Annotated in this window: 218 protein-coding genes, 3 tRNA genes, 3 pseudogenes and 1 riboswitch (1 of these 225 running past the window's edge); of the genes and pseudogenes, 111 read left to right on the forward strand and 113 right to left on the reverse strand. The window is 59.3% G+C overall.

Annotation, left to right across the window (positions count from 1 at the left end; all coding sequences use genetic code 11):
• Window positions 1–102: 102 nt before the first annotated feature.
• The 5 genes from pyrG to ispD all read left to right on the forward strand — a co-directional run bounded on the left by pyrG (window position 103) and on the right by ispD (window position 5,186).
• Complete coding sequence (gene pyrG, locus ACA060_RS05575; protein WP_109628218.1) at window positions 103–1,734, forward strand: CTP synthase; 1,632 nt, start codon at window positions 103–105, stop codon at window positions 1,732–1,734.
• A gap of 5 nt (window positions 1,735–1,739) precedes the next feature.
• Window positions 1,740–2,585 carry a 3-deoxy-8-phosphooctulonate synthase gene (gene kdsA / locus ACA060_RS05580; protein ID WP_497315914.1) on the forward strand — a complete coding sequence of 282 codons (846 nt, stop codon included), beginning with the start codon at window positions 1,740–1,742 and terminating at the stop codon, window positions 2,583–2,585.
• Window positions 2,586–2,741: 156 nt separating this feature from the next.
• Entirely contained in the window at window positions 2,742–4,031 is a 1,290-nt protein-coding gene (gene eno / locus ACA060_RS05585) for a phosphopyruvate hydratase (RefSeq protein WP_033059918.1), read from the forward strand.
• A 172-nt stretch (window positions 4,032–4,203) separates the two neighbouring features.
• A complete protein-coding gene (gene ftsB, locus ACA060_RS05590) occupies window positions 4,204–4,482 on the forward strand; it encodes a cell division protein FtsB (protein ID WP_008028992.1) in 279 nt (92 codons plus the stop codon).
• Entirely contained in the window at window positions 4,479–5,186 is a 708-nt protein-coding gene (ispD, locus tag ACA060_RS05595; RefSeq protein WP_497315916.1) for a 2-C-methyl-D-erythritol 4-phosphate cytidylyltransferase, read from the forward strand. The genes ftsB and ispD overlap by 4 nt, the downstream gene beginning before the upstream one ends.
• Before the next feature lie 148 nt (window positions 5,187–5,334).
• On the opposite strand, the gene ACA060_RS05600 is transcribed toward ispD, so the two are convergent.
• Window positions 5,335–6,231: a LysR substrate-binding domain-containing protein gene (locus tag ACA060_RS05600; RefSeq protein ID WP_497315918.1), complete on the reverse strand. Its 897-nt coding sequence runs from the start codon at window positions 6,229–6,231 to the stop codon at window positions 5,335–5,337.
• A 107-nt stretch (window positions 6,232–6,338) separates the two neighbouring features.
• On the opposite strand from ACA060_RS05600, the gene ACA060_RS05605 reads away from it, so the two are divergent.
• The 8 genes from ACA060_RS05605 to rpoS all read left to right on the forward strand — a co-directional run bounded on the left by ACA060_RS05605 (window position 6,339) and on the right by rpoS (window position 13,473).
• Window positions 6,339–7,451: an S-(hydroxymethyl)glutathione dehydrogenase/class III alcohol dehydrogenase gene (locus ACA060_RS05605; RefSeq protein ID WP_497315920.1), complete on the forward strand. Its 1,113-nt coding sequence runs from the start codon at window positions 6,339–6,341 to the stop codon at window positions 7,449–7,451.
• 8 nt (window positions 7,452–7,459) lie between these two features.
• The gene (gene fghA, locus ACA060_RS05610) at window positions 7,460–8,305 is read left to right on the forward strand and encodes an S-formylglutathione hydrolase (protein WP_497315922.1); all 846 of its coding nucleotides are present in this window, start codon (window positions 7,460–7,462) and stop codon (window positions 8,303–8,305) included.
• 43 nt (window positions 8,306–8,348) lie between these two features.
• Window positions 8,349–8,822, forward strand: a complete 474-nt coding sequence (gene ispF / locus ACA060_RS05615) for a 2-C-methyl-D-erythritol 2,4-cyclodiphosphate synthase (protein ID WP_008154023.1) — start codon at window positions 8,349–8,351, stop codon at window positions 8,820–8,822.
• Complete coding sequence (truD, locus tag ACA060_RS05620) at window positions 8,819–9,877, forward strand: tRNA pseudouridine(13) synthase TruD (protein WP_109628223.1); 1,059 nt, start codon at window positions 8,819–8,821, stop codon at window positions 9,875–9,877. Before ispF ends, truD begins: the two co-directional genes overlap by 4 nt.
• Complete coding sequence (surE, locus tag ACA060_RS05625; protein ID WP_109628224.1) at window positions 9,865–10,614, forward strand: 5'/3'-nucleotidase SurE; 750 nt, start codon at window positions 9,865–9,867, stop codon at window positions 10,612–10,614. Before truD ends, surE begins: the two co-directional genes overlap by 13 nt.
• A gap of 41 nt (window positions 10,615–10,655) precedes the next feature.
• The gene (locus tag ACA060_RS05630; protein ID WP_170948756.1) at window positions 10,656–11,291 is read left to right on the forward strand and encodes a protein-L-isoaspartate(D-aspartate) O-methyltransferase; all 636 of its coding nucleotides are present in this window, start codon (window positions 10,656–10,658) and stop codon (window positions 11,289–11,291) included.
• 211 nt (window positions 11,292–11,502) lie between these two features.
• Window positions 11,503–12,360, forward strand: coding sequence for a peptidoglycan DD-metalloendopeptidase family protein (locus ACA060_RS05635; protein ID WP_497315925.1), 858 nt, complete (start codon window positions 11,503–11,505; stop codon window positions 12,358–12,360).
• 105 nt (window positions 12,361–12,465) lie between these two features.
• Window positions 12,466–13,473 carry an RNA polymerase sigma factor RpoS gene (rpoS, locus tag ACA060_RS05640; protein ID WP_497315927.1) on the forward strand — a complete coding sequence of 336 codons (1,008 nt, stop codon included), beginning with the start codon at window positions 12,466–12,468 and terminating at the stop codon, window positions 13,471–13,473.
• 473 nt (window positions 13,474–13,946) lie between these two features.
• Here the strand turns inward: rpoS and fdxA are convergent, their stop codons facing one another.
• The 4 genes from fdxA to ACA060_RS05660 form a co-directional block, all read right to left on the reverse strand.
• Window positions 13,947–14,270, reverse strand: a complete 324-nt coding sequence (fdxA, locus tag ACA060_RS05645; RefSeq protein ID WP_109628227.1) for a ferredoxin FdxA — start codon at window positions 14,268–14,270, stop codon at window positions 13,947–13,949.
• A 141-nt stretch (window positions 14,271–14,411) separates the two neighbouring features.
• The gene (gene mutS, locus ACA060_RS05650) at window positions 14,412–16,979 is read right to left on the reverse strand and encodes a DNA mismatch repair protein MutS (RefSeq protein ID WP_497318183.1); all 2,568 of its coding nucleotides are present in this window, start codon (window positions 16,977–16,979) and stop codon (window positions 14,412–14,414) included.
• Between the two features lie 337 nt (window positions 16,980–17,316).
• Window positions 17,317–18,489, reverse strand: a complete 1,173-nt coding sequence (locus ACA060_RS05655) for an acyltransferase family protein (RefSeq protein WP_497315929.1) — start codon at window positions 18,487–18,489, stop codon at window positions 17,317–17,319.
• A 147-nt stretch (window positions 18,490–18,636) separates the two neighbouring features.
• Complete coding sequence (locus ACA060_RS05660; RefSeq protein ID WP_497315931.1) at window positions 18,637–19,770, reverse strand: acyltransferase family protein; 1,134 nt, start codon at window positions 19,768–19,770, stop codon at window positions 18,637–18,639.
• A 141-nt stretch (window positions 19,771–19,911) separates the two neighbouring features.
• Between ACA060_RS05660 and ACA060_RS05665 the strand changes: the two genes are divergently transcribed.
• The 25 genes from ACA060_RS05665 (at window position 19,912) to recX (ending at window position 37,162) form a co-directional block, all read left to right on the forward strand.
• On the forward strand, window positions 19,912–20,646 hold the full coding sequence (locus ACA060_RS05665; protein ID WP_497318185.1) for a LexA family transcriptional regulator: 735 nt from the start codon (window positions 19,912–19,914) through the stop codon (window positions 20,644–20,646).
• Window positions 20,647–21,130: 484 nt separating this feature from the next.
• Window positions 21,131–21,550 carry a tail fiber assembly protein gene (locus ACA060_RS05670; RefSeq protein ID WP_497315933.1) on the forward strand — a complete coding sequence of 140 codons (420 nt, stop codon included), beginning with the start codon at window positions 21,131–21,133 and terminating at the stop codon, window positions 21,548–21,550.
• A 132-nt stretch (window positions 21,551–21,682) separates the two neighbouring features.
• Window positions 21,683–22,093, forward strand: a complete 411-nt coding sequence (locus tag ACA060_RS05675; RefSeq protein ID WP_497315935.1) for a tail fiber assembly protein — start codon at window positions 21,683–21,685, stop codon at window positions 22,091–22,093.
• 132 nt (window positions 22,094–22,225) lie between these two features.
• Complete coding sequence (locus tag ACA060_RS05680) at window positions 22,226–22,576, forward strand: phage holin family protein (protein WP_497315937.1); 351 nt, start codon at window positions 22,226–22,228, stop codon at window positions 22,574–22,576.
• Between the two features lie 48 nt (window positions 22,577–22,624).
• Entirely contained in the window at window positions 22,625–23,137 is a 513-nt protein-coding gene (locus ACA060_RS05685) for a hypothetical protein (RefSeq protein ID WP_497315939.1), read from the forward strand.
• A 3-nt stretch (window positions 23,138–23,140) separates the two neighbouring features.
• Window positions 23,141–23,752 (forward strand): phage baseplate assembly protein V, encoded by a 612-nt coding sequence (locus tag ACA060_RS05690; protein ID WP_497315941.1) that lies wholly within the window; start codon window positions 23,141–23,143, stop codon window positions 23,750–23,752.
• 10 nt (window positions 23,753–23,762) lie between these two features.
• Window positions 23,763–24,095 carry a GPW/gp25 family protein gene (locus ACA060_RS05695; RefSeq protein ID WP_221108517.1) on the forward strand — a complete coding sequence of 111 codons (333 nt, stop codon included), beginning with the start codon at window positions 23,763–23,765 and terminating at the stop codon, window positions 24,093–24,095.
• Complete coding sequence (locus tag ACA060_RS05700) at window positions 24,092–25,087, forward strand: baseplate J/gp47 family protein (RefSeq protein WP_497315943.1); 996 nt, start codon at window positions 24,092–24,094, stop codon at window positions 25,085–25,087. The genes ACA060_RS05695 and ACA060_RS05700 overlap by 4 nt, the downstream gene beginning before the upstream one ends.
• Window positions 25,084–25,743: a phage tail protein I gene (locus ACA060_RS05705; protein WP_497315945.1), complete on the forward strand. Its 660-nt coding sequence runs from the start codon at window positions 25,084–25,086 to the stop codon at window positions 25,741–25,743. Before ACA060_RS05700 ends, ACA060_RS05705 begins: the two co-directional genes overlap by 4 nt.
• Window positions 25,744–25,814: 71 nt before the next feature.
• A complete protein-coding gene (locus ACA060_RS05710) occupies window positions 25,815–26,345 on the forward strand; it encodes a hypothetical protein (RefSeq protein ID WP_497315947.1) in 531 nt (176 codons plus the stop codon).
• 80 nt (window positions 26,346–26,425) lie between these two features.
• Complete coding sequence (locus ACA060_RS05715; RefSeq protein ID WP_497315949.1) at window positions 26,426–27,046, forward strand: hypothetical protein; 621 nt, start codon at window positions 26,426–26,428, stop codon at window positions 27,044–27,046.
• A 10-nt stretch (window positions 27,047–27,056) separates the two neighbouring features.
• A complete protein-coding gene (locus ACA060_RS05720; protein WP_497315951.1) occupies window positions 27,057–27,314 on the forward strand; it encodes a tail fiber assembly protein in 258 nt (85 codons plus the stop codon).
• Window positions 27,315–27,399: 85 nt separating this feature from the next.
• A complete protein-coding gene (locus tag ACA060_RS05725; protein WP_497315953.1) occupies window positions 27,400–27,585 on the forward strand; it encodes a hypothetical protein in 186 nt (61 codons plus the stop codon).
• A gap of 1 nt (window position 27,586) precedes the next feature.
• Window positions 27,587–28,753, forward strand: coding sequence for a phage tail sheath protein (locus ACA060_RS05730; RefSeq protein WP_497315955.1), 1,167 nt, complete (start codon window positions 27,587–27,589; stop codon window positions 28,751–28,753).
• On the forward strand, window positions 28,753–29,259 hold the full coding sequence (locus tag ACA060_RS05735; protein WP_497315957.1) for a phage major tail tube protein: 507 nt from the start codon (window positions 28,753–28,755) through the stop codon (window positions 29,257–29,259). The genes ACA060_RS05730 and ACA060_RS05735 overlap by 1 nt, the downstream gene beginning before the upstream one ends.
• 207 nt (window positions 29,260–29,466) lie before the next feature.
• Entirely contained in the window at window positions 29,467–30,045 is a 579-nt protein-coding gene (locus ACA060_RS05740; protein ID WP_497315959.1) for a phage tail assembly protein, read from the forward strand.
• A gap of 127 nt (window positions 30,046–30,172) precedes the next feature.
• On the forward strand, window positions 30,173–32,245 hold the full coding sequence (locus ACA060_RS05745) for a phage tail tape measure protein (RefSeq protein ID WP_497315961.1): 2,073 nt from the start codon (window positions 30,173–30,175) through the stop codon (window positions 32,243–32,245).
• Window positions 32,245–32,628: a phage tail protein gene (locus ACA060_RS05750; protein WP_497315963.1), complete on the forward strand. Its 384-nt coding sequence runs from the start codon at window positions 32,245–32,247 to the stop codon at window positions 32,626–32,628. Before ACA060_RS05745 ends, ACA060_RS05750 begins: the two co-directional genes overlap by 1 nt.
• Window positions 32,621–32,833, forward strand: coding sequence for a tail protein X (locus ACA060_RS05755; protein ID WP_497315965.1), 213 nt, complete (start codon window positions 32,621–32,623; stop codon window positions 32,831–32,833). Before ACA060_RS05750 ends, ACA060_RS05755 begins: the two co-directional genes overlap by 8 nt.
• 9 nt (window positions 32,834–32,842) lie before the next feature.
• Entirely contained in the window at window positions 32,843–33,859 is a 1,017-nt protein-coding gene (locus ACA060_RS05760; protein WP_497315967.1) for a phage late control D family protein, read from the forward strand.
• 28 nt (window positions 33,860–33,887) lie between these two features.
• A complete protein-coding gene (locus ACA060_RS05765) occupies window positions 33,888–34,451 on the forward strand; it encodes a glycoside hydrolase family 19 protein (protein ID WP_497315969.1) in 564 nt (187 codons plus the stop codon).
• Window positions 34,433–34,969 (forward strand): lysis system spanin subunit, encoded by a 537-nt coding sequence (locus ACA060_RS05770; protein WP_497315971.1) that lies wholly within the window; start codon window positions 34,433–34,435, stop codon window positions 34,967–34,969. Before ACA060_RS05765 ends, ACA060_RS05770 begins: the two co-directional genes overlap by 19 nt.
• Window positions 34,970–35,049: 80 nt before the next feature.
• Window positions 35,050–35,550, forward strand: coding sequence for a CinA family protein (locus tag ACA060_RS05775; protein ID WP_109635965.1), 501 nt, complete (start codon window positions 35,050–35,052; stop codon window positions 35,548–35,550).
• Between the two features lie 83 nt (window positions 35,551–35,633).
• Window positions 35,634–36,686, forward strand: coding sequence for a recombinase RecA (gene recA / locus ACA060_RS05780; protein ID WP_007907270.1), 1,053 nt, complete (start codon window positions 35,634–35,636; stop codon window positions 36,684–36,686).
• Window positions 36,687–36,694: 8 nt separating this feature from the next.
• On the forward strand, window positions 36,695–37,162 hold the full coding sequence (gene recX, locus ACA060_RS05785) for a recombination regulator RecX (protein ID WP_497315973.1): 468 nt from the start codon (window positions 36,695–36,697) through the stop codon (window positions 37,160–37,162).
• 55 nt (window positions 37,163–37,217) lie between these two features.
• On the opposite strand, the gene ACA060_RS05790 is transcribed toward recX, so the two are convergent.
• The gene (locus ACA060_RS05790) at window positions 37,218–38,336 is read right to left on the reverse strand and encodes an LOG family protein (RefSeq protein WP_497315975.1); all 1,119 of its coding nucleotides are present in this window, start codon (window positions 38,334–38,336) and stop codon (window positions 37,218–37,220) included.
• Between the two features lie 477 nt (window positions 38,337–38,813).
• On the opposite strand from ACA060_RS05790, the gene ACA060_RS05795 reads away from it, so the two are divergent.
• Window positions 38,814–39,008: a hypothetical protein gene (locus ACA060_RS05795; RefSeq protein ID WP_109628247.1), complete on the forward strand. Its 195-nt coding sequence runs from the start codon at window positions 38,814–38,816 to the stop codon at window positions 39,006–39,008.
• Here ACA060_RS05795 and ACA060_RS05800 read toward each other — a convergent pair whose 3' ends face one another.
• Window positions 39,009–39,434, reverse strand: coding sequence for a PA3611 family quorum-sensing-regulated virulence factor (locus ACA060_RS05800; protein WP_109628248.1), 426 nt, complete (start codon window positions 39,432–39,434; stop codon window positions 39,009–39,011).
• 189 nt (window positions 39,435–39,623) lie between these two features.
• Between ACA060_RS05800 and ACA060_RS05805 the strand changes: the two genes are divergently transcribed.
• The 3 genes from ACA060_RS05805 to ACA060_RS05815 all read left to right on the forward strand — a co-directional run bounded on the left by ACA060_RS05805 (window position 39,624) and on the right by ACA060_RS05815 (window position 41,680).
• Window positions 39,624–40,382, forward strand: coding sequence for a tRNA-uridine aminocarboxypropyltransferase (locus ACA060_RS05805; RefSeq protein WP_497315977.1), 759 nt, complete (start codon window positions 39,624–39,626; stop codon window positions 40,380–40,382).
• A gap of 209 nt (window positions 40,383–40,591) precedes the next feature.
• Entirely contained in the window at window positions 40,592–41,242 is a 651-nt protein-coding gene (gene erdR, locus ACA060_RS05810) for a response regulator transcription factor ErdR (RefSeq protein ID WP_010462704.1), read from the forward strand.
• A 75-nt stretch (window positions 41,243–41,317) separates the two neighbouring features.
• Window positions 41,318–41,680, forward strand: coding sequence for a diacylglycerol kinase (locus tag ACA060_RS05815; RefSeq protein ID WP_008010143.1), 363 nt, complete (start codon window positions 41,318–41,320; stop codon window positions 41,678–41,680).
• On the opposite strand, the gene ACA060_RS05820 is transcribed toward ACA060_RS05815, so the two are convergent.
• Window positions 41,677–42,603, reverse strand: coding sequence for a LysR family transcriptional regulator (locus tag ACA060_RS05820; protein ID WP_219096809.1), 927 nt, complete (start codon window positions 42,601–42,603; stop codon window positions 41,677–41,679). The two genes, ACA060_RS05815 and ACA060_RS05820, sit on opposite strands and share 4 nt — an antisense overlap.
• A gap of 122 nt (window positions 42,604–42,725) precedes the next feature.
• On the opposite strand from ACA060_RS05820, the gene fpr reads away from it, so the two are divergent.
• Window positions 42,726–43,505 (forward strand): ferredoxin-NADP reductase, encoded by a 780-nt coding sequence (fpr, locus tag ACA060_RS05825; protein ID WP_003443014.1) that lies wholly within the window; start codon window positions 42,726–42,728, stop codon window positions 43,503–43,505.
• A 132-nt stretch (window positions 43,506–43,637) separates the two neighbouring features.
• Here fpr and tsaA read toward each other — a convergent pair whose 3' ends face one another.
• From tsaA to rimO, 6 genes are all read right to left on the reverse strand, one after another.
• Window positions 43,638–44,336 carry a tRNA (N6-threonylcarbamoyladenosine(37)-N6)-methyltransferase TrmO gene (gene tsaA, locus ACA060_RS05830; RefSeq protein WP_497315979.1) on the reverse strand — a complete coding sequence of 233 codons (699 nt, stop codon included), beginning with the start codon at window positions 44,334–44,336 and terminating at the stop codon, window positions 43,638–43,640.
• A gap of 187 nt (window positions 44,337–44,523) precedes the next feature.
• Window positions 44,524–45,294, reverse strand: a complete 771-nt coding sequence (locus tag ACA060_RS05835) for an SDR family oxidoreductase (protein WP_497315981.1) — start codon at window positions 45,292–45,294, stop codon at window positions 44,524–44,526.
• A 136-nt stretch (window positions 45,295–45,430) separates the two neighbouring features.
• Window positions 45,431–45,901, reverse strand: coding sequence for a YehS family protein (locus ACA060_RS05840; protein WP_497315983.1), 471 nt, complete (start codon window positions 45,899–45,901; stop codon window positions 45,431–45,433).
• A gap of 75 nt (window positions 45,902–45,976) precedes the next feature.
• Window positions 45,977–46,687 carry an rRNA pseudouridine synthase gene (locus tag ACA060_RS05845; protein WP_497315985.1) on the reverse strand — a complete coding sequence of 237 codons (711 nt, stop codon included), beginning with the start codon at window positions 46,685–46,687 and terminating at the stop codon, window positions 45,977–45,979.
• Window positions 46,688–46,875: 188 nt separating this feature from the next.
• Window positions 46,876–47,349 carry an acetyltransferase gene (locus ACA060_RS05850; RefSeq protein ID WP_497315987.1) on the reverse strand — a complete coding sequence of 158 codons (474 nt, stop codon included), beginning with the start codon at window positions 47,347–47,349 and terminating at the stop codon, window positions 46,876–46,878.
• 113 nt (window positions 47,350–47,462) lie between these two features.
• On the reverse strand, window positions 47,463–48,800 hold the full coding sequence (rimO, locus tag ACA060_RS05855; protein ID WP_007907296.1) for a 30S ribosomal protein S12 methylthiotransferase RimO: 1,338 nt from the start codon (window positions 48,798–48,800) through the stop codon (window positions 47,463–47,465).
• Between the two features lie 289 nt (window positions 48,801–49,089).
• Between rimO and ACA060_RS05860 the strand changes: the two genes are divergently transcribed.
• Complete coding sequence (locus ACA060_RS05860; RefSeq protein WP_497315989.1) at window positions 49,090–50,991, forward strand: potassium transporter Kup; 1,902 nt, start codon at window positions 49,090–49,092, stop codon at window positions 50,989–50,991.
• A gap of 185 nt (window positions 50,992–51,176) precedes the next feature.
• On the opposite strand, the gene ACA060_RS05865 is transcribed toward ACA060_RS05860, so the two are convergent.
• The 12 genes from ACA060_RS05865 to ACA060_RS05920 form a co-directional block, all read right to left on the reverse strand.
• On the reverse strand, window positions 51,177–51,503 hold the full coding sequence (locus tag ACA060_RS05865) for a DUF3077 domain-containing protein (protein ID WP_497315991.1): 327 nt from the start codon (window positions 51,501–51,503) through the stop codon (window positions 51,177–51,179).
• 391 nt (window positions 51,504–51,894) lie between these two features.
• Complete coding sequence (locus ACA060_RS05870) at window positions 51,895–52,803, reverse strand: restriction endonuclease (RefSeq protein WP_497315993.1); 909 nt, start codon at window positions 52,801–52,803, stop codon at window positions 51,895–51,897.
• Window positions 52,804–52,823: 20 nt separating this feature from the next.
• The gene (locus ACA060_RS05875; protein WP_497315995.1) at window positions 52,824–54,098 is read right to left on the reverse strand and encodes a restriction endonuclease subunit S; all 1,275 of its coding nucleotides are present in this window, start codon (window positions 54,096–54,098) and stop codon (window positions 52,824–52,826) included.
• On the reverse strand, window positions 54,091–55,638 hold the full coding sequence (locus tag ACA060_RS05880) for a class I SAM-dependent DNA methyltransferase (protein WP_497315997.1): 1,548 nt from the start codon (window positions 55,636–55,638) through the stop codon (window positions 54,091–54,093). Before ACA060_RS05880 ends, ACA060_RS05875 begins: the two co-directional genes overlap by 8 nt.
• A gap of 60 nt (window positions 55,639–55,698) precedes the next feature.
• Window positions 55,699–56,382 (reverse strand): protein phosphatase 2C domain-containing protein, encoded by a 684-nt coding sequence (locus ACA060_RS05885; protein ID WP_497315999.1) that lies wholly within the window; start codon window positions 56,380–56,382, stop codon window positions 55,699–55,701.
• Window positions 56,383–57,087, reverse strand: a complete 705-nt coding sequence (locus tag ACA060_RS05890; RefSeq protein WP_497316001.1) for a hypothetical protein — start codon at window positions 57,085–57,087, stop codon at window positions 56,383–56,385.
• A 2-nt stretch (window positions 57,088–57,089) separates the two neighbouring features.
• On the reverse strand, window positions 57,090–57,728 hold the full coding sequence (locus tag ACA060_RS05895) for a hypothetical protein (protein WP_497316003.1): 639 nt from the start codon (window positions 57,726–57,728) through the stop codon (window positions 57,090–57,092).
• Window positions 57,729–57,807: 79 nt separating this feature from the next.
• Window positions 57,808–61,284, reverse strand: coding sequence for a type I restriction-modification system endonuclease (gene hsdR, locus ACA060_RS05900; RefSeq protein ID WP_497316005.1), 3,477 nt, complete (start codon window positions 61,282–61,284; stop codon window positions 57,808–57,810).
• A gap of 710 nt (window positions 61,285–61,994) precedes the next feature.
• Window positions 61,995–63,290 carry a virulence factor family protein gene (locus ACA060_RS05905; protein WP_497316007.1) on the reverse strand — a complete coding sequence of 432 codons (1,296 nt, stop codon included), beginning with the start codon at window positions 63,288–63,290 and terminating at the stop codon, window positions 61,995–61,997.
• On the reverse strand, window positions 63,290–65,932 hold the full coding sequence (gene mprF, locus ACA060_RS05910) for a bifunctional lysylphosphatidylglycerol flippase/synthetase MprF (RefSeq protein ID WP_497316009.1): 2,643 nt from the start codon (window positions 65,930–65,932) through the stop codon (window positions 63,290–63,292). The genes ACA060_RS05905 and mprF overlap by 1 nt, the downstream gene beginning before the upstream one ends.
• 278 nt (window positions 65,933–66,210) lie before the next feature.
• Window positions 66,211–66,287, reverse strand: a tRNA-Met gene (locus ACA060_RS05915).
• A 207-nt stretch (window positions 66,288–66,494) separates the two neighbouring features.
• A tRNA-Met gene (locus ACA060_RS05920) sits at window positions 66,495–66,571 on the reverse strand.
• A 301-nt stretch (window positions 66,572–66,872) separates the two neighbouring features.
• On the opposite strand from ACA060_RS05920, the gene dinB reads away from it, so the two are divergent.
• Window positions 66,873–67,934 carry a DNA polymerase IV gene (gene dinB / locus ACA060_RS05925; RefSeq protein WP_109628261.1) on the forward strand — a complete coding sequence of 354 codons (1,062 nt, stop codon included), beginning with the start codon at window positions 66,873–66,875 and terminating at the stop codon, window positions 67,932–67,934.
• A gap of 143 nt (window positions 67,935–68,077) precedes the next feature.
• Here dinB and ACA060_RS05930 read toward each other — a convergent pair whose 3' ends face one another.
• From ACA060_RS05930 to ACA060_RS05945, 4 genes are all read right to left on the reverse strand, one after another.
• Entirely contained in the window at window positions 68,078–69,031 is a 954-nt protein-coding gene (locus ACA060_RS05930) for a hypothetical protein (RefSeq protein WP_497316011.1), read from the reverse strand.
• A gap of 17 nt (window positions 69,032–69,048) precedes the next feature.
• A complete protein-coding gene (locus tag ACA060_RS05935) occupies window positions 69,049–70,764 on the reverse strand; it encodes a proline--tRNA ligase (protein WP_109628263.1) in 1,716 nt (571 codons plus the stop codon).
• 130 nt (window positions 70,765–70,894) lie between these two features.
• Window positions 70,895–72,454: an AmpG family muropeptide MFS transporter gene (locus ACA060_RS05940; RefSeq protein WP_109628264.1), complete on the reverse strand. Its 1,560-nt coding sequence runs from the start codon at window positions 72,452–72,454 to the stop codon at window positions 70,895–70,897.
• A 44-nt stretch (window positions 72,455–72,498) separates the two neighbouring features.
• Complete coding sequence (locus tag ACA060_RS05945) at window positions 72,499–72,852, reverse strand: MGMT family protein (protein WP_497316014.1); 354 nt, start codon at window positions 72,850–72,852, stop codon at window positions 72,499–72,501.
• Window positions 72,853–73,014: 162 nt separating this feature from the next.
• On the opposite strand from ACA060_RS05945, the gene ACA060_RS05950 reads away from it, so the two are divergent.
• A complete protein-coding gene (locus ACA060_RS05950; protein ID WP_497316016.1) occupies window positions 73,015–74,022 on the forward strand; it encodes a DUF481 domain-containing protein in 1,008 nt (335 codons plus the stop codon).
• Between the two features lie 110 nt (window positions 74,023–74,132).
• On the opposite strand, the gene ACA060_RS05955 is transcribed toward ACA060_RS05950, so the two are convergent.
• A complete protein-coding gene (locus tag ACA060_RS05955) occupies window positions 74,133–74,342 on the reverse strand; it encodes a cold-shock protein (RefSeq protein ID WP_002554837.1) in 210 nt (69 codons plus the stop codon).
• 354 nt (window positions 74,343–74,696) lie between these two features.
• On the opposite strand from ACA060_RS05955, the gene dcd reads away from it, so the two are divergent.
• Entirely contained in the window at window positions 74,697–75,263 is a 567-nt protein-coding gene (gene dcd / locus ACA060_RS05960; protein WP_010462661.1) for a dCTP deaminase, read from the forward strand.
• A gap of 106 nt (window positions 75,264–75,369) precedes the next feature.
• A complete protein-coding gene (locus tag ACA060_RS05965) occupies window positions 75,370–75,579 on the forward strand; it encodes a hypothetical protein (protein WP_109628267.1) in 210 nt (69 codons plus the stop codon).
• Window positions 75,580–75,636: 57 nt separating this feature from the next.
• Here the strand turns inward: ACA060_RS05965 and pdeM are convergent, their stop codons facing one another.
• The 11 genes and pseudogenes from pdeM to ACA060_RS06020 all read right to left on the reverse strand — a co-directional run.
• Window positions 75,637–76,293, reverse strand: coding sequence for a ligase-associated DNA damage response endonuclease PdeM (pdeM, locus tag ACA060_RS05970; protein WP_497316018.1), 657 nt, complete (start codon window positions 76,291–76,293; stop codon window positions 75,637–75,639).
• Window positions 76,293–78,779: a ligase-associated DNA damage response DEXH box helicase gene (locus ACA060_RS05975; protein ID WP_497316020.1), complete on the reverse strand. Its 2,487-nt coding sequence runs from the start codon at window positions 78,777–78,779 to the stop codon at window positions 76,293–76,295. The genes pdeM and ACA060_RS05975 overlap by 1 nt, the downstream gene beginning before the upstream one ends.
• A gap of 207 nt (window positions 78,780–78,986) precedes the next feature.
• Window positions 78,987–79,751 carry an ABC transporter ATP-binding protein gene (locus tag ACA060_RS05980; protein WP_109628270.1) on the reverse strand — a complete coding sequence of 255 codons (765 nt, stop codon included), beginning with the start codon at window positions 79,749–79,751 and terminating at the stop codon, window positions 78,987–78,989.
• 13 nt (window positions 79,752–79,764) lie between these two features.
• Entirely contained in the window at window positions 79,765–80,883 is a 1,119-nt protein-coding gene (locus ACA060_RS05985) for a succinylglutamate desuccinylase/aspartoacylase family protein (protein ID WP_497316022.1), read from the reverse strand.
• A 22-nt stretch (window positions 80,884–80,905) separates the two neighbouring features.
• Window positions 80,906–81,616 (reverse strand): ABC transporter permease, encoded by a 711-nt coding sequence (locus ACA060_RS05990; RefSeq protein WP_109628272.1) that lies wholly within the window; start codon window positions 81,614–81,616, stop codon window positions 80,906–80,908.
• On the reverse strand, window positions 81,613–82,341 hold the full coding sequence (locus tag ACA060_RS05995) for an ABC transporter permease (RefSeq protein ID WP_109628273.1): 729 nt from the start codon (window positions 82,339–82,341) through the stop codon (window positions 81,613–81,615). Before ACA060_RS05995 ends, ACA060_RS05990 begins: the two co-directional genes overlap by 4 nt.
• A 56-nt stretch (window positions 82,342–82,397) precedes the next feature.
• Window positions 82,398–83,180 (reverse strand): transporter substrate-binding domain-containing protein, encoded by a 783-nt coding sequence (locus ACA060_RS06000; RefSeq protein ID WP_109628274.1) that lies wholly within the window; start codon window positions 83,178–83,180, stop codon window positions 82,398–82,400.
• A gap of 389 nt (window positions 83,181–83,569) precedes the next feature.
• A complete protein-coding gene (locus tag ACA060_RS06005; protein ID WP_497316025.1) occupies window positions 83,570–85,258 on the reverse strand; it encodes an ATP-dependent DNA ligase in 1,689 nt (562 codons plus the stop codon).
• Window positions 85,255–86,289 (reverse strand): ligase-associated DNA damage response exonuclease, encoded by a 1,035-nt coding sequence (locus ACA060_RS06010; RefSeq protein ID WP_497316027.1) that lies wholly within the window; start codon window positions 86,287–86,289, stop codon window positions 85,255–85,257. Before ACA060_RS06010 ends, ACA060_RS06005 begins: the two co-directional genes overlap by 4 nt.
• A 265-nt stretch (window positions 86,290–86,554) precedes the next feature.
• Window positions 86,555–89,005, reverse strand: a complete 2,451-nt coding sequence (locus tag ACA060_RS06015; RefSeq protein ID WP_497316029.1) for a penicillin acylase family protein — start codon at window positions 89,003–89,005, stop codon at window positions 86,555–86,557.
• Window positions 89,006–89,351: 346 nt separating this feature from the next.
• Window positions 89,352–89,447 (reverse strand): annotated as a pseudogene (locus ACA060_RS06020) (thiol:disulfide oxidoreductase); the annotation flags it as partial.
• Window positions 89,448–89,592: 145 nt separating this feature from the next.
• On the opposite strand from ACA060_RS06020, the gene ACA060_RS06025 reads away from it, so the two are divergent.
• Window positions 89,593–90,150, forward strand: coding sequence for a cysteine hydrolase family protein (locus tag ACA060_RS06025; protein WP_497318187.1), 558 nt, complete (start codon window positions 89,593–89,595; stop codon window positions 90,148–90,150).
• Window positions 90,151–90,331: 181 nt separating this feature from the next.
• On the opposite strand, the gene ACA060_RS06030 is transcribed toward ACA060_RS06025, so the two are convergent.
• The 4 genes from ACA060_RS06030 to ACA060_RS06045 all read right to left on the reverse strand — a co-directional run bounded on the left by ACA060_RS06030 (window position 90,332) and on the right by ACA060_RS06045 (window position 92,177).
• Window positions 90,332–90,550, reverse strand: a complete 219-nt coding sequence (locus ACA060_RS06030) for an SEC-C metal-binding domain-containing protein (RefSeq protein WP_046046248.1) — start codon at window positions 90,548–90,550, stop codon at window positions 90,332–90,334.
• On the reverse strand, window positions 90,547–91,041 hold the full coding sequence (locus ACA060_RS06035) for an LEA/WHy family protein (protein ID WP_109628279.1): 495 nt from the start codon (window positions 91,039–91,041) through the stop codon (window positions 90,547–90,549). The genes ACA060_RS06030 and ACA060_RS06035 overlap by 4 nt, the downstream gene beginning before the upstream one ends.
• A gap of 157 nt (window positions 91,042–91,198) precedes the next feature.
• The gene (locus ACA060_RS06040) at window positions 91,199–91,675 is read right to left on the reverse strand and encodes a YchJ family protein (protein WP_497316032.1); all 477 of its coding nucleotides are present in this window, start codon (window positions 91,673–91,675) and stop codon (window positions 91,199–91,201) included.
• A gap of 4 nt (window positions 91,676–91,679) precedes the next feature.
• A complete protein-coding gene (locus ACA060_RS06045) occupies window positions 91,680–92,177 on the reverse strand; it encodes a DUF6231 family protein (RefSeq protein ID WP_497316034.1) in 498 nt (165 codons plus the stop codon).
• Window positions 92,178–92,366: 189 nt separating this feature from the next.
• On the opposite strand from ACA060_RS06045, the gene ACA060_RS06050 reads away from it, so the two are divergent.
• From ACA060_RS06050 to ACA060_RS06065, 4 genes are all read left to right on the forward strand, one after another.
• The gene (locus ACA060_RS06050; protein WP_497316036.1) at window positions 92,367–93,062 is read left to right on the forward strand and encodes a PA1041 family peptidoglycan-binding anchor lipoprotein; all 696 of its coding nucleotides are present in this window, start codon (window positions 92,367–92,369) and stop codon (window positions 93,060–93,062) included.
• Window positions 93,063–93,152: 90 nt separating this feature from the next.
• On the forward strand, window positions 93,153–93,866 hold the full coding sequence (locus ACA060_RS06055; protein ID WP_497316038.1) for a PA1041 family peptidoglycan-binding anchor lipoprotein: 714 nt from the start codon (window positions 93,153–93,155) through the stop codon (window positions 93,864–93,866).
• A gap of 147 nt (window positions 93,867–94,013) precedes the next feature.
• The gene (locus ACA060_RS06060; RefSeq protein WP_497316040.1) at window positions 94,014–94,292 is read left to right on the forward strand and encodes a DUF1145 domain-containing protein; all 279 of its coding nucleotides are present in this window, start codon (window positions 94,014–94,016) and stop codon (window positions 94,290–94,292) included.
• Window positions 94,285–95,043: a collagen-like triple helix repeat-containing protein gene (locus ACA060_RS06065; protein ID WP_109628285.1), complete on the forward strand. Its 759-nt coding sequence runs from the start codon at window positions 94,285–94,287 to the stop codon at window positions 95,041–95,043. Before ACA060_RS06060 ends, ACA060_RS06065 begins: the two co-directional genes overlap by 8 nt.
• A 166-nt stretch (window positions 95,044–95,209) precedes the next feature.
• Here ACA060_RS06065 and ACA060_RS06070 read toward each other — a convergent pair whose 3' ends face one another.
• Window positions 95,210–95,674 (reverse strand): CopD family protein, encoded by a 465-nt coding sequence (locus tag ACA060_RS06070; RefSeq protein WP_102594168.1) that lies wholly within the window; start codon window positions 95,672–95,674, stop codon window positions 95,210–95,212.
• Between the two features lie 99 nt (window positions 95,675–95,773).
• On the opposite strand from ACA060_RS06070, the gene dinG reads away from it, so the two are divergent.
• The 5 genes from dinG to pdxH all read left to right on the forward strand — a co-directional run bounded on the left by dinG (window position 95,774) and on the right by pdxH (window position 103,806).
• On the forward strand, window positions 95,774–97,918 hold the full coding sequence (gene dinG, locus ACA060_RS06075; RefSeq protein ID WP_017336806.1) for an ATP-dependent DNA helicase DinG: 2,145 nt from the start codon (window positions 95,774–95,776) through the stop codon (window positions 97,916–97,918).
• 94 nt (window positions 97,919–98,012) lie between these two features.
• Complete coding sequence (locus ACA060_RS06080) at window positions 98,013–100,523, forward strand: beta-galactosidase (protein WP_497316043.1); 2,511 nt, start codon at window positions 98,013–98,015, stop codon at window positions 100,521–100,523.
• 215 nt (window positions 100,524–100,738) lie between these two features.
• Window positions 100,739–101,884, forward strand: a complete 1,146-nt coding sequence (locus ACA060_RS06085; RefSeq protein WP_109628289.1) for a serine hydrolase domain-containing protein — start codon at window positions 100,739–100,741, stop codon at window positions 101,882–101,884.
• 113 nt (window positions 101,885–101,997) lie between these two features.
• Window positions 101,998–103,134: an OmpA family protein gene (locus ACA060_RS06090; RefSeq protein WP_497316045.1), complete on the forward strand. Its 1,137-nt coding sequence runs from the start codon at window positions 101,998–102,000 to the stop codon at window positions 103,132–103,134.
• A 24-nt stretch (window positions 103,135–103,158) separates the two neighbouring features.
• Window positions 103,159–103,806 carry a pyridoxamine 5'-phosphate oxidase gene (gene pdxH, locus ACA060_RS06095; protein WP_109628291.1) on the forward strand — a complete coding sequence of 216 codons (648 nt, stop codon included), beginning with the start codon at window positions 103,159–103,161 and terminating at the stop codon, window positions 103,804–103,806.
• Window positions 103,807–103,811: 5 nt separating this feature from the next.
• On the opposite strand, the gene ACA060_RS06100 is transcribed toward pdxH, so the two are convergent.
• On the reverse strand, window positions 103,812–104,048 hold the full coding sequence (locus tag ACA060_RS06100; RefSeq protein WP_497316047.1) for a hypothetical protein: 237 nt from the start codon (window positions 104,046–104,048) through the stop codon (window positions 103,812–103,814).
• A 165-nt stretch (window positions 104,049–104,213) separates the two neighbouring features.
• Between ACA060_RS06100 and ACA060_RS06105 the strand changes: the two genes are divergently transcribed.
• Complete coding sequence (locus ACA060_RS06105) at window positions 104,214–104,678, forward strand: outer membrane lipoprotein (protein WP_008056824.1); 465 nt, start codon at window positions 104,214–104,216, stop codon at window positions 104,676–104,678.
• A gap of 90 nt (window positions 104,679–104,768) precedes the next feature.
• On the opposite strand, the gene ACA060_RS06110 is transcribed toward ACA060_RS06105, so the two are convergent.
• From ACA060_RS06110 to nhaA, 3 genes and pseudogenes are all read right to left on the reverse strand, one after another.
• Window positions 104,769–105,074, reverse strand: a complete 306-nt coding sequence (locus ACA060_RS06110) for a colicin E3-like toxin immunity protein (protein ID WP_497318189.1) — start codon at window positions 105,072–105,074, stop codon at window positions 104,769–104,771.
• A complete protein-coding gene (locus tag ACA060_RS06115) occupies window positions 105,031–106,257 on the reverse strand; it encodes an S-type pyocin domain-containing protein (protein ID WP_497316049.1) in 1,227 nt (408 codons plus the stop codon). Before ACA060_RS06115 ends, ACA060_RS06110 begins: the two co-directional genes overlap by 44 nt.
• Before the next feature lie 121 nt (window positions 106,258–106,378).
• Window positions 106,379–107,565, reverse strand: a pseudogene (gene nhaA / locus ACA060_RS06120) (Na+/H+ antiporter NhaA).
• Between the two features lie 247 nt (window positions 107,566–107,812).
• Here nhaA and ACA060_RS06125 point away from each other — a divergent pair.
• Window positions 107,813–108,910, forward strand: coding sequence for a PLP-dependent cysteine synthase family protein (locus tag ACA060_RS06125; RefSeq protein ID WP_497318191.1), 1,098 nt, complete (start codon window positions 107,813–107,815; stop codon window positions 108,908–108,910).
• Between the two features lie 133 nt (window positions 108,911–109,043).
• On the opposite strand, the gene ACA060_RS06130 is transcribed toward ACA060_RS06125, so the two are convergent.
• The 3 genes from ACA060_RS06130 to ACA060_RS06140 all read right to left on the reverse strand — a co-directional run bounded on the left by ACA060_RS06130 (window position 109,044) and on the right by ACA060_RS06140 (window position 112,064).
• Window positions 109,044–110,657, reverse strand: coding sequence for an NAD(P)/FAD-dependent oxidoreductase (locus ACA060_RS06130; protein ID WP_497316051.1), 1,614 nt, complete (start codon window positions 110,655–110,657; stop codon window positions 109,044–109,046).
• A gap of 94 nt (window positions 110,658–110,751) precedes the next feature.
• Window positions 110,752–111,405: a COG3650 family protein gene (locus ACA060_RS06135; protein ID WP_497316053.1), complete on the reverse strand. Its 654-nt coding sequence runs from the start codon at window positions 111,403–111,405 to the stop codon at window positions 110,752–110,754.
• Between the two features lie 59 nt (window positions 111,406–111,464).
• Window positions 111,465–112,064, reverse strand: coding sequence for a short chain dehydrogenase (locus tag ACA060_RS06140; protein WP_497316055.1), 600 nt, complete (start codon window positions 112,062–112,064; stop codon window positions 111,465–111,467).
• Between the two features lie 105 nt (window positions 112,065–112,169).
• Between ACA060_RS06140 and ACA060_RS06145 the strand changes: the two genes are divergently transcribed.
• Window positions 112,170–113,084, forward strand: coding sequence for a LysR family transcriptional regulator (locus ACA060_RS06145; RefSeq protein WP_109628299.1), 915 nt, complete (start codon window positions 112,170–112,172; stop codon window positions 113,082–113,084).
• Window positions 113,085–113,215: 131 nt separating this feature from the next.
• Here the strand turns inward: ACA060_RS06145 and ACA060_RS06150 are convergent, their stop codons facing one another.
• From ACA060_RS06150 to ACA060_RS06190, 9 genes are all read right to left on the reverse strand, one after another.
• Window positions 113,216–113,710, reverse strand: a complete 495-nt coding sequence (locus ACA060_RS06150) for a DoxX family protein (RefSeq protein WP_497316057.1) — start codon at window positions 113,708–113,710, stop codon at window positions 113,216–113,218.
• The gene (locus ACA060_RS06155; protein WP_497316059.1) at window positions 113,707–114,468 is read right to left on the reverse strand and encodes an HvfC/BufC N-terminal domain-containing protein; all 762 of its coding nucleotides are present in this window, start codon (window positions 114,466–114,468) and stop codon (window positions 113,707–113,709) included. Before ACA060_RS06155 ends, ACA060_RS06150 begins: the two co-directional genes overlap by 4 nt.
• A complete protein-coding gene (gene bufB, locus ACA060_RS06160) occupies window positions 114,465–115,319 on the reverse strand; it encodes an MNIO family bufferin maturase (RefSeq protein ID WP_497316061.1) in 855 nt (284 codons plus the stop codon). Before bufB ends, ACA060_RS06155 begins: the two co-directional genes overlap by 4 nt.
• Window positions 115,320–115,345: 26 nt before the next feature.
• Window positions 115,346–115,654 (reverse strand): BufA1 family periplasmic bufferin-type metallophore, encoded by a 309-nt coding sequence (locus ACA060_RS06165; RefSeq protein ID WP_109628303.1) that lies wholly within the window; start codon window positions 115,652–115,654, stop codon window positions 115,346–115,348.
• 292 nt (window positions 115,655–115,946) lie between these two features.
• Window positions 115,947–116,648, reverse strand: a complete 702-nt coding sequence (locus ACA060_RS06170) for an ABC transporter ATP-binding protein (RefSeq protein WP_109628304.1) — start codon at window positions 116,646–116,648, stop codon at window positions 115,947–115,949.
• On the reverse strand, window positions 116,649–117,416 hold the full coding sequence (livG, locus tag ACA060_RS06175; protein ID WP_109628305.1) for a high-affinity branched-chain amino acid ABC transporter ATP-binding protein LivG: 768 nt from the start codon (window positions 117,414–117,416) through the stop codon (window positions 116,649–116,651).
• A complete protein-coding gene (locus tag ACA060_RS06180) occupies window positions 117,413–118,669 on the reverse strand; it encodes a high-affinity branched-chain amino acid ABC transporter permease LivM (protein WP_010462580.1) in 1,257 nt (418 codons plus the stop codon). Before ACA060_RS06180 ends, livG begins: the two co-directional genes overlap by 4 nt.
• Window positions 118,666–119,589: a high-affinity branched-chain amino acid ABC transporter permease LivH gene (gene livH, locus ACA060_RS06185; protein ID WP_010462578.1), complete on the reverse strand. Its 924-nt coding sequence runs from the start codon at window positions 119,587–119,589 to the stop codon at window positions 118,666–118,668. Before livH ends, ACA060_RS06180 begins: the two co-directional genes overlap by 4 nt.
• Before the next feature lie 232 nt (window positions 119,590–119,821).
• A complete protein-coding gene (locus ACA060_RS06190) occupies window positions 119,822–120,949 on the reverse strand; it encodes a branched-chain amino acid ABC transporter substrate-binding protein (protein WP_497316065.1) in 1,128 nt (375 codons plus the stop codon).
• A 350-nt stretch (window positions 120,950–121,299) separates the two neighbouring features.
• On the opposite strand from ACA060_RS06190, the gene ACA060_RS06195 reads away from it, so the two are divergent.
• A complete protein-coding gene (locus tag ACA060_RS06195; protein ID WP_497316067.1) occupies window positions 121,300–121,605 on the forward strand; it encodes a DUF2288 domain-containing protein in 306 nt (101 codons plus the stop codon).
• A 303-nt stretch (window positions 121,606–121,908) separates the two neighbouring features.
• Here ACA060_RS06195 and ACA060_RS06200 read toward each other — a convergent pair whose 3' ends face one another.
• Complete coding sequence (locus ACA060_RS06200; RefSeq protein ID WP_497316069.1) at window positions 121,909–124,104, reverse strand: hypothetical protein; 2,196 nt, start codon at window positions 124,102–124,104, stop codon at window positions 121,909–121,911.
• Between the two features lie 198 nt (window positions 124,105–124,302).
• Between ACA060_RS06200 and ACA060_RS06205 the strand changes: the two genes are divergently transcribed.
• Window positions 124,303–125,199, forward strand: coding sequence for an NAD(P)-dependent oxidoreductase (locus tag ACA060_RS06205; RefSeq protein ID WP_497316071.1), 897 nt, complete (start codon window positions 124,303–124,305; stop codon window positions 125,197–125,199).
• Here ACA060_RS06205 and ACA060_RS06210 read toward each other — a convergent pair.
• The gene (locus ACA060_RS06210) at window positions 125,090–127,372 is read right to left on the reverse strand and encodes a putative bifunctional diguanylate cyclase/phosphodiesterase (RefSeq protein ID WP_497316073.1); all 2,283 of its coding nucleotides are present in this window, start codon (window positions 127,370–127,372) and stop codon (window positions 125,090–125,092) included. The genes ACA060_RS06205 and ACA060_RS06210 overlap by 110 nt on opposite strands.
• Before the next feature lie 131 nt (window positions 127,373–127,503).
• Window positions 127,504–127,869: a YkgJ family cysteine cluster protein gene (locus tag ACA060_RS06215; RefSeq protein WP_497316075.1), complete on the reverse strand. Its 366-nt coding sequence runs from the start codon at window positions 127,867–127,869 to the stop codon at window positions 127,504–127,506.
• Window positions 127,870–128,150: 281 nt separating this feature from the next.
• Between ACA060_RS06215 and ACA060_RS06220 the strand changes: the two genes are divergently transcribed.
• Window positions 128,151–129,500, forward strand: coding sequence for a spinster family MFS transporter (locus ACA060_RS06220; protein ID WP_497316077.1), 1,350 nt, complete (start codon window positions 128,151–128,153; stop codon window positions 129,498–129,500).
• 172 nt (window positions 129,501–129,672) lie between these two features.
• Here the strand turns inward: ACA060_RS06220 and rapA are convergent, their stop codons facing one another.
• On the reverse strand, window positions 129,673–132,519 hold the full coding sequence (gene rapA / locus ACA060_RS06225; RefSeq protein WP_497316079.1) for an RNA polymerase-associated protein RapA: 2,847 nt from the start codon (window positions 132,517–132,519) through the stop codon (window positions 129,673–129,675).
• Window positions 132,520–132,737: 218 nt separating this feature from the next.
• Here rapA and ACA060_RS06230 point away from each other — a divergent pair, with 218 nt between their 5' ends.
• From ACA060_RS06230 to ccoM, 3 genes are all read left to right on the forward strand, one after another.
• Window positions 132,738–133,079 carry an aspartate-semialdehyde dehydrogenase gene (locus tag ACA060_RS06230; RefSeq protein WP_109628314.1) on the forward strand — a complete coding sequence of 114 codons (342 nt, stop codon included), beginning with the start codon at window positions 132,738–132,740 and terminating at the stop codon, window positions 133,077–133,079.
• Window positions 133,080–133,151: 72 nt separating this feature from the next.
• Complete coding sequence (locus ACA060_RS06235; RefSeq protein ID WP_178082285.1) at window positions 133,152–133,313, forward strand: hypothetical protein; 162 nt, start codon at window positions 133,152–133,154, stop codon at window positions 133,311–133,313.
• Between the two features lie 144 nt (window positions 133,314–133,457).
• The gene (ccoM, locus tag ACA060_RS06240; protein WP_010462558.1) at window positions 133,458–133,571 is read left to right on the forward strand and encodes a cytochrome c oxidase subunit CcoM; all 114 of its coding nucleotides are present in this window, start codon (window positions 133,458–133,460) and stop codon (window positions 133,569–133,571) included.
• 614 nt (window positions 133,572–134,185) lie between these two features.
• Here ccoM and ACA060_RS06245 read toward each other — a convergent pair.
• Both ACA060_RS06245 and ACA060_RS06250 read right to left on the reverse strand, forming a co-directional pair.
• The gene (locus ACA060_RS06245; protein WP_497316082.1) at window positions 134,186–135,661 is read right to left on the reverse strand and encodes an inorganic phosphate transporter; all 1,476 of its coding nucleotides are present in this window, start codon (window positions 135,659–135,661) and stop codon (window positions 134,186–134,188) included.
• A 377-nt stretch (window positions 135,662–136,038) separates the two neighbouring features.
• Window positions 136,039–136,239: a hypothetical protein gene (locus ACA060_RS06250; protein ID WP_007935837.1), complete on the reverse strand. Its 201-nt coding sequence runs from the start codon at window positions 136,237–136,239 to the stop codon at window positions 136,039–136,041.
• Window positions 136,240–136,921: 682 nt separating this feature from the next.
• Between ACA060_RS06250 and pcaR the strand changes: the two genes are divergently transcribed.
• From pcaR to pcaC, 11 genes are all read left to right on the forward strand, one after another.
• Window positions 136,922–137,764 (forward strand): pca regulon transcriptional regulator PcaR, encoded by an 843-nt coding sequence (gene pcaR / locus ACA060_RS06255; protein ID WP_497316084.1) that lies wholly within the window; start codon window positions 136,922–136,924, stop codon window positions 137,762–137,764.
• A gap of 127 nt (window positions 137,765–137,891) precedes the next feature.
• Entirely contained in the window at window positions 137,892–139,238 is a 1,347-nt protein-coding gene (pcaK, locus tag ACA060_RS06260) for a 4-hydroxybenzoate transporter PcaK (protein WP_497316086.1), read from the forward strand.
• A 268-nt stretch (window positions 139,239–139,506) separates the two neighbouring features.
• Window positions 139,507–140,364 carry a CoA transferase subunit A gene (locus ACA060_RS06265; protein WP_059407998.1) on the forward strand — a complete coding sequence of 286 codons (858 nt, stop codon included), beginning with the start codon at window positions 139,507–139,509 and terminating at the stop codon, window positions 140,362–140,364.
• Complete coding sequence (locus ACA060_RS06270; protein WP_109628317.1) at window positions 140,364–141,143, forward strand: CoA-transferase subunit beta; 780 nt, start codon at window positions 140,364–140,366, stop codon at window positions 141,141–141,143. The genes ACA060_RS06265 and ACA060_RS06270 overlap by 1 nt, the downstream gene beginning before the upstream one ends.
• Window positions 141,140–142,345, forward strand: a complete 1,206-nt coding sequence (gene pcaF, locus ACA060_RS06275; RefSeq protein ID WP_497316089.1) for a 3-oxoadipyl-CoA thiolase — start codon at window positions 141,140–141,142, stop codon at window positions 142,343–142,345. The genes ACA060_RS06270 and pcaF overlap by 4 nt, the downstream gene beginning before the upstream one ends.
• A 35-nt stretch (window positions 142,346–142,380) precedes the next feature.
• Window positions 142,381–143,085 (forward strand): protocatechuate 3,4-dioxygenase subunit beta, encoded by a 705-nt coding sequence (gene pcaH, locus ACA060_RS06280; RefSeq protein WP_497316091.1) that lies wholly within the window; start codon window positions 142,381–142,383, stop codon window positions 143,083–143,085.
• 1 nt (window position 143,086) lies between these two features.
• Window positions 143,087–143,653, forward strand: a complete 567-nt coding sequence (gene pcaG / locus ACA060_RS06285) for a protocatechuate 3,4-dioxygenase subunit alpha (RefSeq protein ID WP_497316093.1) — start codon at window positions 143,087–143,089, stop codon at window positions 143,651–143,653.
• A gap of 192 nt (window positions 143,654–143,845) precedes the next feature.
• Window positions 143,846–145,150: an MFS family transporter gene (locus ACA060_RS06290; RefSeq protein ID WP_109628321.1), complete on the forward strand. Its 1,305-nt coding sequence runs from the start codon at window positions 143,846–143,848 to the stop codon at window positions 145,148–145,150.
• A 45-nt stretch (window positions 145,151–145,195) separates the two neighbouring features.
• Window positions 145,196–146,560, forward strand: coding sequence for a 3-carboxy-cis,cis-muconate cycloisomerase (locus tag ACA060_RS06295; RefSeq protein ID WP_497316095.1), 1,365 nt, complete (start codon window positions 145,196–145,198; stop codon window positions 146,558–146,560).
• Window positions 146,561–146,571: 11 nt separating this feature from the next.
• On the forward strand, window positions 146,572–147,363 hold the full coding sequence (gene pcaD / locus ACA060_RS06300; RefSeq protein ID WP_497316097.1) for a 3-oxoadipate enol-lactonase: 792 nt from the start codon (window positions 146,572–146,574) through the stop codon (window positions 147,361–147,363).
• Between the two features lie 10 nt (window positions 147,364–147,373).
• A complete protein-coding gene (gene pcaC / locus ACA060_RS06305; protein WP_497316099.1) occupies window positions 147,374–147,766 on the forward strand; it encodes a 4-carboxymuconolactone decarboxylase in 393 nt (130 codons plus the stop codon).
• A 156-nt stretch (window positions 147,767–147,922) separates the two neighbouring features.
• Here the strand turns inward: pcaC and ACA060_RS06310 are convergent, their stop codons facing one another.
• The 5 genes from ACA060_RS06310 to emhA all read right to left on the reverse strand — a co-directional run bounded on the left by ACA060_RS06310 (window position 147,923) and on the right by emhA (window position 156,511).
• Window positions 147,923–148,738, reverse strand: coding sequence for a methyltransferase domain-containing protein (locus ACA060_RS06310; protein WP_497316101.1), 816 nt, complete (start codon window positions 148,736–148,738; stop codon window positions 147,923–147,925).
• A 301-nt stretch (window positions 148,739–149,039) separates the two neighbouring features.
• Window positions 149,040–150,299 carry an OprD family porin gene (locus ACA060_RS06315; protein ID WP_497316103.1) on the reverse strand — a complete coding sequence of 420 codons (1,260 nt, stop codon included), beginning with the start codon at window positions 150,297–150,299 and terminating at the stop codon, window positions 149,040–149,042.
• A 444-nt stretch (window positions 150,300–150,743) separates the two neighbouring features.
• Entirely contained in the window at window positions 150,744–152,204 is a 1,461-nt protein-coding gene (gene emhC, locus ACA060_RS06320; protein WP_497316105.1) for an efflux RND transporter outer membrane subunit EmhC, read from the reverse strand.
• Entirely contained in the window at window positions 152,201–155,350 is a 3,150-nt protein-coding gene (gene emhB, locus ACA060_RS06325; protein WP_497316107.1) for an efflux RND transporter permease subunit EmhB, read from the reverse strand. The genes emhC and emhB overlap by 4 nt, the downstream gene beginning before the upstream one ends.
• A 3-nt stretch (window positions 155,351–155,353) precedes the next feature.
• Window positions 155,354–156,511 carry an efflux RND transporter periplasmic adaptor subunit EmhA gene (emhA, locus tag ACA060_RS06330; RefSeq protein WP_497316109.1) on the reverse strand — a complete coding sequence of 386 codons (1,158 nt, stop codon included), beginning with the start codon at window positions 156,509–156,511 and terminating at the stop codon, window positions 155,354–155,356.
• Between the two features lie 266 nt (window positions 156,512–156,777).
• Here emhA and emhR point away from each other — a divergent pair, with 266 nt between their 5' ends.
• Window positions 156,778–157,410 (forward strand): efflux system transcriptional repressor EmhR, encoded by a 633-nt coding sequence (gene emhR, locus ACA060_RS06335; RefSeq protein WP_497316111.1) that lies wholly within the window; start codon window positions 156,778–156,780, stop codon window positions 157,408–157,410.
• 201 nt (window positions 157,411–157,611) lie between these two features.
• Here emhR and ACA060_RS06340 read toward each other — a convergent pair whose 3' ends face one another.
• The 5 genes from ACA060_RS06340 to ACA060_RS06360 form a co-directional block, all read right to left on the reverse strand.
• Window positions 157,612–158,112 (reverse strand): hypothetical protein, encoded by a 501-nt coding sequence (locus ACA060_RS06340; protein ID WP_497316113.1) that lies wholly within the window; start codon window positions 158,110–158,112, stop codon window positions 157,612–157,614.
• Between the two features lie 36 nt (window positions 158,113–158,148).
• Window positions 158,149–158,655, reverse strand: coding sequence for a hypothetical protein (locus ACA060_RS06345; protein ID WP_497316115.1), 507 nt, complete (start codon window positions 158,653–158,655; stop codon window positions 158,149–158,151).
• A 223-nt stretch (window positions 158,656–158,878) separates the two neighbouring features.
• Window positions 158,879–159,928, reverse strand: coding sequence for an alkene reductase (locus ACA060_RS06350; protein WP_109628332.1), 1,050 nt, complete (start codon window positions 159,926–159,928; stop codon window positions 158,879–158,881).
• A gap of 23 nt (window positions 159,929–159,951) precedes the next feature.
• The gene (locus ACA060_RS06355) at window positions 159,952–161,118 is read right to left on the reverse strand and encodes an MFS transporter (protein WP_219095248.1); all 1,167 of its coding nucleotides are present in this window, start codon (window positions 161,116–161,118) and stop codon (window positions 159,952–159,954) included.
• Between the two features lie 3 nt (window positions 161,119–161,121).
• Window positions 161,122–161,442, reverse strand: a complete 321-nt coding sequence (locus ACA060_RS06360; protein ID WP_109628334.1) for an ArsR/SmtB family transcription factor — start codon at window positions 161,440–161,442, stop codon at window positions 161,122–161,124.
• A 171-nt stretch (window positions 161,443–161,613) separates the two neighbouring features.
• Here ACA060_RS06360 and ACA060_RS06365 point away from each other — a divergent pair, with 171 nt between their 5' ends.
• Entirely contained in the window at window positions 161,614–162,192 is a 579-nt protein-coding gene (locus ACA060_RS06365) for an acyl carrier protein phosphodiesterase (protein WP_497316117.1), read from the forward strand.
• Between the two features lie 123 nt (window positions 162,193–162,315).
• Here the strand turns inward: ACA060_RS06365 and ACA060_RS06370 are convergent, their stop codons facing one another.
• Complete coding sequence (locus ACA060_RS06370) at window positions 162,316–163,107, reverse strand: lysophospholipid acyltransferase family protein (protein ID WP_497316119.1); 792 nt, start codon at window positions 163,105–163,107, stop codon at window positions 162,316–162,318.
• Window positions 163,107–163,862 carry an L-ornithine N(alpha)-acyltransferase gene (gene olsB, locus ACA060_RS06375; protein WP_497316121.1) on the reverse strand — a complete coding sequence of 252 codons (756 nt, stop codon included), beginning with the start codon at window positions 163,860–163,862 and terminating at the stop codon, window positions 163,107–163,109. Before olsB ends, ACA060_RS06370 begins: the two co-directional genes overlap by 1 nt.
• A gap of 155 nt (window positions 163,863–164,017) precedes the next feature.
• Between olsB and ACA060_RS06380 the strand changes: the two genes are divergently transcribed.
• From ACA060_RS06380 to ACA060_RS06400, 5 genes are all read left to right on the forward strand, one after another.
• A complete protein-coding gene (locus ACA060_RS06380; protein ID WP_497316123.1) occupies window positions 164,018–164,905 on the forward strand; it encodes an acyl-CoA dehydrogenase middle domain-containing protein in 888 nt (295 codons plus the stop codon).
• A 157-nt stretch (window positions 164,906–165,062) separates the two neighbouring features.
• A complete protein-coding gene (locus ACA060_RS06385; RefSeq protein WP_497316125.1) occupies window positions 165,063–166,157 on the forward strand; it encodes a serine hydrolase domain-containing protein in 1,095 nt (364 codons plus the stop codon).
• Entirely contained in the window at window positions 166,154–166,477 is a 324-nt protein-coding gene (locus ACA060_RS06390; protein ID WP_497316127.1) for an amidase, read from the forward strand. The genes ACA060_RS06385 and ACA060_RS06390 overlap by 4 nt, the downstream gene beginning before the upstream one ends.
• 147 nt (window positions 166,478–166,624) lie before the next feature.
• A complete protein-coding gene (locus ACA060_RS06395; protein WP_497316129.1) occupies window positions 166,625–167,215 on the forward strand; it encodes a YceI family protein in 591 nt (196 codons plus the stop codon).
• 1 nt (window position 167,216) lies between these two features.
• Window positions 167,217–168,374, forward strand: coding sequence for a phospholipase D-like domain-containing protein (locus ACA060_RS06400; protein ID WP_497316131.1), 1,158 nt, complete (start codon window positions 167,217–167,219; stop codon window positions 168,372–168,374).
• Between the two features lie 132 nt (window positions 168,375–168,506).
• Here the strand turns inward: ACA060_RS06400 and bglX are convergent, their stop codons facing one another.
• The gene (bglX, locus tag ACA060_RS06405; protein ID WP_497316133.1) at window positions 168,507–170,798 is read right to left on the reverse strand and encodes a beta-glucosidase BglX; all 2,292 of its coding nucleotides are present in this window, start codon (window positions 170,796–170,798) and stop codon (window positions 168,507–168,509) included.
• Between the two features lie 236 nt (window positions 170,799–171,034).
• On the opposite strand from bglX, the gene ACA060_RS06410 reads away from it, so the two are divergent.
• The 4 genes from ACA060_RS06410 to ACA060_RS06425 all read left to right on the forward strand — a co-directional run bounded on the left by ACA060_RS06410 (window position 171,035) and on the right by ACA060_RS06425 (window position 174,595).
• A complete protein-coding gene (locus ACA060_RS06410) occupies window positions 171,035–171,646 on the forward strand; it encodes a LemA family protein (RefSeq protein WP_497316135.1) in 612 nt (203 codons plus the stop codon).
• Window positions 171,647–171,689: 43 nt separating this feature from the next.
• Window positions 171,690–172,445, forward strand: coding sequence for a TPM domain-containing protein (locus ACA060_RS06415; protein WP_497316137.1), 756 nt, complete (start codon window positions 171,690–171,692; stop codon window positions 172,443–172,445).
• A 28-nt stretch (window positions 172,446–172,473) separates the two neighbouring features.
• Complete coding sequence (locus ACA060_RS06420) at window positions 172,474–173,091, forward strand: TPM domain-containing protein (protein WP_109628344.1); 618 nt, start codon at window positions 172,474–172,476, stop codon at window positions 173,089–173,091.
• Between the two features lie 289 nt (window positions 173,092–173,380).
• Entirely contained in the window at window positions 173,381–174,595 is a 1,215-nt protein-coding gene (locus tag ACA060_RS06425) for a class I SAM-dependent methyltransferase (protein ID WP_497316139.1), read from the forward strand.
• A gap of 69 nt (window positions 174,596–174,664) precedes the next feature.
• Here ACA060_RS06425 and ACA060_RS06430 read toward each other — a convergent pair whose 3' ends face one another.
• Window positions 174,665–175,570, reverse strand: coding sequence for a DMT family transporter (locus ACA060_RS06430; protein ID WP_497316141.1), 906 nt, complete (start codon window positions 175,568–175,570; stop codon window positions 174,665–174,667).
• Window positions 175,571–175,910: 340 nt separating this feature from the next.
• Between ACA060_RS06430 and ACA060_RS06435 the strand changes: the two genes are divergently transcribed.
• The 3 genes from ACA060_RS06435 to ACA060_RS06445 all read left to right on the forward strand — a co-directional run bounded on the left by ACA060_RS06435 (window position 175,911) and on the right by ACA060_RS06445 (window position 177,321).
• Window positions 175,911–176,492 (forward strand): DJ-1/PfpI family protein, encoded by a 582-nt coding sequence (locus ACA060_RS06435; RefSeq protein WP_109628347.1) that lies wholly within the window; start codon window positions 175,911–175,913, stop codon window positions 176,490–176,492.
• A gap of 14 nt (window positions 176,493–176,506) precedes the next feature.
• Window positions 176,507–176,812 (forward strand): ribbon-helix-helix domain-containing protein, encoded by a 306-nt coding sequence (locus tag ACA060_RS06440; RefSeq protein ID WP_008025707.1) that lies wholly within the window; start codon window positions 176,507–176,509, stop codon window positions 176,810–176,812.
• Between the two features lie 164 nt (window positions 176,813–176,976).
• Window positions 176,977–177,321: a YegP family protein gene (locus ACA060_RS06445; protein WP_109628348.1), complete on the forward strand. Its 345-nt coding sequence runs from the start codon at window positions 176,977–176,979 to the stop codon at window positions 177,319–177,321.
• A 143-nt stretch (window positions 177,322–177,464) separates the two neighbouring features.
• Here the strand turns inward: ACA060_RS06445 and ACA060_RS06450 are convergent, their stop codons facing one another.
• Together ACA060_RS06450 and ACA060_RS06455 are read right to left on the reverse strand one after the other, a co-directional pair.
• Window positions 177,465–178,352, reverse strand: a complete 888-nt coding sequence (locus ACA060_RS06450; RefSeq protein WP_497316144.1) for a dihydrodipicolinate synthase family protein — start codon at window positions 178,350–178,352, stop codon at window positions 177,465–177,467.
• 29 nt (window positions 178,353–178,381) lie between these two features.
• Window positions 178,382–179,164: an aldolase gene (locus ACA060_RS06455; protein WP_109628350.1), complete on the reverse strand. Its 783-nt coding sequence runs from the start codon at window positions 179,162–179,164 to the stop codon at window positions 178,382–178,384.
• Between the two features lie 109 nt (window positions 179,165–179,273).
• Between ACA060_RS06455 and ACA060_RS06460 the strand changes: the two genes are divergently transcribed.
• On the forward strand, window positions 179,274–179,816 hold the full coding sequence (locus ACA060_RS06460; protein ID WP_109628351.1) for a helix-turn-helix domain-containing protein: 543 nt from the start codon (window positions 179,274–179,276) through the stop codon (window positions 179,814–179,816).
• 127 nt (window positions 179,817–179,943) lie between these two features.
• Here the strand turns inward: ACA060_RS06460 and ACA060_RS06465 are convergent, their stop codons facing one another.
• Window positions 179,944–180,963: a DUF4917 family protein gene (locus ACA060_RS06465; RefSeq protein WP_109628352.1), complete on the reverse strand. Its 1,020-nt coding sequence runs from the start codon at window positions 180,961–180,963 to the stop codon at window positions 179,944–179,946.
• A gap of 156 nt (window positions 180,964–181,119) precedes the next feature.
• Here ACA060_RS06465 and yiaY point away from each other — a divergent pair, with 156 nt between their 5' ends.
• On the forward strand, window positions 181,120–182,268 hold the full coding sequence (gene yiaY, locus ACA060_RS06470; RefSeq protein ID WP_497316145.1) for an L-threonine dehydrogenase: 1,149 nt from the start codon (window positions 181,120–181,122) through the stop codon (window positions 182,266–182,268).
• Here the strand turns inward: yiaY and ACA060_RS06475 are convergent.
• Both ACA060_RS06475 and ACA060_RS06480 read right to left on the reverse strand, forming a co-directional pair.
• Entirely contained in the window at window positions 182,265–183,431 is a 1,167-nt protein-coding gene (locus ACA060_RS06475) for a multidrug effflux MFS transporter (protein ID WP_497316147.1), read from the reverse strand. The genes yiaY and ACA060_RS06475 overlap by 4 nt on opposite strands.
• A gap of 18 nt (window positions 183,432–183,449) precedes the next feature.
• Entirely contained in the window at window positions 183,450–184,682 is a 1,233-nt protein-coding gene (locus ACA060_RS06480; RefSeq protein ID WP_497316149.1) for an 8-amino-7-oxononanoate synthase family protein, read from the reverse strand.
• A gap of 202 nt (window positions 184,683–184,884) precedes the next feature.
• Between ACA060_RS06480 and ACA060_RS06485 the strand changes: the two genes are divergently transcribed.
• The 4 genes from ACA060_RS06485 to ACA060_RS06500 all read left to right on the forward strand — a co-directional run bounded on the left by ACA060_RS06485 (window position 184,885) and on the right by ACA060_RS06500 (window position 189,660).
• Window positions 184,885–185,793: a LysR family transcriptional regulator gene (locus ACA060_RS06485; RefSeq protein ID WP_109628356.1), complete on the forward strand. Its 909-nt coding sequence runs from the start codon at window positions 184,885–184,887 to the stop codon at window positions 185,791–185,793.
• A 240-nt stretch (window positions 185,794–186,033) separates the two neighbouring features.
• The gene (locus ACA060_RS06490) at window positions 186,034–187,227 is read left to right on the forward strand and encodes a CaiB/BaiF CoA transferase family protein (protein ID WP_497316151.1); all 1,194 of its coding nucleotides are present in this window, start codon (window positions 186,034–186,036) and stop codon (window positions 187,225–187,227) included.
• Complete coding sequence (locus tag ACA060_RS06495; RefSeq protein ID WP_497316153.1) at window positions 187,224–188,162, forward strand: hydroxymethylglutaryl-CoA lyase; 939 nt, start codon at window positions 187,224–187,226, stop codon at window positions 188,160–188,162. Before ACA060_RS06490 ends, ACA060_RS06495 begins: the two co-directional genes overlap by 4 nt.
• Window positions 188,163–188,328: 166 nt before the next feature.
• Window positions 188,329–189,660, forward strand: a complete 1,332-nt coding sequence (locus ACA060_RS06500) for an MFS transporter (protein WP_497316155.1) — start codon at window positions 188,329–188,331, stop codon at window positions 189,658–189,660.
• Window positions 189,661–189,780: 120 nt separating this feature from the next.
• Here the strand turns inward: ACA060_RS06500 and ACA060_RS06505 are convergent, their stop codons facing one another.
• Window positions 189,781–190,269, reverse strand: coding sequence for a DMT family transporter (locus ACA060_RS06505; protein WP_497316157.1), 489 nt, complete (start codon window positions 190,267–190,269; stop codon window positions 189,781–189,783).
• 77 nt (window positions 190,270–190,346) lie between these two features.
• On the opposite strand from ACA060_RS06505, the gene ACA060_RS06510 reads away from it, so the two are divergent.
• The 6 genes from ACA060_RS06510 (at window position 190,347) to ACA060_RS06535 (ending at window position 194,706) form a co-directional block, all read left to right on the forward strand.
• A complete protein-coding gene (locus ACA060_RS06510) occupies window positions 190,347–191,288 on the forward strand; it encodes a LysR substrate-binding domain-containing protein (RefSeq protein ID WP_497316159.1) in 942 nt (313 codons plus the stop codon).
• 10 nt (window positions 191,289–191,298) lie between these two features.
• On the forward strand, window positions 191,299–191,736 hold the full coding sequence (fos, locus tag ACA060_RS06515; RefSeq protein WP_497316161.1) for a fosfomycin resistance glutathione transferase: 438 nt from the start codon (window positions 191,299–191,301) through the stop codon (window positions 191,734–191,736).
• Window positions 191,737–191,779: 43 nt separating this feature from the next.
• Window positions 191,780–192,418 carry a LysE family translocator gene (locus ACA060_RS06520; RefSeq protein WP_010462451.1) on the forward strand — a complete coding sequence of 213 codons (639 nt, stop codon included), beginning with the start codon at window positions 191,780–191,782 and terminating at the stop codon, window positions 192,416–192,418.
• Between the two features lie 84 nt (window positions 192,419–192,502).
• Window positions 192,503–193,852 carry a sensor domain-containing protein gene (locus ACA060_RS06525; RefSeq protein ID WP_497316163.1) on the forward strand — a complete coding sequence of 450 codons (1,350 nt, stop codon included), beginning with the start codon at window positions 192,503–192,505 and terminating at the stop codon, window positions 193,850–193,852.
• 116 nt (window positions 193,853–193,968) lie between these two features.
• Complete coding sequence (locus tag ACA060_RS06530; protein WP_010462447.1) at window positions 193,969–194,127, forward strand: KGG domain-containing protein; 159 nt, start codon at window positions 193,969–193,971, stop codon at window positions 194,125–194,127.
• 75 nt (window positions 194,128–194,202) lie between these two features.
• A complete protein-coding gene (locus ACA060_RS06535; RefSeq protein ID WP_497316165.1) occupies window positions 194,203–194,706 on the forward strand; it encodes a DUF4142 domain-containing protein in 504 nt (167 codons plus the stop codon).
• A gap of 67 nt (window positions 194,707–194,773) precedes the next feature.
• Here the strand turns inward: ACA060_RS06535 and ACA060_RS06540 are convergent, their stop codons facing one another.
• From ACA060_RS06540 to ACA060_RS06550, 3 genes are all read right to left on the reverse strand, one after another.
• The gene (locus tag ACA060_RS06540; RefSeq protein WP_109628365.1) at window positions 194,774–195,184 is read right to left on the reverse strand and encodes a low affinity iron permease family protein; all 411 of its coding nucleotides are present in this window, start codon (window positions 195,182–195,184) and stop codon (window positions 194,774–194,776) included.
• A gap of 262 nt (window positions 195,185–195,446) precedes the next feature.
• Window positions 195,447–195,986 (reverse strand): AidA/PixA family protein, encoded by a 540-nt coding sequence (locus ACA060_RS06545; protein ID WP_497316167.1) that lies wholly within the window; start codon window positions 195,984–195,986, stop codon window positions 195,447–195,449.
• A 124-nt stretch (window positions 195,987–196,110) separates the two neighbouring features.
• On the reverse strand, window positions 196,111–196,614 hold the full coding sequence (locus ACA060_RS06550) for an inclusion body family protein (protein WP_090181110.1): 504 nt from the start codon (window positions 196,612–196,614) through the stop codon (window positions 196,111–196,113).
• 394 nt (window positions 196,615–197,008) lie between these two features.
• On the opposite strand from ACA060_RS06550, the gene tam reads away from it, so the two are divergent.
• Entirely contained in the window at window positions 197,009–197,779 is a 771-nt protein-coding gene (gene tam, locus ACA060_RS06555; RefSeq protein ID WP_497316169.1) for a trans-aconitate 2-methyltransferase, read from the forward strand.
• Window positions 197,780–198,040: 261 nt separating this feature from the next.
• On the opposite strand, the gene ACA060_RS06560 is transcribed toward tam, so the two are convergent.
• Window positions 198,041–198,769 carry a class I SAM-dependent methyltransferase gene (locus tag ACA060_RS06560; RefSeq protein WP_497316171.1) on the reverse strand — a complete coding sequence of 243 codons (729 nt, stop codon included), beginning with the start codon at window positions 198,767–198,769 and terminating at the stop codon, window positions 198,041–198,043.
• A 417-nt stretch (window positions 198,770–199,186) separates the two neighbouring features.
• Window positions 199,187–199,456: a short-chain dehydrogenase gene (locus ACA060_RS06565; protein ID WP_497316173.1), complete on the reverse strand. Its 270-nt coding sequence runs from the start codon at window positions 199,454–199,456 to the stop codon at window positions 199,187–199,189.
• 409 nt (window positions 199,457–199,865) lie between these two features.
• Between ACA060_RS06565 and ACA060_RS06570 the strand changes: the two genes are divergently transcribed.
• A complete protein-coding gene (locus ACA060_RS06570) occupies window positions 199,866–200,084 on the forward strand; it encodes a DUF6500 family protein (protein WP_497316175.1) in 219 nt (72 codons plus the stop codon).
• A gap of 141 nt (window positions 200,085–200,225) precedes the next feature.
• On the opposite strand, the gene ACA060_RS06575 is transcribed toward ACA060_RS06570, so the two are convergent.
• The 14 genes and pseudogenes from ACA060_RS06575 to ACA060_RS06640 form a co-directional block, all read right to left on the reverse strand.
• Window positions 200,226–200,585, reverse strand: a complete 360-nt coding sequence (locus tag ACA060_RS06575) for a helix-turn-helix domain-containing protein (protein WP_403098909.1) — start codon at window positions 200,583–200,585, stop codon at window positions 200,226–200,228.
• Window positions 200,585–200,785, reverse strand: a pseudogene (locus tag ACA060_RS06580) (type II toxin-antitoxin system HigB family toxin); the annotation flags it as partial. The pseudogene ACA060_RS06580 and the gene ACA060_RS06575, both read right to left, overlap by 1 nt.
• 225 nt (window positions 200,786–201,010) lie before the next feature.
• Window positions 201,011–201,084, reverse strand: a tRNA-Gly gene (locus tag ACA060_RS06585).
• Window positions 201,085–201,245: 161 nt separating this feature from the next.
• On the reverse strand, window positions 201,246–202,130 hold the full coding sequence (locus ACA060_RS06590) for an alpha/beta fold hydrolase (RefSeq protein ID WP_109628374.1): 885 nt from the start codon (window positions 202,128–202,130) through the stop codon (window positions 201,246–201,248).
• A 312-nt stretch (window positions 202,131–202,442) separates the two neighbouring features.
• Complete coding sequence (locus ACA060_RS06595) at window positions 202,443–203,135, reverse strand: pseudouridine synthase (protein WP_497316177.1); 693 nt, start codon at window positions 203,133–203,135, stop codon at window positions 202,443–202,445.
• Window positions 203,136–203,192: 57 nt separating this feature from the next.
• Window positions 203,193–203,387: a cysteine-rich CWC family protein gene (locus ACA060_RS06600; protein WP_094468699.1), complete on the reverse strand. Its 195-nt coding sequence runs from the start codon at window positions 203,385–203,387 to the stop codon at window positions 203,193–203,195.
• A 6-nt stretch (window positions 203,388–203,393) separates the two neighbouring features.
• Window positions 203,394–204,881, reverse strand: a complete 1,488-nt coding sequence (locus ACA060_RS06605; RefSeq protein ID WP_497316179.1) for a sensor domain-containing diguanylate cyclase — start codon at window positions 204,879–204,881, stop codon at window positions 203,394–203,396.
• Between the two features lie 191 nt (window positions 204,882–205,072).
• Window positions 205,073–206,845, reverse strand: a complete 1,773-nt coding sequence (atzF, locus tag ACA060_RS06610; RefSeq protein ID WP_497316181.1) for an allophanate hydrolase — start codon at window positions 206,843–206,845, stop codon at window positions 205,073–205,075.
• Between the two features lie 25 nt (window positions 206,846–206,870).
• Entirely contained in the window at window positions 206,871–210,500 is a 3,630-nt protein-coding gene (uca, locus tag ACA060_RS06615) for an urea carboxylase (RefSeq protein WP_497316183.1), read from the reverse strand.
• Window positions 210,501–210,810: 310 nt separating this feature from the next.
• A complete protein-coding gene (locus ACA060_RS06620; protein WP_497316185.1) occupies window positions 210,811–211,452 on the reverse strand; it encodes an urea amidolyase associated protein UAAP2 in 642 nt (213 codons plus the stop codon).
• Window positions 211,453–211,463: 11 nt separating this feature from the next.
• Window positions 211,464–212,189, reverse strand: coding sequence for an urea amidolyase associated protein UAAP1 (locus ACA060_RS06625; protein WP_008036212.1), 726 nt, complete (start codon window positions 212,187–212,189; stop codon window positions 211,464–211,466).
• A gap of 12 nt (window positions 212,190–212,201) precedes the next feature.
• Window positions 212,202–212,990, reverse strand: a complete 789-nt coding sequence (locus ACA060_RS06630) for an ABC transporter ATP-binding protein (RefSeq protein WP_497316187.1) — start codon at window positions 212,988–212,990, stop codon at window positions 212,202–212,204.
• Window positions 212,987–213,802 carry an ABC transporter permease gene (locus ACA060_RS06635; RefSeq protein WP_497297815.1) on the reverse strand — a complete coding sequence of 272 codons (816 nt, stop codon included), beginning with the start codon at window positions 213,800–213,802 and terminating at the stop codon, window positions 212,987–212,989. Before ACA060_RS06635 ends, ACA060_RS06630 begins: the two co-directional genes overlap by 4 nt.
• Window positions 213,803–213,817: 15 nt before the next feature.
• Complete coding sequence (locus ACA060_RS06640; RefSeq protein WP_497316189.1) at window positions 213,818–214,885, reverse strand: putative urea ABC transporter substrate-binding protein; 1,068 nt, start codon at window positions 214,883–214,885, stop codon at window positions 213,818–213,820.
• A 62-nt stretch (window positions 214,886–214,947) separates the two neighbouring features.
• Window positions 214,948–215,048, reverse strand: a riboswitch (guanidine-I (ykkC/yxkD leader).
• 276 nt (window positions 215,049–215,324) lie between these two features.
• On the opposite strand from ACA060_RS06640, the gene ACA060_RS06645 reads away from it, so the two are divergent.
• Both ACA060_RS06645 and ACA060_RS06650 read left to right on the forward strand, forming a co-directional pair.
• Window positions 215,325–215,567: a hypothetical protein gene (locus tag ACA060_RS06645; protein WP_109628384.1), complete on the forward strand. Its 243-nt coding sequence runs from the start codon at window positions 215,325–215,327 to the stop codon at window positions 215,565–215,567.
• A 167-nt stretch (window positions 215,568–215,734) separates the two neighbouring features.
• A complete protein-coding gene (locus ACA060_RS06650; protein ID WP_497316191.1) occupies window positions 215,735–216,178 on the forward strand; it encodes a hypothetical protein in 444 nt (147 codons plus the stop codon).
• 117 nt (window positions 216,179–216,295) lie between these two features.
• On the opposite strand, the gene dspII is transcribed toward ACA060_RS06650, so the two are convergent.
• Complete coding sequence (gene dspII, locus ACA060_RS06655) at window positions 216,296–217,408, reverse strand: enoyl-CoA hydratase/isomerase DspII (protein ID WP_497316193.1); 1,113 nt, start codon at window positions 217,406–217,408, stop codon at window positions 216,296–216,298.
• Between the two features lie 132 nt (window positions 217,409–217,540).
• Here dspII and ung point away from each other — a divergent pair, with 132 nt between their 5' ends.
• The gene (gene ung, locus ACA060_RS06660; protein ID WP_218495106.1) at window positions 217,541–218,233 is read left to right on the forward strand and encodes a uracil-DNA glycosylase; all 693 of its coding nucleotides are present in this window, start codon (window positions 217,541–217,543) and stop codon (window positions 218,231–218,233) included.
• A 27-nt stretch (window positions 218,234–218,260) separates the two neighbouring features.
• Here ung and ACA060_RS06665 read toward each other — a convergent pair whose 3' ends face one another.
• From ACA060_RS06665 to ACA060_RS06680, 4 genes are read right to left on the reverse strand one after another with little or no spacing between them, the layout of a single operon-like run.
• Window positions 218,261–219,301 (reverse strand): AbrB family transcriptional regulator, encoded by a 1,041-nt coding sequence (locus ACA060_RS06665; RefSeq protein ID WP_497316196.1) that lies wholly within the window; start codon window positions 219,299–219,301, stop codon window positions 218,261–218,263.
• Window positions 219,294–220,808, reverse strand: coding sequence for a tripartite tricarboxylate transporter permease (locus ACA060_RS06670; RefSeq protein ID WP_497316198.1), 1,515 nt, complete (start codon window positions 220,806–220,808; stop codon window positions 219,294–219,296). Before ACA060_RS06670 ends, ACA060_RS06665 begins: the two co-directional genes overlap by 8 nt.
• A 1-nt stretch (window position 220,809) precedes the next feature.
• Window positions 220,810–221,268 (reverse strand): tripartite tricarboxylate transporter TctB family protein, encoded by a 459-nt coding sequence (locus ACA060_RS06675; protein WP_497316200.1) that lies wholly within the window; start codon window positions 221,266–221,268, stop codon window positions 220,810–220,812.
• Between the two features lie 60 nt (window positions 221,269–221,328).
• On the reverse strand, window positions 221,329–222,306 hold the full coding sequence (locus ACA060_RS06680; RefSeq protein WP_109628390.1) for a Bug family tripartite tricarboxylate transporter substrate binding protein: 978 nt from the start codon (window positions 222,304–222,306) through the stop codon (window positions 221,329–221,331).
• Between the two features lie 391 nt (window positions 222,307–222,697).
• On the opposite strand from ACA060_RS06680, the gene ACA060_RS06685 reads away from it, so the two are divergent.
• Both ACA060_RS06685 and ACA060_RS06690 read left to right on the forward strand, forming a co-directional pair.
• A complete protein-coding gene (locus tag ACA060_RS06685; RefSeq protein ID WP_038358340.1) occupies window positions 222,698–223,369 on the forward strand; it encodes a response regulator in 672 nt (223 codons plus the stop codon).
• On the forward strand, window positions 223,362–224,232 hold the 5' portion of the coding sequence (locus ACA060_RS06690) for a sensor histidine kinase (protein WP_497316202.1). 518 nt of this gene lie beyond the right edge of the window; 871 of the gene's 1,389 nt are visible here — the first part of the coding sequence; it begins with the start codon at window positions 223,362–223,364; its stop codon lies off the right edge, out of view. Before ACA060_RS06685 ends, ACA060_RS06690 begins: the two co-directional genes overlap by 8 nt.

Here is a 224,232-nt window from a genome sequence, read left to right on the forward strand (position 1 = left end):
TGAAAGGTGCACTGTGATTAATGCAGGTGATCGGGGGCTTCGGCCTTCCTTCGCTTTCCCCGGCGGCTCGGACCGCTTTAACGCAGACTTCTAGGGTTTTTCATGACGCGCTACATATTCGTCACGGGCGGTGTTGTTTCTTCATTGGGGAAAGGCATTGCCTCGGCTTCATTGGCGGCCATCCTGGAGGCGCGGGGACTTAAGGTCACCATGCTGAAGCTGGACCCGTACATCAACGTTGACCCGGGCACCATGAGCCCGTTCCAGCACGGTGAAGTGTTCGTCACCCACGACGGCGCCGAGACCGATCTGGACCTGGGCCACTACGAGCGGTTCATCCGCACGACCATGACCCAGAACAACAACTTCACCACCGGCCGTGTCTACGAACACGTCCTGCGCAAAGAGCGCCGTGGTGACTACCTGGGTGCAACCATCCAGGTGATCCCGCACATCACCGACGAAATCAAGCGCCGCATCATCAAGGGCGCGGGCGATGCCGACGTGGCCATGGTCGAGATCGGTGGCACCGTGGGTGACATCGAGTCGCAACCGTTCCTCGAAGCCATCCGTCAATTGCGTTTCGAAGTCGGCGCCAAGCGCGCGATGCTGATGCACCTGACACTGGTGCCGTACATCGCCACGGCCGGCGAAACCAAAACCAAGCCAACCCAGCATTCGGTCAAGGAACTGCGTTCCATCGGCCTGCAGCCAGACGTGCTGGTGTGCCGCTCTGATCACCCGATCGACATCTCGTCGCGTCGCAAGATCGCGCAATTCACCAACGTTGAAGAACGTGCGGTGATCGCGCTGGAAGACGCCGACACCATCTACAAGATCCCGGGCATCCTGCACTCCCAGGGCCTGGACGATTTCGTTGTCGAACGCTTCGGCCTGCAATGCGGCAGCGCTGATCTGTCCGAGTGGGAAGCCGTGGTTGACGCCAAGCTGAACCCGGAACACGAAGTCACCATCGCGATGGTCGGCAAGTACATGGAACTGCTGGACGCCTATAAGTCGCTGATCGAAGCGATGAGTCACGCCGGCATCAGCAACCGCACCAAGGTCAACCTGCGCTACATCGATTCCGAAGACATCGAAAACCAGGGCACTGCGCTGCTGGAAGGTGTCGACGCGATCCTCGTACCGGGCGGCTTCGGTCTGCGTGGCGTGGAAGGCAAGATCACCGCCGTTCAATACGCTCGCGAAAACAAGGTTCCGTACCTCGGCATCTGCCTGGGCATGCAAGTGGCCGTGATCGAGTTCGCTCGCAACGTGCTGGGCTGGAAAGACGCCAACTCCACCGAGTTCGATCGCGCCAGCGGTCACCCGGTCGTGGGTCTGATCACCGAGTGGGAAGATGCCACCGGTGCCGTCGAAACCCGTACCGAAGCGTCCGACCTGGGCGGCACCATGCGCCTCGGCGCTCAGGATTGCCTGCTGGAGCCGGGTTCCCTGGTGCACGATTGCTACGCCAAGGACGTGATCGTCGAGCGTCACCGTCATCGCTACGAAGTGAACAACAACCTGCTGCCGCAAATCATGGAAGCCGGCTTGAAAATCTCCGGTCGTTCCGGTGATGGCGCGCTGGTCGAAGTGGTTGAAGCCCCGGATCATCCATGGTTCGTCGCTTGCCAGTTCCACCCTGAGTTCACCTCGACACCGCGCGACGGTCACCCGTTGTTCAGCGGTTTCGTCAAAGCAGCTTTGGTTCAACACCAGAAGAAGGCGTAATTCCAATGGCGCAGAAGATCATCCGTGTAGGCGATATCGAGATTGCCAACGACAAGCCAATGGTGCTTTTCGGTGGCATGAACGTGCTGGAAAGCCGCGACATGGCGATGCAGGTCTGCGAAGAGTACGTAAAGGTTACCGAGAAACTCGGTATCCCTTACGTGTTCAAGGCCAGCTTCGACAAGGCCAACCGTTCCTCCGTGACCTCCTACCGTGGCCCCGGCCTGGAAGAGGGCATGCGGATTTTCCAGGACATCAAGCAAGCCTTCGGCGTGCCGATCATCACCGACGTCCACGAGCCTGAGCAGGCCGCGGTCGTCGCTGAAGTCTGCGACATCATCCAGCTGCCGGCCTTCCTGTCGCGCCAGACCGACCTTGTTGTCGCGATGGCCAAGACCGGTGCGGTGATCAACATCAAGAAAGCCCAGTTCCTCGCACCTCAGGAAATGAAACACATCCTGAGCAAATGCGTGGAAGCCGGTAACGATCAGTTGATCCTCTGCGAACGCGGTTCGAGCTTCGGCTACAACAACCTGGTCGTCGACATGCTCGGCTTCGGCATCATGAAGCAGTTCGAATACCCGGTGTTCTTCGACGTGACCCACGCGCTGCAAATGCCCGGTGGTCGCTCCGATTCCGCCGGCGGCCGTCGCGCTCAGGTCCTCGATCTGGCCAAGGCCGGCATGAGCCAGTCGCTGGCCGGTCTGTTCCTCGAGGCCCATCCGGACCCGGACAACGCCAAATGCGACGGCCCTTGTGCCTTGCGCCTGGACAAACTGGAGCCATTCCTGGCCCAGCTCAAAGCCCTGGACGAACTGGTGAAGAGTTTTCCGACGGTAGAGACCGCGTAAACCTCATTTCTCCGGTAAAGTACCGCACGATTTGTTGCTCAGGCCCTCGGGCCTGAGCCTTATCGTCCGCAAGTCTGCCCGCTGCACACCACTTGCCGACGGTAAAAGATTTCCTCTAGCTGCGTCGTTTTCGTCAACTTTGGAGTGTTTACAACAATGGCAAAAATCGTCGACATCAAAGGTCGTGAAGTTCTCGACTCCCGTGGCAATCCCACCGTGGAAGCGGACGTGCTTCTCGATAACGGCATCATCGGCAGCGCTTGCGCGCCGTCCGGTGCTTCCACTGGCTCGCGTGAAGCGCTCGAGCTGCGTGATGGCGACAAGAGCCGTTACCTGGGCAAAGGCGTGCTTAAAGCCGTCGCCAACATCAACGGTCCGATCCGCGACCTGTTGAAAGGCGCAGACCCAAGCGACCAGAAAGCGCTGGATCACGCGATGATCAAGCTCGACGGTACTGAAAACAAAGGTTCCCTGGGCGCCAACGCGATCCTCGCCGTTTCCCTGGCCGCGGCCAAGGCAGCAGCACAGGATCAGGACCTGCCGCTGTACGCGCACATCGCCAACCTGAACGGCACCCCGGGTGTTTACTCGATGCCGGTTCCGATGATGAACATCATCAACGGTGGCGAGCACGCCGATAACAACGTCGACATCCAGGAATTCATGGTTCAGCCGGTTGGCGCCAAGTCTTTCTCGGAAGGCCTGCGCATGGGCACCGAGATTTTCCATCACCTCAAAGCCGTTCTGAAGGCCCGTGGCCTGAGCACTGCAGTTGGCGACGAAGGTGGTTTCGCACCGAACCTGGCTTCCAACGAAGACGCTTTGAAAGTGATCTCCGAAGCCGTGGCCAACGCCGGTTACAAACTGGGCACCGACGTGACCCTGGCACTGGACTGCGCGGCCAGCGAATTCTACGAAGACGGTAAATACAACCTGTCCGGCGAAGGCCAGGTGTTCACCGCTGAAGGTTTCGCTGATTACCTGAAAGGCCTGACCGAGCGTTATCCGATCATCTCGATCGAAGACGGCCTGGACGAGTCCGACTGGGCTGGCTGGAAAATCCTCACCGACAAGATCGGCGAGAAAGTCCAACTGGTCGGCGACGACCTGTTCGTGACCAACACCAAGATCCTGAAAGAAGGCATCGACAAAAAGATCGCCAACTCGATCCTGATCAAGTTCAACCAGATCGGCACCCTGACCGAAACCCTGGAAGCCATCCAGATGGCCAAGGCCGCTGGTTACACCGCCGTGATCTCGCACCGCTCCGGCGAAACCGAAGATTCGACCATTGCCGACCTGGCCGTGGGCACCTCGGCTGGCCAGATCAAGACCGGTTCCCTGTGCCGTTCGGACCGCGTATCCAAGTACAACCAACTGCTGCGTATCGAAGAGCAGTTGAATGGCAAAGCCAAGTACAACGGTCGCAGCGAATTCCGCGGCTGATTGCTACAGCGTAAAAAAGACACCGGATTGTGTCGGAAAAATCGCTACAGCGACGTTTTTGCCACTAATCTGATGCCTTAAGAGCACAAGCCTGGGTCTTCCAGGCTTCGTGCTATCAGAAGCTTCATAGTTTTGGCATGGCTGTCTTTTTCCACTGGATACCTGATATTCGATGCGCAGTCCCAATTGGTTGTTCCTCGTCTTGCTCCTGCTGCTGGCTGGCCTGCAATACCGCCTGTGGGTGGGTAATGGCAGTCTGGCGCAAGTGGCCGAGCTGACTCAGCAGATCGCGGATCAACACGCTGAGAACGAAGGATTGCTGGAGCGCAATCGGGTCATGGACGCTGAAGTCAGCGAGTTGAAAAAAGGCATGGAGACCGTTGAAGAGCGGGCTCGCCATGAGTTGGGCATGGTCAAGGACGGTGAAACCCTTTACCAGTTGGCCCAATGATCCAGTCGTTACCGGCCTTCTGGGCCGTGATTCCTGCCGCGGGCGTCGGTGCCCGTATGGCCGCGGACCGTCCCAAGCAATACCTGCAACTGGGCGGGCGCACTATTCTCGAACACAGCCTCGGCTGTTTCCTTGATCATCCTGCCCTGAAGGGGTTGGTGGTCAGTCTTGCTGTTGATGATCCTTATTGGCCAAACCTGGCGTGTGCTGCCGATCCGCGTATTCAGCGGGTTGACGGTGGCGACGAGCGTTCCGGTTCGGTGCTCAATGCCTTGCTGCATTTGCATGCGCAGGGTGCGGACGATGAAGATTGGGTGCTGGTGCACGATGCTGCGCGGCCCAACCTGAGCCGTGATGATCTGGACAAGCTGCTAAGCGAATTGGCGGATGATCCTGTCGGCGGACTGCTGGCAGTGCCGGCACGCGATACCTTGAAACGGGTCGACAAGCACGGTCGCGTGGTTGAAACCGTGGATCGCAGCGTGATCTGGCAGGCGTATACGCCGCAGATGTTTCGCCTTGGTGCGTTGCACCGGGCATTGGCGGACAGTCTGGTGGCGGATGCGTTGGTGACGGATGAAGCTTCGGCCATGGAGTGGGCGGGTCTGGCTCCTCGTTTGATCGAAGGTCGATCCGACAATCTCAAAGTCACACGCCCTGAAGACCTCGAATGGCTGCGACAGCGTTGGGCTAACCGCCACTGATTCGTTGGTGTTTGTCAGATTGCTTTCGCGAGCAAGCCCGCTCCCACACTTCACTGCATTCCTTCTGAAGGAACTTGGTTAAATGTGGGAGCGGGCTTGCTCGCGAAAGCGGTTGCTCAGACAACAAGTCCGGCACTGAAATGAACATTTAGCTCCGGTACTCCGGCCTTTGCGCCAAACCTTCCTTCAAATAATCCACCAGCTTGCGCACCTTCGGCGACAGATGCCGCTGCTGTGGATAAAGCGCCCAAACTGCCGTATTCGGCGGCTGATGCGCTTCCAGCAGTGAAATCAAAGCACCGCTGTTCAAATGTTCCAGCACGTAGTAATCCGGCAGCTGGCACAACCCAACCCCCTGCAGCGCCGCATCCAATACTGCTTGCCCACTGTTGCAGCGCCAGTTTCCCTGCACCCGTTGCGAAAATTCCCGCCCGTTCTGCTCCAGTTGCCACATGTCCGAACTGCCGATCAGGCAATTGTGCCGGCTGAGCTCCGACAAACTGTGTGGGCGGCCATACCGTTCCAAGTAGGACGGCGATGCGCACAGGTACATGCGCCGCGGTGCCAGGCGTGTGGCGACCAGTCGTGAATCCTGAAGACGACCGAGGCGGATCGCCAGGTCCAGCCCTTCGTGCACCAGATCGAGAGGGCGGTTGCTCAGTTCAATGTCGACGCGCAGTTGCGGATAGAGCGCCATGAAGCGCGTCACCAGCGGCACGATGAAGCGTTCGCCGTACGCCACCGCGCAGGTCATGCGCAGCATGCCCTTGGGTTCGCTGGTCAGGTCGCCGACTGCGCGCAAGGCTTCTTCGCGACCGTCCTGCAAACGCTGGCAATGCTGCAAAAAGGTTTGCCCGGCTTCGGTCAGCGTGACCCGACGGGTGCTTCGGTACAGCAGCCGCGTCTGAAGGCGTTCTTCGAGGCGTGCGATTTGTCGACTGACGTGAGAGGACGAAACCCCAAGCCGTTCCGCAGCCGCGGTGAACTGGCTGCACTCGGCCACGGCGACGAACTCGTCAATCCCTTCCCAGCGGTTTTCGGACATCAAGGATTATCCCTGTATGGCAATAATGTTTTGCTTTTGTCCGGATTATTCCTCGTAAGGCGCTGTATTACACTGCCTGTCTCGTTTTTATTCACTGGAGAATCCACATGATCAAGTCGCGCGCTGCCGTTGCCTTCGAGGCCAAGAAACCCCTCGAGATCGTCGAAGTCGATGTCGCCATGCCCAAGGCCGGTGAAGTTCTGTTGCGTGTGGTGGCCTCCGGTGTTTGTCATACCGATGCCTACACCCTGTCGGGCGCTGACCCGGAAGGCATCTTTCCGTCGATCCTCGGTCACGAAGGTGGCGCCGTGGTTGAAGCGATCGGCGAGGGCGTGACTTCCGTCGCCGTCGGCGATCATGTGATCCCGCTGTACACCCCGGAATGCCGCCAGTGCAAATTCTGCCTGTCGGGCAAAACCAACCTGTGCCAGGCGATTCGTGCCACGCAAGGCAAGGGCCTGATGCCAGATGGCACCTCGCGTTTTTCCTACAAAGGCCAGCCGATTTTCCACTACATGGGCACCTCGACGTTCTCCGAGTACACCGTGTTGCCGGAAATCTCGGTCGCCAAGATTGCGAAAGAAGCGCCGCTGGAAAAAGTCTGCCTGCTGGGCTGCGGTGTCACCACCGGCATCGGTGCGGTGCTCAATACCGCCAAGGTAAAACCGGGTGACACCGTGGCCATTTTCGGTCTCGGCGGCATCGGTCTGTCAGCTGTGATCGGCGCGGTCAAAGCCAAGGCAGGGCGGATCATTGCCATCGACATCAACCCGGCCAAATTCGAAATCGCCAAGCAACTCGGTGCAACCGACTGCGTGAACCCGAAAGACTTCGACCGTCCGATCCAGGAAGTTATCGTCGACATGACTGACGGCGGCGTCGACTTTTCCTTCGAGTGCATCGGCAATGTGCAATTGATGCGCGCCGCACTTGAGTGCTGCCACAAGGGTTGGGGTGAGTCGGTGATCATCGGCGTGGCCGGTGCCGGCCAGGAAATCTCTACCCGTCCATTCCAACTGGTCACCGGTCGCGTCTGGCGCGGTTCGGCGTTCGGTGGCGTGCGCGGTCGTACCGAGTTGCCAAGCTACGTCGAGATGGCCGAGACCGGCGAAATCCCGCTGGATACGTTCATCACCCACACCATGGGTCTGGAAGACATCAACAAGGCTTTCGACCTGATGCACGAAGGCAAAAGCATCCGTAGCGTCATCCATTTCTGAGGTCAGTCATGAGCCTGGAAAATATCTCCTGCCAGAAAAGCTTTGGCGGCTGGCACAAACGCTACAAGCACCGCTCCGATGTGCTCGGCTGCGACATGGTGTTCGCCGTGTACCTGCCGCCGCAAGCGGAGCAGGGCGGCAAGTTGCCGGTGCTGTATTGGTTGTCCGGCCTGACCTGCACCGACGAGAATTTCATGCACAAGGCCGGCGCGATGCGTATGGCCGCCGAGCTGGGGTTGATCATCGTCGCGCCGGACACCAGCCCTCGCGGCCCTGATGTGCCCGGCGACCCGGACGGTGCCTGGGACTTCGGTCTCGGCGCCGGGTTTTATCTGAATGCCACGCAGGAACCTTGGTCGCGGCACTATCGGATGCATGACTATGTCGTGCAGGAATTGCCGGCATTGGTCGAAGCCCATTTCCCCGCTTCGGACAAACGCGGCATCAGCGGTCACTCCATGGGTGGCCACGGTGCGCTGGTCTGCGCCTTGCGCAATCCGGGGCGATATCAATCGGTGTCGGCGTTCTCGCCGATCAACAATCCGATGGATTGCCCTTGGGGTCAGAAGGCCTTTTCCCGTTACTTGGGCGAAGACCGCTCGAAATGGCGTGAATGGGATGCTTGCGCGTTGATCGCCGAGGCCGACGAGAAGTTGCCGCTGCTGGTCGATCAAGGTGATCGCGATGATTTCCTGGCCACCCAGCTCAAGCCTGAAGCCTTGCAACAGGCCGCCAAACTGGCCGGTCATCCGCTGACGTTGCGCCTGCAACCGGGCTACGACCACAGCTATTTCTTCATCGCCAGTTTCATCGACGACCACTTGCAACATCATGGGCGCGCCCTAGGCGCCTAATGCAGGTAGAATCACGCCCTGACAAAAATCGGGGCGTTTTTTTATGCGTATTGGCCACGGCTATGATGTGCACCGTTTCGCTGAAGGCGATTTCATTACTCTGGGCGGCGTGCGTATCGCACACGGCTTCGGGCTGCTCGCTCATTCCGACGGTGACGTCCTGCTGCACGCCTTGAGCGATGCCTTGCTCGGCGCTGCTGCGCTGGGTGATATCGGCAAGCACTTCCCGGACACCGACCCGACATACAAGGGCGCCGACAGCCGCGTGCTGTTGCGTCACGTCGTCGCACTGATCCACGCCAAGGGCTGGAAGGTCGGCAACGTCGATAACACCATCGTCGCCCAAGCGCCGAAAATGGCCCCGCATATCGAATCGATGCGCGCGCTGATTGCTGCGGATCTTCAAGTTGAGTTGGATCAAGTGAACGTGAAAGCTACCACCACCGAAAAGCTCGGCTTTGTCGGTCGCGAAGAAGGCATTGCCGTGCATTCCGTTGCCTTGTTGCTGCGCGCATGAACGAAGCGCAATTGCTCGGCCCGCGTGCCTACGGCGATGCCCTCGGCACAGCAGTTCTGAAAGCCACGGCGGAAGATTTCCAGGTTGATGAAGTGCTCAACATCCCCCTTAGCGGTGATGGCGAGCACCTGTGGATCTGGGTGGAAAAGCGCGGCCTGAATACTGAAGAAGCCGCACGGCGGATTGCCAAGGCCGCGGGTGTGCCATTGCGCACCGTCAGTTATGCGGGCCTCAAGGATCGCCAGGCGTTGACTCGCCAATGGTTCAGCGTGCAACTGCCGGGCAAGGCGGATCCTGATTTGTCGGCGGCGGAAAACGACACGCTGAAGATCCTCAAGACCGGTCGGCACAAGCGCAAACTGCAGCGCGGTGCCCACTCGGCAAATGGCTTCACCTTGCGCCTGACGCAATTCGCTGGCGACAAAGCTGCGATAGACGAGCGTCTACAACTGATCGCCAAGCATGGTATTCCCAATTATTTCGGCGCACAGCGTTTCGGCTTTGACGGCGGGAACGTGGTCGACGCCCGAGGTTGGGCCGCGCGCAAGGCATTGCCGGAGCAGCGCAACGTGCGTTCGCGGCTGCTCTCCACCGCCCGCAGTTTTCTGTTCAATCAAGTCCTGGCGGCACGTGTGGCGGATGGCACCTGGCAGCAAGCGCAGGTCGGCGATCTACTGGCCTTCACCGACAGCCGCAGCTTTTTCCCGGCAGGTGAAGCCGAATGCAGCGACCCCCGCTTGGCGATTCTCGACCTGCACCCGACCGGTCCTCAGTGGGGCGAAGGTGACTCGCCGGCGACCGGCGCTGTCCATGTACTGGAGCAGGCAATCGCCGCTCGCGAAGCGGATCTGCGCGATTGGTTGATTAACGCCGGAATGAGCCACGAACGTCGCATCCTGCGACTGCCCATTGGTGGGTTGACGTGGCATTATCCCGAGCCTGACATTCTGCAACTGGAATTCGTCCTCCCGGCCGGATGCTTTGCCACCGTATTGGTGCGCGAGCTTGTTGATCTGGTGCCGGTGGGGCAGACGGACAGCCCATGCGTATTCTGATTTCTAACGACGATGGGGTAACCGCACCCGGTCTCGCCGCGCTTTATGCTGCGCTGGCGGATTACACCGAGTGCGTGGTTATCGCCCCGGACCAGGACAAAAGCGGCGCCAGCAGTTCGCTGACGCTCGACCGTCCGTTGCACCCGCAAACTTTGGCCAACGGCTTTATCAGCCTGAACGGCACACCCACCGATTGCGTGCACCTGGGCCTTAACGGCTTGCTGGAGTGCCAACCGGACATGGTGGTTTCCGGCATCAACCTGGGCGCCAACCTGGGGGACGACGTGTTGTATTCCGGCACTGTCGCGGCAGCACTTGAGGGTCGTTTCCTCGAGCGTCCTTCGTTCGCCTTTTCGTTGGTCTCACGGCAAGTGGAGAACCTTCCCACAGCCGCTTACTTTGCGCGCAAACTGGTCGAGGCCCACGCCGACCTCGACTTGCCACCGCGCACGGTATTGAACGTGAACATTCCCAATCTGCCGCTGGATCACATCCGCGGTATTCAGCTGACCCGCCTCGGGCACCGCGCACGTGCGGCGGCGCCGATGAAAGTGGTCGACCCGCGTGGCAAATCCGGATACTGGATTGCCGCCGCCGGGGATGCCGAAGACGGCGGCCCGGGCACCGATTTCCATGCGGTGATGCAGGGCTATGTGTCGATTACCCCGCTGCAACTGGATCGCACCTTCAATGATGCCTTCAGAAGTCTCGATGGCTGGTTGGAGGGGCTGCGCTAATGGCTCGTGAACAAGACGATATTCTGCGCCGCGGCATCGGGATGACTTCGCAACGAACCCGCGAGCGCCTGATTCAACGCCTGTATGAGGAAGGGGTTTCCAACGCCAAGGTGCTGGAAGTCATCCGCCGTACACCGCGCCACCTGTTCGTCGACGAAGCGCTGGCTCATCGCGCCTACGAAGACACGGCGCTGCCGATTGGACACAACCAGACCATCTCCCAGCCTTATATGGTGGCGCGCATGAGCGAGTTGCTGCTGGAAGCAGGTCCCTTGGACAAGGTGATGGAAATCGGCACCGGCTCGGGCTACCAGACGGCGGTACTGTCGCAACTGGTTGAACGGGTGTTCTCCGTGGAGCGCATCAAGGTTTTGCAGGACCGGGCCAAGGAACGCCTGGTGGAGCTGAACCTGCGCAATGTGGTTTTCCGTTGGGGCGATGGCTGGGAAGGGTGGCCGGCACTGGCGCCATACAACGGCATTATCGTGACGGCAGTGGCCACTGATGTCCCTCAGGCGCTGCTCGATCAGTTAGCGCCAGGCGGACGATTGGTGATTCCTGTCGGCTCCGGTGAGGTGCAGCAACTGATGCTGATCATCCGCGAAGAACACGGTTTTTCACGTCGTGTTCTGGGGTCGGTGCGCTTCGTGCCGCTACTCAATGGGCCGCTGGCCTGAGCATTTGTTCAGGCGCGCTGAATTCTCTTCGATTGCCCGGGTCTTACAGCGGCATCGATGAGTTAAACGGGATTCATCGGCGGGCAGCAAACGTGTGCGCGAAGCGATTTCGCTTCATTAAAGGTAAAGCCTGTTTGGCCCGTTATACTTGCGACATTTCGTGCCGGAACACGGCAATCCACATTTTCAGCCACCACAAAGGGAGCGGCGGGTGAGTCTCACAGTCATTGCGCAGCGTATGGGTACAAAGAGCTTTCAGCGCCTGGTGACTGGCCTCGTTTTGAGCACCTTGCTGGTTGGTTGCTCCAGTTCCAAAACGAGCGATGTGCGTGTCGTCGATCGCAATAAAGGCGTCGCCCAGCGTCCGGCGGTGACCACGGGTCAGTACGTCGTTCGACCAAAAGATACGTTGTTCTCGATCGCTTTTCGCTACGGCTGGGACTACAAAGCCCTCGCCGCACGGAACAATATTCCTACGCCGTACACGATCCATCCGGGTCAGACAATTCGCTTCGATGGTCGCTCCGGTTCAACCCCGGCACCGATGGCCAGCGCTACCGATTCAGCGCCTTCGTCATCGCTGAAAACCACGGTAATCCGACGCCAACCGAATGGCGCAACTACCAGCACAGCAGTGGTTGCACCGTCCGTCGCCAACAAGCCGACCCCTGCTCCGATGCCTCCAGCCGGTCCGGCCCCGACCGGCTGGGGATGGCCATCTAATGGCATTCTGATAGGAAAGTTCTCCTCAAACGGTAGTTTGAATAAAGGAATTGATATCGCCGGGGATTTGGGACAGCCTGTTTTAGCTGCGTCTGATGGGACGGTGGTATACGCCGGGAGTGGCTTAAGGGGCTACGGCGAATTAGTCATCATCAAACACAGCGACACCTACGTCAGTGCCTACGGACATAACCGCAGGCTGTTGGTTCGGGAGGGGCAGCAGGTCAAGGTCGGACAGACAATTGCCGAAATGGGGTCAACGGGTACAGACCGGGTGAAGCTGCATTTTGAGATTCGCCGACAAGGTAAACCTGTAGATCCGCTGCAGTTCCTGCCACGTCGTTGATTTGTTACCAGCCTGTTCCGTCACGTAGAGGGAACAGGCTCCAGCGTTGCCAGGGATAAAGGCGCCGCTTGAGCTTGAGGTCGAACTCACCAAAGGACTATAACAATGGCTCTCAGTAAAGAAGTGCCGGAGTTTGACATCGACGATGAGGTTCTCCTTATGGAGACCGGCATCGGTATGGATTCGATGTCGAATGATGAAGGGGCTGCTCCACCTTCCGTTCGTGCCAAATCCAAACACTCCGCTACGTTGAAGCAACACAAGTATATCGATTACACGCGGGCACTCGATGCCACGCAGCTGTACCTCAATGAAATCGGCTTTTCCCCATTGCTCTCCCCGGAAGAAGAAGTTCATTTTGCGCGCTTGTCGCAAAGTGGCGATCCGGCCGGGCGCAAGCGCATGATTGAAAGCAACCTGCGGCTGGTGGTGAAAATCGCCCGACGTTATGTCAATCGTGGCCTGTCGCTGCTGGACCTGATCGAAGAGGGCAACCTCGGGCTGATCCGGGCAGTGGAGAAATTCGACCCTGAACGCGGCTTCCGCTTTTCGACTTACGCTACCTGGTGGATTCGTCAGACCATCGAGCGCGCAATCATGAATCAGACCCGGACCATCCGGTTGCCGATCCATGTGGTCAAAGAGCTCAACGTGTACCTGCGGGCTGCACGAGAGCTGACTCAAAAGCTCGATCACGAACCCTCACCCGAAGAAATCGCCAACCTGCTGGAAAAACCAGTGGCAGAGGTCAAGCGCATGCTCGGCTTGAACGAGCGGGTTTCTTCGGTCGACGTCTCGCTGGGTCCGGATTCGGATAAAACCCTGCTGGACACCCTTACGGATGACCGACCAACCGATCCATGTGAGCTGTTGCAGGATGACGACCTGTCCCAGAGCATCGATCAATGGCTTTCGGAGCTGACCGACAAGCAACGCGAAGTGGTGGTACGCCGCTTCGGCTTGCGCGGCCACGAGAGCAGCACGCTTGAAGATGTGGGCCTTGAGATCGGACTGACCCGGGAACGGGTCAGACAGATTCAGGTGGAAGGCCTGAAACGTCTTCGGGAAATTCTCGAGAAGAACGGCCTGTCGAGCGAGTCGCTGTTTCAGTAAGCGACGAGCTTGAGTGGCATTAGAAAACCCCGACTGGTTCGGGGTTTTTTATTATCTGGGAAATGAATGCCGATTGGCTCAGGTTTGTAGTCTCGCGCTGTAAGTCTTTGCTTACTCTTTCGTAAGTGTTCGTTATTTTTACAGTGTGGCAGTCCTCTATCTTCTCTCGTTGATCACTCTATATATTTGATTTATATTATTATTTTTTAATATTTAAAGCGTGTGACAGACAGTTTCGGCGATTTTTGGCGATTGCTCTCGGTGGGGAATTCTCTAGTATCTGAACTGTGTCAACGGACAGACACGCCCTTCAAGGATGAGGGGAAAGGACATCGCAGGGAGCGATTCATCAGGACGATGAAAAGGAATACAGGGAATAGGGAAAAAATGTGGGCGGGTCAAACCGCCCCTTTTTTTTGCCTGCAGAAAAGCAAAAAGGCCCGCGAGGGGCCTTTTCAAGAACGCGGGGGTAATCAGCGTTCGAGGTGTTCGATCTTGCCTGGCTTGCCATCCCAATCAGCGGAATCGGGCAATGGATCTTTGCGCTCAGTGATGTTTGGCCAGATTTCGGCCAGCTCAACGTTCAGCTGAATGAAGTTTTCCATACCAGCCGGTACTTCATCTTCAGAGAAGATGGCCACGGCAGGGCATTCTGGTTCGCACAGTGCGCAGTCGATGCACTCATCCGGGTGAATCACCAGGAAATTCGGGCCTTCGTAAAAGCAGTCCACCGGGCAGACTTCTACGCAGTCGGTGTACTTGCACTTGATGCAGTTGTCGGTGACGACGAAGGTCATTCTAATTTTCTCCTCAGGCGGCGGCAGCGGAGCCCCTTCACGTTGGGGTCGCCAGGTTTGGGAGCGATAGTCTGCAGGCCAGGCTATTAGCCCGCAGCATCCCAAACCGCGCGAGATTCTAACAGCTTGCAGGCAAGTGCGTTAGATCCGTGTCTTTAGTGTATAGAGCATTTCTAATGCACGACGCGGTGTCATGTCGTCCAGATCCAGTTTGGCCAGTTCATCCAGCACCGGGTGCGGCAGGCTGGCGAACATATCGCTCTGCTGTGGCGCGGCCGGTTTGCCCTTAGTCGGTTTAGGAACTTCATGGGGCAGGGCAGTCGCTTCCAGTCGACCCAGGTGTTCGCGAGCACGCACGATCACTTCGCTCGGCACGCCGGCCAACTGTGCAACCGCCAGGCCATAGCTCTGGCTGGCAGGCCCGGGCAGCACGTGGTGCAGGAACACGATGCGCTCGTTGTGCTCGGTGGCATTGAGGTGAACGTTGGCCACCAGCGGTTGCGCTTCCGGCAGCACTGTCAGTTCGAAGTAGTGGGTGGCAAACAGCGTATACGCCCGCAGATGGGCCAGGCGTTCGGCGGCGGCCCAGGCCAGGGACAGGCCGTCGAAGGTGCTGGTGCCGCGACCGACTTCGTCCATCAGCACCAGGCTGCGTTCGGAGGCGTTGTGCAGAATGTTCGCGGTTTCGCTCATTTCGACCATGAAGGTCGAGCGCCCGCCCGCCAAGTCATCGCTGGAGCCGATCCGGGTGAAGATCCGGTCCACCAGCGACAATTCGCAACTGGCCGCCGGCACGAAGCTGCCGATGTGCGCCAGCAGCACGATCAAGGCTGTCTGACGCATGTAGGTGGATTTACCGCCCATGTTCGGACCGGTGATCACCAGCATGCGCGTGTTGTCGTCGAGGCTCAGGTCGTTGGCCACGAACGGCGTGGTCAGCACTTGCTCGACCACGGGGTGACGGCCCTGGGTGATGCGCATGCACGGCTCGTCAACGAAGCGCGGGCAGTTCAGGTCGAGGTTCAGGGCGCGCTCGGCAAGGTTGCTCAGCACGTCCAGTTCAGCCAGGGCCGCGGCGGTATCTTGCAGCGGCGGCAACTGGGCGATCAGGTCTTCGAGCAGCGCTTCGTAAAGCATCTTCTCGCGGGCGAGTGCGCGGCTCTTGGCTGATAACGCCTTGTCCTCGAACGCCTTCAGTTCTGGCGTGATGAAACGCTCGGCACCTTTAAGCGTCTGGCGGCGGATGTAGTCGGCCGGCGCCGACTCCGCCTGCTTGCTCGGCAACTCGATGAAGTAGCCGTGAATGCGGTTGTAGCCGACCTTCAGGTGCGACAGACCGGTGCGCGCCTTCTCCCGTGCTTCCAGATCGATCAGGAACTGCCCGGCGTTTTCGCTCAGCGATTGAAGGTCGTCGAGTTCGCTGTCGTAGCCTGTCTTCAACACGCCGCCGTCACGGATCACCGCTGGCGGGTTGTCGATGATGGCTTTCTCCAGCAGCGCCGCGAGTTCCGGGTAGGTGCTGGTGGTCTTCGCCAGTTGAATGATGTGCGGCGCTTCAAGCTCGGTCATCGCCACTTGCAACTCAGGCAGTGCACCGAGGGCATCGCGCAGACGAGCGAGGTCGCGAGGACGGGCATTACGCAAACCGATTCGCGCCAGGATCCGCTCGATGTCACCGATTTCCTTGAGCTGCGGTTGCAGCTTTTCGAAACGGTAGCCGTCGAGCAGGCACGTGATCGAGGTCTGGCGTGCCAGCAAAACCTTCAGATCGCGCAACGGCCGGTTCAACCAGCGGGTCAGCAGACGACTGCCCATCGCCGTCTGGCAACGATCAACCACCGATTGCAGCGTGTTGTCACGCCCACCGGCCAGGTTGGTGTCCAGTTCCAGGTTGCGACGGCTCGCGCCATCCAGCACCACGGTTTCGTCCAGGCGTTCATGCCGCAGGCTGCGCAAGTGCGGCAGGGCGGTGCGCTGGGTTTCCTTGGCGTAGCTGAGCAGGCAACCGGCGGCACCGATGGCCAGGGTCAGGTTCTCGCAGCCGAAACCTTTGAGGTCCTGTGTGGAGAACTGCTGGCAAAGGCTTTTCAGTGCCGAGTCGCGTTCGAAATCCCACGGCGCACGGCGACGAACCCCACGGCGTTTCTCTGCCGGCAAGTCCTTCGGCCAGTCATCCGGAATCATCAGCTCCACCGGATTGACCCGCTCCAGTTCCGCCAGCAGGTTTTCCCAGCCTTTGATTTCCAGCACGGTGAAGTTGCCGCTGGTGATGTCCAGCACGGCCAGGCCGAACAGACGTTCGTCACCCAGCACCGCCGCGATCAAGTTATCCCGACGCTCATCCAGCAACGCTTCATCACTGACCGTACCCGGCGTGATGATCCGCACCACCTGACGATCTACCGGCCCTTTGCTGGTAGCCGGATCGCCGACCTGCTCACAAATCACCACCGACTCGCCGAGCTTGACCAGTTTCGCCAGGTAACCTTCCGCTGCGTGGTAAGGAATCCCACACATCGGAATCGCCTGACCAGCCGACTGCCCGCGGGCGGTCAGGGTGATGTCCAGCAACTTGGCGGCCTTCTTCGCGTCTTCATAGAAGATCTCGTAGAAGTCACCCATGCGGTAGAACATCAGTTGGTCGGGGTGCTGGTTCTTCAGGCGCCAGTATTGCTGCATCATCGGGGTGTGGCTGGACAAGTCAGAAATTACTTTATTCATCAGTGGCTTAGGGGGATTTGCTCAATGTTGTGGGACTAATATGGGGCGTTCGATTCGCAATTTGCGAACCTGTCGTCTCCCGCTATTGGCTTATGGCGTAAGGTTAACATGGCTGGGTCCGGGTTTGCCCGTAGGCTTGGGAGCATTGGCCACGGTTGTGCTTCGTGCTATGGGATCTTGGATAGGGCTTTGTGTGAAAGATATTTTCTCGAGTCATTTCGCTGCGGACGAAGAGCGGCGCAACAAAATTTGGCAGGAATGTTTTTGTTTTCGATACGAATGTTTTGACGGCTGTTTATAAGCGATCCGGCCCGGCGCCGCTTTTTTATGCGTCAGAAAGTACCCGGCGGCGCGCTGTGTGTTTCTTAATAAGAATATTGATAGGCTTTTCCACGTACAAATGAGCTGCTATTCCCGCAGCGCTACAAATGATAAGCATCGATAGTAAGTATATAGCCGGGCCTACCGCCTGCGAGATGCCTAGTTTGTGCATGTAGAAAATGTACAGTGGGGCAACAATCGCATGCACCAGATACAGGCTGTATGAAGCGTCCCCCAGCAGGCTTATCAGTTTGAAGTTTTTCACCTTCCCCTCAAGGCTGATCGCCGCCCACACCAGCAACAGCGCTGGGAATCCCCACTGAACCGCGCGGTCCAGGCTTGGGATGATGATGCGGATCACGTCTTTCAATTCGATATACATGAAGGCAGGTAGAAACAGAGCTATAGTTATTATCGCCACATATTTGTTCATTAGTTGACCGCTCGAAACCATCCTGTACAAGAACATCCCCAACAAGAACTCGATAACCAACGGGCTGCTGAAGTTCTGAGCAATAATGCTGTTAGTGGTGTTTATTGACCCCAAAAGAATAAACACGAAAAAGAATCCGATAATGGCGAACTCGATGGATTCCAGTTTTTTCGCGCCCAGCAACAAGCCGAAAGTGATGGCCAGATAAAAAAAGAATTCAACTTGTAACGACCAGCCAACGCCAAGGATCGGCGCGCGATCCCAGTGAGTAAAAGTTATCGACTCAACGAACCACGACCAATCAACCCGCGAAGGGCTGAAGGTGTACATCAGATCATTGTCTGGATTTTGGAACCTGCCAGACATTACCAGGTACGAAATCAGCACTGCCGTTGCCGTCACCAGAAAATACATCGGCAAGATCCGCGCAATACGGCGCCAGAAGAACCCAATCGCGCTGTTAGTGGCGGAAGACCCGTGCCTGTATAAACCGCCGAACAAGATGTAGGGCATGATGAAGCCACTGATGACAAAGAACAGATCGACGCCAAAGCCGCCGACATCCGTGAATTTCGCCGGCACCCCGAAGATTTGAAGATTTGAATGAGCGAACACTACCAGTAAGGCAGCCACACAGCGCAGGTACTGAATATTTTTTATCATGCGTTCGGTACTCGGCTCGTTATGCACTTGCTGAAGAGGGGCGGAGTCTAAACGGCGCGCTGACTGCGCGCCATCATTCATATGCCAATTGGACTCTATAACGAGTGCTACCAGCCTGCCCGCCGCGGGCCCGCCGGTGTGATTTTCTCCAGGGATGGGCCGCGTGTCAGGGACTCGCGCCTTTTGGCCTGAGTCCTGCCGCGACGGAACGCTGAGTCAGCAGATGTGTTAACGCTCCGCAGCCGCCATTTCAGTTTTCGCAACCTTGGGCTTGGGGAACAGCTTGTTCAAAAAGTCGCGGCATGGTTTTTCAACAGTCAAATGCAGTCCGACAGACATCGTAATGATCAGACCCAGGAAAATTAGCTCAAAGGCGATATTGATCCAAAGGGAGCTCGTTGTTTTTACGGCAAACATTGGGTAGGCGATCATATGAATCATGTAAAAAGCAAAAGATGCTTCCCCCAGCAATACAATGTTCTTTGTAGATAGGAATTTGCTCAGGTGCCCTGCGCGGTCGATTGCCAGGGACAAGATCAGCAATGTAAAGGCACCTGCGTAAGCGGCGTCCCAACTATAGGCAGAGTAGTAAAACTGTTTGCTGGACATCACAGCCAGAACGACTGCAAGGCTGACGTAAGACATCACGCGCCACATTTTCACATTGGCCAGGATGTGCGAGTGTCGAGCAAAAAAGATTGCGGCCAGGATACCGAGGCTGAAGTCCAGGATACGAAACAGCGGAAAGTTGTAGAGCCAACGATGCGCAGAGTTGGGATCTGCCGGGGAGAGGCTGTCCCTTGGTGGCAAAGACAGGTAGTACGCCAGTCCGAACTGAATCACGATAATCAGAATGGCCATGCAGATCAGGCGGTTTTTTGACTGGATGATCCCGGCTTTATTAAATAGAGGCAGCAGAAAAGGGAAAGCAAGATAAAGAAACGCCTCAACGCTAATGCTCCAAGCGGGACCATTAAGTGCACCAATGACATGTATGTCCGGATGCCAGGACTGCAGGGCCAACAGGTAAATCGCAGTTGACCTTTCACCTCCTTCTTGAAGCCAGGCAAATGCCATCGTCAAAAAGTACAGCGGGTACACTCTACAAAACCTCGCCCATAGATACCGTGGTGTGTGAACGAGCGGTCTGGATTCAAATCTGTCCAGATAGGTGTAGGCAATAATGAAGCCGGAAAGCACGAAAAAGAAAACAACGCCGGAATACCCGGAAGCGAAGAACGTTCCGATTTTTTCGTTGACACCAGTAATTGTGTAATGCGAAAAAAACACCATCAATGCAGCGAAGAAGCGCAGTCCGGTGAGAGCTGGAATATTTCCAGATCGTATAGATAAAGTCGGCATCGCGCCCTCCTGAATTTCGCGGGATTCTACAGCAATTCGCCTTGCGCAGAAGGTGGTACGGATGCCGGCTGGCGCAAAAAAATGCACGACTATGCAAATCAGCATTTGTCTTCCAAAAAAAGATCAAGCACTATGCCGGTTATGCAAAAACGCAATGTTTCTACCGTCCTAAGAGCGCTGCTCGATCAGCACGGGATCTCCCCCACGGAGCTTCACCGTCGCACCGGCGTGCCTCAATCCACTCTCTCGCGGATCCTCAGCGGGAAGATCGTCGATCCTTCGGATAAACACATCTCGAAGATCGCCGAGTACTTCGCCGTGAGCACCGACCAGTTGCGGGGACGCGCGGATGTCGCTGCCATCGCCAATACCGGGCGCGATCAATTGCATTCCGAACTCAAGGACATAAGTCTGTGGGACGACGATACGCCCGTCGATGATGACGAGGTGTCGGTCCCCTTTCTTCGCGAGGTTGAATTGGCTGCTGGATCAGGAAGATTCGTCATCGAGGAAAGCGAGCGCTCTAGCCTGCGCTTCGGCAAGCGCAGTTTGCGCCATAATGGTGTGCAGTTCGATCAGGCCAAATGCGTGACGGTGCGCGGCAACAGCATGTTGCCGGTGCTGCGCGATGGCGCCACCGTTGGCGTGAATGCGGGCAAGTGCGGGATTGGCGACATCGTTGATGGCGACCTGTACGCCATCAATCACAACGGCCAGTTGCGGGTAAAACAGCTTTACCGTTTGCCCACCGGTATCCGTCTGCGCAGCTTCAATCGCGATGAGCATCCGGACGAGGACTACACCTTCCAGGAAGTCCAGGAAGAGCAAATCGTCATCCTCGGTCACGTCTTCTGGTGGGGCATGTACGCCCGTTAACCTCACCGCTCTGCATTAAAACCCGCCTCCGAGCGGGTTTTTTTTCGCCTGCCACAAACCGTCAGCGCCTTTGTCTGCGGGACTTTAATGCGTCAGTGCATTCCTTGCGCACAAATAAATGCGTTTGTGCATTGACTGTATATGCATCCATGCATATTCTTTGTCTCAAGCCGCTCATCAAAGCGGTTCGAAACGAAGCTCTTTAGTTCCACCACAAAGGCAGCGATGAACCGGCCTCAACGGTTCAGAGGGTTGGCAACTGACCCGGGTGTGCAGCGTAAAGCACCAGAAGCAGTTATCCGGCGGGCAGGGACCGCGGTCGGAAAAACAATCTGAATGGATCCGTACCGCGCCAGTAGCGCCGAAAGATCAACGCGAAGGACCGCATTACTGAAAAGCCCGGCACGCGCCGGGCTTTTTGGAATGCCTACCTCGGGGCAGAAGTCGCGATACCGGGATGCCGGTGAACAATAAGGACATAAGCATGAAAAAGTACGCACGCATTGTCGGCGGCAAAGTCGACAACATCTTCCAGACCGTCAACCCGATCGCTGACGAGTTTCCGTCCGACCAGCTCTGGGTCGAGGTCACCGGGTTGTCCAGCAACCAGGTCGACTACTCCTACAACGCCGTCAACACCGACGGTGTATGGAGCTTCAACTCGGGCTTCCCTTATCCAAGCTCGCCGCTCGGTGAGCAACTGCGCAATGAAAAGGTCCGGCGACTCGACAATGTCACGGCCAGCGTTGAGTCCCTGGCATTGCAATTCAAAGTCGACCTGGGCGTGGCCACGGTCGCGGAGCAGGCTTACCTGCTTGCTTTCAAGGAGTACTGCATCGCCTTCAATCAGGTCAATAAACAGCCTGGCTTTCCGCTGACCATTATCTGGCCCGAGCTGCCTTGAACACGATCTGAAATCGCAACAAGACAAAAACCGCATAACCCGTCCGCAGCTCGTGCAAGGGCTGTCGCTGCGCGACCCGGCTTGCAGAAATGAAAAGCAGCATCCGCTGCAAACCTTACAAGGAGTTGGAAGATGAACCGATATGCATGCGTAGACGGGATGAAGGGAGCGGTCACCGCACTGGTCGACGCCGACCAAGCGCCGATTCCCAACGCACCGTGGATTATCTGGGTTGATGTAACGGGTAACACGGACATCCAGGTGGGATGGAAGGCAGAGCAAATCAACGGTGTCTGGACATTTACCGAACCGACCTACGAAGAGCTGCTCAATCAGGCGCTTGGTCGCACACAGCAACTGCTGGAAGAGGCAGGCCGTTGGCTGATGTTCAATCCTTTGCCATACAAGGTTGATCTCGGCATCGCCACACCGTCGGACGAAACTTTGCTGCTGGCATACAAGCAATACGTCGTTGCCGTGAGTGAAGTGAAAAATCAACCGGACTATCCGCGAAACATCAATTGGCCCGTCGTGCCCTGGTAATCCATCAGTTCGTTCAAGCCGTTGCAACGGATAGCAATGCAATACCGAAGAACCCGGCGCTCGCCGGGTTTTTTCAATGCCTTTTCACGTCGTGCCATTCAAGCACGCATCAATCCCCCTGGGAGGCGTGACATGACAAACGAGCAACAAGCGTTGCTGGACATGCCGATCTGGCTCGTCATCGTCCTCGCGCTGGTGGGTGGGGTGTCTGGTGAAATGTGGCGCGCTGACAAGGAGGGCGCTCGCGGCTGGTCATTGCTGCGGCGCCTGGCGTTGCGATCCGGAGCCTGCATGGTCTGCGGGGTGTCGGCCATCATGCTGTTGTACGCGGCGGGCATGTCGATGTGGGCTGCGGGTGCGTTTGGCTGTCTGACGGCGATGGCCGGGGCGGACGTGGCCATCGGACTTTATGAGCGCTGGGCGGCCAAGCGAATCGGTGTTTGCGACGTGCCGCCGCGCGATTCTGGCTCTGATCGACAGTGACCAGGCCTCGTTGATCTTCGCATCGCTAAAAAGAAAAGGAGGCCATTAATGCCCGCCATCATCGAAAAGCCTTCGCAGTTGGTTTACGCCGTCACCGAGGCGCTGCTCGCTGCCATTGCAGGTTTGAAAGTAACCAGCCATCAAGACTTCGACAGTACGGTTGATACCGACTGGGTTCTGATTGCGCTGGAACACAACGCGCCGGGTGACCGTAGCAATGACGGACGCATCGCTCATGCCATGACCGTTTCGTTGCAGGTCGTCTCGCCCGTTTCCGCGCTGGCCGCCTGCGATCTGGGCTGCCAGCTGAAAAACCTGATCACTGACAATCGCTGGAAACTGCCCGCCGATCAATGCGATCTGCCGATGAACATCGATGGCATTGCGTCCACGTTCATCAGCGGCGCCCGGGAATACACCACCTGGACCGTTTCCTTCAGCCAGACCTTGTACCTCGGCCCTTTACTGCTGGACGACCCTTTGGGCACTCCGAAATTTGCCCGTACCTGGGAGGTGTCGAACATCGACGATCCGGACCAGTACCAGCCACTCGAGGAGTAATCCATGTTCGACGCACTGTTCAACCAGCAACTGGGCCCTCTCATCGAACGCCTGGCCGAAATGGAAACCGAAATCGAAGACCTGCATCGGCGTACCGACAGCCTCTGCCGCATTGGCGTGTGTGAGGAAGTCGATCCGGCCAGCAACACGTGCAAGGTCCGCCACGGTGAGTTGCTGACCCCGGCCATCCGCTTTTTCAACCCGAGTGCCGGGGCGCAAAGCGAGTCGCGCATTCCCTCCGTCGGTGAACAGTGCGTGCTGCTGAACCATGGCGGCGGCGACAGCGGCGGCCAGTCCGTCGCGTTGTTCGGCCTCAACGGTGGCCAGTTTCCGCCGGTCTCAACGCAGGCGTCGTTGACGCGACGCCGCTATCAGGACGGCACCGAAAGTGGCTACGACGACGCCAGTCATACCCTGCGCTGGCAAAACGGACCGGCCACATTCGCCGGCACTCGTGAAGCGCTCGAACTGAGCATCGGTCCGGCCCGGTTGGTCATGACGCCTGAGGCGATCCAACTGCAACTGGGCGCGACCGGCTTAGTGCTCGACGCCTCCGGTGTGCACCTGAGCGGCCCCGTGGTGGATCACCAGGGGCGAGTCATTAGCACTGCATAAAGAGTTTTCCATGATCGGAATCGATAGAAACACCGGCGTGACGGTCGACGACTGGCCGCAGTTTGTACAACGCGCGACCCGGGCGTTGACCACGCCTTTGGGCACTCGTCAGAAGCGTCCTTTGTATGGCTCGTTGATCCCGAATCTCTTGGGACAAAACCTCGGCGACGATTTGCTGATGCTTGCCCAGAGCCATGCGGCGCAGGCGTTTTACAACGAGCAAAATGGCATTGGTGATTTCCAGCCGCAGGTCATTGTTGCCAGCCGCCACGGAGCAGGGCTGTTGCTGCGTTTCGCGGGCCTCTGGAAAAACCGTAATCAGACATTCGAGGTGGTGACATGAGCATGTTGATACCTGGCCAGAATCAGCTGGCCGAACCTTCGATCGTCACCGTCGAAGCGTTCGAAGATTTGCTCGCGGAGTTCAAGACGTTTGTCGTTGAGTACGTCGGCGCCCGTTCTCCCGAGCGTGCGGAAAAACTCAAAGTCAGCCTCGACAACGAGAGCGAGTTGCTGACCCTGGCCCTTGAAGCCTTTTGTGTGCGCCTGCAAATCCACGAGCGCAAATACAACGCCCGGATCAAGCAGATGCTGGCGTGGTGGGCGACGGGGAGTAATCTTGATGCGCGACTGGCGGACATGGGCCTTGAGCGTCAATTACTCGATCCGGGCGATCCGGCGGCATTCCCGCCAGTGGCCCCGGTTTATGAAAGCGACGATGACGCCCGGCTGCGTTACTACCTGGCGCCCCATGCACCGGCGGCAGGGTCGCGCATGCAATACCGTCGAGAGGTGTTCACCCTCGGTGAGCGACCAACCGTCAAGGTGGAAACCGCTGCTGCGGGCGTGGTGACGGTCACCTACACGTTCGACCCGGACGGCTACGCCGCTCAGGTCAAGGACGGCAACGGACGCCGCACTGCCCCCGGCGAGGTGATGGTCACCGTACTGGCCCGCGAGGGTGATGGCACGCCCTCCGAAGCGTTGCTTGACGGGGTTCGCCAGCATTTCGCCCGACCCGATGTGCGCCCTGAAACAGACCTTGTCACGGTGCAGGGCGCGCACATCAAGACCTACAAAATCCATGTCGTGGCGAAGATCAACGCCGGGCCTGATTCCGGGTTGACCAAGGTGGCCGCGCAGCAGCAGTTGCAGGCGTATGCCGACAGCTGCCATCGACTTGAAGGGCGGGTCGACCCGAGCTGGATCGACTACACGTTGCACAGTGCCGGCGCGGTTCAGTTGCAGATCCTCGAGCCGGTCGAGCCAATTGTGACAACTGCCTTCGAAGCACCTTATTGCACGGGCGTAGAGGTCGAGGTGAATACGTTATGAGTGACGACAAGTCTCGTCCGAGCCTGTTGCCTGCCAACAGTTCACCGTTGGAAAAAGCCCTCGATCTTGGCTTTGGCACATTGCTTGAGCGCATCGAGCCTCCGTTTCCAGAGTTGATGGAACCGTCCGCCGCGCCCTTCGAATTCCTTCCGTACCTTGCGCTGGATCGCGGAGTCGGCGAGTGGGACACGGAGGCCAGCGAATCAGAAAAGCGCCTGACGGTCGCGCTTTCCTGGCAAATCCAGCGTCAGGCCGGCACTGACAAAGCGTTGAGTCACGCTGTCGAGTCGATGGGTTTTACGCCCTACATCTCGCCTTGGTACCAACAGCGGCCGCGCGGCAATCCCTACACCTTCGACGTTCAGGCGATTATCGGGCGCAGTTGGTCGAGCGGCGATCACACGCGCTTGATTCGCCGCATCAATGCGGCCAAAAGCGAGCGCGACGAAGCAACTATCACCATCGTCCATGAAACACACGGTGGTCTGCGGATGACTGCCGCGGCCGATCCTGGGCTGACTATCCGCGACGACAGCCAGCCAGCCGCTTTGCCTGAGGTAAAACTCAGGGGCTCGCTGGTGTTGAGCAGTGCGATGTGGGTACCGCTTTCGGTTGGCGAGTTGCCTCTTCGCGCCGCACTTCCCGGTCAAAGTTAAGGGCCGGACTTACCTGCGCCGGGGGCTCCTGGTGCTAAACCATTAACGAACGACGACCTCAAGGCGCTGCCATGACAGATGAAATTACGCGCTTGGTTCGCTTCACTTCCGCCGGTTTGGCAGAAGTGTTACAGGCAAAAAACCAAGGCTTGAAAGGAGAAATTACCCATATCGGAGCCGGCACGGCGCGTTATGACCCGAATGGTTCGGAAACGGCTCTTCGTGATGAGCGCCAGCGGGTGGCGATTGTTGATTATGAGGACCTGGGCGCTGGGGAACTTCGGATGGGGGCGCTGTTCAGTGGCCCGGATGAATATGAAATTGGTGAATTCGGCTTTTATCTTGCCAGCGGCACTTTGCTTGCGGTTTATTCCGTTGCCGGAAAATTGCTGACGTATAAGGCCGCCGCCGCTCGAGTCCTGCAAAAGTTCACATTGGATGTTTCACCGTTGCCAGCGGAAAGCGTAACGGTGATTGTGGGATCGGAAAATCTCAACATTCTGTTAAGCGAAGAATTTACAGCGCTCGCCTGCGCCGATATTGACAACATGGTACGACATGTCGAGTTGCTGCTTCGAGTGATGTCGCTGCAAAGCAAGTAAGACGATACGAAGTGTTCACATGGAAAGTATTCGTACCTGAATACTATGCCGACCTGATTAATTGCATAGGAATTTGAAACGTGAGTTTAGAAACTACTGTCGCATCGCTAGTGACGGCGGCCAATAACCTGACCACTGTCGTCAATGGAAAGATTGGTAGCATCAATGGCACCATGACCACTGCACTGAGCCAGTTCAATGAATGGCGCAATCTCAAGGACGTTGAAGGAGACCCGGCAGCACTTGGAACCATTCGCCGTAACTTGCTGCAAGGGTTCGTCACGGGTACAGGAGGTGTGCAGGCCGTGGGCGCGCAGGGCGACTTTGTTTCGACGGACCTGGGCGTCAGCTTAAATGTTTACATGCATTTCAAAGTCCCGCTAAACATCAACGTCAATTCGGAAATGTTTTGGTTTAATATCAAGGGCTATAGCTACGGAACGGCAAAGATCATTGAGGAGACGTTGGTTGGTTACTGCTATCAACCCACTCGTACACTGCAAAATGTATCGACGTTCGGCAACATGACACCTGCTGTTTATGTTGACGCTAATGGGAATATCATTATGCGTATTCTGGTCCCGAATATTTATTACACAACCGTACGCATCGACACCATGCGAGTCGGTAACGGCCGTTTGTTTAATTTGGGTGATCTTAAAACCAAGTTGTCGCTCGCTGAAACTGTAGCATTTAGTTAAGGAGTTAATCATGTCTGATACACCTGTCATCAGCAGCACACAAATGCCGCTCGCAGTGCCGTTTCCTGAAATCGAATGGGCGGCGGTTCGTACCCGTCGCGATCAGCTTCTGCGCGCGACGGATTTTACTCAGTTGCCGGATTATCCGGTCACGGCTGCCCAACTGGCACAGGTCACCGCTTACCGTAAGGCGCTGCGGGATATTCCTGAGATGGCTGAACACCCTGCTGAGTTGGTGTGGCCGGAACTCCCGGCCTTCGTGAAGTAACCCCCACCGCGAAAGCGGTTTTTTTTCGCCCGCACAACACCCCATGACGGGGCTTTTGTGTTTTTGCGTCTGGAGAAATTCGCAAATGTCTATCCGCCAAACCTACACCGTCCTCGTCCCGTTCCCCACCGGACGCGGTCACTGGTCCATCACCGGACAAGAGCTGGAGCTGCTCGACGTCGAGGCCAACGCACTGCTCAGCGCCGGTCGCCTGGAGCTGAAATCCACATCCACCAAGGCCGTGAAGGCCGCTGCCAAGAAGGCTGAATAACATGGCTGAGGTTTTGAACTTCGAGCACAACGGCATCACCGTCAATGCCACTGAATCCCCTGAGGCCATGGGCGGCCTCGGCGACAACGTCATTGGTCTGATCGGCACCGCGCCGAAGGCCGATCCGCTGATTCCCCGTAATGCGCCGTTCCGCATCAACAGTTTCACCACACAGGCGCTGCTCGATCCGACTGGCACCGAGGCGGGCACGCTGTTTCACGCGGTGTTCCAGATCCTGAAAGTGGTCAAGGTGCCGGTCTATGTGGTCATCGTTGAAGAGGGCGCCACCCCGGCGGATACTATGAATAACGTGATCGGCGGCGTTGAGCCTCTGACTGGTCGAAAACTGGGCCTGGCCGCACTGAGCGGCGTCCCGGAAGACCTGACCATCATCGGCGCACCAGGCTTCACCGGCACCAAAGCCGTGGCCAGCGAGTTCGCCTCGTTTGGCAAGCGTATCAAGGCGCGGGTGGTACTCGACGGCAAGGATGCCGCGGTGGCCGATCAAGTGACCTACAGCCAGGAACTGGGCGGTGCGGACCTCGGTTTCGACCGTTGCCTGGTCGTGCACAACATGCCGGCCGTTTACTCCAAAGCGGCGAAGAAGAACGTGTTTCTGTCGCCATCGAGCCTCGCCATCGCGGCCTTGGCCAAGGTCAAGCAATGGGAGAGCCCAGGCAACCAGGTGACCTATGCCGAGGACGTGTCGCGGGTCGTGGAATACAACATCCTCGACACCTCCACCGAAGGCGATCTGCTCAACCGCTACGGCATCAGCTACTACGCCCGAACCATCCTCGGCGGTTTCTCGCTGCTGGGTAACCGCTCCATCACCGGCAAGTTCATCAGCTACGTCGGCCTCGAAGATGCGATCAGCCGCAAGCTGGTCAAGGCTGGCCAGAAAGCCATGGCCAAGAACCTGACCAAGTCGTTCATGGATCAGGAGGTCAAGCGCATCAACGACTGGCTGCAAACCCTGGTCGCCGACGAAACCATCCCCGGCGGCAGCGTGTACCTGCACCCGGAATTGAACAGTGTCGAGAAGTACAAGAACGGCACCTGGTTCATCGTCATCGACTACGGCCGCTACGCGCCGAACGAACACATGGTTTATCAACTCAACGCCCGCGATGAAATCATCGAGCAGTTCCTGGAGGATGTTCTCTAATGTTTACCAACCGCGTAAGACAGGCCATCGCGGCCACCCTACAAGGCCTGCCGTTGTCGGCGACCGTGGAAGAGTTCACCCCGCCGAAGATCGAGTTCGAGATGGAAAACATGGTCGGCGGCCGCTTCATTGGCGAAGAAATGGCCAAAAGTGGCAAGGCGCTGACCTCCACGCTGATCCTGCAAGGCGCCGGACCGGAGATCATGCTCGCCCTCGGCGTGAAGCTGGGCGACGACATTCTGTTGAACGTGCGTGAAGCCGGTCAGGATCAGGACGGTAACACCTGGTTTACCTACCACACCGTTGGCGGCAAGTTGAAATCCCTTGAGGAAGCCGTCCTCAAAATGAACGATAAACCCAAGACCACCCTCGAGCTGTCCTGCCGCACCTACAACCGTCTCGAAAACGGCATCCCCGTGATCGACATCGACGTGCGCACGCAAAAGTTCGTGCTCAACGGCGTGGACATTCTCGGTGATGCCCGCCGCGCTGTTTTGATTCCGTAACCCCTCGCACTATCCCCATGCAACTCCGTTAAACGCAGTCCCTGTGGGAGCGAGGTATGTGGCGAGGGGGCTTGCCCCCGTTGGGTTGCGTAGCAGCCCCAAAATCTCGACAGCTATGAAGATTTTTGGGCGCGCTTCGCACTCCAACGGGGGCAAGCCCCCTCGCCACATAGCTCCCACAGGTTGCACACCCAAGGAATTCAATTCATGTCCTGGACACCACCTGTTCACGTCTTGTTGTCGCCGATCACCGCCGCCGACCAATCGACACTCGAGCAGATTCAGCTCAAACCGTTGTTTTACGCTGCACAAAAAGAAGCCCTGGCCCGTGCCGGTGATGATGAGGACGACCAGTTCTTCGAGCTGGCGAAATTGGCCACCGGCCTGTCGGTCAAGGAGCTCGACCAGCTCAAGCGCCCGGACTACGTGAGCATCGCGCAGTACGTGCATGAGATGTCGACTCGTCCGGCGTCGTATTTTCTACAGCGGGACACTGAAGCCGCATCGGACAATCCCGACCAAGTGCAATTGCTGCAACCGCTCGATGCAGCGGGCTGCAGCCTGACCTCTCTGACCCTGGAAATGCCGGTACTGCGTGCCACCAAAGCGATGAAAAAACTGAAGACGGCCAAGGAACGCGCCGAGTTCATCACCGCCCATTGCACCGGGTTGATGCTTCCCGATCTGGATCTGTTGACCGTGCCCGACTGGACACAGCTTCAGGTACGCATCGACGATTTTTTAAACAAACCGGCGGACTACTTTCGGAACGCGACATCGAAGTAATCCTCGATGTGGTGCCGCTCATTTACCCGGTAAGTGAGGCGGACATTCTGGAATGGGACGCCGGCAAGGCATTGCGCCGCTACGACATTGCGATCACTCGCCTTGGCGTGAAACAGGAGTAAGCGGGATGGCGGACGATAGATATTCGCTCAAATACGCAGCCATCGATAACGGTGGGTTGGCGTTCGCAAATACCAGCCTGACTACCGCAGCCATAAGCGTTATGTCAGCGCAAGGTACGGGCCCCTCCGCCAGGAATCAAATGCCTGGCCTCGGTCTGGCGCTGGAAAATGTCGGGATCAAGCTCGGGCTGCTGACAACGGCTATTGAGTCGTTGACCTTAAAGCTTTCGTCGCAACGATTGTTACCGCAGACGACGGGAGCCGGTGAAAAGTGTGCGTCAGCCTGCGAGCAGAAGAGTGCGGGCAAGTCGGGTAGCAGTATCGAACCGCCGGACCTGCTTAAACCCGCGATAGCGATGGATTTAGCCAGGGCCGAACTGAAGCAGGCAGGCCAGTTTACCCCGCGCCAGAGCGAAGAGATGGCGCAGTCAACCCAGCACATTGCCAGCTCTGCGCTGGTGGCTGCCGGAGGGACCAAAGCGGTTGATCTGGTGAGGATTGCAAGTCTTGCCGCCAAGGCAGGAATCGCTGGTGATCTGCCCGATGCTTCGGACCGACGGTTTGATCTGCTGCGCTTCGCCAGTGATGCTGGCGTCGCCGCATCGGCGTTCAAGATGCCGGCCATGGATGTCGCTGAGATGATGGTCGGCTGGCGCACGTCCATGAAGCTCAACGGTGCTCAAGCCTTTGACCTAGCGGATGCAGTCAACCATCTGGGCAAGATACCCGGTGGTGCGAAAGCGGCTGACATCGGCGCCGTTTTGCAGCGTGATGGTAGTGCTGCTACAGCAGCAGGCCTGGCACCCGCGCAAGCCGCCGCGTTAACGACGGCATTGTTGAATACCGGTACGCAGAAGGATGAAGCCGGCGTAGCGCTGAAAGACATCGCCACTGCCATGGGCAAGGGAGATCAGGCCTCCAAAACCGAGCGGGCAGCGTGGAAGCAACTGGGTCTTGAGCCGAAAGCGGTGGCGAGTGGATTGCGTGACAAGGACGCGGCACCTGGCACGGTGATGTCGGTGCTCGCGGCCTTGAACGCGCAACCTGCCGAGACACGCCCGACGCTTGCCTTCACCCTGTTTGGCAATGGTGATAAAGCGGCACTGCGCATGGCGCAAAACCTTGCCGATGTGAATGGCGCCTTCTGGCAGGTGAAAGATACCGCCCAGTACGCGACGTCGGAATTGGGTAACAACGGCTCGGTAAGGCAAGACGCACTCGCGCTGTCGAAAACCCGGCAAGGCCAGTTGAACGTTATGAGCGCAAGGACTGATCGCTTGACGGTGGCCACGGGCAATGCGCTGGCACCTGTGACGAATAGCTTGCTTCACCCGCTTGGTTCCCTGGTTGATAGCTTGAGCGAATCTGCTGAAACCTCACCGAAAGCCACTGCTGCAATCGTGTTGGTTGCAGCAGCGGTCAAACCGCTGGTGGAGGCGCTGTTCAAAGCCGTGATGGATGAGATGACCAGTCAGGCGGCCAAGCGAGTATTGGGCGGCGAGGCTCCCCGTCTCCCCGGCAATTCTCTGAAAGGCATGAGCGGTTCATTGGGCGTATTCAAGCGTTTTTTACCTGGAGCATTTGCGTTAAAGGCCGCCCCCGATGTGATTGAAGGCACGATGAGCGGCGACCTCAAGATGCTCGGCACTGGCCTGGGAGCTGCGGGCGGCGGTTGGGCGGGGGCTTCGGCAGGTGCTTCCATGGGCGCTGCTGTGGGGACCTTGTTCGGCCCGGTCCTTGTCACTGCCATTGGCGGGGCGGTAGGCGCGGTCGTCGGCGGACTGGCAGGGAGCTGGATAGGTGGAGAGTCGGGTAGCTGGCTGGGCGAAAAACTCGCCGCACCGGCCGACCAACTTGCCGCTCCGGATCAGGTCAGCAAAGACCTGGCCAGCGCCCGGACGAGCAATCAGCAGAACGCGATGACGGCGAACATCTACATCAATGGCCAGGATCAGGCCAGCGCCAGTCAGTTGGCGAACCTGGTTGTGCAACAGATTACCGGCCAATTCGGACTTATGACCCTGCCCAACTCACTCGCCATGCGCAGTGATGCGGCCCTGACCGACGGAGGTACCTGATGCGCCAGCAAATGGTGTTGGGCAATTTCATTTTCGGCCTGTCCAGAAACTTCGCTTACAGCAGCTTGGCGCACGGGGCGGATGGAGGCTGGAAGATCATCGACGTTGCCACCGGTAAACCCATCTCCAGTCAAACCGGTCAAGGCCTGCAAACGTTGAAGATATCGGGCAAATCGATGTACGCGACGGCGATGGACCGGCTTGACGAATTGCGAGCGTTGCAGGCACTGCGCGTCCCTGTGCCGTTGGTTGACGGCATCAGCCGTAATTGGGGGCTGTGGCAGATCATCACGGTGTCGGAAACCCAGTCGAACGTGCTTGATGACGGCACTGCGATGGTGGTCGAGTGGTTCATCGATTTATTGGAGTTCGCCAATGCGTAATGTTCGAAGTATTGCTGGTGATTCGGTGAACCTGCTGCTGTACCGGTCACTTGAGCGTTGTGACGATGTCGCTGAGGAGGCGCTTTGGCGTCTCAATCCGGGGCTCGCCGAATATGGCCCGGTATTGCCGGCGGGCGTGCGGGTGCTCCTGCCCGAGCTGGGTTCAAAACCCATTGCACCCAGGCCGGCTTCGGCCTGGGATTAAGGAGGCAGCATGTCACTTGGTTTTACACCCTCGGTGGAGATTTACGGCGCAAACGCTGCGCTACTCAACGAGCGGCTGATTTCATGGCAGCACATCGATGCGGCGGGGATAGAATCCGATCAACTGACGCTTGTCATTAACCTGGAAGGACTCGAAGGATTACCGAGCCTGGGCGGAAAAATCGGCTTGCGAGTGGGCTATGTGGAATCGGGCCTGGTTGATAAAGGTGAATTCGTCGTCACACGTCGCACGCCGACGCTGTTTCCCCTGCGTATGACACTGGTGGCCACGGCGGCACCGTTCAGTGCCACGGATGAGACCGGCTTCAAGCAGCGCCGATCCATCAGCCACGGTCCGACCACCGTGGGGGCGCTGTTTCGCCAGCTGACATCCAGGCATGGATTTTCACCGCGCGTGACTCCTGATCTGGCGCAAATCAAGATTGAACATATCGATCAGTCCAACGAGACGGACATGGGCTTTCTGACCCGGCTTGCCTGTCTCCATGACGGTGTCGCCAAACCGGTCAACGACCTGTATGTGCTGGCACGACGTGGTCAGGCGAAGTCGCTGTCGGGCAACGTCATGCCGGACATTAAGCTCTCGGTGACGACCAATAATCGTCCCGGCGAGCAGTCTTTTATCGCTGCAACACTCGAAGAAACCGCGCGGGCAAAGTACCAGGGCTGCAAGACCAGTTGGTGGGATGCCGCCGCCGGTGAGGTGCGTGTCGAGGAAAGCGGCATCGCGCCGTTCAAGACCCTTAGGCAACGCTTTCAAAGCGCAGGCGATGCCCGGGCCGCCGGTGAGGGCGAGGTACGTCGGATGATGCGTGAAGCATTGAAGGTGAAGATCGACTGCCCGGGCAATCCAGGATTGTCCGCCGAAGGCCTGGTGCTGCTGGACAGTACGTGGCCTGATTTCATGCGAGGACGTTGGTCAATCGACAAGGTTACGGCCAGCGGCAGTCGTCAGAACAGCTATCGCTGTTCGATCGAGGCGACCTGTGTGGATGCCCGGTCGTGAAGACATGAACTGATTTATGGGTATAACCATGACTGTTACGCAACAACTGCTGGAAAGCATCATGCCCAACGCCCGCTCCCAAGCGGGCGTTTTCATTTCAGCTCTCAACAAAGCCATGCTTCGTTTCAGCATCAACACCCCGAAACGCATCGCCGCCTTCCTCGCGCAAATCGGTCATGAGTCCGGGCAACTGCATTACGTGCGTGAACTCGGCAGTGAGCAGTATTTGAGCAAGTACGACACCGGCACGTTGGCCAGCCGTTTGGGCAACACCCCGGAACCCGACGGCGACGGCCAAAAGTACCGCGGCCGAGGCCTGATCCAGATCACCGGTCGCGACAATTACCGCCAATGCAGCCTCGGACTGTTCGGCGATGACCGTTTGTTGTTTTTGCCTGAACTGCTGGAAAAGCCCCAATGGGCCGCCGAGTCAGCCGCCTGGTTCTGGCAACAAAACGGCCTGAACGAACTGGCCGATCGCGACCAGTTCAACAGCATCACCCGCCGCATCAATGGCGGCCTGAACGGTTTGCAGGATCGCTTGCAACTCTGGGCGCGGGCGAGGGCGGTGTTATGCCAGCCCTCGGTCTGATGCCGGTTAATTACCAGGCAATCGGCCTTGTTGTGTTACTGGCGGTGTTAGGCGCTGGCTCGGCCGCGCTGGCCTGGCAATTTCAGGATTGGCGTTATGGCCGACAACTCGCGGAACAGGCCCGGCTGCATGCCGATGCACTGAATCAGCTGACACTGGCCGCCGTAACCCGGCAACAGGCCGAGCAGGACAAGCGTCTGGCGCTGGAGCAGCGTCTGTCGGCCAGTGAACAAACCCATTTCCGAGCGCTTAGCGATGCCCAACGTGATCAAGGTCGCCTGCGCGATCGTCTTGCCACTGCTGATGTGCGCTTGTCAGTCCTCCTCGATGCCAATGACGCTGCCTCAGGCTGTTCAATGTCAGCCACCTCCGGCGCCGGCGGCGTGGATCATGGAACGGCGCGAGCCCGACTTGACCCGGCGCATGCTCAACGAATTATCGCCATCACCGATGCCGGCGACAGCGGACTGATAGCCTTGCAGGCTTGTCAGGCCTATGTCAGAGCCGTCGCTCGCTAACATTTTGATCGATCCTGCGCCTTGCAAGCGCAATCTGCTCGTGTACGGTAGTGCTCATTCCGCTCGCTCAGGAGATGACCGTGAAAGAAATCACTCAACTGGCCGCTGAACTTGGCAGGCGCTTGCAGGTTCTCAACGCCCACGTCACTGCGGCCGAGTCCTGTACCGGCGGCGGGATCTCGGAAGCGATCACTCGCATTCCGGGGAGTTCGGCGTGGTTCGAGGCCGGTTATGTGACGTATTCCAACCGGCAGAAAACCGAGCAGTTGAACGTGCCTCCCGAATTGTTCCCAGCGGTAGGCGCGGTCAGTCGAGAGGTGGTCGAGGCGATGGTTCGCGGCGCTCAGGAAAAAAGCCAGGCGCATTTTGCCGTGGCGGTCAGCGGTGTGGCCGGCCCGGATGGCGGGTCGCCGAACAAACCGGTCGGCACGGTCTGGCTGGCTTGGGGCGTCGGTGAGCAGGTGTTCAGCGAGGTGCAGCACTTCGCCGGTAACCGCGATGAGGTCCGCCGACAAACGGTTAAGGCCGCGCTAGAGGGGCTGCTGCGCCATGCCGCTGGAGAAATCTCAAATCAGGGGTAGGCGATCCTGAAACGCTGTGGAATAATACTGGCTACTTATACAGGTGTTGGCCGTCAGGCCTTATTGATTACGTGAGGACTTTAATGGACGACAACAAGAAGAAAGCCTTGGCTGCGGCCCTGGGTCAGATCGAACGTCAATTCGGCAAGGGTGCCGTAATGCGTATGGGCGATCAGGACCGTCAGGCGATCCCGGCTATCTCCACTGGCTCTCTGGGTCTGGACATCGCGCTCGGCATTGGCGGCCTGCCGAAAGGCCGTATCGTTGAAATCTACGGTCCTGAATCCTCCGGTAAAACCACGCTGACTTTGTCGGTGATCGCCCAGGCTCAAAAAGCCGGCGCGACCTGCGCATTCGTCGACGCTGAACACGCCCTCGACCCTGAATACGCCGGCAAACTGGGCGTCAACGTCGACGACCTGCTGGTTTCCCAGCCGGACACCGGCGAGCAGGCCCTGGAAATCACCGACATGCTGGTGCGTTCCAACGCCGTTGACGTGATCATCGTCGACTCCGTGGCCGCGCTGGTTCCGAAGGCTGAAATCGAAGGCGAGATGGGTGACATGCACGTGGGCCTGCAAGCCCGTCTGATGTCCCAAGCGCTGCGTAAAATCACCGGTAACATCAAGAACGCCAACTGCCTGGTGATCTTCATCAACCAGATCCGCATGAAAATCGGCGTGATGTTCGGCAGCCCGGAAACCACCACCGGTGGTAACGCGCTGAAGTTCTACGCTTCGGTTCGTCTGGACATCCGTCGTACTGGCGCGGTGAAAGAAGGTGATGAAGTCGTCGGTAGCGAAACCCGCGTCAAAGTCGTCAAGAACAAGGTGGCTTCGCCGTTCCGTCAGGCCGAGTTCCAGATTCTTTACGGCAAGGGCATCTACCTCAACGGCGAGATGATCGACTTGGGCGTGCTGCACGGTTTTGTTGAGAAGTCCGGTGCCTGGTATGCCTATGAAGGCACCAAGATCGGTCAGGGCAAGGCCAACTCGGCCAAGTTCCTGGCAGACAATCCGGAAATCGCCGCCAAGCTCGAGAAGCAACTGCGTGACAAGCTGCTGACCCCGGCGCCGGACGTCAAAGCATCGCCAGTCAAAGAGACGGCTGATGACCTGGCTGACGCTGATATCTGATTGATCCGATGACCGCCGTACTCGATACACTCGTCGCGGTGCGGCGAACCGCCATGGACCTGCTCGCGCGACGCGAGCATGGTCGAGTCGAGCTGACGCGTAAACTGCGTCAGCGCGGCGCTCTCCCTGAAATGATCGACACTGCACTCGACCGGCTGACGGAAGAGGGCCTGCTGTCCGAAGCCCGTTACCTCGAAAGCTTTGTTTCCTACCGTGCTCGCTCCGGATACGGCCCTTTGCGTATTCGCGAAGAACTGAGCCAGCGCGGCCTGCAACGTAACGACATCGAGCTCGCCTTGCGCGAGAGCGGTATCAACTGGCAGGAACAACTGGAAGAGACCTGGCGACGCAAATTTGCAGGGCATCTGCCGATAGACGTCCGGGAACGCGCCAAGCAAGGGCGTTTCCTGAGTTATAGGGGATACTCCATGGAAATGATCGGCCGCTTGTTCAGCGGTCGAGGAATGGATGATTAATAAAAACGGCCCGCTATTTCGATAGCGGGCCGTTTTTTTTTGCCTCGATTTTGCCTCACGTCACCTTGGACGGTTCTCGCGTGCGCTGTTGCGCCTGGGGTTTGGAATGGGCCCAGTTTTCCGGCAGGTTGATGTAGTCCACCAGCTCCCGCAGGCGGCCATGATCCCTGGCGTTGAAGTTGAAGGCCAGTCGTGCCAGATGACTGAACTGCGCGTCATCGTGCTCCTCGCCGCTATAGGCATGCTGATGAAAGTGATCGCTCAGGCACAGGTCGGCGAACGTTACCTGCATGTGTTCGAGCGCCTGGTCGCTGAGCTTGTGGTTCATGCGGATCACGAACTGATGCTTGAGCCAGCGACTGGAGTGGAAGTTGCCGTAGAACTGATTGATCTGCTCCACCGCTTCTTCGGCGCTGTAGACCAGGCTCACAAGCTTCATGTCGGTGGGCAGGATGTAGCGATTTTCCTCCAGTTGATGGTGAATGAAGTCCAGCGCGCCTTGCCAGAACTTGCCGCCCGGCGCGTCCAGCAATACCACCGGTACCAGCGGGCTTTTACCGGTCTGAATCAACGTCAACACTTCGAGCGCTTCATCCAGGGTGCCGAAACCGCCCGGGCACAGGACCAGCGCATCGGCTTCTTTGACGAAGAACAACTTGCGGGTAAAGAAGAAATGGAAGGGCAGCAGGTTGCCTGTGCCCTGGACGGTGGGATTGGCATGCTGCTCGAAGGGCAGGGTGATATTGAACCCCAGACTGTGTTCCAGGCCGGCACCTTCATGGGCCGCCGCCATGATGCCGCCGCCGGCTCCGGTGATGACCATCAGGTCCGAGCGCGCCAGTGCGGCGCCGAGTTCCCGGGCCAGGCCATACAGCGGGTGTTCGATCGGCGTGCGCGCCGAGCCGAAAACCGTGACCTTGCGTCGTCCCCTGAACTGCTCGAGCACGCGGAAGGCATGTTCCAGTTCGCGCAGGGCTTGAAGGGTGATCTTGGCATTCCAGCGGTTGTGATCTTCCTGGGCCATGCGCAGCACGGTCAGGATCATGTCGCGGTAAATCGGGATGTTCGGGCTGTTGGGTGAGACCAGGTTGAGTTGCTCTTCGACCTTGCTGATGAGGTCGTGGCCGCTTTCTTCGAAATGACGGCTCAGGAGGTCATTCGGTTGGTAAGGCATTCAACTTCTCCTTCTGCACAGAACCCTTGGCACCGACAAAACAGTCGTCAGCGCCGCGACACCTCATGTGTCGCTGTCAGCCCAAGCCCATGCCTGGGCGCTCCACCCGACTCGGTTCGAGTCGTCCATACAGGCTCTGTTTTTCCCTTGGATGAAAGAAACGTTCGCACAACAAGACACGCGACGGGCAGCCCCTTTCCTGCCCAGAAAAGTGATCGTGAACACTCTGAATCTAGACCGTTGCAGAGATTCTCGCTGGCTTGATCATTGCGCCGCAAAGTCTTTCCTGGCAACCGCTTATTGACGATTTGCAAGGTGAATTCGCCGTTCGTCTGAACGCGTGCCGCGTGCCCGGCGCTCTGATTTACTAAGTTACAGACGTGACACGACAACTTTGCGTCAAAGGCAGGACGCACAGTCCAAGCAGTTCAAGGAATTTTCGCTCAAACAGGGCGAGGTGCAGGGAGGCTGTAAACCATGGCCAGAATCATTCTGGAAATCGATACGCAGCTGTATCGATTACTGAAGTCATCCGCCGAGACCAATCATTTGAGTCTCGAAGAGGAGTGCTGCCGGCGTCTGGAGGGCGGCGAGCGGCGTTCGCGTTATTTGCAGGCGTTGGTGGCAGAACTGCGCGCCGAGGATGAACAGCGGCGCGCCAATTCCCGATGATTACTTCTTCTTGACCGGTGCTGCTTTCGGGCAATCCGATTCCTGATAGCTGGCGGAACCGACCGAGCGATTGGACTTCACTTCTGTGAAGTCGTAGCGCATGACCGCGCCCTTGGCCATCAGTTTGCGGAACGATGGGTTGTTGCATACCGAGGCACCCAGCTGGAAATACACGGCTTTTGGGTCGGCACGCATTTTGTTGGCGTGGCTGCTTTGTACGCTCAGATGATTGATCAGCGTGTTGCCTTCGACGGTGTAGCCCTGATCAAGAATGTCTTCGTTGATCGCCCGTGGAGTGCCTGCACTGCTTTGTGCGGCGACGTTTCGCAGTTCTCGGTTGAGATTCTGCTCACTCAAGGACGCAGCCTGAGCGCTGAAAGACGACGCCAGCAAAATGGCAGCGGTGGGAACGATAAGGCGCAGCATGAAACTCTCCTGGTTCAGTGACTGGTGGTTCGACCCGTCACATGACTGTGCGTTCAGTGGCGGCGAATTATAGGGGACGAGGCCTGGACGGTACAGGCTTGCGCCGGTTGCTCTGATAAACTGCCGCCACTTTCTGACTTGCCGAGTGATTTACGTGTCGATTTTCTTTCCCCTCCGGTGCTGCCTGCGATGAACCCAGTAACCCCGGTTTTTGCTGCAAACGCCGTCGCCCGCTTGCGCGACCAGCGAGAGGAGGAGGGCATCAAGCCGATTCAGGCTCGTGGCTGGAGGGCGCCGCGGTGCCGTGCTTGCCGCGTGATCGAGAGTCACTGTCTGTGCGCCTGGCGCCCGCAGGTCGAGGCCCGCTCGGGCGTGTGCCTGATCATGACCAATAAAGAAGTGTTCAAGCCGAGCAACACCGGTTGGTTGATCGCCGACGTGGTGCGCGACAACCATGCCTTTATCTGGTCCCGCACGGAAACGGATCCGCAGTTGCTGGCGCTGCTGGCCGACCCGCAATGGCAGCCGTATCTGGTCTTTCCGGGTGAATACGTCGAGCCTGAGCGAGTGACGAACACCGTCGAAGCCGATAGCACAAAGCGGCCGTTGTTCATTCTGCTCGACGCGACCTGGACCGAGGCCCGGAAGATTTTCCGCAAGAGCCCGTATTTTGATCGTTTGCCGATTTTGAGCCTGCTGCCCGAAAAGCTTTCACGCTATCGACTGCGTCGGTCGACCCGCAGCGAACATTTGTGCACCGCCGAAGTGGCGGCTTTGTGTCTGGATCTTGCGGGCGATACCGCAGCGGCCTCGGCGCTGGACGCTTATTTCGACGTGTTCAGCCAGCATTACCTGGACGCGAAACATCAGTTGGACATGAACGTTGCAACGCCGGCCCACACCGAACTGATGCCTTTCGTGCAGAACGCGGCTCCGGTCATCTGCTGATTGTCGCCCATACTGCAAAGAACTGTACCGGCCATGCACCTTGACCACCCCGGTTTCGCTGGGCATGCTTGGCGCCGATTAGGGCGCGGCCAAAGTTTGATACGCCGTATTCTTTGCGTGATAACCACGTAATTGGCGTTGAACGTGCCCTGCTGGTGCAGCTCCGTGGCTGTGCCTTGAGTTGTTAGAAAAACAGGATCATTTGAAAAATGGCCACATACGAAATCCTGATTGCCGATGACCACCCTCTTTTTCGTAGCGCCCTGCATCAAGCGTTGACCCTGGGCCTGGGTCCGGATGTCCGTCTGGTGGAAGTGGCGAGCATTGCCGAGCTGGAAACCCGACTGGACGAAAAGTCTGACTGGGATCTGGTGCTGCTGGACCTCAACATGCCAGGGGCCTACGGTTTTTCCGGGCTGGTGCTGCTCCGCGGTCAGTACCCTCAAATTCCGGTGGTGATGGTATCGGCCCAGGAAGAAGCCTCGATCATGGTGAAGTCCCGTGAATTCGGCGCCAGCGGCTTCATTCCCAAGTCCAGTGACCTGAGTGTCATCCAGAAAGCTGTGCGTGCGGTGCTGGATGGCGATGTGTTCTGGCCGCCTCAGGCATTTGAAGCCGTGAGCGTTTCCGCTGAAGCCAAGGCCGCCAGTGAAGGCCTTGCCAGCCTGACGCCGCAGCAGTTCCGGGTGCTGACCATGGTCTGTGAAGGGTTGCTGAACAAGCAGATTGCCTACGAGTTGAGCGTTTCCGAAGCGACCATCAAGGCGCATGTCACGGCTATATTTCGTAAGCTGAATGTGCGGACTCGCACCCAGGCTGCGTTGCTTCTGCAACAACTTGAGTCAATTTCGAGCCACTAAGAGTTGGCCTGTTCACGCTTTTTTGACTTTGGTTGATCTAGCTTTCCCACTCCTTTTTGGTCAGTTGCCTACTCTATGTCTCCATTCAAAGGCCAGACCGGCCTCAAACGCATCCTCAACGCATCCGGCTATTCGCTGGACGGCTTGCGCGCAGCCTTCACCGGGGAGGCGGCTTTTCGGCAACTGGTGTTGCTCAACGTCATCCTGATCCCGCTGTCGTTCTTTTTGAACGTCAGTCGTGTGGAGCAGGCGTTGCTGATCGCGGTCTGCCTGTTGGCCTTGATCGTCGAGTTGCTGAATTCGGCAGTGGAAGCGGCCATCGACCGCATTTCCCTTGAGCTGCACCCGCTGTCGAAGAATGCCAAGGACATGGGCAGCGCCGCTCAGTTCGTGGCGTTGAGCATGATCGCGCTGGTGTGGGCGGTGATTCTGCTTTAAGCGATGCTGGGCAGCACGATCTCGTCGCTGCGCTGAACCCCGGCGGTGAAGGCGCGGCACAGGTCGAGAAATTCGCGCATCGCCGACGTCTGATATTTCTGTTTGTGCCAGATGAAATAGAACTGCCGCGCCAGGTCCAGATCCGGCGTCTCCACCGGCACCAGGCTGCCGCGGCGGAACGCATCGCGCAGCGCCAAGCGTGAAATGCAGCCAATCCCCAGGCCTGATTCCACGGCGCGCTTGATCGCTTCGGTGTGTTCCAGCTCCAGACGGATATTCAGCGCGCTGCGATGGTGACGCATGGCCTGGTCAAAGGTCAGTCGCGTGCCGGAGCCTTGCTCCCGCAGGATCCACGCCTCGTGACTCAGCTCTTCCATGGTCGCTATGCCGCGTTTGGCCAGCGGATGCTGAGGCGCGCAGAACACCACCAGCTCATCCTCGACCCAGCTCTGCACTTCGATGTCCGGATGGCTGCAATCGCCTTCGATTAGACCCAGATCAATTTCATAGTGCGCGACTTGCTGCACGATATTGGCAGTGTTCTGCACGTGCAGCTTCACCTGGCTTTCCGGGTGGCGCTGCATGAAGCTGCCGATCAGCAAAGTGGCCAGGTAATTGCCGATGGTCAGGGTCGCGCCGACCGCCAGAGAGCCGAAACCGGACTTGCCGTTGAGCAGGTCTTCGATTTCCTTGGCCTGGTCGAGCAGGGCCACCGCTTGCGGCAACAGCTGTTTGCCAAGGGCGTTGAGGCTCAGCCGTTTGCCGGCGCGATCGAACAGCTGACAGCTGCACTGGCGCTCTAGCTCGGTGATCGAGGTGCTCGCCGCCGATTGCGAAAGGTTGAGCGTCAAGGCAGCACGGGATACGCTTTCCTGCTGGGCGACGGCGACGAATACTTGAAGTTGACGGAGAGTAAATCGCATATCTATATAACCGATAACCCTTATCTTAATAATCCATTTAACAGATATTGTCGCTGCCATTAGAATGCGATGCAATTGCGCACATCAGCGGCGCAGGCAAAATCTCCAGGAGTCCCACGTACATGAGCAACATGAACCACGAGCGTGTCCTCAGTGTTCATCACTGGAACGACACTCTGTTCAGCTTCAAGTGCACCCGCGATCCGGGCCTGCGCTTCGAGAACGGTCAGTTCGTGATGATCGGCCTGCAACAGCCCAACGGCCGGCCGCTCATGCGCGCGTACTCGATTGCCAGCCCGAACTGGGAAGAGCATCTCGAGTTCTTCAGCATCAAGGTGCCGGATGGCCCGTTGACTTCCCAGCTGCAGCACCTGAAGGAAGGCGACGAGATCATCATCAGCAAGAAGCCTACCGGCACGCTGGTGCTGGATGACTTGAAGCCTGGCAAACATTTGTACCTGCTCAGCACCGGTACCGGTCTGGCTCCGTTCATGAGCGTCATCCAGGACCCGGAAACCTATGAGCGTTTCGAAAAAGTGATCCTGTGCCACGGCGTGCGCTACGTCAACGAAGTCGCTTACCGCGAATTCATCACCGAGCACCTGCCGCAGAACGAGTTCTTCGGCGAGGCGCTGCGTGACAAGTTGATCTACTACCCGACCGTGACCCGTGAGCCGTTCGAGAACGAAGGCCGCCTGACCGACCTGATGCGCAGCGGCAAGCTGTTCAGCGACATCGGCCTGCCACCGATCAACCCGCAGGACGACCGTGCCATGCTGTGCGGCAGCCCGAGCATGCTCGACGAAACCAGCGAAGTGTTGAACAGCTTCGGCCTGAAAGTTTCGCCGCGGATGCGCGAGCCGGGTGACTACCTGATCGAGCGAGCGTTCGTCGAGAAGTAAGCGCAACGCCTGACGGCTTTGCTTTCCCTGTGGGAGCGAGCCTGCTCGCGATAGCGGTGTATCAGTCAGCATTACTGTCGACTGACACACCGCTATCGCGAGCAGGCTCGCTCCCACAGTGGTTTCTGGGGTTCAGGCTTTTGCGGGAATGACTTCGAGGACGCGGATCACGCCCGCCTCGGGGTAATGCCAGCGCACATCCAGATCCCAGAACTGTGCGCCATACTCCCGCTCAGGCGCAGGAATCTGGTACGCCGGGCGTGGGTCTTGTGCCAGACATTGCTCGATCAGTTCCACCAGCGGCTCCTCAAGGCGCTGAGCATGGTCATGAGCCTGTTGCAGCGCCGCATCCGTCCAATGCACGGGAATCAACTGCGGCGCGGCATTGGCGATGCTGTTGGAGGCCGTGTCGATGATGTCCGCGTAAGGCACGTAGGGTTTGATATCGAGAATCGGCGTCCCGTCGAGCAGGTCGATCCCCGAGATCCACAGTCGATGGGCTTCAACCTTGTCTAGCTTCACCACAGATTGGCCGATGCCATTGGGTCGATGCGTGGCGCGGGTGGCGAATACGCCCATGGATTTGTTGCCGCCCAGGCGAGGAGGACGGACCTTCAGGCGTGGCTTTTCTTCCAGGGCCTGATGAAACAGGAACAGCAGCCAGACGTGGCTGACCTGCTCCAGGCCTTGCACCGCATCGCCCTGATCGAACGGCGCCACCAGTTCCAGCACACCGCGAGCGGCCGGGGCCAGTTGCGGCTGGCGCGGGATGGCGAACTTCTCCTTGAAGCAGGAACGCACGAAGCCGATGGGGGAAACGCTGTAGGTCATGGTTTGGGGTCGAGGCGGGGATGGAGGCGGGCATGATAACCCGATCGACCTTTGAACCGGTGGCGCCTGTCAGTCCGTCATCGCGGGCAAGCCACGCTCCCACAGGTTTTATGGCGTACACAAAATGTGTATTCGCTCGAGAACCTTGTGGGAGCGTGGCTTGCTCGCGATGGCCGCGCCGCCGATTTCAGAGACTGAACCCACCATCCAGAGGAATAATATTCCCGGTCATATACGCCCCAGCCGTACTCGCCAGACTGATCGCCAACGCCGCCATCTCTTCCTCGCGGCCCCAGCGCTTCATCGGGATCAACGCCGTATCCTCCGCCAGCGCCTGTTCATCATTGCCAATGTGCTGCGTCATCTTGCTCGGAAAGCGTCCCGGCGCAATCACGTTGACGTTGATGTGCTGGCTCACCAGCTCCCGCGCGAGAATCCGCGAGAGTTGATGCAGGGCGGCCTTGCTCGGCCCGTAGGCATACGCCTGTTCGCCAAAGGAAGAAATCCCCGCCACCGAACCGATGTTGATGATCCGCGCCGGATTCGCTTCTGAACCGGCCTTGCGCAGCAAAGGCAAGAACTGCTGGATGCAGTTGAACACCGAGGTCACGTTGAGCTGCATGACCTTTTCCCAGCCCTTGACCGGATAGCTTTCCAGCGGTGCACCCCACGTGGTGCCGGCGTTGTTCACCAGAATATCCAGATGAGGCATCTGTTCGCCCAACCGCGTGGCGAGTTGCAACACGCCTTCTTCATTGGCCAGGTTGGCCGCCACGCCGTGGCACGTCCCGAAGGTGCTCAGCTCATCAGCCGTTTGCTGACACGCTTCGGCATCCCGGGCGCAGACGTACACGGTGGCGCCGGCCTCGACAAAAGCCTTGGCGATCATTTTGCCGATACCACGGGTGCCGCCGGTCACCAGAGCGGTGCGGCCTTGCAGGGAAAAGTACGGGTGCATGGCGAATCCTGAGAGCTGAGGGTCAATACACCCTAGTCGTCAGCTGCCAGAAGCGGAGCCACTATTTTTGCGAGGAATGAAGGTCTATACAGCCTGGCCTTGAGCCGCAGGCGTGCAGCTCAAGGACGGCGTGGGCTTACTGCGGGCGAATGCGCAGAGTCAGGCCCTTGAGGAAGTTGCGCAGCAACTGGTCGCCGCACGGACGGTAGTTGGTGTGGCCGAACTTGCGGAACAGCGCGCTCAGCTCAGGCTTGGACACCGGGAACTCGGACGCCTTGAGGATCGCGTGCATGTCGTCTTCTTTCAGTTCGAAGGCCACGCGCAGCTTCTTCAGGATGATGTTGTTGGTCACCGGCACTTCGATCGGCTGTGGCGGACGGCTTTCGTCCTTGCCGCGCTTGAAGATCACCAGGCCGTCGAGGAAGTGCGCCATGACTTCGTCCGGGCAGCGCACGAAGCCTTCCTCGTCTTCCTCTTTCTTGTCGAGGTAGGTCAGCAGGTCTTCCAGGGACACGTCCATGCCACCGATCTTGATGATCTCGATGACTTTCTTGTCACTGATGTCGAGCATGTAGCGCACGCTGCGCAGTACGTCGTTATGAATCATGGTGTGCAATCCTGATATTCAGCAGTGGGCGCCGCATAAACAGCGGCGCCAAAATGTGTGGCGGCGTGAAAAGTCTTAGAACTTTTCTTTGCCGGACAGGTAACGCCATTGCCCCAACGGCACTTTGCCGATGGACACGCCGCCGATGCGGATGCGGCGGATGGCGACGACCTTCAGGCCAACGGCCTGGCAAAACAGGGCGATCACGCCCGGTTGCGGGTCCTTCATTGCAAAACGCAGGCGGTTTTCGTTCTGCCAGCTGGCCTTGACCGGCGGCAGTTCCTTTCCTTTGTAGGTGAGGCCGTGGTTCAGGCGGTTGAGGCCGTGAGCCACCATGTCGCCTTCTACCTCGACGACATATTCTTGTTCGATCTTGGCGGAATCGGCGGTGAGCTTGCGCAGGATTTTCCAGTCCTGGGTGAACACCAGCAGACCGCTGGCATTGGCCTGCAAGTCGGTGCTGGCGGTCAGGCGCAGGAAGTGGCCCTTGAGCGGACGTTTGCTGAAGCGGTGTTCTTCGCTCAGGGTCTCGGCGCTGAGGGTTGCCATGGCCGTTTCCGCGTCCATGCCCACGGGCACGTTCAGCAGAATGGTTACCGGCTCGGGTGCAGTGGCCTTGGCCTCTGGGTCGAGCTCGACTTTCTGGGTGCCGACCTTGAATTGCGGCTCGTCGATGACTTCACCGTCCACGGTGACCCAGCCGCCCTCGATGAACAGCTCAGCCTCCCGACGGGAACAGCCGACGAGTTCGATGAGGCGTTTGGAGAGACGAATCGGGTCAGTCATGACAGGGCCGTAACAAAAAAGGGGTGGGCATTGTACCTGCGTGGCGCCGGTTAATCCCGGCTCCATTTCAATGCGTTTGCATTTCCTGTGGGAGCTGGCCTGCCAGCGATTGCATCACCTCGGTGTATCTGACAAACCGTAGCGTCTGCATCGCTGGCAGGCCAGCTCCCACAGAGTTCTATGTTGTGTCAGCCATTGCGTGTCTTTTGTTGCGCCTGGCGCAAACGCATGTGCAGCAATGGATACGGCTGCCCCATGCCATCGACCTCCGAACGGCCTATCACCTCGAACCCTTGCTTGAAGTAAAACCCCAAGGCCTGCGGATTCTGCTCGTTGACGTCCAGCTCGTTGGCGTTCATGTGTTCCATGGCGTAACGCAGCAACTGCTTGCCCAAACCCTGACCACGGTGGGCCGGGTCGATGAAGAGCATTTCAACCTTGCCCGCCGCCACCCCGGCAAATCCGGTGATGCGCTGGCGCGAGTCCTTGGTGCAGATCAGCATTACCGCGTCGAGGTAGCGGGTCAGCACCAGGTTCTTCAGCAATTCAATGTAGCTGTCCGGCAGAAAGTCGTGGGTGGCGCGCACCGAGGCTTCCCAGACTTGCGTGAGTTCCTGATAGTCACTCTGTTTCGGCGTGTGGATGACCGAATGTTGGCGCATGGCCGAATGCCCCTTTTACCGTGGAATGTGCGAATCCTTTCTCCCACAAAACGATAGACCTAAAAAAGCCCCGCATCTCGTCAAGAGAGCAGGGCTTTTCGTATTTTTTGCGTTTAGATCTGTTCAGCCCACAGGTCGTATTCGTCGGCGTCGGTCACTTTGCACCAGACCTTGTCGCCCGGCTTCAAGTTGCTGCCGTTGTCGATGAACACGTTACCGTCGATTTCCGGGGCATCGAAGAAGCAGCGGCCAACCGCGCCTTGCTCGTCGACTTCATCGACCAGCACTTCGATTTCACGGCCGATGCGCATTTGCAGGCGCGCCGAGCTGATGGCCTGTTGGTGCGCCATGAAGCGGTCCCAACGGTCTTGCTTGACGTCGTCCGGCACGATGGCCGCGTCCAGCAGGTTGGCGGGTGCGCCTTCGACCGGCGAGTACTGGAAGCAGCCGACGCGGTCGAGCTGCGCTTCGGTCAGCCAGTTCAGCAGGTACTGGAAGTCTTCTTCGGTTTCGCCCGGGAAGCCGACGATGAAGGTCGAACGGATGATCAGGTCCGGGCAGATCTCGCGCCAGTTCTTGATGCGCGCCAGGGTCTTGTCTTCGAAGGCCGGGCGTTTCATGGCTTTCAGGACTTTCGGGCTGGCGTGCTGGAACGGGATGTCCAGGTACGGCAGGATTTTCCCGGCGGCCATCAGTGGGATCAGCTCGTCGACGTGCGGGTACGGGTAAACGTAGTGCAAGCGAACCCAGACGCCGAGGGTGCTCAGGGCTTCGCAGAGTTCGGTCATGCGGGTTTTCACCGGCGCGCCGTTCCAGAAACCGGTGCGGTATTTCACGTCGACGCCGTAGGCGCTGGTGTCTTGCGAGATCACCAACAGCTCTTTGACGCCGGCCTTGACCAGGCGCTGGGCTTCGTCGAGCACGTCACCGACCGGGCGGCTGACCAGTTTGCCGCGCATCGACGGGATGATGCAGAAGCTGCAGCTGTGGTTGCAGCCTTCGGAAATCTTCAGGTACGCGTAGTGGCGCGGGGTCAGCTTGATGCCTTGCGGCGGCACCAGGTCGATCAGCGGGTTGTGATCCTGGCGCGGTGGCACGGCGTCGTGCACGGCGTTGACCACTTGCTCGTACTGCTGGGGACCGGTCACGGCCAGTACGCTCGGGTGCACCTTGCGGATGTTGCCTTCTTCGACGCCCATGCAGCCGGTCACGATGACCTTGCCGTTTTCCTTGATGGCTTCGCCGATCACTTCCAGGGACTCAGCCTTGGCCGAGTCGATGAAACCGCAGGTGTTGACCACCACGACATCGGCGTCCTCGTAAGTGGACACAACGTCATAGCCTTCCATGCGCAGCTGGGTAAGGATGCGCTCGGAATCGACCAGTGCTTTGGGGCAACCCAGGGATACGAAGCCAACTTTTGGATTGGCCGGCGCAGGAGTGGTGGACATGTCTAACCTCGGTATTTGGGACGCCTCCAGCCGAAGACGGCAAGGCGACAGACGGGCGCTATGTTGCGCCTCTGGTCAAAAAGTGCGCAATTCTAGCGATGGAAGACGCACTTGACCAGCTTTATGCAGGGAAATGCGACGAGTGCTGCGCTATGCTTCGCGCCGTTACGCTTTACCGATTTTTTACAGTCAACAAAACGTCTGTAACGTCATGTAAAACAGCGCATGCTGCGTGGCAAAGCATAGTGCTTCTTATAAGAAGTCCGGGTCTGAGTAGTAGGAGTGTTGGATGGGGCAGGCAAGTAGTCAGGCGGCGGGTGCCGAGCATTCTGCGGCAAAGCCGATCGGCATGCTGGTGGCGGCGGTCGGGGTGGTTTATGGCGATATCGGTACGAGCCCGCTGTACACCCTTAAAGAGGTGTTCTCCGGCCACTATGGGGTACCGGTCAATCATGACGGAGTCTTCGGGATTCTGGCGCTGATTTTCTGGTCGTTGATCTGGGTCGTTTCGATCAAGTACGTGCTGTTCGTGCTGCGTGCCGACAACCAGGGCGAAGGCGGGATCATGGCTTTGACCGCCCTCGCTCGGCGGGCTGCGGCCGGGCATCCGAAGTTGCGCACGTTGCTGGTGGTCTGCGGGCTGATCGGCGCGGCGCTGTTCTATGGCGACAGCATGATCACTCCTGCGATTTCCGTTCTTTCGGCGATTGAGGGGCTGGGGCTGGCGTTTGACGGCATCGACCATTGGGTGGTGCCGCTGTCGTTGGTCGTGCTGGTGGCGCTGTTCCTGATTCAACGTCATGGCACCGCGCGGATCGGCATTCTGTTCGGGCCGATCATGGTGACCTGGTTTGTCGTGCTGGGGGCGCTGGGTGTCTACGGCATCGTGCAGCACCCGGAAGTGTTGCAAGCGATGAACCCGATCTGGGGCGTGCGTTTCTTCATCGTTCACCCGGGCATGGGCGTGGCGATACTTGGCGCGGTGGTGCTGGCGCTGACCGGTGCCGAAGCGCTGTACGCCGACATGGGCCACTTCGGTCGCAAGCCGATCGCACGCGCCTGGTTCATCCTTGTTCTGCCGGCGCTGGTGCTGAACTACTTCGGCCAAGGCGCGTTGCTGCTCGGTGATCCGGAAGCCGCTCGCAACCCGTTCTACTTATTGGCTCCGAGCTGGGCGCTGATTCCGTTGGTGGGGTTGTCGACCCTGGCCACGGTCATTGCTTCTCAAGCGGTGATTTCCGGTGCGTTCTCCCTGACTCGTCAGGCGATTCAGCTCGGTTACATACCGCGCATGCACATTCAGCACACCTCCAGTGCCGAACAAGGCCAGATCTACATCGGCGCGGTGAACTGGGCGCTGATGGTCGGCGTCATCCTGTTGGTGCTGGGCTTCGAGTCCTCCAGCGCGCTGGCTGCGGCTTACGGGGTGGCCGTGACGGGCACGATGCTGATGACCACCATCCTGGTGTCGGCGGTGATATTGCTGCTGTGGAAATGGCCTCCGGTCCTCGCGGTTCCGCTGTTGCTTGGATTCCTCTTGGTGGACAGTCTGTACTTCGCTGCCAACGTGCCGAAAATCATTCAGGGCGGGGCGTTCCCGGTCATCGCCGGTATCGCGCTGTTTGTGCTGATGACCACCTGGAAGCGCGGCAAGCAACTGCTGGTGGAACGCATGGACGAAGGCGGGCTGCCGCTGCCGATTTTCATCAGCAGTATCGCCGTGCAGCCGCCGCATCGCGTCCAGGGCACCGCCGTGTTCCTCTCCGCGCGCCCGGACGCCGTGCCCCACGCGCTGTTGCACAACCTGCTGCATAACCAGGTGCTGCATGAGCAAGTAGTGCTGCTGACCGTGGTCTACGAAGACATCCCGCGAGTGCCGCCGACGCGGCGTTTCGAGGTTGAATCCTACGGCGAAGGGTTCTTCCGCGTGATCCTGCACTTCGGCTTCGTCGACGAACCGGACGTGCCGCAAGCGCTGAAACTGTGTCATCTCGATGATCTGGACTTCAGCCCGATGCGCACCACCTACTTCCTCAGCCGCGAGACGGTGATCGCCTCGAAGCTCGAAGGCATGGCCCGTTGGCGCGAGGCGTTGTTTGCGTTCATGTTGAAGAATGCCAATGGCAATTTGCGGTTCTTTAACCTGCCGCTGAATCGGGTGATTGAGTTGGGTACCCAGGTAGAGATGTAACCCTCAGCAAAAAGCCCCCGTTGCCTTTATGGCGGCGGGGGCTTTTTTGTGCCCGGGATTCAGGGGCTGGCGATGACCCCCTGTAGGAGCGAGCCTGCTCGCGATAGCGGTCTATCAGTCGACAACAATGGTGAATATCAGTCCGCCATCGCGAGCAGGCTCACTCCTACAGGGGATTTGCGGTGTTATTCGTTCTTGGGCAGTTCTTCTTCTGATTCGGTCTTTGTCCGGGCCGGTCGCGGCGTCAGCACCTTCACCACATCATCAATCACGGCCTTACCCATCGCCGTCAGATAGTGCGCGGCCCAGGCATGCCGGTCGGTGTCTCTTGCGTAGGCGGCATCCTCGGCGAATGATTTGCCGAGGAACAGCAGGTCTGAGGCTTGTGACAATGCAGCAACTATGGGGACGCCGGCGCGGACGTTGAACAACGCCTGGTCTGAGCAGTAGATGAGAGGGGTGAAGCCTATGGTTTTTAGTTCTGAAATCGCGTTTGAATCAATTTTAGTCATATGTAATTCCTAATTTGAGGGGCTGCCCCATTCGTTTCCAAGCAAATGGGTGACAGCTGTGCGCAGGTTGGAAAACCGGGAAATTAGGAAACCGGCACGTCCGAAGACGTCCCGCGCACAGCAGCCATAACTCAAGAGTGCAAGCTGAAAAAGCCTGTGCAGTCATGAAGGGGCGCTGTTGCGAATAATTTCGACGGGTTTCCAAGCCCGATCGCTGAAAGGTCAGCGACGTCCGGAGAGTATCCCGTCGAAGAAAAACGCAACAAGGCATCAAAGTGCCCACGCGTACGATTCGGAGTTTGCCTACAAGGTCTGCGGGCGTCATCCGATATTGCGACACCAGAAGTAAACAAAACTAAACATTGGGCACAAGGATTACAGGCCAGCGGGATCAGTCCTCGGTGAAGTAATCCGAATCAATGTGCTTGATCTCAAAGACCTGTTTCACGCTACAGCCCAGATTGTTCTCCACCATCAGGCGCGCCAGTTCCACACCGTCGATCAACACCACTTTGATGTCTAGACCTAGCGCCGCCTCGCGTGCGCCGACGGAGAAATCGGACGTGGTGATGAACACTCCCTTGCGGGCACGCTGGCGGGTGAGGGCACCGATGAACTTGTCGATCTCCGGACGATGCACCGTGTTGCTCCAGCGCTTGGCTTGCAGGTAAATCACATCCAGGCCGAGCTTGTCTTCCTTGATGATGCCGTCGATGCCATCGTCGTTGGTCTGTTGCGTGGCGCGACCGGCCTCCTTGCGGGAGCCGCCATACCCCATGGCGATCATCAAATCGACCACTAATTGCTCGAAAAACGTCGGCGAAGCACCGCGCACTTGTGCAAGCAGCTCATCGGCCAAGGATTGCATCAAGGCCTGATGGGCCTGGTTCAGTTGCTCATCCGGGGTGATGTCTGCGACGGGCTCGGGTTGAGTGCCAGGTGTTTCGTTGTTTGGCCGCGCACCATGGAATGCGCCGAACTCTGGATAGCGTTTGAGCCAACCGACTGTGATCCGTTGAGGCCCGGAAACCAGCGCTTCACGGCCACGCTCAGTAATTTGCACCAGGCCTTTGCTCGGGATACTCAGCAAACCCGCCTTGTTCAGGTAGGTACGTGCCCAACCGATACGATTGTTGATGACTGTCTGCTGTCCTGACGGCAGCATCTCATGGCGCTCGACATCACTCAGCTGAAACTGCTCGGTGACCTGCTCACGCAGCGCCTTGAGGCTGACGGGTAGGCCATCGGCGACCATGGTCAATACGGGACGCATGACGGATTGGAAATCGGGAATGGCCATGATCGCTTCCTTTCTTTAATTCAGACCGACGCCTTGCGGCTACGTTTTGGCTTGGGTGCTGCGGCTCGCTGGGCTTTGATGCGTTCCAAAAGTACGCTGGCGGGTTCGTCGTTCGGGTCTTGAGGGGCGAGTTCGCCGCGGAAGGCTTTGGCGAGGATGCTTTGGGTCAGGTGGTCGATACGGCTTTTGGCCGAGGCGACTTTGGCTTCCAGTTGGTCGGCAAAGGCAAGGAGTTGTTCAACGCGGCGGACAATTTCGGTTTGTTCTTTCAACGACGGCAAAAGTACCGGTGCACTCATAACCGTTTGTTGATTGATTTTCGGCATGTTGCCAGCGGTACCAGTGGCGTTATCGCGGAAATACTTACGTGTCTGGTGGCTTGATAGGCAGATATGGAGATATTTCGTGAGAACGTCATCTTTTGCTCTGCATTTCATCATTAGATCTGGGTAGACGAATTTCATCGGTTCGCCGTCGTAAATGACGCTGACACCAACATATTCCAAAGTATTTGCCCTTTGGATCAAAATATCGCCAGGCTTGAGCCACAGATATGACTCCGGTGGAATTTCCTCGTCGATATACTTAAAAAACTCGCCTTTGAATACGCCCGCTGTGGTGGCGGATAAACTTAAAGTTTTTGTTGTGGTTTCGTGAGCAACCGTTTTTGGCGAGTATCCGTTTCTTGGTTTTCCCTGAATCAGATCTGCAAGAGTAAGAGTTTCCCATTCTGCGGGTTTTCCTACCCGCCAGTCCTCTGTCAGCTGACCTGAGACGGCGGCCGCGATGACGGATTGATGAAAGCGTTTAAGCAGGACAGGGATGGCATCAATGCGATATTTGAGGGCATAGACGTGTGCCAACAATTCGTCGAGTTTTTGGGTTATGCGTGTTTGTTCGGCGAGCGGAGGAAGGCTGATTCGCAATTCATATGCGTCTTGACGATTAAGGCCAGGAATTGCGGTGGACTTATTCAACTCACCAAGGCGAAGGTTTCTCAGTAGATAGAAGCAGAACTTTGGGTCAAAAAAATCGAAAGAGTCTACGTAGTAAGTTGTATCAATAGGCGAGCAATTTCTATCTGAGAAACATACCTCGCCAACGCTTCCTTTTCTACCTATTACAATAGTCGGCGCAAAAGAAAGCCAAGCCGAATGTTTGCCAACAACGCCATTAGATCCAAAAACGGGGTATTTCCCTCCGTCCCGTACTGTGGCAGGAAGTGCTTTCCCGTATTTAAACTCAGCGACTTCGCCAAGTTTTAATGCATGCCAATGTGCAGGAGCTTCAATCATTCCCATTCTCCTGTGCGATTACCAAGCCCATCGTTTCCGCAATTAAACGCTTCTGTGCCGCTACTTCATCCCCAGCCCCCAGCGCCTTCATCAGCTCCTCCAGCTCATGCAGTGCTTCTGTCAGTTCGGCCATGGCTTCACCGGCCAGCACCTCTGGCGCGGGTACGTCGGCAGCATCTAGGCTGTCAGCGTCCTTGAGCCAAGTGATATCCAGCGAATCACCGCGTTCTTCGATTTGTTTGCGGGTAAAAACACGGAAGCGGCTAAGCTCGCCGATACCTTCGACATTCTCCGCGCGCGGACTGTTGCCATTGGCATCTTCGCCGTAGGCGTCCTCGAAAGGCTTGAGATGGCTCGCGCCGAATGGTGTGCGTTTGCCGAAGCTAGGCATGTTGCTGCGCAAGTCGTAGATCCAAACACGCTGCGTGCAGCCTTGATCCTGACGGGGGGTAGCGGTGGTGCCTTTTTGGAAAAATAGGACATTGGTCTTCACGCCCTGAGCGTAAAAGATACCGGTGGGCAAACGCAGGATGGTGTGCAGGTTGCACTTGTCCATCAAATCGCGGCGCACATCGGTGCCAACGCCCGCTTCGAACAGCACGTTGTCCGGCAGCACCACAGCGGCGCGGCCACCGGGCTTGAGGCCACGGTAGATATGTTGGAGAAAGGATAACTGCTTGTTGCTGGTCTTGAAGGTGAGGTCGTCACGGGTCGGGCCGCCGCCGCCCTTGGCGGTGCCGAAGGGTGGGTTGGATAGGATCACGTCGACTTTCGGCAGGTTGGCTCCGGTTTGACCAAGGGCATTGCCCAAGTGCACGACGCCTTCGTCATCACCTTCCATGCCGTGCAGCAAGGTGTTCATCAACGCCAGTCGGCGAGTGCCAGGCACCAGTTCTACGCCGACAAAGGCACGGTTACGTTGGAAGCTTCGAGCCTTTTCATCTAAGTCGTAGTGCTCGTCAGTATTGCCTTTAATATAGGCATCTGCAGCAATCAAGAAGCCTGCGGTACCCGCTGCCGGATCCTGAATGGTTTCACCAGCCTGAGGCTTGATGCAGTTAATGATGCTGTCAATCAACGGGCGCGGGGTGAAGTACTGGCCGGCACCGGATTTGGTTTCGCTGGCGTTCTTTTCCAACAGACCTTCATAAAGATCGCCGAGGCCATCGCGACGGGCGCTGAACCAGTCAATACCGTCGAGGCTTTTGATCAATTGCTCCAGGTGGCGTGGCTCTTTCAGGCGGGTCTGGGCATCGGCGTAAATGGCGGCGATCAACGGGTCAGTGTTTTTGCCCAGATCGAGCAGCGTCTGCCGGTAGTAGTCGAGCAGATTAATACCTGATTTACCCGCCAAGTCCGGCCAACGCGCACCTTCCGGCAGCTTGTGGCCAAAGTTGTCATTGTTCTGAACCTGTTCGAACTCCATCTTGATAAACAGTAGCAACACCAACTCGGTGACGTAGTCGCTGTAGTTGATGCCGTCGTCGCGGAGGACGTCGCAAAGATTCCAGAGCTTCTGGACGATGTCGCTGTTGTTCATGGGAAGTACTCTAAAAAATGGGTCTGAATATGAGTCGAAAAATGTAAATGGTTCGGCTCATCAAGTCGGTGGAGTGATGACGCTCAGGCAACTGATGTCGTCATCGGTGGGCGGGGCGGGCAGGTGGCCGTCACGCAAAAAAGTCTGTTGTCGCTGGGCACACAAACCGGCCCAGAAGCCATCGCTCGCCAGCAACCAGTGTTGGTTCGGGCGGGCAGGCCAGTAATTGATTTCGGGGCTACTCGTTCGCCTGGCGCTGAAGCAGCGGGTCAACGTATGACGCGATGACGCCCGCGCAATCTGCGCATGGGTAAGGTCGCCTTGCCAGTTGGGGGCGCAATGTACAGCACTCAGCCACCTGATTTCACCGTCATGTTCAATAACGCCAAGGCAGCAGTCGCCTTCATGGATAGTGAATGCAGTATTGGGAAGCAGGCATAGCACCAGATAGCTGCAGGCCGCGAGGGGGAACTCATCACGTAGCATCTGATGGCTGCGGGCAATGAGGCGCAACATCGCGTCGGCCAATTGCTCGGCGTTCAGTTCAGTCATTGGGAGCTGGCTAAAACCCATGGTTAGCTCATTGAGCAGGGCTTGGGCCTGCTCCCCGCTGCGAGGATGACTGCTGCTGCCGTCGGCAATCAGGTAGACACTGGCGCGTGCCTGATTCGCATGGGCAAAGGCGTCACGGTTGTCCGCCGTGTGGGTGCCTGCCTGGGTGAGCCATCTAATCGTTGCGACCATTCAGGCGGAGACCTGGACGATTTGGTGCAAACGCTGCCAGATGATCTGTTCACGTTCGCTATCGCCGTGAGCGGCATCCTGTACCAGGTAGCCAAAATCGTTATTCCCCAGCAGTTCTGCCAGTGTTTGAGACAGATAGGAACGCAGCTCAGGGGCAGTAGACGCGACTTCATTCGGTAGTTCTTCGCGACCGTTAACCAGATTGAGTATGTCCTCTAGGTCTTGGCTGCCCAGTGGGTTCTGGGCGCCACGGCCAGCGTAGGCTTCAAGTTTACTGCCCAGGAAGTAGGGCGGGCTGAACAGGCGAATACGACGACCGCTGGGTAATTCGTGCCATTGCGCGTTGGCCAAGCCATCTTTAAACCAACGGTTGTTGCAGCCCAGCAGGTTTGCGGTTTCGGCGTCTGCGGGCATGAAGTCGACTTTCAGCTCGCCGAGACGCATGCGGCAGATGACTTCATCCTGCTGCGATTGCTTGAAGCCTTTTTGCTTGAGCTGTTCAACCAACGGTTGCCACTGGGCAAAGCCAGTCAGGTGCACGACCAGATCGACATCGTCGGTGTAGCGCACCTCTTCCAGGCTAAACTCGTCGGTCAGCAACAAGGCTGTCGTGCACCCGCCGACGAAGGCAACCTCTTTGCACAGGTCTTCCCCGAGCGCCTTGGCGACGACTTCAAGCATCTGAATGTTCTGTGTGCGGCTCATGATTAAAGAATCTTCTCGCGCAGCAGTTGGTTCGCAAGATTGGCTTCCCTGGCATTACCCAGGCGAACAGCATCAATCAGCGCCAGGTATTCATACAGACGAGGGTCTTTTTTGACGGCGCCCGGTACTGTCTTGAACAGTGGGGTGATGGATTGTCCTTTGCGAGAGCCATAAGCGTCCGGCCAAACGTGGATCAGGTCGCCACCGCTCATCAGTTTGTCTTGTAAAACGGGGGCGGAGAAGCTGGTCGGGATGCCGCGGACAATTTCTGCGGGTTTCACTGGAAAGACATAACGCAATCCATGCTCGATAAAGCCTAACAATGCTTTGCTGTTGACTCGAATAAAATGGGAGCTTGGGTCAACGCGTAGTAATCCGATCTCCAGACAGCGTTTCAATGCCGCGCCGACCTCGGTTTTGCTGATGCCAAGTGAGGCTTCCAGGGCGCGAACAGAGTAGCTCTCGTGATGGACTGGCGGATCTTGTTCCGAGTCGTCTTCCCAGCCTTGCCATTGTTTTACTTCGTCGGTATCGCTGAGCTTGATCAGTTGTGCCGTTTCGCTGTCGAGCGTGCGCTGCGAACGCTCACGCTGTTCCAGGCAAATCAGTTTGATCAGTAAAACTACGTCTTGACTCTTCATGTGGCCTCGGCTATCTACCGTCCTTTGTCCTAGGACTGAGGACAGTGTAGCCATTTATGTTTGGCGCCTGTCAACAGGCTCAGCCGACTTCTGGCCAAAGATTGTCATTCAAGGCTTCCAGTACTTTATCCAGTTTGCCACCGAGGTGGCGATTCAGGCTTTTGATGCCGCCATCGTTCTGAAAGGCTTCGTTGACCTGTTGTGGGTCGATGATCACCTCGTGCACCAATTGTTTTGCCAAGCGATCAAGCCATTTGCGTTGTACCGGCGTCCACTGTTCAAGTGCGTAGATTTTTTGCATGGCGTTGGCAACGCGTTGGTCGAAGGGCAGCAGAGCTTCACCGATAGCGGCTTGGCGGATGTAACCAATGATGCTGGCAGCGATTTCCTGGTTGGTCTGATTGCGCCACGCGCTTTTGAGGCTGACTTCGCTGAACCCATGTTGATCCAGCAGCAAGCGGACATTGCGCAGTTGTTCGCGAGTAAGGTCTCTCGGTCGATTGACTACCACGCCCAGAGCTGCGGACTGGTTGAGCTGGCTGTGGACGAAATCGTGGAAGCTCTCGAGATAGTCCAGGGGCTTGTGGTAGGCGCCGTAGCTTTGCTCGCGCACCATCAGTTCGTCACGATGGGTGGAAATAATCGGATAGTTGTCCGAGCCCATCAGGTTGCTGACGGCATCCAGTTGGGTCAGCAACTGGCTATGCTGGCTAATAAACTGGGCAGCCTGCTTGGGTCCCAGTTCGTGCAGATGCTTGTGCAGTTTGGCGGGTTCTACCCCCCAAATATCTTCAAGCTCTTCAAGCTTTTTCTTCAACGAGGGCTTGGTTTCCGCTTTATGGTCAGCTTTGCGCAGAATTCGCATGATGCGCTGGCTGAGTACGTCGAGCACATCATGGGCGTGGCTACTGTCGTCCTGATTGCCGGGAGCGTCATGACTCGCATCACTGGTGAGTTCGCTGACCAATTGCTCTAGCGAAACATTCGGGTTCTTCACCAGCGGCTTCATGGTATCGACGGCTTCAAGACTGGCGTAGAGGTCGACGGGGTCGTAGATGCGGAAAACCGTTTTGCCAATTTCATCGCAACGTCGGGTTGCGCGCCCTTTCATCTGTTCATAGAGGATGCGTGAGCGTACCCGACGCATAAACACCAGATTGCAGATTTTCGGCACGTCGATGCCGGTGGTGAGCAGGTCTACGGTAATCGCAATGTTTGGGTTTGGTTCGTTTTTGTACTTACGTATCAGTTGTTCAACTTTGTCGCTCTGGCCGGTGATGATTTGCACAGTCGCTTGGTTGTATTGCTCACCGTAAGCATCTTTGAAGGCAGCATTCAGAAGGTTTTTTACCCGTTCGGCATGGGCCTGATTGACGCAGAAAATCATGGTCTTTTCTTCGCCGAAAGGGTCCAACTCATTGGCTAGGGCATCGCAGATCACTTTGTCAAAAGCAGGTGTGATCACCCGGCGGTTGAACGATTCGATATTGAAGTTAAGTTCGTCCTCCAGTTCGGCGACATCAATTTCACCGGTCTGGGTATCGATGATGCTGACCTTTTCTCCCTTTTCAAATCGGATGCCGTTTTTGCTGAGTTGGGTTTCGTAGCGGATCGGTGGTTCATGGTCGATCAACCAGTCATCCGCCACGGCTTCTCGGTAGCTGTAGGTAAATACCGGCTTACCGAAAATCTCACTGGTGTGTTTGGCTGGGGTGGCGGTCAGGCCGATTTTGCATGCGTCGAAATAATCCAGCACGCGGCGGTACTGTGAGAGGTACTGATTGTGATCACGGACAGCCAGCTCACCCTCGCTCATTTCTTGATCGAGGGTGTAACCACGGTGGGCTTCGTCAACGATGATGCAGTCGAACTCGCCAACCGAAGGCGGTGTGTCAGAGCGGAAAATGCGGCTGACCATCGCCTGCACGGTGGCTACCTGGATGCGGGTTTCCGCCTCAGCGGCCATGTCACCCAGCTCTTTGATGTCGTAAATCTGAGCAAGTGTGTGGTTTTGCTCAAGGGTGGTGTCGTTGAACGAGTCTATAGCCTGAAGACCGAGGGCGCTGCGGTCGACCAGAAACAGAATGCGTTTGAAGCGTTCTGCTTTCAGGAAGCGGTACATCAGGCCAATGATGGTGCGGGTTTTGCCTGTGCCGGTGGCCATCGCAAGCAAGCAGTCGCGTTGGTTATTAGCTAACGCTTGTTCTACTGCATGGATGGCCTTTTCCTGATAGTCGCGCAACTTCAGATAGGCGAAGCCTTCTTCCTTAAGCTTGGCTTCGGCCTCTGCCTGACTGCGTTTGAGCAGATCCAGTAAATCATTGGGTGTATGAAAATCCTGCAGGGGGCGGGCAGTGTTGGCCGGGCTGCGTAGATCGCGGAACCAGGTCCCGGATTGTTCGGCAAGTTGCTTGATGTATGGGCGACCATTGCAGGCAAAGGCAAAGGGCACTTTGAAATCTGCTCCTTCACCATCATTCCAAGGGGCGTAGAGGCCGGCGAGTAGCCACGACTTCTGATGCTCCGGGGTGAACTTGAAGTCGCGAGAGTAGCGCTCGGCCTGTGGGATGCGGTCTGCAATGTTGATACGTTTACGTTTAGCCTCAACGATTGCTACCGGCGTCAAACCTGCGAACAGAACATAGTCGGCACAGGCTTTTGGGCTGCTGGTAGGCCATTCAGCAATAGCTTTATTCTTGCCCTTCTCGGGACGGGCGCCTTTTCCGTAGGTCAAGTCGAGGGAGTCGGCTTCCCAGCCAGCATCAAGCAACTGCTGGTCGATGAGGATGCGGGTGAGGTCTTCACTCAGATCGAACTTATGGGTGGCCTGCATTGTGTTATGCATGACCTGTGACGAAGCTTGTGGCTGAGTCAAAAGTTGAATTTGCAAGGCTTTAATGCGCTGTTCGTGCTCTACGCGCAACTTCGCAATGTCGGCCTCATGCTGTTTGGCTTGCTTCTTATAATGGCTAGATTCAGCCTCCATTTGCCCGGCGAGAACGGAATATTCTTCGGCCTCGCGCTTCATCAGGTCAGCCAGTTGTTGGTTGCTTTCAAGCTTCTGGCTGGACTCGTTCAATTGCGCTTTCAGTTGCTCAATCTGATTTTGTAGCTCGCGCAATGGTGCGCTGGGGTCATCCGGTTTTACAAAAGGCCCAGGTTGGAATTTGTCGCCATTTTTGCCGAACGATTGGTGGTACCAAATGGCAAGAGCGCGAGCGACCTTGAGCCCATCCATCGCCTCGCGGTGTTGAGTACGAAATAGGTGAGTGGCTCTATTGCCTTCGACACGTAGCGTTCGAAACAGATCGCGGATGTTTTGATCGAGTTGGATGTCCCGACCTAACTTGTAAAGTAGGTCAGCCTGCTTGGTCGTTGCGTCGAACTCAATACCGGCGCGGCTGGCCAGGTCCTGAGCCAAGGCCTCACCCAGCTGCCGCAACTTCATCAGTGTGGTGTTGGGATCGCTGGCAAAGATCTGTTCGGCCGTGCTCGCAAGCTGAAGGAAAACGGGGTCGTGTTCCTGGAGAAACGAGAAGTTACTGATCGCGGCCATGTTCATTCCTGTGCATGCTCTTCCCTGGATTGCGCCTAGTTGAGCTTAGTTTGCGCAATATTGCGTTGAGCTTAACCAAGATTGGCCAGGTTTGACTATGGCTTGGTAGGGCTTAGTGCCAGCACCCGCTGTATTGAGCTTTTTTTGTGTCTTGGGGTTTCTCTTGTTGGTCGGTAGCTTGATCTATGTTCAATTCGACGCAATGTTCTGCGCACAAAAAACGTGTAAGCGAGCGATAGTGGAGGATAGGTGGATACTGGGGCAGCGGAGATTCGTAGCGTCGATTTATCCCAGGAAATGGTCGACGAGCTTGAAGACATGACAATTGAGGCCTTGGCCGGTGTGCGATTGGTCCGTTTTGAACAGGCATATGCAGTCAGCCACGAAGATATGCGGGCTCGGTACGCCGAAAGGGACTGAAGAAGCAGTGGATGGTTTGGGGTGTTATCGATTCCCGACAGATACAAACGGATCCGATGACCGTGGCTTCGCAGTGGTTGAGCGCATGACTTTGATGCAATAAAGATCTCTTGTGGGAGCGGGCTTGCCCGCGATGACGGCGGCAGATCCGACATTGATGGGGCAGACATACCGATATCGCGGGCAAGCCCGCTCCCACAGGGATCTGTGGTGCTTGGTTGAATCGGTAAATATGAAAAAGCCCCCGCAACCAAACGGCTACGGGGGCTTTTTCGTGGGCGGGTCTCAGATCACTCCTGAGCCGTCTCACCCTTGGCCTGGCGCTTCTCGATGATGTCCACCAAGCGCTTGGCCAGCGCCGGGTAGTTCTCGTCGAAGTGGTGGCCGCCCGGTAGCTTCATCGCTTCGCCCACGGCAGTCTTGTCGGTGCAGCCGCTTTCGTCGACTTCTTCTTCGCCGTAGATGCACACCACTTTCTCCGGTGGCAGCTTGGCCATTTCCGGGCCGGTAGCGGCTTCTTTGCCGGCGTTGCCGAGCCAGCCTTCGACTTCGATTTCGAAGCTGCCGGTGCGGGCGAAGGCGAGCAGGATGATGGCGTCGACGCGTTGCTGTTCTGCGGGTTCCAGGCGGTTGTAGATCGCCGGCAGGACGTCGGCGCCGAACGAGTAACCGGTCAGGATGAAGCGCTTGGTGCCCCATTTCTGCCGGTAGTGTTGCATCAGCTCGGTCAGGTCCAGGGCGCTTTGCTCCGGGCTCTTGTGCTGCCAGTAGTAGCGCAGGGTGTCGATGCCGACCACCGGGTAGCCGATCTTGGCCATCTCGCCCGCGACGTCGCGGTCCAGGTCACGCCAGCCGCCGTCGCCGGAGAGGAACAGGGTGACGGTGTCCTTGGCCTGGCCGGCCGGAACTTCAACCACGGGGATCTGCAGACCGCCAGCGGCTTTGTCACCACCGACGAGAAGCTTGCGCAGTTCGTTGTTCAGCACTTGCGGCAGGTTGATGTCGTAGTCGCTGATGCTGGTTTCGGCGTTGGCTTGGTCGCGCACGAAGCCGGCGCTGGTGTCGTCCGGGTTGTCGTTCCAGGCTACCAGCCAGTGACCGTGAGCGGCGCTTTTCGGCAGCAGGTGGGTGCAGCCGGGTTTTTCCAGGGCCAGGTCGACGGAGACGGCTTGGGCCTTGTCGTCCTTTTGCTCGGACAACCAGCGCCACGCCAGCACGGCGCCAGGGCCGATGCCGCTGACCAGGGTCGCCGGGCCTTTGAGTTCTCTCAGGCCCGATTGCAGGGCGCGACTTTGAAGCAGGCAGTCTTTCGGCAGGATCACCTGGACAATCTGCGCCGAGCCGGTGCGGCTCAGGGTCATCAATTGTTTGTCGCTGAGTTTCTGGTCTTCGTTGACTGCCACAAGCACCTGGGCGCGAGGTGTGTTGCCGGGGATGACGCGGGTCATCGCCGCGCCATCGGCCGGGGTCAGCTGTTCGAGGGTCGGTTCGGGTGCCGGGCGTTTCAGGTACCAGTAACCGCCGCCGAGAATCAGGGCCAGCACGACCAGCGTGCCCAGTACGTACCGCAAGGAGCGTTGAATCATCAGCGTTTCACCAATCCAGTCAAGCCGCCCGCAATCAGGGCAGCAGTATCGGCCAGGGCGACCAGCGGATCGAGTCCGGCGGGCACGGCCATATAACGGGGTTCCCAGTCAGGCTGGAATTTGTCTTTGAAGCGGCGCAAGCCTTGGAAGTTGTAGAGCTGCTCACCACGGCGGAAAACCATCGAGCCCAGACGCTGGGTCAGCGGTGCGCCACGCCGGGGTTGCAACCCCGACAGCGGCACCATGCCCAGGCTGAAGCGCGCGTATCCATGATTTTTATAATGTTGAATCAGGCCGACCATCATGAACTCCATGGTCAGCTTGGGGGCGTCCGGGTGCGCGCGCATCAGGTCGAGGCTGGCCAAGTCGTGGCCGTAGGTCTCGAGCAAGTTGGCGAACGCCACCGGGCGCCCTTCGAAACGAATCACCGCCACGCGGAAATGCTTGAGGTAGTCGTCGCTGAAACGGCCGAGGGAGAAGCCTTTCTCGCGCATGTTCTTGCCGGTCAGCCAGGCATCGGAAATGACCCTGAGCTCATCCATTGGCGCATGGCCCGGCTCAAAGATCTCCAACGACAGGCCATCGCGGGTGCCGCGGTTCCAGGTGTAGCGCAGGTCTTTCATCTCTTTGCCCTTGGCTTCGAGATCAAAGCGATGCAGATCGACCCGGGCTTCTTCGCCGAGCTTGATCGCGGTCAGGCCGATGTCCATGTAGTACGGCAGGTTTTCGGCGCGCACTTGATAGAACACGGGCCGGGCGTGGTGGATGTCGCAGAGGTCGCGGAACTGCCAGATCATTTCCGCCCGTTGCTGGCTCGGGCCGATCGGGTCGTACAAGGCCACCAGGCTGCGGCCACGGCGGGCGTACATCAGGAACGCCTCGTCGTTGGGGTGAAACAGCAGCGCCTTGTCACCGGTCAGGGCCAGGCCACCGTCCGGTTGGGCGGAGGCCATCAGGATCTTTACCGCACGGTCCAGCTCGTCAGGCGTCGGCAGATGAATTACCGGGCGCGCGGTGCGCAGCAGCCAAGTCAGCGACACGACCACCAGCAACACGGCGGCGCCCAACAAAGAGCGCAAGCCACGCGGGGCGTCGGCGTCGAGGGTGAACTGCCACCAGAGTTGATGGCTGTACGGAACGTCCTGATAGGCGAACAGCAGCAACCAGATCGACGCGCCGAGCACGCACAGGCTGGAGACCAGATACAGCGGCGAGAACGGCAATTCGGTAAGGCGGCTCGGGCGATAGAACGAGCGCCGGAACACCCCCAGCAGGCTCGCCGTCAGGGTCATCAGGCAGGCTTCTTCCCAGTCAAAGCCCTTGAGCAGAGAGAGCAGGGCGCCGACCAGCAATAGAATGGTGGTCAGCATCCACGCGGCGGACAACCGACGACGCAGACCTTGCGCCAGCAGCAGGCACAGCACGCCGACCAGGCTGGCACCGAAGTGCGACGCGTCGACCAGGCGATGGGGAATCAGAAAACCGATGTGTTCCAGGCGGGTGTCGATTTCCGGGGTCACGCCGGAGAACAGCAGCACCACGCCGGACAGGAACACCAGCACCGCCAGAATCGGCGCCGCCAGACCGGACGCGGCGCGCAGGGACTGGCGCGATTGAAACAGGCGCTGGCCTTCGTTGATCAGCAGGAACACACACGCCACCAGCAGCGGCAGCACGACATAGATCAGGCGATAGAGCAGCAGCGCAGCGGCCAGTGGAGCGGCGCCGAGTGTGTCGGCGAAGGCGGCCAACAGAATGGCTTCAAACACACCGACGCCGCCGGGCACATGGCTGAGCACGCCGGCGGCCAGGGCCAGCAGGTACACCAGCAGGAACGCACCGAAGGGTGGCGCTTCCGGCAGCAACAGATAGAGCACGGTCGCGGCAGCGGCCACGTCCAGGGCGGTGATGATCAGTTGCAGGAAGGTCAGACGCCGGCCGGGGAGGCGTAAGGTGCGGCGTCCGACCTTGACCAGCAGGTTGTCCGGGGAAGGTTGTTCCGGAAGGCGACGACGATAGATGCCGATGGCCAATACGCTGAAGAGCAGCAAAACAGCCGCGGCAACACCACCGAGCAAACCTTCGGACAATCCCAGGGCCGCCGAGGCGGCAGGCAGGTTGCTGAGGGTTGCGAGGGCGGCCAGCGGTGGCAGGGCGCAGCCGAGCGAGAGGCTGGCGAACAGCGTCATGTGAGCGACTTCTGAAGCGCCCAGGCCATGACGTGCATATAAACGGTAGCGAACCGATCCCCCCGAAAGCATCGAAAGACCGATGGCGTTGCCGATGGCAAATGCCGTGAACCCGCCCAGCGCCAGGATGCGCGGCGCCAGTGTCACGCCTGCGTAGCGGCTGGCGGACCATTCGTACCCCAGCAAAATGATGAAGCCGATCACGGTCGCAGCCAATGCGCCCAGCAAGGCCGGTTTTGGTACTTCCAGAATGGAGTCATGCAAAGCGTACAGATCGAGTTCGCTCAGCAGGTGACGGCAGGCAATCAGCGCGATAGCGAACAACAGCAACGTGACCGCCAGGCCGATGGGCTGACGGTACTTGCTGACCAGATCCAGCCAGCGCAGACGCTCGGCCTTGATCGGTTGGGTCGCTGTGACGGTGTCTTGTGGATCAGACGAGTTGGCGCGCATCAATCACCTCTTGGATTGTGCGCGACAGGATGGAGGTATCCAGCCAAGTTACCAATCCCTGTAGAAAAAAATAATCACAAATATTAACGCCTCTCACCGGTTGGCGGCGATGGCATGTCATTGGGCGTAGAGGGTTCTGTCTGCGATTCAGCATAGTCTGAACCCGCAGCCAGGGTGATCCCGAACGCTTCACTACACAGTGACAGGTCATTGTTGCGAAAGGACTTTTTCAACAGATACAAAAAAGGCCACTCTTTCGAGTAGCCTTTTTTGATGTTTGGTTGCGGGAGCCGGATTTGAACCGACGACCTTCGGGTTATGAGCCCGACGAGCTACCAGACTGCTCCATCCCGCGTCTGTGTGGCGGCATTCTATAGAGATACGCCGGTGTGTCAACCGTTAATCTGGAACCGGGTCAAATAAGTGTGAATAAGCGGCGAACGGTCGCAGGGCAGACTTAAGTTTCGGAATCAGAACGATTTCTCACTTCTGGTAGAAAAGAGCGACACAAAACAGACGCGCACAAAAAAGGCCACTCTTTCGAGTAGCCTTTTTTGATGTTTGGTTGCGGGAGCCGGATTTGAACCGACGACCTTCGGGTTATGAGCCCGACGAGCTACCAGACTGCTCCATCCCGCGTCTGTGTGTCGGCATTCTACAGAGGATCGCCGGGCTGTCAACCTCAAATCCGGATAAAACCTCTTCTCGTTCAATCGCTTAGCTAGGATTTTTGGTAGGAAGAACGGCTGCGAGTCAGGTATGGCAAGGCTTGCAGCTCTATCGAGCGGACCTTTTCGATTGAGAAAATAAATTCATCGGTTACTTTTCCTACCAGTGGGGAAGAAGATTCAGACTACTGGTGCTATATACAGGTGTCAGTGAGATACTGCCGATCCGACACGCCAATACGCCATTTCTTCGCCATGAACACCGCTTTTATATGACTCAGCGAAAAATCATCCACGTCGATTGTGACTGCTTCTACGCTGCCATCGAGATGCGTGACGACCCGCGCCTGGCGGGTAAACCCTTGGCGGTGGGTGGCTCGGCGGATCGGCGCGGAGTGATTGCCACCTGTAACTATGAGGCGCGGGCCTATGGCGTGCGCTCGGCGATGTCTTCCGGGCATGCCTTGAAGCTGTGCCCGGACCTGACCATCGTCAAGCCGCGCATGGATGCTTATAGAGAAGCGTCGAAGGAAATTCACACGATCTTTAGCGATTACACCGACCTGATCGAGCCGCTTTCCCTCGACGAGGCTTACCTCGACGTGTCGGACTGTGCACATTTCGGTGGCAGCGCCACGCGCATCGCCCAGGACATTCGCCGCCGAGTCTCCAATCAATTGCACATCACGGTCTCGGCCGGCGTCGCGCCGAACAAGTTTCTGGCCAAGATCGCCAGTGACTGGAAGAAGCCCAACGGTTTGTTTGTGATCACGCCGGATCAGGTCGAGGACTTTGTCAGTGGTTTGCCGGTGAGCAAGCTGCACGGCGTGGGCAAAGTGACCGCCGACAAGCTGGGCAAGCTCGGCATTGTCGATTGCTCGCATTTGCGCGAGTGGGACAAGTTGGCGTTGGTGCGCGAATTCGGCAGTTTTGGCGAGCGACTCTGGAGCCTGGCCCGTGGGATTGATGAGCGCTTGGTGCATAACGACAGCCGTCGGCAGTCGATCAGTGTCGAAAACACCTACGACGTGGACCTGCCGGATCTGGTGAGCTGCCTGGATAAATTACCCGAGCTGCTGGAAACCCTGGCCGGTCGCATGGCGCGGATCGACAGCAGCTACCGGCCGGGCAAGCCGTTCGTCAAAGTGAAATTCCATGACTTTACCCAGACGACGCTGGAACAGGCCGGGGCAGGGCGGGATTTGGGGAGTTATCAGTTGTTGCTGACTCAGGCGTTCAATCGAGGGGGGAAACCGGTGCGGTTGTTGGGGATTGGCGTGCGACTTGAGGATTTGCGGGGCGGGTTTGAGCAGATGGAGTTGTTTGAGCGGTAGTGGCAGGGTTTTGATGCGGCGGTGAATGTCAGGCCGTCATCGCTAGCAGGCTAGCTCCCACATTGGATTTCCTGTGGACACATAATGTGTGACCGCCTCAAATCCCCTGTGGGAGCTAGCCTGCTAGCGATGCTTTTCCAGCCTTAATTCGGGTTTGGATCCGCCACCAGTCGCCCGGCATCCTTGGTCAACGACTTGAGGAATTCGGTCTGCAACTCTGGATCGTTGCGGGTCAGTTCGATCAGGCTCTGTTCAAGTTCGCTGGCTTCTTCTTCCAGACCCAATTCCGACAAACGCTTGACCCGGTGTACCCACTGGCTCACTTCGTCGTCTTCGAGGTCGTCATAAATCAAGCCGTGCGCTTCGAGCAGCTTGCCGCGCAAGCCACTGCTGACCGCCAGGGACGAGTCGGTGTGCACATCGTCCTGACCGTCTTCGACGCTGATCAACAGTCGGCTCAGATGATTGATGTCATGTTCGGCGAACGGGCTGTCCAGCAGGTTCAGGCGCAGAACACCGTTTTTGTCGGTGCTCAGATCAAACGTTTCTTTGCCCGCTTTCACCACCACCGGACGCTCGCTCCACGGCAGGCTCGAGTATTCGGTGCGCTTGTCGAGCTGGATTTCGTCGATCCCGGCCAGGTTCTGCTGCGCCCGACCGTTGGACTGCACGTTCATGAACGGGTTGAGCCCGGCAAAACCGTAGCTCAGCCAATCCTTGGTGACGCTGTCCGGCAGGTTGCCGAGGGTGAACACGTTGACCACGTTCGCACCGACCCCGCCGACCACCGCCACCGCGCCCAGCGGGATCTCGTAGACCTCCCGCCAGGGTTGGTAAGGCGTGTAGCGATCGTAGTGACGCGTGACTTCGAATTCGGTGACTTCGAAGGTCTTCTGCTCGTGGATTTTCACCCGACGTTGCGGCAACTCAAGCACCTTGGGCTCGCCGACATCGATCTGCAGGCTGTGATCGAGCAATTTACGCTCGACACGCTCCTCGTGCTCGCTGCGTTGCGACATGTGATTGGCGCAGCCGCTGACCAGCAGGGTGCCGCACAGGGCGGCACCACCGAGGCCTAAGGTGTTTCGCTTGAACATGACTTCTCTATCTGGTGTCAGCGGCGGATACGGGCCTGGAGGAAAGACAGTACGTCGGCAACCGGCAGCGCTTGCGCTTCAGGTTCGGTACGGCTCTTGTATTCCAGATTGCCTTCGGCGAGGCCGCGGTCACTGACCACGATCCGGTGAGGAATGCCGATCAGCTCCATGTCCGCGAACTTGATGCCCGGGCTGGTTTTCTTGTCGCGATCGTCCAGCAGCACTTCGAAGCCGGCCGCAGTGAGTTCTGCGTACAGTTTGTCAGTGGCCTCGCGAACCTGTTCGGTCTCGTAGCGCAATGGCACCAGGGCAACCTGGAACGGCGCCAGTGTGTCGCTCCAGATGATCCCGTTCGCGTCGTTGTTCTGCTCGATGGCTGCAGCCACCACGCGGGACACGCCAATGCCGTAGCAACCCATTTCCAGGGTCACCGGCTTGCCGTTCTCGCCCAGCACTTCGCACTTCATCGCCTTGCTGTACTTGTTGCCCAGCTGGAAGATGTGCCCGACTTCGATGCCGCGCTTGATTTCCAGGGTGCCCTTGCCATCCGGGCTTGGGTCGCCGGCGACAACGTTACGCAGGTCGGCAACGGTCGGAACAGGCAGGTCGCGCTCCCAGTTCACGCCGAAGTAGTGTTTGTCGTCGATGTTGGCACCGATGCCGAAGTCGCTCATCAGCTCGACGGAACGGTCGATGATGATTGGCAGCGGCAGGTTCAGCGGGCCGAGGGAACCGGCGCCGGCGCCAATGGCGTCGCGCAGTTCGCTTTCGGACGCCATGACCAGCGGGCTGGCAACGCCAGGCTGGTTGCCGGCCTTGATTTCGTTCAGCTCGTGGTCGCCACGGATGATCAGGGCAATCAGCTTGCCTTGCTCTTCAGCGTGAACCACCAGGGTCTTGATGGTCTTTTCGATCGGCAGGTTGAAGCCTTCGACCAGTTGCGCAATGGTCTTGGCGTTCGGTGTGTCGACCAGGCGCAGCTCTTCGGTCGGCGCGGCGCGTGAGGTCTCGCGCGGCACGGCTTCAGCTTTCTCGATGTTTGCGGCGTAGTCGGAACCGTTGCTGAAGACGATATCGTCTTCGCCGGACTCGGCCAGTACGTGGAACTCGTGGGAGCCGGCGCCGCCGATGGAGCCGTTGTCGGCTTCTACAGGACGGAACTTCAGGCCCAGACGGGTGAACACGTTGCAGTACGCCTGGTGCATGCGGTCGTAGGTGATCTGCAGCGAAGGCTGATCAGCATGGAACGAATAGGCGTCCTTCATGATGAATTCGCGGCCGCGCATCAAACCGAAGCGTGGGCGGATCTCATCACGGAATTTGGTCTGGATCTGGTACAGGTTGATCGGCAGCTGTTTGTAGCTGCTCAACTCGTTGCGCATCAGATCAGTGATGACTTCTTCGTGGGTCGGGCCGGCGCAGAAATCGCGACCGTGACGATCCTTGAAGCGCAGCAATTCAGGGCCGTACTCTTCCCAACGACCGGATTCCTGCCACAGCTCAGCCGGTTGAGTACTCGGCATCAACACTTCGAGAGAGCCGGCGGCGTTCATTTCTTCACGAACGACGGCTTCGACCTTGCGCATCACTCGCAAGCCCATCGGCAGCCAGGTGTACAGGCCCGAGGCGAGTTTGCGGATCATGCCGGCGCGCAGCATCAGCTGATGGCTGATGACGACCGCGTCGGAAGGCGTTTCTTTCTGTGTGGCGAGCAAAAATTGACTGGTGCGCATGGTTGGCCGTTGTCGGTTGCTGATGACGAGAAATGACGGAGCATTGTACGGGCGAGATCCGCTGGCGTACAGGCGTGCGGTCGGCGGTGTGGCACGAGGGCGGGAATCGTCGCGCCCTCTGCGAAATGTCCTACGATTCTTCTGCGACCTGGGTCGGCACCGGTTCGGGTGTCGGCGTCGGACCTGCACGGCGGCTCTCCTGGAACCAGTGCAGGGCGATCAACAGCAGGGTCGGAACACCCAGCAGCGCCGTGATCAGGAAGAAGTTGTGGTAACCGAATTTCTCTACCATGACTCCTGAATAACCGCCGATCAGGCGTGGCAGCAGGAGCATGATCGAGCTGAGCAGGGCGTATTGGGTGGCCGAGAACTTGAGGTTGGTCAGGCTCGACAGGTAGGCGACGAACGCCGATGTCGCCAGGCCCGAGCTGAAGTTGTCCAGGGAAATGGTCAGGATCAGCATGTTCAGGTTGGCGCCCATGTCGGCGAGCATCAGGAACAGCAGGTTGGTGCCGGCCGACGCGATGCCGCCGATCAGCAGGATCGGCAAGATGCCGAAACGCACGATCAGCAGGCCGCCCATGCCGGCGCCGACCAGAGTCATGATCAGGCCGAAGATTTTGCTGACGCTGGCGATCTGATCCTTGGTGAAGCCCTGGTCGATGTAGAACACGTTGGCCATCACACCCATGACCGTGTCGGACATGCGGTAGGTGGCGATCAACCCGAGCAACAGGAACGCCTGCCAGCGGTACCGCAGAATGAAGTCGTTGATTGGCGTCAGCACCGGCGCCAGGCCGCGGCGTCCCATGGCCGACAGGCACATAAACGTAAGCGTGGTGTAGAGGATGGCCCGCAGGAAGGCGCGGTCTTCGAGCAGCAGGTCGAGCGGGCTCACGCCTTCGAACAGCACGCTGGCGAAATCAGTGTTGTAGAGCTGAGTGAACATGGCCGGCACGGACACCAGCAGCACGATCAGCACGAACACCGACATTAGTTGATGCATAAAGCTGTAGCGGCCGGCTTGAAGTTGGGTGCGCAGGGGCACGGGCGGTTCGCGCATGAACAGCGTGGTCAGTAGTGCCGGAACCATCAGGGCGCCAAACAACACGTAGGTGCCGGCCCAGGCGGAATGCTTGTAGTTGAAGCCGGTGGAGCCGAAGCCTTCGGCAAAGAACAGCGCGCCGGCCGTCGCCAGCAATGCGGCGATCCGATAGCCAGACATATAGCTGGCTGCGAGCGCGGCCTGGCGCGTGTCGTCGGCGATTTCCAGGCGATAGGCGTCAACCGCGATGTCTTGCGTCGCCGAGGCGAAGGCGACGACCACGGCGATGGCGATCAGCCAGGACAAATGCTTTTGCGGGTCGCAGAAACCCATCCCGATCAGGCCGAGGATCACCAGAGCCTGGGACAGCACCAGCCAGGAGCGTCGTCGACCGAGCTTGCCGAGGAATGGCAGGCGCCATTGGTCGAGCAGCGGGGACCAGACCCATTTAAAGGCATAGGCCAAGCCGATCAGGCTTGCATAACCGATGGTTTCGCGGGCCACACCGGCCTCACGAAGCCAGACGGAAAGCGTCGAAAACACCAGCATGTAGGGCAAGCCGGCGGCGAAACCAAGCAACAACAACACAAGCGTCGAGGGGCTGGCATAGGCGGCGAGCGCGGCGCGCCAGGTTTTAGGGGGCATGGGCTGGAGTCTGCCTCAAGAATTACGGAAACAAAGCGCGCACTCTAACCGCTGTGCTCTACCGGGCGCCAGCCATGGCGCTGAATATCAACACGATTGTTCAGGATACTGACACCTTCGGAGCGCAATCGCGCGCGCTGTTCATCCCCCGAGGGACTGCCCACGGGCAGGCTGATCCGGCCACCGGCCCCCAGTACGCGATGCCACGGCAGTTTAGTGTCGCCGGGCAGTTGGCTTAATGTGCGTCCGGCCCAGCGCGCGGCGCGGCCCAATCCGGCTAGCTCGGCCAGTTGACCATAGCTCACCACTTTGCCCTCGGGCACCTGCGCGAGTGTCAAGTAGAGCGCCGTGCGTCGAATTTGCGCCGCACTTTCGGTTTCAACGGTTGGGTCGGTCACGTCCGTGGTTCCTGAAAAGGTCGCCTTACCGTTTGTAGAGTAAGTCGTGGATTGGCAATTGAGAAATGAACTCAATAGAAATAGTCGGGTCAGTCCTTGCTAGGGTCTTATTCTCAGGGATAATGCCGACTTTTTTTCGCAAACTTGAGCCTGTATCTGCTTATGGTGTCCAGAACCCTGCTGTGCCTCGCTGTCCTCAGTGCCTCCACGCCGTTGCTCGCTGATACCGTCTGGTTGAAAAACGGTGACAAATTGAGCGGCAAGATCACGCTGTTCGATGGCGGTAAATTGCTGATCCAGACCGAGTATGCCGGTGCGGTCCCGATCGACTGGAAACAGGTCAAGACCCTGGAAAGCGATCAGGAATTGTTGGTCAAGCAGGATGCCTACACCGGCGAGAAAGCCAAGTCGCTGCATGCGGCAGACGATGGCAAGGTGACGCTGGAAAACGGCGAGGCACCCAAGACGGTCGAGTTGGCCAGTATCCAGCAGATCCTCAAGCCCAAGCCGGTGGTCGAAGACCTGGTGTGGAAGGGGAATATCGACGCGGCGCTGGATTACCAGCGGGCGGAAAAAGATACCGATGACTACGACATCGACTTCAAAACCACTGCGCGCCATGGCAAATGGCGTCATATCGCGGAAGGCGAGTACAATCGCGAATTCCAGGATGACGTGGTCACCACTGATAACTGGCGGGGCGAATACTCGCTCGACCGATTCCTGACCGAGAAGTGGTTCTGGCAGGGTCGCGCGGTCTATAAACGTGACAAGGTTGAAGACCTCTCCCGTCAGCGCACCGTGGGTACCGGTCCGGGTTACCAGTTCTGGGATGACGAACTAGGCGCATTCTCCCTGGGTTCGCTGGTCAACCGTACGGACTATCAGTTCTCCGACGGCAGCAAGGAAAACTTCTATTCCCTGGCGATGAAGTGGGATTACAACCGTTACCTGATCGGCAAGAAGGTGGAGTTCTTCACCAATGGTGAAGTGGGCAAGCCGCTGTCGGGCGTGGCCGATTACGCGCTCGATGCCGAAATGGGCTTGCGCTACAAAGTCACGGAGTGGGCATCGCTTAACCTCAAGGCTGAGCGAGATATCATCAGCGGCACCGACGATGCTGATCTGGACAAGACCCGCTACACCGCAGGGTTTGGCGTGGCCTGGTAAGGCATAAAAAAATCGCAGCCACTGGCTGCGATTTTTTTTGCCTGCAAAACACACAGGCACAAAAAAGCCCCGCTTTTGAGGGCGGGGCTTTTTACTAAAGCAAGTACAAGTTAGATAACTTGAACTTCTTCAGCTTGCATGCCTTTCTGACCGCGGGTAGCGATGAAAGAAACCTGTTGGCCTTCTTTCAGGCTTTTGAAGCCGTCGGATTGGATAGCTTTGAAGTGAACGAACAGGTCGTCACCGGATTGTGGAGTGATGAAGCCGAAGCCTTTTTCATCGTTGAACCACTTAACGGTACCAGTTTGGCGATTAGACATGGTGTAACTCCTTGAACAAAGATAACTGCGACGCAGGAAGAACCCTGGCCGAGACTGAGTGCAAAGAGCAGGAAAAATTCTTGTAGATGGTTGGATCGAAATTCAACATATCGTGTAGAGATTCTCAGTGACACAAGCAGCACAGTGGCGCCACCTTAACCCTTTTTCAGGGACGTGCCAATGCTTCCTGCGAAGGTTTCTCTGTTTTCATGACTGACGGTCCGTTGGATTAAGGCGAAGGCCCAGTTATCACGGGGGATCGGCGAGAATTGTGCCCCGAACTTTGAACCCGGAGCGCGCGCCCGGTAAGATGCCGGACAGAATTTTTCCACCTCGCTATTCAGGACACCCGCCATGAGCATCAAATCGGACAAGTGGATTCGCCGCATGGCGCAAGAGCACGGCATGATCGAGCCGTTCGTCGAGCGCCAGGTGCGCGGCAGCGACGATAACCGTGTGATCTCCTACGGCGTGTCGAGTTACGGCTACGACGTTCGTTGCACGAGTCATTTCAAGGTGTTCACCAACATTAACTCGGCCATTGTTGACCCGAAAAATTTCGATGCCGGCAGCTTCGTCGACATCCATAGCGATGTTTGCATCATCCCGCCGAACTCTTTCGCCCTGGCCAGCACCGTCGAATACTTCCGTATTCCGCGCAACGTATTGACCATCTGCCTGGGTAAAAGCACCTACGCCCGCTGCGGCATCATCGTCAACGTCACCCCGCTTGAGCCTGAGTGGGAGGGGCACGTGACCCTGGAGTTCTCGAACACCACTAACCTGCCGGCGAAAATCTATGCCAACGAAGGCGTGGCGCAGATGCTGTTCCTTGAATCCGACGAAGAGTGCGAAGTGTCCTATAAGGACCGTGGCGGCAAGTATCAGGGCCAACGTGGCGTGACTCTGCCACGCACCTGATCCATTCATCTGGCAGGTCGCGGGAATTCTTCAGCGGGTAGACACTCTATTGGGTGTACTGCCCGGTTCGCGTACAGCGGACGGGGCCATCGCTCAGGAGTGCTTTATGAAGATCGATCCGCAAATAAGTGCCGAACTGGCAAGGCTTGAGCCCAATCAGATTGGCGTGTTGGCCTGGTCCTTGTTGGCACATCCACCTATCAGCATGGCAGGGGGCATCCCCGGCCAGCCTGATCCCGATACGCCCAACGAGCAACCTACCGAGCCCGGTGAGCCCACCCTGCCGGATGAGCCGCCTCCCGCGCCCGTAGCCTGATCTGCCGTATCTGCCGTCGAAAATGAAATGGCCAGTCAGCTGTAGTCCCTGAAGACTTCAGCTGACTGGCCATATTTCGTTGTCGCCGATGACAAAAATCCTGCAGCTGTCGTCCCGATCGACCTGATACCCACCAGTGAACGCGCCAAAAGCCGGAAGCAGGCTGATCTGCTCCCCCAATCTGAAACACGCCAGGCGCAAACGCTGCCGACCTCTGCCGTTCAGCCGATAGACCGGATGCACATGCCCTGCGAGCACATGCCGCTGCGGATGTGGATCGGGTTCATGTTGCAAGGCAAACGGCCCAAGCAACAACGGCTCAGGCACCACGCGTATGTGCAACGAGGCTGGCGGGTCCCCGGCGCGTTTGTCGTGGTTGCCGCGGATCAGCGTCATCGGCAGGTCCGGGTGCCGCGCCCGCCAATCCGCCAGTGCGCTTAACGTGCCGGTGGCATGGGAGCCAGGTCCGTGCAGAAAGTCCCCCAGGAAAATCAGCTGACGGCAGGGCAGAGCGGCCAATAGCCCGTCCAGCACTGCGACATTGCTGGCAGTGGTGCCATGGGGCACTGGCTGACCCAGGCTTCGATACGCCGCCGCTTTACCAAAATGCACGTCGGCGATCAGCAGGGTTTGTTGCGCCGGCCAGTAAATGGCTTTTTCCGGCAACAGCCACAATTCTTCACCGGCCAGTCGCACGGGATAGGGCGTACTCATCAGGGTTTCCCGGTTTCGGCGGTTTTCTCAAGGTCGGTGACCATGCGACGGATACGGTCCGCGAGTTTTTCCGAACTCATGCTTTCCCGCATGCGCTCAACCAACAGGGGAAACCCCAGCGGTGTTGGACGCTTGATCGGGTGCAGGTCTATCTTCAGTTGATTGATACGCGCCAACGTCTGTTCCAGACGTTGAATATCCAGTTCTTCCCGTAGGACTTCTTCCCCGGCCTGGGCCAGTAACAGATTTCCGGCGTCGTAATGCTTGAACACCTGGAAGAACAGTCCGCTGGAGGCTTGAACCTGCCGCGTGCTTTTCGGCGCACCGGGGTAACCGGCAAACACCAGCCCGGCAATTCGCGCGATTTCCCTAAAGCGACGAAGCGCCAGTTCGCCGGCATTCAAACTGGCGAGTACGTCTTTCAACAAATGCTCGGGACTCAACAGTTCGGGGTTCAAAACTTTCGACCAGTCCACAGCCGTGGCGCTGAGCAATTCCAGCCCGTAATCGTTGACCGCGATGGAAAACGTTATCGCCTGCTGCTGGCTGACCCGCCACGCGAGCAAACTCGCCAGCCCCAGATGCACTTGGCGTCCGGCAAAGGGGTAAAGGAACAGGTGCCAGCCTTCGCGGGATTTCAGCGCTTCGGCCAGCAACGACTTCGAGGTCGGCAGCCCGGACCAGCGCTGCTGCACCTCCAGCAGTGGGCGCAACGCTCGCATTTCCGGGCCAATGAACTCGCCTTGCTCTGCCGCGCTGAAACGCGCGACCACCGCCTGCGCCAGTTCGTTGGAAAGGGGCATCCGTCCGCCATTCCAGCGTGGCACCGCAGCTTTTTTCGCGGTGCTGCGTTTGACGTAAGCGGTCATGTTTTCCACCCGCACCAACTCCAGCAAGCGCCCCGCGAACAGAAAACCGTCGCCCGGTTTGAGCCGCGCAATAAAGCCTTCCTCGACACTGCCCAACTGCTTGCCACCACCACCCTTGCTCCAGAATTTCAACTGGATGCTCGCATCGCTGACGATGGTGCCGATGCTCATGCGATGTCGTCGCGCCAGCCGCGCATCCGGTACGCGCCAGACGCCCTGCTCATCAGGCTCGACCCGGCGGTAATCCGGGTAGGCTGTCAGAGAAAGTCCGCCATGGCGTACGAACGCCAGCGCCCAGGTCCAATCCTCCACGGAGAGGTCTCGATAGGCCCAGGCGCCACGGACTTCTTCATACAACTCATCGGGCACAAATCCACCGCCCAACGCCATGCTGACCAGATGCTGCACCAGCACATCCAGCGGTTTGTACGGCGACTGGCGAGGCTCGATACGGCGTTGCGCCACGGCGTCTTGAGCCGCCGCCGCTTCGATCAGCTCCAGGCTGTGCGTCGGCACCAGCGTCACCCGTGACACACGGCCCGGCGCATGACCCGAACGCCCGGCCCGCTGCATCAGGCGCGCCACGCCTTTGGCCGAGCCGATTTGCAGCACCCGCTCCACCGGCAGGAAATCCACCCCCAGGTCCAGGCTTGAGGTGCAGACCACCGCTTTGAGCTGACCGTCCTTCAGCGCCCGCTCGACCCAGTCACGGGTGTCCCGCGACAGTGAGCTGTGATGCAAGGCGATCAGCCCGGCCCAATCGGGGCGCGCCTCCAGCAAGGCCTGATACCAGATCTCGGATTGTGCGCGGGTGTTGGTGAACACCAGGCTGCTGGGACTTGAATCAATTTCGGCGACGACCTGCGGCAACATCTTCAAGCCAATGTGCCCAGCCCATGGAAAACGCTCGATGGCCGGCGGCAGCAGCGTGTCGACCCGCAGTTCCTTGGACGTCTGGCCTTGAACACTGATGCCGTCACCCTGAGGGATCAATACCTGTTCGGCGTGGGACTGATTACCCAGCGTCGCGGAAACGCCCCACACGATCAGCTCCGGATTCCACCGACGCAAACGGGCGAGAGCGAGTTGCAGTTGCACGCCACGCTTGTTGCCGAGCAGTTCGTGCCATTCGTCGACCACCACCATGCGCAAGGTCGAAAGCGCGGTTTGCGCATCGGCACGGGCGAGCATCAGGGTCAGGCTTTCGGGTGTGGTGATCAGCGTGGTGGGCAGGCGCCGGCTCTGACGCGCACGTTCGCTGCTGCTGGTGTCGCCGGTGCGCAGGCCGACGCTCCACGGGATCTGCAGGTCTTGCAGCGGCGCTTCCAGGGCGCGAGCGGTGTCGGCGGCCAAGGCGCGCATGGGCGTTATCCACAGCACGGTCAGCGGTTCGGACAGCGGTTTGCGTTTGCGAGGGGGGTCTACAGGAGCGATCGACTTGGCGAAGCGATTGAGCGCGGCAAACCAGACTGCATAGGTTTTACCGGCACCGGTGCTGGCGTGGAGCAACCCGGACTCACCGCGTTTAACGGCCGTCCACACTTGCTTCTGGAAGGCGAACGGCTTCCAGTCGCGGGCGCTGAACCAGTATTTTGCGTAGTCGGGGAAGGATCCCATGCCGGCGGTGTGCGCTCTGAAAGTGTTCTTTCAGTGACCGCGGCGCAATGTAACAAGTTTAATTGCTTTGTTTTTTGTACTTACGAACGATAGCTGAACCTGTGGGAGCGAGCTTGCTCGCGATTACGATCTGACTGACACATTTATAGTTGAATGCGCTGCCGTCATCGCGGGCAAGCCCGCTCCCACAGGTTTCTTTGTGTGCCGTTACTTGAGGTTACCGCTGAGGAACTGCTTTAGCCGCTCGCTCTTTGGATTGCCCAGCACGTCTTCCGGCGCGCCTTCTTCCTCGACCAGGCCCTGATGCAGAAACAACACCTGGCTCGACACCTTGCGGGCGAAGCTCATTTCGTGGGTGACCATGATCATGGTCCGGCCTTCTTCAGCCAGGCCCTGGATCACTCGAAGCACCTCACCCACCAGCTCCGGGTCGAGTGCCGAGGTCGGTTCGTCGAACAGCATGACCTCCGGTTCCATGGCCAATGCCCGCGCAATCGCCACGCGTTGCTGCTGGCCGCCGGAAAGAAACGCCGGGTATTGATCCGCCACCCGCGCCGCTAGGCCGACCTTGTCGAGATAACGTCGCGCGCGGTCTTCGGCTTCCTCTTTGCTGCAACCCAGCACCCGGCGCGGGGCCATGGTGATGTTTTCCAGCACGGTCATGTGGCTCCACAGGTTGAAGTGCTGGAACACCATGGCCAGGCGCGTGCGGATTTTTTGCAATTCATCGGGATCGGCCACGTGCATGCCGTGACGATCCTTGATCATGCGGATGTTCTGGCCGTCCAGTGTCATGGCGCCGTCGTTCGGCTGCTCAAGAAAGTTGATGCAGCGCAAAAAGGTACTTTTGCCCGAGCCGCTGGCGCCGATCAGGCTGATGACGTCGCCTGTATTGGCCTTGAGTGAAACGCCTTTGAGCACATGATGATCGCCATAGCTTTTATGCAGGCCTTCAATGGTCAGTTTGTACATGGGGCATGCATCCTCAAGGCGAAAGTAGGTAGCCGCTGCGATAGGCCTCGGTGCCCGCGACGTGCGCGATCACCATGCCGGCAGTGGCCATGCGCCGCAGCGAACGGGCGTACATCAGGCCGGCGGCGGTGCAATGAACGGGGGTGACGCGATCGTTGATCGGGTCGATGATTTCGGCGATCAGTTGCCCGGCCTCGAGGTATTCCCCCGGCAGCGCGGTGAACACCAGCAGGCCGCCCACCGGTGTCGACACCGGCTCGACGCCGGCCAACGGTGTGGCGGGGTAGGGCAGCTCGGGCAATGGCGCCGGTTCGCCGGCAATGGCGCCGAAGTGAATCAGGTAATCGATCAGCGCCTGGCAATCGAGGCTGGCCAGGGGGTGATTGACGTCGCCCTGGCCGCGCAATTCGACGGTGACCGAAAAGCTGCCGAGCGGAATGTTGAATTGTTCGCCGAAACGCTCTTTCAACTGCCACCACAGCAGGGTGAAGCATTCATCGAACGACTGACCGCCGGAATCGGTGGCCAGCAGGCTCGCTTCCGCGCCGATGTAGCGCGCCAAAGGTTCGACCTGGGGCCAGGCTTCGGGGGTGGTGTAAAGGTGGGCAACCGCTTCGAAATCGCAATGCAGGTCCAGCACCACGTCCGCATCGCAGGCCAGTCGTTGCAGGGTCAGGCGCTGGGATTGCAGTTGCGTGCCGGCAGTCTGCGCCGCCAAGGCATTGCGCAGGCTGGTGCGGATGAGTTCGAGGTTGTGCTGCAGATCATCGCCCAGTTGGCCTTCGATCTCGTTGCCCACTGCTTCGCTCAAGTCGACGAACCAGCGATTGAAGTTCTGCCCGCTTTCCAGCTCGTAGCGGCCCAGCGGCACGTCCATCAGCACTTGTTCCAGGCCAACCGGATTGGCCACTGGCACCAGCACGATTTCACTGCGCAGGCGGCCGGAGGCTTCAAGTTCCGCCAGACGCTGCTTGAGGTGCCAGGCCACCAGCATGCCGGGCATTTCATCGGCGTGCAGGGACGACTGGATGTAGATCTTGCCTTTGGCCGACGTCGGGCCGAAGTGGAAGCTGTGAATCTGTCGAGCGGTCCCCGGCAGCGGGGCCAGCAAGTCATGTATCTGGTGGCGCATGTTCGTCTCTTTATTCCTGGTCCTAGTGGGTCGGTCCGAGGAACGCCAGCCATCGGCGTTCGGCGAGGCGGAACAGGCCGACCAGCGCAAAGGTAATCGTCAGGTAAATCAGCGCGGCGATGCCGAACGACTGGAAAGTCAGGAAGGTCGCCGAGTTGGCGTCCCGTGCGACTTTCAGGATGTCAGGGATGGTCGCGGTGAACGCCACAGTGGTCGAGTGCAGCATCAGAATCACTTCGTTGCTGTAATAAGGCAACGAGCGACGCAGGGCTGATGGCATGATCACGTAGGCATACAGCTTCCAGCCTGTCAGACCGTAGGCCTTGGCCGCTTCGACTTCACCGTGGGCCATGCTGCGGATCGCCCCGGCGAAAATCTCCGTGGTGTAGGCGCAGGTGTTCAGGGCGAAGGCCAGGATCGTGCAGTTCATCGCATCGCGAAAGAACGCATCCAGTACCGGTTGTGCACGTACTGCGGCCAGGCTGTAGATACCGGTGTAGCAAATCAGCAGCTGGATATACAGCGGCGTGCCGCGAAACAGGTAGGTGTAGAACTGCACCGGCCAGCGAATGTAGAAATGCGGCGACACTCGGGCGATGGACAGCGGGATCGACACCAGGAAGCCGATGACGATCGAGGCGGTCAGCAGCCACATGGTCATGGCCAGGCCGGTGATGTTGTAGCCGTCGGTATAAAGGAAGGGTTTCCAGTATTCCTGCAAGAGTTCGATCATCGTACGGCCTCCCGGGAACCGGCGGCGTAGCGGCGTTCGAGCCAGCGCAGGACGAAGTTCGAGGCGCTGGTGATGGCCAGGTAAATCAGCGCGGCAAGCACCAGGAAGTAAAACAGTTGATAGGTGCTTTTACCGGCGTCCTGCGCAGCCTTGACCAAATCGGCGAGGCCGATGATCGATACCAGCGCGGTGGCCTTGAGCATCACCATCCAGTTGTTACCGATACCCGGCAGGGCGAAACGCATCATTTGCGGGAACACCACGATTCGAAAACGCTGGCCGCGTTTGAGGCCATAAGCGGTAGCGGCTTCGACCTGACCCCGAGGCACCGAGAGAATCGCCCCGCGGAAGGTTTCGGTGAAATACGCGCCGTAAATGAAGCCCAGGGTGATGACCCCGGCGCTGAACGGGTTGATCTCGATGTATTCCCATTCCATGAAATCGGTAAACGACGTCAACCAGGTTTGCAGGCTGTAGAAAATCAGCAGCATCAGCACCAGGTCCGGCACGCCGCGAATCAGCGTGGTGTAGATCTGGGCCGGAACCCGCACCAGTTTGACTTTTGACAGTTTGGCGGTGGCGCCGAGCAGGCCGAGCAATACGGCCAGCAGCAGCGACAATGCCGATAATTTGATGGTCATCCAGGTGCCTTCCATCAGCAACGGACCGAAGCCCTTGAGGCTGAAGGCTGAGAGCCCCAGGTTTTGTAATAGGTTTTCGAACATAAATCAGCAACCTGATCGGGTGAAAAAAGCGCCCATCGCGAGATGGGCGCCGGGCATTATTTGCCGCTGTACAGATTCAGATCGCCAAAGTGTTTCTTCTGAATGGTGGCGTAGGTGCCATCGTCGTGTAACGCTTTGATACCTTTATTCAAAAGTTCTTTGAGGTCTTTGTTACCTTTAGAGATACCGATAGCTGTTTTGGACGGCAGCAATTCGCTGTCAACCGGCTTGCTGACTTCGTAGCCTTCACCCTTCGGCGACTTCAAAAAGCCCAGTTCGGCTTGCAGCATGTCCTGGATCGCTGCGTCGAGACGACCAGACATCAGGTCGGAATACACCTGATCCTGGTTCTGGTAGGCCTGGGTTTTCACACCGGCCTTGTCCAGCACGGCCTTGGCGTAGGCTTCCTGGATGGTGCCTTGCTCATAACCGACAGTCTTGCCCTTCAGCGAAGCCACGTCTTCGCTCAGGCCGGAACCCTTCTTGAACACGTAAGCGGTTGGACCGGAGAACAGCTCATCGGAGAAGTCGATGACTTTTTCGCGGGCCGGGGTGACGGTCATCGAAGAGATCACACCGTCGAATTTATTGGCCTTCAGACCCGGAATCATGCCGTCGAAATCGCTTTCGACCCATTTGCACTTGACCTTCAGCTCGGCGCAGATCGCGTTCCCCAGATCGATGTCGAAGCCCACCAGGCTGCCGTCGGCCGCTTTCGACTCAAACGGAGCATAGGAAGGGTCAACGCCAAAACGCAGCTCTTTGTATTCCTTTGCCATGGCGGAACCAGCAGCCATGCACAACGCCAGTGCAGAAAGGGTCAGCAATGCTTTTTTCATTATTCAATCCCTAAGAACCAATATGAGCGCTTGTGGCGCAGAATTATTGTTACTGGAAAGCGTAAGACCTAATGAAAGTAGCAATTTCCGAACCAGAGTCCCGAACAAGCGTTTAAAAGGTGATACAAGAAGTGGCAACAGGGGATTTGTGCACGAAATCGGGCGTCGAAAAATAGCTGCACCAACTTGGTTCGCAATGGCACAAAACCATGTGGGAGTGAGCCTGTGTGGTGAGGGGATTTATCCCCGTTCGGCTGCGCAGCAGTCGTAAAACCAGTGAATGCGGTGTTGCCTGGTACACCGCGGTTGCAGGTTTGGGGGCCGCTTCGCAGCCCAACGGGGATAAATCCCCTCACCACACAAGCTCGCTGCCACAGGGGGAGATTGGGTCAGCCAAGTAAATCTTGCAGCGTTGCGAGGTTGTCTGCTTCTTCCACCGACTTGTCCTGCCGCCACCTCAGCATCCGCGGAAACCGCACGGCAATCCCGCTCTTGTGGCGTTTCGACAGGGCAATACCCTCAAATCCCAGCTCAAACACCAGGCTCGGTTTCACACTGCTCACCGGCCCGAATTTCTCCACTGTGGTCTTGCGCACGATGCTGTCGACCTGACGCATTTCCTCGTCGGTCAGCCCGGAATAGGCTTTGGCGAACGGCACCAGCGTTCGTTCGCTGGCGTCCGGCGGACCGTCCCAGACCGCGAACGTGTAATCACTGTAGAGACTCGCCCTGCGACCATGACCGCGCTGCGCATAAATCAGCACGGCGTCGACGCTGAAGGGGTCGACTTTCCATTTCCACCAGATGCCCATGTCCTTGGTCCGGCCGACGCCATACAGCGCATCCCGGGCCTTGAGCATCATGCCTTCGACGCCTAGGCTGCGGGAGGCTTCGCGTTGTTTGGCGAGGTCAAACCAGTCTTCGCCGGTCAGTACCGGTGAGGTGAGTAACACCGGGTTGTTGCAGGTGCCGACGAGTTGATCGAGTTGCGCGCGGCGTTTGGCCTGAGGCTGACTGCGCCAGTCCTCGCCTTGCCATTCCAGCAGGTCGTAGGCGAGGACCACCACCGGCACTTCTTCGAGAATTTTCTTGTCCAGGGTTTTGCGGCCGATCCGCTGCTGCAACAGGGCGAACGGCATGACCGCGGGAGCGGCCGGCGATTGCGGGTTGAAGACATCGTCAGTATTCGGTCGAGGAGTTTTCCAGGCGACGATTTCACCATCGATCACTGTCCCGTCCGGCAAACCGTGCAACAGGCTGTCGAGTTCGGGAAAGCGCTCGGTCACCAGTTCTTCGCCGCGTGACCAGATCCACAGGCGCCCCTCACGCTTGACCACTTGAGCGCGGATGCCATCCCACTTCCATTCCACTTGCCACTGGCTCGCCGGGCCGAGCACGGCTTCGAACTGCTCGACCGGTTGTGACAGGGCGTGGGCCAGAAAAAACGGGTAGGGCTGGCCACCGCGTTGGGCATGTTCGTCGCACGATTGGGCCGCGATCAATTTCAGATAACTGGCCGCGCTCGGACGATTCGACAGGTCGGTGTAACCGACCAGCCGCTGGGCCACGCGTTTGCTGTCGAGCCCGGCCATGGAGGCCAGGGCACGGGTTACCAACAGCTTGGAAACCCCGACGCGGAAACTGCCGGTGATGAGTTTGATGCAGAGCATCAGGCTATGGCGATCCAGTTGCGCCCAGAGCGCGGGCAGTCGCTCGACGAGGACTTCCGGGGACTCACCGCGCAGTGGCAGCAGCTTGTCTTCGATCCATACCGCCAGCCCGTCGGTGGAGCTGTGCAGAGTTTCGGGCAGCACCAGCGAAATCGTTTCCGCCAGATCGCCGACCGCTTGATAACTCTCTTCGAACAGCCAAGGCTCAAGTCCGGAAAAATCGACCGCCAGCTCACGCAGCACGCGTACCGGCACCAGTTGCCGTGGGCGTCCACCGGACAAGAAGTACACCGCCCACGCGGCGTCTTCGGGGGCGGCCTGGGCGAAGTAGGATTGCATCGCAGCCAGTTTGGCATTGCTTGAAGTGGTAGCGTCGAGTTCGGCATACAGCTCGGCGAATGCCTTCATGACAGCACCTCGGCGGTCTCGGGTTCGACGGCGGCGTTGTCGTCCTCATCGTCGCCATACTCCGTGCTGAAACCCATGGCATCGAGGCCTTGTTCGCGCAGATGACGCACCAACACCCCGACCGAACCGTGGGTGACCATCACCCGTTCGGCGCCGGTCTGTTCGATGGCCCAGAGCAGGCCCGGCCAGTCGGCGTGGTCGGACAATACAAAACCGCGGTCGACACCGCGTCTGCGCCGCGTGCCGCGCAAGCGCATCCAGCCACTGGCGAAGCCATCGCTGTAATCGCCAAACCGGCGCATCCAGGTGCTGGCGCCGGCCGATGGCGGGGCGATGACCAGCGCCTTGCGCATCATCGGGTCGCTTTTCAGGACATCGCCGGCATAGATCGTCGGCGGTATAAAAACGCCGCTGTCGCGATATACCCGATTCAGTGGTTCGACGGCACCATGCACCAAGATGGGGCCGAGGCTGGCGTCGATGCCGTGGAGAATCCGCTGGGCCTTGCCGAAGGAATAACAGAACAGCACGCTGGTTTTGTCGACGGCGGCATTGGCCTGCCACCACTGATTGATCTCGGCAAAGACCTGCGCCTGGGGTTGCCAGCGATAGATGGGCAGGCCAAAGGTCGACTCCGTGATGAACGTATGGCACTTCACCGGTTCAAATGGCGCGCAGGTGCCGTCAGGCTCGATTTTGTAATCCCCGGAGGCCACCCAGACTTCGCCGCCGTATTCCAGGCGCACCTGGGCGGAGCCGAGGACGTGGCCGGCGGGGTGAAAACTCAGGGTGACACCGTGGTGCTGCAAGCGCTCGCCATAGGCCAGGGTTTGCAGGTTGATGTCCTGGCCCAATCGCGCACGCAAAATCCCTTCGCCGGGTGCGGCCGCCAGGTAATGCTGGTTGCCGGTACGGGCGTGGTCGCCGTGAGCATGAGTGATGACCGAACGCTCGACTGGCCGCCACGGGTCGATATAGAAATCGCCGGCGGGGCAGTACAAACCTTCAGGACGCGCGATAACAAGATCCATGTTGTTACCAAAATGGGGGGACTTGTTAGCTATGAGGTTTGCGCGAAGCCAGAAGTTCTATCGAGATTTCAAGGATGAGTAAGATCCCAGTGTGGGGCACCTGTGGCGAGGGGGCTTGCCGGAACGCCGCATCGCCCCGTTCGGCTGCGAAGCAGTCGTAAACCGTTGAATGCGGTTTGACTTTGAAATGCCGGGGCCGCTTCGCGACCCAACGGGGGCAAGCCCCCTCGCCACAGGTCGCTCCCACATTGGGTCGGTGGTGACGTTACTTGCCGGGTGTCAGGGTCAATCGAGTTTTGCCATAAACCTTGTCAAAGTTCTGCGGCTGCATCGGCAGGCTCATGTATTGCCCCTTCAGCCATGGATCAATGCTGTCGAGATAATTCGGGCTCGCCGGGTTGCCGGACTGACCGGTGCCGTTCTGCCCCATCAAAGGCTCCGCCTGGCCGAAATCAACGATAAAGCGCATGGCCGGCGCCAGCGTGGTGTTGAAGTCCTGACCCCAGGTGAACGCCGCCGTGTTCAGCGTCGTGTGATCGCCCCCCGCCGCCAATGGACCGCGAACTGTCTGGCCGTTGGCATTCTTCCATTCATAGCGGTGCAATTTTCCCCACTGCCAGGCTTTGTGATCGCCGCCCAATTGGCTATCACCGGCGCTTATCGCCGCCGCCAGACTGCGGGCGAGGATCGCCGGCTTGTCTTCTTTCTGCGGCGTGCGCGCGTCATCCCAGAACGGACTGTCTTCACGGCCCAGCAGGTGATCGGCCTGCGCGGCGTAGGACAACTTGCCGTTGGCGATAAAGGCTTTCCACGCCGGACTGCTTTCCGAGCCCAGTTCATCGAGGAAAATCTGTTTGGTACTTTCCTGCAGGAACAGCTCGTAGATCGCCGCATCCGCGGAGGTCGGGCTGAGTTTGCCGTCGAAGGCCATCAAGCGGGTCAACGCCTCGCGAGCCTTGCCGCGCTCGGCCACCGACAGTGCTTCGATGGCCTGTTTGAGCGGTTGGGCCATGCCCGGGGCTTCAAACATTTTCTTCAGTTTGGCGGCGAACGTCGTGGTCTGGTCGTATTGCATCGCGATCACGCTGCGTGTGTCGTGTTTGCCCACGCCCGCCAGTTCGGCCAGGCGTTCGCCACGCTCCGGCGCCGACCAGGAATTGGACAACTGCATGCCGTAGCCATGGGGAATGACCCGCTGGTTGGCGGTGCCGAGCCAGCCTTGGGCCGGGTCCTGGTCATACGGGTGGAGCATCGGGTCGGCGTAACCGTCCCAATCGTAGCGACCTTCCCAGCCCGGCGACGGCAGCAGGCCTTCACCTTCGCGACGGTTCGGGTAACGCCCGGTGACTTGCCAGCCGATGTTGCTGGCGTCGGCGAACACCAGGTTCAAGGCGATGGCGCGGATTTCGCGGCTGGCGTCCGAGGCTTTCTCGACGTTCTGCGCCCGGGACAGGTCGAAAAACGCGTCCAGGGTTTTGTCGTCGGTGAAATTCGGCGTCTGCAAGGCCAGTCCGAAACCGTTGGCCAGTGTCGTGCCTTGAGCGCTGTTGAGCAGTGGACCGTGGCGGGTTTCGTAGACGACTTCGCGAATCGGCCGCTGGCCTTTGACGAAGTAGGTTTCGTTGCGCACGATCGCCGGCTGCCATTTGCCGCCGACCTCATACGTGAGGCCGTTGCCCTGGCGTTTGATTTTTTCCAGGAACAGGTCCTGGTTGTCTCCCATGACCGAGGTCATGCTCCACGCCACTTTGCCGTTGAAACCGCCGAGCACCATGGGCAAACCGGCAATGGTCACGCCGGAAGCCTGGTATTTCGGTGCGCGAATCTGCACGTAGCTGTACCACGAAGGCACGCCCAACGGGCCATGGCTGTCGCTGGCCAGCAGGCTTTTGCCACTGCGGCTGCGTTGCGGGCCGATGGCCCAGTTGTTCGACGAGGTAGCGCCCAGCAGGTTCAGGTCGGACAGTTGCGCGGTGGCTTTGCTGATGTCGGCCAGGCCCGGGATGGCGCCATTGAGCTTGATGCCCTGAAGTTTTTCGGCTTCGCCCTGCGGCAGTTTTTCGTCAGGCGCGGACGGCGTCAGCCAGCCGAGTTTGTCGGTGGTGACGGTTTGGGCCAGCATCAGCGCGGCAATTTCTTCCGGCAGGTTGGCGGACTGGCTGAAGTTCAGCAGGCAGAAAATAAGCGCCGAATCTTCCGGTTTCCAGTATTCGGGCTTGTAACCGGTGGCTGCGAGGTCGGCCGGCAGCTTGTCGCGGAAACGGAACAGGTAGGCATTAACGCCGCGCGCATAGACTTCGAAGAAGCGTTTGAGACGCGGCGAAGACGCCTTATATAGCTCGCCGGCGCTTTTCTTCAGATTGACGGCGCGCATGTAGCGGTCGGCGTCCAGCAAATCCGAACCGGACATCTCCGACAAACGGCCCTGGGCCAGCAGGCGCAAGGTCACCATTTGCGTGAGGCGGTCGCTGGCGTGGACGTAGCCGAGGGCGAACAGGGCGTCGTGGAAGCTGTTGCTTTCGATCAGCGGCATGCCCATGGCATTGCGGCGCACCGAAACGTTCTGCGCCAGGCCCTTGAGCGGCTGCACGCCGGTGGTTGGCGGGAGGGTGTCCTGGGTGTTCCAGGTCTGACAACCGGTCAGGCTCAAAACACCGGCCACTGCTGCGGCAACGCCGAACCGGGGAAGAAAATGTGTAAGGGCTGGCGAGGCCATGGCAAAGCTCCTGCGGGGGTAGAGGCGCAATAAAGGCGCTACGTTAGAGAGCAGGAGGAGGGCGCGCAAGCGGGGTATCAGGTTATTTCGGGATTTGTCCGATAAACCAAAGGCCGAGATGGCTCTTGTGGCGAGGGAGCTTGCTCCCGCTGGTCTGCGAAGCAGACCCAAAACCCTTCACCGCGTTTTAACAATAAGATTGCGGTTGCAGGATTGGCGACTGCTGCGCAGCCGAGCGGGAACAAGCTTCCTCGCCACAGAGTTAGCGTCGGGGTCAGGGTTTGGGTGGGTTGATCTTGGCCGCCAGGGCATACGCCTTCACCGTCGCCGGACGGGTCTAGATGTGGTTGAACCAGCGCAGCATGTACGGCAGGCCGGCTTCTTCCAGGAAAATCGAGATTTTGTGGCCGTTGGGGGTGGTCCAGTAATACAGGTCGATCATGCAGTACTCCACATCAAGAGACGTCGTAGGGTCGGACAGCGACCGCGGGCATCAAGTCGTCCTGTTTGCATTCGATGGCTTGCCTGTAAGAGGAGGTGATGCTGAAGTGCGTGAAATTCAATGACCTCGTGTGAGAAAAGTCGACATGGAGCTCAAGACCAACGCAGCACTGATCATCATCGACCAGCAAAAAGGCATTCTGCAGCCCGGACTCGGTCGGCGAAATAATCCTGACGCCGAGGCGCGGATGCTCGATTTGCTGAGTCATTGGCGGCGAACCGGGCGGCCAGTGATTCATGTGCAGCACTTGTCTCGCTCACCGGATTCAGTGTTCTGGCCGCAGCAATCGGGTGTAGAGATTCAGGAACGTTTCCAGCCGTTGGCCGGCGAGCAGTTGATTCAGAAGCAGGTGCCGGATGCGTTTTGTGCGACCGGGCTGGAAGCGCGTTTGCGCGAGGCGGGGATCGAGCAGTTGATCATCGTGGGCGTTGCCACCCACAACTCGGTGGAGTCCACAGCGCGAACGGCCGGGAATCTGGGGTTTGAGGCGTGGGTGGCGGAGGATGCGTGCTTTACGTTCGACAAGGCCGATTATTTTGGCCATGCGCATTCAGCCGAGGAAGTGCATGCGATGTCGCTGGGGAATTTGCACGGGGAATATGCGACGGTGGTCAGCACCGCACAGATTCTGCAGCCTGGCTGAAACCCTGTAAGAGCGAGGCTTGCCCGCGAAAGCGGTGTAACCGACACATTGATAGTGAATGTGCCGACGTCTTCGCGGGCAAGCCTCGCTCCTACAGGGTTATGTGCGCACAGAACCAATGTGGGAGCGAGCTTGCTCGCGATGGCGATTCAACTGGCGAAAAAATTATCCGCCGCAAGCATCAAGCGCCGTGGCACTTCTTGAATTTCTTGCCGTTGCCGCACGGGCAAGGGTCGTTGCGGCCAACGTCTTTCAGGGCGTTGCGCACCGGTTCCTGGTGAGCGTGGCCGCAATTCGGGCCGTGGACATGGCCATGGTCGTGATCATGGTGGTCGTGATGGTCATGATGGTCATGATCGTGGTTGCAGTCAGGGCCATGGACATGGGGTTGCTGGGTCATCGGTTTTGCTCCGGAATTAAATCGGCGGGGATTATCACGCCATTGCGCGCCAGGTGCACGTAGTGCGCGATGAATAAACCGGTTTCCATTTCACCTTCCAGCCGATAGGGGATGGGCTGATCGGGTTTTTTCAGCATTTTCACCACGTCCCGCACCTTGGGCCACAGATTGGTGCGGATCGGCACCTTGAAATAGGCACTGCGTTTGGGGCCGACGGTGAACCAGTGTTCATGCTCGCCTTCGGTCAGCAGCATGTCGCCCAGGTGAATGCGGTATTCGAGGCCGCGCACCGTGAGGTCGCTGTCGTTGGGGTTGTCGACGCGAAAGTGCAGGATGAATTTCTGCTCCATCAACTTGGCCCGGACCACTTCGACCTTGACCAGATGCACTTGCGGATCCGGCAGATCGTCACCGAACCAGGACGCGCAGCCGCCGAGCCCCAGAAAGAGGAGCAGAGTGAACAGATAGAGTGCGAGTCGCCGGGTGATCATGGTGACGTCTCTCCCTTGTAGCAGCTGGCGAAGCCTGCGTTCGGCTGCGCAGCAGTCGTAAATCCTGCTGGCTTGGTCTGCCTGAAACACCGCGTTTACCTGATTCACGACTGCTACGCAGCCGAACGCAGGCTTCGCCAGCTGCTACAGGGTTCGCTCAACTGCCGAAATACCCCGCACAACACTTCTTGAATTTCTGCCCGCTGGCACATGGGCAGGCATCGTTGCGTCCGGCCTTGAGTTGCACGGTGGGGTCGATGAAGTACCAGTGCCCGGCGTTCTGCACGAACGAGGAGCGCTCGCGGTGGCTGTGTTCGCCGCCCCCGTCATGCCAGCGCGCGGTGAAGGTGACGAACGCGTGTTCCGGTTGGCCGCCCAATACCTCGGAGCGTTCCACTTCGAGCCCCAGCCAGGTGCTTTGCGCGCTCCAGTCGCTGATTGACTGACGATCCAGGCCGGCCTGTTGCGCGGGCAGGGTGGTCGCCACCAGATAGTCGATCAGCCCCAGCACATACGCGCTGTAGCGCGAGCGCATCAAGGCTTCGGCGCACGGCGCCGGATGCCCGTCATGGTAATGGCCGCAGCAGGCATCGAGCAGGGTGCCGCTGCCGCAAGGGCAAATGGATGTACTCATTGCGTTACCACCAATATTTCCCGAAGTTTTCCGGATTGGCCCAGAACCGCGAGTTGAGCCAGTCGGGCACCTGTTTATAGTCAAGCAGATCGTAGGTGAACAGCGTCAGCACTTGATCGTCGCGCTGGAAGCGTTCGCTGGCCTGCAAGGCCAGGGAAAAGAAATCCGTCTCCTGCCAGCCGCTGGCCGGCAAATCCGCCAGCACCGCAATCCGGCTGGCGTTCAGGTTACGAATCCCGCCTAACAGATTCAGACCGTCACGCTTTGGCAGGTGTTCAAGGCAATCGACCACTAGCGCCAGGTCAAACCGGCGTGCCGCCAGTTCGGCCGGCAGTGGGCCGGGAGCAGCGAACGCCACGCAGCAATCCGGGTGCGCGAGCTTGAACGCCTCAAGCGCGGGAAACTCGCTGGCGCCGATCAACAACAGGCGTGCGGGGGCGTATCGATCCAGCAAAGCGGCCAACGCCTGCTGGGGCGTGCGCGAAGAAATACCTGCAATCATCAGAAATCCTCCATCAGAGCACCAAGACTAGCCTGCCCGAAGGTCCGGGCCTAGAGCGGGTTTGCGCCAAAATCGGCGAACTGCCGTGAATGCGGGGGGAAACAGCGGTGGCCTATTGCTGGCGGAGATTAAAACTCGGGTCTTTACTCCCTGAATCGGTTCTAAGCCGATCCCTCAGGAGAAAACTAGATGAGCATAGTTCGGACAGCATTACCCTTGGTTCTGCTAACCAGTGTGTTGACTGGTTGTGCAGGTTTGCAGAAAACCGACTGGCCGACCTGTGCGGCGGTCGGCGGTGTCATTGGTGCCGGTCTCGGTGCGACCGAGAGTTCGGCATGGGCGGGGTATGGCGCGCTGGCCGTCGGCGGTATGGCGGCGGCGTATTGCTGGGTTCACGGTGATGGAGACGAAGACGGCGATGGTGTGCCGGACAGTCGCGACAAGTGCCCGGGTACGCCTCCAGGCGTGAAGGTCGATGCCGACGGCTGCCCACCACCGGTGCCTGCGCCAGTGGTCGAAGAGGCCGTGGTGGTCAAGGAAGAAGTCATTGTCATCCGCGATGTTCACTTCCAGTTCGACAAAGCCACACTCACGCCTTCCGACAAAGAGGTACTCAACACCATCGCCACTCGCCTGAAACAGGAAGCCTCCACCGCACAATTGACCGTGACCGGACACACCGACAGCGTGGGCAGCGATGCCTACAACCAGAAACTGTCGGATCGTCGTGCGCACTCGGTGGTGGAATACCTGATTTCCCAAGGCGTACCACGCAACAGCTTCGTGTCTGTGGCCGGTGCCGGTGAAAGCCTGCCAGTTGCCGATAACAAAACTGCAGACGGCCGTGCACTGAACCGCCGCACGGAAATCAAAATCAACCGCTAAGCCCCATCCGCTCCGCGGCTTGTGCAGTCGCGGATGCGGGTCTTTACTCCTGTGTAACCGGTATGGGCCGGTAACACAGGAGCTTTCCATATGAGCGTTCTCACACGGACCGTCTTGCCGGTTCTGCTAATAGGCAGCCTGTTGACCGGTTGCGCAACTCACAGCGATGGCACCGCCCCACTCAATCAACGCACCTGGCCGATCTGCAGCGTCATCGGCGGACTGGTCGGCGGAGGCTTGGGCGCGATTGAAAGTGCCGGTTGGGCAGGCGGTGGAGCAGCGCTCGGTATCTTGACCGGTGGCTTGATCTGTTACGCCCAGGACGGCGATGAGGACGACGACGGCGTTTTCGATCGACGTGATCGTTGCCCAGATACGCCCGCCAATACGCCTGTCGAGCATCATGGTTGCCCACTGCCGCAGTATCCGGTCAGCGTGAAACCGGTCGAACCCGTGCAACCCGAAGTCATCATCCTGCCAGGTGACGTGCTGTTTGCCTTCAACAAGTCTGACCTGAGTCCCTCCGCGCAGAGTCAGTTGGATGCACTGATGAGCAAATTGCAAAACGCCGATGTCGTGAGCATCAAGGTGATCGGCCATACCGACAGTGTGGGTTCGGATGCTTATAACCAGGCGCTCTCGGAGCGTCGTGCCAGCAGCGTGGCGGCCTATCTGTTGAGCCAGGGCCTGGCGCCGGACAAACTCACCAGTGAAGGCAAAGGCGAAAGCCAGCCGGTGGCCGATAACGAAACGGATGAAGGACGCGAGAAAAACCGTCGGGTGGAGTTGCACATTAATCGCTAAGCCCCGAACTAGAGCCGTCGGACAACATTTTCGGTTGATCCGACGGCCATTCGGCAGCCTTCATGAAGAATTTTCTGTTGCCCTCTGGCTTATCCCTCGCGGAAGCCGTTACTGTGCGCGCAAAGAATAATTCTCAATGGGGGGCGTATGAAGGTGATTTGGGGGCTGGGGAAGTTGTTGACCCTGCTGTTCTGGCTGGTGGTGCTGGTCAATTTGCTGATGCCGTTTGTCAATCCGCTGCACCAGTTGGTCGGTCTGGCTGGCGGCGTGTTGGCGTCCCTTCATCTGCTTGAGGCGGTGCTCTGTTTCCGCAGCCTCAGGGGGCGCGCCCACCCTTGGCGTGATCGCTTGAAGATCCTGTTTTTCGGCGTATTCCACCTGCAAACCCTCCCGGCTCCGACCGCATCGAAGGCTTCCCATGCGTAAACTCTGTCTGCTCGCCACACTCATCAGCCCATTGGCCTGCGCTCAGGTGGTCAGTGTCGAAACCAATTCGTTGATGCGCCTGCCCAACACTGCCAGTACCTTGCAGCTTGAACGCCTGGAAGTCGCCGATTACGGGACCTTGTTGATTCCTTCGAACGTGACCGAAGTTACCGTCGGCGAATTGCACCTGGGGCGTGAGGCGCGGATCGCCATCGTTCCAAGTGAACAGGCACTGGAATTGAAAGTCAGCCGTGCCGAGTTGTCGGAAGGCAGCCAGATCACCGCTCGCGGGGCACCGGGGACTTACCTCAAGGCTGCCCGCTCGGGACGCAACCTGAATGTGCAGATCAAGGCGCTGAATGCACCGCAGTTGTTGGTGGACGCTCGCGGTGGCGCGGGCGCGCCAGGTTTTGTCGGCCTCGACGGGGCCAACGGTCAGGCACCGGGTTGCACCTGGGGCCAGGCCGGTCGCGGTGCCGATGGCAGCAATGGCAGTGATGGCCAGCCGGGGGCGCCCGGTGCGCTGGTCAGGCTGGAAGTGCCGCGTGATTACCCGGTTGAACAGATCAAGGTTCACGTGGAAGGTGGTGCCGGCGGCGTTGCGGGGCCTGGTGGTAAACCGGGTGCGGGTGGCAAGGCTAAGGGTTGCTTCGTTTACGAGGCCGATGGCGGCAAAAGCGGCCGACCTGGGGTTGATGGCCAGCCGGGGCCTGCGGGTGCGGCGGGTTCAGTGACCGTGCAGCGGTTGTAAGCGCGACCGATATCCTGTGGTGAGGGGACTTGTCCCCGTTCGGCTGCGAAGCAGTCGTAAAACCTGTGAGTGCGATGTATCTGTAGGAATGCAGGGGACCGCTGCGCGCTCCAACGGGGACAAGTCCCCTCGCCACAGAGCCCCTCGCCACAAAGGCTGCGGGGCTTTAGAACATCGGCCGTGCCGCAGCAATCGCCACCAACACCAACCCGACAATCAAATTGATCCCCACCAACTTGCGAATCTTCCCAAGCGTCGCAGCCCCGGTCGGCCAATCCTGCGCGGCCACCGCCGTGCGCAACTCCGGCAACAGCAACGCCTGAATCCGGATAAACAGCGCGGTCATCACCACGTAAAGCCCCATCATCACCTGCACATACCGCGGCGCAGCCTCAAACCCGGCGTATTGCAGATGAATCATCCCCACGCCGCTGATCGGCAACAGCACCACCGCGACCCAGACCCAGCGGAAAAAACCTTGAAACACTTCCACCCACAGCTTTAACCGCGCGGGACCTTCCAGGGCCTTCATCGCCGCGGGTCGCAAGACCATCCAGGCGAAAAACATGCCGCCCACCCACACCAGGGCGGACAGGACATGCAGGGTGTAAACGATGCCAAAAGGTGTCATTGGGGTACTCCGTTCTGCGCGGGATTAATTAGCGCGGTATGATAGCCGCCGATCCGAACCACTGAAAATTTATCCAGCGTTTTTTGCGCCCGACAATCCATGATCAGCACCGAACTCAAAACCACGATCCAGGGCGCCTACTCGCGTTTTCTTGAAGCCAAGAGCCTCAAGCCGCGCTACGGCCAACGCCTGATGATCGCCGAAATTGCCAAAGTCCTCGGTGACATCGACACCGACGACGAAGGCCGGCGCAGTGGCGACCCCGCAATTGTCGCGGTGGAAGCCGGCACCGGTACCGGTAAAACCGTGGCCTACAGCCTGGCGGCGATCCCCACCGCCAAGGCCGCCGGCAAACGCCTGGTGATCGCCACGGCCACCGTGGCCCTGCAAGAGCAGATCGTCTACAAGGATTTGCCCGACCTGATGCGCAACAGCGGGCTGAATTTCAGCTTCGCGTTGGCCAAGGGCCGCGGGCGCTACATGTGCCTGTCCAAGCTCGACATGTTGCTCCAGGAAGGTCACGCACAAACCGCAACCGCGCAGCTGTTCGAAGAAGAAGGCTTCAAGATCGAAGTCGACGAGGCCAGTCAGAAGCTGTTCACCAGCATGATCGAGAAGCTCGCCGGCAATAAGTGGGACGGTGATCGCGACAGTTGGTCCACCGCCCTCGAAGACGCCGACTGGGCGCGCCTGACCACCGATCACAGCCAGTGCACCAACCGCCATTGCCCGAACTTCGGCCAGTGCGCCTTCTACAAGGCCCGCGAAGGCATGGGCAAGGTTGACGTGATCGTCACCAACCACGACATGGTCCTCGCGGATCTGGCGTTGGGCGGCGGCGCCGTGCTGCCGGACCCGCGCGACACCATCTATGTGTTTGACGAAGGTCACCACCTGCCGGACAAGGCCATCGGCCACTTTGCCCATTACACGCGCCTGCGTTCCACTGCCGACTGGCTGGAAACCACCGCCAAAAACCTCACCAAACTGCTGGCCCAGCATCCTCTGCCGGGTGACCTGGGCAAGTTGATCGAGCAGGTGCCGGAGCTGGCCCGGGAGATCAAGACCCAGCAACAGTTCATGTTCTCTGCCTGCGAACAGGTTGCCGACTTCAAACCCGGCGAAGACGTCGAGGGCCGTGAACGGCCGCGTCATCGCTTCGTCGGCGGGGTGATTCCCGAGCACATGCGCGAAATGGGCGTCGAGTTGAAGAAAGGCTTTGCCCGTCTCACCGACCTGTTCACTCGGCTCACCGAACTGCTCAAGGAAGGCATGGACGGCGAGGTCAACATCGGCATCGCCAGCAACCAGGCCGAAGAGTGGTATCCGCTGTTCGGCAGCCTGTTGTCCCGTTCTTCGGGCAACTGGGAATTGTGGGTTGCGTTTACCGCGGAAGACCCGGAAGACAACCCGCCCATGGCGCGCTGGCTGACCCTGGCCGAAAGCGGCTCGCTGTTCGACATCGAGGTCAACGCCAGCCCGATCCTCGCGGCGGAAATGCTCCGGCGTAACCTGTGGAACGTGGCCTATGGCGCGCTGGTGACTTCGGCGACCCTGACCGCGCTCGGCACGTTCGACCGTTTCCGCATGCGTGCCGGCCTGCCGAAAAAAGCCGTGACCGCCGTGGTCCCGAGCCCGTTCCATCACGCTGATGCCGGTGTGCTGCGGGTGCCGGACCTGAAAGCCGACCCGCGTGATGCACCGGCCCACACTGCGGCGATCATCCGTGATCTGCCGCAACTGGTCGAAGGTTCGCGTGGCACCCTGGTGCTGTTCTCCTCGCGCAAACAGATGCAGGACGTGTTCGACGGCCTGGACCGCGACTGGCGCAAGCAAGTGTTCATTCAAGGCAACCTGTCGAAACAGGAAACCCTGAACAAGCACAAGGCCCGCGTCGATGGCGGAGACTCCAGCGTGCTGTTCGGCCTGGCGAGTTTTGCCGAAGGGGTCGACTTGCCCGGTGCGTACTGCGAACACGTAGTGATCGCGAAGATTCCATTCTCGGTGCCGGATGATCCGGTCGAGGCGGCGCTGGCCGAATGGATTGAAGCCCGTGGCGGCAATCCGTTCATGGAAATCTCCGTGCCGGACGCCTCGCTGAAACTGGTCCAGGCCTGCGGTCGCTTGCTGCGTACTGAAGAAGACCGCGGCACCATCACCTTGCTGGATCGGCGCCTGGTCACCCAGCGTTATGGCAAAGCGATCCTCAACGCACTCCCGCCATTCCGTCGGGAAATTTCCTGAAACACCGGTGGGCTTTTTAGCCCGCCGCGTTGTCTATCGTTCAGTCATCACTTTTCCATTGGCCCACTTGGTCGTTAGGGAGAACCACGTTCCTATGATTCGCCGTTCGTTGCCTGCTGTATTCGCCTTGATCTTCGCAGCCCCGTTGCTGGCAGCCCCTGCCGGCCAACAGACGCTGTTCAACTTTGTGCGCCCCGCTGACGTGGTTCAGGTGGCGACTCAGGATGCCAGCCTGCCGCAATCCAACGCGGAGCAAACGGCCGAAGGCGAAGTGTTGCGTCGGGTGACGTTCAACCCGGTAGCGCAACCGACCTTGCGTCTGACCCCGCAAACCGGGGCGTGGGATTGGTCGCAGTCAGGCGTGATGAGCTTGCGCATCCAGAGCGCGATGGACTGGGCCGTGACCCTGTACGTGAAAATCCAGAGCAACGATGGCAAGACCCTGATCAGTCGGGTCGATTTGCCCGCAGGGCCGGCGCAGACCCTGCTGGTGCCGCTGCAAGCGACTTCGCCGCTCAGCCAGGGCATGAAAGCCGGGCCGCCGATGCCGATGACGTTTGACGGCCAACGCGTGTTGCTGGCCAGCAGCGCCGGTGAACTGGATCGCAGCCAGGTGGTGTCGGTGACATTGTCGATGGACCAGCCGAAAGTGGCCCAAAGCATCTTGCTTGAGCGCTTCGGCGTGCAGGACGGTGAAGCGGTGACCAAGGCGGCTTATGGCGGTCTGGTGGACGCCTACGGTCAATCGACCCGGGCCAAATGGCCGGAGAAGGTCAGTAGCGATGAGCAACTGAAAAGCGCCGCCGCCAAGGAGCTGCAACAGACGAACACCTGGCTCGCCGAGCGCCAGAAGTTGTCCCTGGACAAGTTCGGCGGCTGGAGCAAAGGCCCGGCGTTCAAGGCCAGCGGCTTTTTTCGCACTGAAAAGCGTGACGGTCGCTGGTACCTGGTGACCCCGGAAGGACATCCGTTCTATTCGCTCGGGGTCAACACCGTTACCCCGGACGTCAACCAGACCTACATCGCCGGCCGTGAGTGGATGTTCGAATCCCTGCCAAAACCGGACGAGCCGTTGGCCAGCCATTTTGGCGAAGGCGACAACCGTGGCGGCAACGGCGCCGACCAGGGCCGTGGCTACAACGCCGGGCGCTGGTACGATTTCTATGGCGCTAACTTGCAGCGCCTGTATGGAGCGCCATGTGTGCTGGGCAGCGACACCAAGGCGGGCATTGCCGAAGCGGCCAAGGCTGACGCGGTCGAGGCCACGACCGATAAGGCCGCCGAGCAACCTGTCGTGCCTACGACTGCCGAATCCGGCGTCGCCGAAGCCGCCAAGACCGGTGCCGAGGAAGCGACCGTCGCCAAAGCCGTTGAGCAAAAACCTGCTGAGCCCTGCAAAGCAGTGGTAGATGAAAAACGCTGGACCAACCACACCCTGGATCGCTTGCAAGCCTGGGGGTTCAACACCATCGGCAACTGGAGCGCCCCGGCGTTGGCCAATGCTGATCGCGTGCCGTACACATTGCCGCTGTCGATCGTCGGCGATTACGCCAGCATCAGCAACGGCACCGATTGGTGGGGCGGCATGCCCGACCCGTTCGACCCGCGTTTCGCCATGGCCACAGAGCGCGCCGTGGCTATCGCTGCCCGCGACCATCGCGACGATCCCTGGCTGATCGGTTACTTCGCCGACAACGAACTGGCCTGGGCCGGTCCCGGCGACGATCCGAAAGCCCGTTACGCATTGGCCTACGGCACGTTAAAAATGACCACCGACGTGCCGGCCAAGCGTGCGTTCCTCAAGCAATTGCGCGACAAGTACCGCAATCAGGCCGGCCTTTCCAAGGCGTGGGGCATCGACTTGCCCGCCTGGGAATTGATGGAAGACCCGGGCTTCGTTCCGCCGCTGCCGAGCGCTGAGTACCCGGAGATCGAGGCTGACTTCAAATACTTCCAGAAGGTCTTTGCCGATACCTACTTCAAGACCCTCTCCGATTCGCTCAAGTGGCACGCGCCGAACCAGCTGTTGCTGGGTGGTCGCTTCGCCCTCAGCACCCCGGAAGCCGTTGAGTCCTGCGCGCAGTATTGCGACGTGGTGAGTTTCAACATGTACACCCTGAAACCGCAGGACGGCTATGACTTCGCCAAATTGCGCAGCCTGGACAAACCGGTGCTGATCACCGAGTTCAATGTCGGCTCGGCGGATCGCGGCCCGTTCTGGGGTGGCGTGACGCAATTGGCCAAGGAAGAAGACCGTGGCCCGGCGTATGCCAACTTCCTCAAGCAGGCATTGAGTGAACCGTCGATCGTGGGTGTGCACTGGTTCCAGTACCTCGATCAACCGGTGACAGGCCGCCTGCTGGATGGCGAGAACGGTCACTTTGGCTTGGTGGGCATTACCGATCTGCCGTTCCAGGGCTTCATCGACAGCGTGCGCAAGAGCAACCTGGCGACCGTCGATCAGTTGGGTAAAGAGGCCGTGAAGGCCAAGGCTGAAGCGGATAAAGCCGGCCATGAGGGCGAGGGCGGCAGACAGGCTGACGGCGGCAAAGGTGCAGGGAAAGGTACGGACCATGCGGGCGGGCATTCCGCCAACGGCCACTGATCGCCGATATTCCTGTGGCGAGGGAGCTTGCTCCCGCTGGACTGCGCAGCAGTCCCTTTTTTGGGCCGCTTCGCAGCCCAGCGGGAGCAAGCTCCCTCGCCACAAAGGTTCTGATTAATTCTATGGGCGGGTACACCGCCCAGCCCACACCTGTTCCCAAATCCCCCAAGGGCTGGAACAATGCGGACCACTTTGTAGAATTCGGGGAGTTGCGGGTGCAGATTCAGGGTCATTACGAGCTTAAGTTCGAAGCCGTACGCGAAGCGTTCGCGGCGTTGTTCGACGATCCTCAGGAACGTGGCGCGGCGTTGTGCATCCGGGTCGGTGGCGAAACCGTACTCGACCTCTGGGCCGGTACTTCCGACAAGGATGGCCTTGAAGCCTGGCACAGCGACACCATCGCCAACCTGTTCTCCTGCACCAAGACCTTCACCGCCGTCACTGCCCTGCAACTGGTGGCCGAAGGCAAGCTGCAACTGGACGCCCCGGTGGGCCGCTACTGGCCCGAATTCGCCGCCGCCGGCAAAGAATCCGTCACCTTGCGTCAATTGCTCTGCCATCAGGCCGGCCTGCCGGCGCTGCGCGAGTTGCTGGCGCCAGAAGCGCTTTACGACTGGCACACCATGGTCGATGCCCTGGCGGCCGAAACGCCGTGGTGGACACCGGGTCAAGGCCACGGTTACGCCGCGATCACCTATGGCTGGCTGGTGGGCGAATTGCTGCGCCGTGCCGACGGTCGTGGGCCAGGCGCATCGATCGTGGCGCGGGTCGCGAAGCCTTTGGGGCTGGATTTCCATGTCGGCTTGGCCGACGAAGAGTTCCACCGCGTGGCGCACATTGCCCGCGGCAAGGGCAACGTTGGCGATGCCGCGGCCCAGCGCTTGCTGCAAGTGACCATGCGCGAGCCGACCGCCATGACCACCCGGGCGTTCACCAACCCGCCGTCGATCATGACCAGCACCAACAAGCCCGAATGGCGCCGGATGCAACAACCGGCTGCCAATGGCCACGGCAACGCCCGTAGCCTCGCGGGTTTCTACGCAGGCCTGCTCGACGGCAGCCTGCTGGAAAGCGAGATGCTCGAGGAGCTGACCCGCGAACACAGCCTTGGCGACGACAAGACTTTATTGACCCGGACCCGTTTTGGCCTGGGTTGCATGCTCGATCAACCGGATGTTCCGAATGCGACCTATGGCCTCGGCCCACGGGCATTCGGCCATCCGGGCGCTGGCGGCTCCATCGGTTTTGCTGACCCGGAACACGATGTGGCCTTCGGATTTGTGACAAACACCCTGGGGCCGTACGTCTTGATGGATCCGCGCGCGCAAAAGCTTGCACGGGTACTGGCCACTTGTCTGTAAAACGCACTCTCGGGCTCCAGGGCCGGAACCCGAAGGCTTTTATGTTTTCCAAGCGTCTGTTTATCCGGGTCACGCCGGCCTGATTTTTTATGACTTCATTTTGTGGATATCCAATGTCATTCAATAAAACCACCCTTGCCTTGGCCCTGTGTGTTGCTATCACAGGTTGTGCACAGACCCCACAAAGTGATTCGGATGGCAGCAGCTGGTGGCCGTTTGGCTCCTCCGACAAAGTCGCGGCGAAAGAGCCAGCCCCAACTTCTGCTCCAGCCCCAGCTCCAGCCCCTTTGAAACCTGCCGTCGCCGCTCCAGTGGCCAAGGCTGAAAGCTCCAGCCCTTGGTACTGGCCGTTCGGCTCCGATGAAGTGCTCGACAAGAAACCGGAAGTAAAATCCGCAACCAAGCCAGTCGAAGCTGCCAAACCGGTTGAAGTGGCCAAGGCTGAAGCCGATGCCGGTGGCAAATGGTGGTGGCCGTTCGGTGGTAAAGATCAACCGACCGCCAAAGCCGTACCGATGCCGGATCCTAAAGTCACCCAAGCCTGGCTCGACGATTACGAACCACGCCTGCGTGAAGCGATCAAGGACAGCAACCTGCAACTCGAGCGCCGTGAAAACGTATTGGTCGTGACCGCGCCGGTAGAGGGCTCGTTCAACCCGGACCGTCCAGCGATGCTGCTGCCGGTGACCCTCGGCCCGTTCACTCGCGTCGCGAAAATCCTGGAAGTCGATCCAAAGACCGCCGTATTGGTACTGGGTCACAGCGACACCTCGGGCGCCGCACCGGCCAACGTCAAACTGAGCCAGGAGCGTGCACAATCCGTCGCCGCGATCTTCCGCCTCAGCGGTTTGCAACGTGATCGTCTGATGCTGCGCGGCATGGGCGGTGAAGCCCCTCGTGCAGCCAACGACAGCAATGAAGGTCGAGCCTTGAACCGTCGTGTGGAGTTGCTGGTGACCCCGCAAAACACCATGGTTGCGCTGCTGAGCAAGTACAACATGCCGGCGCCGGCGCCTGTTCGTCTGGTCGCTGCCCAGGACGTCAAACCAGTGGTCAAGCCTGTCACTCCAGCACCTGCGGCGAAAAAAGCGGCTGTACCTGCTGCGAAAAAAGCCCCGGCCAAGAAAGCCGCCAAGGCTCCAGCGAAGAAAACACCGGCTAAAACCGCAACCCCGGCGAAAAAGACTGCCCCAGCAAAAGCCGCCGCCGCTGACAAGAAAGTCGTTGCTGCCGATGCTGTGAAAAAGTAACTCGTTAACCAAAAGGAATGCGCCATGACCCAGGGCCTGGCTGATATGCGTCGCGACTACACCCGTGATGGCCTGACCGAGGCGCAAGCCCCGGCCGAGCCGTTCGGGCTGTTCCATCAATGGTTCGCCGACGCGGTGAAAACCGAGCAACCGCCGGTGGAGGCCAATGCCATGACCCTGGCCACGGTCGATCAGGACGGTCGACCGCATTGCCGCATTCTGCTGCTCAAGGGCCTGGACGAGGAGGGCTTCACCTTCTTCACCAACTACGACAGCGCCAAAGGCCAGCATCTGGCGGCGAACCCGTTCGCCGCCATGACGTTTTTCTGGCCGACCCTGGAGCGTCAGGTGCGCATTGAAGGGCGGGTGGTGAAGGTCACGGCTGAAGAGTCAGACGCCTATTTCCAGGTCCGCCCGCTGGGCAGTCGTCTCGGTGCCTGGGCTTCGCCCCAGAGCCGCGTGATCGCCGATCGTGCTGAACTGGAAGCGCTGCTCAAGAACACCGAGCAACGTTTCAGCGACACTCAACCGCACTGCCCGGAACATTGGGGCGGTTACCGCTTGCTACCCGAGCGCATCGAGTTCTGGCAAGGCCGTCCGAGCCGCCTGCACGATCGCCTCAACTACCGTTTGCAAGGCGCCAACTGGATTCTTGAACGTCTGGCACCTTAAGCAGTCTACCGATGGGGATAGCCTGCCGCAGCGGCTTCAAGCCACTGGGGCAGGTCCCGGCGCTTGATCTTCTGCGCCTGGGCGCGGGCCAGTTGCTCGAGCATGAACGCTTTTTTCTGCTCGTCTTTACCCGCTAGTGCCAACGCCAGATCGCGGTCCATCCAGCGTTTGATCCGCATGTACAGCCACCAGTGGAAGTACAAACCGGCGACAGTGGTGACGACAATGATGAAGTAATCCATGAAAATCCTTGGGTCAGTGGCGCAGATTTTTCAGTTTGCCGCTACTGTGTGGTGAGTCCGAGGCGCCTGTACCGGGCCTGAATGAAACCATTTTTATCCCGGCGATGCCGTGACAGGCGTCAAGCTGCGGAGTTTAATGAATACCTGTCCTTTGGAGTTGATGCTATGCGTAAGTCTGTTCTGCTGGTTGCTTCCTTTTCCACGATGGCGATGTTGCTCACCGGCTGCCAATCCAGTCTGACCGGTGACTCCTACTCCCGTGACGAAGCGCGTCGTGTGCAGACGATTCGCATGGGCACCATCGAAGCGTTGCGCCCGGTGAAAATCGAAGGCACCAAGACCCCTATCGGCGGCGCAGCGGGCGCAGTGGTCGGCGGCGTCGGCGGTAGCGCTATCGGTGGTGGTAAAGGCAGCATCGTCGCTGCTGTCATCGGCGCCGTCGCTGGCGGCCTGCTCGGTTCGGCCACCGAAGAAGGCCTGACCCGCACCCAAGGCGTTGAAATCACCGTCCGCGAAGACGACGGCAGCATGCGCGCTTATGTGCAACAGGTTCAGGAGAACGAAGTGTTCCGTGTAGGCGAGCGGGTGCGGATTGCTACTGTGGATGGCACGAGCCGCGTTTCGCACTAAGCGGGAACGAGCGGTAAAAGAAAACCCCGACCGGGTGACTAGTCGGGGTTTTTTGTGTCTGCTGCCATCGCCGCCAGCGTTATTTTTCGATTACCAATTTTCGCGGTAGTCAAAAGAGATTTGGTAGTCACAATCGGTAATTTCAATCGTGTGGCGAAAGTAAGGTTGGATAGTGGCGACCCATTGGCTAACAACATTAAAACCTCCGTTGTTAATGTTGTTCTCTACAGGGATTCCGAGAGCATTAAGTATTGATTCATCATCGCCCAGATCATGAGAGAACTCTTCGCCTTGAAAATTTTCCGTTTGCTTGTCAAACCATTCCAGCCTTAGTTTTAATCCCATCGTTGTCTCACAAGTATTTTTTAGGAATGTTTCGTTTAGATTGAGCATCATCACGTCGCTCACCTGTTACAGGATCAAACGCTCCCAGGTGGCTGCCATCACTTGCGCGGTACTCTTCCAGCTCGCCATGCATAGAGTCCCACTCATAGATCTTTTTACCTTTCGCATCTGTCCACCTCGGTCTTAAACCCCCACCCCCTAGTACAGGGTTCATTTTCTTGGCTGGTTTAAGGCCAGGAAATGCAATGATTTCTTCTGTCTTCGGTACTGGATGGTAGCTGTGACCTGCATCTGGCAAACCTTTACGAGGAGTACTGAGGACAATATAAACCGGCTTCACCCCCGAATTCGCCGGAAACACAAGAATGAAATCCTTGTAATCAGGCGGATAAACCGGATCGACGATGATGCTGTCAGCCGCTTCCGTCGGCGGATACACCCAAATATGCGGCGCTTGCGGTGCTGCTTCTAAAGCGGGAATGCCAAGGATGTCCGAACCATCTACAGCCGGTGTCCAGATCAGCTCAACCCCATCCCCTAGATCCGCCACCTGCTGACTGTCGCGCAACGTGAACTGCACAACATCAACCATTTCCCAGCCGCGGTTCTTGCCGGTGTAGAAGGCGTAGCCCTTGAGACTGCCATCAGCCTGTTGCTCGACCTGAAGGCGAACGCGCGTGCGGGCCTGTTTCAGGGCGCGCAGTTGATCTTCGGTATAGAGCGCGCTATCGCTCAGGCTCGGGGTCCAGAACAGCGCGACCACCGTGGCCAATGCAGCAGTCCCGGCAGCGCCGATTGCCGCGACCGGAGCAGCGAGCGCCGGAGCACTGAGTGCAAGTCGGCCAATGCCAAGCGAGACGGTACTGCCGCTGATGGTTTCAAGATTCAGCAGCCCGGCATCGTCTGCTTTTCGAGCGCCGAGCCAGGCGATTTCCCCGTAATCCTTGAGGCTGTCGGTGGGCACCATGCCCGACGGATTCGAGTAGTCGATGATGGCGTCCGGCAGCTTGCAGGACTTGGCGAAGACGCACCCGGCACGAACTGATTCGTCCTTTTTGGCGACGACCTCACGGCTGCGCTCGAAGGCGTCTTGCCTGGCGAGCATGGCATCGTAAGCGTTTTGTCGAGCGTCCCGCGCGGCCAGTTCGGTGGCCGTCATGAAGCGGTGAGTGACGTGATGTCCGTCACCGGACGGCGGGTTTTTAACCCTGGGGATATCCTTGTTGCCAGCCACTGATCTTCCTTGCGTTCGTCCATCGACAGCCCCCAAACAAGGGGCTGTGCGACGTTAACGAACAAGGTCAAACGTGGCTGTAGGACGAATCCTGAATGTCGTTAAGAGTGTTCTCTATCACTCAGGATTGCAGCGCGGTGCGCTTGCGGCTCGCTGCCGCCGTCACCGCATAACCGATCAATGCCGCCAGAATCGAACCGGTCAAAATGCCCATCCGGTCCATCCCGGCGTATTCACTGACACCCGGTTCAAAGGCCAGGGAGCCGACAAACAAACTCATGGTAAAACCGATCCCGCAGAGGATTGCCACACCCAGCACCTGGCCCCAGTTGGCACCTTGGGGCAGGGCGGCGATGCCGATTTTCACGGCCAGCCAGGTCAGGCCGAACACACCAAGCGTTTTGCCCAGCAACAGGCCCACGGCAATGCCCATCGGCACATGGTGGGTGAAGCTTTCCATGGTCACGCCGCTCAGGGACAAGCCGGCGTTGGCGAAGGCGAACAGCGGCAGGATGCCGTAGGCCACCCACGGGTGCAGGGCGTGTTCGAGGGTCAGCAGCGATGACGGCTCGGCGTTTTTCGTGCGCAATGGAATGCAGAACGCCAGGGTCACACCGGCAGTGTCGCGTGGACGCCGCTCTTGAGCACACAGACCCAGAGGATCATGCCAATGATCATGTACGGCCCGAGCTTGACCACGCCAAGCCGGTTCATCGCGATCAGCGCGACGATACAGGTTGCGGCCAATGCCAGGGAAAGTGTCGACAGCGTGCCGGAATAGAAGATCGCAATGACGATGATGGCGCCGAGGTCATCGATGATCGCGAGGGTCATCAGGAACAGTTTCAGCGACACCGGCACACGCTTGCCGAGCAGGGCGAGGACGCCGAGGGCGAAGGCGATGTCGGTGGCCATCGGGATCGCCCAACCACTCAGGGCGGCCGGGTTGTCACGATTCAAAAACCAGTAGAGCAGCGCGGGAACCACCATGCCGCCAATCGCTGCGGCGCCGGGCAGGACGATTTGCGAAGGTTTCGTCAGTTGCCCATCGAGGACTTCGCGCTTCACTTCCAGGCCGATCAGCAGGAAGAACAGGGCCATCAGGCCGTCGTTGATCCACAGCAGCGCCGGTTTGGCGATTTGCAGCGCACCGACCTGCGCCACCACCGGCGTGTCCAGAAAACTGCTGTACAGCCACGACAACGGGGAGTTGTTGATGATCAGGGCCAGGGCTGCAGCGGTGATCAATAACAGACCGCTGGCAGCTTCCAACTGAAAGAAACGCGTGAAAGTGCTACGCAGAGGCAAGGTCGCTCTCCATCGAATAATCAAAAAGGTGGCACACCCTAACCGGTACCGTTAGTTGTTAAAATAGAATTTATATTCTTTTTTGTTATATGCCGTTACAACGCGAAGGGCAGACACGGACCTGAGCCTAGCAGTTGCCAGACGTATTGGGCCTCAGCTGTATCTGTGCTTCACGTGGGATTTTTCCTAAGCTTATTGGCTGAGCCCTGCGACAAGGCCGACTCTTGTCCGATTCAACGAGAAAACCATCATGAGCGACAACCGACAGTGGGCCCGCGAAGCCATACGGATCATTGAGGCCGACTTCCAGCGCAGCGCCGATACCCACCTGATCCCCTTGCCGCTTCCGGGTTTTCCGGGCATCGAGCTGTATTTCAAGGATGAGTCCAGCCATCCCACCGGCAGCCTCAAGCACCGGCTGGCGCGCTCGTTGTTCCTCTATGCCTTGTGTAACGGCTGGCTCAAACCCGGTGCGCCGGTGATTGAAGCGTCCAGTGGTTCGACGGCGATTTCCGAGGCCTACTTCGCAAGGTTGCTGGGATTGCCGTTCATTGCGGTAATGCCGGCGACCACGTCCAAAGAGAAGATCGCGCAGATCGCTTTCTATGGCGGCAAGAGTCATCTGGTCGACGATCCGACGCAAATCTATGCCGAGTCCGAGCGTCTGGCTCGCGAACACGACGGTCATTTTATTGACCAGTTCACCTACGCCGAACGCGCCACCGACTGGCGGGCGAACAACAACATCGCCGAGTCGATCTTCCAGCAAATGCGTTTCGAACAGCACCCGGAACCGAGCTGGCTGATTTCCAGCCCCGGCACCGGCGGCACCACCGCGACCCTCGGCCGATACGTGCGTTATCGCCAGCATTGCACCCGCGTGCTGTGCGCCGATGCCGAGCGTTCGGTGTTCTTCGATTACTACAAGACGGGCGATGCCACGTTGCGACTGGATCACGGTTCGCGGATTGAAGGCATTGGCCGGCCACGCGTCGAGGCGTCGTTCCTGCCCAAGGTGATTGATGCGATGGTCAAGGTGCCGGATGCGTTGTCGCTGGCGGCCATGCATTACCTGGCGCAGCATTTGGGGCGGCGTGTCGGCGGGTCGAGCGGAACCAACCTGATCGGCGCCTTGATGGCAGCTCAGCAGATGGCGGTAGCGGGGGAGTCGGGGTCGATCGTGGCGATTCTGTGCGACGGCGGCGAGCGTTATGAGACCAGCTATTATGATCAGGACTGGCTCAAGGCCCAGGGTTATGAGTTGAGTGGGTTGATGGATGTTGTGGCGGCGAGTGTGGAGCGCGGTGAGGCTTTGCCAGCCACCGTGCTGCGCGCCAATATCTGACACACCAAAAACCAATGTGGGAGCGGGCTTGCTCGCGAATACGATAGATCAATCAACATCTCTGTTGAATGAGAATCCGCTTCGCGAGCAAGCCCGCTCCCACAGGGTTATTTGGTGTGTCAGGAGATGTCGATCAGGCCTCAAGGCCGAGGATGTCGCGAGCCACGGCTTCGGCAATCCGAATCCCGTCGACACCCGCCGACAGAATCCCGCCTGCATAACCCGCACCTTCACCCGCCGGGAACAGACCTTTCACGTTCAGGCTCTGCATCGACTCGTTACGGGTAATCCGTAATGGTGACGACGTACGTGTCTCGATCCCGGTCAACACCGCGTCATGCAGCGAGTAACCGCGAATCTGCTTCTCGAATGCCGGCAAGGCTTCACGAATGGCTTCGATGGCGAATGCCGGCAGTGCCAGCGCCAGATCACCCAAGGCAACGCCCGGCTTGTAGGACGGTTCAACACTGCCCAACTCGGTGGACGGCTTGCCCGCAATGAAGTCGCCCACCAGTTGTGCCGGCGCTTCGTAGTTGCTGCCGCCCAGCACATAGGCGTGGGATTCCAGGCGTTCCTGTAACTCGATACCCGCCAGCGGGCCACCCGGGTAATCGACTTCCGGGGTGATCCCGACGACGATCCCGGAGTTGGCGTTGCGCTCGTTACGCGAGTATTGGCTCATGCCGTTGGTGACCACGCGGCCCGGCTCGGACGTCGCCGCCACCACGGTGCCGCCCGGGCACATGCAGAAGCTGTAGACCGAGCGACCGTTCTTGGCGTGGTGCACCAGTTTGTAGTCGGCCGCCCCGAGTTTCGGGTGGCCGGCGTATTTGCCGAGGCGCGCGCGGTCGATCAGCGACTGCGGGTGCTCGATGCGGAAACCCACCGAGAACGGCTTGGCCTCCATGTACACACCACGGCTGTGGAGCATGCGGAAGGTGTCCCGGGCGCTGTGGCCCAAGGCCAGAATCACGTGTTTCGAATGAATCTGTTCGCCGCCATTGAGCTCGACGCCGATCAGTTGGCCGTCCTCGATCAACACGTCGGTGACCCGCTGCTGGAAGCGTACTTCGCCGCCCAGCGCGCGAATCTGCTCACGCATGTTTTCCACAACGCCGGTCAGACGGAACGTACCGATGTGCGGTTTGCTGACGTAGAGGATTTCTTCCGGCGCGCCTGCTTTTACGAACTCATGCAGGACCTTGCGACCGATGAATTTCGGGTCCTTGATCTGACTGTAGAGCTTGCCGTCAGAGAACGTTCCCGCGCCGCCTTCACCAAATTGCACGTTCGACTCGGGGTTGAGCACGCTTTTACGCCACAGGCCCCAGGTGTCTTTGGTGCGCTGGCGGACTTCGGTGCCACGTTCGAGGATGATCGGCTTGAAGCCCATTTGCGCCAGCAGCAGCCCGGCGAAAATCCCGCACGGACCGAAACCCACGACGACAGGACGTTGCTCAAGATCAGCCGGGGCCTGGCCGACCACTTTGTAGCTGACATCCGGCGCTACGTTGACGTTACGGTCATCGGCGAACTTGTGCAGCAATGCGGCCTCATCCTTGGCGGTGAGGTCGATGGTGTAGATGAAGCACAGTTCAGAGGACTTTTTGCGCGCATCGTAGCTGCGCTTGAACAAGGTGAAGTCGAGCAGGTCATCGCTGGCGATGCCCAGGCGCTGCACGATGGCAGGGCGCAGGTCTTCATCGGGATGGTCGATCGGCAACTTGAGTTCGGTGATTCGTAACATGACAGGATCCGGTTCGCGGGGCGCACAACTGCGCCAAGGCGTTTGAAGGCGGCGATTATAAGCCCCAAACGCCGGTCCCGTGAGGCAAAAACGATCAGTCGTTACGCGAGCCGCCGAAATACCCGCAACCGCGTTGCACCTGGCCATCGATGCGCAGTTCGGCGCTCATGTGCTGGACGCTGCCGGTGCTGCTGTCGACGCAACGTTGCGGCGCAACCCACAGTTCGATGTGCTGGTTATTGGCTTCGGTGCTGAGATTGAAACGGCCATCGCCTAGCTGTTCTTCAACGTACGGCACGGCCAGGGGCGGCTGACCGGCGCGGTCGATGACCATGCCTTTGCCGCTGACCTTGACGTTCCACTCGGGTGAGTGGCCGGCGGCGCGCAGGATCAACAGTTTGAAGTTGGGATCGTCGCAGGCGGTGCCCGAGCGTTCGACGCGGTACAGCTGCTCAAGATCAAGGCGGCTTTCGACGATTCGTCCACGCACGTCGGCAAACAGCTTGCCCTGGGCATCGGCGAGGGTCGCGGCCTCTTGCAGGACGCTGGTGCCGCCGCTGTCATTGACCACATAGCTGCGTTGTTCATTGCACGGCTGGAACAGCAGCTTGCCGTCCGCCGCCGTCAACTGGCCCTGCATGCGGGTCTGGCCCACGTGGGAGGCATTTTCACGCGAGCCCTCCAGCAAACTGCAGGCTGTGAACAACGGAAGCAGGGCAACAAGGACTAAGGAACGGGCAACACGCATCTTTGGCTCTCCAGACAAGTGCCGCCACGTTACGCAGCCTGACCGTTCATCACAAGGGTTTAGCCCACGTGAAAGGTCTGGCCTGTTTGCAGGCCTTCCACACTTTTAGCGTAGGCCAATGCCACATCCGCTGCGGGAACCGGCTTGTAGCCCCGGAAGTACGGCGCGTAACTGCCCATGGCTTCGAGCAGAACGGTCGGGCTGATCGAGTTCACCCGCAAGCCGCGAGGCAGTTCGATGGCCGCCGCACGCACGAAGCTGTCCAGCGCGCCGTTGACCAATGCCGCCGAGGCGCCGCTGCGAATCGGATCGTGGCTGAGCACGCCTGTGGTTAAGGTGAACGAGGCGCCGTCATTGGCGAATTCACGGCCGATCAACAGTAGGTTGACCTGGCCCATCAGCTTGTCTTTGAGGCCCAGCGCAAAGCTTTCTTCGCTCATTTCATCCAGTGGCGCAAAGGTGACATTGCCGGCGGCGCAGACCAGGGCATCGAACTTGCCGGTTTGCTCGAACAGCTTGCGGATCGAGGCGCTGTCGCTGATATCTACATTGAAATCGCCGCTGTTACGGCCGATGCGGATGATTTCATGACGCTGGGACAGCTCCTTGTCGACCGCTGAACCGATGGTGCCGCCTGCGCCTATCAAAAGAATTTTCATCGTGCTGTTCCTCGAAGTGGTTGAACGAGGTTGCAGTCTAGAGTGGTTTTTTCCGTTGATAAGCGCGCTAATAGGCAACCTTTGGTTTTCAAATGGAAACAATCCATGAGCGAGATGGATGATCTGGCGGCGTTTGCGGTGTTGATCGAAGCGGGCAGTTTCACGCTGGCGGCGCAACAATTGGGCTGCAGCAAGGGGCAACTGTCCAAGCGCATCAGCTTGTTGGAAACACGGTTCTGCGTCGTATTGCTGCAACGCACCACCCGCCGTTTGAGTTTGACGGCGGCCGGCGCGGCACTGTTGCCACAAGCCCAAGCGCTGGTCGTACAAGTCGAGAAGGCGCGTCAGGCATTGGCTCGGTTGAAGGACGATATGGCCGGGCCGGTGCGTATGACGGTGCCGGTTTCGCTGGGGGAAACTTTCTTCGATGGCTTGTTGCTGGAGTTTTCCGGCAAGTACCCCGAAGTGCAGATCGAGCTGGACCTGAGCAACAGCTACCGTGATTTGTCCCGCGACGGTTTTGATCTGGCGGTTCGCGCTGATGTCAGTAATGACGAACGCCTGGTTGCCCGACCGCTGCTGGCCTGGCACGAAATGACCTGCGCCAGCCCGGCCTATCTCGAACAGTACGGCGAGCCGCAGACGCCTCATGCGTTGGCTGAACATCGCTGCCTGCTCAACAGCCATTACAGCGGCCGCGAAGAATGGCTTTATCACCAGCAGCACGAATTGCTACGGGTGCGGGTCTCGGGACCGTTTGCCAGCAATCACTACAGCCTGCTGAAAAAAGCAGCGCTGGCGGGTGCCGGCATTGCGCGGTTGCCTTCTTACCTGCTGCAAGCGGAATTGGCTGACGGACGCTTGCGCTGGCTCCTGCGCGATTATCAGACGCGGAGCATGCCGATGTACCTGGTGCATCCGTATCAGGGCGGCCTGCCGAAACGCACGCAAGTGCTGGCGGACTATCTCATCGACTGGTTCAAGCGCAGCGGCGAGGCGTTGGCGCGTCTTCAGCAATAGCAACCCAGCCCTAATCCCTGTGGGAGCGAGCCTGCTCGCGATAGCAGTCTATCAGTCAACATTGATGGCGAATGACACGCCGCTATCGCGAGCAGGCTCGCTCCCACAGGGGACTTCATCGTTCTCGCGTTCTAGCGAGCGTAACGCTTGGCGATCAGGTGATCGATCGACAATTTCCCCGGCCCGGTCGCCATCAGGTACAACAACACCGCCGCCCAGGTGCCGTGGGTTGGGTAGGCATCGGGGTACACGAACAGCTGAATGGTCAGGGTCATGCCCAGCAATGCCAGTGCGGAAAACCGAGTGGCGAAGCCGATCAGGATCAGCATCGGGAAAAAATGTTCGGCGAAGGCGGCCAGGTGCGCTGCCAGTTCCGGCGACAGCAGCGGCACGTGGTACTCGCTCTGGAACAACGGAATGGTCGAGTCCGCCAGATGTGGCACGCCAAGCTGGAAGGAGCCGTCAAACAGGTCGATGGCCAAGCCTTCGACCTTGGTTTGCCCGGACTTCCAGAACACTGCCGCGATGGAAAAGCGCGCGATAAAAGCGATCAGGCTGTGGGGAATCATCTTCAGCAGCGCGATGGCGCGGGCGATGGGGTTCTGCGATTCAATCCGGATGTTCATGGCGATACCTTGTTGTCATGCAAGTAAGTGATGGCGTTGCGGCTGATCAGCAGCGCCAGGGTTTGGCTGACGTCAAAGGCGGGGGCGGCTTCCAGCGCCTGCATCAGTGACCGGCCGTTTTGCAGGCTCTGGATGAACGCACTGGCACCCTCATCGATGGCGAATACTTCAACGTCCAGGCCATTGCGCAGCACCAGCGCGTGTTGTCCCTGGTGCAGATCAATCCCCGCCAGCGTCGCTTCCTGTTGATGCGCAGCCCAGATCGCGACCACCGCGAAAGCTGAATTCAACAGGTTGATAGAGGGGTGAAGTTCGACAGTGAGCTCGCTCAGGGCTTGCGGATCGGCGAGCGCTGCCGCGATCTGTTCGTGACCCAATGGCTGCGCATCGGCGGCGTGATAGGCCATGACTCGCAGGCGCTCCAACCGAGCGACATCGGCCAGATAAGGCACGCTGTCGGCGGGCGCAAAGCCTTCGATGAAGGCTGCGAAATCATGACCGTAGCCATTCATCAAAGGGCTGCGGGGCGGGGTGTTTTGCACATAGATCCCGGCCATGGCCCGGAAGAACGCCTCTGCGACCAATTGCACAACCACGGGGTAACTGTCCGCGAGCGCGTTGATCAGCGAGCCCTGCACATTGTTGCGATACACCGCGAAACGGCTGGAGGGATCGGCGCCATTTGGGCTGAATAATCCGTCGGGGCAGGGCTGCTCCGGATCGAGCAGGGCGGCCGCGAACTCGGCGTGATTGCTCATGACCGAACCTCGGCGCACTGCAACAACTCATCAGCCTGACGTGCTTCGGCGTGCAACACGCTGAAGGCCGGCAGCTGATTGTCGCGTTCGATCAGCGTCGCCATCGGGCCGACACGCTCCAGCACTTGCACGTACAGCGCCCAAACGGCGTTGTCGATGGGCGCGCCGTGATCGTCGATCAGCAGGCGGTCACCGAGACTGTCGGTGTCTTCGGCAAATCCGGCCAGATGAATCTCACCGACGGCGTGAAGAGGCAGGGCGTCGATGTAGGCCACAGGATCGCGTTGATGATTGATGCTCGACACATAGACGTTGTTCACGTCCAGCAACAACCCGCAACCGGTTCGGCGAATGACTTCGCTGATGAAGTCGGCCTCATCGATCGTCGAATGCTTGAACGCCAGGTACGTCGCCGGGTTCTCCAGCAGCATTGGGCGCTTGAGCATGTTCTGTATCTGATCGATATGTTCGCAGACGCGGTTCAGCGTGGCGTTGTCATAGGCCAGCGGCAGCAGGTCATTGAGGAATACCGGGCCATGGCTGGACCAGGCCAGGTGTTCGGAAAAGGAGTGGGGTTGATAGCGCTCGATCAGCTCGGCAAGGCGTTGCAGGTGTTGAATGTCCAGCGGACCTTCGGCACCGATGGACAGCCCGACGCCATGCAGCGACAGCGGATACTGCTCGCGGATCAACCCCAGGTAGTGATGAAACGGGCCGCCGGCCACCATGTAGTTTTCGGCGTGGACTTCGAAGAACCCGATGTCCGGTTGCGAACCGAGCACTTCGCGCAAGTGCCCGGTCTTGAGCCCCAGCCCGGCGCGGGGTGGGAGCCCGAACGTTGATTGGTTCATGGTCGACACTCAGGCTGGGAGGCGGATCAGGCTTTGGCTTTGAAGGCTTCCATTTGACCGAAACCGGTCGGCGAGGTCTTGCTTTCGGTGGTGGCGCAGGTGCCTTTAGGAACCAGTTTCCAGGCGTTTGGCTGGTAGTCGGTTTTCGCGGTGCCTGCGCAGGTGGTGCCCGCGCCAGCTGCGCAATCGTTATGACCTTTCATAGCCACGCCGAAGCATTTTTCCATGTTGCTGTTGTCGGCGGCCTGGACGGTGGAGACAGCGGCCATGCTCAGCGCAGAACCAAGGGCCAGAACGAGGGCGGTAGCGGACAGGGTGCGGGTGGTAGCAGTCATGATGTTTCTCCGTTGTTTGAGTTTTGGTAAGCCGCTTTGTGCTGGCTTACCGCTCTAGAGAAAGGTCATCGTGATGCGTTACAGCCCAATGCAAACTTTTTTAAAAAACCTCAAAACACCACAATCCCTGTGGGAGCGAGCTTGCTCGCGATAGCGGTGGGTCATCCAACATCTTTGGTGAATGTGATATCGCATCGCGAGCAGGCTCGCACACAGGGGATTTTCATCGTTAGCGAGTTTGTGTCCGGCAAAAAAAACGGCCCGAAGGCCGTTTTTTGTTTACCGCAAAGACTCAACCACCCAGATACGCTTCGCGCACTTTCGGATCAGTCAGCAGGGCTTCCCCGGTGCCGGTCATCACCACCCGGCCGTTCTCCAGAACGTAGGCGCGGTCGGCGATTTTCAGCGCCTGGTTGGCGTTCTGCTCTACCAGGAACACGGTCACGCCATCCTTGCGCAGCTGTTCGATGATGTCGAAGATCTGCTGGATGATGATCGGTGCCAGGCCCAACGATGGCTCGTCGAGCAGCAGCAGTTTGGGTTTGCTCATCAGCGCACGGCCGATGGCGAGCATTTGCTGCTCGCCGCCGGACATGGTGCCGCCACGTTGGGCAAAGCGTTCTTTCAGGCGTGGGAAAAGTTCGAGAACCTTGTCCATCTGTTCCTGATAATCGCCCTTGTTGGTAAAGAATCCGCCCATGGACAGGTTCTCTTCCACGGTCAGGCGGGCAAACACCCGACGACCTTCCGGCACGACCGCAATGCTTTTACGCATGATCTGCGACGAGTCCTGGCCGACGAGCTCTTCACCCATGTAGCGGATGCTGCCGCTGTGGGCTTGCGGCGAACCGCAGAGGGTCATCAGCAGGGTCGACTTGCCGGCACCGTTGGCGCCGATCAAGGTCACGATCTCGCCCTGGCGGACTTCGACGTTGACGCTGTGCAGCGCCTGGATCTTGCCGTAGAAGGTGGAAACGTTTTCGAATTGCAGCATTTACGCTTCCCCCAGGTAGGCTTTGATCACTTCAGGATTGTCGCGGATCTGTTCCGGCGTACCGTCGGCCAGAGGCGTGCCCTGGTTGATCACGACGATGTGGTCGGAAATGCTCATGACCAGTTTCATGTCGTGTTCGATCAGCAGCACGGTGACGTTGTGCTCTTCACGCAGCATGCTGATCAGCGCCTTCAGGTCCTCGGTTTCCTTCGGGTTCAGGCCGGCGGCCGGTTCGTCGAGCATGAGGATCCGCGGACGGGTCATCATGCAGCGAGCGATTTCCAGACGACGTTGTTGACCGTAGGCCAAGGTGCCGGCCGGACGGTTGGCGAATTGCGTGAGGTTGACCTTGTCCAGCCAGAACTCGGCGAACTCCATGGCCTCGCGTTCGCTTTTGCGGAACCCCGGGGTCTTGAACAGGCCGGACAGGAAGTTGGTGTTCAGGTGACGGTGCTGCGCGATCAAGAGGTTCTCGACCGCGGTCATGTCCTTGAACAACCGCACGTTCTGGAAGGTCCGCACCACGCCTTTGAGGGCAATCTTGTGGCCCGGCAGGCCTTCGATCGGCTCTCCGTCCAGCAGGATGCTGCCGCCGCTCGGTTTGTAGAAACCGGTCAGGCAGTTGAACACCGTGGTCTTGCCGGCGCCGTTAGGGCCGATCAATGCAACCACCTGTTTTTCCTTCACGGTCAGGGCCACGCCGTTGACCGCCAGCAAGCCGCCGAAGCGCATGCTCAGATTTTCGACTTTAAGGATCTCGCGGCTCATTTGCGCAGCTCCATGTGAGGACGTTGCATGGGCAGCAGGCCTTGAGGACGCCAGATCATCATCAGCACCATCAAGGCGCCGAACATCAACATGCGGTACTCACTGAACTCACGCATCATTTCCGGCAACAGGATCATCACCACAGCTGCGAGGATCACTCCCAACTGCGAGCCCATGCCACCCAATACGACGATGGCGAGAATGATCGCCGACTCGATGAAGGTGAAGGACTCCGGCGTCACCAGTCCCTGACGGGCAGCGAAGAAACTGCCGGCGAAACCTGCGAAGGCGGCGCCCAGGGTGAAGGCGGAAAGCTTGATGACCGTAGGATTCAGACCCAGCGCACGGCAGGCGATCTCGTCTTCACGCAACGCTTCCCACGCACGGCCGATCGGCATGCGCAGCAAACGGTTGATCACGAACAGCGCAGCCAGGGCCAGCAACAGTGCAACCAGGTACAGGAAAATCACCTTGTTGATCGAGTTATAGGCCAGGCCGAAGTACTCGTGGAACGTCTGCATGCCTTCTGCCGCTTTGCGCTCGAAGGTGAGCCCGAAGAACGTCGGCTTCTCGATGTTGCTGATGCCGTTCGGGCCACCAGTGATATCGGTGAGGTTACGCAGGAACAGACGGATGATTTCACCGAAGCCCAGGGTCACGATCGCCAGGTAGTCGCCGCGCAGACGCAGTACCGGGAAGCCGAGCAGGAAACCGAAAGTGGCCGCCATCAGGCCGGCGATCGGCAGACAGATCCAGAAGCCCAGACCCAGATAGTGCGACAGCAATGCATAGCTGTACGCCCCGACGGCATAGAAGCCGACGTAACCCAGGTCGAGCAGGCCGGCCAGGCCGACCACGATGTTCAGGCCGAGGCCGAGCATCACGTAGATCAGCACCAGCGTGGCGATATCCACCGCACCGCGAGAGCCGAAGAACGGCCAGACCAGGGCACCGGCGATCAGCGCAATGATGATCCAGCGTTGGGTGGTCGGCAGGGTCAGGAAGTTACTGGCCTTGGCCGGAATCAGCGGCATGTTTGGCGAGGAACGCCAGGCCGAACTGATCTGCTGGTCAAACAGCACCCGCAGGAACATCAGCACCGAGCACACCGCGATAGTGATCAGTGTGGCGCTGCTGGTGCCGTGCACTTCGAGGTGAATGCCGACGATGGTCAGTTTCAGACCCAGTACCGGGTAGGCCACGGCCCACACCAGCAAAGCACTGAACAGTGCCTGTTTAAGATTCCTAGTCATACTTTTTCAACCTCCGGACGGCCAAGGATGCCGGTCGGCCGGAACAACAGAACCAGAACCAACAAGCCGAAAGCCACGACGTCCTTGTACTGGTCGCCGAAGATATCGGCACCAAAGGCTTCCGCCACCCCTAATACCAGCCCGCCGAGCATGGCTCCCGGGATGCTGCCGATACCGCCCAGTACCGCTGCGGTGAACGCCTTGAGTCCAACGAGGAACCCGGCGTTCGGGTTGATCACACCGTATTGCATGCTCAACAAGACGGCCGCGATGGCCGCCAATGCGGCACCGATGACGAAGGTCAGGGCGATGATGTTGTTGGTATTGATGCCCAGCAAGTTGGCCATCTTGATGTCTTCGGCACAGGCGCGGCAGGCACGTCCGAGACGAGAGCGGGAGATGAACATTGTCAAGCCGAGCATGGCGACGAAGGTCACCACGAATACCACGATTTGCATGTAGGAAATCAGCACTTCATGTGCGCCACCTGGCCCGAAGGTGAAGCTGCCGGGGATCAGGTTGGCTATGGATTTGTCCTTGGAGTCTTGCGCCAGCAGAACCGTGTTCTGCAGGAAGATCGACATGCCGATGGCGGAAATCAGCGGGATCAGACGGTTGCTGCCGCGCAAAGGGCGGTAGGCGACGCGTTCGATGCTGTAACCGTAGGCACTGGTCACGACGATGGTCGCGATGAAAGCAGCGGTAATCAACAGCGGAACGCTGTCGAGTCCCAGCATGGCCAACCCGGCGATGGCGATGAACGCCACGTAGGAGCCGATCATGTACACCTCGCCGTGGGCGAAGTTGATCATTCCAATGATGCCGTAAACCATCGTATAGCCGATGGCGATCAGAGCATACGTACTGCCAATGGTCAGGCCATTAACCAGCTGTTGGAGGAAGTGATAGATGTCAGGCATTACAGCGCTCCTAAAAACCTGATACGCATTTCACTGGTGGAGTCATTTTCCCGCTCGAGCCCCGTGGATCTGCATCCACTTCGAGTTCGAGGTTTGCCAGCGAACCGCTGATGACGGTTTTGAGATTTTCAGGTGGGGAGACTGGCGGATCACGCCAGCGCGGCCCAATACGTTCGTAAAACAAAGCCCACGGCACGCCGTGGGCTTTATTGGCAGTCAGTCAGGCAACGCCTTACTGAGGCTTGGCTTCAGTTTTAGGTTTGCCGAAGTGCCACTCGTAAACCACAAATTTGAAGTCCTTCAGGTCGCCTTTGTCGTCGAAGCTCAGGTCGCCGGTTGGCGTCTTGAAGGTGCCTTTGTGGATGGCTTCAGCCACTTTGGCAGTGTCTTCGGACTTGGCGGCCTTGATGCCTTCGGCAATCACTTCCACAGCCGAGTAGGCCGGGAACACGAACGGACCGCTCGGGTCTTCTTTCTTCGCTTTGAACGCATCAGCCAGGGCGATGTTGGCCGGATCTTGGTCGAAGGATTTCGGCAGCGTCACCAGCAGACCTTCCGAAGCCTTCTGAGCGATCTGCGAGATCGAGTCGTTACCCACGCCTTCCGGACCCATGAACTTGGCTTTCAGGCCTTTTTCATCCGCCTGGCGCAGGATCAGACCCAGCTCAGGGTGGTAGCCACCGTAGTAAACGAAGTCGACGTTGGCTTGCTTGAGTTTCTGGATGATCGACGAGAAGTCCTTGTCGCCGGCGTTGATGCCTTCGAACACGGCAACCTTGGTGCCTTTTTTCTCGAGGGTTTGTTTAACGGCGGTGGCGATGCCTTCACCGTATTGCTGTTTGTCATGCAGGACAGCAACGATTTTCGGTTTTACGAAGTCGGCAATGTAGTTACCGGCGGCAGGGCCTTGGGCGCTGTCCAGACCGATGGTGCGGAACACCATTTTGTAACCACGGGCGGTGATGTCCGGGCTGGTGGCAGCCGGGGTGATCATGATCACGCCTTCGTCTTCGTAAATGTCCGAAGCCGGTTGAGTGGAGCTGGAGCACAGGTGACCGACCACGAACTTGACGCCGTCGTTGACGACTTTGTTCGCGACCGCTACCGCTTGTTTTGGATCACAGGCGTCATCGTATTCAACGGCTTCGAGTTTCTTGCCGTCTACACCGCCTTTGGCGTTGATCTGTTCGATGGCCATTTTGGCGCCACTGAACTGCATGTCGCCGTATTGGGCTACAGGACCGGTTTTAGGGCCGGCGATGCCGATCTTGATGGTGTCAGCTGCGAACGAATGGCTGGCAACCCCGGCCAGAACCATAGCGGCAAACAGTTTGGAAATCTGCTTAGTAGCCTTAGTCATAGTGCTCCACTCTTACTGTTGTAGTTTTTATAGTCCTGGCGCCGTAGCAGCAGAACCGGGTCAGATATCTTCGATATCCTCCGGAAAATGCCCCCGGCAACTGTACCGGTACAGTGTAGAGCGCCAATTGTTAGCCTGGGAAGCTGGCGCCGGGGGGCAAACCCTGAGGGTGTCGCTTTATTGAAAGAAAAAGACAGAATCGCGGCGGGATGTTAGCTGGCTAATTGCTTGATTCAGCAGCATTCCCTGGCTTTCCTGCTCTTTTCATTCGGTAACTCAATTGCATCCGGGTTTTTCTGCCAGACCACCGACGTTATCATTCGCGTCGATTTCTTTTCCGGACAGCGCCCATGAATCAAGAACCTAGCACCCTCTATGCCAAGCTGCTTGGTGAAACCGCATCTATTACGTGGAAAGAGTTGGAGCCCTTCTTCGCCAGGGGTGCCCTATTGTGGGTCGATCCAGGCCTGGATTTGATCGCCGCAGCAGAGGCCGTGGCGACGGACGAAGGCGAGAAAGTGGCGGCCTGGCTGGCTGCCGACAGGGTTGCCAAGCTGTCTGAAACGCGGGCGCTGGATCTTTTTGAACGCGACCCGCAGCTGTGGGCTGTGGTCGTTTCTCCGTGGATTCTGATCCAGGAAAGGGCGACGAGCTGACTGCCTGCTCTTTATTGGTGCGTCTGACGGGCGACTAAAAGTGTGTAGGTGAGTAGCGTGATGGCATGTTGCCGTAGAGAAAGGTCACAGAAGGGTCTTGGCGAGGGTGACGTAAACGTAACGGGAACAGTTTATTGAGCAGCCGTTGGGCTGCTTAATTGTTTCTGGATGTTGGTATTTATAGTGAATTGGACGCCGCCATCGCGGGCAAGCCCGCTCCCACAGTGTCCGTGTCGTGCACAAAATCCATGAACGCCACTGAACCTGTGGGAGCGGGCTTGCCCGCGATGTAGTCGACGCAGATCAGAACGTCTTGCCGGTATGGTTATTCAGCGAAATAACCTTGGTCTTGCCAATCCGGTGACGGTAGATCTCGCGCAGGTACTTGATCGCCTTCTTCACGCAATCGCGCGACAGGCGAATGTCGTTGATCGAGACAAACTTGTCTTTGTCGTTGATCAGCTCGCGGTACTTCTTCTCGTACATCGGTTTGATCGCGTACCAGTTGGTGTCGAGGATCTTCGCCGGGTTTTCGAACTCGTTGAGCAAGTCGTCGATCAGGTCTTCGTCGAAGTCTTCATTGATGATGAAGTCCAGGATCGAGTTATCCAGCGTGTCGTCGAAGCGGTACGGGTTCTTCGCGAAACAGCGCTTGATGAACGCGACGATCAGCGTCAGGAAGTCGTCCGACAGGCACGGGCTCTTGGCGATCAACGTGGTCAGCGACAAGTTGGCCGAGGCGCCGATTACCAGGGCATAACGCTTGAGCGTAGTGTTCGGGAACAGGCTGTTGAGGTGAGTCTTCAACCGGTTCAGGTCCATGTAGGACAGCTTGTAGTCTTTGGGCAGCGAGACAATCGATACCACCGACGAGCAGTTCTTGAAGAAGTGCAGGTCGTGCAACGCGGCTGCGTCATAACCGGAGTTCTTGTATTGCTCCAGCGACGCCCGATATCGCTTGGATTCGATCGGCAACAGGCTGATGCCTTCGATGGCCTGGGTGACCTTGTTGAAGTGCGGCAGGTCGATGGAGCGGAAGAACAGGTCATCAATGTTCAGGCGCTGCGGTTCTTTTTCAAACACCTTGAACTTGTCGCTGCTCGGCGGCGGCGTTTCCGGTACCACGGATTCGGCGTAGGCTATCGCCACCGGGCCGGCCAGGCTCATGAACAGGTCGTTGGCGTCGAGGCGAATGGTTTCGCCGATATCGATGCCAGCGCGACGGAAATAGTTCTGGTCGTAGTCAGTCGTGACCGCCTGCGCCGTCAGAATGTTGAAGATCTGCTGCGAGATGTACTGGTTGGCGTGCTTTTCCATCGCGTTGACGTCGATGTTCTGGATGTTGCCGTCATCGCTTTCTTCGGCATAACGCATGATGTCGTTGGAGATCAGCATCATGGCGTTCCATGGGCGGATACGGCCCATGACGCTGGCTTCGCTGCTGTCTTCGTTGGCGAAGTTGTAGGAAAAGTCCCACTCTTCCGACAGGTATTTGCACAGCAGGCGACCGGCGTTGATGTGCAGCGCCTCGGACATTTCGCTGCGGTGATCGGAAATGTTCGGCAGCACGCAGATGCCGCTGGTGAAGATCGGCTCAAAGACAAAGGAGTGACCGCTCTTGCCGTCGTGTTCATCCATCGGCTTGGTGTCGAACGTCTTGTTCATGTACGAGTGCTGCTGGGCCAGGCCGAATTCCGAGGCCATGCCCGAACCGGTACCGCCGCCGGCACTGAAGATCGAGAAGTACAGGCGCGACTGGTTGGCCTTGATCCCGCAGCTGTCGATCAGGTACGAGTGAATCATCTTCCAGTCCGGGCTGGAGAAACGCTGGGTGTCCTTGTTCAGGATGATCTTGGCCAGGTATTGGCCGAGGATCGGCGCGTTACCGGCGCCACCGGCGTGGACTTCCGACAAGTCCATGATCTTCATTTTGCTGTAGTCGCGCAGGAAACCGCTTTTTTCGCCTTTGCGCGAGAAGCGGATGCGACCGGCGATGTCTTTGTCCAGGTCGCCGAGCATCACCAGCGGCTCGACCAGGAACACCGGTTTGGTGGCCTTGTTCGTTCCCAGGCGCAGGTTGTTGCGGATCCACTGCGCCGGGCTGTAACCCTTTTCGGCGTAGCGTTTGTCCGGCGACAGACGGTCTTCGTTGTTGAATTCGTTGAGGTAAAACTTGCGGGCGTTGTACACCAGCTCCGCGACGTCCAGCGCAATGTTCGATCCGCAACGTCCCAGGCCGATCAGGCACACCGAAGGGAATTCCTGGTCGTTGTGCTGTTCGTTGTCGCCTTCCAGGTGCGGTGGGCGCGGAAATACCATGTCGCGCAGGCCATCGAGGTTGTCGAGGATGCGGTCGGTGTTGGTTTCGGTGAAATACAGGTATTGCTGACTGGCCAGCGGACGTGACGGGATCAATGGCTTCGACGATGAGGGGCTGTTTGCCGCAGGGCTCAGTGTCAGATCGGAAACCGCAGTGGCCGGATTATTTTTAGAAGTCATTGGGCGCCATGTACCTGGGCTGGTTGGCTCGGCGACACGGTGTCGTCGAACCTTCACGGAATAGGAACTCGCGGCTTTATTCAGCGCGTATTTTGCCCAAGCGACAGGGACAAAACCTGAGCGTCGCTCGGGGGAATCCTTTCCTTAGTCATGATGAATCGGCCAATATTCGGCGATCTTTAATCAAAAGAAGGCTAAATGATGTCAACGCTACCTTCGTTGAGTTTTGCTGGAATCGGCCTGATGGGCTTGCCCATGTGCCGTCGCCTGTTGGCGGCGGGGTATCCGCTGACGGTCTGGAATCGCAATCCGGCCAAGTGCGCTCCGCTGGTCGAAGCTGGCGCCCGGCAGGTGTCGACAGCGGCCGAATTGGCTCGGCATGCCGACGTGGTGATGCTGTGCCTGGCGGACACGGCGGTGGTGCGCGAGGTGGTTTTCGGCCCGGCCGGCATTGCCGAGGGCGCTAAAGGTGGCCAGTTGCTGGTGGACTTTTCCAGTCTGGAACCGACCGCGACGCGGGAAATGGCCTCGGCGCTCGTCAGCCAATGCGGCATGCGCTGGCTCGACGCGCCGGTGTCCGGCGGAGTCGTCGGTGCCGAGGCCGGCAGCCTGGCGATTATGGTCGGCGGCGAAGCGCCAGACCTGGAGCGAGTCAGACCGGTGCTGCTGAACCTCGGTCAACGGGTAACTCACATGGGCGGTGTCGGCGCCGGGCAAGTGACCAAGGCCTGCAATCAGATGATCGTTGCCTGCAATGCGCTGGTGATTGCGGAAGTGGTGGCGTTGGCCGAGCGCTCCGGGGTCGACGCCCGCCTGATCGCCGAGGCACTGGCGGGAGGCTTCGCTGATTCAAAACCGTTGCAGATCCTCGCTCCGCAAATGGCCGAGAGCCGTTTCGAGCCGGTGAAGTGGCACGTGCGCACGCTGCTCAAAGACCTCGACACTGCGGTGCAATTCTCCCGCGAACAAGGTTCAGCCACGCCGATCAGCGGATTGGCCGCACAACTGATGCGCCTGCATGGGGGGCAGGGCTTTTTGGAAAAGGATCCGTCGACGTTAGTGCAGTTGTACCGCACGCCAGGCTCAAAGAACTGACACTGCGTGAGTGTTTGCGCTGATTGATTTCGTCCAGTACCGCAGGCAGCTCGGCCAGAGGCACCGGACGGCTGAACAGGTGGCCCTGAACCAGGTCGCAGCCCTGGCGTTCGAGAAAATCATATTGCTCGGACGTCTCGACGCCCTCGCTGACGACCTGCAAATGCAGGGTGTGGGCCATGATGATAATGGCGTTGACGATTTCCATGTCCTGGGTGGCCTTGGGGACGTCCTGAATGAACGAGCGGTCGATTTTCAGTGTGTTCAGCGGCAGGCGCTTGAGGTAGGCCAGGGATGAATAGCCGGTGCCGAAGTCGTCGATCGACAGCGACACACCGAGTGAACGGATCTGCTTCAGCAGCACCAGGGTGTTGGCGAGGTTGCCCATCAGCGCGTTTTCGGTCACTTCCAGTTCCAGCCGTTGTGGCGCCACCCCGGCGATGCGCAGGGCGTTTTCGATTTCATCGGCCAGTTCTTCACGGGCAAGGTTCAGCGGCGAGCAGTTCACGGCAATCTTGAGTTCGTCGCGCCCCTGACGGGACAGTTCTGCAAGGTCCCCGCAGGCCCTGAGCAATACCCAGTTGTCCAGTTCAGCGATCAGGCCGTTGGCCTCGGCAATGGCAATGAATCGATCCGGTGCCAACAGCCCGTGAACCGGGTGTTGCCAGCGAATCCGCGCTTCGAGTTTGGTGACTTGGCCGATTTTCAGGTCGTAGATCGGTTGGTAATACAGAGTCAAGCCGTCTTCATTGCGCAGGGCGTGCCGCAGTTCTTCTTCTAGCTGCAGCTCCAGCGAGGCGCGGGTTTTCATGTGCGGACTGAAAAAATGCAGCCCGTTGCGTCCGCTGCCTTTGGATTGATAAAGCGCCAGATCGGCGTTTTTCAGCAGTTCCTCGCAGGTTGTACCGTCCTGAGGAAACACGCTGATGCCGATGCTGGTGGTCATGACCATGCTGCGCCCGGCCAGCTCGATGGGGTCTTTCATTTTCAGCATGATGCGCTGGGCCATTTGCTGCGCTTCTTCACGGTCACGCAGGTCGATGAGGATGCAGAACTCGTCCCCGCCAAAGCGCGCCACCACATCGTCGTGGCTGTGTGCCGAATCCTTGATGTGGCCGGCCAGGACCTTGAGCAATTCGTCGCCGGCATCATGGCCCAGGCTGTCGTTGATCCGCTTGAAGTGGTCGATGTCGAGGAACATCACCGCCAGCATTCCGCCTTCCTTGGTCTTCTCCAGCAGTTTTTCGACGAAAATCTGGTTGAAGCCACGACGATTGATCAGGTTGGTCAGTGCGTCGGAGTGCGCCACCTGTTGCAGCGACAAGCGCGCCTGATCCAGTTGGCCGAGCAAGGTGTTGACCCGCTGCAGGTCGCCTTCCTTGTGTTGCAGCTTCTTGTCGGCGAGTGCCGCGCTGATACTGCTGCCAATGATCAGTAACGTCATCATCGCCACCGTCAATCCCAGCTGCAGGTGGTTGTTGTCGCCGGGCAGCGGCTGGGCGCTATCGATGGGCAGCACCAGGCTGAGTGCTGCCATGCCAGTGAAATGCATGCTGACGATGCCGGCCCCGAGCACCAGGCTGGCGGTGTATTTGAGCAGTTGATGAGCCACGCCGCTGCCTTCGCGCAGGTGACGGGAAATCACCAGGGCCGCCAGGCTGGCGCCAATCGCGATCACGATGGAGAGGACGAACAGGGTGGGGTCGTAATAAGCCGTCGCATTCGACTGCATGGCGGCCATGCCCACGTAGTGCATGGTCGCGATACCCAGGCCGATCCACACTGCGGCCCGCAGGGTTTGCCAGAAACTCACATGAGGATGGCTGAGGGTATGCATCGCCAGCCACGAGGCCGTCAGTGCAAATAACAGCGAAATCAGGGTGATGGGCAGCTGGTAACTTATTTCGATCGGCGCCTGGAACGCCAGCATGCTGATGAAGTGCATGGCCCAGATACCGCCCGCCAGACATCCGGCACCGACCCAGCGCCAGAGTCGTTGGGACGCGGGTTTTTCGGCATGGCCGACCCGTTCGGTAATGTCCAGCGTGGCGAAGCCGGTCGCACAGGCGACCACGTAAGCGAGCAACACCAGAAAGGGGTTATGGACGCAATTGAGTATGACCTGGCCGGTCTCTGGCAGTTGGTTCGTAAAATATAAAGCAGGCCACTCCATCGGACGCCCCGTATTTATCCAGCCGACACCATTAACCCTGGCGAATGTGTTGGAGTATAGAGGTCATACAAAGAGTGCAAACGGTAGTGGCACATTGCTTCTGATGATTTTGAAATTACGGGCGTCAGGAATCAGGCGATCTGCTCATAAGGGAACTCGAATTCCGGTTGCAGGGCCGGCAATCCGAACGCTGCCCGTGCCGCATCGCAATCCACGTTCGCCTCGCCATTGACCCAGGAGGCGTCGAATTCCCGACAGGTGCTGGAACGCTTGTCGTAAATCGAGCACTGCACAGTGCTGCCGACTTCGCCAACCAGCCCAATGCAGCGAGTGGGTTTGCAGTCCGTGCCCAGCATGGCCACCCGGCTGGGGCTGATGGGCGCGACCAGCTCGTCGGGCACCGTTCCCCCCGCCGAGGTGCATTCACCCCAGAAAAAAGACACGCGAAAATGAGAACAGCAGGCACCGCAATTCAGACACGGACTGGCTTCGGACATGGGCGATAATCAAAGAGAGATGGGGGGATTGGTGGGGCAGGCAAGGCCGCTATTCTAGGCTTCGCGCAGGACTTGGGAAGGGGGTGAAAAAGTATTTTTTATGCGACCAATGGCGGTGAAACACCCACCTCATTCGCACCGCAAATCCAATGTGGGAACGGGTGTTGCGCCATGGGTTGGTATCAGCATTACGAATAATTACAGACAGCTCTGGCGGGCGTGACTAGATTGGAGGCTCCGGGGACAGCGAGGCCCCAATAACAATAAAAGAGACGGACCCCATGCAGAACTCGACCCAAGCGGCGAATGCCTGGCGCATTCTGTTCCTGCTGTTCCTGGCCAACCTGTTCAACTTTTTCGATCGCACCATCCCGGCCATCATCATTGAGCCGATCCGCATGGAATGGCACCTCAGCGACTTTCAGCTGGGGATCATCGGTACTGCATTCACCATCGTTTACGCCATTGCCGGCCTGCCTCTTGGGCGTATGGCCGATACCGGTTCGCGCAGCAAGCTGATGGGCTGGGGCCTGGCGGCGTGGAGCGGCCTGACAGCGGTCAACGGACTGGTGGGCAGTTTCTGGGCGTTCCTGATCGTGCGCATGGGCGTCGGCATCGGCGAAGCCAGTTACGCACCGGCCGCCAACTCGCTGATTGGCGACCTGTTTCCGGCTCACCGGCGCGCGCGGGCGATGGGCATCTTCATGCTCGGCCTGCCACTGGGCCTGCTGCTGGCGTTCTTCACCATTGGCGCGATGGTCAAGGCGTTTGACAGCTGGCGGGCGCCGTTCTTTATTGCGGCGGTGCCGGGGCTGATCCTGGCGATCTTCATGTTCTTCATCAAGGAGCCGAAACGCGGCGCCGCGGAGAGCGTGCAAGTCTCCCAGGAACGCATCGACCGGCCGATCCGTCGCGTGCTGGCGGTGCCGACCTTCCTGTGGCTGGTGATGGCGGGGCTGTGTTTCAACTTTGCCACCTATGCCTGCAACTCGTTTCTGGTGCCGATGCTGCAACGTTACTTCCTGATGCCGTTGCAGGAAGCGGCGGTGGCGACCGGGGTGATCGTCGGCGTGACCGGGTTGTTCGGGTTGACGCTCGGCGGCTGGGTCGCCGACAAGATTCACCAGCGGGTGGCCAATGGGCGGCTGCTGTTTGCCGCGTTCAGCCTGAGCATTTCGACCGTTTGTACCGCGTGGGCGTTACATGCCGGGCGGATCGAAATCGGCGTGTTCGTCGCGGTGTTCAGTCTGGGCTGGCTGTTCGCATACAACTTCTATACCTGCGTTTACACGGCGATTCAGGACGTGGTCGAACCACGCTTGCGGGCCACGGCGATGGCGTTGTTCTTTGCCGGGTTGTACTTGCTGGGTGGTGGTTTGGGGCCGGTAGTGGTGGGTGGTTTGTCCGACCACTTCGCACACACAGCGATGGCCGCGGCCGGCGCCGAGCAGATGACCGAGGCGTTCAAGGCTGTCGGGCTGCATGACGCGATGTATTTGATCCCCGTGGCGCTGTTTTTCACCATGGTGTTTCTGTTCCTGGCTTCGCGGTGTTTTGTTCGGGATGCCAAGCGGATGAAGGACGGGTTGGTCGCTGTGGGTGAACCTGATGTTGCAGTGGCGACTGCATAATCGCTATCGCCAGCAGGCTGGCTCCCACATTGGATCTACAGCGTTAACAAATCCCCTGTGGGAGCTAGCCTGCTAGCGATGCGGCCATCAGCATCACTGCATCAAATTTCAGGCAATAAAAAAGGCCCGCATCACTGCGGGCCTTCTTGTTTTCAGCGGTGGAGCAGGGGGGTTAACCCGCCACCAGCACCCGAATCGCTTCCAGTCGCAGCGCAGCCTTGTCGAGCATGGCCAAACCTTGCTCGCGCTGTTGGCGCAGGGCAACCAGCTCACTGTCGCGCACTGTCGGGTTGACCGCTTGCAGTGCGGTCAAACGCGCCAGCTCTTCGTCGGTATCCGCTGCCAGACGACGCTTCGCCTCGGCAACGCGCTCGGCGTGACGCGGGAAGATTTTCTCTTCGCCGGCGTTGATCCGTGGCGTCAGTTGATCGCGCTGAGCCTGGATGAACTTGTTGGCGCTGGCACGGGGCACGCTTTCCAACTGGTCGTTCAAGGTCTCGAACGACACCCGGGCCGACAGGTCATTGCCAGTGGTGTCGAGCAGGCAGCGCAGAGCGGCCGGCGGCAGGTAGCGGCCCAGTTGCAGTGAGCGCGGCGCAACCACTTCGCTGACGTAGAGCAGTTCCAGCAACACGGTGCCAGGTTTCAGCGCCTTGTTCTTGATCAGCGCCACGGCGGTGTTGCCCATTGAGCCGGACAGGACCAGGTCCATGCCGCCCTGCACCATCGGATGTTCCCAAGTGATGAACTGCATGTCTTCGCGAGACAGCGCCTGGTTACGGTCGTAGGTGATGGTCACACCTTCGTCGTCGCCCAGCGGGAAACTGGCGTCGAGCATTTTTTCGCTCGGCTTGAGGATCAGGGCGTTTTCCGAATGGTCTTCGCTGTCGATGCCGAAAGCGTCGAACAGGGTTTCCATGTAGATCGGCAGGGCGAACTGATCGTCTTGCTCGAGGATGTCCTCGACCAGTGCATCACCTTCGCCAGCACCGCCGGAGTTGAGTTCCAGCAAGCGGTCACGGCCGGTGTGCAGCTCGGCTTCCAGACGCTCACGCTCGGCGCGGGCTTCGTCGATCAGCGCTTGCCACTCGCCGTCATCGGCGTTTTCCAGCAGTGGCAACAGACGCGAGCCGAACTGATGCTGCAAGGCGTTGCCGGTCGGGCAGGTGTTGAGGAAAGCGTTCAGTGCTTCGTGGTACCACTGGAACAGGCGCTCTTGCGGGCTGGTTTCCAGGTACGGCACGTGCAGTTCGATGATGTGCTTCTGGCCGATCCGGTCCAGACGACCGATCCGCTGTTCCAGCAGGTCCGGGTGCGACGGCAGATCGAACAGCACCAAGTGGTGCGAGAACTGGAAGTTGCGACCCTCACTGCCGATTTCCGAGCAGATCAGCACTTGCGCACCAAATTCTTCGTCGGCGAAATAGGCGGCGGCGCGGTCACGCTCAAGGATGTTCATGCCTTCGTGGAAGACCGTGGCAGGAATGCCGGAACGCACGCGCAGGGCGTCTTCCAGGTCCATGGCGGTTTCGGCGTGGGCGCAGATCACCAGAACTTTGGTGCGCTTGAGCATTTTCAGCTGATCGATCAGCCACTCGACGCGCGGGTCGAATTTCCACCAGCGTTCTTCTTCGTTGGCGTCCGGCTGGGCCTGAAAGCTGACTTCCGGGTACAGCTCGGCGTGATCGCCCAGCGGCAGTTCGAGGTATTCATCCGGGCACTGCAGCGGGTACGGGTGCAGTTTGCGCTCCGGGAAACCCTGCACGGCAGCGCGGGTGTTACGGAACAGCACGCGGCCGGTGCCGTGGCGGTCCAGCAGTTCGCGCACCAGACGGGCGCTGGCCTCGATGTCGCCATCGTTCACGGCGGCCAGCAGCGCTTCGCCTTCGTTGCCGAGGAAACCGTGGATGGTCTTGTGTGCTTCCGGCGACAGGCGCCCCTTGTCCAGCAGCTCCTGAACGGCTTCGGCCACCGGGCGATAGTTTTCGCTCTCGGCGCGGAAGGCGTGCAGGTCATGGAAACGGTTCGGGTCAAGCAGGCGCAGGCGCGCGAAGTGGCTGTCCTGGCCCAGTTGTTCCGGGGTGGCGGTCAGCAGCAATACACCGGGAATGACTTCGGCCAGTTGCTCGACCAGCGTGTATTCAGGGCTGGCCTTCTCTTCGTGCCACACCAAATGGTGTGCTTCGTCGACCACCAGCAGGTCCCAGCCGGCAGCGAACAGCGCGTCCTGGGCTTTCTCGTCGTCCACCAGCCACTCAAGCGCAACCAGCGCGAGTTGGGTGTCTTCGAACGGGTTGGCAGCATCGCTTTCGATGAAGCGTTCTTCGTCGAACAGCGCGACTTGCAGGTTGAAGCGACGGCGCATCTCGACCAGCCACTGGTGCTGCAGGTTCTCCGGCACCAGGATCAGTACGCGGTTGGCGCGGCCCGAGAGCAGTTGGCGATGGATCACCAGGCCGGCTTCGATGGTTTTGCCCAAGCCCACTTCGTCGGCCAGCAGTACTCGCGGCGCAATGCGGTCGGCGACTTCACGGGCGATGTGCAGCTGGTGCGCGATCGGTTGCGCACGCACGCCGCCCAAGCCCCAGAGCGAGGATTGCAACTGGCGGCTGGTGTGTTCCAGGGTGTTGTAGCGCAGGGAGAACCACGCCAGTGGGTCGATCTGCCCGGCGAACAGACGGTCGCTGGCCAGACGGAACTGAATGAAGTTCGACAGCTGGGTTTCCGGCAGGGTGACCACTTCGTTTTGCGCGTTGAGGCCGTGATAGACCAGCAGGCCGTCGACGTCATCGACTTCCTGGACGGTCAGTTTCCAGCCTTCGAAGTGAGTAATGGAGTCGCCCGGCGAAAACCGCACGCGGGTGAGGGGCGCATTCCGTAGCGCGTACTGGCGAGTCTCGCCAGTGGCCGGATAGAGCACGGTCAACAAGCGGCCGTCCTGTGCCAGAACGGTGCCTAAACCCAGCTCGGCTTCGCTGTCACTGATCCAGCGTTGCCCCGGTTGATACTGCTGCGCCATGCTGCCTGACTCCCACCTTGAAAAAGCGGGCTATCTTAACGGAATGAGGGCTTCAGGGCCAAAGGACTCTCATAAAAACTCGCAGTCTTACGTTAGTCCAACGATGCGATGCTTGCCGGTCGGGGCACCAATCGGTGCCAAACCGGTCACAGTTTGCGACCGATGGCTCAAGTCGCCATCCCCGCAGCCGACAGCCTGCTGACAGGAGACTGATAATTATGCTGCCACCGATGCTCCCCTTGAGTGCCGTGCCGATCACGTCACAGCAGGACCCGATCCGCCAGCGCCCGGATATTCCGCCTGTCGTGCCGGTGCAGGAAAGCTCCAATGAAAGCACCATTGACCTGAAACAACGCGATCCCGAGGAAGCGGCTTTTCAGTTGCGCGAGGAACAGCGGCGCAAGCAGGAGCGGGAACGGCGTCGACGTGAGGCTGATGAGGATCCGGAGGAGCATCTGGCGATTCCCGGGACCGAATTGAATGCTGACAACACCGTGCCGGTGGCGCCGTTGATGGAAGATCAGCCGCGTCAGGGGTTGTGGGTCGATATTGAGATTTGAGGGGGTGGCTGGTCAGCGCTGCCGTCAGACCTCATTATTACGACAAACCTGCCATTCGATGTATTGAGCACCATGAGCCAAGACGACAAGCTGATTGATCTTAATTCTGAACGCGCCAAGCGGGTTCATGACCTTAATGAAAAGCGTCTGAATGAAGTGCGCCAGGCGTTTGAACAGGCGATGCCGTTGGGTAAAGCCAAGAAGAAATCGAAGAACAAGCCGAAAAAGCGTTGAATCACCCTGCATCGGTTGATGCAGGTCAGTTATTTCCCCTCCTTTACGCCCTGTCTCGGGCGACATTGATCCTGGTCAACTTTCTCTTCTGCCTGATTGGTTAACTTAGCCCTATCGCAACAGGGCAAGTGCAGGAGAGCCGTCATGTTTTTCGACAACGTGGTGATCGCCGGAGTGCTGACAGTCGGCCTCATGGTTCTGTTTTTTGCAGGGTTTGGGTTTTTTATCTGGAAAGATTCGCATAAGCGTAAGCCGTAGTTCTTTCTGGATGTAATGAGCACGCAAGGCATTTTGGGCAACTTCGGTTGCCCTTTTTTTTGCCCACGCTTTTTACTGATGTATGAAGTTCAAAATGTGGGGGCTGACTTGCCTGCGATGGCGGCCTGATAGCCGACCTATCTTTCTCAGGTGTACATATCCATTCCTGCGGTAACGGCTGCTTATGGTTTCGCTTTTACAGCGACTCCCTTTGGCAAACGCCCCAAAGGAAGCAAAGGTCTTCGCCCCAACGTCCGGCCCCTCGCCTGGGCTTGGCGCTCCGCGCCCACCCCCAGATGAACGCCTCCACTCAGCCTCCCGACGGGGCGGGTAGATCAAGATCAAGAGCTGCAGGCGAGTTAACGCTCGGCCTGATGAGTGGTGAGAAGCGAGCGGTACACGCCGATTCCTGTGGGAGCTGGCTTGCCTGCGATGGCGGCCTGACAGCCGACCAATTTCTTGCAGATGTACACCGTCCCACTGTAGGAGCGGGCTTGCTCGCGAAGGTGTCCTCTGGGCCAACCAATCTCTTTCAACAGACCGGCAATGCCAAAGTTCAGACCATAAAAAAGGCGCGAACCTCACGGAACGCGCCTCTTTGTCGCAGCAATGTATCAGCTGCCCAGTGCCTTCGACGCCAGCCAGAACAGGCCGGCCGACAAGGCCACTGTCGCTGGCAGGGTCAGGACCCAAGCCAGCAGGATGGTCCGCACAGTGCCGCCTTGCAGGCCGCTTTTGTTGGCAACCATGGTGCCGGCGACGCCTGAGGACAGGACGTGGGTAGTCGAGACCGGCAGGCTGAAGATGTTGGCCATGCCGATCAGGCTCGCGGTAGTGATCTGTGCCGACATGCCTTGGGAGTAAGTCATGCCCTGCTTGCCGATCTTCTCGCCGATGGTCAGCACTACGCGCTTCCAGCCGACCATAGTACCCAGGCCGAGGGCCAGGGCGACCGCCAGAATCACCCAGAACGGGGCGTATTCGGTGGTGGTGGTCAGGTCTTTGCGCAGTTTGTCCAGGTCAGCCTTTTCACGGGCAGCGAGGCCAGGCAGCTTGCCGACTTTCTTCGCCGTATCGTCCAGGCAGAGCAGGTAGCGACGCACTTCGATGCGGTTTTCCGGCGACAGCGAGTGGTAATCCGCTACACCTTTAAGGGTGCCGAGGAGGGCGGTGATGGTCGGTTCGGTCTGTTGCGGGTTGCAACGGAATTTCTCCGGCAGATCGCCTTCAACGCTTTTGCCCAGGGCCAGGTATTCGCCCAGAGTGTCAGCGTTGCGCTTGTAGAACTGGCTCAGGTGCAGGGTTGCATCGCGGGTCCGTTCGATCTGGTAGGTCGTGCTGCCCAGGTCGAGTACGAACTGTGCTGGAACGATGCCGATCAGCACCAGCATGATCAGGCCGATACCTTTCTGACCATCGTTGGAGCCGTGCACGAAGCTCACGGCCATAGCCGAGATGACCAGCACCAGGCGGTTCCAGAACGGCGGGTGTTTCTTGTCATCGATCTTGCGGCGCTGTTCCGGTGTCTTGTGCATCTTCGACAGGGGGCGCCACCACTTGAGGCCGATCAAAATCAGCGCTGCGACCAGGAAACCCGCCATCGGCGAGAACACCAGCGAAGCACCGATATCGATCGCCTTCTGCCAGTTCACGCCATCGGCCAACGGAATGTCGTTGATCAACGCGTTGGCCAGGCCGACACCGAGGATCGAACCGATCAGCGTATGGGAACTGGAGGCCGGGATACCGAAGTACCAGGTGCCCAGGTTCCAGGTGATGGCGGCGGCGAGCAGCGAGAACACCATGGCCAGCCCGTGACCGGTGTTCACATTGATCAGCAGTTCTACCGGCAGCAGGTGGACAATGGCATACGCCACGCCAACACCGCCCAGCAGCACGCCGAGAAAGTTGAATACACCGGAAAAGAACACCGCCAGATGAGGCGGCATGGCTTTGGTGTAGATAACGGTGGCCACCGCGTTAGCGGTGTCATGAAAGCCGTTGATGAACTCGAAGGCGAGGACAAAGGCCAGGGCGAGCAAGAGGCTCACAAGCACCCAAGCATCCAGTCCGCTGAATAAATCGATCATGAAGGTTTTCTGACCCGGTCATAAGGGGGCGCGATTATGCCAGAAAAGACTGCTAATCGATGCACTAGGTGCTCATCGGTAACATTCTTCAATGAATTAGTTTGTGACGATAGCTTATCCCCGAGGTTTTTACCGGGTTTTGCAAGTCATTGAATTCAGATGAAAAGGCCGCAGCCACAAGGGTTTCGCTCGTGAAGTCGAGAGGCTTGAACACTTGTGTGAAAAATCTGAGAAGAGGGTCAGGCATGTGCCCTTTGCCTCATCCGCAGGGTGAGGTGGCCGCTGCCCGCTTGTAGCGGGCGCGAAAGGCATCATCAGAACACCGCGCTTTTAACGGGTGCCGATGCAGACCCTTGGAAGGATTCAGGCCGAGGAGGTCATGGCTCTTCGGCTTTGAGTTCCTTTTCCATCTTCTGCAATTCCTGGGTGAATGCCTGATCCTGAACGGTGGCGCGTTTACGCCAAGGCTTGCGTTCGGGTTCGGGCTGAGCGGCGTAGGTGGTGACTTCCCCGCCGTAAACTTCCTTGTAACGTTGTTCCTGGCGCTCAAGTTCCGCGCGCAGTTCGTCTTTCGTCACAGTGCTACCTGTATGAGTTGAGATAAATTCTGGTGAAACGCGCTGCAGGAATCTATTGACCACACTCATCGAAAGGACAATGCCTGACAAAGGCATCGTTTTTACGGCGGGTGAACAATACTTCCATGTTGCAGGCGGCCACGGCACCAGAGAAAAACAGCTGACGTAGCATCAGTTACCTGTTCCAGCGAGCGCGTTGGCGGAGCATATGAAATGAGCGTCAAGCGCTTGCTGCAGACAGCGACGATAGGATACCGGGCTGCCGAGTGACGGAACCGGCACGTAAAAACCGCTTCGCCACTGAGGTGCATTATAGCGGTCGATCCGAAGAACACTATCTCTCGAGAGTTAAAAGTAGTTCCAGCTGTGTGATTGTTTTGTTACTCGCAACTTTCAGCGGCAACTAGGGGGGGCGGTGATGTCACATTGCAACGATGTCTTTCTGGCGTCATAAAGTCGAACAAGTTTGCCCCTTACATCAGCCCTCTAAATCAGCGAAGAATAAAAGCATATAGAGGGCTCTGCGCAAATCAGTGTGCGCAGGTAGTCGTCTCCCCAGTGAGGTCGATTGCGATTATCGGTCGAGGGTTCGATAATCGCCCAATCTTGAGGCCTGTGGCTTGTGTGCAGGACCCGAAGCCGCATGTAATAGCTGCTGATCCGTGTAGGAAAAGGACCAGAAATGAACGATCAAATGCGCAATTCCTTCGCTTCAGTGGCGCCGCCGATCGTGGCCTCGCCCGCGAAGCGAATCCAGGCCCTGACCGGTGACCCGGATTTCATGACATCCCTGGCCCGCGGCCTGGCGGTGGTTCAAGCGTTCCAGGAGCGCAAACGACACCTGACCATTGCCCAGATCAGTCACCGTACGGAAATTCCCCGCGCCGCTGTGCGACGTTGCCTGCACACCCTGATCAAACTCGGCTATGCCACCACTGACGGTCGCACCTATTCGCTGCTGCCCAAAGTGCTGACGCTCGGCCATGCCTATTTGTCCTCGACGCCTCTGGCGGTGTCCGCCCAGCCGTATCTGGACCGCATGAGTGAGCAGCTTCACGAGGCCTGCAACATGGCCACGCTGGAAGGTGACGACATTTTGTACATCGCTCGCTCGGCGACCACCCAGCGCCTGATTTCCGTCGACTTGTCGGTGGGCGGACGGTTGCCGGCGTATTGCACGTCCATGGGCAGAATCCTTCTTGCGGCGCTGGACGACACCTCGCTGCGCGAATACCTCGACCATGCAGAGTTCCAGGCCAAGACCAGCCGAACCTTGCACACCCCCGAAGCGCTACTCGAATGCCTGCAGGAAGTGCGGCAGCAGGGCTGGTGCATCGTCGATCAGGAACTGGAGCAAGGCCTGCGCTCGATTGCCGTTCCGGTGTACGACGCCTCCGGCCAAGTGGTCGCAGCGCTCAACGTCAGCACCCACGCCGGGCGGGTCAGCCGCAACGAGCTGGAGCTACGTTTCTTGCCTGGCCTGCTGAGTGCCAGCCGCGACCTCAGCGCCCAGTTGTTTGCCTAAGCTGTTCGATAAACGCACAGAGTCGCGTTTATCGAATTGACGCTGTTTCCCCAAGATCACTAATGTCGCGGCAGCGCCAGCCTTGGCTGGCTCCTGTCCGACTGCGTTCTTGCGTGGAATAAAAATAATGAACCAGCCTCAGTCTGCTGTAGGAAACTGCCTCGACGTGCAGTCCTTCATCAATGCTCAACCCATTTCGCGCTACCAGTGGCGAGTGGTGATCCTGTGTTTCCTGATTGTCTTCCTCGATGGCCTCGACACCGCGGCCATGGGCTTTATCGCGCCTGCCTTGTCGCAGGATTGGGGCATCGACCGCGCCAGTCTCGGCCCGGTGATGAGTGCGGCGCTGATCGGCATGGTCTTCGGCGCACTGGGCTCCGGTCCCTTGGCTGACCGCTTTGGGCGAAAAGTCGTACTGGTCGGCGCGGTGCTGGTGTTCGGCGCCTTCAGTCTGGCGTCGGCGTACAGCACCAACGTCGATCAACTGCTGGTGCTGCGCTTCCTCACCGGCCTGGGCCTCGGCGCCGGGATGCCGAACGCCACCACGCTGTTGTCGGAATACACCCCGGAGCGCAAAAAATCCCTGCTGGTGACCAGCATGTTCTGCGGCTTCAACCTCGGCATGGCCGGTGGCGGGTTTATCTCGGCCAAGCTGATTCCTGCCTTTGGCTGGCACAGTCTGCTGCTGATCGGCGGGATCCTGCCGCTGATCCTCGCCGTCGTCTTGCTGTTCTGGCTGCCGGAGTCGGCGCGTTACCTGGTCGTGCGCAACCGCGGCACCGACAAAGTGCGCAAGACCCTCGCACCGATCGATCCGGTCGTCGTCGCCCAGGCATCGAGCTTCAGCGTGCCGGAACAGAAAACCGTCAAGGCGCGCAACGTGTTCGCCGTGATCTTCTCCGGCACCTACAGCGCCGGCACCTTGCTGCTGTGGCTGACCTACTTCATGGGCCTGGTGATCGTTTACCTGCTGACCAGTTGGCTGCCGACGCTGATGCGTGACAGCGGCGCGAGCATGGAGCAGGCGGCGTTCATTGGGGCGTTGTTCCAGTTTGGCGGCGTGCTGAGCGCAGTGGGCGTTGGCTGGGCCATGGACCGGTTCAATCCGCACAAGGTCATCGGCATTTTCTACTTGATGGCCGGGGTGTTTGCCTACGCGGTAGGGCAGAGCCTGGGCAACATCACGCTTTTGGCGACCTTGGTGCTGGTGGCCGGGATGTGCGTCAACGGTGCGCAATCGGCGATGCCGTCGCTGGCGGCGCGGTTTTATCCGACTCAAGGGCGTGCGACCGGGGTCTCGTGGATGCTGGGGATTGGCCGGTTCGGCGCGATCCTCGGGGCGTGGATGGGCGCAACGTTGCTGGGGTTGGGCTGGAATTTTGAACAGGTGCTGACGGCGCTGGTGATTCCGGCGGCGCTGGCGACGACGGCGGTGGTGATCAAGGGCATGGTCAGTCATGCGGATGCGACCTGACAGCCTGATCCAGATTCTTTGGCGCGTTTGAGGGCCTCTTCGCGGGCAAGCCCGCTCCCACAAGGATTGCGCATCAACCTGTGGGAGGGCTTGCCCGCGATGCTTTTTGGGATCGGTAGCGAGACAACAATCTGTTCGATAAACGAACACTCAGTCGATTATCGGATTGTTTGGCGTTTTGCACAGGCTTAACCTTCAGTCATTCCGGCGCTGAACCTCGCGCCTTTTTTATCCACTGTCGGTTCATAACAAAACGGGAGCCTGCCCCATGGCTGAAATCCTTTCGCTGCACGACGCGGTGAAGCAATTCGTCAACGACGGCGACACCGTCGCGCTCGAAGGCTTCACTCACCTGATCCCTACGGCGGCGGGTCACGAAATCATTCGTCAGGGCAAGAAAGACCTGACGCTGGTGCGGATGACGCCTGACCTGATCTACGACCAGTTGATCGGCGCCGGTTGTGCTCGCAAGCTGATTTTCTCCTGGGGCGGCAACCCGGGTGTCGGTTCGTTGCACCGTCTGCGTGACGCCGTAGAGAAACAGTGGCCGCATGCGCTGGAAATCGAAGAACACAGCCACGCCGACCTGGCCAATGCCTACGTCGCTGGCGCCTCCGGCCTACCGTTCGCGGTACTGCGTGCCTACGCCGGTTCCGACCTGCCAAAGGTCAACCCGCTGATCAAAACTGTTACCTGCCCGTTTACCGGCGAAGTGTTGGCTGCGGTGCCATCGGTGCGCCCGGACATCACCGTGATTCACGCGCAGAAAGCCGACCGCAAAGGCAACGTGCTGCTGTGGGGCATTCTCGGCGTGCAGAAAGAAGCGGCGTTGGCCGCCAAGCGCTGCATCGTTACCGTCGAAGAAATCGTCGACGACCTCAATGCACCGATGAATTCCTGCGTGTTGCCGACCTGGGCCTTGAGCGCGGTGTGCCACGTCCCTGGCGGCGCGCATCCGTCCTACGCCCACGGTTACAACGAGCGTGACAACCGCTTCTACCAGGCCTGGGACCCGATTGCCCGCGACCGTGACACCTTCACCGCGTGGATCAACGAATACATCCATGGCTGCGCTGACTTCAGCGAGTTCCAGGCCAAGCTGGCCGCTGCTTCGGAGGCCAAGTAATGACTTACACCACCAATGAAATGATGACCGTCGCCGCGGCCCGCCGCCTGAAAAACGGTTCGGTGTGCTTCGTCGGCATCGGCCTGCCGTCGAAAGCTGCCAACCTGGCGCGCCTGACGTCTTCGCCGGATGTGGTCCTGATCTACGAATCGGGTCCGATCGGTGCCAAGCCGAGCGTACTGCCGCTGTCGATCGGCGACGGTGAACTGGCGGAAACCGCCGACACCGTGGTCCCGACCGGTGAGATTTTTCGCTACTGGTTGCAGGGCGGGCGCATTGACGTCGGTTTTCTTGGCGCCGCGCAGGTCGACCGTTTCGGCAACATCAACACCACCGTGGTCGGCGATTACCACGCGCCGAAAGTGCGCCTGCCGGGTGCCGGTGGCGCGCCGGAGATTGCCGGTTCGGCGAAAAGCGTGCTGATCATCCTCAAGCAGTCGGCGCGTTCCTTCGTCGACAAGCTCGACTTCATTACCTCGGTCGGCCACGGCGAGGGCGGTGATTCGCGCAAGCGTCTCGGCCTGCCGGGCGCAGGTCCTGTCGGCATCATCACCGACCTGTGCATCATGGAGCCGGAAGCGGACACCCATGAATTCGTGGTCACCGCGCTGCACCCCGGCGTGACCCGCGAGCAAGTGATTGCCGCCACCGGTTGGGCGATTCGTTTCGCAGACACGGTTGAAAATACCGCCGAGCCCACCGACGTTGAATTGAAGGCGCTCAGGGATCTGGAAGCCCGCACCGCCGCCGCCCACGGCCAAGCACCCGGAGAAGCGTGATGCGTGACGTTTATATCTGCGATGCCATTCGCTCCCCCATCGGCCGTTTTGGCGGTGGCCTGTCGGCGGTTCGTGCTGACGACCTCGCCGCTGTGCCGATCAAGGCCTTGATGGAGCGCAACCCGTCGGTGGACTGGAACGCCGTGGACGAGGTATTCCTCGGCTGCGCCAACCAGGCGGGCGAAGACAACCGCAACGTCGCACGCATGGCGCTGCTGCTGGCCGGGCTGCCGGAAAGCATTCCCGGCGTCACGCTCAATCGCCTGTGCGCGTCGGGTATGGATGCCATTGGCACCGCATTCCGCGCCATCGCCAGTGGCGAAATGGAGCTGGCGATTGCCGGTGGCGTCGAGTCGATGTCCCGCGCACCGTTCGTGATGGGCAAGGCCGATGCGGCGTTCTCGCGCAACATGAAGCTGGAAGACACCACCATCGGCTGGCGTTTCATCAACCCGTTGATGAAAGCCCAATACGGTGTCGATGCGATGCCGCAAACCGCTGACAACGTGGCGGACGACTACGAAGTTTCCCGCGAGGATCAGGACGCTTTCGCCCTGCGCAGTCAGCAGCGCACGGCCGCCGCGCAAGCTGCAGGATTTTTCGCTGAAGAAATCGTTGAAGTGCGGATTGCCCACAAGAAAGGGGAAACCGTCGTCAGTCAGGATGAGCATCCACGTGCCGACACCACCCTTGAAACCCTGGCCAGACTGAAACCGGTCAACGGTCCTGACAAAACCGTCACCGCCGGCAATGCCTCGGGCGTGAACGACGGTGCGGCGGCGCTGATTCTGGCCTCTGCCGAAGCGGTGAAGAAACACGGCCTGACCGCTCGCGCCAAAGTGTTGGGCATGGCGAGCGCCGGCGTCGCACCGCGGGTGATGGGCATCGGCCCGGTGCCGGCAGTGCGCAAACTGATCGAGCGCCTCGGTCTGGCGGTCAACGATTTCGACGTGATCGAACTCAATGAAGCCTTCGCCAGCCAAGGGTTAGCGGTGCTGCGTGAGCTGGGACTGGCGGACGATGCGGCTCAGGTCAATCCGAACGGTGGCGCCATTGCCTTGGGCCATCCGTTGGGCATGAGCGGTGCGCGTCTGGTCCTGACCGCGTTGCATCAGCTTGAAAAAACGGGTGGCAAGAAAGGTCTGGCGACCATGTGCGTCGGTGTCGGCCAGGGCCTGGCCTTGGCCATCGAGCGCGTCTGACGCCCGGCAGACTCATAAGAACAGAGGAAAGCGAAATGACTGACAAGCCTGGTTACCGTCGCCCACAGGAAGGCACCCAGCCGGAGTACCTGCACCCGACTTATCAATCCACCAACCGTCGCGCGCCGTCCAAGCCGTTGGTGTTTTTGCCTCATTCATTGTCGGAAATCACCGGCCCGACCATCGGCGCCGAGCGTGTCAACGAGAAGGACAACGACCTGACCGGCCAGCATCAGGGCGAACCGTTGGGTGAGCGCATCATTATTCACGGCCGCGTGCTGGATGAAGACGGCTTGCCTGTCCCGGGGATTCTGGTGGAGATCTGGCAGGCCAATGCCGCCGGTCGCTATAACCATGCCCGCGACCTGCACGATGCGCCGCTGGACCCGAACTTCACCGGCACCGGCCGCACCGTGACCGATGCCGATGGCTGGTATCAGTTCCAGACCATCAAGCCCGGCGCTTACCCATGGGGCAATCACCACAATGCGTGGCGCCCGGCGCACATCCATTTCTCGCTGTTCGGGCCGAGCATACTGACGCGCCTGGTTACCCAGATGTATTTCCCGGGCGACCCGTTGCTGGCTTATGACCCGATCTACAACTGCGTGCCCGATACCCGCGCCAAAGAGCGTTTGATCGCGACGTTCGATCTGGAAAAAACCATCCCTTCCTATGCCCTCGGTTATCGCTGGGACATCGTCTTGCGCGGCCGCGAAGCCACGCCGATGGAGAAATAAGATGACGCTGAACGCGACCACGTCCCACACCGTCGGGCCGTATTACCACATCGGCCTGACCTGGCTGAACCGCGAAGACCTGACCGTCGAACAAACCCTCGGCGAGCGCGTGTCAATCACCGGGCAAGTCGTCGATGGCAACGGCGACTTCGTCAACGACGCGATGCTGGAAGTCTGGCAGGCCAACGCCGCCGGCAAGTACGACCACCCCGAAGACGACCAGGCCAAACCCCTGGACCCGAACTTCGAAGGCTTCGGCCGGGTGCCGGTGGATGCCGAAGGGCGTTTTCGTTTCACCACCATTAAGCCAGGCACCGTGGAAGGCCTGAAGGGCTCGACCCAGGCGCCGCACCTGGTGGTGCTGGTGTTTGCTCGCGGGTTGGTGAAGCACTTGCTGACACGGATTTACTTTGAGGGCGAACCGGCGAACGTCGAGGATCCGCTGCTGGAGTGTGTGCCGGCTGAACGCCGCAGTACCTTGCTGGCGAAGCAGGATGCGTCCGGTGTGTATCAATGGAATGTTGTCCTGCAAGGCACCGATGCCGAGACGGTGTTCTTCGATTATTGAGTAACAACACAAAAACCTGTGGGAGCGGGCTTGCCCGCGATGACTGAGTCACATCCAGCATCAAAGGTGACTGACCCAACGCTATCGCGGGCGAGCCCGCTCCCACAGGGATTGGTGTTGCTGATCTATCTGTGGAACGGGACTGTTGCAAAGTGTGTCTAGACTGTCATGGTCCCCAAAGAGTGAAAATCAATGACAACCCCCACCGCTATTCCAGCGCATTACACCGGCGAAGAGCGCAGCAAGCGCATCTTCGCGATTGTCGGTGCCTCGTCCGGCAACCTCGTTGAATGGTTCGACTTCTACGTCTACGCCTTTTGCGCGATCTACTTCGCGCCGGCCTTTTTTCCGTCCGATAACCCGACTGTGCAGCTGGTCAACACAGCTGGCGTGTTCGCGGCCGGGTTTCTGATGCGACCGATTGGCGGCTGGATTTTCGGCCGTGTCGCGGACAAGCACGGGCGCAAGAATTCGATGCTGATCTCGATTCTGATGATGTGCTTCGGTTCGTTGCTCATCGCGTGCCTGCCGACCTACAAGGACATCGGCGTCTGGGCGCCGATCATGCTGCTGTTCGCCCGCTTGCTGCAGGGCCTGTCGGTGGGCGGGGAGTACGGCACCACCGCGACCTACATGAGCGAAGTCGCCCTCAAGGGCCAGCGCGGTTTTTTCGCCTCGTTCCAGTACGTGACGCTGATCGGCGGGCAGTTGCTGGCGGTGTCGCTGGTGGTGGTCCTGCAACAGTTCCTCACCGAAGATGACCTGCGTGCCTACGGCTGGCGGATTCCGTTTGTGGTTGGTGCTGTGGCCGCATTGATCTCGCTGTTCCTGCGTCGCTCGCTCAAGGAAACCACCAGCAAGGAAATGCGCGACAACAAGGACGCCGGCAGCATCCGCGCGTTGTTCCGCGACCACAAAGCCGCTTTTATCACCGTGCTCGGATACACCGCCGGTGGCTCGCTGATTTTCTACACTTTCACCACGTACATGCAGAAGTACCTGGTGAACACCGCCGGCATGCACGCCAAGACCGCGAGCTACATCATGACTGGCGCGCTGTTCCTTTATATGTGCATGCAGCCGCTGTTCGGCATGCTCGCGGACAAGATCGGCCGACGTAACTCGATGCTCTGGTTCGGTGCCCTCGGGACGCTGTGCACCGTGCCGATCCTGCTGAGCCTGAAAAGTGTCAGCAGTCCGTTCCTCGCCTTTGTGCTGATTACCGTGGCGCTGGCCATCGTCAGTTTCTACACCTCGATCAGTGGCCTTGTAAAAGCCGAAATGTTCCCGCCGGAAGTGCGCGCACTGGGGGTCGGCCTGGCGTACGCGGTGGCCAACGCGATCTTCGGTGGCTCGGCGGAATATGTGGCCCTGAGCCTGAAAGCCGTGGGCATGGAAAACTCCTTCTACTGGTACGTGACGGTGATGATGGCGGTGGCGTTCCTGTTCAGCCTGCGCCTGCCGAAACAGGCCAAGTATTTGCACCACGACCTTTGATCCATCCGCGTGGGCCCGACCGGCCCGCGCTTTCAGGAACTGTTTATGAACCAGCGACCGGGCAATCAACTGTTCGATGCCTATTTCACCGCCCGCGACATGCGAGAAGTGTTCTGCGATCAGGGCCGGGTTCAGGCCATGCTCGATTTCGAATCGGCACTGGCCCGGGCCGAGGCGCGGGTGGGCTTGATTCCGCAATCGGTTGTCGCATCGATTGAAGCGGCTTGTGTCGCAGGGCATTACGACTTTGCTGCGCTCGGCGAGGCGATTGCCACGGCGGGCAATTCGGCGATTCCGCTGGTCAAGGCGTTGGGTAAACAGATCGCGACCACCGATGCTGAAGCCGAGCGCTATGTGCATCTGGGCGCGACCAGTCAGGACGTGATGGACACGGGACTGGTGTTGCAACTGCGCCGGGCGCTGGAGCTGATCGAAAGCGATCTGGCGCAACTGGGCGAAACGTTGGCGACCCAGGCGCTGCGCTTCGTTGCCACGCCGCTGGCCGGGCGCACTTGGTTGCAACACGCAACGCCCGTCACCCTCGGCATGAAAATCGCCGGTTGGCTGGGCGCTGTGACCCGCAGTCGGCAACGTCTGCAAGAACTCAAACCACGCTTGCTGGTGCTGCAATTCGGCGGCGCCTCCGGAACCCTCGCGGCCCTCGGCGAGCAGGCGATGCCAATTGCCGAAGCCTTGGCCGGTGAGCTGCAACTGACATTGCCGGATCAACCCTGGCACACCCAGCGTGATCGCCTGGTGGAGTTCGGCGCAGTGCTCGGTTTGATCGCCGGCAGCCTCGGCAAACTTGGTCGCGACATCAGCCTGTTGATGCAGACCGAAGCCGGCGAAGTGTTCGAGCCGTCGGCACCGGGCAAGGGCGGTTCGTCGACGATGCCGCACAAACGCAACCCCGTCGGCGCCGCGGTGCTGATCGGTGCGGCGACCCGGGTTCCCGGTTTGCTCTCGACTCTGTTCAGCGCCATGCCGCAGGAACACGAGCGCAGCCTGGGCCTGTGGCATGCCGAATGGGAAACCCTGCCGGAGATTTGCTGCCTGGTGTCCGGCAGCCTCAAACAAGCGTTGCTGGTGGCGGACGGACTGGAAGTCGACGCCGATCGTATGGCCCGCAACCTCGACCTGACCCAAGGCCTGGTGCTGGCCGAAGCGGTGAGCATCGTCCTCGCGCAACGGGTAGGGCGCGATACCGCGCACCATCTGCTGGAGCAATGCTGCAAACGTGCGGTGGCCGAGCAACGGCATCTGCGAGCGGTACTCGGCGATGAACCGCAAGTGACTGCCGAGCTGTCTGACATTGAACTCGATCGTCTGCTGGACCCCGCCCATTACCTCGGTCAGGCCCATGCCTGGGTCGAGCGAGCGGTGGCTGAACATTATGCGTTGACTGCCTGAAGGAGATTGCTGTGGCTTTCGTACAACTCGCCGAGGGCGAACTGCATTACCAACTCGATGGACCAGACGATGCGCCGGTGCTGGTGTTGTCCAATTCGCTGGGCACCGACCTGCACATGTGGGACGCGCAAATCGCCGCATTCTCCGAGCATTTGCGCGTGTTGCGTTTCGACACCCGGGGTCACGGCCAATCGCTGGTCACTCCGGGGCCTTACAGCATCGAGCAACTGGGCCGCGACGTGCTGGCGCTGCTGGATGCGCTGCACATCGAGCGTGCGCATTTTTGCGGTCTGTCCATGGGTGGTTTGATCGGCCAGTGGCTGGGCATCAACGCCGGCGAGCGGCTGAACAAACTGGTGGTGTGCAACACCGCCGCGAAAATCGGCGATCCTTCGGTGTGGAACCCACGGATTGAAACCGTGCTGCGGGACGGTCCGGCCGCGATGGTCGCCTTGCGCGATGCATCGATTGCGCGCTGGTTTACCCCTGACTTTGCCGAGGCCAATCCGGCTGCCGCGAAGCGTATTACCGACATGCTCGCGGCCACTTCGCCGCAAGGCTATGCCGCCAATTGCGCGGCCGTGCGCGATGCCGACTTCCGCGATCAGCTGTCCGCGATAAAGGTGCCGCTGCTGGTCATCGCCGGCACTGAAGACGCAGTGACGCCGCCGTCCGGTGGGCACTTTATCCAGGAGCATGTGCAGGGCGCCGAGTACGCCGAGTTCTACGCCGCACACCTGTCCAACGTCCAGGCCGGTGCAGCGTTCAGTGACCGGGTCCTGACGTTTTTGTCAGCTGATTAAGGGGATTGTTGTGGACGAGAAACAACGTTACGACGAGGGCCTGGAAGTTCGTCGCTCGGTGCTTGGCGATGCGCATGTCGACCGCAGCCTGAATGCGCTGACCGAGTTCAACTCGGAGTTCCAGGAAATGATCACCCGCCACGCCTGGGGCGACATCTGGACCCGCCCAGGCCTGCCGCGCCATACCCGCAGCCTGATCACCATCGCCATGCTGATCGGCATGAACCGCAACGAAGAACTCAAACTGCACCTGCGCGCCGCCGCCAACAACGGCGTAACCCGCGGAGAGATCAAGGAAGTGATCATGCAGAGCGCGATCTACTGCGGCATCCCGGCGGCCAATGCGACGTTTCATTTGGCGGAGTCGGTTTGGGATGAGCTTGGCGTCGAATCCCGGGAGTGATCTTCGGGTTTTGTATTGCTTGAGCTGACGCCATCGCGAGCAGGCTCGCTCCCACATTTGATCGGCGTGAACGCAAATTATGCATTCACTGAAGATCTCCTGTGGGAGCGAGCCTGCTCGCGATAGCGGTGGGTCAGCCTGCATCAATTTCGAAATTTAAACGGTCGCGACAATGAAAATCCGCTTGAACGGAAACAACGTGCGCCCATCGCTCTCATGGGGGTAATGCGCATGCACTCGCATCATGAAGTGATAGATGAACCGCGCCTGTTCCTCGTCCTTCAACCCCTGCATCACCGTCCGCAAGGCCGAGACCTTGATCCAGTCATAAATCGGCGACTTGCCGTCCACGACCTGCAACTGCGAGGTTTCCCAGATATCCAGTGTCCGGGTAATCGGTGAGAGCAACCGGTGGTAATTTTCCAGCGACAGCAACGGCCGCGCCGCCATCCTCTCGCGCAGTTGCGGGGAGCCGAGCGGTTTGCCGTCGGAGCCACCATCGTTGAGGGTGTCGAGCACCAGTTGATACCACACCGCATCCCGCCAGTCGGGCATGTGCGCCGCCAGACAACCACCCGGGTTGAGATAACCGAGCAAGCGCGGCAGAAGCTGTTCGTGATCGTCGATGAAATGCAGCACTGCGGCGGCAAAGAGCAGGTCGGCGGGTTGCTCCGGCTGCCAGTTCTGTAGATCGCACTGCTTCCACAGCGCCTTGATCGGCAAGCATTGCGCCTCCTGAAGCATCTTCTCCGAACTGTCGATGCCCATCAGGTGCGCAGGGGGCCAGCGTTTGGCCAAAGCTTGCGTCGCAATGCCGGTGCCACAGCCGAGGTCGTAGATGCGTTTGGGGGGGTCAAGTTCGACGCGGTCGAGTAGTTCGTTCACCGGCCGTTGTCGAAGCCGGGAGAATTGCTGGTAGGCCTTGGCATCCCAGTCGCTTTTGACGGGAGCCGATTTGAGTGGCGTGATCATGAGGTGGTCCTCTGGTGATCAAGTGGTGTCTTCCGATGACAGCCTGGCTCAAGTCTTGCGGACCAACATCAACAGATAACGGAAGTGGGAAGGGTTGAGTTCGCCTGACTCCTGTCAGGTTTTTTCACTGTAATGGATCGTTGGTAAAGCGCCAGGCTAGCTGACAGGCGGCCGGCTAGATGCCGCGCTATCGTTCTTCGCGGGCAAGCCTTGCTCCTGCAGAAATCGAGTTGGCCGCCAATGTTGCAGCCAACCCGTGACCTGTAGGAGCAAGGCTTGCCCGCGAAGGTGCCCTTGAGACTTACAACAAACTGATCGGATAGCTGACGATCAACCGGTTCTCATCGAACTCGTTATTGCTGAAGTCCCGGCGCATCGTCGAGTTGCGCCATTTGACGTTCAGGTCCTTGAGCGCGCCGCTCTGTACGGTGTATCCCAGTTCGCTTTCGCGGCCCCATTCCTTGCCGTCGGTGATGGTGCCGGTGTGCACGTTGTCGCCGCTGATGTAGCGGTTCATCAGGGTCAGGCCGGGGATGCCCAGGGCGACGAAGTTGTAGTCGTGGCGCAGTTGCCAGGATTTTTCTCGGGCGTTGTCATAACTGGCGTTGTAGCTGTCGTTGGCCAGGGTGCCGCCGCTGGTGCCGTTGACCCGCATCCAGGCGCTGTCGCCGGTGAGTTTTTGCAAGCCGACATAGAACGTGTGGCCGCCGTACTTGGCCGAGAACAGGCCTGACCAGGTCTTGTTGTCCAGGTCGCCAGCGCGGGCGCTGCCGTCTTCCTGGCCATAGAAGAAACCGAGGTTGGCGCCCAGGGTCCAGTCGCCGATGGGCTGACTGTGAATCAGGTTTACGTATTGCTGGCTGTAGATGTCCTTGAGTTCAGCATTCCACAGGCCGATCTGGGTGCGCTTGTCGTTGAAAGCGTATTCGCCGCCCTGGAAGTTGAAGCGGTCGGAGGTGAAGGTGGGTTTTCCGGTCATCGACATATCGCTCATGCTGCTGTCGTCGCGCGGGCTGTTGGCGCGGAACTGGCCGCCATAGAGCGTCAGGCCGGCGATTTCTTTCGAGGTGATCTGCCCGCCACGGAAGGTTTGCGGCAGGGAGCGACCGTCGTCCGAGCGTAGGATCGGCAGCACCGGCATCCATTCGCCCACCTTGATTTCGGTCTGCGACAGCCTGGCCTTGAATGCCACGTTGGTGCGCCCGAAGTTGTCCGCCGGGCGACCGTCATGATCCAGCGGCAGCAACTGCGTCCCGCCCGTGCCTTTTCCGCCGTCGAGCTTCACCGAGTACAACCCCAGCACGTCCATGCCGAAGCCGACGGTGCCTTGGGTGAAGCCGGACTTGGCGTCGAGGATGAAACTTTGCGTCCATTCTTCAGCCTTGCCCTGAGCCTTGGTCGGGTTGGTGAAATTGCGGTTGATGTAGAAGTTGCGCAGGTTCAGGTTGACCTTGGCGCCTTCGACAAAACCCGATTCCTCAGCCATGGCGGGCAGGGCCGCGCTGGCCAGGGCGATGGCAATCAGGCTGGGGAAATAATACTGCGCGGTGGAAGGCGTCATGGGCTCGGGTCTCTCTAATTGTTAGGGATGAAACGGGGCACTGCCGCAACGTCGGGGGTTGCAGACAAAGGATTAGATTTCGTGAAAAACGGGAGAGGGATCAGCCGGACAGGGCAGGGCGCGGGGGCATGGTGTCGAACCTGATGTTATTGGTCTTGTGCGACGAATGGTGCGGGGAATGGACTGGATGGTTCAATCGGCGAAAGCGGGTTTTGGGCGGTTATCGAACGCATGTTGGTTTGAGGTTCTGCGTCGTATGTGCCTGCCTCATCGCGAGCAGGCTCGCTCCCACAATGGTCATTCTGTGTGCATGCGATTGTTGGCAAATACAGATCCCCTGTAGGAGCGAGTCTGCTCGCGAAGGGGCCAGCCCTGACAACACACCTTTTCCAGCCGCCAACAAAAAGCCCACCAAAAGGTGGGCTTGATGTTTTCACAGCGCTATCAGAACAACTTCATCTTCGGCGCTTCTTCTTTCTGTGGTTCGACTTTCGCCGTCTGCTCGTTCCAGCCACCACCCAATGCCTTGTACAGATTGACCGCACTGACCAGCTGCGCCAGACGATCAGTGATCAGCACCTGTTGGGCACTGAACAGCTGACGCTGGGCGTCGAGGAAGGTCAGGTTGCTGTCGACACCGATACGGTAGCGACGCTCGGCCAGACGGTAGTAGTCCTGGTTGGCGGTGACGAAATCACGCTGCGCCTGCAACTGATCGGTGTAGGTCTGGCGGGCAGCCAGGCCGTCGGCGACTTCCTGGAAGGCCGTTTGAATGGACTTCTCGTAGTTCGCCACGCCGATGTCTTTCTGGATTTTCGAGTAATCCAGGCTGGCGCGCAGGCTGCCGGCGTTGAAGATCGGCAGGTTGATCTGCGGCGAGAACAACCAGGTGCCCGAACCGCCTTTGAACAGACCGGACAGGTCCGGGCTCAAGGTCCCGGCGTTGGCCGTCAGGCTGATGCTCGGGAAGAACGCCGCCCGTGCCGCGCCGATGTTGGCGTTTGCCGCTTTCAGGTTGTACTCGGCCTGGAGGATATCCGGACGACGTTGCAGCAAGTCCGAGGGCAGACCGGCCGGCACGTCGCTCAGCAGGTCGTCAGCCAGTGGCTTGGCGGCTTGCAGATTGGCCGGGATGCCGGTGCCGAGCAGCAGCACCAGGCTGTTTTCATCCTGCGCGACCTGACGGGTGTACTTGGCCAATTGCGCCCGGGCGTTTTCCACCGAGGTACGCGACTGGGCCAGGTCCAGGGCCGAGGCGACCCCGACTTCGTTGCTGCGCGAGGTGAGTTTGTAGCTCTCCTCGAATGCCCCGAGGGTGTCCTGAGTCAGTTTCAGCAGTTCCTTGTCCGCCTGCCAGGTCAGGTAGGCGTTGGCCACGCTGGCCACCAGGCTGATTTGCGTGCTGCGACGACCTTCTTCGGTAGCGAAGTACTGCTGCAGGGCTTCTTCGCTCAGGCTGCGAACCCGACCGAACAGGTCGAGTTCATAAGCGCTGATCCCGACCGTAGCCGAATAGGAACTGGTGATACCCGATTCGCCAGTCTGCGAGGCACGTGCCGGAAGGCGCTGACGGCTGCCGGTGCCATTGGCCGAAACCGCCGGGAACAGATCGGCACGCTGGATGCGGTATTGAGCCGCGAACGCGTCGATGTTCAGGGCCGCAACACGCAGGTCACGGTTGTTTTCCAGGGCGACCTGGATCAGCTGTTGCAGTGCCGGGTCATGGAAAAACTGCTTCCAGCCCTGTTCGGCGGCGGCCTGTGCAGGCGCCTGGGCCGACGAGTACGCCGGGCCCTGCGGGTATTGCGCTGCCACCGGTGCATCAGGCTGCTGATAATCGGGGATCAGCGAGCAGCCGCTCAGCACGAAGGCGGCAACTGCGATGGAGAGTAGCGACTTGCTCATTGGCCAGCCTCTTTAGAAGGTTCAATTGCATCGTCCTGATCGGCTTTTTTGCGCTGGCCAATCGACGACACGGTGACGAAGAACAGTGGGACCCAGAAGATCGCCAGGACCGTGGCGGTGATCATACCGCCAATAACGCCCGTACCGATCGCATGCTGGCTACCTGAACCTGCGCCGGTGGAAATCGCCAGCGGTACTACGCCGAGGACGAAGGCGAGCGAGGTCATGATGATCGGTCGCAAACGCATCCGGCACGCTTCGATCGCCGCTTCGCGAAGGCTACGCCCTTGCTCATGCAGTTCCTTGGCGAACTCGACGATCAGAATGGCGTTTTTCGCCGCCAGACCGATGGTTGTCAACAGACCCACCTGGAAGTAAACGTCGTTGGAGAGCCCCCGCAGGCTAGTGGCCAACAGTGCACCGATGATCCCCAAAGGCACCACCAGCATCACCGCGATCGGAATCGACCAGCTTTCGTACAGCGCCGCCAGGCAGAGGAACACCATCAGCAGCGACAACGCGTACAGCGCGGGCGCTTGTGAGCCGGACAGTCGCTCTTCGTACGACAGACCCGTCCAGGAAATACCGACACCGGCCGGCAGTTTCTTCGCCAGGGCTTCGACCTCCGCCATGGCTTCACCGGTGGAGTAGCCCGGAGCCGGAGCACCGAGGATTTCCATGGCTTCTACGCCGTTGTAACGCGAAAGCTTCGGCGCGCCGTAGATCCACTCGCCCTTGGCGAAGGCCGAGAAGGGCACCATGGTGCCTGCGGCGTTACGCACATACCATTTCTTGATGTCTTCCGGGCTCATGCGCGAATTGGGCTGACCTTGCACGTAGACTTTCTTCACCCGACCACGGTCGATGAAGTCGTTGACGTAGCTACTGCCCAAGGCAATCGACAGGGTGCTGTTGATGTCGGAGAGGGTCAGGCCCAGGGCGCTGGCCTTCTCGTCATCGATTTCCAACTGGTATTGCGGCTCGTCGTTCAAGCCGTTCGGACGCACCTGATAGAGCACCTTGCTCTGCGCCGCCATGCCGAGGAACTGGTTGCGAGCTTCCATCAACTTTTCGTGACCGATACCGGCACGGTCTTGCAGGAACACGTCGAAACCGGTGGCGTTACCCAACTCCAGTACCGCCGGTGGCGCGAAGGCGAACACCATGGCATCGCGGAAGGTGAAGAAGTGCTGCTGGGCGCGGGCGGCGAGTTTGAACACGCTGTTGTCCGCATCCCGCTGATCCCACGGCTTGAGCATGATGAACGCCAGGCCCGAGCTTTGGCCACGACCGGCGAAGTTGAAGCCGTTGACCGTAAAGACCGAGGCTACAGCGCTCGATTCCTTATCCAGCAGGTAGGAGCGCATCTCATCGATCACCACCTGCGTGCGCTCGGCGCTGGAGCCGGCCGGGGTTTGCACCTGGGCAAACAGCACGCCCTGGTCTTCTTCCGGCAGGAACGCGGTTGGAATGCGGGTGAACAGCCAGATCATGCCGACGACAATGATCAGGTAGGCCAGCAGGTACGGCGCTTTGTGCGTGAGCATGTTGCCGACGCCACGCTCGTAGCTTTTGACACCACGGTCAAAGCTGCGGTTGAACCAGCCGAAGAAGCCGCGTTTCGGTGTGCCGTGCTCGCCTTTCGGAATCGCCTTGAGCATGGTGGCGCAAAGGGCCGGGGTGAAGATCAGTGCGACCAACACGGACAGCGCCATGGCCGAGACGATGGTGATCGAGAACTGCTTGTAGATCACGCCCGTGGAGCCGCTGAAGAACGCCATCGGCAACAGTACCGCCGACAGCACCAGGGCGATACCGACCAACGCACCCTGGATCTGCCCCATGGATTTCTTGGTGGCCTCCTTGGGTGACAAGCCTTCTTCGCTCATGACCCGTTCGACGTTTTCCACCACGACGATGGCATCGTCCACCAGCAAGCCGATGGCCAGCACCATACCGAACATGGTCAGGGTGTTGATGCTGAAACCGAACGCCGCGAGGATCCCGAACGTACCCAGCAGTACCACCGGCACAGTCATCGTGGTGATGACGGTGGCGCGGAAGTTTTGCAGGAACAGGAACATCACCAGGAACACCAGCACGATCGCTTCGACCAGGGTTTCAACCACACCCTTGATCGACTCGGTGACCACCGGGGTGGTGTCGTACGGGAAGACCACTTCCATGCCTTGCGGGAAGAACGGCTTGAGCGTGTTGATGGTGTTGCGCAGCGCTTTCGCGGTGTCGAGGGCGTTGGCCCCGTTGGCCAGTTTCACCGCCAGACCGGAGGCCGGAGCACCGTTGAACTGCGCGTTGATGCTGTAGTTCTCACCACCCAGACCTACGTCGGCGACATCGGACAGACGCACTTGCGAACCGTCCTTGTTGACCTTGAGCAGGATCTTGTTGAACTGCTCGGCGGTCTGCAGACGAGTCTTGCCGATGATGGTGGCGTTCAACTGCTGGCCAGGCGCAGCCGGCAGGCCGCCCAGTTGACCGGAGGACACCTGGATGTTCTGCGCCGCGATAGCCGCTTTCACGTCCACGGGCGTCAGGTTGAAGTTGTTCAGCTTGGCCGGGTCGAGCCAGACACGCATCGCGTACTGGGAACCGAAGACCTGGAAGTCACCGACACCGGCGGTCCGCGAGATCGGGTCCTGCATGTTCGACACGATGTAGTTGGACAGGTCGTCCTTGGTCATGCTGCCGTCGCGCGACACCACGCCGATCACCAAGAGGAAGTTTTTCACGGCCTTGGTCACGCGAATACCCTGTTGCTGCACTTCTTGCGGCAGCAGCGGGGTGGCCAGGTTCAGTTTGTTCTGGACCTGAACCTGCGCGGTATCGGAGTTGGTGCCTTGCTCGAAGGTTGCGGTAATGGTCATGCTGCCGTCGGAGTTACTTTCCGAGGAGACATAACGCAGGTTGTCGATACCGTTGAGCTGTTGTTCGATGACCTGAACCACGGTGTCCTGCACGGTTTGTGCAGACGCGCCTGGGTAGGTCACCTGGATCGCAATGGCCGGAGGCGCAATGCTCGGGTATTGGTTGATCGGGAGTTTGAGAATCGAGAGTGCCCCGACCAGCATGATCACCAGGGCAATTACCCAGGCGAAAATCGGACGGTCGATAAAAAATTTCGACATGGTTTACTCCCCTTTGCCGCTGGAAGCCTTGTCAGCTGCCTGTGCGGGGGCCGGGTTCTTTGCGCCAACGTTAGTCGCTTCACTGGCTTTGACTTCGATGCCAGGTTTGACGAATTGCAGTCCTTCGGTGATCAGGCGATCGCCGGCTTTCAGACCGTCTTCGATCAGCCATTGGCTGCCGACGGTGCGGCTGGCCTTGAGCTGACGCAGTTCGACCTTGTTGTCAGCGCCCACGACCAGTGCGGTCGGTGTGCCTTTGAGGTCGCGGGTCACGCCTTGTTGCGGCGCCAGAATCGCGGCAGCGTTCACACCGGCTTTGAGCTGGGCGTGCACGAACATGCCTGGAAGCAGCGTGTGATCCGGGTTCGGGAACACGGCACGCAAGGTCACGGAGCCGGTGGTCTGGTCAACCGAGACTTCGGAGAACTCAAGCTTGCCTTCCTGCTTGTACTCGCTGCCGTCTTCGAGGGTCAGCTTGACCGCCGCTGACGTGTCGCCAGCCTTTTGCAGGCGACCGCTTTCCAGTTCGCGACGCAGCTCAAGCAGCTCGACGGACGACTGGGTGACGTCGACGTAAATCGGGTCGAGTTGCTGGATCACCGCCATGGCGTCGGCCTGGCCGTTGCTGACCAGCGCGCCCTCGGTCACGTTCGAGCGGCCGATGCGACCGGAGATCGGTGCGTAGACCTTGGTGTAACGCACGTTGATCTGAGCGGATTGCAGGGAGGCTTCCGATTGCAAACGATTGGCCAGCGCCGTGTCGTATTCCTGACGGCTGACGGCCTGCTCGTTGACCAGCTGCTTATAGCGGTCGGAGATCGACTTGGTCTGTTGCAGGTTGGCTTCGGCGCTTTTGAGCGTAGCTTCATAAACGGCCGGATCGATCTGATACAGCTGCTGGCCGGCCTTGACGTCGCCGCCTTCCTTGAACAGACGCTTGAGAATGATGCCGTTGACCTGTGGGCGAACTTCGGCAATGCGGAACGCACTGGTGCGCCCCGGAAGCTCGGACGTCAGGGTAAAGGCTTGAGGTTGCAGGGTAACCACGCCGACCTGAGGAGGCGGTGCGGCGGGTGCCGCTTCTTCCTTTTTGCATCCGCTGAGCAGTGATGCGAGGGCGACGGCGGCGACCAGAGCGGTAACAGCTGGCTTGAATTGCATGAAAATCCTCGGGTCAGGCGCGCAAGAAACGCACAAGAAATGTGGAAGGGTAAAAAATGAGTGCCGGGTGGATAAGTAGCTTGCTAAGGAATATACTTACGTTCATGGTTGTTTGTAAACACCTTGACTGCGTATCCACCCTGTTACCAACGCCCGTCAAAGGTTCGAATTGTAAGCCGGGGGACGAGACCCGAGAGCGCTCGCCCCACTTTTGTTCAGCGGCTGTTCAGACATCGCTGAAGCACCCTGATTGAGGTTTTACTGCCATGGTCCGTCGTACCAAAGAGGAAGCTCAAGAAACCCGCAGCCAGATTCTGGAAGCAGCAGAGAAAGCCTTTTATGAAAGGGGCGTGGCGCGTACGACGCTGGCGGACATCGCGACCCTGGCCGGCGTGACTCGCGGAGCCATCTACTGGCATTTCAGCAACAAGGCGGACCTGGTGCAGGCGATGCTGGATAGCTTGAAAGAGCCGCTGGATGAAATGGCCAGGGCCAGTGAAAGCGAAGATGAACTCGATCCGCTGGGCTGCATGCGCAAACTGCTGATTCATTTGTTTCATCAAGTTGCCCTGGACCCGAAAACCCGACGCATCAATGAGATTTTGTTTCATAAGTGCGAATTCACCGATGAAATGTGCGACCTGCGTCAGCAACGTCGTGAGGTCAGCCTCGATTGCAATGTGCGAATCGCCCTGGCCCTGAGTAATGCGGTGAATCGGGGGCAAATGCCCGAGGACCTCGACACGGCCCGTGCGGCCATCAGCCTGCACGCCTACATCGATGGCATGCTTTACCAATGGCTATTGGCCCCCGACAGTTTTCAACTGCACACCGAGGCCGAGCGTTGGGTCAATGCAGGGTTGGACATGCTGCGTTTGAGCCCCAGCCTGCGCAAATGAAACAAAATGCTTAATTGGATCCGGTTGTGTCAACCATTAAAGCGAGCTTTGATCCTTCAAGGCTCGCCTCGATGCACAGGGGTGCTTTTATATACGTACGCTCGCCAGGATGAAAGGTAGCGAGCTACGTATTTTGTAGGGATTTTGTGTCGAGTGTGTGAACGGCTGTAAGCATCACGGCACCCCAAGCCGCCCATCAGGTCATTTGTTGAACGTTAAAACAACGGTGTAGCTGAACGGGGGCTTGGACAGACGTTCGGAAATATAGCTATTGCAGCTATATCCCGAGGTGCCCCGTCCCGAGCTTGTTTGTTCCCACGCCGGTTTGTAGCTGGGCTCCAGTGCCCCAAAGCCAACCGGAGCATTCATCAACGTTTTTAAACGGCATCGAAATCCATTAACTTCATAATCGATGAAATTACTGATGGGCGCGACTTTTTTTCGAGTGGGTTGCCAGCCGGACTGATCATAAGTAAAAGCACGCTGGTATGGGATGTCCAGCGATTCCTCGGTGCCCGGGCCGATGTTAAAGCTGGTCAGGGGGGCGCTAAGTTCTGCCTCGAGTCCTCCGTGCTGTTTTAACTTTAATGTGCCGAACGTATTGTTGATGATTTTTATCGTTACTACGGTATCTGCCAAGCTATAGGAAAAAGGAGCGCAGGTTGCTAATAGTGCAAATATCAGTTTTTTTACCATGTTCATAATTTTTTTGGCCAGGGTGAATATGAATTAAATGAGTTATTCAAGGCTGAACTGAATGCTGTAGCTATAGGGGAGAGTACTGATGACTTCGAAGATGTCTGTCGTACAATCCGCCGGTTCGACACCGATGGACTTCCCGTTGCCGGACCAATGAGCAGGTTTCAGAAGGTCGGTCACCTTGATGGTGGCGGTGAACTGGCATTCCTTTTTTCCTGAGGCATAGGCAAACGTTTCGGTGAGTATTCTAGGGTTATCACGGGTAATTGATCTGAAAGGTTCCGGATAGTGCGTGGGAAAATTCAGTACCGCGTTAATGGGCACCGTGAAATCAGAAATCGCATTGCCTCGGCCGGTTTGCTTCTGCGATGGCCGAGACAGCGTTAATTCTTCCGATGTCAGGTTTTTAATATAGTAGTGAATGGTCGTGTCGTTGATGTTGTCGGATTCATCAATGGTTTGATAATCCCCGTACTTGGCGAAGCCGTAGGGGGTAAACGCAAACGTTGTAAAGATGATCAGTGCAGTCTTTGCATAGTTGTGCACGATGAGCGCTCCTTGTCTCAGTTGATGTTTTTACAAAAGTTGTTTCTCTGCTCTTGTTTTATTAATGTAAAGGCGCTGTCGAAAGTGAGCCAGCGCAAATGTATTGGCGGTTGTTTCGCTGAGAAGAGTTTGTTGTTCTTAAGGGGGGCATAGGCTTGTTGTTTTTCGTTGATAAAAAAAGCCCCGGCTCTTTCGAGTCGGGGCTTTTTGCTATTAATAAAAATTACATTACCGGATAGTCGATATATCCCACCGGGCCCTTGGCGTAGAACAGCTCTGGACGCGCTTCGTTAAGCGGCGCATCAGCCTTCAAGCGTGCCGGCAGGTCCGGGTTGGCAATGAACGGCACGCCGAAGGCGACCGCATCGGCCTTGCCGCTGGCCAGCCAGGCGTTGGCGCTGTCCTTGGTGAAACGTTCGTTGACGATGTACGGGCCGCCGAAGGCTTCCTTGAGTTGTGGGCCAAGGCTGTCGCCGGCTTCTTTCTCGCGGGAGCAGATAAAGGCGATGCCACGTTTGCCCAGTTCGCGAGCGACGTAGGTGAACGTCTCGGCCAGGTTGTCGTCGCCCATGTCATGGGAGTCGGCACGCGGAGCCAGGTGCACACCGACGCGGCCGGCGCCCCAGACTTCGATCGCGGCGTCGGTCACTTCCAGCAACAGGCGTGCACGGTTTTCCAGGGAGCCACCGTACTGGTCGGTGCGCTGGTTGGTGCTGCTTTGCAGGAACTGATCGAGCAGGTAACCGTTGGCGCCGTGGATTTCCACGCCGTCGAAACCAGCGGCCTTGGCGTTCTCGGCACCGGTGCGGTAGGCGTCGACGATGTCGGCGATTTCAGCGGTTTCCAGAGCACGCGGGGTTGGGTAGTCGGCCAATGGGCGAACCAGGCTGACGTGGCCCTTAGGCTGGATGGCGCTTGGTGCGACCGGCGCTTCACCGTTCAGGTACGACTCGTGGGAAACCCGGCCGACGTGCCACAGTTGCAGGAAGATCTTGCCGCCAGCGCCGTGAATCGCTTTGGTCACGTTGGACCAGCCACGCACCTGATCGTTGGACCAGATGCCCGGGGTGTCCGGGTAGCCGACGCCCATTGGCGTGACCGATGTGGCCTCGCTGAGGATCAGGCCGGCCGAGGCGCGTTGTACGTAATACTCAGCCATCAGCGCGTTTGGCACACGGCCTTCGTCGGCGCGGCAGCGGGTCAGTGGCGCCATGATAATGCGGTTGGCCAGCTCGATGTCGCCCAGTTTGATCGGATCGAAAATAGTCGTCATTTCAGTACAACCCTCGTGAGGTATCAGTTAGTCGCAGGGGCCAGTTCGGGATTACCGCGCTGACGGAAAGTAATCAGGGTCACCAGCAGGGCGAGTACCGCCAGTGCTGCTGCCGCGAGTGGCACGCTGGTCAGGCCGAAACCGTGGGCGATGACGCTTCCGCCGACCCAGGCGCCCAAGGCGTTGCCGATGTTGAAAGCGCCGATGTTCAGGGTCGACACCAGGTTCGGTGCGGCCTTGCCGTAGGTCACCACGTTCACTTGCAGGGCAGGCACGGCGGCGAAACACGCGGTGGCCCAAAGGAACAAAGTGATTTCGGCAGGAATCAGCGCGACGCTGGTCCAGGTCAGTACGGTCGAGATCACGGCCATCGAGATGAAGACGCCGATCAGCGTCGCGGCCAGGCCTTTGTCGGCCAGCTTGCCGCCGATGATGTTGCCGACCGTCAGGCCCAAGCCGATGAGCATCAGGGTCCAGGTCACGCCTTTGGGCGAGACGCCGGTGACATCGCCGAGCAGCGGAGCGACGTAAGTGAACAGGGTGAATACCGACGCCGCGAACAACGCCGTCATGCTCAGGGACAACCAGATCCCGGCGCCTTTGAGGGCACGCAGTTCGGCGCGCATGTCGAGTTTCTCTTCATCGCGCTTGGCCGGCAGGAAGCGGATCAGGCCAATCAGCGCGATCACACCAATCACGGTCACTGCCCAGAAGGTCGAGCGCCAGCCGGCTTCCTGACCGAGCGCGGTGCCCAGCGGAACGCCGAGTACGTTGGCCAGGGTCAGGCCGGTGAACATCAAGGCCACGGCGGATGCGCGTTTGTTCGCCGGAACGAGTCCTGCCGCCACCACCGAACCGATACCGAAGAACGCACCATGGCAAAGGGCCGTGACCACACGGGCAAACATCAGCACGTTGTAATCGGTGGCCATGGCACAGAGCAGGTTGCCGATGATGAAAATGCCCATCAGCGCTACTAGTGCAGCCTTGCGCGGCAATCTGGAGGTGGCCAGTGCCATGAATGGCGCACCGATGGCCACGCCCAGGGCGTAACCGGTCACCAGCCAGCCAGCGCCGGGGATCGACACGCCGAGGTCCGCCGCCACATCGGGCAGCAAGCCCATGATGACGAACTCGGTGGTGCCGATGGCGAAGGCACTCAAGGCCAGAATGAGTAGCGAGAGGGGCATTGTTCAGTTCCTTGTCGGAGCGCTGAGCTCCTTGACGATGGCGTCGAGGAACGCCTGAATCACGTCCTCGTTGCGTTTGAAAAAGTGCCATTGACCGGCTTTCTGGCTGCTGATCAGTCCCGCACGTTGCAAGTTCGCCAGATGGGCGGACACGGTCGACTGCGACAGGCCGCAACGTTGATCGATCTGTCCGGCGCAAATGCCGTACTCGTGGTTGTGGATCTGTTCCGGGAACTGGGTCTTGGGGTCTTTCAGCCAGATGAGGATGTCTCGGCGTACTGGGTGTGCCAGGGCTTTTATTATTTCGTCGAGGTCGATGGTCATGGGTTTGGGCTCGTGATGAGTAAAACGCTATATCGCGATGAGGCGAATTTTAAATCGCTACTTCGCGATATACCAATATGATTTTGGTCTGACGACCGCATAAATTGGTATATCGGGTTATAACGATACGTTGAGTGTCAACATACAAAGGGGCAGTGCTAAGCTGCGCTCATGAACTATCTCGCACATCTTCACCTCGGTGGCCAGCGCCCCGGTCAATTGCTCGGCAGTTTGTATGGCGATTTCGTCAAGGGACGGCTGCAAGGGCAGTTCGACCCGGAGATCGAAGCGGCCATCCAGTTGCATCGCAGCATCGACGTATTTACCGACCGCCACCCGTTGGTGGATATCTCGTTGTCGCGGTTTTCCATCACACGCCGGCGTTACGCCGGGATCGTGCTCGACGTGTTTTTCGACCACTGCCTGGCGCGGAACTGGACGCTCTACTCGGACCAGCCGCTGGAGCGATTCACCTCGGATGTCTATCGGGTGCTGTCCGCCGAGGCGCAATTGCCGGAACGGCTGGCGATGATTGCGCCGCACATGGTGGCGAATGACTGGTTGGGTTCTTATCAGGAGTTTGGAGTGCTGGAGCAGGTGCTGCGGGGGATTTCGCGGCGGTTGACCCGGCCTGAGGAATTGGCGGGGGCGATGCAGGAATTGCGGGGTTTGTATGAGCCGTTGAGCGATGACTTTCGGTTGTTTTATCCGCAGCTGCAGGATTTCGCGCAAAACTACCCAACACCATAACCCTCTGTGGGAGCGGGCTTGCCCGCGATTGCGGTCTGTCATTCAACATCATCGCTGAATGGTAAGCCGTCATCGCGGGCAAGCCCGCTCCCACAAGGATTGGCGTTTGTTCAGGGATTTGTGTCAGGCCGCGATTGCAGGGCGCAGCGGTTCCGATTGCGCCTGAGGGATCGCCCCAAACAACGCCTTCTGCACCGACTGCTGTGCCTCGAACGCCAGCGCCGCACGCTCGCGACCTTCGCAAGCAATCGGCTTGAGCACTTTGATTTCCACTTCCCCGCGATCATTGGCAAACAAGCGCATCAAGTGCGACAGCAAATCATCATCGCCAATGAACGGCGCCAGGGAATCGAGTTCACCGTCACGCAGATAACGAATCGCCACCGGCTGCAGCTTCACTTCGGAATCAATCGCCGCTGACAGCAAGCGGCCATGAAAGGTACGTAACGAACGCCCATTGGTGGTGGTGCCTTCCGGGAACATCAACAGCGGATGTTCCTGCGCCAGGTGGCGCGTCATCTGTTTGCGAATCAGCTGGCTGTCACCCGAGCCACGACGGATAAACAGGCTGCCGGCCTTGGCCGCCAACCAACCAGCCACCGGCCAGGTGCGTACTTCGGCCTTGGACAGAAACGACATCGGCGTGAGCATGCCCAGCAACGGAATGTCGGTCCAGGACACGTGATTGCTGACCCACAGCATCGGCTCCTTCGGCAGTTCCCCGTGAACCGTCACGCGAAAGGGCAGGGCGTTGCTCAACCGCGCCATGAAAAACCGCGACCAGCGCTGGCGGCGGACCATCGAATGAGCAATGCCCAGACGCTCGAACAGCCCGAACACACTGGCCATGCTCAAACCCAGCGCGACCACAACCAACACTCGCGCAATTCGCGCGTACACCCGCAACCGGCTCATTACACAGCCGCCTTGAAGTGTTTGGCATAACGCGGGCAGAGTTCGTCGCGCTTGAGCAGGATGAACACGTCGGCGACCTGGAAGTCTTCGTCCCAGCATGGCTCGCCGCAGATTTTCGCGCCAAGACGCATGTAGGCCTTGAGTAGCGGTGGCATTTCGGCGATGACGTTCGACGGGATGTCCAGAACCGGCAACGGCTTTTTCGGCTCGGCTCGCAGGTGTTCGGTGCACAGGTAACGTTCACGCAGGCGCTGCATGATCGCGTGGGCCTGAATCCCGCCGTCCTGCATCGGAATGCTCGCGCAACCCATCAAGTAGCTGTAGCCGCCCTGATTCAGCACCTCGGCCAGTTCGCCCCAGAGCACCGCGATGGTGCCGCCGTTGCGATAAGCCGGGTCGACGCAGGTGCGGCCGATTTCCAGGATCGGGCCCTTCAAATGGACCAGGCCATGCAGGCTGAATTCTTCTTCACTGTAGAACTTGCCCAGACTGTTGGCCGCCGTGTGGTCGAGCAAACGGGTGGTCGCCACCAGGCGCCCGGTGTTCAAGTCACGCACGCCGATGTGGGCGCAATGAACATCATAGTCGTCCATGTCCAGACCCAGCTCCGCGCCTTTGAGCTTGGCGTTGAACTCGCCGCTGAAGACGTTGAAGCGCAAGGCCTGGGCTTCCTGCAAGGCCTCGGCGCCCACCAGGCGTTCGGCTTGCAGGCGGCGTTCATTGCCGGTGTCGCTGATGCGGGCGATCTGAGTCATTGGGAATCTCCGTGCGGGCTGTTCACCCGTCTTGGGTTGCAAGCCGATCGACTTTCTTTATGCAGCCGTGTTGTGCAAAGTCAGGCTATGTAGCCCCGGTGTCATCGCCATGAAGCTTTGGTGATGCTTATATGACAGCCCACAAGGAGCCTCTTATGCCCTGGCAAAACCTGTTGAATCGCCACGATCGCCTGCCCGTCAACCCGGACCTGGCGGAGGGTTTCGCGACTTTGTTGCACACGTTGGGCACGGTCACGCCCTTCGAACTGGCGGTGGTCGGCGGGCGGTTGATGGCGACGCCAGGGCAGGCGTTTCTGGTGGGGTATCAGGCGGCGTTGCGCATGCTTTGGCCAAGCGCGCCCCTGAGCCTCGGCGCGTTGTGTGCCACCGAACAGCGCAGCCTGCGGGTGGCGGACATGCAGACGCGTCTGAGCGATTTGCGCGTAAGTGGGCGCAAAGATTTCGTTACCGCTGGCGATGCGGCCGACTGGCTGCTGGTTGCTGCGCGCAGTGAAGGGCCCGGTGAAACTCCGCGCTTGAGTCTGGGGGTGGTCTATCCCGATGAACCGGGCGTGCGCCTCGAAAAACTCCCGGCCATCGCGCTGATGCCGGACATCAGCCACGGTCGGTTGTTTCTCGATAACGCCCAGTGCGAATTGCTGGCCGGGGATGGCTGGGATGCCTACGTCAAACCGTTCCGCACGCTGGAAGACATTTATGTACTGAGCGCGATGACGGCGTGGCTGTACGGCGTCGGTCAGGACAGTGACTGGTCGCAGAATTTGCAACTGCGCTTGCTGGCGCTGTTGGCCGGGTGCGCGGAAGTCAGCCGGCAAGCGCCGAACAATCTGGCCGGGCATGTGCTGCTGGGGGGATTGTTTGCGCAATTCGAGGGGCTCAAGGCTGAGGTGAACCAGGCACTGGTCGATGGCCCGCAGCATTGGGCTGCGATGTGGCAGCGCGATCAGAGTGTGATGGACCTGGCGGCGGGGGCGCGGGGGAAGCGGTTGGCTAAAGCACTCGCGGGATCTTCATTGAGTTGACTGGCCCCTTCGCGAGCAAGCCCGCTCCCACATTTTTAAATGCGTTCCCCTGTGGGAGCTGGCTTGCTCGCGAAGACGGCCTGACAGGCGGCACAAACTCCAAAACTGTCATCAACCTCGACTAGGCTCTGCAGGTTCATCCCTCCGAGCCCCCGCCATGTTCAAAGGCTTGCCCCTGATTTTCATGCTGCTGCTCAGCTTCACGGCCCACGCCGAACACTGGCCTGCCGAGCAATGGTCAACGGCTCCGACGGTCTCGGGGCCAGCAGTTCAAGCCCTGGAAACTTACGCCTTCCCGCCCCGCGACGACGCTACCCGACAAGGCGTCCGCACCGACGCCTTGCTGGTAATCCGCGACGGCCAATTGATCTACGAACGCTACGCCGGCCCGACCACGGCCGACACTCCACACCTGACCTGGTCCATCAGCAAAAGCCTGATGGCCACGGTCCTTGGCGTCGCCTATGGCGAAGGTCTGTTCAAACTCCAGGACCCGGTGCTGAAGTTTTATCCACGGCTGGAAAAACACCCGACCCTGACCATGGCCGACCTGCTGCACTGGGCTTCGGGCCTGGACTGGCAGGAAGACTATGAATACGCGCCGTTGAAATCTTCGGTGGTCGCGATGCTCTACACCCGGGGTCACCCGGACATGGCCGCGTTCACCGCTGATCACGGTGAATACGCCAAACCCGGCGAGGCATTCCGTTACTCCAGCGGTGACAGCAATCTGTTGTCTGCGGCGCTGAAAAACATCGTCGGCCCGGTACGTTATCCCGACTATCCATGGACGGCACTGTTCGAGCCTCTGGGCATTCGCCACGCCGTCTGGGAAACCGATGCCACGGGCACCTTCGTCGCTTCCTCCTATGCCTACCTCACCGCCCGGGACCTGGCGCGAGTCGGTCTGCTGATGGCGCGCGACGGTCGCTGGGGTGATCGGCAACTGCTGCCCAAAGACTGGGTCACCTTCAACCGCGAACCCTTCGCCCACTATCAAGCCAATCAGGACGATGCGGTTCCCGGCGGCCATTGGTGGCTCAATAGCGCGGTGGAGGGCGCCGTCCGACCCTGGCCGGATGCCCCCGCCGATACCTTTGCCGGCCTGGGCCATTGGGGACAGGCGCTGTACGTGATTCCCAGTGAAAACCTGGTCATCGTGCGCTACGGCGATGATCGCGATGAGCGTTACCAGCACAACGAATTGCTCAAGCTTGCGCTCAAGGCCTTTGCCGGGGCGGTGCAGCCATGAACAACTTCATTCGTCACCGGCCGTTCAGCACGTTGTGGCTGGTACTGCTGGTCGCCTTGCTCGGCTGGGTCTGGCAGGAGCGCGTGGCGTTGTGGGCGTTCCCCGACATCATCAGCGCCTACACTGCCAAAGAGTATTGTTCGTGCCGGTACGTGATGGGTAACCAGGCGGAGTACTGCCACAGCTATGTAAAACAGTGGCTGCCCACCAGCGGTTTTATTGATGATGCCGCCAGCAAACGCGTGACCGTCAGCGGTATGGGCCGCAGCAACAGCGTGCAATGGATTGGCGAACGCCAAGGCTGTCGCCTGCAACCCTGAATGCGCCGATGTTCCTTTTGGCGAGTGGGCTGTTGTGGCGAGGGGGCAAGCCACCTCGCCACAATGGCCGGTGTCAGTGATGGACAGTTTGCATCTGGCTCGCGGGCGGTTAAGGTTCGCTCAGGTTTATTTCCCCCACGAGTCTTTATGTTCAAGCGGTCCCTTTCCAAAACCCTGGCCTTCCTGCTGCTGGCCGGCGCTTCGTTGTCGGCCCAAGCCAATTGGTACCTCGACGGCGAGTCCTCGCGGCTGTCGTTCATCAGCACCAAAAACGCCAACATCTCCGAAGTGCAGCGCTTCCTGGTGTTGCACGGCAAGGTCAGTCCCAAAGGCCTGGCCGAGGTGGAAGTCGAGATGGAGTCGGTGAACAGCGGCATCCCTCTGCGTGACGAACGCATGCGCAAGGAGCTGTTCGAGATCCAGACCTTTCCCGAAGCGCTGATTACCACGCAGATCGATCTGCGCCCGATCAACGACCTCGCGCCCGGTGCCCAGTTGGAGCTGCGTTTGCCGCTGACCGTCAACCTCCACGGTAAAACTCACGAATACAATGCCGAACTGCTGGCGACCCGTCTCGATGATCGACGCTTCCAGGTGGTGACCCTCGAGCCGCTGATCATCAATGCCGAAGACTTCGATCTGGCTCCGGGCCTGGAAAGTTTGCGCAAGGTCGCCGGTTTGTCGGCCATCAGTCTGTCGGTGCCGGTGGGTGCTGTGCTGATTTTCACGGCGCGCTGACATGGCCGGTGCGATCTTCCCCTGGCGTGCAGGCAACCATTTCGAACTGCTGATCGACGGCCCGGAGTTTTTCCCGCGCATGTTGGTTGCGATTGCTCGCGCCGAAGAACAGGTCGAACTGGAGTTGTATCTGGTGGAGGCGGGGGCCTGCGCCGAAGCGATGGTGCAGGCGTTGGTTCAGGCCGCCGAGCGTGGTGTACGCGTGCGCTGCCTGTTCGATGATTACGGCAGCCTCGCGTTCACCCTGACTTTGCGTCAGCGTTTGACGGCGGCGGGTGTGGAGCTGCGTTTCTACAACCGCCTGAGCTGGCGGCGCTGGGTCGGCAACTTCTACCGCGATCACCGCAAACTGTTGCTGGTCGATCAGAGCCTGGCGGTGGTCGGCGGCACGGGCGTCACGGATGAGTTCTGGACGCCGGGTGAAGACACCAGCGAATGGCATGAAGTGATGGTGGAAATCACCGGCCCCTTGGTCATCGACTGGCAGTTGCTGTTCGACCGGCAATGGATCGCCAACCGCCACCGCCGCGCCTGGAAACCCGCATCGCACTTCGGTTTGCCGCGTCTGCCACGGGTGCCGTCCACGGGCGAGGGCATGGGCCGGGTGGCCTATGCCGACGCCCGCCAGCACCGCGACATCCTGCAATCGCTGATTCGTGCGCTCAACAGCGGCCAGCGCCGGATCTGGTTGGCCACACCGTATTTTTTGCCGACCTGGAAAGTCCGCCGCTCATTGCGCAGGGCCGCGGCTCGTGGCGTCGATGTGCGTCTGCTGCTGACCGGGCCGCGCACCGATCACCCGTCGGTGCGCTACGCCGGGCACCGCTACTACCCGCGACTGCTCAAGGCCGGGGTGAAAGTCTTCGAATACCAGCCGTGTTTCCTGCACCTGAAAATGGTCTTGATCGATGATTGGGTGAGCATCGGTTCGTGCAATTTCGATCACTGGAATCTGCGATTCAATCTGGAAGCCAACCTCGAGGCGCTGGACCCGGGGTTGACGGCGGCAGTGGTGGCGAGTTTCGAGAAGGACTTTGCGCAGAGTCTGGAGGTCAGCCTGGAGGAATGGCAACGCCGGCCGCTGTGGCGGCGGGTCAAGCAACGGGTTTGGGGATGGGTGGATCGGCTGGTGGTGAACCTGTTGGATCGACGGGGATAGCCGTCACACCAAAAACCACTGTGGGAGCGGGCTTGCCCGCGATGAGGCCATAACATCCAACATTTATGTTGACTGTTACACCGTCATCGCGGGCAAGCCCGCTCCCACAGGTACTTCATATGGCTTTAAGGGTTACAGCAATTCAAAGCTCTGCTGCGTCACGTCCTGGGAGTCCAGGCCAATCTGCACGTTGAACTTGCCAGGCTCTGCCGCGTATTTGAGCTGGGCATTGAAGAACTTCAGGTCGTCTTCGGTGATGGTGAAGTGCACGACTTTCTGTTCGCCAGCCTTTAGCGTGATTTTCTGGAAGTTCTTCAGTTCCTTGACGGGGCGGATGATCGAGCCGGTCACGTCCTGGATGTACAGCTGCACCACGGTTTCGCCGTCACGCTTGCCGGTGTTTTTCACCATCACGCTGGCGTCGAGCCTGCCGGTCTTGTTCAGTGTGGTCGACGACAAGGCCATGTCGCTCAGGCTGAAATCGGTGTAGCTCAGACCGAAACCAAACGGGAACAGCGGGCCGGTGGTGTCATCGAAATACTGCGAGGTGTAGTTGCCCGGTTTGCCCGGCGTGAACGGCCGGCCAATGCTCAGGTGGTTGTAGTAGGTCGGAATCTGGCCCACCGAACGCGGGAAGGTGATCGGCAGTTTGCCCGACGGGTTGTAGTCGCCGAACAGCACGTCGGCGATGGCGTTGCCGCCTTCGGTGCCGCTGAACCAGGTTTCCAGAATCGCGTCAGCCTGGTCTTTCTCTTCGAGAATCGACAGCGGACGGCCGTTCATCAACACCAACACCAGCGGTTTGCCGGTGGCTTTCAGGGCCTTGATCAAGTCGCGCTGGTTGGACGGGATGTTCAGGTCGGTACGGCTGGACGATTCGTGGGACATGCCACGGGATTCGCCGACAGCGGCAACAACGACATCAGCATCCTTGGCGGCCTTCACCGCTTCATCGATCAGCACTTGGGCCGAACGCGGATCATCCACCACTTCCGGGGCATCGAAGTTGAGGAAGTTCAGGTAATCCAGGACTTTCTTGTCGCTGGTGATGTTGGCGCCACGGGCGTAGATCAGCGTCGATTTGTCTGCCACGGCAGCGTTCATGCCGTCGAACAAGGTGACCGATTGCGCCGGACGGCCAGCGGCGGCCCAACTGCCCATCATGTCGATCGGCGCCTTGGCCAGCGGACCGACCAGGGCGATTTTCGCGGTTTTCTTCAACGGCAGGGTTTCGCCCTGGTTCTTCAGCAACACCAGGCTGCGGCGCGCCACATCACGGGCCTCGGCGCGGTGCAGACGGCTTTCGGCGTAGGTGTCGGCCGGATCGTCTTCAGCCTTGCCGATGCGCAGGTACGGGTCTTTGAACAGGCCCATGTCGTACTTCGCGGCGAGCACTTCACGCACGGCGTTATCGATGTCTTTTTGTTCGATCTCGCCGGCCTTCAACAGCCCCGGCAGCTCTTTGCCATACAGGGTGTCGTTCATGCTCATGTCGATGCCGGCCTTGATCGCCAGCTTCGCGGCTTCGCGACCGTCAGCGGCAACGCCGTGCTTGATCAGCTCGAAAATCGCCCCGTGGTCGCTGACCGCCAGGCCCTTGAAGCCCCATTCCTTGCGCAACAGATCGTTCATCAGCCAGGTGTTGGCGGTGGCGGGCACGCCGTTGATCGAGTTCAGCGCGACCATGACGCCACCCGCGCCCGCGTCGATGGCGGCGCGGTAGGGTGGCAGGTAATCCTGGTACATTTTGACCGGGCTCATGTCGACGATGTTGTAGTCGCGACCGCCCTCGACCGCGCCGTACAAGGCGAAGTGCTTGACGCTGGCCATGATGCTGTCGGCCGCGTTCGCGCCGGTGCCCTGGAAGGCCCGGACCATGACGCCGGCAATGCGCGACACCAGGTACGTGTCTTCGCCGAAGCCTTCGGAGGTGCGGCCCCAACGAGGGTCACGGGAAACATCGACCATTGGCGCGAAGGTAATGTCGAGGCTGTCTGCCGCGGCTTCCTTGGCGGCGATGCGCCCGGACAGGCCGATGGCGTCCATGTCCCAGCTTGAAGCCAGGGCAATTGGAATCGGGAAAATCGTGCGGTGACCGTGGATCACGTCATAGGCGAAGAACATCGGGATCTTCAACCGGCTGCGCATGGCCGCGTCCTGCATCGGACGGTTTTCCGGGCGCGTGATCGAGTTGAACGTGCCGCCGATGTTGCCCGCGGCGATTTCCTTGCGGATCATCTCCCGAGGCATTTCCGGGCCGATGCTGATCAGGCGCAGCTGGCCGATCTTTTCATCGAGGGTCATTTGCTTCATCAGGTTAGTGATGAAAGAGTCCTTGTTCTCCAGAGGTGCGGGCGTCGTGGCGGCCAATACGGTATGACTGGCCAGGCTGACGAACAGGCCCAGCAAACACAGCTTCTTCATGAATGGTTTCTCAAAAGCCTAAACGGCAGTGAATACAGGCCGGTCAGCCAAAATTTAGGGAGCGACTATTGTTGTTCAGGTAAATGCAGCACACTTCTGCAGTGTTTTAGCGCTGGGGCATCTTTTAGCCCATCGGCGCGATGCAATCCAGTGGCGGCGGCAGATTATGCCCCAAGACAACGCTCAGAAGGTTGCTGGTTGTTTTTCAATGGAATGTGCAAGGGAGCGTCAACCAGATGAATGTACGACACCACTATCGGTCGAGCCTGCAGGTTGCAGCCTTGATGTTGCTCACCACGCTGCTGGCGGGCTGCGGCATCAACAACATTCCGGCCCTGGATGAACAGGCCAAGGCCGCCTGGGGCCAGGTGCAGAACCAGTACCAGCGCCGCGCCGACCTGATCCCCAACCTGGTGGAGACCGTCAAGGGCTACGCCAAACATGAAGAAGAAACCCTGACCGCGGTGATCGAAGCCCGGGCCAAGGCGACCTCGATCCAGGTCGATGCCAGCACCCTGGACAATCCCGAGAAGCTCAAGCAGTTCCAGCAGGCGCAGGATCAGCTGACCGGTGCCTTGAGCCGTTTGATGGTGGTGTCCGAGCGTTACCCGGACCTCAAGGCCAACCAGAATTTCCTCGCGTTGCAATCGCAGCTCGAAGGCACCGAGAACCGCATCGCCGTGGCGCGTCGCGATTTCATCCTCGCGGTGCAGAAGTACAACACCGAAATCCGCACATTCCCGGGTCGCCTGTGGCACACCGTGATGTACAGCGATTTGCCGATCCGCGAAACCTTCGAGGCCACCAGCCCCGGCGCCGAAAAAGCACCTGAAGTGAAGTTCCAGTAAGCACCGGGACGGGTTCGACGCATCACCACGGATGAGGTTGCCAATGCGCGTGTTGAAAGTGGGCCTGTTGCTGTTGCTGTGGGTGTTTACCCAGGCAGCCCAGGCCGAGTTGAAGTTTCCGCCACTGACCGGACGGGTGGTCGATAACGCCCAGATGATCGAGCCGTCGGTGCGCGAGCAGCTGACGCAACAACTCCAGGCCCATGAAACAGCCACCGGCGAGCAATTGGTGGTGGTGACGGTGCCGGACCTGCAGGGCACCGACATTGCGGATTTCGGTTATCAACTGGGACGCCACTGGGGCATCGGCCAGAAGGACAAAAACACCGGCGCGCTGCTGATCATCGCGCGTGATGATCGTAAATTGCGCATCGAAGTCGGTTACGGCCTGGAAGATCGCCTGACCGATGCGCAGAGTTCGGTAATCATCAACCAGGTGATCACGCCGGCGTTTAAAACCGGCAACTTCAGCAAAGGCATCAGCGACGGGGTCGCCGCGATGCTGGTGGTGTTGGGCGGCAATTCGCTGGACGAGCCGTCGACGGTCTATGAGCCGCGCGGGGATGAGGGCGACGATTTCTTTTCGCGTCATCCGGGCGTGTTCGTGTTCCTGGTGATGCTGTTCATCCTGACGATTTTCGTCTGCCAGATGCTCGGGATCCTGCCCAGCGGTGGTGGCGGTGGCCGAGGCCGCTCGGGCGGCGGTTTTGGCGGTGGAGGTTTTGGCGGCGGTGGAGGCGGGGGCTTCAGCGGCGGTGGTGGCAGTTTCGGGGGCGGCGGTTCGTCGGGCGGCTGGTGAGAATAATAATGAGCGAGCACTGTTAAACATGGCATTACTGACTGAACACGAACAACGCAAAGTCGCCGAGGCGATAGCCCGGGTCGAGCGCGACACCGACGCCGAACTGGTGACCGTGCTCGCGGCCCGCGCCGACGACTATGCGTACATCCCGCTGCTCTGGGCCAGCCTGCTGGCGCTGGTGGTGCCGGGTGTCGTGCATTACCTGACGGGCTGGCTGACCATGCACAGTCTGCTGCTGGTGCAATGGATCAGTTTCATCGTGCTGTGCCTGGTGTTCCGGATTCCGAAAGTGACCACCCACCTGATCCCGCGCTCGGTGCGTCACTGGCGTGCGTCAAACCTGGCGCGCCGACAGTTCCTGGAGCAAAACCTGCACCACACGGTGGGGAGCACCGGCATGCTGATTTTCGTCTGCGAGGCTGAGCGCTATGTGGAGATTCTGGTGGATGAAGGGATTTCCAAACGGCTGGACAACAAGAACTGGGACGCGATTGTTGCGGCGTTTACGCAACAGGTGAAACAGGGCCAGACGTTGCAGGGGTTTGTGACCTGTGTGGAGGCGTGCGGCGAGTTGCTCAAGGTGCATGTGCCGGTGACGCATGTGAGGAATGAATTGCCGAATCGGTTGGTGGTGTTGGGCTGACGTCCTTTTCAGTCTGGAGACGGATGCGCTTCTGTGGCAAGGGAGCTTTTGTGGCGAGGGGACTTGTCCCCGTTCGGCTGCGAAGCAGTCGTAAAAACTGAGAACGCGGTCTGACTGGTGATCGAAGGGGGCCGCTTCGCGACCCAACGGGGACAAGTCCCCTCGCCACAGGGAACTCGACTTGCCTCACGATTCGCACCGTTCGGTAAATAACTGCGTGTCCCGAACGACCATCCCCCCTAAAATACCCGCCATTCTCCGATTCGCTCCGCCCGAGGCCGTTTTTTCCATGTCTGTCACCGCCACTCCCGCCAGCCTCGCGCCGGATCACCACGCCCAGTTCATCGACCTGCTGCAAACCAGCCTCGACGCCAACGGCTTCATCAAGCTGGTCTTGGCCAAGTACGTCGGCACCGAAACCGATTTGCAGCGGCTGATCATCAAACAACTGACGGTCAAGGATCAGCCCTGCCTGTCCTTCGTCTACCGCTATAAAACCCGCGACATCACCAAGAACCTGCCGCTTGCCGAAGGCGTGACGACCATCGCCGCGCTGTTGCCGGCCTCGTTCAAAAATGCGCATTTACTGTCGTTGACTGACGAAGCCCAGCTCGAATACAGCAAAAAGGGCAAGTCTTCGCTGTTCAAGAGCAAACCTCAGCAATTGCGTGAAGTGCCGTCTGCCGAACATAACCGTGAGAAAAACCGCTTCCTCGACCTGAGCCGGCCGTTCCTCGCCGACCTCGGTGTGACGAACAGCAAGCACGAGCTGATCCCGGCGATGTCGCGCAAGTGGAAGCAGATCAACAAGTTCATCGAAGTGTTCAGCCATGCGCTGACGACCTCGCCGTTGGCGCTGGACAAACCGGTGCAGGTGGCGGATTTCGGCTCGGGCAAGGGTTACCTGACCTTCGCGATCCACGACTACCTGCGCAACACCTTGAAGGCCGAAGGCGTGGTGACCGGCGTCGAGCTGCGCGAAGAAATGGTCAGCCTGTGCAATGCCGCCGCCGCCAAGCTTGAGCATCCGGGGTTGGTGTTCAAGTGCGGTGACGTACGCAGCGTCGCGCCGAGCGAGCTGGACGTGATGATCGCGCTGCACGCCTGCGACGTCGCCACCGACTATGCGATCCACACTGGTATCCGTTCCGGCGCCTCGATCATCATGTGCTCGCCGTGCTGCCACAAACAGATTCGCCTGCAAATCCAGAGCCCGGCGCTGCTCAAGCCGATGCTGCAATACGGTCTGCATCTGGGCCAGCAAGCGGAAATGGTCACCGACAGCTTGCGTGCGCTGTTCCTGGAAGCCTGTGGTTATGAAACCAAAGTGTTCGAGTTCATCTCACTGGACCACACCAACAAGAACAAGATGATTCTGGCGGTAAAACGCGTCGAGCCGGTGGACCCGGCCCAGTTGTTGGTGAAGATCCAGGAGCTGAAGGATTTCTATCACATCACCGAACATTGCCTCGAAACCCTGCTCAGGGCCGACGGCTACCTCTGATCCCCAGCGATCCTGTGGGAGCTAGCCTGCTAGCGATGGCGGCTCTACATTCAGCATAAATGTTGAATATTACGGCCCCTTCGCGAGCAAGCCCGCTCCCACATGGGGTTTGATGGCGGTCTTGCGTCCGAGCATCACCGTCACGATCACCCCGGCCGCAAACAGCCAGGTGATGGGCTCGATGTGTTCACCGAAGAACAACGCCGAAAACGCGATGGTGAAGAAGATCTGCAACAGTTGGATTTGACTGACTCGGGCAATGCCGCCCATGGCCAACCCGGCGTACCAGGCAAAGAACCCGATGAACTGTGAAAACAGCGAAACGTAACCAAACGCCCACCAGGTCTTGGCCGAAATTTCGCCCTGATGTTGCAGCGCCAAATACACCACCGGCCCGATCAACAACGGCGTCGACAACACCAGCGCCCAGCAGATCACCTGCCAGCCGCCCATCTCCTTGGCCAACCGGCCGCCCTCGGCATAACCCAGACCGCCCACGGCAATCGCGCCGAGCATCAGCAAATCACCGGCCTGAATGCTGCCGGCCCCGCTGATCAGCGCATAACCCAACACCAGCGCACTGCCCAGCGCGGCGCAGGCCCAGAAGGCTTTTGACGGACGCTCATGGGACAGCCACGCGGCGTATAGCTCGACGCACAGCGGTTGCAAACCGTTGACCAACGCGCCGTGAGACGCCGGTAAGGTTTGCATGGCCCAGGCCGACAACACCGGGAAGCCAAGGATCACGCCGGCGATCACCAGTGTCAGGCCTTTGATCTGTTTCCAGGTCGGCCATTTTTCCCGGCGCCACAGCAACAAGATCGCCGCCGGCACCGCCGCAAACAGCGCCCGGCCCAAACCATTGAGCAGCGGATGAATTTCCTGCACGACGATCCGCGTGAAGGGCAGGGTGAGGCTGAAGATCACAACGCCGAGCAGGCCGAGGGCCATGCCGGTGTTTTCGCGCGAGGACATGATGGGGGACCAGAATCCAGGGTGATTGGAGGTGTATTCATCTAGCCATAACTCAATGGTTTTGGCGCTTACAGCTGGGAACAGAAATATCCGTACAGTTGAGCGCGATTCTTGTGGCGAGGGAGCTTGCTCCCGTTCGGCTGCGCAGCAGTCGTAAAACCTGGAGACCTGATTCTCCGGGAAGAATGCAGGGGGCCGCTTCGCAGCCCAGCGGGAGCAAGCTCCCTCGCCACAAAGGCCAAACTCAAACCTACATTGTCAGTAGTAGGTGGTTATTACCCGACCTCGCAGATAAGGACTACCTTGAATACTCCTACGTATTTCCCAGAGGAGTCCTCCCATGGCTGCCAAGAAAATTCTGATGCTGGTCGGCGATTACGTCGAAGACTACGAAGTGATGGTGCCGTTTCAGGCGCTGCTGATGGTCGGCCACAAGGTACACGCCGTTTGCCCGGATAAATCCGCCGGCCAGACAGTACGCACAGCCATTCACGACTTCGAAGGCGATCAGACCTACAGCGAAAAACCCGGCCACCTGTTTGCCCTGAACTTCGACTTCGCCAAGGTCGCTGAATCCGACTACGACGCGCTGCTGATCCCCGGCGGTCGGGCGCCGGAATACCTGCGCCTGAACGAAAAAGTCCTGGAACTGGTGCGGGCGTTCGACAAGGCTGGCAAGCCGATCGCTGCCGTGTGCCACGGCGCGCAATTGCTGGCGGCCGCGGGGATTCTCGAAGGTCGCGAGTGCAGCGCTTATCCTGCCTGCGCGCCGGAAGTGCGTCTGGCCGGCGGTACGTTCATCGATATCCCGGTGACGGAAGGTCACGTACAAGGCAATCTGGCCACTGCCCCGGCCTGGCCGGCGCATCCGAGCTGGCTCGCCGGTTTCCTCGGGTTGCTGGGCACCAAAATCACGCTGTAACGAGGGACTTTTCCATGTGCGAGCTCTACGTCAAAGCCGATCCGATTCTCTACGAGTCGCGCTCCCGCTCGCTGCGCATCTGCGGGGTGGTCACCACCCTGCGGCTGGAGAATCAGTTCTGGGACATACTCAGCGAAATCGCCGAGGTCGACGGCATGACCACTAACCAGTTGATCGCCAAGCTGTATGAAGAGGTGATGGATTACCGTGGCGAGGTGGTGAATTTCGCGTCGTTCTTGCGCGTGAGTTGTACGCGGTATTTGAGTCAGCGACGGGTGCAGGCGCCGGAGTTGTCGGTGGTGCGGGCGGTGGTGAAATAGCGTAGACCGCGTCGCCCCCTTCGCGGGCAAGCCCGCTCCCACAAGGATCACACTGAACCTGTGGGAGCGGGCTTGACCGCGATGGGGCCCTGACAGGCGACAGATATCACAGGCTGGTCTTTACTCTGAAGCGCGAAACCTCTCAATCGCCAAGGAGAAAGAGCATGTCCGGATGGTACGAAGTAAGCAAAAGCAGCAACGGTCAGTTCAAGTTTGTACTGAAGGCCGCCAACGCCGAAACCATTCTGACCAGCGAGCTGTACACCACTCGCAGCGCTGCCGACAACGGCATTGCTTCGGTGCAGAAGAACAGCCCGCTGGATGAGCGCTACGAAAAGAAAACCACCAAGGATGGCCATCCTTACTTCAACCTCAAGGCCGGTAACCACGAGATTATCGGTAGCAGCGAGACCTATTCTTCCGCTGGCGCGATGGATAAAGGCATCGCCAGCGTCAAGGCCAACGGGCCAACCACCGTGATCAAGGACAAGACCTTGCCGGTGCTGTGACCACACCTTTCAAACCCAAAACAAATCCACTGTGGGAGCTAGCCTGCTAGCGATGGCTGCTTAACATTCGACGAAGATGTTGAATGTCTGGCCGCTATCGCTAGCAGGCTAGCTCCCACATTGGTTTTTTGTGAGCTTCGAGATCAGCGCAAGGCTTTCAACAAGGTTTGTAGCTGGTCAACTCCAACCTCACCAAGCGGAGACACTGGCAACCGCGGATCACCCACTTCCAGCCCGGTCGCCCGCAGCCCGGCCTTGATCGTCGCCGGCAACCCGCCCTTGAGAATGAAGTCCAGCACCGGCAACTGGCGATAGAACAACTCACGCGCCTTGCCCAGGTCGTTGGCCAACACCGCTTCATACAAATCGAGATTGAGCTGCGGAATCAGGTTCGGCGCAGCTGTGCACCAGCCTTTCGCACCCGCCGCAAACGCTTCCAGCGCCAACGGATTGCAGCCGTTGTAGAACGGCACCTGACCGTCGCCCAGCAGTTGCAGCTTGTGCATGCGCTGGATGTCGCCGGTGCTCTCCTTGACCATGGTCACGTTCTCCACGGTGTTGACGATCCGCAGGATCAGGTCCACCGACATGTCGGTGCCGCTGGTGGCCGGGTTGTTGTAGAGCATGATCGGTACGCCAATGCTCTCGCCGATGGCGCGGTAGTGGGCGAGGATTTCCGCTTCGCTGAGTTTCCAGTAGGACGTCGGCAGCACCATCACCACATCAGCCCCGTGGGCTTCGGCGAAACGCGCACGACGCACGGCTTTGGCGGTGGTCAGGTCGGACACGCTGACGATGGTCGGTACGCGCTTGGCCACATGCTTGATGCTGAACTCACTGACCTGATCCCACTCCGCGTCGCTCAGGTAAGCGCCTTCGCCGGTGCTGCCCAGCGGGGCGATGGCGTGGACGCCGCCGTCGATCAAGCGGTCGATGGAACGCCCGAGCGCGTCGAGATCAACGCCTTCGCCGTTGGCGGTGAACGGGGTGATGGTGTAGCCGATGATGCCGTGAATGGTTGGGGTCGACATGCTGTGTCTCCTTCAGAAAATGAGTGGGTTCAGTTCAGGCAATCGGCGTGTTGACGCAGGTTCTGCCGGGCGTAGTAGTTGAACGCGGCGCCGTGGCGCTTGGGTTTCGAGATCCAGTCATGGGCTTCGCGGCCCAGTTCCGGCAGGATCGGCTTGATCGTCCCGGCGCTCATCGCCAGTAGTTGCAACTTCGCCGCACGCTCGATCAATTGAGCGATGACACAGGCTTCTTCGATGGTGGTGCCGGTGGACAATTGGCCGTGGTGCGACAGCAGGATGGCCCGTTTGTCGCCCAGTGCGCCGGCGATCAAATCACCTTCTTCGTTGCCCACCGGCACACCCGGCCATCCTTCGAGGAACGCGCAATCGTCGTAGAGCGGGCAGAGGTCCATGTGGGAAATCTGCAGCGGCACTTCGAGCATCGACAGCGCCGCGACGTGGGTCGGGTGCGTGTGGATGATGCAGTTCACGTCCGGCCGGGCGCGGTACACCCAACTGTGGAAACGGTTGGCCGGGTTGGGCATGCCGTGGCCTTCAAGCACTTCCAGGTCTTCGTTGACCAGCAGCAGATTGCTCGCGGTGATCTCGTCGAAACCCAGGCCCAGTTGTTGAGTGTAGTAAGTGCCCGGTTGAGGGCCACGGGCGGTGATTTGCCCGGCCAGGCCGGAGTCGTGACCATTTTCGAACAGTATCCGGCAGGTCAGGGCCAGCTTTTGCCGGTCGGTCCACGTATTATCCGCCAGGGTGTTTTGCATCTGGGTCAACGCTTGCTTGACCAGTTGCTCTTTGGGTAGTGCTAAGGTCTTGGCCATATCGGTGTCCTTGAGTGGTTTCATGCAAATGACACAATAAAGGCTATATGACACTTTGTGTCATTGGCAAGGACGTATCGTCGGCTCCTTGATGGATTAATTGTTCTACATGTCTATCCGTTTGAAATTACTGAGAAAAAAACTTGGTGTGACGCTGGAGGCCTTGGCCGAAAAGTCCGGCATGACCAAGAGCTACCTGTCGAAAGTCGAGCGCGGGCTGAATACGCCGTCGATCGCGGCTGCCCTGAAACTGGCCAAGGCGCTGAACGTGAAGGTCGAGGAGTTGTTCTCCGAAGACAACATCAGCCTCGACAGCTACAGCCTGGTGCGCAGCGACGAACGCCAATCCCTGGCAGCCAACGATGAAAGCCCCGGCTACGCGGTGCTGGCCCATCAGGTCAGCGAGCGCAGCCTGCTGCCGTTCATGATTTACCCGCCGAGCGAATTCGCGGATAAAACCTTCAAGGAACACTTGGGGGAAGAGTTTCTGTTCGTCCACGAAGGGCAGGTGGAAGTGGACTTCATGAACGAGCGCGTGCTGCTCAATCGCGGGGACGCACTGCACTTCAATGCGCAGAAACCGCACCGGATCCGGTCAGTGGGGGAGGTGCAGGCGCAGTTGTTGGTGGTGGTGCATAGCGCCGAAGAATAGGTTGACTGGGCTGACATCATCGCGGGCAAGCCCGCTCCCACAGGGACTGGGGTGTCCACAAAATATGTGAACACCGCTAATCCTTGTGGGAGCGGGCTTGCCCGCGATGACGTCAGCCGCGTCGCCGCTAAACCTCAACCGGTACGGTCAGCTTCGGACTGCCAAGCGCATGCGTCTTCGAATCAAAAAACCGCAACTCTGACCCTGTCCCTTCAAACACCTTCGCGTAATGCCGCTTCTGATGCTGGATAAACGCCTTGCTGCGCGGGTAAATCGAGATCGCCACCACCTTCGGTTGCGCCTGGCGCAACGCGTGGATGATGTGGCTGTCCTGCTCACCCAAGGCATGCCCGAACAGGCACAACCCGTCGCCATGACTCAGTAACTGGTCGTAGCAAAACGACAGATAATCCGAGCTGCGAATGGTCTTGAGTTTGTCCTGCGTTGGCCCTTCGTTGACGAACAGCGGCACATCATCCAGCGTCTTGATGGTGTTGTTGATGGCGAAACTACCCAGCAACGTGCCCTCGGTCGACATCAGCTTGCGTGCCGTGCCGTCCTGATTGCGCACCAGGTGCAGGCCGCCGTGCAGATACAGCAAACGGGTCTTATCGGTCGCCGTGGCGCTCAAGTCAAAACCCGGTTCGGTGCCCTGGAACAGGTCGGTGATTGCGTCTGGCTGATGCTGGATCGCCCAGTAGTTGATCAAGTCGTAATTGGTGGTGAACACCGTCCGGTAACGGCCCAGTTCCTGACTGATGGTCGCCAGGGTCGAAGGCACCACCAGCCTCCAGGGGATGTGCACCGCGTGGACCGTGTTGATCAGCGCTTCCTTGATCGCGTAGTAGCGATTGCGCGGCGCGGCGGAGCTGACGGCCAGGGCCTTGTTGACCCGGCTGGTGGTTTTCAGCGCGCTCAGCACCTGCTCGAAGCTGCGCGTCTGCATGGCGTCGAACACGCTCAGCTCGGACTGGCTCAGGGGTTTTTCTTCGACGGTGCGGGCGTTTTCGAACAGCGAGTCATAGCCGAAGTCGTCCCACACCGCGCGGCTGGCGCCGTTGCCCACCAATAGGCCGCTGAACGAGGCGGTGGCGCGCAAGGCGTTCCAGTCTTCAAGTTGGGCATCAACATCCTGGAAATCGGTCATTGCGGTTCAAAGTCTCAAAGCAAGTGGTCTGATGGGCGGCGACTTTATCACGACGCAGACTTGAGCCAGATCAAGTTACTGCGTAGCCGATAGGTCGATCCTGTGCGCATCCGCCGGATCGGCACCACCGATTCGGCCCAGCCAGGAGAATCGCTCATGAGCAGCACGTTTTTCATTCCCGCCGTTAACATCATGGGCAACGGATGCCTGGACGAAGCCATGTCCGCCATTGGCAAGTACGGCTTTCGCAAGGCGCTGATCGTCACCGACACTGGGCTGGCCAAGGCCGGCGTGGCGAAGATGATTGCCGAGAAGCTGGCGATGCAAGACATCGACTCGGTGATCTTCGACGGCGCCAAACCGAACCCGAGCATGGCCAACGTCGAGCGCGGCCTGGGCCTGCTCAAGGAAAGTCGTTGTGATTTCGTGGTGTCGCTCGGCGGCGGTTCGCCCCATGACTGCGCCAAGGGCATCGCATTGTGTGCGACCAACGGCGGGCAGATCCGTGACTATGAAGGCGTCGACCGGTCCACCAAACCACAGTTGCCGCTGATCGCGATCAACACCACCGCCGGCACCGCCAGCGAGATGACCCGTTTTTGCATCATCACCGACGAATCGCGCCACGTGAAAATGGCCATCGTCGACCGCAACGTCACACCGTTGCTGTCGGTCAACGACCCCGTGCTGATGGTCGCCATGCCCAAGGGCCTGACCGCTGCCACCGGCATGGACGCGCTGACTCACGCTATCGAAGCCTACGTGTCCACTGCGGCCGACCCGATCACCGATGCCTGCGCACTGAAGGCGATCACGTTGATCAGCAGCAACCTGCGCCTGGCCGTGCGCGACGGCAGCGACATGGCCGCACGGGAAAACATGGCTTACGCACAATTCCTCGCCGGCATGGCGTTCAACAACGCCTCCCTGGGTTATGTCCACGCCATGGCTCACCAGTTGGGCGGGTTCTATGACTTGCCTCATGGCGTTTGCAATGCGGTGTTGCTGCCCCACGTACAAAGTTTCAATGCGCTGGTGTGCGCGCCGCGCCTGATGGATGTGGCCCACGCGATGGGTGCCGATACCCGTGGCCTAAGCCCGGAAGAAGGTGCTCAAGCGGCCATCTTGGCGATCCGCAGCCTGTCCAGAGACGTGGACATTCCCGCCGGTTTGCGTGAACTCGGCGCCAAGCTCAACGACATCCCGATACTCGCCACCAACGCGCTGAAAGACGCCTGCGGCCTGACCAATCCACGGGTGGCGGATCAGCGCCAGATCGAGGAAATTTTCCGCAGCGCGTTCTAGTCGGTTTGACGACCGCGCGCGAGCATCACGCAGAGCATCGCGCCCAAGGCCAGCAAGGTGCAAAACAGGGACAGTGGCCACGCCTGCTGGCTTGCGATCAGGCTGGCGACCCCGCCGATGATGGCCGCCATCAGTTGGTGAATGAAACCGCTCAACGCCATCGCATAAGCCCCGCAGACCGGCGAACCGTCATTGGCCAGGGCCAGGCTGATCGGGTAGTTCAAAGACTGCCCGAACACCGCAAAGCAGTAAGGCAACCAGAACAGCAGCGCAACGGATGTGCCCGCGAGACTGCCCAGCAACATCACCGCGCAGCCGCCCAACACCAGACCCACGCCCGCAGTCATCAGCGAGCGTTGACCGGTGCGTAGCACGAAGGCATTGACCCCCACGGCCCCCAGAAAATAGGCCGCGCTGATCGGCCAGCCCAATAGCCCGTACTCCACGGCTGACCAGTTGAAGGGGCCTTGCAGAATCAGCGGCGCCGCCGTATTGAAGGCAATGATTACCCCATAACCGAGGCCGCCGGTGAGTGCCGGCAACAGGAAGGCTCGATCACGCAGAATGCGCCAGTAGTTCGGCCAGGCGGACGACTGAACAGGCGCCTCGTCCAGCACCGGGAACGTGACCCGCGCCACCACCATCGCCATCAACAGACTCACGCCACCCAACAGATAGAAAATCGCCGGCCAGCCCAGCGCCACCTGGATGATCGACCCCAGATACTGGCCGATCCCCAACGCCACGACAAAAGAAATCGAGATCCAGGACAGCGCCTTGGCCAGCAGGTCACCGCGGAAACTGTCGCGGATCAGCACCCGCGCCATGACCGAAATTCCGCTGGCGCCAATCCCCTGCACCAGTCGCCATAACAGGAACGATTCAAGTGTCTGACTCAAGGGCAGGGCCAGGTTTGCCAACCCGTAGATCCCGAGTGCCGTGAGCAACACCGGTTTGCGGCCAAGGCGCTGACCCAGGCTGCCCCAGAACAGCATCGGCAGCGCCATGCCGATCAGGTACACCGCCAAGCCCCAGGACACCTGCGAAGCCTCGGCGGACAGATCCCGGGCAATGTCCGGCAGCGCCGGCAGGTAAATGCTCATGCCCAGTTGGGCGAGAAACACCGTGCTGCAGGTGACGAGGAGGGTGGTGCTGCTCTTCATTGAATCTTCCTTGGGGTTCTAGCCAATGTCCCTGGCGTGGGTACGTAAAAGCTCGGTGACGAGGTTGCAAAAGTGTCGGATCAGCGTCGGTTCCATGTCAGCGCGCAGCGTGATTCTGATAGCGGCCTTGCCTTGTGCGACCACAGGGAAAAAGACGGCCGAGGTAAAGAAACCAAGATTGGCCAGTTCGATGGCGATGCTGTTGGCCAGCGCTGCTTCACCGCAGCGGATCAGTCGAATCGCCATGTTGCTGGCGTGTTGTTCGGTGCGTATCAGGCTGTCAAAGAGTCGGATATTACTCTGGAGTTTTTCCTGCAGCGCGGCAAATTCCGGTGTGCGGTGAAGCTCGATGGAGGCTCTGCCTGCACCGATCGCGGCGCTGTTGAGGCTTTGCGACCAATTACTGGGGCCTCCGTAACGCGCAATGAGTTTCCTTTGCCGTTCACTGCCCAGCATCACCAATCCGCCGCTGGCACCGAACGACTTGGCCAGCGACGCAACGATCAGGCAGTGATCATCCAGGACAGGCAGTCTTGGACGCACGAGTCCGACGCCGAACCTGCCTACGGCGGAGAGGGCGTGGGAATCGTCCAGATAGAGAAACAGCCCATAACGGTCTTTCAGGTATAAAAGGCTGTCCATGTCACTGACCCCGCCCATGCTGTAAGCCCCGTCGGCCACATAGGCGACTTTGGGGTGTTTTTTACACAGGTCTTCGAGGTAATCCATGTCGTTGTGTGGGCAGGTCACCACTCGGGTTTCGTCCGCGCACGTGGCTTTCAGGTGGTTCATCGAGTAATGCGCCAGTTTGTCGAACGCCATGACGGGAGGACGGTTTTGCGTGAACTCGCCGCTGGCCAGCAACGGAAGGATCCCGGCACTCGCCGCGCTACACGACAGGGTGCTCAGGCAAGGGGCGCCGAACAACTCGGACAGCTCGGTTTCGTACTGCTCCAGGACCGCCAGTTTGCAGCGGTTCTTCGAATTGGCGATGCGCAGCGTGCCGATTTCCCACAAGGTGTTCATGGCGCCGTCAAGCAGGGCGGGATGGTGGTCCAGTCCAAGATAAGAGGTGGTGCAGAAGTGATGAAACGCCCGTCCGTACTGGTCCACCAACCGGTTTGCGCTTTTGACCTCGACATTCAGGCCTGCGACTTTTCCGTTTTCAGCCGTTTCCCAATCGTGATCGGCCAACGAGATGACTTTTCGGTAGTTGGTGAAGGTGTTTGTCGCATGAGTGGTCTGGTCCATATGAACGTGTCTTTCCTTGAGTGATGTAGCCGTCCGTGTGTGTTTCCAGACTTTACAGAGTGCGGCGGGGGCATTGAATCGGCCGTTTCCTGTTCGGTTGAGTGTTACAAGAGATTTATGTGTAGGGCGATGGCCTGTGATGTTGTGGGCCAAAACCGGGCTATCCTGCCGGCTCAGCCGAACTGAAGTCATCGAGCCCTCCATGCTGCAAAAAAGCCTGATCCGCCGCCTCGACCTGATCACCCTCCAGCTGTTTGTCGCCGTCCATGAAGAAGGCACCCTGACCCGTGCCGCAACGCGCGAAGCCATCGCGGTGTCGGCGGCCAGCAAGCGGCTGATGGAGTTGGAAGAGGCGCTGGGCATCAGTCTGTTCGTGCGCCAGGCCAAAGGCATGACCCTGACGCCGGCCGGTGAAACCCTGCTGCACCATGCCCGGCAGATGTTGTTCAACGTCGAGAAAATGGGCATGGAACTGGGCGAGCACAGCCACGGCGTGCGCGGTTATGTGCGGATGCTCGCCAACTTGTCGGCGATCATTCAGTTCTTGCCCGAAGACCTGCGGGGTTTTTCCGAGCGCCATCCCCAGGTCAAGACCGACCTCGAAGAACGGCCCAGCAGTGGGGTGATTCAGGGCGTGCTCGATGGCGTAGCGGACCTCGGGATCTGTTCCAGTGACAGCGACGTCAAAGGCCTGCACAGCGTGCTGTATCGCCAGGACAAACTGGTGGTGTTGATGCTGCCCGATCATCCGTTGGCGAGTCGTTCCAGCCTGGCCTTTGCCGATACGCTAGAGAGCGATTACGTCGGACTGCACTCTGCCAGTTCGATCAACATGCGCACCCACGCGGCGGCGCGCAAGGCCGGCAAAGTGCTGCGGTTGCGGATTCATGTGCCGGGTTTTGATGCGATGTGCCGGATGGTCCAGGCCAACATGGGCATCGGTATCCTGCCGCAAAAGGCCTATGAACTGTTTGGACGGGCGTTGGGGTTACATGCGGTGCCGTTGACGGATGACTGGTCGGATCGGGCGCTCATTTTGGTGGTGCGTGATGAAGCAGCGTTGTCGCCGGTGAGCCGGATGTTGTTTGAGCAGTTGCGTGGGGTTGTCTGACGGTTCTCGATCGGCTGGGCCGGCCCCTTCGCGAGCAAGCCCGCTCCCACAGGGATTTGTGTCACGTCGCAGATCAACGGTGGGAGCGGGCTTGCTCGCGAAGACTGACCTGAGGCCGCGGTCATTTCCGGGAGCGTTCGCGTTTCGCGAACGAACGTTGCCAACTGAAGGTTGGATTCATCGCCCCCGGGTCCTCTAGCCTTGGCTCATATTCCAAGAACAACATAGAGGTACCCCGCGATGACTGCCCCCTTGAGTGCAATCAAAGTGATCGAGATCGGCACGCTGATCGCCGCGCCGTTCGCCGCGCGCATGCTCGCCGAGTTCGGCGCCGAAGTGATCAAGATCGAAGCCATGGGCCAGGGCGACCCGCTGCGCAAATGGCGCAAGTTGCATGAAGGCACCTCGCTCTGGTGGTACCTGCAATCGCGCAACAAGAAGTCCCTGGCGCTCAATCTGAAATCCGCCGAAGGCATCGAACTGGTCAAGCAACTGGCGACCAGCGCCGACGTGCTGATCGAAAACCTGCGCCCTGGCGCTTTGGAAAAACTCGGTCTGGGCTGGGACGTGTTGCACGCCCTCAACCCCAACCTGACGCTGGTGCGCATTTCCGGTTATGGCCAGACCGGCCCGTACCGCGACCGTCCGGGTTTCGGCGCCATCGGCGAGGCCATGGGCGGGATCCGCTACACCACCGGCAATCCCGATTCGCCTCCGGCGCGGGTCGGCGTCAGCCTCGGCGATTCCCTGGCGTCGCTGCACGCGGTGATCGGTGCCTTGATGTCGCTGCTGCGGGTCAAGACCGGGCAGGGCGGTGGACAAGTGGTCGATGTGTCCCTGGCTGAAAGCGTGTTCAACGTCATGGAAAGCCTGGTGCCGGAATACGACATGCTCGGCCATGTGCGTGAGCGCAGCGGCGGTGCCTTGCCCGGCATCGCGCCGTCCAACACTTACCTGACGGCTGACGGCGCCTACGTGGTGATCGCCGGCAACAGCGACCCGATCTACAAGCGTTTGATGGAAGTGGTCGGTCGTCGCGATCTGGCCGACGCGCCGGAGTTTGCTCATAACGACGGTCGTGCATTGAAAAGTAACGTGCTTGATGCGGCGATCACTCACTGGACCAGCAGCCTGCCGATCAATGAAGTGTTGTCGGCGCTGGAAGCCGCCGAAGTACCGGCCGGGCGCATCTATTCCGTCGCCGACATCGTCGCCGATCCGCACTATCAGGCGCGGGACATGCTACTCAGCGCCGACCTGCCTGGCGGCGCCACGGTGAAGATGCCGGGCATCGTGCCGAAAATGTCCGAGACCCCCGGCGGCGTGAACTGGTCCGGACCGAGTCTGGGCCAGCACACCGACGGCATTCTCGCGGGGCTGGGCCTTACGGCGCTGGACATCGAACGGCTGAAAGCCGAAGGGGTGGTGCAATGATCACTGATTTTTCCGAGACCCTGATCGTTCAGGAAGTCTCCCCCCGCGACGGCTTGCAGATCGAGCCGACCTGGGTCGAAACCGTCGACAAGATCGCCCTGATCGATCAGCTCTCGCTGGCGGGTTTCAGCCGCATCGAGGCCGGCTCGTTCGTGTCGCCCAAGGCCATTCCGGCGCTGCGCGATGGCGAGTTGGTGTTCAAAGGCATTACCCGGCAACCGGGGGTGATCTACGTCGCGTTGATCCCCAACCTCAAGGGCGCACAACGGGCGCTGGCAACCCGGGCCGATGAGCTGAACCTGGTGATGTCCGCCAGCCAGACCCACAACCTGGCGAACATGCGCATGCGTTGCGAAGACTCGTTGGCTGCATTTGGCGAGATTGTGCAATACGTTGGTGGCACGTCGGTGCGACTCAACGGCAGCATCGCCACCACTTTCGGTTGTCCGTTTGAAGGCAAGATCGATGAGGATCGCGTGCTGCAAATCGTCGAGGCCTACCAGGAGCTTGGAATCCAGGGCATTACCCTGGCCGACACCACCGGCATGGCCAATCCGCGCCAGGTTGATCGCTTGGTACGACGGGTGTTGCAGCGGGTTTCGCCTGCTGATCTGACCCTGCATTTCCACAACACCCGAGGCCTCGGTTTGTGCAACGTGCTGGCCGCTTACGAGGCCGGCGCCCGACGCTTCGACGCGGCCCTCGGCGGTCTCGGCGGCTGCCCGTTCGCTCCGGGCGCCTCGGGCAATATCTGCACTGAAGACCTGGTCAACCTGTGCGATGAAATCGGCATTCACACCGGCATCGACCTGCCGCTGTTGCTGAAGTTGTCCCGAGGCTTGCCGGCACTGCTGGGCCACGAAGTGCCTGGTCAACTGGCCAAGGCCGGACGCAACTGTGATTTGCACCCGACCCCGTCCTTACTCACCAAATAATCACTGTAGGAGCGAGGCTTGCCCGCGAAGGCGATCTGCCATTCAGCAGCGGTGAGACCTGACACATCGCCTTCGCGGGCAAGCCTCGCTCCTACAGAAAGCAGCATCTCAACCAGACAACAAAAACAATCGGACACCCAAGGGAAGTCCGCCTGGAGATAGCACCATGAGCCTCAATGTACTGGAGGCGGGCGCGAGCCCGTCCGTTAACCACGACGAAGAAAAAGCCCTGGTCAGCAAGGTCGCTTGGCGCCTGATGCCGCTGATCATGGTCTGCTACCTGTTCGCCTTTTTCGACCGCATCAACATCAGCTTCGCCAAGTTCCAGCTGCAGACCGACCTGAGCCTGAGCGACACTGCTTACGGCCTCGGCGCCGGCCTGTTCGTGGTCGGTTACGTGATCTTCGAAGTGCCGAGCAACATGATGCTGTACAAGGTCGGCGCCCGGCGCTGGATCGCCCGGATCATGATGTCCTGGGGCCTCGCCACCGCCGCGATGGTCTTCGTCAACAGCGAATGGCAGTTCTACGCGCTGCGCTTCGTGATCGGCGCGATGGAAGCCGGTTTTGCCCCCGGCGTGCTGTATTACCTGACGCTGTGGTTCCCGCAGCACTATCGCGGTCGCATCACCTCGATGCTGTTCCTGTCGTCGGCGTTTGCCGGTCTGGTCGGTGCACCGTTCTCCGGGTTGGTGCTGCAACACCTCGACGGCTTTATGGACATGCGCGGCTGGCACTGGCTGTTCCTGCTGGGCGGCGTGCCCTGCATTGGCCTTGGTTTGCTGGTGCTGACCTTGCTCAAGGACCGCATCGAAGACGCCCACTGGCTGACGCCGTCGGAGAAAACCCTGCTGGCCAGCCGCATTGCGCACCATGAACCGCACAAGAGCGGCGGCTCGCTGCTCGCCGCGTTGCGGATCCCGGGATTCCTGACCTTGGGGCTGATCTACTTCCTGATTCAGGTGGCGTCCTACGGCTTGAATTTCTGGGCGCCGCAACTGATCCGCAGTGCCGGCACCGAGAGCCCGGTGATGATCGGCTTGCTGACCGCCATTCCTTACATCTGCGGCGCCATCAGCATGGTGGTGATCGGGCGGCTGTCCGACTCGACCGGGGAGCGGCGCAAGTTTGTCGCGGGGCTGGTGGCGGTGGGTGCGGTAGGTTTCTTCTGCGCCGGGATCTTCGCCAACCACACGACCTTCCTGATTGTCGCGCTGGGCTTGCTTGGTGCCGGGATCATCGCGTCCATCCCAAGCTTCTGGACCCTGCCGCCAAAACTGCTGGCCGGTGCCGGCGCCGGGGCTGCTGGCGGGATCGCGGTGATCAACACCCTCGGCCAGTTCGGCGGCATCGTCAGCCCGGTCATGGTCGGGCGGATCAAGGACCTGACTGGCAGCACTACCCCGGCGCTGTATGTCATTGCTGTCTGCGCGTTGATCGCCGTTGCGCTGCTGCTGTGGGGGTTGCCGCAGAAGCTGCGCACGCTCGACAAGTTCTGAATCTGCGGTGCTGTTCAGGCCGCCTTCGCGAGCAAGCCCGCTCCCACACTCGATCTGTGCCACGCCGCCGATCAACTGTCGGAGCGGGCTTGCTCGCGAAGGCGGCCTGACAGTCCCCGCTCAACCCGCCGCCACCAACCCCTTCGCCGATGTGGCACTGAACTGAATCAACGCCACCCCCGCTATCAACAAAACTGCCCCCAACACCCGCGGCAAGGTCATCTGCCGCTCCACCAGCCCAAAAAGCCCAAAGTGATCCAGCACCAGCGAAGCCACCACCTGTCCCGCCAGCGCCAACGCAATAAACCCCGACGCCCCAAGCTTGGGCAGCAGCATCAGCGCCAACGAAATAAAACACACCCCGAACGCACCACCGGCCCACATCCACAACGGCGCCTTGCTGATGAACGCCATTGACGGAAGCGGCAAGCGCAACGCCAACATGATCGGCAACAACACCACGATACTCACCAGCAACGACGCGAGCGTCGCCCACAACGGATGACCCAACCCACGCGTGAGGTTGGCGTTGATCGCACTCTGAAACGGCACCACTGCCCCGGCCACCACGGCCAGCAGCAACAGCCCGGCCCAATGCAACGTACTCATGCTCATTCTCCAACAGGTTTTGCTGGACTCTAGAGTATTCGTCGCGCAGATTTAAATTCCAAATGGCTATGCAGAACATGCATCAGATGAATGATCTACGGCGAATCGACCTCAACCTGCTGGTAATCCTCGACGTCTTGCTCAGCGAGCAGCACGTCACCCGGGCAGCCGAGCGCTTGCACCTGAGCCAACCGGCGGTCAGTCATGCCTTGGCGAGGTTGCGCGACTTGCTGGGCGATCCTCTTCTGGTGCGTGCGGGCGCCACGCTCGTACCCACCCCGCGAGCCCTGGAGTTGATCGCGCCTTTGGCCGAAGCACTCGCTCAAGTGCAATCCCTGCTGGCGCCAAACGCCTTCGACCCGGCCACGGCCAAGCGTACGTTTCGTCTGGCGATGTCCGACTATGGCGCCGCCATCGTCCTGCCGGGGCTGATTCGGACGTTGCGCCGGGAAGCGCCGGGCATCGACCTGCAAATCAGCCACGCCAGCCGCGAAGGCATGCTCGATGCGGTACTCAACGGGGACATAGACGTCGCGGCGGGTGTCTTTCCAGAACTGCCGAATGAGGTGCGTAGTACTCCGCTTTTCGAAGAGCACTACGCCTGCCTCGTGGACCGCAACAGCTTGCCCGCCAATGGCGTGCTCGACTTGCCGACCTACCTCGCGCGGCCACACGTCCTGCTGGAAATGCGCGGCAGCGGCACCCCGGAAATCGAGCGAGCCCTGACGACGTTGCGCGAACGCCGTCGCGTCGCGATCAGCCTGCCGCACTGGAGCGTCGCCCCGGAATTCATCAGCGGCACAGACTTGATCCTTACCGTTGCTTCACGTGGACTGCGCGAGATTGATGAGCGCTCGTTGATCGTGGTTGCGCCGCCGTTTCATATTCCGTCGTTTACGTTTGTGCTGGTCTGGCACAAGCGGCGAGGCGGGGATCAGGCGTTGAACTGGTTGAATGGGCGGATTGGGGAGGGGATAGTGCGTAGCGATCTTACTACCGGCCCATCAAATAACCGTTGAGGTAAACAAATTGCTCACTGGCCTCAACCACCTGACCCTCGCCGTCACCGACCTGGACCGCAGCGTGGCGTTCTATCGAGACCTGCTGCAACTACGCCTCGAAGCTTCTTGGGACACGGGCGCCTATCTCTCGTTACCGGGTTTGTGGCTGTGCCTATCCGTTGATCCGCTGCGCAACTCGGAACCCGCCGCCGACTACAGCCATTACGCGTTCACCATCAGCGCGATGGATTTCCCTGTGTTCGTCGAACACCTGCGATCCGCCAACGTGCAGGAATGGCGCGACAACCGCAGCGAAGGCGCGTCCTTCTATTTCCTCGACCCGGACGGCCACAAGCTCGAAGCCCACGTTGGGGACCTGGCGTCCCGGCTGGCAGCCTGCCGCGAGCGTCCGTACGCGGGAATGAAGTTCTTCGACGATCAGTCAGTCGTTATTCCCGGGACCTGATATAGACTTGCGCCCATTCACCGAATAGTTAAAAGGTTTTCCAATGACCCCATCGCTGCTAATGGCCGTTCTCGCCTCGGGTTTTATCTACGGCATCACGCCGGGGCCGGGTGTGTTGGCGGTGTTTGGCATCGGTGCGGCGCGTGGACGGCGGGCTGGGGCAGGGTTTCTCTGTGGGCATTTGTTGGGGGACGTGGTCTGGTGCAGCACGGCGCTGATCGCCATCGTCGGCGCACGGGAAATCGGCAGTACGGCGTTCGATGTGTTGGGCGTGCTCAGCGGTCTGTACCTGTTTTGGCTCGGCTTGCGCGCGATACGGGCGAAGCGCAGCAGCGCCGACGCACCTCAAGGCCCGGCTCGCCAGCCCTTTTGGCACGGCATTCTGTTCGGCCTGACCAATCCGAAGGCTTACCCCGTGGCGGTGGCGACGTTCACGGCGCTGTTGTCGAGTCGTGCGGAGTTGTTGCACTGGTCAATGTTGCCGTGGTTGATTGTCTTGAGCTTTGTCGGTGGCCTCATGGCCTACGCTATCCTCATTGGCATTGTCGGTGCCCGGCAGGTTCGCACCTTGTATCAGCGCCATGAACTGGCAATCACCCGGTTATGCGGGGTGATGTTTATCGGTTTCGCCATCAATGCCCTCGCTCATGCACTGCCAGGGCTGGTGACGAACAAGGCTTGAGGTTGAGCGCACGGATGCGTCAGCTGTACTGAACGGTCAGGGAGGGTTCTTTTTGCTGCATTGTCCGGACACGCTCATCGCACCATGGCAACCAGAAATTCCGCGCCGTTGGCGAGCTACATCGATCTGTTGCTGGACGCCGTCTGTGCGGTGGATAAACAAGGTCGCTTCGTATTTGTCAGTGCGGCGTGTGAGCGTATTTTCGGTTACACCGCGGACGAACTGATCGGCCGACCGATGATTGACATGGTGCATCCCGCCGATCGCCAGCGCACCCTCGACGCCGCGCGCGAGATCATGGGCGGCGATCCCAAACTCAACTTCGAAAACCGCTACCTGCGCAAGGACGGCGGCGTGGTGCATATCCTGTGGTCGGCGCGCTGGTCTGAAGTCGACCAATTGCGCATTGCCGTGGCCCGGGACATTACCGAGCGCAAGCAGGCCGAGTCCCGACAAGCGGCGTTGTACGCAATCTCCGAAGCGGCCCACGCGGCGGAAGATTTGCTGGCGTTGTTCGAGCGGGTCCATTTGATCATTGGCGAATGGCTGCCGGCGCTGAATTTCTCCGTGGCGCTGTATGACGAGCACTGCGCGCAGCTGCATTTCCCGTATCACGTCAATGACCACGAGCTGCAACCCGAGCAGCCCGGAACCATCACCGGCCGCCTCTGCGCCGAAGTGATTCGCAGCGGCCTGCCGATGTTGCTGACCCCGGACCAGGACAACCCGCCAGAAGGGTTCGAGGTGCTGGTCGCCGGGCCGGATGCACCTTGCTGGCTGGGGGTGCCGTTGAATTCGCAAAACGGCACCATCGGCGCGCTGATCGTCAAAAGTGTGCCGGGTGGCGAGCGCTACACCGAGCAAGACAAGGAATTGCTGCAATACGTCTGTGCCCAGGTCGCCACCGCGATCGAGCGCAAACAATTGCATGCCCGCCTGCAACGCATGGCCCAATACGATCAACTGACGCAATTGCCCAACCGTGCGTTGCTGCGCGACCGGCTCAAAGACTCACTGGCGCTGGCTCGCACGGATTCCGGACGGATGGCATTGCTGTACGTCGACCTCGACCGCTTCAAGGAAGTCAACGACACCCACGGCCATGCGGTCGGCGACATGCTGTTGCAAGCGGTGGCCAATCGGCTCAAGGGCTGTGTGCGCGAGACCGACACGGTGGCGCGCATTGGTGGGGATGAGTTCGTGGTGTTGTTGCACAGCATTCACGCGTCGGAAGACGCTGACAACGTCGCGGGAAAAATCCGTCAGGTGCTGGCGCAACCCCTGCGTCTGGACGGGCACAACGTGAATATTCAGCCGAGTATCGGCGTCGCGCATTACCCCGAGCATGGCACCGAAGAAAAGCAGCTTTTCCGGCATGCCGATGAGGCCATGTACGCGGCCAAGCGCCGAAATCACCAGCGACTCGGGGTTTGAAAACCAGCCACCGTTCGTCGCGGCAATTCCAACTTTTCTAAACCTTTGTGGCGATCGAAATTCAGATTCTATGCGGGCTCCTGCTCGCCGCGATCATCACCAAGAGGTAGAGAATCATGCCTAATTCAAGAAACTCGAACTCGGGAAACTTCGCCAACGATCGAACGAAGGCGTCTGAAGCCGGTCGCAAAGGTGGGAAAACTACCACTACGACTGTCGATAAAGACCCTGCGAAACCCGATATGGGCCGTAAAGGCGGTCAGAAATCGAAGTAGTCGGTGAAGGTAGTTTTGATTGAGAGGCGGGGGCGAAAGCTCCCGCTTGAATTTTTTCAGAAGGAGGGCGCGACCATGAGCCGGATGGCCACCCGATTACGCACTGCCAGTTTTGTCACGTTGCTGGGCCTGTTTGCCAACAGTGCCTTCGCCCAGTCGCCCGCCGAATTCATCAACGACGCCTCGGCCAAAGGCATGGCCGACATCGAAGCCAGTCGCCTGGCGCACCAGAAAACCGAATCCAAAGAGGTCAAGGATTACACCATCGTGGTCATCAACGACCGTACGACCGCCAACCAGCATCTGGCGAAAATCGCCAAGCAGCTGGATTTGCCGGTGGCCCCTCGGGAAGAAGTGGTCGACAAGGCCAAAGCGTTGATGCCGGAAGTGAAGGACGGTACCTCCTTTGACCAGGCTTATACCGCCAGTCAGGTGAAGACGACCCAGGAAGCCATCGAGCAGCTTCAACAAGTCGCTCAGACCACCGACGTCCCGGAAATCAAAGCCTTCGCTGAGGAAACCTTACCCAAACTGCAGAACCACCTGGAAATGGCCAGAGCGTTGCAGGCCAGTCGTTAGACCAGGCGATTAACGGTGTTGGACGCAAACGGCGCGTGATTCACATCACGCGCCGTTTTGTTTGTGCTCAGCACTCATTCAAATCCTGTTTGCGCTTGCTCGAAGCCGCCAGCCCTGCCAGGCCATGCACTTCTTTTTCGCCCATAGCGCGATAGTGTTTACGCAGCGCCTCCAGTTGCTTGAGGTCCAGTGCCTCAAGCCCCAGCATCGCGTTCTGCGCTTCCTTGTTTACCCGCAGCAACTCATCGATTTTCAGGTGCAGGATGTCGGTGTCGCGGTTCTGCGTGTTCTGGATCAGGAACACCATCAGGAACGTGATGATTGTTGTGGATGTGTTGATGATCAGCTGCCAGGTATCGTTGTAATCAAAAATCGGCCCGCTCAACCCCCACAGCGCAATCAGAATCAAAGCCCCCATAAACGTCTTGGGACTGCCGGCCCACAGGGCGAGCTTCTGCGAGATTTTTGCGAATTTCATTGCCGTGTTCCTTATAAGGATGCGCCTGATTTTCAGACAGCGACGGCGGGTTGAAAATTCTACTTACATTTGGTCTCGACGAAATTTTGTAGCAGCTGGCGAAGCCTGCGTTCGGCTGCGCAGCAGTCGTGAAATCAAACAGTGCGGTGTTTCAGGAAGACCGCAAACTCAGGTTTTACGACTGCTGCGCAGCCGAACGCAGGCTTCGCCAGCTACTACAGATCGCGTCGATTTATATGACAGGCAAAATCCTGATACTGGATCAGTCCGTCAACTTCACATCAACCGCCCAGCGGAAGTACCCCAGCGCTTCGCAGCTTTTATCAATCAGCATAAAGTTCAGCTCGCACGCCTCAACCCCAGCGGCCAATTGCGTGCACTGCCAATAATGATCATCGGCCGTATGGCTGCCCGGTTCGGTCGGGTTTTCAGGATCGGGTGCAGGCACGGTCAGGTTTTCCTTAACCACCAATTCAGGCGTCGAAAGTACGCCGGCATCGCCAACAGACATCCCGTAAAACACCACGCTGTGCTCAGCGAGCAAACTGACGGTTCTGCTGCGGATACGGAAAGCCGGTCCTGTGCCGAAGGTTAGCGTAATAGAGCTGTCATTTATTGCACTTTGTGGTATCGGAGATCCGTTGATGGAAAAGATGAAGCCATCTGCAATCAACGTCGGGTTTTCCGGCTCAAGACTGGGGGCTGGATAGCGTAAAAGCAGCGACTCGGCATCGACAACCAGCAACACATTGTGGGCAGTCGCGATACTGGATGAAGGGGATTTGATCGGTTCGGAAGTCATCATGGATTCCTTTCATGATGTTGATGCACTACGGCAGCCGCTTCGGTTCATGCAAGACATCCCGTTCCTGTCGAGGCGGCAACGAACTCGGCAGGCCCCTTGTTGCCAAGGGGCCAGACCATCGTCAGTTACGGATGGTAATGAACGGATCCCACGAGCAGCAACCAACTATCTTGCAGTCGCGATCCACGATCAGGAAGTGGAAGTGGTAGGTCACGCTGCCGCACGACAGGGTTTCCGAAGACCAGTAATGGTTATCGACTTTCTGGCAGCTCGGCACCGACGGGTTGCTGGTGTTGGGAACGGCGACGCAGGCGGTAGCCTTGCGTGGCGTGGGGGTGGAGATCAATTCATTGCCGACGTTGCCAATGAATTTGTAGAAAATCACTGCCGTCTCAAAGCTCTGCGACAGGCTGGTTTCACGCCAGCGAATCAGATCACCCACCTGAGCTTTCAAATTCAGTTCGCCACCGGCCTGACCATTGATTACGTTGTCCCGGTTGGTCACCATGTACACATGATTGACATCGATTAACGTCGGCGAAGCGGGATTTTTGCTGATGTTCGGGTAGTTTTTCAGAATGGTTTCAGTGTCGATTGAAACAAGTACATCCGTGACTCGAGACATAGTAACGCTCCATTTTCATAGTGAATGCCTGGCATCTTTCCAGGCACAACAACGCTTGCTTGCCTTGCGGCCGTTGCGAAAACACTACGGGCGGAACCCACCGATCACGGGAGATAAATTGGCCTTGCTCCTGCGTGCAAATTGATAAGTCGGGTTCCTTCCGACAGGCCGCGATTAGGACTATAGATGCGAAACATAGGCTGTCAAAATTGATGGGCCTGTCGCTCGACGAACGGTCGATATAGTTATGACCTCCGATGATTTGGCGATAAAAAACCGCTCACTCAAAACCTCTTGCGCCATAGGTCGGATAGGGCAGGGCGCGCCGGTCGAGGTATCGTAGCGAACCGGTTGTGCGCCGCTGGCCACAACAACGCACCGACAGGAGAACGCAATGAGTTGGTCCGCCAAACAATACGTCGCTTTTGAAGATGAACGCACCCGCCCGGCCCGTGATTTGCTCGCGGCGATTCCGTCTGTGGACGCACGTTCGGCCATCGACATCGGTTGCGGCCCCGGCAATTCGACCGAGTTGCTGGTGGAGCGCTTCGCCGATGCCACGGTGCGTGGCCTGGACAGTTCGACCGATATGATCGAGGCTGCCCGCAAGCGCTTGCCTCAGCTGCAATTCGACACGACTGACATCGACACCTGGAACGAACCGGGGCCCTTCGATGTAATTTTCGCCAACGCGGTGTTGCAGTGGGTGCCCGACCACGCAATGTTACTGCCATCGCTGGCCGCCCGACTGACCCAAGGCGGCAGCCTGGCCATTCAGATGCCCGACAACCTCAACGAGCCGTCCCATCGGCTGATGCGCGAAGTCGCTGCCGATGGGCCGTGGGCCAGCAAGTTGGCGGACGCCGCCGGGCAACGCACGGACATGGCGAGTGCCAGCGAGTATTACTCGATGCTGAGACAGCACTGTGCGCGAGTCGACGTGTGGCGCACCACTTACCATCACCCGCTCGCGGGCGGTGCATCGGGCGTGGTCGAGTGGTTCAAGGGCAGCGGCTTGCGGCCGTTTCTCGAGCCGCTGAATGACGCCGAGAAGGCGCAATACCTCAAGCAGTACCAAGCCGCCATCGAGCGGGCTTATCCGGCGCTGAGCGATGGTTCGGTGCTGTTGCCGTTCCCGCGGTTGTTTATCGTCGCGACTCGCTAGCGCAGAAAGGGACAGATCAAGCAGAACGTCATCTGTCCCTTTGCCGGGCACTCAAGTACTCAAAAATAAACGAAGCAAAGCCGAACAACCCAATCATCGAAATGATCATGATCCCCAACTCTGAATTGTCCATGTTGATCTCTAGGTGAAAGGTGAGCCGGCAGAATAAGGCATCCTTGGACACGCCCAACGCGGCGATACGTTGTCTTTACCGGGTATCGAGAATTCATACGCAAACATTACGATGACCCGGCGTGACCCTCAGCGCTGCACGCTGACCAGCAACATCATCGGCCGCTCCCGCTCTTCGGCCAGGGCCGGTTGCGCCGCCACCTCGGCATCGCTCGGGCCCCATTCGTTGACCTGTCGGATGCTGAAACCTGCGCCAATCAGCGTATTCAGCAACGTGCCTATGGTGCGGTGCTGTTTGATCACGCCTTCGGCCAACCAGTTGGTCACCCGTTCGCCTTCCCGTTGATAGCTGTCCAGCGGCCAGCGCTTGTTCCCTTCGCTATCAATCAGCCAGCCCGGATTGCGCGGCGCCATGAAGATTGGGTGCTCGATGGAAAATACGAAGCGTGAACCGGGTTTCAGGGCCTCATGGATTTTGGCGAACAGACCTGTGAGATCCTTGATGTAGTGCAGCGCCAGAGAGCTGTAGGCGAGGTCAAAACTGGTTGCGGGCAGGTCGAGTTGTTCCAGATCGGCGCGGGCGTATTGGATATTGGTTTGCGACGTCGTCCTGCGTGCCTGCTCCAGCATTTTTTCCGAGACGTCCAGACCGAGCACGCTATCGGCGCCGTGTTCACTGGCCCAGCGGCAGAACCAGCCGTAACCGCAGCCGAGATCGACCACCTTCAGGCCTTTCATGGGCGGCAGCATTGCGTTGAGCGCAGGCCATTCGGGAGCTGAATCGAGGCCGCCGATGGAGCGAGCCATCTGGCTGTAGCCCTGGAAAAATGCTGGGTCGTCGTAGATGTTTTGAGTCATGTTTGGAAGGCTCTGTTGAGATCGTTCATGGGCGGCACTTGATGTGCGGCCGATTGGGTTCCCTCGAAGAGTGATGGCGCGTGTTCGTCGATGGCCGCGCAAGGGAGAGGGGAGTTGAAGATAGGGGAGATGCTAGCGGGTTGGGCGATGAGGGGAAACGGGTTGAGCGTTGGGGATTTGTAAGCGAGGTCCATCAGATAAAAAATGGCAGTTCGGTTAATGCCGATTAGTTAAGGAACGACACAAACTGTAGCAGCTGGCGAAGCCTGCGTTCGGCTGCGAAGCAGTCGTGAAATCGGACAATGTGGTATTTCAGAAGGACCTCGCGCTCAGGTTTTACGACTGCTGCGCAGCCGAACGCAGGCTTCGCCAGCTGCTACAAATTGAGGACACCCCGAAAGGCGCCCCCAAATCACGTCAAGACGGTTCTGCATCCATACGTCGAGCAATGACATCCAGCACATCACAACCGTCGCGCAAGGGCACGCAACAGAGCAATGCAAAGTCGCTGAGGATGACCGCATCGGTGATAATGTCGCCTCGCATTGCGAGATTTTCGAGAATCTGCGTCACGGCCCTGATTCTGTAACTGGCGGTGCTGAGCAGTGAATGCAGCGGTTGCGTGGTGTTGACGAACAGGGAGGGAAGGTCGTCGGCGTTGCTGGTTAAAGCCATGTATTCGTTCATGAGTAGAGCTCCATTGGGTTAAGAGGTCTACCACTCAATCGTCGCCAAACGAAAAGGGTGGCAGCTGTACGCAGGTTGGCGAACCGGACAATGGACAACCCGGCAGACCCGAAGGTCTCCCGCGCACAGCCACCAAAAAGCAGGCAGCCAAGTGCTTTAAAGCGATCCGAAAACTGCTCGGAAGCTTTTGTTCATTGGATCGAGTCGCCAAACCCGAAGCGCCATTTTGGCGCCGGCTCGACTATAGGCCTCGATGCAAATGGACAGCAATGCGCAAGTCTACGGACAATTCCCACCGTCGTGTAGGACCTTGCCTTTCTGAAAGTCGGCTTCGCTCGAAGCCCCAAAAGATGGGCAATTGGTACCGAATTTGGCCGCGACCGAGACCATTAATGGATTGAGAGAAATCATGCGAGAAAGCTTGAGGGAAAAGATGATCGAGGTTTGCAACAAGAAAATGGAGCAGAAGGGGCCGACTGTCGGGCTCTCTTTCTATGCTTTCTTCGCGAACAAAAATGATGATCCAGTGCTTTTAATGGAAGCTGCCCAATGGTGGATCGCTGAGCACAAGCTCGACCATTTTGAAAAGGCCGTAAAAATAAAGCAGATGGTAGAGCGGAAAGAATAGAGACGCTGACGCAGTGTCCCGTCCTTGCAATGATTTAAGCCTGTACGCAGATTTCTGCCACTTCCTCAGCAGGAAAAATCACCTGAATCCCACCTACAAAAAACCGGCCATCAAGGACCGGTTTTTTGTCAGGGCTGCACATCAGGCAACACCCGCAAGCAAACTTTCGTAAGGTATCCGCAACCCGTCGTGCAGACGTTTGATCATCGACAAGCTCAGTTTGCGCTTGCGGTTCAGCACTTCGGACACGCGCCCGCTCGTACCAATGAAGGGTTCCAGGTCGCGAGGAGTCAGGCCTTGCTGGTCCATACGAAATTTAATGGCCTCAATCGGATCGGAGGGCGGCATTGGGTAATGCTCGTCTTCGTACTTTTCGATGAGCAGCGCCAGAATTTCCAGCTCATCACCTTCAGGCGAACCAATGTCTGCCCCCCACAGTTGCTCTATACGAGCAAATGCAGCGGTCAGATCTTCTTGGCTGCGAATCGGTTTAATGTCCATTACACGGTCTCCGCGTTGATCTGATCATATTGGGCGTGGGTGCCGACGAATCGTATGAAACCAAGCTGTCGCAGAAAGTCGATTGCCAGAATCACTCGATATTTGTTGCCGCCGATGTTGAATACAACCCTGCCACCCTTGAGGATGCTCGCCGTTCTCAGCTCCGCCTTGACCTCTTGCGGCGTGCGATAAATGGCTTTTCACCGTGCCATGCCGCAATGCTTCGCAAGGGGTGTGAAACCGACTTGCAATGATGAAATCTGTTAATGAGGCAAGAAAAACGCTAACAAAACATCACTTTTGCGCGAAAACGCTAATTTCCGCCCTGAAACACAAACCCCACCCACAAAAAAACCGGCCATCAAGGCCGGTTTTTTATTTACCTGCATCCCCCGTCAAAAAACAACGTGAGACAAAAATTCGATTGGAGCGGGTGAAGGGAATCGAACCCTCGTTATCAGCTTGGGAAGCTGGAGTAATGCCATTATACGACACCCGCTCAGAGCGGCTGACTTTGTACCAGATGTGCGCGTGGAAATGAAGTTTTTCTTTGCGCGCGATGCGTTTAGCGCAGGTGAAACGATCTATCACAGGCAAGCCTCGCGCCTACAGGAATGCGTTCAACACTGTAGGGCGAAGCTTGCTCGCGATGACGCTGTTTCAGATGGCCAATGCATGTTGGTCCTGGACGTAGTGGTAACGCGGTCGGCTGGCGTGTTGCGCCGGTTTCAGGAAGCCCAGCAATGCGTCGCGGCTGTCTCGGCAGGCAGCTTTGTGCTCCATGTCGAGAAAGTGGCCGGTAGCCTGCAAGGTGCTGAAGGTGGCGTTTTGCACGTGGTTGGCGAACAACCGGGCGCCATCGGCGGCGGTGTATTCGTCCCATTCGCCGTTCATGAACAGCACGGGTACGTTGATTTTTTCTGCGGCCTTGAGGAAGCACTGGCGATCGCTGTGGAGCAGGTCGCTGATGTGGAAGTGCATCTGCCCGTATTCATGCTCGGCGAGCGAGCTGACGTGGCGATAGTTGAAACGTTTGAACAGTGTCGGCAAGTGTTTGCCGATGGTGCTGTTCACCAGGTTGCCGACCCGATCGCCATCCCGGCTGCCGAGGTAGTCGATGCCGCGCTCGAGGTAGTCGAGCATGTGCGCGTTGATCTCCGGGGAGAACGAGCTGATCACGGCTTTTTCGATGCGCCGTGGCTGCTGGGCCAGGGCGACCAGGGTCGCGGCGCCACCCCAGGAAAACGACAGCACGTGTTCGGCGGCGAAGTGGTCGATCAGCTCCAGGAGGATCTGCCCTTCGACTTCCTTGGTCAGCAATTTCTCATGCAGGTTGTGGGCTTTTGACTTGCCCGCGTAGGGCTGGTCGTAGCAAACCACATTGAACTGCGGGTGAAGATTTTTCACGGTTTGTGCAAACGACGCAGTCGTGGCCATCGAGCCGTTGACCAGGATGATGGTCTTCTCTGCGGCGTCTGCGCGATAGAACTCCGTGTAAACCCGATACTGACCCTGTATATCCAGCACAGCGATTTCTGGCCTCATGTCATCAGACTCCAAGCAAGCGGGTATGCGCGCAAATGAGATTGCACGAGCTTTGTGACAGGTAGGCATACGCCTGAAATTTGGAGGCCCATGTCGATCCGTTACAGCAGGTCGACGGGTATTGTTATTGGCGGGCAGTCTGCCGGTCTGAGGCGGAACCTGAGGGTTCTCTAACCGGCAAAAAGTTTCTTAGAAGTATGTTGTGACTTGTCGGTCACATTTCGGCCGACGTCCTGATTCAAGCAGGGGTCACGTCATCGCGCAAGTGTCATTCGTAAATTGTTCGACAACTTCTGCTGAGCGGTAGGCTGCTTAGATCAAATGGATCTCTTCGGTGCGCAATGCGCGGTACTCGCCCGGTTTTAGCGCGTTATCGAGCACCAGCGGGCCCATGCTTTCGCGGTGCAAGCGCAGCACCTTGTTGTCGAAGTGGCCGAACATCCGCTTCACCTGGTGATACCGGCCCTCGACGATGCTCAGACGCGCTGACTTCGGCCCGAGCACGATCAGCTCGGCGGGTTGCGTGGTGAGGTCTTCGAAGGCGAAGTACAGGCCTTCGGTGAATTTCAGTGCGTATTGCGGGCCAATCTCCTGCTCGGTCTCGACGTAATAGACCTTGGGCAGTTTGGTCTGCGGTTGGGTCAGGCGCCTCGACCAGCTGCCGTCGTTAGTGATCAGCATCAGGCCGGTGGTGTTGAAATCCAGGCGCCCGGCGATGTGCAGGTCATCGCTGTCCGGCTCATGGATCAGGTCTAGTACGGTCGGGTGCTCCGGGTCGCGGGTGGCGCTGACGCAGCCGGGCGGTTTGTGCAGCATGAAGTAGCGTGCAGGTTTGCCGATTTGCAGCACTTCGTCATCGACCTCGACGCGACTGAACTCGAGCACCTCGGCATGCGGGTCGCTGACGACTTTTCCGTCAACCCGAACGCGCTTTTCCACCAGCAACAGGCGCACCTGCTTACGGTTGAAGCGCGGCAGGTTGCTGAGGAAACGGTCAACGCGCATGGCTGTGGTTCACCAGGAAAAGGGGCGCGTATCTTACGTGATCAGCAGGGTGGCTGCTTACAACTGCGCCTCGACTTCGGCGCAACGCGGGCACAAGCAGGACTTGTCGCGCAGTTCGGCCGGCAGCGCTTCGAGCACCGCCGGATCGATACTGACGCCAAAGCACCAGCACGCCTGATCGACGGTGCGCGGGTCGGCCAGGGTGCAGGCGTTGGAGGCGCCGCAGGCGGGGCATTGGTCAGGCTTGTTCATGCAGGCTTATTCATAACTGGAGTGAGGCATTTCCACGCAGGTTCGGTTACGGCCGGCCTGTTTGGCGCGGTACATCGCATGATCGGCCCGAGACAGCAGGGTGTGCAAGGTTTCATCGACCTGCAAGGTGGTAAGGCCGATGCTGACTGTCAGCTGCAGTTCCTTGCCGTCGTAGGCATAACGCTGTTGCTCGACATGTTGACGAATTTTCTCGGCGATCATCAGACCGGTCTCACCGTCGGTGTCCTTGAGCAACACGATGAACTCTTCACCCCCCCAGCGGCAGACGATGTCGGAGTGCCGCAGGCAACTCTGCAGATCCCGCGCGAAGCCGATCAGCACCTGATCGCCGGCCAAGTGACCGTAGGTGTCGTTCAAGACCTTGAAGTGGTCCAGATCCAGCAATAACGCGGTCAGCGGCTTGGGCTCGCGCTGGGCTTCGAGCATGGCTTGTGCCGCCAGCAGGTCGAAGCCCCGGCGGTTCGGCAGTTCGGTTAGGCTATCAAGCGTCGCTTGCGCCTGGATCTTGCCCTGGTAACGCTTGATCACCCGGTTGAGCAGAACCAGCACGATCAGCGTGACGAACAGGCAAATCAGCAGATTGAGGTACAGCGACTGGCGGATTTCACTGAGGGCACCGTCTTCACGCTTGTCGACGAACAGGTACCAGTTCAGCTCCGGAATGAACCGCACGTTGAGGAAATGTCCCTGGCCGTGGACGGAATATTCGTAGCTGCCGCTGTGGGGTTTTGGCAGCTGGCTGACCAGGCCTTTCATGCTGTCGAGTTCGCCGAGTTTCTGGCCGATGTGTGCGCCTTGCGGGCCGCCCTCGGCGCCGGTGAGCACCAGGCGGCCGAAGTTGTCGACGAAATACACGCTGCGCTGGTAGCGCTGCTGATATTTGTCGATCAGCTTGATCACCGCATCGACTGTCAGACCCACGCCCGCGGCGCCGATGAAGCGGTTGTTGTAGTCGTAGACCTTGTAGTTGATGAAGAAGGTCAGGTTGTCCTTGTTGGCCAGGTCCGGGTCGACGTTGATCTCGTAGGGATCGGCCATGTCGCGGACGCGGAAATACCAGGCATCGCGGGGTTCAGTGGACTTGACCTGTTTGAGCACGCCCTTGGCGTGGTAGTAAGTGAGGCTGGTGTTGGAGACGAAAAATGCCGTGTAGGCGCCGTAGTGGGTCATGACCTCGTTGAGGTAACGGGTCATTTTCTCGGGGTCTTGCTCGCCGTTTACCACCCAGTCACGCATGAAGGTGTCGCGGGACATCATCGAAGAAATCAGGATCGGTCTGACAAGATCTTTCTGGATTTCCGAGTAGACCGTGTCCGATGTCAGCGGCAGTTCGGTGTTGACGATGCTGTCGCGGATGGACGCTCGCGAGGCGTAGTAACTGAGGAACGAAGTCGCCAGAAAGCCTGCGCCCAGCAACGCGATGAGCGTGAGGACCAACGAACGTTGCGAATACAGCGGCGAGTGAAGCGGCATGACGATTCCGTTGGCAGTGACCCGATGGCAGGCATTCTAATGGCACTGCGGGGAAATGACTCCTGCATTTGCAGGGTGAATCGGTAAGGATCAGGGGCTGTGGCGCATGGACCGACGCCTTCTCGGGCAAGCCCGCTCCCACTGGGATAACGCGGCCCTTGTGGGAGCGGGCTTGCCCGCGAATCGAGAAATCACTGCAGATCTGTCAGATATGCACGCCATCCCCCGAAATGGCTGATATTGACCGCACCCTCCAACCCATACCCCTCACAAATAAACCCACTTTCCCAACGCCCATCCGCCAGTTGCACCTTGCCCAACCCCAGCGGCGCCGGAATGCCGGTCAGAAACGAGCCCAGCTCACTGCTCGGCAACTCCCACACCTCCACCGCAATCGCCACGCCGCCATCCTTCACCCGCACCATCCCCGGACGAAACGGCGGGCCACCGGCCAACGCATACAGCTGATAGTCCGGCGAGCTAAACGTCGTCTCGACCAACCGAGCCCCGCGTCGCTTCAATTGCCAGTTCAACGCCAACCCATCCAGATGCGCGCCACAGACCACCAGCCGTGCGCGGTCATTGCGGGCGACGGTTGTCGATGCAGCAACCGTCGGACAATGTTGAAACGCATCCGCCACCCCCAACAAATACTGATCGGTAAACGCCCGACCAAACACCGTCACGCCCCACGGCAAACCATTGCCCATAAATCCGCTGGGCACGGCGACGGCCGCGTAATCGAGCAGGTTCATGAAGTTGGTGTAGTAACCCAGTTCTGAATTGCGCAACACCGGTTCGGCGACCAGTTCCGCCAGAGTAACGGGGCGACCAAGGGTGGGCGTAACGACACAATCAAGGTTTTCCAGCGCCTGGTCGCACAGCGCTTTCAGGGCTTGCAGCCGATACTGGGCACGGAACGTCTGCACGCCCGTCACCGCTGGCGCCTTGGCCAACACCGCGCGAATCACCGGCAACACGGCTTCAGGATTCTGCTCCATCAATTCGCCGGCCACGCTGTAACGCTCGGCCACCCACGGGCCTTCATAGAGCAGCCGCGCCGCTTCGAGGAACGGCGTCAGATCCAGTTCCACCGCTTCACCCCCCAACGCCTTGAGCTGATCGATGGCATCACCGAACAACAACGGCCCTTCGGGGCAACCGAAGAATTCCAGGTCCTGCGCTCGCGGCACACCGAAACGGAAAGGACGCGGCGTGCCGAACGCCGAGCCGTCATTCCACAGCGGGTTGCGGCGGCTGTATTCATCTCGCGGATCAAGATGTGCGGTGAGCGCCAGCAACTGACTGGCTTCCCGGGCCGTCGCGGTGAACGTCGTGACGCAATCGAGCGTGCGACAGGCCGGCACCACACCCGCCGTGGAGATCAGCCCTTTGGTGGCTTTCAATCCGACCAGATTGTTCAGCGCCGCTGGCACACGTCCCGACCCCGCCGTGTCCGTGCCCAATGAAAAACTCGCCACGCCCAGCGCCACCGCCAGCGAAGAGCCGGCACTGGAACCGCCCGACGGATACTCCGACAACACGCTGTTCGGGCACGCACCATACGGCGAGCGACTACCGTTCAACCCGGTCGCGAACTGATCAAGATTGGTCTTGCCCAGCGGAATCGCGCCCAGCGCCAGCAACTGCTCGACGATGGTCGCCGACTGATCCGGCACGTAGGCAAACTCAGGGCACGCCGCCGTGGTGGGAATGCCCGCCAGGTCGATGTTGTCCTTGATCGCGAACGGCACGCCGTACAGCGGCAGGCTGTCGAGGTCGCGACCGTCGAGCGCGGCGAGGTACGGCTCCAGTTCTTCAACACTGAGCAAGTGGATGAACAGGTGATAGTCCGGGTTCAGCGCCGCGGCTTTGTCACGCAGGCCCAGCAGCAATTGACGGGGCGTGATGTTGCCGAGGCGATAGGCGCTGCGCAGGGCGTCGAGTTGCAGATTGATGTTCATCGGGTTAATCCTTTTTCAAATGGGTTCAGTCGAGTTCCAGCACCACGACGCGCTGTCCGGCACGCACCGCCGAACCCGGTTGCACGCGAATCTCGCGCACCACGCCGGCCATGGGTGCGAGCAGCGGAATTTCCATCTTCATCGACTCCAGAATCACCAGCACATCCCCGGCGGCGACGCGGCTGCCGGTCTCGACCTGAACCTGCCAGAGGTTGCCGGCGATGTGGCTGTCGACGCTCATTTCACCGCTGGCGAGCGGTGCGTCTTCGGTCACTTCCGGATCCGGTTCTTCGCTGTCGAAATGTGCCTGGCCGCTGGCGATCCAGCGTTCGCGTTCAGCGTTGAACGCACCTTGCTGCTGATCGCGAAACGCGGCGATGGTCTCGGCTTCTTTTGTCAGAAAGGCCTGGTAATCCGCGAGGTTCAGTTGACTGTGCTCGATGTTCAGATCGAAACGCCCGAGCGGGAAATCGCGGCGGATGCGCAACAGTTCATCGGCGCTCACGGGGTAGAAACGGATCTGGTCGAAAAAGCGCAGCAGCCACGGTTTGCCGTCGAACGCGGCGACTTCGCGGTAGCGGTTCCACATCTGCAACGTGCGTCCGACAAACTGATAACCGCCGGGACCTTCCATGCCGTACACGCACATATAGGCGCCACCGATGCCCACCGAGTTTTCCGCGGTCCAGGTGCGGGCCGGGTTGTACTTGGTGGTGACCAGGCGATGGCGCGGATCGAGCGGGGTGGCGACCGGTGCGCCGAGGTAAACGTCACCGAGGCCCATTACCAGATAGCTGGCGTCGAACACCGTGCGCTGCACTTCGTCGAGGTTCGGCAGGTCGTTGATGCGGCGGATGAACTCCAGATTGCTCGGGCACCACGGTGCGTCCTTGCGCACGGTGGTCATGTATTTCTCGATCGCCAACTGGCAGGCCGGATCGTCCCAGGACAGCGGTAAATGCACGATGCGCGATGGCACTTGCAGGTCTTTGGCGGCGCACACGGCGTCCCATTCGCCGGCGATGATGCCGAGCAGATCGGCCAAGGGAAGTTGCTCGGGTTGGTAGTGCACTTGCAGCGAGCGGATGCCCGGGGTGAGGTCGATCACACCGTGGAGGTGTTTGCTTTCCAGGGCTTGCATCAGGGCGTGGGCGCGAAAGCGCAGGACGAGGTCAAGTTCAGGTGCGCCGATTTCCAGCAGCAGGTGAGTGTCCCCCGACAACCTCGCAACCAGACGCGTATCGTCCTGACCCAAATCCAACACCACCGGCGACACCAGACCCTGTGGGAGCTGGCCTGCCAGCGATGAAGCTGATGCGGTGTCTGCTCGGTCCCCATCGCTGGCAAGCCAGCTCCCACAAGGGGTATTCCATTTCAAGGCGAGATTTCGGGCGGTTTTGATGTCGACCGGTGAGAACTGGACTTTGTCCCCAGCCTTCAGCTGCCCAAGCTGCCAAAGATCCGCCTCAATCACCGTCACCGGGCAGACAAACCCGCCCAGACTTGGGCCATCCGGCCCCAGGATCACTGGCATGTCCCCGGTGAAATCCACCGCGCCAATGGCATACGGATTGTCATGAATGTTCGACGGATGCAGCCCCGCTTCACCCCCGTCTGCACGCACCCATTCAGGTTTCGGCCCGATCAATCGCACGCCGGTACGGCTGGAGTTGAAATGCACTTCCCACTGGGTCGCGAAGAAAGTGCCGATGTAATTCTCGGTGAAGTATTCCGGAGCGCCATGCGGCCCGTAGATCACCCGGATCTGCCGCACGACAGGTAACTCGGTGACGTGGTCCAGTTGCTGACCGACGCTGCGGTCGATCAATGCAGGCACATGCAACACATCACCCGCCCGCAACGCACGACCGCCATGCCCACCAAACTGACCCAGCGTGAACGTGCTTTTGCTACCCAGATAATCCGGCACCTGCAAACCACCGCGCAGGCACAGATAACTGCGAGCGCCGGCACCGGCAATGGTGCCGAGGCTTAACGTGGCGCCGGCCGGAATCAGCAGCGCCGTGTTCATCGCGACGGTTTCACCGTTCAATGCCAGTGGAATGACGGCCCCGGTGACCGCGACCACCGCATCGCAATTGAAGCGCAGCGACGGTCCGCTCATGGTGATTTCCAGCGCCGCCGCGCCTTCGTCATTCCCCAGCAAAAGATTGGCCAGTCGCAACGCGCGACTGTCCATCGGCCCCGACGGCGGCACGCCCACCGCCCAGTAACCGAGACGGCCGGGATAGTCCTGAACGCTGGTCTGAGTACCGGCGCTGAGCACTTCAAAGGTGTGGGCCTGATACACCAAACCTTCCAGGCAACGGGTCCACGGCTGACCGCTGGCGAACGGCGCATCGAGCAGAATTTGCCGCAGGTAATCGCGATTGGTTTCCACGCCGTAGAGCAGACTGTCGCCCAACGCCTGATGCAGATCGGCAGCGGCCTCTTCACGGGTCGGCGCCCAGCAGATGACCTTGGCGATCATCGGGTCGAAGTACGGCGGGATCTCGCAACCGGCCTCGACCCAGGTATCGATGCGCAGGTGTTGGCCATCGGCGGCGGGGAAGTTCACGGCGGTCAGCAAGCCTGGGCTCGGCTGGAAATCACGACCCGGGTCTTCGGCATACAGCCGTGCCTGAATCGCATGACCGTTGGCTTTCAAGTTTTGGCGCAAGTCGCTCAATGGCGGCAAATCACCGGCCGCCAGTTCCACCATCCAGCGCACCAGATCGACGTCCCACACTTGCTCGGTGACGCCGTGTTCCACCTGCAAACGGGTGTTCACTTCCAGGAAGTAGAAACGTTGGTCTTCGCTGTCGAAGACAAACTCCACAGTCCCGGCGCTGCGGTAATTCACCGCTTTCGCCAGTTTGATTGCCGCCGCGCAGAGTTCTTCGGCCATGCCGTTGGGCAGGTTCGGCGCGGGTGTTTCTTCGAGGACTTTCTGATTGCGCCGCTGTACGGAGCAGTCGCGCACGCCGAGGGCAATCACTTCGCCGCGACCGTCGCCGAACACCTGAACTTCCAGGTGGCGGGCGCGCTGGATGTACTTCTCGATGAACACACCGGCGTCGCTGAAGTTGTTCTGGCCGAGGCGTTTCACCGCTTCGAAGGATTCGCTCAATTCCGCCGCACTGCGGCATACGCGCATGCCGATGCCGCCACCGCCAGCGGTACTTTTGAGCATCACCGGGTAGCCGACCTGATCGCCCGCAATCAGCGCCGCGTCGAGGCTGTCGAGCAGTTCGGTGCCCTCGAGCATCGGCACGCCATGTTGCTTGGCCAGGGCGCGCGCGGTGTGCTTGAGGCCGAACACGCGCAGTTGCTCTGGCGTGGGGCCGATGAAGGCGATGTCGGCGGCTTCGCAGGCCTCGGCGAACGCGGCGTTTTCCGAGAGGAAACCGTAGCCGGGGTGGATCGCCGTGGCGCCGGTGGCTTTGGCGATGGCGAGGATTTTGTCGACCGCCAAATAGGTGCCGGCGGCCGCGCCTTCACCGAGGCTGTGGGCTTCATCGGCTTGCAGGATGTGCAGGCTCGCGGCATCCGCTTCGGAGTAAACGGCAACGCCCTTGACCTGCACTTCACGCAGAGTGCGCAGGATGCGGCAGGCGATGGCGCCACGGTTGGCAATCAGGACTTTTTCGAACATGGCATAGACCCCGGAGGGGATGCGGGCCGTCCCGCAGTTTTTCGATGAGCGCCGGGGTCGTCCCCGACGGCAAAATCACAACTCTTCAGAACACCACTGAACCTGTGGGAGCGGGCTGTGGCGAGGGGATTTATCCCCGTTGGGCTGCGCAGCAGTCCCGTTTTTTAGGGGCGCTTCGCGCCCCAACGGGGATAAATCCCCTCGCCACAGCTCGCTCCCACATTTGGATTGGGGTGTTTTTACTTTTTGAGGCACTGCCCGGAACGGGCCTGGCACAGGGCAAACAACCATCGCCGCAACCGCGCTAATTTCAGTTCCATACCAAAAGCTCCGCAGGGGTCGGGTTGTAGGCATTGCACGGGTTGTTCAGTTGCGGGCAGTTGGAGATCAGCACGATCACGTCCATCTCGGCCCGCAGGTCGACGTACTTGCCAGGTGCCGAAATGCCGTCTTCAAAGGTCAGCCCGCCATCGGCGGTGACCGGCACGTTCATGAAGAAGTTGATGTTCGGCCCGATGTCACCCTTGCCCAGTCGCCCGTCGTGGACGCACGCCCGCAGGTAGTTGTCGCGGCAGCTGTGCATGTAGCGTTTCTCCAACGCGTAACGCACGGTGTTGCTCTCTTGCGCGCAGGCGCCGCCGAGGGTGTCGTGACGCCCGCAAGTGTCGGCGACGATGGTCAGCATCGGTTTGCCGAGGTTGGAGTACAGCACGCTGCCGGTGCTCAGGTAGACGCTGTTCTGCCGGCGCAACGTACGCTGCACGTCGTAACGCTCCTTGGGATTGGCGACGCTGTAGAACAAGGTATCGACGGCCTGATTGCCTTCCAGGTCGAGGATGCGCAACGTCTGGCCAGCCTTGACCTCCATCAGCCACGGTTCGCCGGCCGGGATGGTGGCGCGGTAGATCGCGGTTTCAGGAGACTGTTGTGCGGTAGCGATTGCAAGTGACATGGCAGCGATCCTCAGGCGAACAGGCGGTCGGTGTTGATGAAGCCGCGCTCGTTTTCCGGGCGCGAGGTGCGGCAGTGTTCGGCGACGCTGGCGTCGGCGTTCATCCAGCTCAACTTCAAGGGCTTGGGGGCGTATTCAGGTGATGGGTCCATCGGGTGTTGCAACGCAGTGAGGACCACCAGCGTGTCCATCGGCGCGTACAACTCGATGTAGTCGCCAGCCTTCGAGTTGCCTTCGACGAAGTGGAAACGCCCGGCCTCATCGACGTTCACGCGGCTGAAAAGGTTGAGCGTCATCAGCAAGTCGGACAGGCCCAAACCCCACTTGCCCAGTTCCACCAACAGGTTGTCGGTGCCGTTGCGGAAGAAGCCGTTGCGCAGCTCCTGATAACGACCGGCGCCGTATTTTTCCGCGACTTCTTCAGCGCAGAGCACGCCGCCGAGGCTGTCGCTCCAACCGCAGGTGTCGGCGGTGATCGCCGCCAGCACGCGGCCCATGTCCGAGTACAGGCAGTGGCCAGTGGTGAGCTTGGCGGTGTGTTGGCATTTGAGGCTGTCGGGGAGGTTCAGGCGCTCGGTTTTTTCATTGGCATTGAGCAAAGTCAGGCTGACGTTGGCGCCGCCGCGCAGGTCGGTCAGACGCAGCAATTGGCCGCGTTTCAAGACGAACGAACGATGGCCGCCGCCGGGGAGCATTTCTTCGGCGAAGGGCGGGAACAGTTGAGTCGAATCAGTCATTTCAAAATTCCTCTAAGCGATACGAAGCGTGCCCGCCAGTTCAGCCGGCAAGGCGTCGACGGCGGCGCGATTGACGCGGCGGTCGCTGTTCAAAGGGATGTCGTAGGTGATGCGCGCGCCATAGGCGCCGGGGGCGTGCGGGTCGACGCGGATCTTGTCGAACACCAGCAAACGGGTGCCGAGGCTGAAACCTTCGGACAGGTCATGGGTGACCATGAACACCGTCAGTTGCGTCTCGCGCCACAGCTCCAGCAGCAAGGCGTGCATGTCTTTGCGGATGCCCGGATCGAGCGCGCCGAACGGTTCATCGAGCAGCAACACCCGGGGTTTCATGATCAGCGCCTGGGCGATGGCCAGCCGTTGTTGCATGCCGCCGGAGAGCTGCGCCGGGTGCTTGTCCAGCGAGTGGCCGAGGCCGACTTTGTGCAATAACACCGAGGCTTGTTCGCGGGCGTCTTTTTTAGCGCTGCCGAACAAGCGCCCGAGCAGCGGCGAACGCGGCATTTCGAGGCCGAGGGCGACGTTGTCCAGCACGGTCAGGTGCGGGAACACCGAGTAACGCTGGAACACCACGCCACGGCTCGAATCAGGCTCACCGGCCAGCGTCTGGCCATCCAGCAGAATCTCGCCGCGACTGGCGCGCTCCTGACCGAGTAGCAGTCGAAGGAAGGTGGATTTGCCACAACCCGATGCGCCGACCAGGGTGCAGAACTCACCCTCGTTGACGTTCAGGTTCAAACCTTCGAGCACCACCTGATCGGCGTATTGCTGCCAGACGTTTTTTACCGTGATGAAGCTCATGCGCGGGCTCCTTCATACCAGGGGAACGCACGCTGAGTCAGGCGCTTCAGGCCCCAATCCATCAGCCAGGCGAGGAGGGTGATCCACACCACGTACGGCAGAATCACGTCCATCGCCAGGTAACGGCGCACCAGGAAAATCCGGTAGCCGAGGCCGTCGGTAGAGGCGATGGCTTCGGCAGCGATCAGGAACAACCACGCCGAACCCAGCATCAACCGCAGCGAGATCAGCAGCCGTGGTAACAATTGCGGTAGCACCACGCGCAACATCAGCGTCCAGGTTGACGCGCCGAGGGTCTGGGCCTTGATCAGCAACTCGACCGGAATTTCCCGGGCACGCTGTTCCAGATCACGAGCGAGGCACGGGGTGATGCCGATCACGATCAGCATCACTTTCGACAATTCCCCCAGCCCGAAGACGATGAACAGAATTGGCAGAATCGCCAGTGGCGGCACCATCGACAGTACGGTCAGCAACGGTGACAACGGCGCGCCAAACAGCGGCAACGTCCCGGCGGCGATGCCCAGGCACAGCCCGGCCAACGCGCTGATACCGAGGCCGATGGCCAGGCGTCGCAGACTGGACGCGGTGTCTTGCCACAACAGGTATTCACCGGTGCGCGTGTCGGCAGTGAAGGCCAGGCGTTTTACCGCGTCGGTCATCTGCACGGCACTAGGCAGCAGCTTGTCGTTGGGGTTATCCATCAGCCGCTCGGCCGAGCCCATGAAGTAGGCGAACAGCACCAGGGCGAACGGCAGGATCACCAACAGCAGGCGACTCGGGCGATCCGGGTGGCGATTGATCAGGCGCATGGCCAGTCCTCCGGTTTACAGCTTGGCGTCAGCGGCCATCTGCACGTAGGTCGGGTCGAAGCGCAGCTTGAGGTTGGTCTTGTCGCCGCTGGTCACGCCATTGGCGAAGGCCATGCCGACCGCGCTGGTGTCCTTGGCGCCTTCACCGAGCAAGCCGTGCTGGAACGAAAACTCGGCGACTTTGCGCATGGTTTCCGGCAGCTGCTTGCTGGTGGAGAAGTCCAGGGCTTCCTTGGGCGTAGCGAACAATTTGGTGGTGTCGAGTTGCGCCTGGAAACCGGCCAGGTCGGTGCCCGAAGCTTTGGCCATGTGTTCCAGCGCAGTTTTGCTGGCGGCGTTTTTCGCGTTCATCAACGCGACCACTTCGAACCAGGCGCCGGTCAGCGCTTTGCCCAGGGCCGGGTTGTCTTTGAGGGTGGCGCTGTTGACCACCATCATGTCCATGATTTCGCCGGGGATCTGGCTGGAGTTGAAGACTTCGGTCACCCCGGGCTTGGCCTTGATGTCCGAAAGCATCGGGTTCCAGGTGGTGACGGCGTTGACCTGATCGGTGTTAAAGGCGGCCGAGATATCGGCGTCAGAGGTGTTCACCACTTTGAGGTCTTTCTCGGTGAGATCGACTGAATCCAGCGCCCGCGCCAGCAGGTAGTGCGAGACCGACAGCTCGACCAGATTGACGTCCATGCCCTTGAGGTCGGTGACTTTCTTGCCGTCGCCCTTGAGCACGACACCGTCGTTGCCGTTGGAGAAGTCGCTGACGATCAGCGCGGTGCTGTCGACGCCGCCTGCCGCCGGGATGGTCAGCGCGTCCATGTTGGTCATGGTGCAACCGTCGAACTGGCCGGCCGTGTACTGGTTGATGGATTCGACGTAATCGTTGAGCTGCACGACATCGATCTTGATGCCGTACTTCTTCGCCCATTTGTCGACGATGCCTTGGCTGCCGGCGTATTCCCACGGCATCCAGCCGGCGTAAATGGTCCAGCAGACGCTGAAGTGGTCTTTCTGGGCGGCCTGGGACGAGACGCTCACGAGGGCCGCGAAAGCAGCGGCGAGGAGGGCGGGTAAACGAAGCTTGAGCATGGGTGGTTCTCCAGTTGATCAAGGGCGGGCAGGAGTCAACGCGGCACCGCGAACGGTGGCTTGTCTCCCGGGCTTTTGTCCCGCCGTGTAACCTCAACTGGAGGTCGCCAACTCTCGGACCAGCCACTCGCCTTAGCGAGCCGGAACCCTAGTCAGCCATTGCAAATTGTGGTGCCGCGAACCTGTGATGACTCCTGCACGGGTTTGCTAAAGCGAGAGCCGTGCCAAGTTGGCTTGAGGGCTCTAGCGTGGGGAGTTACGCGAGTAGTCCGTTGGGGCAGGGAGGTCGGGCTGCCTTGTGATGGTGCGCGGGTGCACCGCAATGGATCGGACTGGCCGCTGATCCGAAGGTCCGCGCTGCTCGGCACTCGGCGCAATGTTGCCAGTCAAAAGGGGTGTCAGCCGGCCTGTTCCGGTTGTGGTCTTTCAGGAGGCCGCCATGTTTCGTCGACTGTTGTTCGGTGTCGTTCTCGGTCTGGGCTTGTCCGGCTGCTATTACTACGCCGGAGGCTACGATGTTTATTCCGCGCCCTATTACTACCCCGGCTATTCCCCTTATTCCTACTATTACGGTCCCCGCTATTACTACGGCCCACGCTTTTACGGCGGCTATCGCTACTTCTATTGGGGCGGGCACGGATCACGTCATCACGGGGGTGGATATCGTCATGGCCACCATTAATCGGCGGGTGAATAGATGAAAAACCTTTCATCGGCGACTTGTTTCAATCTGTTTCAAGAACGCACCAGATTTCGAAATCGATGTCTGATCTTTCGACAGTCACCGAATAATTGACTGTCGCCTGCCAGCGTCGCTGGTGTGGCTCACTCGCGGTCCAGGAGGCCGCCATGCTCTGTCGAAAACAGCTCCGCCGAATTCTTCTGATTGCAGTAGTGGGATTGTCTCTTGGTGCGTGCGTACCCTATTCCGATGGAGGAGGCAGCTACTACAGTTCCGAGGTCTATACCTCGCCAGCGCCCGCCTATTATTCCGGTGGCGGCCCTTATTATTCAGGTGGCGGCGGTTACTACACGCCGCCACGCCGGCACTACGCGCCACCGGCACGGTATTACCAACCAACACCGCGCTATTACCATCAGCCGCGGGTTTATCAACCGGCACCGCGTTATTACCAGTCGCAACGGGGCGACTACCGGGCCCATGGTTGGGACGGGCGGAACCGCGGCGGTTGGAGCAACGACAACCGTGGCCATGGCGGGCGCAACAATCACGGTGGGAGAGGCGACCATAATGGTCGCGGCGATCACGATGGCCGAGGTGGTCGCCGGTAATATGAGCTAAACGCAATACCTGTGTGGGAGCGGGTTTGCTCGCGAAGGCGGTGTGTCAGACGGCAATAATGCTGATTGACACTCCCTCTTCGCGAGCAAGCCCGCTCCCACATTCGTTTAGTATTCCGACAAATCAGCCAGCGGATGCCGCCCTTCCCAGACCTTGTGGAAGTGCGCTTCCACCACTGCATCCGGCACCGTGTTAACGTCCTGCCAGTGCCAATGAGGTTTCTGATCCTTGTCGATCAACCGCGCCCGCACCCCCTCGCTGAACTCCGGGTGACGGCAGCAATTGAGGCTCATCGTGTATTCCATCTGAAAGACCTCGGCCAGCGACATGTGCCGGGCGCGGGCGATCTGTTCCCACACCAGATGCGCAGTCAGGGGCGAGCCCTCGGTCATGGTCTTCGCCGCGCGGCTGAACAGCAGATCCGTATGGTCACGCAGATGGCTGATGGCTTTCCAGGCGCAGCGCACATCGCTGACATCCAGCAGCTCATCAATCTGCTGGCGCCGGGGCAGCCACTGCGCTTCGGGCATGTGCGCGAGGGCTTCCTGCTGCAAGGCCTTGAGCAGACTGTTGAGCTGCATCGGCGTCTGTTCCTGCCAGTTCAATTGCAGCAAGCCTTCGATCAGCTCTTCTTGCTGTTCATCGAGCAGAAAACGGTCGGCCAGGTCCAGGTCGATCGCATCGCGACCGTTCATGTGTGCGCCGGTCAGTCCAAGAAACAACCCAAGCTTGCCGGGCAGCCGTGAGAGAAACCAACTGGCGCCGACATCGGGATAAAGACCGATACTGATCTCCGGCATCGCCAGACGGCTGCTCGGCGTGACAATTCGGATGCTCGCGCCTTGCAGCAGCCCCATGCCACCACCGAGCACATAACCATGGCCCCAGCAGATCAGCGGTTTGGGGAAGGTGTGCAGATTGAAGTCCAGGCGATATTCCGCCGCAAAGAAGTGCGCGGCCAAGGGTGGCACTTCCCCCGGGTGAGCGCGACAGGCTTCCACCAGGCTGCGCACTTCGCCGCCAGCGCAAAAGGCCTTGGCGCCATTGCCGCGCAACAAAACACAGACGATTTGCGGATCCTTGGCCCAGGCGTCCATCTGATCGCGCAGGGCGTTGATCATGGGCAGGGAAAGCGCGTTGAGCGACTTTTCGGCATCCAGGCTGGCGATGCCGATGCGCGCGCCGTCGATGCCGGTGAGTTCTTCGAAGTGCAGATTCATCGTGACCTCGATAGGGAATTTGAGCGTTCAGTATGATCGCTGTACAGGAAAGTGCCGGATCTGCGTCAGATCAATTGACAAGCGCGATGGGCTTTCCTAGGGTTCGCCCCATTGTTTTTGCCGGATGTAACCATGACTGCTGACGACCGTATCAAACTCGAACCGGGCTGGAAGGAGGCGCTACGTGCCGAATTCGACCAGCCCTACATGGCAGAGTTGCGTAATTTCCTGCAACAGGAGCGCGCGGCGGGCAAGGAGATCTATCCTCCTGGACCGATGATTTTCAACGCACTTAACTCCACGCCGCTGGACAAGGTCAAGGTCGTCATACTCGGCCAGGACCCGTATCACGGCCCGGGACAGGCTCATGGGTTGTGCTTCTCAGTGCAACCGGGTGTACCGGCGCCGCCGTCGCTAGTGAACATCTATAAAGAGTTGAAGCGCGACCTGAACATCGACATCCCCAGTCATGGCTACCTGCAGAGCTGGGCTGAGCAGGGCGTATTGATGCTCAATACCACGATGACGGTGGAGCGGGCCAATGCCAATGCGCACAAGGACAAGGGCTGGCAGTTTTTCACGGATCGGATCATTGAAGTGGTCAGCCAGCAGCAACCGCATCTTGTGTTCATGCTGTGGGGCGCCCATGCCCAGAGCAAGCAGAAACTGATCGATGCCACCAAACACCTGGTGCTGACCTCGGTGCATCCGTCACCGTTGTCCGCCTATCGCGGATTTCTGGGTTGCGGGCATTTCAGCCGGACCAACAAGTTTCTTGAGCAGAATGGCGAGACGCCGATCGAGTGGCGGTTGCCGCCAGTCTAAAAAAGCTTCGCGGTCTAATGTTGCGAGTCAGGGTTGTTCCGGCTCGCGATTCCAATACCTGAACAACGGCTCCGCCAGAAACAACACAAACAACAACCGCATCACCTGCATCGCCGTCACCAGCGGCACCGATAACTGCAGGGTCTCCGCCGTCAGGCTCATCTCCGCAATGCCGCCGGGCATCATGCCCAACGTCAGCGAACGCAAATCCAGATGCGTCAGCGCACTCAATCCCAGTGCCGCCGCCGTGGCGATCAACATGGTCAGCACCGTGCCGATCAAGGTCCGCCCCATAAAGGAAGGCGCCCGACGGAAAAACTGCCGATTGAAGTGACAGCCCAAGCCGCTGCCGATCAGCCATTGGCCGATCTGGCTGCCGCCATTGGGCAAGCCGATGTGCAAATCCCAACCAATGCTTACCGCCGCACTCACCAGCAACGGCCCGAACAGCCACGGATTGGGTTGACGAAGACGTTCCCAGAGCCAGGCTGCCAGCGCACCTGCCGGGAATAGAAGGGCCAGCCACCACCAATTCACGGTACTTGGGTGCAAGACTGGTGCGCCGTAACCCAACAAGTATTTGAAGGCTGCTGGCACGCACAGCACCACCACCAGCACCCGCAAACTTTGCCCCGCCGCCACGCGACTGAGCACCGCGCCATTACGTGCGCCGAGGTTGACCATTTCCCCGGAGCCGCCGGGCATGCTGGAAAAGAACGCAGTGGCGCGATCCTCCCCGGTGCGCCGCATCAACCAGACCCCGACCACGGCGGACAGGCTGGTGATCAACGCACCGAAGAAGATCAAGCCGAAGTGACTCAACACCTGCTCCATCACCACCGGGGTGAAATGCAGGCCGATACCGATGCCGACCACCCACTGGCCGCACTTGCGGCCGCCAGGGATTTCCGCCAATTGCCAGGGTGTCAGGCAGCGCACCAGGATGATCGCCAGCAACGAGCCGACCATCCACGGCAGCGGCCAGCCGACCAGACTGGCGAGGTAACCGCCCAGCGCGCCGACCAGCGGCGTACCCCACCAGGCGTTGAAGGGTGTTCGATCAGACATCAGCGATAACGCGCCGCGCAACCGAACGTTTGCGCCAAATCCGCAGCAGCGGCATCAGCAACATGATGGCTGTCAGCACCCAGCAACCGAAGGTGATCGGGCTCGACCAGAGGATTTCCAGCGCACCGTTGGAGATCGACAGCGCACGACGCAGGTTCTGTTCCATCAATCCACCGAGGATGAAGCCCAGCAGCACGGGCGACAACGGGAAGTCCAGCTTGCGCAGGATGTAACCGAAGATGCCAATGCCGATCATCAGGAACAGGTCGAAGGTGGTGGCGTGCACCGCGTAGACGCCGATCCCGGTAATGATCGCGATCACCGGCACCAGCGCCCAGTTCGGCACGGCGAGGATGCGGGTGAAGATGCGGATCATCGGGATGTTGAGGATCACCAGCATGACGTTGGCGACGAACAGCGAGGCGATCAGGCCCCAGACGATGTCCGGTTGTTGCTGGAACAACAGCGGGCCGGGGGTGATGTTGTACAGCGACAGCGCGCCGATCATCACCGCCGTGGTTCCCGAACCTGGAACGCCGAGGGTCAGCATGGGCACCAGCGCGCCGCAGGCCGCACCGCCGATGGCGGTTTCCGGTGCAGCGAGGCCGCGCATGTCACCTTGGCCGAACGTGCCTTTGTCGCCGGCGATGCGTTTTTCGGTCATGTAGGCCACGGCGCTGGCGAGGGTGGCGCCGGCGCCCGGCAACACGCCCATGATGAAGCCCAACAAGCCGCAACGGATGTTCACCACGAACACCGCCGACGCTTCCTTGAAGTTGAACATCATCCGGCCGGTGGCTTTCACCGCTTCCTGGCCACGATGGGTTTTTTCCAGCAGCAAGAGAATTTCACTGATCGAGAACAGGCCCAACACCAGAACGACGAACTGAATGCCGTCAGTCAAATGGATGTTGTCTCCGGTAAAACGGTACACGCCGCTGTTGGCGTCGATGCCAACGGTCGACAGAAAAAGACCGATCAGCGCGGCAATGAACGTCTTCAACGGACGATCGCCGGCCATGCCGCCAAGGCAGACAATCGCGAACACCATCAACACGAAATATTCTGCCGGACCGAAGGCAATCGCCCATTTCGCCAGCAATGGCGCGAACAGCACCATGCCGCAGGTGGCGATGAACGCACCGATGAACGAACTCCACGCCGACAACGACAGCGCCACACCGGCCAGGCCTTTGCGGGCCATCGGGTAGCCGTCGAGAGTAGTCATGACAGTGGAGGCTTCGCCCGGGATGTTCAGCAGGATCGAGCTGATCCGCCCGCCGTATTCGCAACCCAGATATACCGCCGCCAACAGGATCAGGGCCGACTCCGGCGGCAGGCCCAGGGCGAACGCGATCGGGATCAACAACGCCACGCCATTGATCGGGCCCAGGCCGGGCAGCAGGCCGACAACGGTACCGATCAGGGTGCCGCAGAGCGCGGTCACCAGGTTATACGGGCTCAGTGCGACGCCGAAGCCCTGACCCAAATAGCCAAGAGTATCCATATCAGTTCTCCAGAACGCCGAGTACGCCCAAGGGCAGTGGCACGTCCATCAACTTGTCGAACAGCAGGTAAAGACCGATGGCCATCAGGCTGATGATCACCGCGCTCGGTAGCCAGCGACCGCCATACAGGCGAGCCATGGGGACGCCGATCAGAATGCTGGCGACGATGAAACCAAGGGGTTCGAAGGTGCCGGCGAACACCAGCAACAACACTACACAGATGCCGATCTTGATCAGCGTTTCACGGTCCAGTTTCGGGTCGTCGTCGCTGTGGATGATCGGCGTCGGCCGAAACACCATGTACAGCAAGCCGAGCCCCATCAAACCGAGCATCAGTAGCGGAAACGCGCGAGGGCCCACCGGTTCGTAGGAAAAAGCCGCCTGATACGGCCAGGCCATCAGTGCCAGGCCGACACAGGCCAGCAACAGCACCGAAGCAAAAATGCGTTGTAAGAGCATGGGGAACTCCTGGGCCGCAGCCCCCAACAGTCAGGGGCCGCAGCCGCTAGAAAGAGGCGATCACTGGATCAGGCCGAACTCTTTGGCCAGCACTTTGTAGTCGGCAACCTGCTTTTTCACGTAGGTGTCCAGCTCCGGGCCGGTCATGGCGAACGGGAAGAGCTCGCGTTGATCGCGCAGCTTGGCGAAGTCTTCGGACGCCAGCAGTTTGTCGAAGGCCTCTTTCCACCAGGCGTAGTCTTCGTCGCTGACCTTTGGCCCGAGGTAGAAACCACGAACCACCGGCCAGACGATGTCGTAGCCTTGCTCTTTGGCGGTCGGGATGTCTTTCATTTCCGGCTCGTCCAGGCGCTTCTCGGAGAACACGGCCAGTAGGCGCATGTCACCACTCTGGATGTGCGGCATGGAGTCGGAGATGTCGGTGCTGCCGACCTGGATGTGGCCGCCGAGCAGGGCGGTGGCGATTTCACCGCCGCCTTCAAGGGCGACGTAACGCAGGTCGCGCGGGTTGATACCGGCGGCCTTGGCGATCAGCGCGGTTTGCATCCAGTCCTGGCTGCCGACGGTGCCGCCGGAGCCGATCACCACTTTGCTTGGATCTTTCTTCAGTGCTTGCACGAGATCGTCGAGGGACTTGTAGGGCGAATCGCTTTTCACTGCGATGGCGCCATAGCTGGTGCCGACGGCGGCCAGCCAGCGAACGTTGGTTTCATCGAAACGACCGAACTTGCCTTGGGCCAGGTTCAGCAGCGAACCGCTGGACCACGCCACCAGCGTACCGGCATCCGCCGGACGTTGAGCGACCACCGCGTTGTACGCCACCGCGCCGACACCGCCGGGCATGTAGGTCACGCGCATCGGTTTGGTCAGCAGTTTTTCGTTCACCAGCGCGCTTTGCGCCAGTTTGCAGGTCAGGTCGAAACCGCCACCCGGTGAGGCCGGGGCGATGCATTCAGGGCGTTTTGGCTCGGCCATCAGTTGGCCGGCGAACAGCATGCAGCTGGCGGCGAGGGCGAAACGGCGCAGTGATCGATTCATTGTTGTCTCCACGGGAGTTTTTGTTTTTGGGGATGTTTCAGGTGCGGCGGTTTCGCGCCATGCAGCCGGTATCGGCGCTGACAAGCGTGAACGATGGGGATTGAAAAAACGGGCGGGGCGGGTATACCTGAAGCTGTCTGGCCAGCATGGTGCAGTACCTCGTTATTGTTCTTATTGGCGAAAACGCATCAAGGCGTTTTTCGGGAGCTACATTTCAAAGCACGATCGGCTGGTCCGCAGTCGAAACCATCCGTGGGCCGACTCTAACGGGCCAACCTTTCACTAACCTTTCAATTGGCTTTCACAGTTTTCAGGCTTCACAGCAGCGGATGCGGCTGTAAACTCCGCGCCAAAGAATGGCGTCGACCATCCCTGAATGAGGTAAAGATCCATGCGTGTTCTGCTCGTCGAAGACCATCTGCAGCTCGCCGAAAGCGTCGCCCAGGCGCTCAAGAGCACCGGGCTGACCGTGGATGTGCTGCACGACGGCGTGGCGGCCGACCTGGCCTTGAGCAGCGAGGAGTACGCGGTGGCGATCCTTGATGTCGGCCTGCCGCGCATGGATGGATTCGAAGTGCTGGCGCGCCTGCGAGCCCGGGGCAAGAACCTGCCGGTGCTGATGCTGACCGCCCGCAGCGACGTCAAGGACCGGGTTCACGGGCTCAACCTCGGCGCCGACGATTACTTGGCCAAGCCGTTCGAACTGACCGAACTCGAAGCCCGGGTCAAAGCCTTGTTGCGGCGCAGTGTGCTGGGCGGTGAGCGTCAGCAGCGCTGTGGCGTGCTGGCCTATGACCTGGACACTCGGCGCTTCACCCTCGGTGAAGAATTGCTGACCCTGACCTCCCGCGAACAGGCGGTCCTCGAAGCGTTGATCGCCCGGCCGGGTCGGGTGATGAGCAAAGAGCAGCTGGCTTCTCAGGTGTTTGGCCTGGATGAAGAAGCCAGCCCGGATGCCATCGAAATCTACGTCCACCGCCTGCGCAAGAAACTCGACGGCCAACCGGTCGCCATCGTGACCTTCCGCGGTCTCGGCTATTTGCTGGAAAGCCGCGATGCATAAGCCCAGCAGCCTGCGCTGGCGGTTGCTGTGGAACCTCGCGCTGTTGTTGGTGGTGTTAATGCTGGCCAGTGGTTTGAGCGCGTACTGGAATGGTCGCGAAGCTGCTGACACGGCGTATGACCGGACTCTGCTGGCGTCGGCGAGGACCATCGCCGCCGGCGTATCCCAGCGCGATGGCAGTCTCAGTGCCGATGTGCCTTACGTGGCCCTCGATACGTTTGCATACGACAGCGCCGGGCGGATTTTCTACCTGGTCAACGACATCAATCAGAAGCTGATTTCCGGTTACGAAAACCTGCCGCCACCGCCCCCGGGAACGCCGCGTACCGATGACTATCCGGCACTGGCGAGCTTCTATAACGCTCAATACCGTGGGCAGAACGTACGCGTGGTGAGCCTGCTCAAACCCGTGAGCGAACCGAACATGAACGGCATGGCGGAAATCCGCGTGGCGGAGACCGACGAAGCGCGAGTCGCGATGGCCCGCAGTCTGGCAGCGGACACGTTGCTGCGTTTGGGCATGCTGGCAGTTGGTGCGTTGCTGATGGTGTGGTTTGCGGTCAGCGCGGCGTTGCGTCCGCTGGAGCGCTTGCGCACGGCAGTGGAAGAGCGTCAGTCGGATGATTTGCGGCCATTGCCCCTGGTGGAAGTGCAGCATGAATTGTGGCCGCTGGTGCGCGCGCTCAACCACTTTACCGAGCGCCTGCGCGGGCAGTTCGAGCGCCAGGCGCAATTCATCGCTGATGCTGCCCATGAACTGCGTACGCCGTTGGCGGCACTCAAGGCGCGACTCGAACTGGGCTTGCGTTCAAACGAGCCGCAAACCTGGCGCAGCACCCTGGAAACCGCTGCCCAAGGCACCG

Source organism: Pseudomonas sp. LBUM1671, assembly GCF_059695685.1.

What these genes read in the sequence shown, in the direction of transcription:
- ACA060_RS06140 (WP_497316055.1), bottom strand. Translation starts at nt 112,064, where the DNA reads ATGAAAATTCTTTTGATAGGCGCAGGCGGCACCATCGGTTCAGCGGTC.
- ACA060_RS05665 (WP_497318185.1), top strand. Translation starts at nt 19,912, where the DNA reads ATGCAAAAACGCAATGTTTCTACCGTCCTAAGAGCGCTGCTCGATCAG.
- ACA060_RS06170 (WP_109628304.1), bottom strand. Translation starts at nt 116,648, where the DNA reads ATGCTGCAATTCGAAAACGTTTCCACCTTCTACGGCAAGATCCAGGCG.
- ACA060_RS06245 (WP_497316082.1), bottom strand. Translation starts at nt 135,661, where the DNA reads ATGATCGATTTATTCAGCGGACTGGATGCTTGGGTGCTTGTGAGCCTC.
- rimO (WP_007907296.1), bottom strand. Translation starts at nt 48,800, where the DNA reads ATGTCCACCACTCCTGCGCCGGCCAATCCAAAAGTTGGCTTCGTATCC.
- ACA060_RS06060 (WP_497316040.1), top strand. Translation starts at nt 94,014, where the DNA reads ATGAAGGTGATTTGGGGGCTGGGGAAGTTGTTGACCCTGCTGTTCTGG.
- pyrG (WP_109628218.1), top strand. Translation starts at nt 103, where the DNA reads ATGACGCGCTACATATTCGTCACGGGCGGTGTTGTTTCTTCATTGGGG.
- truD (WP_109628223.1), top strand. Translation starts at nt 8,819, where the DNA reads ATGAACGAAGCGCAATTGCTCGGCCCGCGTGCCTACGGCGATGCCCTC.
- ACA060_RS05725 (WP_497315953.1), top strand. Translation starts at nt 27,400, where the DNA reads ATGTCTATCCGCCAAACCTACACCGTCCTCGTCCCGTTCCCCACCGGA.
- ACA060_RS06210 (WP_497316073.1), bottom strand. Translation starts at nt 127,372, where the DNA reads ATGGAGTGGCCTGCTTTATATTTTACGAACCAACTGCCAGAGACCGGC.
- surE (WP_109628224.1), top strand. Translation starts at nt 9,865, where the DNA reads ATGCGTATTCTGATTTCTAACGACGATGGGGTAACCGCACCCGGTCTC.
- ACA060_RS06490 (WP_497316151.1), top strand. Translation starts at nt 186,034, where the DNA reads ATGACTGCCCCCTTGAGTGCAATCAAAGTGATCGAGATCGGCACGCTG.
- ACA060_RS06625 (WP_008036212.1), bottom strand. Translation starts at nt 212,189, where the DNA reads ATGACTGATTCGACTCAACTGTTCCCGCCCTTCGCCGAAGAAATGCTC.
- pdxH (WP_109628291.1), top strand. Translation starts at nt 103,159, where the DNA reads ATGACCCAGGGCCTGGCTGATATGCGTCGCGACTACACCCGTGATGGC.
- ACA060_RS06365 (WP_497316117.1), top strand. Translation starts at nt 161,614, where the DNA reads ATGAACTATCTCGCACATCTTCACCTCGGTGGCCAGCGCCCCGGTCAA.
- hsdR (WP_497316005.1), bottom strand. Translation starts at nt 61,284, where the DNA reads ATGGCCGCGATCAGTAACTTCTCGTTTCTCCAGGAACACGACCCCGTT.
- ACA060_RS05860 (WP_497315989.1), top strand. Translation starts at nt 49,090, where the DNA reads ATGGGGCAGGCAAGTAGTCAGGCGGCGGGTGCCGAGCATTCTGCGGCA.
- ACA060_RS06465 (WP_109628352.1), bottom strand. Translation starts at nt 180,963, where the DNA reads ATGACCGATTTCCAGGATGTTGATGCCCAACTTGAAGACTGGAACGCC.
- fpr (WP_003443014.1), top strand. Translation starts at nt 42,726, where the DNA reads ATGAGCAACATGAACCACGAGCGTGTCCTCAGTGTTCATCACTGGAAC.
- ACA060_RS06540 (WP_109628365.1), bottom strand. Translation starts at nt 195,184, where the DNA reads ATGAAATTCGCAAAAATCTCGCAGAAGCTCGCCCTGTGGGCCGGCAGT.
- ACA060_RS06630 (WP_497316187.1), bottom strand. Translation starts at nt 212,990, where the DNA reads ATGAGCTTCATCACGGTAAAAAACGTCTGGCAGCAATACGCCGATCAG.
- ACA060_RS05655 (WP_497315929.1), bottom strand. Translation starts at nt 18,489, where the DNA reads ATGAATGATGGCGCGCAGTCAGCGCGCCGTTTAGACTCCGCCCCTCTT.
- ACA060_RS05600 (WP_497315918.1), bottom strand. Translation starts at nt 6,231, where the DNA reads ATGTCCGAAAACCGCTGGGAAGGGATTGACGAGTTCGTCGCCGTGGCC.
- ACA060_RS05865 (WP_497315991.1), bottom strand. Translation starts at nt 51,503, where the DNA reads ATGACTAAAATTGATTCAAACGCGATTTCAGAACTAAAAACCATAGGC.
- ACA060_RS05755 (WP_497315965.1), top strand. Translation starts at nt 32,621, where the DNA reads ATGCGTAATGTTCGAAGTATTGCTGGTGATTCGGTGAACCTGCTGCTG.
- ACA060_RS05690 (WP_497315941.1), top strand. Translation starts at nt 23,141, where the DNA reads ATGTTCGACGCACTGTTCAACCAGCAACTGGGCCCTCTCATCGAACGC.
- ACA060_RS05815 (WP_008010143.1), top strand. Translation starts at nt 41,318, where the DNA reads ATGTCTCCATTCAAAGGCCAGACCGGCCTCAAACGCATCCTCAACGCA.
- ACA060_RS06435 (WP_109628347.1), top strand. Translation starts at nt 175,911, where the DNA reads ATGGCTGCCAAGAAAATTCTGATGCTGGTCGGCGATTACGTCGAAGAC.
- ACA060_RS06460 (WP_109628351.1), top strand. Translation starts at nt 179,274, where the DNA reads ATGTCTATCCGTTTGAAATTACTGAGAAAAAAACTTGGTGTGACGCTG.
- bufB (WP_497316061.1), bottom strand. Translation starts at nt 115,319, where the DNA reads ATGAACCAATCAACGTTCGGGCTCCCACCCCGCGCCGGGCTGGGGCTC.
- ACA060_RS06485 (WP_109628356.1), top strand. Translation starts at nt 184,885, where the DNA reads ATGCTGCAAAAAAGCCTGATCCGCCGCCTCGACCTGATCACCCTCCAG.
- ACA060_RS05985 (WP_497316022.1), bottom strand. Translation starts at nt 80,883, where the DNA reads ATGCGCCACCAGATACATGACTTGCTGGCCCCGCTGCCGGGGACCGCT.
- ACA060_RS06000 (WP_109628274.1), bottom strand. Translation starts at nt 83,180, where the DNA reads ATGAAAAAAGCATTGCTGACCCTTTCTGCACTGGCGTTGTGCATGGCT.
- ACA060_RS06025 (WP_497318187.1), top strand. Translation starts at nt 89,593, where the DNA reads ATGGAGCTCAAGACCAACGCAGCACTGATCATCATCGACCAGCAAAAA.
- ACA060_RS06215 (WP_497316075.1), bottom strand. Translation starts at nt 127,869, where the DNA reads ATGTCCGAAGCCAGTCCGTGTCTGAATTGCGGTGCCTGCTGTTCTCAT.
- ACA060_RS06530 (WP_010462447.1), top strand. Translation starts at nt 193,969, where the DNA reads ATGCCTAATTCAAGAAACTCGAACTCGGGAAACTTCGCCAACGATCGA.
- ACA060_RS05605 (WP_497315920.1), top strand. Translation starts at nt 6,339, where the DNA reads ATGATCAAGTCGCGCGCTGCCGTTGCCTTCGAGGCCAAGAAACCCCTC.
- ACA060_RS06155 (WP_497316059.1), bottom strand. Translation starts at nt 114,468, where the DNA reads ATGAGCAATCACGCCGAGTTCGCGGCCGCCCTGCTCGATCCGGAGCAG.
- ACA060_RS05740 (WP_497315959.1), top strand. Translation starts at nt 29,467, where the DNA reads ATGTCCTGGACACCACCTGTTCACGTCTTGTTGTCGCCGATCACCGCC.
- ACA060_RS06685 (WP_038358340.1), top strand. Translation starts at nt 222,698, where the DNA reads ATGCGTGTTCTGCTCGTCGAAGACCATCTGCAGCTCGCCGAAAGCGTC.
- ACA060_RS06400 (WP_497316131.1), top strand. Translation starts at nt 167,217, where the DNA reads ATGGCCGGTGCGATCTTCCCCTGGCGTGCAGGCAACCATTTCGAACTG.
- ACA060_RS06535 (WP_497316165.1), top strand. Translation starts at nt 194,203, where the DNA reads ATGAGCCGGATGGCCACCCGATTACGCACTGCCAGTTTTGTCACGTTG.
- ACA060_RS06550 (WP_090181110.1), bottom strand. Translation starts at nt 196,614, where the DNA reads ATGTCTCGAGTCACGGATGTACTTGTTTCAATCGACACTGAAACCATT.
- kdsA (WP_497315914.1), top strand. Translation starts at nt 1,740, where the DNA reads ATGGCGCAGAAGATCATCCGTGTAGGCGATATCGAGATTGCCAACGAC.
- ACA060_RS05845 (WP_497315985.1), bottom strand. Translation starts at nt 46,687, where the DNA reads ATGACTGACCCGATTCGTCTCTCCAAACGCCTCATCGAACTCGTCGGC.
- olsB (WP_497316121.1), bottom strand. Translation starts at nt 163,862, where the DNA reads ATGACTCAGATCGCCCGCATCAGCGACACCGGCAATGAACGCCGCCTG.
- ACA060_RS06045 (WP_497316034.1), bottom strand. Translation starts at nt 92,177, where the DNA reads ATGATTGCAGGTATTTCTTCGCGCACGCCCCAGCAGGCGTTGGCCGCT.
- ACA060_RS06190 (WP_497316065.1), bottom strand. Translation starts at nt 120,949, where the DNA reads ATGACTAAGGCTACTAAGCAGATTTCCAAACTGTTTGCCGCTATGGTT.
- recX (WP_497315973.1), top strand. Translation starts at nt 36,695, where the DNA reads ATGACCGCCGTACTCGATACACTCGTCGCGGTGCGGCGAACCGCCATG.
- ACA060_RS05700 (WP_497315943.1), top strand. Translation starts at nt 24,092, where the DNA reads ATGAGCATGTTGATACCTGGCCAGAATCAGCTGGCCGAACCTTCGATC.
- ACA060_RS05895 (WP_497316003.1), bottom strand. Translation starts at nt 57,728, where the DNA reads ATGAAGAGTCAAGACGTAGTTTTACTGATCAAACTGATTTGCCTGGAA.
- emhB (WP_497316107.1), bottom strand. Translation starts at nt 155,350, where the DNA reads ATGTCGAAATTTTTTATCGACCGTCCGATTTTCGCCTGGGTAATTGCC.
- ACA060_RS05800 (WP_109628248.1), bottom strand. Translation starts at nt 39,434, where the DNA reads ATGCTGCGCCTTATCGTTCCCACCGCTGCCATTTTGCTGGCGTCGTCT.
- ccoM (WP_010462558.1), top strand. Translation starts at nt 133,458, where the DNA reads ATGTTTTTCGACAACGTGGTGATCGCCGGAGTGCTGACAGTCGGCCTC.
- ACA060_RS06200 (WP_497316069.1), bottom strand. Translation starts at nt 124,104, where the DNA reads ATGACTTCTAAAAATAATCCGGCCACTGCGGTTTCCGATCTGACACTG.
- ACA060_RS05805 (WP_497315977.1), top strand. Translation starts at nt 39,624, where the DNA reads ATGAACCCAGTAACCCCGGTTTTTGCTGCAAACGCCGTCGCCCGCTTG.
- ACA060_RS06270 (WP_109628317.1), top strand. Translation starts at nt 140,364, where the DNA reads ATGACTTACACCACCAATGAAATGATGACCGTCGCCGCGGCCCGCCGC.
- ACA060_RS06290 (WP_109628321.1), top strand. Translation starts at nt 143,846, where the DNA reads ATGACAACCCCCACCGCTATTCCAGCGCATTACACCGGCGAAGAGCGC.
- ACA060_RS06090 (WP_497316045.1), top strand. Translation starts at nt 101,998, where the DNA reads ATGTCATTCAATAAAACCACCCTTGCCTTGGCCCTGTGTGTTGCTATC.
- ACA060_RS06595 (WP_497316177.1), bottom strand. Translation starts at nt 203,135, where the DNA reads ATGCGCGTTGACCGTTTCCTCAGCAACCTGCCGCGCTTCAACCGTAAG.
- ACA060_RS06415 (WP_497316137.1), top strand. Translation starts at nt 171,690, where the DNA reads ATGCGCGTGTTGAAAGTGGGCCTGTTGCTGTTGCTGTGGGTGTTTACC.
- dcd (WP_010462661.1), top strand. Translation starts at nt 74,697, where the DNA reads ATGAGCATCAAATCGGACAAGTGGATTCGCCGCATGGCGCAAGAGCAC.
- livH (WP_010462578.1), bottom strand. Translation starts at nt 119,589, where the DNA reads ATGCCTGACATCTATCACTTCCTCCAACAGCTGGTTAATGGCCTGACC.
- ACA060_RS06295 (WP_497316095.1), top strand. Translation starts at nt 145,196, where the DNA reads ATGAACCAGCGACCGGGCAATCAACTGTTCGATGCCTATTTCACCGCC.
- yiaY (WP_497316145.1), top strand. Translation starts at nt 181,120, where the DNA reads ATGAGCAGCACGTTTTTCATTCCCGCCGTTAACATCATGGGCAACGGA.
- ACA060_RS06105 (WP_008056824.1), top strand. Translation starts at nt 104,214, where the DNA reads ATGCGTAAGTCTGTTCTGCTGGTTGCTTCCTTTTCCACGATGGCGATG.
- ACA060_RS06440 (WP_008025707.1), top strand. Translation starts at nt 176,507, where the DNA reads ATGTGCGAGCTCTACGTCAAAGCCGATCCGATTCTCTACGAGTCGCGC.
- ACA060_RS05880 (WP_497315997.1), bottom strand. Translation starts at nt 55,638, where the DNA reads ATGAACAACAGCGACATCGTCCAGAAGCTCTGGAATCTTTGCGACGTC.
- ACA060_RS06035 (WP_109628279.1), bottom strand. Translation starts at nt 91,041, where the DNA reads ATGATCACCCGGCGACTCGCACTCTATCTGTTCACTCTGCTCCTCTTT.
- ACA060_RS05875 (WP_497315995.1), bottom strand. Translation starts at nt 54,098, where the DNA reads ATGATTGAAGCTCCTGCACATTGGCATGCATTAAAACTTGGCGAAGTC.
- ACA060_RS06430 (WP_497316141.1), bottom strand. Translation starts at nt 175,570, where the DNA reads ATGTCCTCGCGCGAAAACACCGGCATGGCCCTCGGCCTGCTCGGCGTT.
- dspII (WP_497316193.1), bottom strand. Translation starts at nt 217,408, where the DNA reads ATGAATCTGCACTTCGAAGAACTCACCGGCATCGACGGCGCGCGCATC.
- ACA060_RS06425 (WP_497316139.1), top strand. Translation starts at nt 173,381, where the DNA reads ATGTCTGTCACCGCCACTCCCGCCAGCCTCGCGCCGGATCACCACGCC.
- ftsB (WP_008028992.1), top strand. Translation starts at nt 4,204, where the DNA reads ATGCGCAGTCCCAATTGGTTGTTCCTCGTCTTGCTCCTGCTGCTGGCT.
- ACA060_RS05965 (WP_109628267.1), top strand. Translation starts at nt 75,370, where the DNA reads ATGAAGATCGATCCGCAAATAAGTGCCGAACTGGCAAGGCTTGAGCCC.
- ACA060_RS06575 (WP_403098909.1), bottom strand. Translation starts at nt 200,585, where the DNA reads ATGGACATTAAACCGATTCGCAGCCAAGAAGATCTGACCGCTGCATTT.
- livG (WP_109628305.1), bottom strand. Translation starts at nt 117,416, where the DNA reads ATGAGCCGCGAGATCCTTAAAGTCGAAAATCTGAGCATGCGCTTCGGC.
- ACA060_RS05675 (WP_497315935.1), top strand. Translation starts at nt 21,683, where the DNA reads ATGAACCGATATGCATGCGTAGACGGGATGAAGGGAGCGGTCACCGCA.
- recA (WP_007907270.1), top strand. Translation starts at nt 35,634, where the DNA reads ATGGACGACAACAAGAAGAAAGCCTTGGCTGCGGCCCTGGGTCAGATC.
- ACA060_RS06505 (WP_497316157.1), bottom strand. Translation starts at nt 190,269, where the DNA reads ATGAGTACGTTGCATTGGGCCGGGCTGTTGCTGCTGGCCGTGGTGGCC.
- ACA060_RS05670 (WP_497315933.1), top strand. Translation starts at nt 21,131, where the DNA reads ATGAAAAAGTACGCACGCATTGTCGGCGGCAAAGTCGACAACATCTTC.
- ACA060_RS05990 (WP_109628272.1), bottom strand. Translation starts at nt 81,616, where the DNA reads ATGATCGAACTCTTGCAGGAATACTGGAAACCCTTCCTTTATACCGAC.
- ACA060_RS06015 (WP_497316029.1), bottom strand. Translation starts at nt 89,005, where the DNA reads ATGGCCTCGCCAGCCCTTACACATTTTCTTCCCCGGTTCGGCGTTGCC.
- ACA060_RS06315 (WP_497316103.1), bottom strand. Translation starts at nt 150,299, where the DNA reads ATGACGCCTTCCACCGCGCAGTATTATTTCCCCAGCCTGATTGCCATC.
- ACA060_RS06070 (WP_102594168.1), bottom strand. Translation starts at nt 95,674, where the DNA reads ATGACACCTTTTGGCATCGTTTACACCCTGCATGTCCTGTCCGCCCTG.
- ACA060_RS05955 (WP_002554837.1), bottom strand. Translation starts at nt 74,342, where the DNA reads ATGTCTAATCGCCAAACTGGTACCGTTAAGTGGTTCAACGATGAAAAA.
- ACA060_RS05850 (WP_497315987.1), bottom strand. Translation starts at nt 47,349, where the DNA reads ATGCGCCAACATTCGGTCATCCACACGCCGAAACAGAGTGACTATCAG.
- ACA060_RS05660 (WP_497315931.1), bottom strand. Translation starts at nt 19,770, where the DNA reads ATGCCGACTTTATCTATACGATCTGGAAATATTCCAGCTCTCACCGGA.
- ACA060_RS06065 (WP_109628285.1), top strand. Translation starts at nt 94,285, where the DNA reads ATGCGTAAACTCTGTCTGCTCGCCACACTCATCAGCCCATTGGCCTGC.
- ACA060_RS06040 (WP_497316032.1), bottom strand. Translation starts at nt 91,675, where the DNA reads ATGAGTACATCCATTTGCCCTTGCGGCAGCGGCACCCTGCTCGATGCC.
- ACA060_RS06605 (WP_497316179.1), bottom strand. Translation starts at nt 204,881, where the DNA reads ATGCCGCTTCACTCGCCGCTGTATTCGCAACGTTCGTTGGTCCTCACG.
- ACA060_RS06055 (WP_497316038.1), top strand. Translation starts at nt 93,153, where the DNA reads ATGAGCGTTCTCACACGGACCGTCTTGCCGGTTCTGCTAATAGGCAGC.
- ACA060_RS05770 (WP_497315971.1), top strand. Translation starts at nt 34,433, where the DNA reads ATGCCAGCCCTCGGTCTGATGCCGGTTAATTACCAGGCAATCGGCCTT.
- ACA060_RS06560 (WP_497316171.1), bottom strand. Translation starts at nt 198,769, where the DNA reads ATGACTCAAAACATCTACGACGACCCAGCATTTTTCCAGGGCTACAGC.
- ACA060_RS06180 (WP_010462580.1), bottom strand. Translation starts at nt 118,669, where the DNA reads ATGACTAGGAATCTTAAACAGGCACTGTTCAGTGCTTTGCTGGTGTGG.
- tsaA (WP_497315979.1), bottom strand. Translation starts at nt 44,336, where the DNA reads ATGACCTACAGCGTTTCCCCCATCGGCTTCGTGCGTTCCTGCTTCAAG.
- ACA060_RS05905 (WP_497316007.1), bottom strand. Translation starts at nt 63,290, where the DNA reads ATGATTCAACGCTCCTTGCGGTACGTACTGGGCACGCTGGTCGTGCTG.
- ACA060_RS06080 (WP_497316043.1), top strand. Translation starts at nt 98,013, where the DNA reads ATGATTCGCCGTTCGTTGCCTGCTGTATTCGCCTTGATCTTCGCAGCC.
- ACA060_RS06520 (WP_010462451.1), top strand. Translation starts at nt 191,780, where the DNA reads ATGACCCCATCGCTGCTAATGGCCGTTCTCGCCTCGGGTTTTATCTAC.
- ACA060_RS06150 (WP_497316057.1), bottom strand. Translation starts at nt 113,710, where the DNA reads ATGAACATCCGGATTGAATCGCAGAACCCCATCGCCCGCGCCATCGCG.
- emhA (WP_497316109.1), bottom strand. Translation starts at nt 156,511, where the DNA reads ATGCAATTCAAGCCAGCTGTTACCGCTCTGGTCGCCGCCGTCGCCCTC.
- fdxA (WP_109628227.1), bottom strand. Translation starts at nt 14,270, where the DNA reads ATGACCTTCGTCGTCACCGACAACTGCATCAAGTGCAAGTACACCGAC.
- ispF (WP_008154023.1), top strand. Translation starts at nt 8,349, where the DNA reads ATGCGTATTGGCCACGGCTATGATGTGCACCGTTTCGCTGAAGGCGAT.
- ACA060_RS05750 (WP_497315963.1), top strand. Translation starts at nt 32,245, where the DNA reads ATGCGCCAGCAAATGGTGTTGGGCAATTTCATTTTCGGCCTGTCCAGA.
- ACA060_RS06205 (WP_497316071.1), top strand. Translation starts at nt 124,303, where the DNA reads ATGATGTCAACGCTACCTTCGTTGAGTTTTGCTGGAATCGGCCTGATG.
- ACA060_RS06350 (WP_109628332.1), bottom strand. Translation starts at nt 159,928, where the DNA reads ATGACGACTATTTTCGATCCGATCAAACTGGGCGACATCGAGCTGGCC.
- ACA060_RS06145 (WP_109628299.1), top strand. Translation starts at nt 112,170, where the DNA reads ATGAGCGAGATGGATGATCTGGCGGCGTTTGCGGTGTTGATCGAAGCG.
- ACA060_RS05935 (WP_109628263.1), bottom strand. Translation starts at nt 70,764, where the DNA reads ATGCGCACCAGTCAATTTTTGCTCGCCACACAGAAAGAAACGCCTTCC.
- ACA060_RS05760 (WP_497315967.1), top strand. Translation starts at nt 32,843, where the DNA reads ATGTCACTTGGTTTTACACCCTCGGTGGAGATTTACGGCGCAAACGCT.
- ACA060_RS05870 (WP_497315993.1), bottom strand. Translation starts at nt 52,803, where the DNA reads ATGGCCATTCCCGATTTCCAATCCGTCATGCGTCCCGTATTGACCATG.
- ACA060_RS05735 (WP_497315957.1), top strand. Translation starts at nt 28,753, where the DNA reads ATGTTTACCAACCGCGTAAGACAGGCCATCGCGGCCACCCTACAAGGC.
- ACA060_RS05630 (WP_170948756.1), top strand. Translation starts at nt 10,656, where the DNA reads ATGACTTCGCAACGAACCCGCGAGCGCCTGATTCAACGCCTGTATGAG.
- ACA060_RS05995 (WP_109628273.1), bottom strand. Translation starts at nt 82,341, where the DNA reads ATGTTCGAAAACCTATTACAAAACCTGGGGCTCTCAGCCTTCAGCCTC.
- pcaH (WP_497316091.1), top strand. Translation starts at nt 142,381, where the DNA reads ATGACTGACAAGCCTGGTTACCGTCGCCCACAGGAAGGCACCCAGCCG.
- ACA060_RS06010 (WP_497316027.1), bottom strand. Translation starts at nt 86,289, where the DNA reads ATGGATCTTGTTATCGCGCGTCCTGAAGGTTTGTACTGCCCCGCCGGC.
- ung (WP_218495106.1), top strand. Translation starts at nt 217,541, where the DNA reads ATGACTGCTGACGACCGTATCAAACTCGAACCGGGCTGGAAGGAGGCG.
- ACA060_RS06670 (WP_497316198.1), bottom strand. Translation starts at nt 220,808, where the DNA reads ATGGATACTCTTGGCTATTTGGGTCAGGGCTTCGGCGTCGCACTGAGC.
- ACA060_RS05930 (WP_497316011.1), bottom strand. Translation starts at nt 69,031, where the DNA reads ATGTTCAAGCGAAACACCTTAGGCCTCGGTGGTGCCGCCCTGTGCGGC.
- pcaR (WP_497316084.1), top strand. Translation starts at nt 136,922, where the DNA reads ATGAACGATCAAATGCGCAATTCCTTCGCTTCAGTGGCGCCGCCGATC.
- ACA060_RS06235 (WP_178082285.1), top strand. Translation starts at nt 133,152, where the DNA reads ATGAGCCAAGACGACAAGCTGATTGATCTTAATTCTGAACGCGCCAAG.
- ACA060_RS05765 (WP_497315969.1), top strand. Translation starts at nt 33,888, where the DNA reads ATGACTGTTACGCAACAACTGCTGGAAAGCATCATGCCCAACGCCCGC.
- ACA060_RS06665 (WP_497316196.1), bottom strand. Translation starts at nt 219,301, where the DNA reads ATGTCTGATCGAACACCCTTCAACGCCTGGTGGGGTACGCCGCTGGTC.
- ACA060_RS06475 (WP_497316147.1), bottom strand. Translation starts at nt 183,431, where the DNA reads ATGAAGAGCAGCACCACCCTCCTCGTCACCTGCAGCACGGTGTTTCTC.
- ACA060_RS06455 (WP_109628350.1), bottom strand. Translation starts at nt 179,164, where the DNA reads ATGGCCAAGACCTTAGCACTACCCAAAGAGCAACTGGTCAAGCAAGCG.
- ACA060_RS06635 (WP_497297815.1), bottom strand. Translation starts at nt 213,802, where the DNA reads ATGCGCCTGATCAATCGCCACCCGGATCGCCCGAGTCGCCTGCTGTTG.
- ACA060_RS06220 (WP_497316077.1), top strand. Translation starts at nt 128,151, where the DNA reads ATGCAGAACTCGACCCAAGCGGCGAATGCCTGGCGCATTCTGTTCCTG.
- ACA060_RS05730 (WP_497315955.1), top strand. Translation starts at nt 27,587, where the DNA reads ATGGCTGAGGTTTTGAACTTCGAGCACAACGGCATCACCGTCAATGCC.
- ispD (WP_497315916.1), top strand. Translation starts at nt 4,479, where the DNA reads ATGATCCAGTCGTTACCGGCCTTCTGGGCCGTGATTCCTGCCGCGGGC.
- ACA060_RS06360 (WP_109628334.1), bottom strand. Translation starts at nt 161,442, where the DNA reads ATGACCATCGACCTCGACGAAATAATAAAAGCCCTGGCACACCCAGTA.
- ACA060_RS05710 (WP_497315947.1), top strand. Translation starts at nt 25,815, where the DNA reads ATGACAGATGAAATTACGCGCTTGGTTCGCTTCACTTCCGCCGGTTTG.
- ACA060_RS06620 (WP_497316185.1), bottom strand. Translation starts at nt 211,452, where the DNA reads ATGTCACTTGCAATCGCTACCGCACAACAGTCTCCTGAAACCGCGATC.
- uca (WP_497316183.1), bottom strand. Translation starts at nt 210,500, where the DNA reads ATGTTCGAAAAAGTCCTGATTGCCAACCGTGGCGCCATCGCCTGCCGC.
- ACA060_RS06110 (WP_497318189.1), bottom strand. Translation starts at nt 105,074, where the DNA reads ATGATGCTCAATCTAAACGAAACATTCCTAAAAAATACTTGTGAGACA.
- ACA060_RS06195 (WP_497316067.1), top strand. Translation starts at nt 121,300, where the DNA reads ATGAATCAAGAACCTAGCACCCTCTATGCCAAGCTGCTTGGTGAAACC.
- ACA060_RS05685 (WP_497315939.1), top strand. Translation starts at nt 22,625, where the DNA reads ATGCCCGCCATCATCGAAAAGCCTTCGCAGTTGGTTTACGCCGTCACC.
- ACA060_RS05890 (WP_497316001.1), bottom strand. Translation starts at nt 57,087, where the DNA reads ATGAGCCGCACACAGAACATTCAGATGCTTGAAGTCGTCGCCAAGGCG.
- ACA060_RS06480 (WP_497316149.1), bottom strand. Translation starts at nt 184,682, where the DNA reads ATGGACCAGACCACTCATGCGACAAACACCTTCACCAACTACCGAAAA.
- ACA060_RS05980 (WP_109628270.1), bottom strand. Translation starts at nt 79,751, where the DNA reads ATGTACAAACTGACCATTGAAGGCCTGCATAAAAGCTATGGCGATCAT.
- ACA060_RS05790 (WP_497315975.1), bottom strand. Translation starts at nt 38,336, where the DNA reads ATGCCTTACCAACCGAATGACCTCCTGAGCCGTCATTTCGAAGAAAGC.
- ACA060_RS06130 (WP_497316051.1), bottom strand. Translation starts at nt 110,657, where the DNA reads ATGTTACGAATCACCGAACTCAAGTTGCCGATCGACCATCCCGATGAA.
- pdeM (WP_497316018.1), bottom strand. Translation starts at nt 76,293, where the DNA reads ATGAGTACGCCCTATCCCGTGCGACTGGCCGGTGAAGAATTGTGGCTG.
- ACA060_RS06265 (WP_059407998.1), top strand. Translation starts at nt 139,507, where the DNA reads ATGGCTGAAATCCTTTCGCTGCACGACGCGGTGAAGCAATTCGTCAAC.
- ACA060_RS06495 (WP_497316153.1), top strand. Translation starts at nt 187,224, where the DNA reads ATGATCACTGATTTTTCCGAGACCCTGATCGTTCAGGAAGTCTCCCCC.
- emhC (WP_497316105.1), bottom strand. Translation starts at nt 152,204, where the DNA reads ATGAGCAAGTCGCTACTCTCCATCGCAGTTGCCGCCTTCGTGCTGAGC.
- ACA060_RS06420 (WP_109628344.1), top strand. Translation starts at nt 172,474, where the DNA reads ATGGCATTACTGACTGAACACGAACAACGCAAAGTCGCCGAGGCGATA.
- ACA060_RS06500 (WP_497316155.1), top strand. Translation starts at nt 188,329, where the DNA reads ATGAGCCTCAATGTACTGGAGGCGGGCGCGAGCCCGTCCGTTAACCAC.
- ACA060_RS05705 (WP_497315945.1), top strand. Translation starts at nt 25,084, where the DNA reads ATGAGTGACGACAAGTCTCGTCCGAGCCTGTTGCCTGCCAACAGTTCA.
- ACA060_RS06565 (WP_497316173.1), bottom strand. Translation starts at nt 199,456, where the DNA reads ATGAACGAATACATGGCTTTAACCAGCAACGCCGACGACCTTCCCTCC.
- mprF (WP_497316009.1), bottom strand. Translation starts at nt 65,932, where the DNA reads ATGCGCGCCAACTCGTCTGATCCACAAGACACCGTCACAGCGACCCAA.
- ACA060_RS06380 (WP_497316123.1), top strand. Translation starts at nt 164,018, where the DNA reads ATGCCCTGGCAAAACCTGTTGAATCGCCACGATCGCCTGCCCGTCAAC.
- ACA060_RS06600 (WP_094468699.1), bottom strand. Translation starts at nt 203,387, where the DNA reads ATGAACAAGCCTGACCAATGCCCCGCCTGCGGCGCCTCCAACGCCTGC.
- ACA060_RS05940 (WP_109628264.1), bottom strand. Translation starts at nt 72,454, where the DNA reads ATGCCCCCTAAAACCTGGCGCGCCGCGCTCGCCGCCTATGCCAGCCCC.
- dinG (WP_017336806.1), top strand. Translation starts at nt 95,774, where the DNA reads ATGATCAGCACCGAACTCAAAACCACGATCCAGGGCGCCTACTCGCGT.
- fghA (WP_497315922.1), top strand. Translation starts at nt 7,460, where the DNA reads ATGAGCCTGGAAAATATCTCCTGCCAGAAAAGCTTTGGCGGCTGGCAC.
- ACA060_RS06230 (WP_109628314.1), top strand. Translation starts at nt 132,738, where the DNA reads ATGCTGCCACCGATGCTCCCCTTGAGTGCCGTGCCGATCACGTCACAG.
- erdR (WP_010462704.1), top strand. Translation starts at nt 40,592, where the DNA reads ATGGCCACATACGAAATCCTGATTGCCGATGACCACCCTCTTTTTCGT.
- ACA060_RS06645 (WP_109628384.1), top strand. Translation starts at nt 215,325, where the DNA reads ATGTTTCGTCGACTGTTGTTCGGTGTCGTTCTCGGTCTGGGCTTGTCC.
- ACA060_RS05820 (WP_219096809.1), bottom strand. Translation starts at nt 42,603, where the DNA reads ATGCGATTTACTCTCCGTCAACTTCAAGTATTCGTCGCCGTCGCCCAG.
- ACA060_RS05840 (WP_497315983.1), bottom strand. Translation starts at nt 45,901, where the DNA reads ATGATTCATAACGACGTACTGCGCAGCGTGCGCTACATGCTCGACATC.
- bglX (WP_497316133.1), bottom strand. Translation starts at nt 170,798, where the DNA reads ATGAAGAAGCTGTGTTTGCTGGGCCTGTTCGTCAGCCTGGCCAGTCAT.
- atzF (WP_497316181.1), bottom strand. Translation starts at nt 206,845, where the DNA reads ATGAACATCAATCTGCAACTCGACGCCCTGCGCAGCGCCTATCGCCTC.
- ACA060_RS06675 (WP_497316200.1), bottom strand. Translation starts at nt 221,268, where the DNA reads ATGCTCTTACAACGCATTTTTGCTTCGGTGCTGTTGCTGGCCTGTGTC.
- ACA060_RS05745 (WP_497315961.1), top strand. Translation starts at nt 30,173, where the DNA reads ATGGCGGACGATAGATATTCGCTCAAATACGCAGCCATCGATAACGGT.
- ACA060_RS06395 (WP_497316129.1), top strand. Translation starts at nt 166,625, where the DNA reads ATGTTCAAGCGGTCCCTTTCCAAAACCCTGGCCTTCCTGCTGCTGGCC.
- ACA060_RS06370 (WP_497316119.1), bottom strand. Translation starts at nt 163,107, where the DNA reads ATGAGCCGGTTGCGGGTGTACGCGCGAATTGCGCGAGTGTTGGTTGTG.
- ACA060_RS06510 (WP_497316159.1), top strand. Translation starts at nt 190,347, where the DNA reads ATGCATCAGATGAATGATCTACGGCGAATCGACCTCAACCTGCTGGTA.
- pcaG (WP_497316093.1), top strand. Translation starts at nt 143,087, where the DNA reads ATGACGCTGAACGCGACCACGTCCCACACCGTCGGGCCGTATTACCAC.
- ACA060_RS06355 (WP_219095248.1), bottom strand. Translation starts at nt 161,118, where the DNA reads ATGCCCCTCTCGCTACTCATTCTGGCCTTGAGTGCCTTCGCCATCGGC.
- ACA060_RS05695 (WP_221108517.1), top strand. Translation starts at nt 23,763, where the DNA reads ATGATCGGAATCGATAGAAACACCGGCGTGACGGTCGACGACTGGCCG.
- ACA060_RS05950 (WP_497316016.1), top strand. Translation starts at nt 73,015, where the DNA reads ATGGTGTCCAGAACCCTGCTGTGCCTCGCTGTCCTCAGTGCCTCCACG.
- dinB (WP_109628261.1), top strand. Translation starts at nt 66,873, where the DNA reads ATGACTCAGCGAAAAATCATCCACGTCGATTGTGACTGCTTCTACGCT.
- tam (WP_497316169.1), top strand. Translation starts at nt 197,009, where the DNA reads ATGAGTTGGTCCGCCAAACAATACGTCGCTTTTGAAGATGAACGCACC.
- ACA060_RS06390 (WP_497316127.1), top strand. Translation starts at nt 166,154, where the DNA reads ATGAACAACTTCATTCGTCACCGGCCGTTCAGCACGTTGTGGCTGGTA.
- ACA060_RS06030 (WP_046046248.1), bottom strand. Translation starts at nt 90,550, where the DNA reads ATGACCCAGCAACCCCATGTCCATGGCCCTGACTGCAACCACGATCAT.
- ACA060_RS06310 (WP_497316101.1), bottom strand. Translation starts at nt 148,738, where the DNA reads ATGATCACGCCACTCAAATCGGCTCCCGTCAAAAGCGACTGGGATGCC.
- ACA060_RS06680 (WP_109628390.1), bottom strand. Translation starts at nt 222,306, where the DNA reads ATGAATCGATCACTGCGCCGTTTCGCCCTCGCCGCCAGCTGCATGCTG.
- ACA060_RS05795 (WP_109628247.1), top strand. Translation starts at nt 38,814, where the DNA reads ATGGCCAGAATCATTCTGGAAATCGATACGCAGCTGTATCGATTACTG.
- ACA060_RS06590 (WP_109628374.1), bottom strand. Translation starts at nt 202,130, where the DNA reads ATGAGGCCAGAAATCGCTGTGCTGGATATACAGGGTCAGTATCGGGTT.
- ACA060_RS06525 (WP_497316163.1), top strand. Translation starts at nt 192,503, where the DNA reads ATGGCAACCAGAAATTCCGCGCCGTTGGCGAGCTACATCGATCTGTTG.
- ACA060_RS06570 (WP_497316175.1), top strand. Translation starts at nt 199,866, where the DNA reads ATGCGAGAAAGCTTGAGGGAAAAGATGATCGAGGTTTGCAACAAGAAA.
- ACA060_RS06385 (WP_497316125.1), top strand. Translation starts at nt 165,063, where the DNA reads ATGTTCAAAGGCTTGCCCCTGATTTTCATGCTGCTGCTCAGCTTCACG.
- ACA060_RS06450 (WP_497316144.1), bottom strand. Translation starts at nt 178,352, where the DNA reads ATGTCGACCCCAACCATTCACGGCATCATCGGCTACACCATCACCCCG.
- ACA060_RS06640 (WP_497316189.1), bottom strand. Translation starts at nt 214,885, where the DNA reads ATGCTCAAGCTTCGTTTACCCGCCCTCCTCGCCGCTGCTTTCGCGGCC.
- pcaK (WP_497316086.1), top strand. Translation starts at nt 137,892, where the DNA reads ATGAACCAGCCTCAGTCTGCTGTAGGAAACTGCCTCGACGTGCAGTCC.
- ACA060_RS06650 (WP_497316191.1), top strand. Translation starts at nt 215,735, where the DNA reads ATGCTCTGTCGAAAACAGCTCCGCCGAATTCTTCTGATTGCAGTAGTG.
- ACA060_RS06545 (WP_497316167.1), bottom strand. Translation starts at nt 195,986, where the DNA reads ATGACTTCCGAACCGATCAAATCCCCTTCATCCAGTATCGCGACTGCC.
- emhR (WP_497316111.1), top strand. Translation starts at nt 156,778, where the DNA reads ATGGTCCGTCGTACCAAAGAGGAAGCTCAAGAAACCCGCAGCCAGATT.
- ACA060_RS06445 (WP_109628348.1), top strand. Translation starts at nt 176,977, where the DNA reads ATGTCCGGATGGTACGAAGTAAGCAAAAGCAGCAACGGTCAGTTCAAG.
- ACA060_RS05885 (WP_497315999.1), bottom strand. Translation starts at nt 56,382, where the DNA reads ATGGTCGCAACGATTAGATGGCTCACCCAGGCAGGCACCCACACGGCG.
- rapA (WP_497316079.1), bottom strand. Translation starts at nt 132,519, where the DNA reads ATGGCGCAGCAGTATCAACCGGGGCAACGCTGGATCAGTGACAGCGAA.
- ACA060_RS05680 (WP_497315937.1), top strand. Translation starts at nt 22,226, where the DNA reads ATGACAAACGAGCAACAAGCGTTGCTGGACATGCCGATCTGGCTCGTC.
- ACA060_RS05975 (WP_497316020.1), bottom strand. Translation starts at nt 78,779, where the DNA reads ATGGGATCCTTCCCCGACTACGCAAAATACTGGTTCAGCGCCCGCGAC.
- ACA060_RS06005 (WP_497316025.1), bottom strand. Translation starts at nt 85,258, where the DNA reads ATGAAGGCATTCGCCGAGCTGTATGCCGAACTCGACGCTACCACTTCA.
- ACA060_RS06340 (WP_497316113.1), bottom strand. Translation starts at nt 158,112, where the DNA reads ATGAACATGGTAAAAAAACTGATATTTGCACTATTAGCAACCTGCGCT.
- ACA060_RS05835 (WP_497315981.1), bottom strand. Translation starts at nt 45,294, where the DNA reads ATGCACCCGTACTTTTCCCTGCAAGGCCGCACCGCTCTGGTGACCGGC.
- ACA060_RS06050 (WP_497316036.1), top strand. Translation starts at nt 92,367, where the DNA reads ATGAGCATAGTTCGGACAGCATTACCCTTGGTTCTGCTAACCAGTGTG.
- ACA060_RS06100 (WP_497316047.1), bottom strand. Translation starts at nt 104,048, where the DNA reads ATGGATTACTTCATCATTGTCGTCACCACTGTCGCCGGTTTGTACTTC.
- ACA060_RS05720 (WP_497315951.1), top strand. Translation starts at nt 27,057, where the DNA reads ATGTCTGATACACCTGTCATCAGCAGCACACAAATGCCGCTCGCAGTG.
- rpoS (WP_497315927.1), top strand. Translation starts at nt 12,466, where the DNA reads ATGGCTCTCAGTAAAGAAGTGCCGGAGTTTGACATCGACGATGAGGTT.
- ACA060_RS06135 (WP_497316053.1), bottom strand. Translation starts at nt 111,405, where the DNA reads ATGCGTGTTGCCCGTTCCTTAGTCCTTGTTGCCCTGCTTCCGTTGTTC.
- eno (WP_033059918.1), top strand. Translation starts at nt 2,742, where the DNA reads ATGGCAAAAATCGTCGACATCAAAGGTCGTGAAGTTCTCGACTCCCGT.
- ACA060_RS06410 (WP_497316135.1), top strand. Translation starts at nt 171,035, where the DNA reads ATGAATGTACGACACCACTATCGGTCGAGCCTGCAGGTTGCAGCCTTG.
- ACA060_RS06165 (WP_109628303.1), bottom strand. Translation starts at nt 115,654, where the DNA reads ATGACTGCTACCACCCGCACCCTGTCCGCTACCGCCCTCGTTCTGGCC.